Annotated in this window: 189 protein-coding genes and 2 pseudogenes (2 of these 191 cut by a window edge); 80 read left to right on the top strand and 111 right to left on the bottom strand. The window is 58.7% G+C overall.

Going from position 1 to position 230,686, the window contains the following annotated elements:
* From MMG91_RS01625 to gloB, 6 genes are all read right to left on the bottom strand, one after another.
* Nucleotides 1-598: the 5' portion of an ABC transporter permease gene (locus MMG91_RS01625; RefSeq protein ID WP_008074378.1), read on the bottom strand. Its footprint begins 422 nt before the window's first position; the window shows 598 of its 1,020 coding nt (coding positions 1-598); it begins with the start codon at nucleotides 596-598; the stop codon falls past the left edge of the window.
* A gap of 1 nt (nucleotide 599) precedes the next feature.
* The gene (locus MMG91_RS01620) at nucleotides 600-1,673 is read right to left on the bottom strand and encodes a microcin C ABC transporter permease YejB (RefSeq protein ID WP_305449475.1); all 1,074 of its coding nucleotides are present in this window, start codon (nucleotides 1,671-1,673) and stop codon (nucleotides 600-602) included.
* Between the two features lie 4 nt (nucleotides 1,674-1,677).
* A complete protein-coding gene (locus MMG91_RS01615) occupies nucleotides 1,678-3,519 on the bottom strand; it encodes an extracellular solute-binding protein (RefSeq protein WP_310658520.1) in 1,842 nt (613 codons plus the stop codon).
* Nucleotides 3,516-5,348 carry an extracellular solute-binding protein gene (locus tag MMG91_RS01610; protein WP_310658519.1) on the bottom strand — a complete coding sequence of 611 codons (1,833 nt, stop codon included), beginning with the start codon at nucleotides 5,346-5,348 and terminating at the stop codon, nucleotides 3,516-3,518. The genes MMG91_RS01615 and MMG91_RS01610 overlap by 4 nt, the downstream gene beginning before the upstream one ends.
* Before the next feature lie 284 nt (nucleotides 5,349-5,632).
* Nucleotides 5,633-7,087, bottom strand: a complete 1,455-nt coding sequence (locus MMG91_RS01605) for a transglycosylase SLT domain-containing protein (RefSeq protein WP_305449478.1) — start codon at nucleotides 7,085-7,087, stop codon at nucleotides 5,633-5,635.
* Nucleotides 7,088-7,186: 99 nt separating this feature from the next.
* Nucleotides 7,187-7,954, bottom strand: a complete 768-nt coding sequence (gloB, locus tag MMG91_RS01600) for a hydroxyacylglutathione hydrolase (protein ID WP_310658718.1) — start codon at nucleotides 7,952-7,954, stop codon at nucleotides 7,187-7,189.
* A gap of 65 nt (nucleotides 7,955-8,019) precedes the next feature.
* Between gloB and MMG91_RS01595 the strand changes: the two genes are divergently transcribed.
* The 5 genes from MMG91_RS01595 (at nucleotide 8,020) to MMG91_RS01575 (ending at nucleotide 13,399) form a co-directional block, all read left to right on the top strand.
* Complete coding sequence (locus MMG91_RS01595) at nucleotides 8,020-8,778, top strand: methyltransferase domain-containing protein (RefSeq protein ID WP_052964263.1); 759 nt, start codon at nucleotides 8,020-8,022, stop codon at nucleotides 8,776-8,778.
* 91 nt (nucleotides 8,779-8,869) lie between these two features.
* Nucleotides 8,870-9,322, top strand: a complete 453-nt coding sequence (gene rnhA / locus MMG91_RS01590) for a ribonuclease HI (RefSeq protein WP_003180633.1) — start codon at nucleotides 8,870-8,872, stop codon at nucleotides 9,320-9,322.
* A 154-nt stretch (nucleotides 9,323-9,476) separates the two neighbouring features.
* A complete protein-coding gene (gene dnaQ, locus MMG91_RS01585; RefSeq protein ID WP_305449479.1) occupies nucleotides 9,477-10,235 on the top strand; it encodes a DNA polymerase III subunit epsilon in 759 nt (252 codons plus the stop codon).
* A gap of 279 nt (nucleotides 10,236-10,514) precedes the next feature.
* On the top strand, nucleotides 10,515-12,770 hold the full coding sequence (locus tag MMG91_RS01580; RefSeq protein WP_310658518.1) for an Orn/Lys/Arg decarboxylase N-terminal domain-containing protein: 2,256 nt from the start codon (nucleotides 10,515-10,517) through the stop codon (nucleotides 12,768-12,770).
* Nucleotides 12,771-12,784: 14 nt separating this feature from the next.
* Nucleotides 12,785-13,399 carry a GNAT family N-acetyltransferase gene (locus MMG91_RS01575; protein ID WP_310658517.1) on the top strand — a complete coding sequence of 205 codons (615 nt, stop codon included), beginning with the start codon at nucleotides 12,785-12,787 and terminating at the stop codon, nucleotides 13,397-13,399.
* Here the strand turns inward: MMG91_RS01575 and MMG91_RS01570 are convergent.
* The gene (locus MMG91_RS01570; RefSeq protein WP_310658516.1) at nucleotides 13,365-14,258 is read right to left on the bottom strand and encodes a LysR family transcriptional regulator; all 894 of its coding nucleotides are present in this window, start codon (nucleotides 14,256-14,258) and stop codon (nucleotides 13,365-13,367) included. The two genes, MMG91_RS01575 and MMG91_RS01570, sit on opposite strands and share 35 nt — an antisense overlap.
* A gap of 88 nt (nucleotides 14,259-14,346) precedes the next feature.
* Nucleotides 14,347-14,583: a hypothetical protein gene (locus MMG91_RS01565; RefSeq protein ID WP_310658515.1), complete on the bottom strand. Its 237-nt coding sequence runs from the start codon at nucleotides 14,581-14,583 to the stop codon at nucleotides 14,347-14,349.
* Between the two features lie 184 nt (nucleotides 14,584-14,767).
* On the opposite strand from MMG91_RS01565, the gene MMG91_RS01560 reads away from it, so the two are divergent.
* On the top strand, nucleotides 14,768-15,328 hold the full coding sequence (locus MMG91_RS01560; RefSeq protein ID WP_038984096.1) for an NADPH-dependent FMN reductase: 561 nt from the start codon (nucleotides 14,768-14,770) through the stop codon (nucleotides 15,326-15,328).
* A 54-nt stretch (nucleotides 15,329-15,382) separates the two neighbouring features.
* Here the strand turns inward: MMG91_RS01560 and MMG91_RS01555 are convergent, their stop codons facing one another.
* Nucleotides 15,383-16,333, bottom strand: coding sequence for a DUF1853 family protein (locus MMG91_RS01555; RefSeq protein ID WP_310658514.1), 951 nt, complete (start codon nucleotides 16,331-16,333; stop codon nucleotides 15,383-15,385).
* 124 nt (nucleotides 16,334-16,457) lie between these two features.
* On the opposite strand from MMG91_RS01555, the gene MMG91_RS01550 reads away from it, so the two are divergent.
* The 8 genes from MMG91_RS01550 to MMG91_RS01515 all read left to right on the top strand — a co-directional run bounded on the left by MMG91_RS01550 (nucleotide 16,458) and on the right by MMG91_RS01515 (nucleotide 26,826).
* Nucleotides 16,458-17,348 (top strand): NAD(+) kinase, encoded by an 891-nt coding sequence (locus MMG91_RS01550; protein ID WP_007906781.1) that lies wholly within the window; start codon nucleotides 16,458-16,460, stop codon nucleotides 17,346-17,348.
* Nucleotides 17,345-18,319: a metallophosphoesterase gene (locus tag MMG91_RS01545; protein WP_305449790.1), complete on the top strand. Its 975-nt coding sequence runs from the start codon at nucleotides 17,345-17,347 to the stop codon at nucleotides 18,317-18,319. The genes MMG91_RS01550 and MMG91_RS01545 overlap by 4 nt, the downstream gene beginning before the upstream one ends.
* Nucleotides 18,316-19,185, top strand: coding sequence for a rhomboid family intramembrane serine protease (locus MMG91_RS01540; protein ID WP_310658513.1), 870 nt, complete (start codon nucleotides 18,316-18,318; stop codon nucleotides 19,183-19,185). Before MMG91_RS01545 ends, MMG91_RS01540 begins: the two co-directional genes overlap by 4 nt.
* A gap of 32 nt (nucleotides 19,186-19,217) precedes the next feature.
* Nucleotides 19,218-19,478, top strand: a complete 261-nt coding sequence (locus MMG91_RS01535) for a YeaC family protein (RefSeq protein ID WP_038984092.1) — start codon at nucleotides 19,218-19,220, stop codon at nucleotides 19,476-19,478.
* Complete coding sequence (locus MMG91_RS01530; RefSeq protein WP_305449485.1) at nucleotides 19,475-20,305, top strand: DUF2797 domain-containing protein; 831 nt, start codon at nucleotides 19,475-19,477, stop codon at nucleotides 20,303-20,305. The genes MMG91_RS01535 and MMG91_RS01530 overlap by 4 nt, the downstream gene beginning before the upstream one ends.
* Nucleotides 20,306-20,315: 10 nt before the next feature.
* Nucleotides 20,316-22,973 (top strand): aminopeptidase N, encoded by a 2,658-nt coding sequence (gene pepN, locus MMG91_RS01525; RefSeq protein WP_310658512.1) that lies wholly within the window; start codon nucleotides 20,316-20,318, stop codon nucleotides 22,971-22,973.
* 372 nt (nucleotides 22,974-23,345) lie between these two features.
* A complete protein-coding gene (locus MMG91_RS01520) occupies nucleotides 23,346-24,413 on the top strand; it encodes a YCF48-related protein (RefSeq protein WP_310658511.1) in 1,068 nt (355 codons plus the stop codon).
* A gap of 28 nt (nucleotides 24,414-24,441) precedes the next feature.
* Nucleotides 24,442-26,826, top strand: a complete 2,385-nt coding sequence (locus MMG91_RS01515; protein ID WP_048394525.1) for an RND family transporter — start codon at nucleotides 24,442-24,444, stop codon at nucleotides 26,824-26,826.
* A 63-nt stretch (nucleotides 26,827-26,889) separates the two neighbouring features.
* Here MMG91_RS01515 and MMG91_RS01510 read toward each other — a convergent pair whose 3' ends face one another.
* From MMG91_RS01510 to MMG91_RS01500, 3 genes are all read right to left on the bottom strand, one after another.
* Complete coding sequence (locus MMG91_RS01510; RefSeq protein ID WP_310658510.1) at nucleotides 26,890-31,605, bottom strand: dermonecrotic toxin domain-containing protein; 4,716 nt, start codon at nucleotides 31,603-31,605, stop codon at nucleotides 26,890-26,892.
* Between the two features lie 143 nt (nucleotides 31,606-31,748).
* The gene (locus MMG91_RS01505) at nucleotides 31,749-32,468 is read right to left on the bottom strand and encodes a FadR/GntR family transcriptional regulator (protein WP_310658509.1); all 720 of its coding nucleotides are present in this window, start codon (nucleotides 32,466-32,468) and stop codon (nucleotides 31,749-31,751) included.
* Between the two features lie 201 nt (nucleotides 32,469-32,669).
* Complete coding sequence (locus tag MMG91_RS01500; protein ID WP_305506504.1) at nucleotides 32,670-34,406, bottom strand: IlvD/Edd family dehydratase; 1,737 nt, start codon at nucleotides 34,404-34,406, stop codon at nucleotides 32,670-32,672.
* Between the two features lie 193 nt (nucleotides 34,407-34,599).
* Between MMG91_RS01500 and MMG91_RS01495 the strand changes: the two genes are divergently transcribed.
* From MMG91_RS01495 to MMG91_RS01455, 9 genes are all read left to right on the top strand, one after another.
* The gene (locus MMG91_RS01495; RefSeq protein ID WP_310658508.1) at nucleotides 34,600-35,922 is read left to right on the top strand and encodes an MFS transporter; all 1,323 of its coding nucleotides are present in this window, start codon (nucleotides 34,600-34,602) and stop codon (nucleotides 35,920-35,922) included.
* 175 nt (nucleotides 35,923-36,097) lie between these two features.
* Nucleotides 36,098-37,090, top strand: a complete 993-nt coding sequence (araD1, locus tag MMG91_RS01490) for an AraD1 family protein (protein ID WP_310658507.1) — start codon at nucleotides 36,098-36,100, stop codon at nucleotides 37,088-37,090.
* A 10-nt stretch (nucleotides 37,091-37,100) separates the two neighbouring features.
* Nucleotides 37,101-38,681, top strand: a complete 1,581-nt coding sequence (locus MMG91_RS01485; protein ID WP_310658506.1) for an aldehyde dehydrogenase (NADP(+)) — start codon at nucleotides 37,101-37,103, stop codon at nucleotides 38,679-38,681.
* 199 nt (nucleotides 38,682-38,880) lie between these two features.
* Nucleotides 38,881-39,177 carry a DUF5629 family protein gene (locus MMG91_RS01480; protein ID WP_310658505.1) on the top strand — a complete coding sequence of 99 codons (297 nt, stop codon included), beginning with the start codon at nucleotides 38,881-38,883 and terminating at the stop codon, nucleotides 39,175-39,177.
* Nucleotides 39,170-40,339, top strand: coding sequence for a lactonase family protein (locus MMG91_RS01475; protein WP_310658717.1), 1,170 nt, complete (start codon nucleotides 39,170-39,172; stop codon nucleotides 40,337-40,339). The genes MMG91_RS01480 and MMG91_RS01475 overlap by 8 nt, the downstream gene beginning before the upstream one ends.
* Before the next feature lie 155 nt (nucleotides 40,340-40,494).
* Nucleotides 40,495-40,674: a hypothetical protein gene (locus MMG91_RS01470; RefSeq protein ID WP_305449496.1), complete on the top strand. Its 180-nt coding sequence runs from the start codon at nucleotides 40,495-40,497 to the stop codon at nucleotides 40,672-40,674.
* A 206-nt stretch (nucleotides 40,675-40,880) separates the two neighbouring features.
* Nucleotides 40,881-41,006, top strand: coding sequence for a hypothetical protein (locus MMG91_RS01465; RefSeq protein WP_310658504.1), 126 nt, complete (start codon nucleotides 40,881-40,883; stop codon nucleotides 41,004-41,006).
* 114 nt (nucleotides 41,007-41,120) lie between these two features.
* Complete coding sequence (locus MMG91_RS01460) at nucleotides 41,121-41,333, top strand: hypothetical protein (protein WP_305449497.1); 213 nt, start codon at nucleotides 41,121-41,123, stop codon at nucleotides 41,331-41,333.
* A complete protein-coding gene (locus MMG91_RS01455) occupies nucleotides 41,330-41,587 on the top strand; it encodes a hypothetical protein (protein ID WP_305449498.1) in 258 nt (85 codons plus the stop codon). Before MMG91_RS01460 ends, MMG91_RS01455 begins: the two co-directional genes overlap by 4 nt.
* 5 nt (nucleotides 41,588-41,592) lie before the next feature.
* Here the strand turns inward: MMG91_RS01455 and MMG91_RS01450 are convergent, their stop codons facing one another.
* From MMG91_RS01450 to MMG91_RS01440, 3 genes are read right to left on the bottom strand one after another with little or no spacing between them, the layout of a single operon-like run.
* Complete coding sequence (locus MMG91_RS01450; protein ID WP_310658503.1) at nucleotides 41,593-42,201, bottom strand: glutathione S-transferase; 609 nt, start codon at nucleotides 42,199-42,201, stop codon at nucleotides 41,593-41,595.
* Nucleotides 42,198-45,839 (bottom strand): AAA family ATPase, encoded by a 3,642-nt coding sequence (locus MMG91_RS01445; protein WP_310658502.1) that lies wholly within the window; start codon nucleotides 45,837-45,839, stop codon nucleotides 42,198-42,200. Before MMG91_RS01445 ends, MMG91_RS01450 begins: the two co-directional genes overlap by 4 nt.
* Complete coding sequence (locus MMG91_RS01440; RefSeq protein ID WP_305449501.1) at nucleotides 45,836-47,080, bottom strand: exonuclease SbcCD subunit D C-terminal domain-containing protein; 1,245 nt, start codon at nucleotides 47,078-47,080, stop codon at nucleotides 45,836-45,838. Before MMG91_RS01440 ends, MMG91_RS01445 begins: the two co-directional genes overlap by 4 nt.
* Nucleotides 47,081-47,293: 213 nt before the next feature.
* On the opposite strand from MMG91_RS01440, the gene MMG91_RS01435 reads away from it, so the two are divergent.
* The gene (locus MMG91_RS01435; RefSeq protein WP_310658501.1) at nucleotides 47,294-48,883 is read left to right on the top strand and encodes an ATP-binding cassette domain-containing protein; all 1,590 of its coding nucleotides are present in this window, start codon (nucleotides 47,294-47,296) and stop codon (nucleotides 48,881-48,883) included.
* A gap of 134 nt (nucleotides 48,884-49,017) precedes the next feature.
* Here the strand turns inward: MMG91_RS01435 and MMG91_RS01430 are convergent, their stop codons facing one another.
* From MMG91_RS01430 to MMG91_RS01400, 7 genes are all read right to left on the bottom strand, one after another.
* A complete protein-coding gene (locus tag MMG91_RS01430) occupies nucleotides 49,018-50,670 on the bottom strand; it encodes a BatD family protein (RefSeq protein WP_310658500.1) in 1,653 nt (550 codons plus the stop codon).
* Nucleotides 50,667-52,403 carry a tetratricopeptide repeat protein gene (locus tag MMG91_RS01425; protein WP_310658499.1) on the bottom strand — a complete coding sequence of 579 codons (1,737 nt, stop codon included), beginning with the start codon at nucleotides 52,401-52,403 and terminating at the stop codon, nucleotides 50,667-50,669. The genes MMG91_RS01430 and MMG91_RS01425 overlap by 4 nt, the downstream gene beginning before the upstream one ends.
* Nucleotides 52,400-53,479 (bottom strand): VWA domain-containing protein, encoded by a 1,080-nt coding sequence (locus MMG91_RS01420; protein ID WP_310658498.1) that lies wholly within the window; start codon nucleotides 53,477-53,479, stop codon nucleotides 52,400-52,402. Before MMG91_RS01420 ends, MMG91_RS01425 begins: the two co-directional genes overlap by 4 nt.
* Nucleotides 53,472-53,966, bottom strand: coding sequence for a DUF4381 domain-containing protein (locus MMG91_RS01415; RefSeq protein WP_305506532.1), 495 nt, complete (start codon nucleotides 53,964-53,966; stop codon nucleotides 53,472-53,474). Before MMG91_RS01415 ends, MMG91_RS01420 begins: the two co-directional genes overlap by 8 nt.
* Nucleotides 53,963-54,907, bottom strand: coding sequence for a DUF58 domain-containing protein (locus MMG91_RS01410; protein ID WP_310658497.1), 945 nt, complete (start codon nucleotides 54,905-54,907; stop codon nucleotides 53,963-53,965). Before MMG91_RS01410 ends, MMG91_RS01415 begins: the two co-directional genes overlap by 4 nt.
* Nucleotides 54,908-54,912: 5 nt before the next feature.
* Complete coding sequence (locus tag MMG91_RS01405; protein ID WP_007901181.1) at nucleotides 54,913-55,872, bottom strand: MoxR family ATPase; 960 nt, start codon at nucleotides 55,870-55,872, stop codon at nucleotides 54,913-54,915.
* A 273-nt stretch (nucleotides 55,873-56,145) separates the two neighbouring features.
* On the bottom strand, nucleotides 56,146-56,502 hold the full coding sequence (locus tag MMG91_RS01400; RefSeq protein ID WP_305449507.1) for a hypothetical protein: 357 nt from the start codon (nucleotides 56,500-56,502) through the stop codon (nucleotides 56,146-56,148).
* Nucleotides 56,503-57,004: 502 nt separating this feature from the next.
* Here MMG91_RS01400 and MMG91_RS01395 point away from each other — a divergent pair.
* Nucleotides 57,005-61,912 (top strand): NAD-glutamate dehydrogenase, encoded by a 4,908-nt coding sequence (locus MMG91_RS01395; RefSeq protein ID WP_310658496.1) that lies wholly within the window; start codon nucleotides 57,005-57,007, stop codon nucleotides 61,910-61,912.
* A gap of 196 nt (nucleotides 61,913-62,108) precedes the next feature.
* Here the strand turns inward: MMG91_RS01395 and MMG91_RS01390 are convergent, their stop codons facing one another.
* From MMG91_RS01390 to MMG91_RS01380, 3 genes are all read right to left on the bottom strand, one after another.
* Nucleotides 62,109-62,528, bottom strand: a complete 420-nt coding sequence (locus MMG91_RS01390; RefSeq protein WP_310658495.1) for a cupin domain-containing protein — start codon at nucleotides 62,526-62,528, stop codon at nucleotides 62,109-62,111.
* Between the two features lie 245 nt (nucleotides 62,529-62,773).
* Nucleotides 62,774-63,067 (bottom strand): antibiotic biosynthesis monooxygenase family protein, encoded by a 294-nt coding sequence (locus MMG91_RS01385; protein ID WP_310658494.1) that lies wholly within the window; start codon nucleotides 63,065-63,067, stop codon nucleotides 62,774-62,776.
* Between the two features lie 123 nt (nucleotides 63,068-63,190).
* Nucleotides 63,191-64,624, bottom strand: coding sequence for a PLP-dependent aminotransferase family protein (locus MMG91_RS01380; RefSeq protein ID WP_310658493.1), 1,434 nt, complete (start codon nucleotides 64,622-64,624; stop codon nucleotides 63,191-63,193).
* 205 nt (nucleotides 64,625-64,829) lie between these two features.
* On the opposite strand from MMG91_RS01380, the gene MMG91_RS01375 reads away from it, so the two are divergent.
* Together MMG91_RS01375 and MMG91_RS01370 are read left to right on the top strand one after the other, a co-directional pair.
* Nucleotides 64,830-65,270 carry a carboxymuconolactone decarboxylase family protein gene (locus MMG91_RS01375; RefSeq protein WP_305449512.1) on the top strand — a complete coding sequence of 147 codons (441 nt, stop codon included), beginning with the start codon at nucleotides 64,830-64,832 and terminating at the stop codon, nucleotides 65,268-65,270.
* A gap of 115 nt (nucleotides 65,271-65,385) precedes the next feature.
* A complete protein-coding gene (locus MMG91_RS01370; RefSeq protein WP_310658492.1) occupies nucleotides 65,386-66,363 on the top strand; it encodes a LysR family transcriptional regulator in 978 nt (325 codons plus the stop codon).
* Nucleotides 66,364-66,452: 89 nt separating this feature from the next.
* Here the strand turns inward: MMG91_RS01370 and MMG91_RS01365 are convergent, their stop codons facing one another.
* Complete coding sequence (locus tag MMG91_RS01365; RefSeq protein ID WP_310658491.1) at nucleotides 66,453-66,719, bottom strand: short-chain dehydrogenase; 267 nt, start codon at nucleotides 66,717-66,719, stop codon at nucleotides 66,453-66,455.
* Nucleotides 66,716-67,000 (bottom strand): DUF3077 domain-containing protein, encoded by a 285-nt coding sequence (locus MMG91_RS01360; RefSeq protein WP_310658490.1) that lies wholly within the window; start codon nucleotides 66,998-67,000, stop codon nucleotides 66,716-66,718. Before MMG91_RS01360 ends, MMG91_RS01365 begins: the two co-directional genes overlap by 4 nt.
* 480 nt (nucleotides 67,001-67,480) lie before the next feature.
* On the opposite strand from MMG91_RS01360, the gene MMG91_RS01355 reads away from it, so the two are divergent.
* Complete coding sequence (locus MMG91_RS01355; protein ID WP_310658489.1) at nucleotides 67,481-67,996, top strand: GNAT family N-acetyltransferase; 516 nt, start codon at nucleotides 67,481-67,483, stop codon at nucleotides 67,994-67,996.
* A gap of 45 nt (nucleotides 67,997-68,041) precedes the next feature.
* Here the strand turns inward: MMG91_RS01355 and MMG91_RS01350 are convergent, their stop codons facing one another.
* The 4 genes from MMG91_RS01350 to MMG91_RS01335 form a co-directional block, all read right to left on the bottom strand.
* Nucleotides 68,042-68,734: an aspartate/glutamate racemase family protein gene (locus MMG91_RS01350; protein WP_310658488.1), complete on the bottom strand. Its 693-nt coding sequence runs from the start codon at nucleotides 68,732-68,734 to the stop codon at nucleotides 68,042-68,044.
* Between the two features lie 116 nt (nucleotides 68,735-68,850).
* Nucleotides 68,851-69,321, bottom strand: coding sequence for a DUF2599 domain-containing protein (locus tag MMG91_RS01345; protein ID WP_310658487.1), 471 nt, complete (start codon nucleotides 69,319-69,321; stop codon nucleotides 68,851-68,853).
* Nucleotides 69,318-70,250, bottom strand: a complete 933-nt coding sequence (locus MMG91_RS01340) for a halovibrin HvnC (protein ID WP_310658486.1) — start codon at nucleotides 70,248-70,250, stop codon at nucleotides 69,318-69,320. Before MMG91_RS01340 ends, MMG91_RS01345 begins: the two co-directional genes overlap by 4 nt.
* 75 nt (nucleotides 70,251-70,325) lie before the next feature.
* The gene (locus tag MMG91_RS01335) at nucleotides 70,326-71,723 is read right to left on the bottom strand and encodes a hypothetical protein (RefSeq protein ID WP_310658485.1); all 1,398 of its coding nucleotides are present in this window, start codon (nucleotides 71,721-71,723) and stop codon (nucleotides 70,326-70,328) included.
* Nucleotides 71,724-71,970: 247 nt separating this feature from the next.
* On the opposite strand from MMG91_RS01335, the gene MMG91_RS01330 reads away from it, so the two are divergent.
* Complete coding sequence (locus MMG91_RS01330; RefSeq protein WP_310658484.1) at nucleotides 71,971-72,465, top strand: hypothetical protein; 495 nt, start codon at nucleotides 71,971-71,973, stop codon at nucleotides 72,463-72,465.
* 112 nt (nucleotides 72,466-72,577) lie between these two features.
* On the opposite strand, the gene MMG91_RS01325 is transcribed toward MMG91_RS01330, so the two are convergent.
* Nucleotides 72,578-72,799 (bottom strand): cbb3-type cytochrome c oxidase subunit 3, encoded by a 222-nt coding sequence (locus MMG91_RS01325; RefSeq protein ID WP_305449525.1) that lies wholly within the window; start codon nucleotides 72,797-72,799, stop codon nucleotides 72,578-72,580.
* 15 nt (nucleotides 72,800-72,814) lie between these two features.
* Entirely contained in the window at nucleotides 72,815-74,242 is a 1,428-nt protein-coding gene (ccoN, locus tag MMG91_RS01320; RefSeq protein WP_310658483.1) for a cytochrome-c oxidase, cbb3-type subunit I, read from the bottom strand.
* A gap of 383 nt (nucleotides 74,243-74,625) precedes the next feature.
* Here ccoN and MMG91_RS01315 point away from each other — a divergent pair, with 383 nt between their 5' ends.
* From MMG91_RS01315 to MMG91_RS01300, 4 genes are all read left to right on the top strand, one after another.
* The gene (locus tag MMG91_RS01315) at nucleotides 74,626-76,299 is read left to right on the top strand and encodes a nitrite/sulfite reductase (protein WP_310658482.1); all 1,674 of its coding nucleotides are present in this window, start codon (nucleotides 74,626-74,628) and stop codon (nucleotides 76,297-76,299) included.
* Entirely contained in the window at nucleotides 76,296-76,805 is a 510-nt protein-coding gene (locus tag MMG91_RS01310) for a DUF934 domain-containing protein (protein ID WP_310658481.1), read from the top strand. The genes MMG91_RS01315 and MMG91_RS01310 overlap by 4 nt, the downstream gene beginning before the upstream one ends.
* Before the next feature lie 119 nt (nucleotides 76,806-76,924).
* Nucleotides 76,925-77,893 carry a hypothetical protein gene (locus tag MMG91_RS01305; RefSeq protein WP_310658480.1) on the top strand — a complete coding sequence of 323 codons (969 nt, stop codon included), beginning with the start codon at nucleotides 76,925-76,927 and terminating at the stop codon, nucleotides 77,891-77,893.
* A 227-nt stretch (nucleotides 77,894-78,120) separates the two neighbouring features.
* Nucleotides 78,121-78,792, top strand: coding sequence for a DUF3313 domain-containing protein (locus MMG91_RS01300; RefSeq protein WP_310658479.1), 672 nt, complete (start codon nucleotides 78,121-78,123; stop codon nucleotides 78,790-78,792).
* 172 nt (nucleotides 78,793-78,964) lie between these two features.
* Here the strand turns inward: MMG91_RS01300 and MMG91_RS01295 are convergent, their stop codons facing one another.
* Nucleotides 78,965-79,393 (bottom strand): YciI family protein, encoded by a 429-nt coding sequence (locus tag MMG91_RS01295; RefSeq protein WP_310658478.1) that lies wholly within the window; start codon nucleotides 79,391-79,393, stop codon nucleotides 78,965-78,967.
* A gap of 226 nt (nucleotides 79,394-79,619) precedes the next feature.
* On the opposite strand from MMG91_RS01295, the gene MMG91_RS01290 reads away from it, so the two are divergent.
* The 11 genes from MMG91_RS01290 (at nucleotide 79,620) to MMG91_RS01240 (ending at nucleotide 97,933) form a co-directional block, all read left to right on the top strand.
* Nucleotides 79,620-82,178, top strand: a complete 2,559-nt coding sequence (locus MMG91_RS01290; protein WP_310658477.1) for an S-type pyocin domain-containing protein — start codon at nucleotides 79,620-79,622, stop codon at nucleotides 82,176-82,178.
* Between the two features lie 2 nt (nucleotides 82,179-82,180).
* Nucleotides 82,181-82,456 carry a bacteriocin immunity protein gene (locus MMG91_RS01285; protein ID WP_305506576.1) on the top strand — a complete coding sequence of 92 codons (276 nt, stop codon included), beginning with the start codon at nucleotides 82,181-82,183 and terminating at the stop codon, nucleotides 82,454-82,456.
* Nucleotides 82,457-82,561: 105 nt separating this feature from the next.
* On the top strand, nucleotides 82,562-84,130 hold the full coding sequence (locus MMG91_RS01280; protein WP_310658476.1) for a bacteriocin immunity protein: 1,569 nt from the start codon (nucleotides 82,562-82,564) through the stop codon (nucleotides 84,128-84,130).
* A 65-nt stretch (nucleotides 84,131-84,195) separates the two neighbouring features.
* Nucleotides 84,196-84,639 (top strand): polyketide cyclase, encoded by a 444-nt coding sequence (locus tag MMG91_RS01275; protein WP_310658475.1) that lies wholly within the window; start codon nucleotides 84,196-84,198, stop codon nucleotides 84,637-84,639.
* A 268-nt stretch (nucleotides 84,640-84,907) separates the two neighbouring features.
* Nucleotides 84,908-85,408, top strand: coding sequence for a thiol peroxidase (tpx, locus tag MMG91_RS01270; RefSeq protein WP_048397645.1), 501 nt, complete (start codon nucleotides 84,908-84,910; stop codon nucleotides 85,406-85,408).
* Between the two features lie 444 nt (nucleotides 85,409-85,852).
* On the top strand, nucleotides 85,853-87,169 hold the full coding sequence (locus tag MMG91_RS01265) for an MdtA/MuxA family multidrug efflux RND transporter periplasmic adaptor subunit (RefSeq protein WP_310658474.1): 1,317 nt from the start codon (nucleotides 85,853-85,855) through the stop codon (nucleotides 87,167-87,169).
* On the top strand, nucleotides 87,166-90,270 hold the full coding sequence (locus tag MMG91_RS01260) for an MdtB/MuxB family multidrug efflux RND transporter permease subunit (protein WP_305506585.1): 3,105 nt from the start codon (nucleotides 87,166-87,168) through the stop codon (nucleotides 90,268-90,270). The genes MMG91_RS01265 and MMG91_RS01260 overlap by 4 nt, the downstream gene beginning before the upstream one ends.
* Nucleotides 90,267-93,374 (top strand): efflux RND transporter permease subunit, encoded by a 3,108-nt coding sequence (locus tag MMG91_RS01255; protein ID WP_310658473.1) that lies wholly within the window; start codon nucleotides 90,267-90,269, stop codon nucleotides 93,372-93,374. Before MMG91_RS01260 ends, MMG91_RS01255 begins: the two co-directional genes overlap by 4 nt.
* Complete coding sequence (locus MMG91_RS01250; RefSeq protein ID WP_310658472.1) at nucleotides 93,371-94,852, top strand: efflux transporter outer membrane subunit; 1,482 nt, start codon at nucleotides 93,371-93,373, stop codon at nucleotides 94,850-94,852. Before MMG91_RS01255 ends, MMG91_RS01250 begins: the two co-directional genes overlap by 4 nt.
* Nucleotides 94,853-94,989: 137 nt before the next feature.
* Nucleotides 94,990-97,071: an EAL domain-containing protein gene (locus MMG91_RS01245; protein ID WP_310658471.1), complete on the top strand. Its 2,082-nt coding sequence runs from the start codon at nucleotides 94,990-94,992 to the stop codon at nucleotides 97,069-97,071.
* Nucleotides 97,072-97,186: 115 nt separating this feature from the next.
* Nucleotides 97,187-97,933, top strand: a complete 747-nt coding sequence (locus tag MMG91_RS01240; protein WP_008069154.1) for an SDR family oxidoreductase — start codon at nucleotides 97,187-97,189, stop codon at nucleotides 97,931-97,933.
* A 79-nt stretch (nucleotides 97,934-98,012) separates the two neighbouring features.
* Here the strand turns inward: MMG91_RS01240 and mapR are convergent, their stop codons facing one another.
* From mapR to MMG91_RS01225, 3 genes are all read right to left on the bottom strand, one after another.
* On the bottom strand, nucleotides 98,013-99,422 hold the full coding sequence (gene mapR, locus MMG91_RS01235; protein ID WP_310658470.1) for a GntR family transcriptional regulator MpaR: 1,410 nt from the start codon (nucleotides 99,420-99,422) through the stop codon (nucleotides 98,013-98,015).
* 132 nt (nucleotides 99,423-99,554) lie between these two features.
* Nucleotides 99,555-100,985, bottom strand: coding sequence for a cytochrome c oxidase accessory protein CcoG (ccoG, locus tag MMG91_RS01230; protein WP_310658469.1), 1,431 nt, complete (start codon nucleotides 100,983-100,985; stop codon nucleotides 99,555-99,557).
* A gap of 195 nt (nucleotides 100,986-101,180) precedes the next feature.
* Entirely contained in the window at nucleotides 101,181-101,414 is a 234-nt protein-coding gene (locus MMG91_RS01225; RefSeq protein WP_310658468.1) for a DUF3203 family protein, read from the bottom strand.
* 130 nt (nucleotides 101,415-101,544) lie between these two features.
* Between MMG91_RS01225 and MMG91_RS01220 the strand changes: the two genes are divergently transcribed.
* Nucleotides 101,545-102,045: an MgtC/SapB family protein gene (locus MMG91_RS01220; protein WP_310658467.1), complete on the top strand. Its 501-nt coding sequence runs from the start codon at nucleotides 101,545-101,547 to the stop codon at nucleotides 102,043-102,045.
* A 17-nt stretch (nucleotides 102,046-102,062) separates the two neighbouring features.
* On the opposite strand, the gene MMG91_RS01215 is transcribed toward MMG91_RS01220, so the two are convergent.
* Nucleotides 102,063-102,236 (bottom strand): hypothetical protein, encoded by a 174-nt coding sequence (locus MMG91_RS01215; RefSeq protein WP_305449559.1) that lies wholly within the window; start codon nucleotides 102,234-102,236, stop codon nucleotides 102,063-102,065.
* A 216-nt stretch (nucleotides 102,237-102,452) separates the two neighbouring features.
* On the opposite strand from MMG91_RS01215, the gene MMG91_RS01210 reads away from it, so the two are divergent.
* The 3 genes from MMG91_RS01210 (at nucleotide 102,453) to glgB (ending at nucleotide 110,181) form a co-directional block, all read left to right on the top strand.
* Nucleotides 102,453-104,453, top strand: coding sequence for an alpha-1,4-glucan--maltose-1-phosphate maltosyltransferase (locus MMG91_RS01210; RefSeq protein WP_310658466.1), 2,001 nt, complete (start codon nucleotides 102,453-102,455; stop codon nucleotides 104,451-104,453).
* A 152-nt stretch (nucleotides 104,454-104,605) separates the two neighbouring features.
* Entirely contained in the window at nucleotides 104,606-107,947 is a 3,342-nt protein-coding gene (treS, locus tag MMG91_RS01205; protein WP_310658465.1) for a maltose alpha-D-glucosyltransferase, read from the top strand.
* Between the two features lie 2 nt (nucleotides 107,948-107,949).
* Entirely contained in the window at nucleotides 107,950-110,181 is a 2,232-nt protein-coding gene (glgB, locus tag MMG91_RS01200) for a 1,4-alpha-glucan branching protein GlgB (RefSeq protein WP_310658464.1), read from the top strand.
* Between the two features lie 71 nt (nucleotides 110,182-110,252).
* Here glgB and MMG91_RS01195 read toward each other — a convergent pair whose 3' ends face one another.
* The 19 genes from MMG91_RS01195 to MMG91_RS01105 form a co-directional block, all read right to left on the bottom strand.
* Entirely contained in the window at nucleotides 110,253-111,317 is a 1,065-nt protein-coding gene (locus MMG91_RS01195; RefSeq protein WP_310658463.1) for an autotransporter outer membrane beta-barrel domain-containing protein, read from the bottom strand.
* A 428-nt stretch (nucleotides 111,318-111,745) separates the two neighbouring features.
* Nucleotides 111,746-112,546 carry an endonuclease/exonuclease/phosphatase family protein gene (locus tag MMG91_RS01190; RefSeq protein ID WP_310658462.1) on the bottom strand — a complete coding sequence of 267 codons (801 nt, stop codon included), beginning with the start codon at nucleotides 112,544-112,546 and terminating at the stop codon, nucleotides 111,746-111,748.
* 118 nt (nucleotides 112,547-112,664) lie between these two features.
* The gene (locus MMG91_RS01185; protein ID WP_305449565.1) at nucleotides 112,665-113,423 is read right to left on the bottom strand and encodes a PIG-L deacetylase family protein; all 759 of its coding nucleotides are present in this window, start codon (nucleotides 113,421-113,423) and stop codon (nucleotides 112,665-112,667) included.
* Between the two features lie 350 nt (nucleotides 113,424-113,773).
* Nucleotides 113,774-115,933 carry a glycogen debranching protein GlgX gene (glgX, locus tag MMG91_RS01180; protein WP_310658461.1) on the bottom strand — a complete coding sequence of 720 codons (2,160 nt, stop codon included), beginning with the start codon at nucleotides 115,931-115,933 and terminating at the stop codon, nucleotides 113,774-113,776.
* A 128-nt stretch (nucleotides 115,934-116,061) separates the two neighbouring features.
* Nucleotides 116,062-116,406 (bottom strand): DUF2934 domain-containing protein, encoded by a 345-nt coding sequence (locus MMG91_RS01175; RefSeq protein WP_305449567.1) that lies wholly within the window; start codon nucleotides 116,404-116,406, stop codon nucleotides 116,062-116,064.
* 21 nt (nucleotides 116,407-116,427) lie between these two features.
* Nucleotides 116,428-119,223 (bottom strand): malto-oligosyltrehalose synthase, encoded by a 2,796-nt coding sequence (locus MMG91_RS01170; RefSeq protein ID WP_310658460.1) that lies wholly within the window; start codon nucleotides 119,221-119,223, stop codon nucleotides 116,428-116,430.
* Nucleotides 119,220-121,298, bottom strand: a complete 2,079-nt coding sequence (gene malQ, locus MMG91_RS01165) for a 4-alpha-glucanotransferase (RefSeq protein WP_310658459.1) — start codon at nucleotides 121,296-121,298, stop codon at nucleotides 119,220-119,222. The genes MMG91_RS01170 and malQ overlap by 4 nt, the downstream gene beginning before the upstream one ends.
* The gene (gene treZ / locus MMG91_RS01160; RefSeq protein ID WP_310658458.1) at nucleotides 121,295-123,091 is read right to left on the bottom strand and encodes a malto-oligosyltrehalose trehalohydrolase; all 1,797 of its coding nucleotides are present in this window, start codon (nucleotides 123,089-123,091) and stop codon (nucleotides 121,295-121,297) included. The genes malQ and treZ overlap by 4 nt, the downstream gene beginning before the upstream one ends.
* 13 nt (nucleotides 123,092-123,104) lie before the next feature.
* A complete protein-coding gene (gene glgA, locus MMG91_RS01155; protein WP_310658457.1) occupies nucleotides 123,105-124,691 on the bottom strand; it encodes a glycogen synthase GlgA in 1,587 nt (528 codons plus the stop codon).
* A gap of 595 nt (nucleotides 124,692-125,286) precedes the next feature.
* A complete protein-coding gene (locus MMG91_RS01150; RefSeq protein WP_310658456.1) occupies nucleotides 125,287-126,234 on the bottom strand; it encodes a D-2-hydroxyacid dehydrogenase family protein in 948 nt (315 codons plus the stop codon).
* A gap of 14 nt (nucleotides 126,235-126,248) precedes the next feature.
* Complete coding sequence (locus tag MMG91_RS01145; RefSeq protein ID WP_310658455.1) at nucleotides 126,249-127,292, bottom strand: alpha/beta hydrolase; 1,044 nt, start codon at nucleotides 127,290-127,292, stop codon at nucleotides 126,249-126,251.
* Nucleotides 127,293-127,481: 189 nt separating this feature from the next.
* Complete coding sequence (locus MMG91_RS01140) at nucleotides 127,482-128,180, bottom strand: outer membrane beta-barrel protein (RefSeq protein WP_310658454.1); 699 nt, start codon at nucleotides 128,178-128,180, stop codon at nucleotides 127,482-127,484.
* Nucleotides 128,181-128,266: 86 nt separating this feature from the next.
* On the bottom strand, nucleotides 128,267-128,743 hold the full coding sequence (locus MMG91_RS01135; protein ID WP_305506622.1) for an SRPBCC family protein: 477 nt from the start codon (nucleotides 128,741-128,743) through the stop codon (nucleotides 128,267-128,269).
* 60 nt (nucleotides 128,744-128,803) lie between these two features.
* On the bottom strand, nucleotides 128,804-132,247 hold the full coding sequence (locus MMG91_RS01130) for a beta-ketoacyl synthase N-terminal-like domain-containing protein (protein WP_310658453.1): 3,444 nt from the start codon (nucleotides 132,245-132,247) through the stop codon (nucleotides 128,804-128,806).
* Between the two features lie 81 nt (nucleotides 132,248-132,328).
* Nucleotides 132,329-133,432, bottom strand: a complete 1,104-nt coding sequence (locus tag MMG91_RS01125) for an acyl carrier protein (RefSeq protein WP_310658452.1) — start codon at nucleotides 133,430-133,432, stop codon at nucleotides 132,329-132,331.
* Between the two features lie 118 nt (nucleotides 133,433-133,550).
* Nucleotides 133,551-135,314 (bottom strand): FAD-dependent monooxygenase, encoded by a 1,764-nt coding sequence (locus MMG91_RS01120; RefSeq protein WP_310658451.1) that lies wholly within the window; start codon nucleotides 135,312-135,314, stop codon nucleotides 133,551-133,553.
* Between the two features lie 3 nt (nucleotides 135,315-135,317).
* A complete protein-coding gene (locus MMG91_RS01115; protein WP_305449579.1) occupies nucleotides 135,318-135,929 on the bottom strand; it encodes an HAD-IB family hydrolase in 612 nt (203 codons plus the stop codon).
* Complete coding sequence (locus MMG91_RS01110; RefSeq protein ID WP_310658450.1) at nucleotides 135,919-137,439, bottom strand: class I adenylate-forming enzyme family protein; 1,521 nt, start codon at nucleotides 137,437-137,439, stop codon at nucleotides 135,919-135,921. Before MMG91_RS01110 ends, MMG91_RS01115 begins: the two co-directional genes overlap by 11 nt.
* An 80-nt stretch (nucleotides 137,440-137,519) precedes the next feature.
* Entirely contained in the window at nucleotides 137,520-138,533 is a 1,014-nt protein-coding gene (locus tag MMG91_RS01105) for an SDR family oxidoreductase (protein WP_310658449.1), read from the bottom strand.
* 523 nt (nucleotides 138,534-139,056) lie between these two features.
* On the opposite strand from MMG91_RS01105, the gene MMG91_RS01100 reads away from it, so the two are divergent.
* The gene (locus MMG91_RS01100; protein WP_310658448.1) at nucleotides 139,057-139,653 is read left to right on the top strand and encodes a TetR/AcrR family transcriptional regulator; all 597 of its coding nucleotides are present in this window, start codon (nucleotides 139,057-139,059) and stop codon (nucleotides 139,651-139,653) included.
* Nucleotides 139,654-139,793: 140 nt separating this feature from the next.
* Here MMG91_RS01100 and MMG91_RS01095 read toward each other — a convergent pair whose 3' ends face one another.
* Together MMG91_RS01095 and MMG91_RS01090 are read right to left on the bottom strand one after the other, a co-directional pair.
* Nucleotides 139,794-140,240, bottom strand: coding sequence for a DUF411 domain-containing protein (locus tag MMG91_RS01095; RefSeq protein ID WP_310658447.1), 447 nt, complete (start codon nucleotides 140,238-140,240; stop codon nucleotides 139,794-139,796).
* Between the two features lie 148 nt (nucleotides 140,241-140,388).
* Nucleotides 140,389-142,383: a methyl-accepting chemotaxis protein gene (locus tag MMG91_RS01090; RefSeq protein ID WP_310658446.1), complete on the bottom strand. Its 1,995-nt coding sequence runs from the start codon at nucleotides 142,381-142,383 to the stop codon at nucleotides 140,389-140,391.
* A gap of 432 nt (nucleotides 142,384-142,815) precedes the next feature.
* On the opposite strand from MMG91_RS01090, the gene MMG91_RS01085 reads away from it, so the two are divergent.
* Nucleotides 142,816-143,343: a hypothetical protein gene (locus MMG91_RS01085; RefSeq protein WP_310658445.1), complete on the top strand. Its 528-nt coding sequence runs from the start codon at nucleotides 142,816-142,818 to the stop codon at nucleotides 143,341-143,343.
* Between the two features lie 49 nt (nucleotides 143,344-143,392).
* On the opposite strand, the gene MMG91_RS01080 is transcribed toward MMG91_RS01085, so the two are convergent.
* Nucleotides 143,393-144,388 carry an aldo/keto reductase gene (locus tag MMG91_RS01080; protein ID WP_305449586.1) on the bottom strand — a complete coding sequence of 332 codons (996 nt, stop codon included), beginning with the start codon at nucleotides 144,386-144,388 and terminating at the stop codon, nucleotides 143,393-143,395.
* Between the two features lie 117 nt (nucleotides 144,389-144,505).
* Between MMG91_RS01080 and MMG91_RS01075 the strand changes: the two genes are divergently transcribed.
* Entirely contained in the window at nucleotides 144,506-145,432 is a 927-nt protein-coding gene (locus MMG91_RS01075; protein ID WP_310658444.1) for a LysR family transcriptional regulator, read from the top strand.
* Here the strand turns inward: MMG91_RS01075 and MMG91_RS01070 are convergent.
* From MMG91_RS01070 to MMG91_RS01050, 5 genes are all read right to left on the bottom strand, one after another.
* Nucleotides 145,421-146,380 (bottom strand): GNAT family N-acetyltransferase, encoded by a 960-nt coding sequence (locus tag MMG91_RS01070; protein ID WP_310658443.1) that lies wholly within the window; start codon nucleotides 146,378-146,380, stop codon nucleotides 145,421-145,423. The two genes, MMG91_RS01075 and MMG91_RS01070, sit on opposite strands and share 12 nt — an antisense overlap.
* Nucleotides 146,380-147,543, bottom strand: coding sequence for an AMP-binding protein (locus MMG91_RS01065; RefSeq protein WP_310658442.1), 1,164 nt, complete (start codon nucleotides 147,541-147,543; stop codon nucleotides 146,380-146,382). The genes MMG91_RS01070 and MMG91_RS01065 overlap by 1 nt, the downstream gene beginning before the upstream one ends.
* A gap of 186 nt (nucleotides 147,544-147,729) precedes the next feature.
* Nucleotides 147,730-150,132: an acyl-CoA reductase gene (locus tag MMG91_RS01060; protein WP_310658441.1), complete on the bottom strand. Its 2,403-nt coding sequence runs from the start codon at nucleotides 150,130-150,132 to the stop codon at nucleotides 147,730-147,732.
* A gap of 1 nt (nucleotide 150,133) precedes the next feature.
* A complete protein-coding gene (locus tag MMG91_RS01055) occupies nucleotides 150,134-151,264 on the bottom strand; it encodes an acyl-protein synthase (protein WP_305449591.1) in 1,131 nt (376 codons plus the stop codon).
* Nucleotides 151,265-151,286: 22 nt separating this feature from the next.
* On the bottom strand, nucleotides 151,287-152,528 hold the full coding sequence (locus MMG91_RS01050; protein ID WP_305449592.1) for an MFS transporter: 1,242 nt from the start codon (nucleotides 152,526-152,528) through the stop codon (nucleotides 151,287-151,289).
* Between the two features lie 288 nt (nucleotides 152,529-152,816).
* Here MMG91_RS01050 and MMG91_RS01045 point away from each other — a divergent pair, with 288 nt between their 5' ends.
* Entirely contained in the window at nucleotides 152,817-152,957 is a 141-nt protein-coding gene (locus tag MMG91_RS01045; protein WP_305449893.1) for a hypothetical protein, read from the top strand.
* A gap of 101 nt (nucleotides 152,958-153,058) precedes the next feature.
* A complete protein-coding gene (locus MMG91_RS01040; protein WP_305421439.1) occupies nucleotides 153,059-153,247 on the top strand; it encodes a hypothetical protein in 189 nt (62 codons plus the stop codon).
* On the opposite strand, the gene MMG91_RS01035 is transcribed toward MMG91_RS01040, so the two are convergent.
* Nucleotides 153,237-153,638 carry a fe2+ zn2+ uptake regulation protein gene (locus MMG91_RS01035; RefSeq protein ID WP_310658440.1) on the bottom strand — a complete coding sequence of 134 codons (402 nt, stop codon included), beginning with the start codon at nucleotides 153,636-153,638 and terminating at the stop codon, nucleotides 153,237-153,239. The genes MMG91_RS01040 and MMG91_RS01035 overlap by 11 nt on opposite strands.
* Nucleotides 153,639-153,872: 234 nt before the next feature.
* Here MMG91_RS01035 and MMG91_RS01030 point away from each other — a divergent pair, with 234 nt between their 5' ends.
* Nucleotides 153,873-156,218: an acylase gene (locus MMG91_RS01030; protein ID WP_310658439.1), complete on the top strand. Its 2,346-nt coding sequence runs from the start codon at nucleotides 153,873-153,875 to the stop codon at nucleotides 156,216-156,218.
* Between the two features lie 55 nt (nucleotides 156,219-156,273).
* On the opposite strand, the gene MMG91_RS01025 is transcribed toward MMG91_RS01030, so the two are convergent.
* Nucleotides 156,274-157,275, bottom strand: coding sequence for a FecR family protein (locus MMG91_RS01025; protein WP_310658438.1), 1,002 nt, complete (start codon nucleotides 157,273-157,275; stop codon nucleotides 156,274-156,276).
* A 246-nt stretch (nucleotides 157,276-157,521) separates the two neighbouring features.
* Nucleotides 157,522-162,363 (bottom strand): dermonecrotic toxin domain-containing protein, encoded by a 4,842-nt coding sequence (locus MMG91_RS01020; protein WP_310658437.1) that lies wholly within the window; start codon nucleotides 162,361-162,363, stop codon nucleotides 157,522-157,524.
* Between the two features lie 255 nt (nucleotides 162,364-162,618).
* Here MMG91_RS01020 and MMG91_RS01015 point away from each other — a divergent pair, with 255 nt between their 5' ends.
* A complete protein-coding gene (locus MMG91_RS01015; protein WP_305449597.1) occupies nucleotides 162,619-163,659 on the top strand; it encodes an Ldh family oxidoreductase in 1,041 nt (346 codons plus the stop codon).
* 78 nt (nucleotides 163,660-163,737) lie between these two features.
* On the opposite strand, the gene MMG91_RS01010 is transcribed toward MMG91_RS01015, so the two are convergent.
* On the bottom strand, nucleotides 163,738-164,055 hold the full coding sequence (locus MMG91_RS01010; protein ID WP_305449598.1) for a YqjD family protein: 318 nt from the start codon (nucleotides 164,053-164,055) through the stop codon (nucleotides 163,738-163,740).
* A 166-nt stretch (nucleotides 164,056-164,221) separates the two neighbouring features.
* Here MMG91_RS01010 and MMG91_RS01005 point away from each other — a divergent pair, with 166 nt between their 5' ends.
* Nucleotides 164,222-164,473: a hypothetical protein gene (locus MMG91_RS01005; RefSeq protein WP_305449599.1), complete on the top strand. Its 252-nt coding sequence runs from the start codon at nucleotides 164,222-164,224 to the stop codon at nucleotides 164,471-164,473.
* Between the two features lie 5 nt (nucleotides 164,474-164,478).
* Here the strand turns inward: MMG91_RS01005 and MMG91_RS01000 are convergent, their stop codons facing one another.
* Nucleotides 164,479-165,393 (bottom strand): LysR substrate-binding domain-containing protein, encoded by a 915-nt coding sequence (locus MMG91_RS01000; RefSeq protein ID WP_310658436.1) that lies wholly within the window; start codon nucleotides 165,391-165,393, stop codon nucleotides 164,479-164,481.
* Between the two features lie 85 nt (nucleotides 165,394-165,478).
* Between MMG91_RS01000 and MMG91_RS00995 the strand changes: the two genes are divergently transcribed.
* Complete coding sequence (locus MMG91_RS00995; RefSeq protein WP_310658435.1) at nucleotides 165,479-166,399, top strand: carbon-nitrogen hydrolase family protein; 921 nt, start codon at nucleotides 165,479-165,481, stop codon at nucleotides 166,397-166,399.
* On the opposite strand, the gene MMG91_RS00990 is transcribed toward MMG91_RS00995, so the two are convergent.
* Complete coding sequence (locus MMG91_RS00990; protein ID WP_305506839.1) at nucleotides 166,392-166,937, bottom strand: GNAT family N-acetyltransferase; 546 nt, start codon at nucleotides 166,935-166,937, stop codon at nucleotides 166,392-166,394. The two genes, MMG91_RS00995 and MMG91_RS00990, sit on opposite strands and share 8 nt — an antisense overlap.
* A gap of 103 nt (nucleotides 166,938-167,040) precedes the next feature.
* Here MMG91_RS00990 and MMG91_RS00985 point away from each other — a divergent pair, with 103 nt between their 5' ends.
* Nucleotides 167,041-168,603, top strand: coding sequence for an alkaline phosphatase D family protein (locus MMG91_RS00985; protein ID WP_310658434.1), 1,563 nt, complete (start codon nucleotides 167,041-167,043; stop codon nucleotides 168,601-168,603).
* Between the two features lie 13 nt (nucleotides 168,604-168,616).
* Here MMG91_RS00985 and MMG91_RS00980 read toward each other — a convergent pair whose 3' ends face one another.
* Complete coding sequence (locus MMG91_RS00980; RefSeq protein WP_305421428.1) at nucleotides 168,617-169,084, bottom strand: LEA type 2 family protein; 468 nt, start codon at nucleotides 169,082-169,084, stop codon at nucleotides 168,617-168,619.
* 55 nt (nucleotides 169,085-169,139) lie between these two features.
* The gene (locus tag MMG91_RS00975) at nucleotides 169,140-170,615 is read right to left on the bottom strand and encodes a nucleobase:cation symporter-2 family protein (protein ID WP_310658433.1); all 1,476 of its coding nucleotides are present in this window, start codon (nucleotides 170,613-170,615) and stop codon (nucleotides 169,140-169,142) included.
* A 309-nt stretch (nucleotides 170,616-170,924) separates the two neighbouring features.
* Between MMG91_RS00975 and MMG91_RS00970 the strand changes: the two genes are divergently transcribed.
* The 5 genes from MMG91_RS00970 to MMG91_RS00950 all read left to right on the top strand — a co-directional run bounded on the left by MMG91_RS00970 (nucleotide 170,925) and on the right by MMG91_RS00950 (nucleotide 174,429).
* Complete coding sequence (locus MMG91_RS00970; protein WP_007897371.1) at nucleotides 170,925-171,641, top strand: YafY family protein; 717 nt, start codon at nucleotides 170,925-170,927, stop codon at nucleotides 171,639-171,641.
* Between the two features lie 52 nt (nucleotides 171,642-171,693).
* On the top strand, nucleotides 171,694-172,035 hold the full coding sequence (locus MMG91_RS00965; RefSeq protein ID WP_305449607.1) for a nuclear transport factor 2 family protein: 342 nt from the start codon (nucleotides 171,694-171,696) through the stop codon (nucleotides 172,033-172,035).
* A gap of 67 nt (nucleotides 172,036-172,102) precedes the next feature.
* A complete protein-coding gene (gene zapE / locus MMG91_RS00960; protein ID WP_310658432.1) occupies nucleotides 172,103-173,221 on the top strand; it encodes a cell division protein ZapE in 1,119 nt (372 codons plus the stop codon).
* Between the two features lie 18 nt (nucleotides 173,222-173,239).
* Complete coding sequence (locus MMG91_RS00955) at nucleotides 173,240-173,821, top strand: DinB family protein (protein WP_305449609.1); 582 nt, start codon at nucleotides 173,240-173,242, stop codon at nucleotides 173,819-173,821.
* Between the two features lie 116 nt (nucleotides 173,822-173,937).
* The gene (locus MMG91_RS00950; RefSeq protein ID WP_305449610.1) at nucleotides 173,938-174,429 is read left to right on the top strand and encodes a GNAT family N-acetyltransferase; all 492 of its coding nucleotides are present in this window, start codon (nucleotides 173,938-173,940) and stop codon (nucleotides 174,427-174,429) included.
* Nucleotides 174,430-174,528: 99 nt separating this feature from the next.
* On the opposite strand, the gene MMG91_RS00945 is transcribed toward MMG91_RS00950, so the two are convergent.
* Nucleotides 174,529-176,274 carry a phosphoethanolamine transferase CptA gene (locus tag MMG91_RS00945; protein ID WP_310658431.1) on the bottom strand — a complete coding sequence of 582 codons (1,746 nt, stop codon included), beginning with the start codon at nucleotides 176,272-176,274 and terminating at the stop codon, nucleotides 174,529-174,531.
* Between the two features lie 196 nt (nucleotides 176,275-176,470).
* Nucleotides 176,471-176,653, bottom strand: a complete 183-nt coding sequence (locus MMG91_RS00940; protein WP_310658430.1) for a DUF6026 family protein — start codon at nucleotides 176,651-176,653, stop codon at nucleotides 176,471-176,473.
* A gap of 272 nt (nucleotides 176,654-176,925) precedes the next feature.
* On the opposite strand from MMG91_RS00940, the gene gnd reads away from it, so the two are divergent.
* The 3 genes from gnd to MMG91_RS00925 are packed head-to-tail and all read left to right on the top strand — an operon-like array spanning nucleotide 176,926 to nucleotide 180,244.
* Nucleotides 176,926-177,906 (top strand): phosphogluconate dehydrogenase (NAD(+)-dependent, decarboxylating), encoded by a 981-nt coding sequence (gene gnd, locus MMG91_RS00935; RefSeq protein WP_310658429.1) that lies wholly within the window; start codon nucleotides 176,926-176,928, stop codon nucleotides 177,904-177,906.
* The gene (gene zwf, locus MMG91_RS00930; protein WP_310658428.1) at nucleotides 177,903-179,426 is read left to right on the top strand and encodes a glucose-6-phosphate dehydrogenase; all 1,524 of its coding nucleotides are present in this window, start codon (nucleotides 177,903-177,905) and stop codon (nucleotides 179,424-179,426) included. The genes gnd and zwf overlap by 4 nt, the downstream gene beginning before the upstream one ends.
* Nucleotides 179,423-180,244, top strand: a complete 822-nt coding sequence (locus MMG91_RS00925; RefSeq protein WP_310658427.1) for an HAD family hydrolase — start codon at nucleotides 179,423-179,425, stop codon at nucleotides 180,242-180,244. Before zwf ends, MMG91_RS00925 begins: the two co-directional genes overlap by 4 nt.
* Before the next feature lie 102 nt (nucleotides 180,245-180,346).
* On the opposite strand, the gene nhaB is transcribed toward MMG91_RS00925, so the two are convergent.
* From nhaB to MMG91_RS00910, 3 genes are all read right to left on the bottom strand, one after another.
* Entirely contained in the window at nucleotides 180,347-181,849 is a 1,503-nt protein-coding gene (nhaB, locus tag MMG91_RS00920) for a sodium/proton antiporter NhaB (protein ID WP_310658426.1), read from the bottom strand.
* Nucleotides 181,850-181,927: 78 nt separating this feature from the next.
* Nucleotides 181,928-183,217 (bottom strand): hypothetical protein, encoded by a 1,290-nt coding sequence (locus MMG91_RS00915; protein WP_310658425.1) that lies wholly within the window; start codon nucleotides 183,215-183,217, stop codon nucleotides 181,928-181,930.
* Nucleotides 183,218-183,499: 282 nt separating this feature from the next.
* Complete coding sequence (locus MMG91_RS00910) at nucleotides 183,500-183,766, bottom strand: hypothetical protein (protein ID WP_305449617.1); 267 nt, start codon at nucleotides 183,764-183,766, stop codon at nucleotides 183,500-183,502.
* 342 nt (nucleotides 183,767-184,108) lie between these two features.
* On the opposite strand from MMG91_RS00910, the gene MMG91_RS00905 reads away from it, so the two are divergent.
* On the top strand, nucleotides 184,109-185,434 hold the full coding sequence (locus MMG91_RS00905; RefSeq protein ID WP_305449618.1) for a sigma-54 dependent transcriptional regulator: 1,326 nt from the start codon (nucleotides 184,109-184,111) through the stop codon (nucleotides 185,432-185,434).
* 83 nt (nucleotides 185,435-185,517) lie between these two features.
* On the opposite strand, the gene MMG91_RS00900 is transcribed toward MMG91_RS00905, so the two are convergent.
* The 9 genes from MMG91_RS00900 to MMG91_RS00860 form a co-directional block, all read right to left on the bottom strand.
* On the bottom strand, nucleotides 185,518-186,798 hold the full coding sequence (locus MMG91_RS00900; protein WP_310658424.1) for a hypothetical protein: 1,281 nt from the start codon (nucleotides 186,796-186,798) through the stop codon (nucleotides 185,518-185,520).
* Nucleotides 186,799-186,844: 46 nt separating this feature from the next.
* Nucleotides 186,845-187,585, bottom strand: a complete 741-nt coding sequence (locus tag MMG91_RS00895) for a hypothetical protein (RefSeq protein WP_310658423.1) — start codon at nucleotides 187,583-187,585, stop codon at nucleotides 186,845-186,847.
* A 32-nt stretch (nucleotides 187,586-187,617) separates the two neighbouring features.
* Nucleotides 187,618-188,319 carry a C39 family peptidase gene (locus tag MMG91_RS00890; protein WP_310658422.1) on the bottom strand — a complete coding sequence of 234 codons (702 nt, stop codon included), beginning with the start codon at nucleotides 188,317-188,319 and terminating at the stop codon, nucleotides 187,618-187,620.
* Nucleotides 188,320-188,381: 62 nt separating this feature from the next.
* Nucleotides 188,382-189,809 (bottom strand): heme utilization protein, encoded by a 1,428-nt coding sequence (locus MMG91_RS00885; protein WP_310658421.1) that lies wholly within the window; start codon nucleotides 189,807-189,809, stop codon nucleotides 188,382-188,384.
* Nucleotides 189,810-189,860: 51 nt separating this feature from the next.
* On the bottom strand, nucleotides 189,861-190,433 hold the full coding sequence (locus MMG91_RS00880; RefSeq protein ID WP_310658420.1) for an adhesin: 573 nt from the start codon (nucleotides 190,431-190,433) through the stop codon (nucleotides 189,861-189,863).
* Nucleotide 190,434: 1 nt separating this feature from the next.
* On the bottom strand, nucleotides 190,435-190,875 hold the full coding sequence (locus MMG91_RS00875) for a hypothetical protein (RefSeq protein ID WP_305449624.1): 441 nt from the start codon (nucleotides 190,873-190,875) through the stop codon (nucleotides 190,435-190,437).
* A 343-nt stretch (nucleotides 190,876-191,218) separates the two neighbouring features.
* Nucleotides 191,219-191,743 carry an AAA family ATPase gene (locus MMG91_RS00870; protein ID WP_310658716.1) on the bottom strand — a complete coding sequence of 175 codons (525 nt, stop codon included), beginning with the start codon at nucleotides 191,741-191,743 and terminating at the stop codon, nucleotides 191,219-191,221.
* Nucleotides 191,740-192,303 carry a nicotinamide riboside transporter PnuC gene (gene pnuC, locus MMG91_RS00865; RefSeq protein ID WP_310658419.1) on the bottom strand — a complete coding sequence of 188 codons (564 nt, stop codon included), beginning with the start codon at nucleotides 192,301-192,303 and terminating at the stop codon, nucleotides 191,740-191,742. Before pnuC ends, MMG91_RS00870 begins: the two co-directional genes overlap by 4 nt.
* Nucleotides 192,304-192,507: 204 nt before the next feature.
* Nucleotides 192,508-194,142, bottom strand: coding sequence for a methyl-accepting chemotaxis protein (locus MMG91_RS00860; protein ID WP_305506677.1), 1,635 nt, complete (start codon nucleotides 194,140-194,142; stop codon nucleotides 192,508-192,510).
* Nucleotides 194,143-194,434: 292 nt separating this feature from the next.
* On the opposite strand from MMG91_RS00860, the gene MMG91_RS00855 reads away from it, so the two are divergent.
* Complete coding sequence (locus MMG91_RS00855; RefSeq protein ID WP_305426624.1) at nucleotides 194,435-195,265, top strand: undecaprenyl-diphosphate phosphatase; 831 nt, start codon at nucleotides 194,435-194,437, stop codon at nucleotides 195,263-195,265.
* A complete protein-coding gene (locus tag MMG91_RS00850) occupies nucleotides 195,262-195,693 on the top strand; it encodes a DUF1294 domain-containing protein (protein WP_305506678.1) in 432 nt (143 codons plus the stop codon). Before MMG91_RS00855 ends, MMG91_RS00850 begins: the two co-directional genes overlap by 4 nt.
* Before the next feature lie 6 nt (nucleotides 195,694-195,699).
* Here MMG91_RS00850 and MMG91_RS00845 read toward each other — a convergent pair whose 3' ends face one another.
* Both MMG91_RS00845 and MMG91_RS00840 read right to left on the bottom strand, forming a co-directional pair.
* A complete protein-coding gene (locus MMG91_RS00845; RefSeq protein WP_095630514.1) occupies nucleotides 195,700-196,059 on the bottom strand; it encodes an MmcQ/YjbR family DNA-binding protein in 360 nt (119 codons plus the stop codon).
* Nucleotides 196,056-196,964: a LysR substrate-binding domain-containing protein gene (locus MMG91_RS00840; protein WP_310658418.1), complete on the bottom strand. Its 909-nt coding sequence runs from the start codon at nucleotides 196,962-196,964 to the stop codon at nucleotides 196,056-196,058. Before MMG91_RS00840 ends, MMG91_RS00845 begins: the two co-directional genes overlap by 4 nt.
* 133 nt (nucleotides 196,965-197,097) lie before the next feature.
* On the opposite strand from MMG91_RS00840, the gene MMG91_RS00835 reads away from it, so the two are divergent.
* Both MMG91_RS00835 and MMG91_RS00830 read left to right on the top strand, forming a co-directional pair.
* A complete protein-coding gene (locus tag MMG91_RS00835; protein ID WP_305449630.1) occupies nucleotides 197,098-197,709 on the top strand; it encodes an FMN-dependent NADH-azoreductase in 612 nt (203 codons plus the stop codon).
* A gap of 170 nt (nucleotides 197,710-197,879) precedes the next feature.
* Nucleotides 197,880-198,917, top strand: coding sequence for a dienelactone hydrolase (locus MMG91_RS00830; protein ID WP_310658417.1), 1,038 nt, complete (start codon nucleotides 197,880-197,882; stop codon nucleotides 198,915-198,917).
* 59 nt (nucleotides 198,918-198,976) lie between these two features.
* Here MMG91_RS00830 and MMG91_RS00825 read toward each other — a convergent pair whose 3' ends face one another.
* From MMG91_RS00825 to MMG91_RS00815, 3 genes and pseudogenes are all read right to left on the bottom strand, one after another.
* Nucleotides 198,977-200,164 (bottom strand): MFS transporter, encoded by a 1,188-nt coding sequence (locus MMG91_RS00825; RefSeq protein WP_310658416.1) that lies wholly within the window; start codon nucleotides 200,162-200,164, stop codon nucleotides 198,977-198,979.
* 276 nt (nucleotides 200,165-200,440) lie between these two features.
* Nucleotides 200,441-202,030, bottom strand: coding sequence for an ABC-F family ATPase (locus MMG91_RS00820; RefSeq protein ID WP_123496728.1), 1,590 nt, complete (start codon nucleotides 202,028-202,030; stop codon nucleotides 200,441-200,443).
* Between the two features lie 5 nt (nucleotides 202,031-202,035).
* Nucleotides 202,036-202,269 (bottom strand): annotated as a pseudogene (locus MMG91_RS00815) (hypothetical protein); the annotation flags it as partial.
* Between the two features lie 525 nt (nucleotides 202,270-202,794).
* Between MMG91_RS00815 and MMG91_RS00810 the strand changes: the two are divergent.
* Complete coding sequence (locus MMG91_RS00810; RefSeq protein ID WP_310658415.1) at nucleotides 202,795-203,088, top strand: excalibur calcium-binding domain-containing protein; 294 nt, start codon at nucleotides 202,795-202,797, stop codon at nucleotides 203,086-203,088.
* A gap of 90 nt (nucleotides 203,089-203,178) precedes the next feature.
* On the opposite strand, the gene MMG91_RS00805 is transcribed toward MMG91_RS00810, so the two are convergent.
* Nucleotides 203,179-203,385, bottom strand: coding sequence for a hypothetical protein (locus tag MMG91_RS00805; RefSeq protein WP_305449633.1), 207 nt, complete (start codon nucleotides 203,383-203,385; stop codon nucleotides 203,179-203,181).
* A 370-nt stretch (nucleotides 203,386-203,755) separates the two neighbouring features.
* Between MMG91_RS00805 and lpxO the strand changes: the two genes are divergently transcribed.
* Nucleotides 203,756-204,655: a lipid A hydroxylase LpxO gene (gene lpxO, locus MMG91_RS00800; RefSeq protein ID WP_310658414.1), complete on the top strand. Its 900-nt coding sequence runs from the start codon at nucleotides 203,756-203,758 to the stop codon at nucleotides 204,653-204,655.
* Between the two features lie 161 nt (nucleotides 204,656-204,816).
* Here the strand turns inward: lpxO and MMG91_RS00795 are convergent, their stop codons facing one another.
* A complete protein-coding gene (locus MMG91_RS00795; protein WP_305449635.1) occupies nucleotides 204,817-205,677 on the bottom strand; it encodes a Ku protein in 861 nt (286 codons plus the stop codon).
* Nucleotides 205,678-205,887: 210 nt separating this feature from the next.
* On the opposite strand from MMG91_RS00795, the gene MMG91_RS00790 reads away from it, so the two are divergent.
* Together MMG91_RS00790 and MMG91_RS00785 are read left to right on the top strand one after the other, a co-directional pair.
* Nucleotides 205,888-206,247 (top strand): hypothetical protein, encoded by a 360-nt coding sequence (locus MMG91_RS00790; RefSeq protein ID WP_310658413.1) that lies wholly within the window; start codon nucleotides 205,888-205,890, stop codon nucleotides 206,245-206,247.
* A 51-nt stretch (nucleotides 206,248-206,298) separates the two neighbouring features.
* Nucleotides 206,299-207,450, top strand: coding sequence for a PQQ-dependent sugar dehydrogenase (locus tag MMG91_RS00785; RefSeq protein ID WP_310658412.1), 1,152 nt, complete (start codon nucleotides 206,299-206,301; stop codon nucleotides 207,448-207,450).
* A gap of 106 nt (nucleotides 207,451-207,556) precedes the next feature.
* On the opposite strand, the gene rimI is transcribed toward MMG91_RS00785, so the two are convergent.
* Nucleotides 207,557-208,654, bottom strand: coding sequence for a ribosomal protein S18-alanine N-acetyltransferase (gene rimI / locus MMG91_RS00780; RefSeq protein ID WP_310658411.1), 1,098 nt, complete (start codon nucleotides 208,652-208,654; stop codon nucleotides 207,557-207,559).
* A 200-nt stretch (nucleotides 208,655-208,854) separates the two neighbouring features.
* Here rimI and MMG91_RS00775 point away from each other — a divergent pair, with 200 nt between their 5' ends.
* Complete coding sequence (locus tag MMG91_RS00775; protein ID WP_310658410.1) at nucleotides 208,855-210,333, top strand: RimK family protein; 1,479 nt, start codon at nucleotides 208,855-208,857, stop codon at nucleotides 210,331-210,333.
* A gap of 7 nt (nucleotides 210,334-210,340) precedes the next feature.
* Nucleotides 210,341-211,264: a magnesium transporter CorA family protein gene (locus MMG91_RS00770; RefSeq protein WP_310658409.1), complete on the top strand. Its 924-nt coding sequence runs from the start codon at nucleotides 210,341-210,343 to the stop codon at nucleotides 211,262-211,264.
* Nucleotides 211,265-211,339: 75 nt separating this feature from the next.
* On the opposite strand, the gene MMG91_RS00765 is transcribed toward MMG91_RS00770, so the two are convergent.
* Nucleotides 211,340-211,675, bottom strand: a complete 336-nt coding sequence (locus MMG91_RS00765; protein ID WP_310658408.1) for a DUF2834 domain-containing protein — start codon at nucleotides 211,673-211,675, stop codon at nucleotides 211,340-211,342.
* Between the two features lie 247 nt (nucleotides 211,676-211,922).
* On the opposite strand from MMG91_RS00765, the pseudogene ilvA reads away from it, so the two are divergent.
* Nucleotides 211,923-212,918, top strand: a pseudogene (gene ilvA, locus MMG91_RS00760) (threonine ammonia-lyase, biosynthetic); the annotation flags it as partial.
* Nucleotides 212,919-212,950: 32 nt separating this feature from the next.
* On the opposite strand, the gene eco reads toward ilvA, so the two are convergent.
* Complete coding sequence (gene eco / locus MMG91_RS00755; RefSeq protein ID WP_310658406.1) at nucleotides 212,951-213,433, bottom strand: serine protease inhibitor ecotin; 483 nt, start codon at nucleotides 213,431-213,433, stop codon at nucleotides 212,951-212,953.
* Between the two features lie 383 nt (nucleotides 213,434-213,816).
* On the opposite strand from eco, the gene MMG91_RS00750 reads away from it, so the two are divergent.
* Nucleotides 213,817-214,086, top strand: coding sequence for a DUF1652 domain-containing protein (locus tag MMG91_RS00750; protein WP_305506699.1), 270 nt, complete (start codon nucleotides 213,817-213,819; stop codon nucleotides 214,084-214,086).
* Here MMG91_RS00750 and MMG91_RS00745 read toward each other — a convergent pair.
* Nucleotides 214,083-214,481: a hypothetical protein gene (locus MMG91_RS00745; protein WP_310658405.1), complete on the bottom strand. Its 399-nt coding sequence runs from the start codon at nucleotides 214,479-214,481 to the stop codon at nucleotides 214,083-214,085. The two genes, MMG91_RS00750 and MMG91_RS00745, sit on opposite strands and share 4 nt — an antisense overlap.
* A gap of 90 nt (nucleotides 214,482-214,571) precedes the next feature.
* Nucleotides 214,572-214,838, bottom strand: coding sequence for a DUF2790 domain-containing protein (locus MMG91_RS00740; protein ID WP_310658404.1), 267 nt, complete (start codon nucleotides 214,836-214,838; stop codon nucleotides 214,572-214,574).
* A 507-nt stretch (nucleotides 214,839-215,345) separates the two neighbouring features.
* Between MMG91_RS00740 and MMG91_RS00735 the strand changes: the two genes are divergently transcribed.
* On the top strand, nucleotides 215,346-215,642 hold the full coding sequence (locus tag MMG91_RS00735) for a hypothetical protein (protein ID WP_310658403.1): 297 nt from the start codon (nucleotides 215,346-215,348) through the stop codon (nucleotides 215,640-215,642).
* 136 nt (nucleotides 215,643-215,778) lie between these two features.
* On the opposite strand, the gene MMG91_RS00730 is transcribed toward MMG91_RS00735, so the two are convergent.
* The 12 genes from MMG91_RS00730 to MMG91_RS00675 form a co-directional block, all read right to left on the bottom strand.
* The gene (locus MMG91_RS00730; protein ID WP_310658402.1) at nucleotides 215,779-216,744 is read right to left on the bottom strand and encodes a sel1 repeat family protein; all 966 of its coding nucleotides are present in this window, start codon (nucleotides 216,742-216,744) and stop codon (nucleotides 215,779-215,781) included.
* 7 nt (nucleotides 216,745-216,751) lie between these two features.
* Entirely contained in the window at nucleotides 216,752-217,141 is a 390-nt protein-coding gene (locus MMG91_RS00725) for a sel1 repeat family protein (protein WP_310658401.1), read from the bottom strand.
* Nucleotides 217,138-217,737, bottom strand: coding sequence for a hypothetical protein (locus MMG91_RS00720; RefSeq protein ID WP_310658400.1), 600 nt, complete (start codon nucleotides 217,735-217,737; stop codon nucleotides 217,138-217,140). The genes MMG91_RS00725 and MMG91_RS00720 overlap by 4 nt, the downstream gene beginning before the upstream one ends.
* On the bottom strand, nucleotides 217,734-218,711 hold the full coding sequence (locus MMG91_RS00715; RefSeq protein ID WP_310658399.1) for a sel1 repeat family protein: 978 nt from the start codon (nucleotides 218,709-218,711) through the stop codon (nucleotides 217,734-217,736). Before MMG91_RS00715 ends, MMG91_RS00720 begins: the two co-directional genes overlap by 4 nt.
* A gap of 17 nt (nucleotides 218,712-218,728) precedes the next feature.
* Nucleotides 218,729-222,283, bottom strand: a complete 3,555-nt coding sequence (locus tag MMG91_RS00710) for a LysM peptidoglycan-binding domain-containing protein (RefSeq protein ID WP_310658398.1) — start codon at nucleotides 222,281-222,283, stop codon at nucleotides 218,729-218,731.
* Between the two features lie 29 nt (nucleotides 222,284-222,312).
* Complete coding sequence (locus MMG91_RS00705) at nucleotides 222,313-223,179, bottom strand: DUF4123 domain-containing protein (protein WP_310658397.1); 867 nt, start codon at nucleotides 223,177-223,179, stop codon at nucleotides 222,313-222,315.
* On the bottom strand, nucleotides 223,170-225,218 hold the full coding sequence (locus tag MMG91_RS00700) for a type VI secretion system tip protein VgrG (protein ID WP_310658396.1): 2,049 nt from the start codon (nucleotides 225,216-225,218) through the stop codon (nucleotides 223,170-223,172). Before MMG91_RS00700 ends, MMG91_RS00705 begins: the two co-directional genes overlap by 10 nt.
* Nucleotides 225,219-225,473: 255 nt before the next feature.
* Nucleotides 225,474-226,409 (bottom strand): carbohydrate kinase, encoded by a 936-nt coding sequence (locus tag MMG91_RS00695; protein WP_310658395.1) that lies wholly within the window; start codon nucleotides 226,407-226,409, stop codon nucleotides 225,474-225,476.
* 13 nt (nucleotides 226,410-226,422) lie between these two features.
* Nucleotides 226,423-227,919, bottom strand: a complete 1,497-nt coding sequence (gene xylB, locus MMG91_RS00690) for a xylulokinase (protein WP_310658394.1) — start codon at nucleotides 227,917-227,919, stop codon at nucleotides 226,423-226,425.
* A gap of 108 nt (nucleotides 227,920-228,027) precedes the next feature.
* Nucleotides 228,028-229,503, bottom strand: coding sequence for a mannitol dehydrogenase family protein (locus MMG91_RS00685; protein ID WP_310658393.1), 1,476 nt, complete (start codon nucleotides 229,501-229,503; stop codon nucleotides 228,028-228,030).
* A 14-nt stretch (nucleotides 229,504-229,517) separates the two neighbouring features.
* Entirely contained in the window at nucleotides 229,518-230,621 is a 1,104-nt protein-coding gene (locus MMG91_RS00680) for a sn-glycerol-3-phosphate ABC transporter ATP-binding protein UgpC (RefSeq protein WP_310658392.1), read from the bottom strand.
* A gap of 32 nt (nucleotides 230,622-230,653) precedes the next feature.
* Nucleotides 230,654-230,686, bottom strand: the end of a protein-coding gene (locus MMG91_RS00675) for a carbohydrate ABC transporter permease (protein ID WP_007905617.1). The gene runs 798 nt beyond the window's last position; the window shows 33 of its 831 coding nt (coding positions 799-831); its start codon lies beyond the right edge, outside the window; the stop codon is at nucleotides 230,654-230,656.

The raw sequence follows: 230,686 nt of genomic DNA, 5'->3' as shown, positions 1-230,686 counted from the left end.
GCACGAAACTGGCCAGAATGATCAGCAGGTACAACACCGGCAACCCGGACCAGATCTCCAGAAAACGCTGCCCGGCCAGATCGACCCAGCCACCATAAAAACCCTGCAACGCCCCGGCGATCACGCCGATGATCGAGCTGAGAATGGTCAGCGTCAAAGCAAATAGCACCGAGATCCGGAAGCCATAAATTACCCGGGCCAGCACATCGCGGCCCTGATCGTCGGTGCCCAGCAGGTTATCGGCCGAGGGTGGTGCGGGGGCCGGGACTTTCAGGTCGTAGTTGATGCTCTGGTAGCTGTAGGGAATTGGCGCCCACAAGACCCAGGCGTCCTTGGCCTTGAGCAGTTCGCGGATGTACGGGCTCTTGTAGTTGGCTTCCAGCGGGAATTCGCCGCCGAACGCGGTTTCCGGGTAGCGCTTGAGGGCGGGGAAGTACCAGGCGTTGTCGTAGTGCACCACCAGCGGTTTGTCGTTGGCGATCAGTTCGGCACCCAGGCTTGCGCCGAACAAAATCAGGAACAGCCACAGCGACCACCAGCCACGCTTGTTGGCCTTGAACAGTTCGAAACGTCGGCGATTGAGAGGGGACAGGTTCATCTCAATGCTCCCGGCTTTCGAAGTCGATGCGCGGATCGACAAAAGTGTACGTGAGGTCACCGATCAGCTTCACCACCAACCCCAGCAGGGTGAAGATGAACAGCGTGCCGAAAACCACCGGGTAGTCGCGGTTGATCGCTGCTTCAAAACTCATCAAACCGAGGCCGTCGAGGGAGAAAATCACTTCCACCAGCAACGAGCCGGTGAAAAAGATTCCGATGAACGCCGAAGGGAAACCGGCGATCACTAGCAGCATGGCGTTGCGAAACACATGGCCGTACAGCACGCGGTGGCGGGTCAGGCCCTTGGCCTTGGCGGTTACCACGTATTGCTTGTTGATTTCATCGAGGAAGCTGTTCTTGGTCAGCAGCGTCATGGTCGCGAAGTTGCCGATCACCAATGCAGTCACCGGCAGTGCCAGGTGCCAGAAATAATCGAGGATCTTGCCGCCGGTGCTGAGCTCATCGAAGTTGTTCGAGGTCAGGCCCCGTAGCGGGAACCAGTCGAGATAGCTGCCGCCGGCAAACACCACAATCAGCAGGATGGCGAACAGGAACGCCGGGATTGCATAACCGACGATGATGGCCGAACTGGTCCAGACATCGAAGTGGCTGCCGTGTCGCGTCGCCTTGGCGATCCCCAGCGGGATCGACACCAGGTACATGATCAGCGTGCTCCACAGTCCCAGGGAGATCGACACCGGCATCTTTTCCTTGATCAGGTCGATGACCTTGGCGTCACGGAAGAAGCTGTCGCCGAAATCCAGGGTGGCGTAGTTCTTGATCATGATCCACAAACGTTCCGGCGCCGATTTGTCGAAACCGTACATGTGCTCGATTTCCTTGACCAGCGCCGGGTCCAGGCCTTGCGCCCCACGGTAGGCGGAGCCGGCCACCGACACTTCGGCGCCGCCGCCGGCGATGCGGCTGGTGGCGCCTTCGAAGCCTTCGAGCTTGGCGATCATCTGTTCCACCGGCCCGCCGGGGGCGGCCTGGATGATCACGAAGTTGATCAGCAAAATGCCGAGCAGGGTCGGGATGATCAGCAGCAGTCGCCGAAAAATATACGCCAGCATCTGATTACTCCGTGCCCGCAGGGTCGGCTTGCAGTTTGGTTTCGACTTCTATCGGCAATGACGCGTCGGGCTTGACCCACCAGGTATTGATGCCGATGTCATATTTGGGCGAAACCTTCGGATGGCCGATGTGGCTCCAGTACGCCACGCGCCAGGTCTTGATGTGCCAGTTGGGGATTACGTAATAGCCCCATTGCAGCACCCGGTCCAGCGCCCGGGCATGGGCCACCAGGCTTTGGCGCGAATCGGCGTTGATCAGTTGCTCGACCAGTTGGTCTACTACCGGGTCTTTCAGGCCCATGGAGTTGCGGCTGCCGGGTTTATCGGCTGCGTCGGTCATCCAGAACTCACGCTGTTCGTTGCCCGGCGAGTTGGACTGCGGGAAGCTGCCGACGATCATGTCGAAGTCCCGGGAGCGCACGCGGTTGATGTATTGCGAGACGTCGACCCGGCGGATCACCAGGTCGATGCCCAAGTCGCTGAGGTTGCGCTTGAACGGCAGCAGCACCCGCTCGAACTCGGTCTGGGCCAGCAGGAACTCGATGGTCACCGGTTTGCCGGTGGCGTCGACCATCTTGTCGTCGACGATCCGCCAGCCGGCCTCTTGCAGTAGTTGATAGGCCTTGCGCTGTTGAGTGCGGATCATGCCGCTGGCGTCGGTCACCGGGTTCTGGAACGCCTCGCTGAACACTTGCTCGGGAATTTTGCCGCGGAACGGGTCGAGGATCGCCAGTTGATCGGCATCCGGCAGGCCGGTGGCGGCCATTTCCGAGTTTTCGAAGTAACTGCGGGTGCGCGCATAGGCGCCGTTGAACAGTTGCTTGTTGGTCCATTCGAAGTCCAGCAACAGGGTCAGTGCCTGACGCACGCGCACGTCCTGAAACACCGGGCGGCGCAGGTTGAACACGAAGCCTTGCATGCCAGTGGGGTTGCCGTTCGGGATTTCTTCCTTGATCAGCCGACCTTCGGCCACCGCCGGAATGTTGTAGGCCTTGGCCCAGTTTTTCGCGGCCGATTCCAGCCAGTAGTCGAACTGACCGGCCTTGAGCGCTTCCAGCGCGACGGTGTTGTCGCGGTAGTAGTCGGTGGTCAGTACGTCAAAGTTGTAGAAGCCACGATTGACCGGCAGGTCCTTGCCCCAGTAATCCTTGACCCGCTCATAGCGCACCGAACGTCCGGCCTTCACTTGGCTGACTTTGTACGGGCCGCTGCCCAGCGGCAATTCCAGGTTGCCCTTGTTGAAGTCGCGGGTTGCCCACCAATGCTTGGGCAGCACCGGCAACTGTCCGAGGATCAGCGGCAACTCACGGTTGTTTTTATGCTTGAACTTGAACAGCACTTTGAGCGGGTCTTCGGCGACCACTTCCTCCACGTCGCTGTAATAGCCGCGGAAGAGCGGTGCGCCGTCCTTGATCAGGGTCTGGAAGCTGAACACCACGTCTTCGGCACGCACCGGGTGGCCGTCGTGGAAGCGTGCTTCGGGACGCAGGTAGAAGCGCACCCAGCTGTTGTCAGGGGCTTTTTCGATTTTGCCGGCGATCAGGCCGTATTCGGTAAACGGCTCATCCAGACCCTGTTTGGCCAGGGTGTCGTAGATCATGCTGATGTCGTCGGCCGGCACGCCTTTGTTGATGAACGGGTTGAGGCTGTCGAAGCCGCCGAACCCGGCCTGACGGAAGATCCCGCCCTTGGGCGCGTCGGGGTTCACGTAATCGAAGTGTTTGAAATTGGCCGGGTATTTCGGCGGCTCGTTGTACAGGGTCAGGGCATGTTGCGGGGCGGCGCAGGCCAGCCCGGCGAACAACAGACCGCTGGCCTGCAAGAGCAGGGCGCGTATGGGTTTCATCGATCTTTCTCCGAAGATTTCAGCCACCACGCGCTCAGGCCCAGGGTGTAGGGCGGCGTAGTGACGAAGGCGAACCGGTTGCGGTAGGCCAGGCGGTGATAATTGAGGTACCAGTTGGGAATAATGTAGTGCTGCCACAGCAGCACTCGGTCGAGCGCCTTGCCAGCGGCGACTTGTGCGTCGCGGGTCTGGGCGGCGAGCAGTTGTTCGAGCAAATGGTCGACCACCGGGTTGGCGATACCGGCGTAGTTCTTGCTGCCCTTGACCCCGACCTGGCTGGAGTGGAAGTACTGCCATTGCTCCAGGCCCGGGCTGAGGGTCTGGTTGAGGGTCATCAGGATCATGTCGAAATCGAACTGATCGAGGCGTTGTTTGTACTGGGCGCGATCGACCGTACGCAGCCGTGCGTCGATGCCGATGCTGGCGAGGTTTTCGACGTAAGGCTGAAGAATGCGTTCCAGGTTCGGATTGACCAGCAGGATCTCGAAGCGCAACGGTTGGCCGATGGTGTTCTGTAGCCGCTGACCGCTGAGCTTCCAGCCGGCCGCGGCGAGCAGTTCCAGGGCCTTGCGCATGGTTTCCCGCGGAATGCCGCGCCCTTCGGTCTGCGGCAGGCTGAACGGCTCGGTGAGCAGCTTGGCGGGCAACTGATCGCGATAGGGCTTGAGCAGCAGCCACTCATGACCGACCGGTAGCCCGGTGGCGGAGAACTCGCTGTTGGGGTAATAACTCATGGCGCGCTTGTAGGCGCCGCTGAATAGCGTGCGGTTGGTCCACTCGAAGTCGAACATCAGCCCCAGCGCTTCGCGGACCTTGGCGTCGGCGAAAATTGACCGCCGGGTGTTCATGAACAGGCCTTGGCTCTGGGTCGGGATCTGGTGCGGGATTTGCGCCTTGATCACATCGCCACGGCGCACGGCCGGGAAGTTGTAACCGTTGGCCCAGTTCTTCGCCTGGTGTTCGATGTAAATGTCGAACTCACCGGCCTTGAACGCTTCGAAAGCTACGTCGCTGTCACGGTAGAACTCGACTTCCATGCGATCGACGTTGTACTTGCCGCGATTGACCGGCAGGTCCTTGCCCCAGTAATCCTTGACCCGTTCGAAGACGATCTGCCGCCCGGGCGTTACCGAGGTGATGCTATACGGCCCGCTTCCCAATGGCGGCTCGAAGGTGGTGGCCTTGAAGTCGCGACCCTCCCAGTAGTGCTGGGGCAATACCGGCAACTCGCCCAGGCGCAGGATCAGCAACGGATTGCCGGCGCGTTTGAAGACGAAACGGATGCGCCGTGGGTTGAGGATATCGACTCGCGACACTTCCTGAAGGTTGGTGCGGTATTGCGGGTGACCTTCCTTGAGCAGCAATCGGTACGAGAACGCCACGTCGTAAGCGGTGATCGGTGTGCCATCGTGAAAACGCGCTTCGGGGCGCAGGTTGAACACCACCCAGCTGCGGTCTTCGCTGTATTCCACCGATTGGGCGATCAGGCCGTAACTGGAGGTCGGTTCATCGCCGGACGGCGCGTATTGGCCGGTGCCGACCATCAACGGTTCATTGAGTTCGTTGATGCCGTACTGCAGGAAGTTGCCGGTGGAAACCGGGCTCGAGCCTTTGAATGTGTAAGGGTTGAGCGTATCGAAGGTGCCGAACGCCATCACCCGCAACGTACCGCCCTTGGGCGCTTGCGGGTTGACCCAGTCGAAGTGGGTAAATCTGGCCGGGTACTTGAGCGTGCCGAACTGCGCATAACCATGGCTTTCGCTGATCGTCGCGCTTGCGGGGGAGCTCAAGGCCAGGCTGATCAGGAGCAGGAGGAGGGGACGCTTCAAGTCAGAGATCCGATCCAGGCGGCTTGGGCTTTGTGGGCCGTACAGTAACAGCTTGTATCGACAGGAAAAAGACAGGGGGTTAATGCGTGGTTAATTGTGCAGGTGAATGACTTGTAGCAGCTGGCGAAGCCTGCGTTCGGCTGCGCAGCAGTCGTGAATTCGGCTGACGTGGTCTGCCTGACGTACCGCAATCTCTGATTTTTACGACTGCTACGCAGCCGAACGCAGCCTCGCGAGCTCGGCAGCTGCTACAGGGCTGCGATCTTTTCGGCATCACATCAATCTTAGTGCGGCGAAGCAACCGTCAGCATTTGCCCCGGCTTCAGCGCCTGGCCAACCCGAGGGTTCCAGCGCTTGAGGTGCTGCATTTCAACGTTGAAACGTTTGGCGACCATGTACAGCGAGTCGCCTTGCTTGACCTTGTATTGGGTCTGTTGCGTCTTGTTGGTTGCCTTGCCGTTGGTCTTGCTGTTCGCCGCCACCACGGTGTTGACGCGCCCGGATTTGCGCTTGGTGGTGTCCTGCATCACCAGGGTCTGGCCGACCTTGAGGTTCTTGCCGGTCAGTTTGTTCCAGCGTTGCAGGTCCTTGATGTCGACCTTGTTGGCCTTGGCAATGGTGCCCAGATTGTCGCCGCGTTTGACTCGATAGGCGCGCTTGAGGCTGGCGATTTCGCTGTCGTCTGCGCCTTCGAACACCGGCTTGAGCGATCGCTGACTGATCAGCTCGCCAGGGCCCATGGTCGACAGGCTGGCGGTCAGCAGTTGCGCCTTGGACGTTGGCACTAGCAGATGCTGGGGGCCGTCGATGGTGGTGCGCTGCTTGAAGGCCGGGTTGAGCTGGAACAGTTCGTCTTCGTCGATATTGGCCACCGCGGCGACCTTGGACAGGTCCATGCGCTGGTTGATTTCGACGACCTGGAAGTACGGTTCGTTGGCGATCGGATTGAGGTTCACGCCATAGGCTTCGGGCGCCAGGACCACTTGCGACAGGGCTAGCAGCTTCGGCACATAGGCCTGGGTTTCCGCTGGCAGCGGCAGGTTCCAGTAGTCGGTCGGCAGGCCGAGTCGTTCGTTGCGCTCGATGGCCCGGCTGACCGTACCTTCGCCAGCGTTGTAGGCCGCCAGGGCCAGCAACCAGTCACCGTTGAACATGTCGTGCAGGCGGGTCAGGTAATCCATGGCCGCGGTGGTCGAGGCGGTGATGTCGCGACGGCCATCGTAGAAGCGGGTCTGACGCAGGTTGAAGTAACGCCCGGTGGAAGGGATGAATTGCCAAAGACCCACCGCGTTGGCCCGGGAATAGGCCATCGGGTTGTAGGCGCTTTCAATCACCGGCAACAGCGCAAGCTCCAGCGGCATGTTGCGTTCTTCAAGGCGTTCGACGATGTAGTGAATGTAGAGGCTGCCGCGTTCGCCGGCATTTTCGAGGAAGGACGGGTTACTGGCGAACCACAGGCGCTGTTGCTCGATGCGCGGGTTGACGCCCAGGTTGTCCTGCAACTGGAAGCCTTGGCGCATGCGCTCCCAGACGTCCTGTGGAATTTGCGGTGTTGGTTTTTCACTGAGCCAGATGGGTTTTTGCTTGGCTCGGGCGGCGATATTCGGAGTGTGTGTCGCTTCGGTCTGCGGCACATGGCTGGAACAGCCCGCCAAAGTGGCGGACACAGCCACCGCGATGGCTTGAGCCAAGCGGGTCAATGCGTCTGAATTGATGGCTTTACGAATAGGTGACGACATTGGCTGGAAGTAAGTTCCGGGCAAAAATGTCGGGCGATTCTAGAAAGCGCACCCCCTGCGGTCAACCATTCAGAATTTTTGTATCACCAAGCAGGCTGCCTAGAACGTATCTTTCCAAGCTCTAAGAGCAGCAAAAACCGCACTCGGAGCCCGGTTATCGAGTCCGTTCCGTTCGTCCACTTTTTCTTTAACGGATGTTTCTCCGGTGCGCAAAAACGGATTGGTGAGCTTTTCCAGTGCCAATGTCGAAGGCAGCGTCATGATTCCGGCTTCGCGTTGCCGGGTGACTTTGGCCAGTCGTTCGAGGGTGTCGGGGTTGTTCGGTTCGACTGCTGCGGCGAACTTCAAATTGCTCAGGGTGTACTCGTGGGTGCAGTAGACCAGCGTGTCTTCGGGCAGCGCCGCGAGGCGGCTCAGCGAGTGATGCATTTGCTCGGGCGTGCCTTCGAATAACCGTCCGCAACCGGCAGCGAACAGGGTGTCGCCGCAAAACAAATGGCCCTGGTGATAAAAGGCGATGTGCCCGAGGGTATGGCCTGGCACCTGGATGACGTCGAAGTCCCAGCCCAGCACGCTGATGCGGTCATTGTCCTTGAGTGCCACGTCCCGCACCGGGATGCTTTCGCTGGCCGGGCCATAGACTGTCGCGTCTGTCGCTTTTTTCAGCCGCTCGACGCCGCCGACATGGTCATGATGGTGATGAGTGATCAAAATATCGCTTAACACCCAACCCGGATGCGCCGTGAGCCAGGCTTGTACTGGCGCGGCATCGCCCGGATCGACCACGGCGCAGCGGTGGGTGCTGTGGTCTTGTAACAACCAGATGTAGTTGTCGGTGAAGGCGGGCAGGGCACTGATCTGTATCATCATCGGATTCGCCAAGCGGAAAACATTGGCGCATCTTAGAACTTCCTGGCGCGTTGGAGAATGCAATGACCGATAAAGCGTTCGCTCAGGCCGATCCTGAGTGGCTGACATTGATCAGCGCGGCCCGTGAATGGCTGTCCGGGCCCATCGGGCAATTTCTGCTGGACGAAGAACGACGCATGCTCGAAGACGAGTTGGGGCGCTTCTTCGGCGGTTACCTGGTGCATTACGGCCCCTCGGCGCAGACGCCACCGTCGGCGCCGCAGGTCCAGCGCAATGTGCGGCTCGGTGCGCCCTTGCCGGGAGTCGAGATCGTCTGCGAAGAGCAGGCCTGGCCTTTGAGCGAGCACGCCGCCGATGTGGTGGTGTTGCAGCACGGGCTGGATTTCTGCCTGTCGCCCCACGGTTTGCTGCGCGAGGCGGCGAGCAGTGTCCGGCCTGGCGGGCATCTGCTGATTGTCGGGATCAACCCCTGGAGCAGTTGGGGGTTGCGTCATGTGTTCGCCCATGACGCCTTGCGCAAGGCCCGCTGCATTTCACCGTCGCGGGTGGGTGACTGGCTGAATCTGCTGGGCTTTGCGCTGGAGAAACGCCGCTTCGGGTGCTATCGTCCGCCGCTTGCGTCGCCCGCCTGGCAGGCCCGTCTGGCCGGTTGGGAGCGCAAGGCCGGTGACTGGCAATTGTCGGGTGGTGGCTTCTATTTATTGGTCGCGCGCAAGATCGTGGTGGGCCTGCGCCCGGTGCGCCAGGAACGGCGCGAACCGATGGGCAAGCTGATTCCGTTGCCGATGGCCAAGGTCAACCGTCGTCACCTCGAACCGTAATACCTGTTTATTTTCCCGGCCGGGTTCGCCCCGGCCTCGGGCATCGTCGGTCACTGATCGGCGAGCCACCGCATTTTCTGGAAAGATTGGCATGAGCGATAGCGTAGAACTCTTCACCGATGGCGCCTGTAAGGGCAACCCCGGCCCGGGCGGCTGGGGGGCGTTGCTGGTGTGCAAGGGCGTTGAAAAAGAACTCTGGGGCGGCGAAGCCAACACCACCAACAACCGCATGGAGTTGATGGGCGCGATCCGTGGCCTGGAAGAACTCAAGCGCTCCTGCGACGTGCTGCTGGTGACTGACTCCCAATACGTGATGAAAGGCATCAACGAGTGGATGGCCAACTGGAAGAAACGCGGCTGGAAAACCGCGGCCAAGGAGCCGGTGAAAAACGCCGATCTGTGGAAACTGCTTGATGAGCAGGTCAACCGCCACAACGTCACCTGGAAATGGGTGCGCGGGCACATTGGCCATCATGGCAACGAACGGGCCGACCAACTGGCCAACCGTGGCGTTGATGAAGTGCGTGGGTACAAACAAGCCTAAACCCTTCACTGATCGTTTCCATGCTCTGCGTGGGAATGATCAGTGGGAGCGAGCCTGCTCGCGATTGGCCGCAACACGGTGTATCTGAAAGACACCAGCGGGCGTGTTAACATCGCCGCTTTTGCACGATTGACCCGTTGAGAGCTGAGCACTGATGGCCACCAGATCCGTTGTACTCGATACCGAAACCACCGGCATGCCGGTGACCGACGGCCACCGGATTATCGAAATCGGTTGTGTCGAGTTGATCGGTCGGCGCTTGACCGGCCGGCATTTCCACGTTTACCTGCAACCGGATCGCGAGAGTGACGAAGGCGCCATCGGCGTCCACGGCATCACTAACGAATTCCTGGTGGGCAAGCCGCGTTTCACTGAAGTGGCCGATGAGTTCTTCGAGTTCATCAAGGGCGCGCAGCTGATCATCCATAACGCGGCGTTCGACGTTGGCTTCATCAACAACGAATTCGCCCTGATGGGCCAGCACGATCGCGCGGACATCACGCAACACTGCTCGATCCTCGACACCCTGATGATGGCCCGGGAACGTCACCCGGGGCAGCGCAACAGCCTCGACGCCTTGTGCAAACGCTATGGCGTCGACAACTCCGGCCGTGAACTTCACGGCGCCTTGCTCGACTCCGAGATTCTCGCCGACGTTTACCTGACCATGACCGGCGGCCAGACCAGCCTGTCGCTGGCCGGTAACGCGTCCGATGGCAATGGTTCAGGTGAAGGTGCGGACAACTCCGCCACGGAAATCCGTCGTCTGCCAGCCGATCGTCAGCCGATCCGGATCATTCGTGCCAGTGAAGAGGATTTGGCTCAACACATGGCACGTCTGGAAGCCATCGCCAAATCCGCCGGCGCGCCGTCGCTGTGGCAGCAATTGGCGGAGGCCAAGGCTCAGGCCTGATTCAGCGTGCGTTCCATGTAGCAGCTGCCGAAGGCTGCGTTCGATCGCGCAGCGGTCGCAATCAAGCAACACACGGTCCTACTGATATTGCGCAGGGCGAGGGCTTCGCCCTCGAACGCAGCCTGCGGCAGCTGCTACAGGTGGGGCGTCGCGATCTTTGCCACAATAGAGTGCGGCAGTTGATCCGCTATAGGGCATCCCCCTCGCCACATGCGCTTCAACCCTCTACCCTGAGGTTATTGGCAGGCCACGGTCTGCCGCCTCAGGACACCGAGCCCCATGTATAAAGATTTGAAATTCCCGGTCCTGATCGTCCACCGCGACATCAAGGCCGACACCGTTGCCGGTGATCGTGTGCGTGGCATCGCCCGGGAACTGGAGCAGGAAGGCTTCAGCATCGTCTCGGCGGTCGATTACAACGAAGGGCGTCTGGTCGCCTCGACTCATCACGGCCTCTCTTGCATGTTGATTGCCGCCGAAGACGCCAGCACCAATGCTCATCTTCTACATAACATGGCCGAGTTGATCCGCCTGGCAAGGGTTCGGGCGCCGGACCTGCCAATCTTCGCCCTGGGCGAGCAGGTCACCCTGGAAAATGCCCCGGCCGACGCCATGGCCGAGCTCAATCAGCTGCGCGGCATTCTTTATTTGTTCGAAGACACCGTACCCTTCCTCGCCCGTCAGGTTGCCCGCGCGGCACGCAAATATCTGGACGGTCTGTTGCCACCGTTCTTCAAGGCGCTGGTACAGCACACAGCTGACTCCAATTATTCCTGGCACACCCCCGGCCATGGCGGCGGCGTGGCGTATCACAAGAGCCCGGTGGGGCAGGCGTTTCATCAGTTCTTCGGGGAAAACACGCTGCGTTCGGATTTGTCGGTGTCGGTACCGGAACTCGGTTCGCTGCTGGATCACACCGGCCCGCTGGCGGAGGCAGAAGCGAGAGCCGCGCGCAATTTCGGCGCCGATCATACCTTTTTCGTGATCAATGGCACCTCGACCGCCAACAAGATCGTCTGGCATTCCATGGTGGCCCGCGATGACCTGGTGCTGGTGGATCGCAACTGCCACAAGTCAGTGCTGCACTCGATCATCATGACCGGCGCGATTCCGCTGTACCTGTGCCCGGAGCGCAATGAGCTGGGGATTATCGGCCCGATTCCGTTGAGTGAATTCAGTCGCGAATCGATCCAGGCCAAGATCGACGCCAGCCCGCTGACTCAGGGCCGCGAGCCCAAGGTCAAGTTGGCGGTGGTGACCAACTCGACTTACGACGGCCTGTGTTACAACGCCGAACTGATCAAGCAGAGCCTGGGCAACAGCGTCGAGGTGTTGCATTTCGATGAGGCCTGGTACGCCTACGCGGCGTTTCACGAGTTCTTCGCCGGCCGTTACGGTATGGGCACCTCCCGCAGCGAAGACAGTCCGCTGGTGTTCACTACGCACTCCACGCACAAACTGCTGGCAGCCTTCAGTCAGGCGTCGATGATTCACGTTCAGGACGGCGGGGCGAGGCAATTGGATCGTGACCGTTTCAACGAAGCATTCATGATGCACATCTCGACTTCGCCGCAGTACAGCATCATCGCCTCGCTGGACGTGGCGTCGGCGATGATGGAAGGGCCGGCCGGGCGTTCGCTGTTGCAGGAAATGTTCGACGAGGCCCTGAGTTTTCGCCGGGCCCTGGCTAATCTGCGTCAGCATATCGCCGCCGATGACTGGTGGTTTTCCATCTGGCAACCACCCTCGGCCGAAGGTATCGAGCAGGTGGTCACCAAAGACTGGTTGCTGCAACCCGACGCCGATTGGCACGGCTTTGGCGGCGTGACCGACGACTACGTGCTGCTTGATCCAATCAAGGTCACGCTGGTGATGCCGGGTTTGACGGCGGGCGGTGCGCTGAGCGCGCGGGGGATTCCGGCGGCGGTGGTCAGCAAATTCCTTTGGGAACGTGGGCTGGTCGTGGAAAAGACCGGGCTGTATTCATTCCTGGTGCTGTTCTCCATGGGCATCACCAAGGGCAAATGGAGCACGTTGCTGACCGAGTTGCTGGAGTTCAAGCGCAGTTACGACGCCAATGTCAGCCTGGCCAGCTGTCTGCCGTGCGTGGCGCAACACAATATTGCCCGTTATCAAGGCATGGGTTTGCGCGATCTGTGTGATCAATTGCACGCCTGTTATCGCAGCAATGCCACGGCCAAACACCTCAAACGCATGTACACCGTACTGCCGGAAGTCGCCATGAAGCCGGCGGACGCCTATGATCAATTGGTACGCGGGGAGGTTGAGGCTGTTTCGATCGATGCTCTGGACGGGCGGATCGCAGCGGTAATGCTGGTGCCATACCCGCCGGGGATCCCGTTGATCATGCCCGGCGAGCGTTTCACCGAGTCGACCCGTTCGATCATCGATTACCTGAAGTTTGCCCGTACGTTCGACAGTAGTTTCCCCGGATTTGTCGCCGATGTGCATGGCTTGCAACACGAAGACGAGGGCAATGGACGGCACTACACCGTCGATTGCATCAAGGAATGAGGACCTTTCCGAGTATGCAACCAGTCATGAATCCCAAATACCCAGGCCTCTCGGTGCGTGTCGCCGATGAGGGGTTTGCGGCCTATATCTGGGGCAGTGATTTCAGTTTTGAAGTCGCCGCCTATGGTGCCGCGCAAATCGGTAAGCCGGTGGCGCAGTGGCCGGTGACGCCAATCACCCCGTATCGCAAGTGTTATGGCATCGATCCCGAGGAATTCAGCAGTTTTCACGATGCCACTGACAGCGCGATTTTCATGGCCTATCTGGATGACGAGCCGGTGGGTCATTTGGTGGTCAGCACTAACTGGAACGGCTTCGCCCATATCGACGAATTGGCGGTGCATGCTCCGGCGCGCCGTCATGGCGTGGCCAAGTCGCTGCTGGACGTGGCGCAGTTCTGGAGTCGCAAGAAAAAACTGCCGGGCATCATGCTGGAAACCCAGAACAACAACCTGGGCGCCTGTCGGCTTTATGAGCGCTGTGGCTATGTGGTCGGCGGGATCGATCATCTGCGCTATCGCGGGATCGATCCGAACACCGCTGAGGTGGCGTTGTTCTGGTATCGCCTGTTCGATAATCCGCTGGAAAGCCCGCTCAGCTCGCCAGCATCGCCACGGCTTGTTCCGTGATGATGTCCAGTAACGCCTGAGCGGCCGGTGAGGGCTCGGCGCTCTTGAGGCTCAAGGCAAAGACGTTGATCGGCACGGCAGGCGCCAGCGGGCAGGCATCGAGCCCGGCCGATTTGGCGCCGAGGGCGGTAAACGGATCGACGATCGCCAGGCCTTCGCCGGCCTCGACCATGCTGCGCATCATTTGATGAGTCTGGACCCGGGTCTGGATGACCGGGGCAGGGCGCAGCGCATGCAGTTTGTTGTCCAGCGCCGGGCTTAACGGATCGTGACCTTCCAGGCCAACCATCGACTGGCCGGCCAGGTCCTGCAGCGAGATGTACTTCTGTTTCGGTTGCAGCCAGCCATGGGGCGCCAGCAACTGGAGCTTGCCTTGGGCGATGACCTGGCAATGGATGTCGGCGTGGTCCGGGTCATGCAGGCTCAGGCCCAGATCGCTTTCACGCAGCAGCAGGCTTCTGACAATCTCGCGTGTCGGCTGGCTCAGGAGGGTGCAAGGTGCGTCGGGGAGGCGTCGGCGCAGAGCCGCGATGCTGTGTGGCAACAGGTGTTGCGCCAAAGGCGGGGTGCAGATGATTCGAAGGGGTGGGGCCAAATATTGTTTGAGGCTGTTGGCCAGTCGCTGGACCGGCTCAAGGGCTTCATAGACGTGGGCGATCTCGACCTGTAGCTCCCGCGCCTCGCGCGTGGCTTGCAGGCGACCACGCACGCTGGCAAACAGCATGAAACCCAACTGATCCTCGGCATCACGCAGGGTGCGTTCAATCTCGGCCACCGGCAGTTGCAGCCATTCGGCGGCGGTGCCCAGATGACCGGTCTGCAGGAGCGCCTGGATCACTTCGATATGACGTAAACGCATGCGTGAAGTCCATGTTCAGCAGGTGAGGGAGTCAGTCACTGAATCCTAACTCAAGTGCGTGCATATGACTTCTGCTCATAACAGCGGGTTATGAGGCAACGTTCGTTTCAGGTTCGCGAATCAGGGTAATGCCCGATTGCACCAGCACAAATTCGTTGTCGTCGAGCTTGTTGAGCCGGTCGCCAATGGCCAGCTTATAGGTGGTGACAGGCGCAGAGCCGGCGAGGCCGTCGTGCGACGGGGTGGATTCCTGGAACTCATGCACGGAATAAACACGGCCTTCCGCGTCTCTTGCATGGAACTGACCGACGAGTACTGCTGCCATCTGCTTAGAACCTCTGGAGATAAATCACTCAATTTGCGGTTCTGTAGACCGTGGTTGGGCGAGGTAAGTTTTCCTACAGGAAAAAAATAGTCAGGGGCGGCGATTTTCCGTCGCCCGCTGGTTGAATCGTCATCTGATCATCTATAACTAGAAGCTCTTCCCATCGGACAGTCGAGAATTTTCCATGAGCAACGTCTACGAGATCGCCGTTCTGGTCGGCAGCCTGAGAAAAGCGTCGATCAACCGCAAGGTTGCGCTGGCGCTGGCCGAGCTGGCGCCTGCCAATCTGAAGCTGAACATCGTCGAAATCGGCGATTTGCCGCTCTACAACGAAGACATCGATGGCGAATCACCGCCGGCAGCCTACAGCACTTTCCGGCAACAAGTGAGTTCATCCGACGCGGTGCTGTTCGTAACCCCGGAATATAACCGTTCGGTACCGGCGCCATTGAAGAATGCGATCGACGTGGGTTCGCGCCCCTACGGCAAGAGCGCCTGGAACGGCAAACCGGGTGCGGTGATCAGCGTTTCACCAGGTGCCGTCGGTGGATTTGGGGCCAACCACAATATTCGACAGTCGATGGTGTTTCTCAATGTGCCGTGCATGCAGCAGCCGGAAGCCTACTTGGGCGGCGCCGGTTCAGCGTTCGACGAGGCAGGCAAATTGTCCGAGTCGGTCAGGCCGTTCTTGCAGAAGTTCATCGATGCGTATGCGCTGTGGGTTGAGCAGCATAAAAAGCAATGACTATCCCTTTGTAACCTGTAGCAGTTGCCTCGCAGGCTCGGCAGCTGCTACAACTCAACCATTACCCGGCACATTCGGCCAAAGATCGGACACCAGAAACAGCCGCTCGGCTTCTTCCCAATCCCCGTTCGTACGTTCTGTCAGCCGCACCATCAATTGTGCCGGTGCCAACGGGTCCAGGTCGCTAAGCCATGCACTCAGCTGTTCAGCGTTCCAGGTCTGCTCCTCGGGATAGTGTGCCGGCGCCAGCCAGGCATGACGGGGCAGGGGTTGCCAGCGACCGAATGGGCGCTGCACGACAAAGTCCGCCCAATCCTTCTGATGCAGCCAGCTACCGCGCAAATGCCGAGGGTGCGCGCCGCTGGGTGATTCGGCCTGCCCCGGCCACGGATAGAGCAGATAGCCGCCCAGCCACAGATGCGCACTGAACTGCTGGATATCCAGCGACGCCAGCACTGCACGGCTTTCCGCCCGTGCGGAAATCGGTAATTGATGCTGGCTCAGGTGCTTCAGTTTACGGTCCAGCCGATCATGACAACCCGGTCCGAGCCACTGCGCGGTGTCATGGCCGTCACCATTCTGTGGCCCAAGATAGAGCTTGATCGCCAGTTCCAGGTGATGCACGCCGTCGCGATCACGCAGCAGCATGTCCAGTTCACCCAGAGTGTGGCCTTCACGGCGGATCGGCATGTTGGCGGCAATCAGTTCGATGCCCGGCGCGTGCCGCACGGCGTACTGCCACAGGCGCTCGTAGTACAAACCCAGCCGCCGGGTCCTGGCCTGGGCCAGCCAGTGCAGCAAATCGTAGCTGTCGCGATCCAGTTGCCTGAGCCAGTGTTCCAGGCGCTCCGGTGCCTGCACCCAGTCGCTGCCGGCCAGTGGGTGACGCTGCGGCCACGGGGTGACGCTGAGCATCGGCGGCGCGAGGATGACCCAGGCCAGGTCGCGCACTTCAGGGTGGCGCAACTGGTGAGGTAACTGGAGCAAATCTGGAAATAGGATCATCTTGCGAGCATAGCCCGAAACACGAGCGCACCGTCGTGGCTGAAAGGGTTTTGTCTACGCCGCGCTTTCGCCCATAATCGTGTTTTTCGCCGTCGCAGGCCCTCCGCGTCCCAATAGGAGCCCCATGGAGCAATTTCGTAATATCGGCATCATCGGTCGCCTGGGCAGTTCTCAGGTGCTGGATACCGTCCGCCGACTGAAACGGTTTCTGCTCGATCGTCACCTGCACGTGATCCTCGAAGACACCATCGCCGAAGTCCTGCCGGGTCATGGCCTGCAAACTTCGTCGCGCAAGATGCTCGGTGAAGTGTGTGACATGGTGATTGTGGTCGGTGGTGACGGCAGCCTGCTGGGTGCAGCCCGGGCGCTGGCCCGACACAATATTCCGGTGCTCGGCATCAACCGGGGCAGCCTGGGGTTCCTGACCGATATTCGCCCCGATGAGTTGGAAGTCAAAGTCGCCGAAGTGCTCGACGGCCACTACCTGGTGGAAAACCGCTTCCTGCTGCAAGCCGAAGTTCGTCGCCACGCCGAGGCCATTGGCCAGGGCGATGCGCTGAACGACGTGGTGCTGCACCCTGGCAAATCGACGCGGATGATCGAGTTCGAGTTGTACATCGACGGCCAGTTCGTCTGCAGCCAGAAGGCCGACGGCCTGATCGTCGCCACACCGACCGGCTCGACCGCCTACGCACTATCGGCGGGCGGCCCGATCATGCATCCCAAGCTCGACGCTATTGTGATTGTGCCGATGTACCCCCATACCTTGTCAGGTAGACCGATCGTGGTCGATGGCAACAGTGAGCTGAAAATCGTTGTGTCCAAAGATATGCAGATTTACCCGCAAGTCTCCTGTGACGGGCAGAATCACTTCACCTGCGCGCCCGGTGACACCATCACCATCAGCAAAAAAGCGCAGAAGCTGCGGCTGATTCACCCGCTGGACCACAACTACTATGAAGTCTGCCGGACCAAGCTCGGCTGGGGCAGCAAGTTGGGTGGTGGAGGCGACTGATGCTCGATCCCGCGCGTAGCTACGACCTGATCGGTGACGTGCACGGTTGCGCTCTGACCCTTGAGCACTTGCTCGACCGGCTCGGTTATCAAAAACACGGTGGTGTCTGGCGGCATCCGTCGCGCATGGCGGTGTTCCTCGGCGACATCATCGACCGCGGCCCGCGGATTCGCGAGGCGCTGCACATCGTCCACGACATGGTCGAGGCCGGTCAGGCGCTGTGCATCATGGGCAACCATGAATTCAACGCCCTCGGCTGGAGCACTCCGGCGTTGCCGGGCAGCGGCCAGCAGTTCGTGCGTGAACATACGCCACGCCACGGTCGCCTGCTCCATGAAACCCTGACCCAGTTCGAAGATCACCCCCAGGATTGGCACGACTTTCTGCAATGGTTCTATGAACTGCCATTGTTTGTCGATGCCGAGCGTTTCCGCGTGGTACATGCCTGCTGGGATGCCAGCCTGATCGAACCGTTGCGCGGTTTGTTCCCCGACGGTTGCATCGACGAACACTTCCTCCAGGCGTCCGCGGTGCCGGGCAGTTTTGCCTGCACCGTGTTCGATCGCCTGTTGCGCGGCACCGACATGCGCTTGCCCCACGGGTTGACCATGACCAGCGGTGACGGCCTGACGCGTTCGTTTTTCCGCACCAAGTTCTGGGAAGACGACCCGCAAACCTACGGAGACATCGTGTTTCAACCCGACGCCTTGCCTGAGCCAGTGGCCCGCACGCCACTGTCCTCCACCGAAAAAGACAACTTGCTGCGCTATGGCGTCGATGAGCCGCTGTTGTTCGTCGGCCACTACTGGCGCAGCGGCAAACCGGCGCCGATCCGCCCGAACCTGGCGTGCCTGGATTACAGCGCGGTGCTCTACGGCAAACTGGTCGCTTATCGTCTGGATCAGGAAACCCGTCTCGACCCGCATAAATTTGTCTGGGTCGATGTCGAGCGGCCGGAGGTGTTGCGATGACGGCGGTGGCGGTATTGCGTCTGCCTCTGGCGGTGGATTTGAGCGGGTTCGTCAAACTGCTGCAGCGCATGCAAGTGCCTCATCGGGTCAGCGAAGAGGCGGGTGAGCAAGTGCTGTGGGTACCGGCCAACATCAGCGAAGACGTACGTTCATTGTACGAACGCTTTCCGGCGGGCGACCCCGATCAGCAACTGGATATCCCGATGACGCAGACCCTGCAGCGTCCGGGCTTCGTCGAGCAATTGCGCCACAGCAAGGCTACGGCGTTGGTGCTGCTGTTGACCCTGATCGTCGCCATGGTGACGCTGCTCGGCGATAACCTCGAGACGATACGCTGGCTGACCTTCCTCGATTTCCGTGTGGTCGGCGAATACATCCATTTCACACCCTTGGCCGACAGCCTGGCGGCGGGGCAATGGTGGCGTCTGGTGACGCCGATGCTGATCCACTTCGGCATCCTGCACCTGGCCATGAACGGCATGTGGTACTGGGAGCTGGGGCGGCGCATCGAGTCCCGCCAGGGCAGCATCAACCTGATCGGCCTGACGCTGCTGTTCAGCCTGGTATCCAACTATGTCCAGTTCCTTTTCAGCGGCCCGAGCTTGTTTGGCGGGTTGTCCGGCGTGCTGTACGGCCTGCTCGGGCATTGCTGGATCTTCCAGGTTCTATCGCCGAACCCGGCGTATCGCCTGCCCCGAGGGGTGTTGGTGATGATGCTGGTGTGGTTGCTGGTGTGCCTGTCAGGGCTGGTCTCTATGATCGGCTTTGGCCAGATTGCCAACGCTGCCCACGTCAGCGGGTTACTCATCGGATGCTTCACCGGTTTGTTGGGCGGTTTGTACAACCGCCGTAAACTGGCCGTCTAAAACAGTTATGAATGAAGAGCGCGGAGCCCTTGATGTCCTCTTTTAACGAAATGATCAAAAACATCACCCCGGATATCTACCAGAGCCTGAAACTGGCGGTGGAAATCGGCAAATGGTCCGACGGTGGCAAACTCACCGCCGAGCAGCGCGAACTGTCCCTGCAAGCGATGATCGCCTGGGAAATCCAGAACCTGCCCGAGGAAGAGCGCACCGGCTACATGGGCCCGCAGGAATGCGAGTCGAAGTCGATCGAAGTGCCAAACATTCTGTTCAAATCGGATGCCATCCATTGATCGAGATTGGCCGCGGTGCAATCAGCAAAATGTCGGCGCGCCTTGACGGGCCGAACGTTCAGTACGCTTTTCGTCTGGGCGACGCCGAGGTACCGGTCAATCCCTTGATCGGCACCACAGTGCGCCTGGAATACCTTGGGGCGATCCACTGCACCCATTGTGGACGCAAGACCAAAACCAGTTTCAGCCAGGGTTACTGCTACCCGTGCATGACCAAACTGGCGCAGTGCGACATTTGCATCATGAGCCCGGAGCGTTGCCACTACGATGCTGGTACCTGCCGTGAGCCTGAGTGGGGCGAAAAATTCTGCATGACCGATCATGTGGTTTATCTGGCCAATTCGTCAGGGATCAAGGTCGGCATAACCCGTGCTACGCAGCTGCCCACTCGTTGGCTCGATCAGGGCGCCAGCCAGGCCTTGCCGATCATGCGCGTCGCTACCCGCCAGCAGTCGGGCTTCGTCGAAGACCTGTTCCGCAGCCAGGTCGCCGACAAGACCAATTGGCGTGCGTTGCTCAAGGGCGATGCGGTGTCGGTGGACCTGGCGCAGGTTCGCGATCAACTGTTTGAAAGTTGTGCCCAAGGTTTGCAAGGTTTGCAGGAACGATTTGGCCTGCAAGCAATCCAGACCATTACCGATGTCGAACCGCTCGAGATCCGCTACCCGGTCGAGCAATACCCGGCCAAGATTGTCAGCTTCAACCTGGACAAGAACCCGATTGCCGAAGGCACGCTGCTGGGGATCAAGGGCCAGTACCTGATTTTCGACACCGGCGTGATCAATATTCGTAAATACACGGCCTACCAGCTCGCCGTGCATCAGTAAGGATTCCAGTATGCGCACCGAACAACCGAAGATGATCTACCTGAAGGACTATCAGGCGCCTGAGTACCTGATCGACGAAACGCACCTGACCTTCGAGTTGTTCGAGGACCACAGCCTGGTCCATGCGCAACTGGTGATGCGCCGCAATCCTGAGCGTGGCCCGGGCCTGCCGCCGCTGGTACTGGACGGCCAGCAACTCGAACTGCTGTCGGTGACATTGGCTGACCGCGAGCTGAGCGCCGCCGACTACCAGTTGACCGAGAACCACCTGACCCTGCAACCGACCGACACAAGCTTCACGGTCGACACCAGCGTCAGGATCCACCCGGAAACCAACACGGCCCTGGAAGGCCTGTACAAATCCGGCACCATGTTCTGCACCCAGTGTGAAGCCGAAGGTTTCCGCAAGATCACCTATTACCTCGACCGCCCGGACGTGATGAGCACGTTCACCACCACGGTGGTCGCCGAACAGCACAGCTATCCGGTGCTGCTGTCCAACGGCAACCCGATTGCCTCAGGTCCGGGCGAAGACGGCCGGCACTGGGCGACCTGGGAAGACCCGTTCAAGAAACCGGCGTACCTGTTTGCGCTGGTGGCCGGTGACCTGTGGTGTGTCGAAGATACCTTCACCACCATGACCGAGCGCTCCGTGGCGCTGCGCATTTACGTCGAGCCGGAAAACATCGACAAGTGCCAGCACGCGATGAACAGCCTGAAGAAGTCCATGCGCTGGGACGAAGAGGTCTACGGTCGCGAGTACGACCTGGACATCTTCATGATCGTTGCGGTCAACGACTTCAACATGGGCGCCATGGAAAACAAGGGCCTCAACATCTTCAACTCCAGCGCCGTGCTGGCCCGCGCCGAAACCGCTACCGACGCCGCGCACCAGCGGGTCGAGGCGATCGTCGCCCACGAATACTTCCACAACTGGTCGGGCAACCGCGTGACCTGCCGCGACTGGTTCCAGTTGTCGCTGAAGGAAGGCTTCACCGTGTTCCGCGATTCGGAGTTCTCCGCCGACATGAACTCGGCGACGGTCAAGCGTATCCAGGACGTGGCGTATCTGCGCACCCACCAGTTCGCCGAAGACGCCGGCCCGATGGCCCACGCCGTGCGTCCAGACAGCTTCATCGAGATTTCCAACTTCTATACCCTGACCGTGTACGAAAAGGGTTCGGAAGTGGTCGGCATGATCCACACCTTGCTGGGTGCCGACGGTTTCCGCAAAGGCAGCGACCTGTACTTCGAGCGCCATGACGGCCAGGCCGTGACCTGCGACGACTTCATCAAGGCCATGGAAGACGCCAACGGCGTTGACCTGACTCAATTCAAGCGCTGGTACAGCCAGGCCGGGACCCCACGTTTGGTGGTGAGCGAGTCCTACGACGCCACAGCAAAAACCTACAGCCTGACCTTCCGCCAGAGCTGCCCGGAAACCCCGGACAAGGTGGAAAAACTGCCGTTCGTGATTCCGGTGGAACTGGGCCTGCTGGACAGCAAGGGTGGTGAAATTGCCCTGCGTCTTGCCGGTGAAGCCAGTGCTCAAGGCACCTCGCGGGTTATTTCGGTGACCGAAGCCGAGCAGACCTTCACCTTCGTCGACATTGCTGAAAAACCACTGCCTTCGTTGCTGCGTGGCTTTTCGGCGCCGGTGAAGCTGAGCTTCCCGTACGACCGCGATCAGCTGATGTTCCTGATGCAGCACGACAGCGACGGTTTCAACCGCTGGGATGCCGGTCAGCAATTGTCGGTGCAGGTGCTGCAAGAGTTGATCGAACAGCAACAGAAGGGCGAAGCGCTGGTGCTGGATCAGCGTTTGGTTTCAGCGCTGCGTACCGTGCTGTCCGACGACACGCTGGATCAGGCCATGGTCGCCGAAATGCTTTCGCTGCCAGGCGAGGCGTATCTGACCGAGATCAGTGAAGTGGCTGATGTAGACGCCATTCACACAGCTCGCGAGTTTGCCCGTAAGCAATTGGCTGAAGGTTTGTTCGAGGCATTGTGGCTGCGTTATCAGGCCAATCGCGATCTCTCGAAGAAAACGCCGTATGTCGCCGAGGCCGAGCATTTCGCCCGCCGCGCGCTGCAAAACATAGCGCTGTCGTACCTGATGCTCAGCGGCAAGCCGGAAGTCTTGGCGGCGACCCTCGAGCAATTCGACACCAGCGACAACATGACCGAGCGTCTGACGGCGTTGGCGGTGTTGGTCAATTCCCCCTTTGAAGAACAGAAAGCCACGGCGTTGGCGACCTTCGCCGAACACTTCAAGGACAATCCGCTGGTCATGGATCAGTGGTTCAGCGTTCAGGCCGGCAGCACATTGCCGGGCGGTCTGGAACGAGTCAAAGCCTTGATGCAACACCCGGCGTTCACCATCAAGAACCCGAACAAGGTGCGGGCACTGGTCGGCGCGTTTGCCGGGCAGAACCTGATCAACTTCCACGCGGCCGATGGTTCCGGGTATCGCTTCCTGGCGGATCTAGTGATCGAGCTGAACGGGTTTAACCCGCAGATCGCTTCTCGCCAACTGGCGCCGCTGACTCGGTGGCGCAAATACGACGACGCTCGTCAGGCGTTGATGAAAGGTGAACTGGAGCGGATTCGTGCTTCGGGGCAACTGTCCAGCGACGTGTACGAAGTGGTCAGCAAAAGCCTGGCCTGACCTTACTCACCTGATCGTTCCCACGCTCCGCGTGGGAATGCATCCCGTGACGCTCCGCGTCACAGCTTCAACAGCGGACGCAGAGCGTCCATGGCGGCATTCCCACGCAGAGCGTGGGAACGATCTTCCTGAGTATCACCCCTCGAAATGCCTCCCCATTCACCCCCACCCCATACCCCTCCAGTTAACAAAACATAACGCGGCGTCGATTGTCAGACCTTTCCAAACCCCGATAGGATAAGCCAGCTTCCGAAGGGGCTCTGGATTGCGGGTTTCAGGACTATGCTTCTGAATAGGGCAATCCCGGTGAGCACCCCTTACGGCGCCCTGAAGGGTTGAACGACCTAACAATAATAATGTGGGGGAAGGTCTATGAGTGAGCCTGTCATGGGTGTGAGTATTGGCCGCCCGCCGGCGTTACGCAGGTTCGCGTTGCTGGCTACAGCGCTCTCGCTGTTGGGCTGTACCGTGCTGTCGGCGCCTGCGCTGGCCGCGGCCGCGTCGGCCTCCGACGTGGTTTATTCCGTTGAGTCCGCCAAGGCCAGCAAAGGCCTGATGCTTGATGTCGTACACGCCGGCAAACGCCTGGTGGCGGTTGGCGATCGTGGGCACATTCTGTATTCCGATGACCAGGGTGCGACCTGGACCCAGGCCAAGGTGCCGACCCGGCAACTGCTGACGGCGGTGTTTTTTGTCGATGACAAACACGGCTGGGCCGTTGGCCATGACGCGCAGATCCTCGCCAGCGAAGACGGCGGCATCACCTGGACCAAACAATTCGAAGACCTGACACGCGAATCGCCGCTGCTCGACGTCTGGTTCAAGGACGTTAACAGCGGGTTTGCCGTGGGCGCTTACGGTGCCTTGCTGGAAACCACCGACGGCGGTAAAAACTGGGAAGACGTCAGCGATCGTCTCGACAACGAAGACCAGTACCACCTCAACGCCATTGCCGCGGTCAAGGATTCCGGCATTTTCATCGTCGGCGAGCAGGGCAGCATGTTCCGCTCCGCCGATGATGGGCAGACCTGGGAAAAACTTGAGGGCCCTTACGAAGGCTCGCTGTTCGGTGTGATAGGCACTGCGCAACCGGCCACGCTGCTGGCCTATGGGTTGCGCGGCAATCTCTACCGTTCCACGGATTTCGGCAATACCTGGGAGCAGGTCGAACTCAAGGCTGCACGGGGTTCACTGGAGTTCGGCCTGTCCGGCGCCACGTTGCTCGACGACGGTTCCATCGTGATCGTCGGCAACGGCGGCAGCATTATTCGCAGCACCGACGACGGCGAAACCTTCAGCGTGTTCAACCGCCCGGATCGCATCTCCGTCTCGGCGGTCACGGCGGCGGGCAACGGTAATCTGATTCTGGCAGGACAGGGTGGCGTTCGCGTCACTTCGCCCACCGGTGCAGAGAATGGAAAAAACGGGTCGTCCAAATGAGCCGGGCAAATAATAAGAAGGCGGGTCTATGACATCCTTAAGCACTCCTCATCAGGACAAGGCGACGTTTCTTGAGCGCCTGATTTTCAACAATCGCCCGGCAGTCATCGTCATCTGCCTGCTGGTCAGTGTTTTCCTGTTCTGGCAGGCAACGCTGATCCGGCCGTCCACCAGTTTCGAAAAAATGATCCCGCTCGAGCATCCATTCATTGAAAAAATGATGGAGCACCGCAACGATCTGGCGAACCTGGGCAACACAGTGCGGATCTCGGTGGAAGCCACCGACGGCGACATCTTCTCCAAGGAATACATGGAGACCCTGCGTCAGATCAACGACGAGGTGTTCTACATTTCCGGCGTCGACCGTTCCGGCCTCAAGTCGTTGTGGAGCCCGAGTGTGCGCTGGACCGAGGTGACGGAGGAGGGCTTTGCCGGCGGTGAAGTGATTCCCCAGAGCTATAACGGCTCCCAGCAAAGCCTCGACCTGCTGCGCAACAACGTGCTCAAGTCCGGGCAAGTCGGCCGTCTGGTGGCCAACGACTTCAAGTCGAGCATCGTCGACATCCCGCTGCTGGAGTCCTACCCGGACCCGCAGGACCAGGGCAAGTTGCTGGCGCTGGACTATCGCAAGTTCTCTCACGAGCTCGAAGACAAGATCCGCAACAAGTTCGAAGCCCAGAACCCCAACGTGAAGATCCACATTGTCGGGTTCGCCAAGAAAGTCGGCGACCTGATCGATGGGCTGGTCATGGTGGTGATGTTCTTCGGCGTCGCCTTCGTCATCACCCTGATCCTGCTGTACTGGTTCACCAACTGCATGCGCAGCACCGTGGCGGTGTTGAGCACGACGCTGGTGGCGGTGGTCTGGCAGCTAGGCCTGATGCACTTTTTCGGTTTCGGGCTTGATCCGTATTCGATGCTGGTGCCGTTTCTGATCTTCGCCATCGGGATTTCCCACGGCGTGCAGAAAATCAACGGTATCGCCTTGCAGTCCAGCGAGGCGGAAAACGCGTTGACCGCTGCTCGCCGCACCTTCCGGCAGCTGTTTCTGCCGGGGATGATCGCGATCCTCGCGGATGCGGTGGGCTTTATCACGCTGCTGATCATCGACATTGGCGTGATTCGTGAGCTGGCGATCGGCGCGTCCATCGGCGTGGCGGTGATCGTGTTCACCAACCTGATCCTGCTGCCGGTGGCGATTTCCTACGTCGGGATCAGCAAACGCGCGGTCGAACGCAGCAAGAAAGACGCACACCGCGAACATCCGTTCTGGCGCCTGCTGTCGAACTTTGCCAGCCCCAAAGTCGCCCCGATTTCCATTGCCCTGGCGCTGATCGCTTTCGGTGGTGGCCTCTGGTACAGCCAGAACCTGAAGATCGGCGACCTCGACCAGGGCGCGCCGGAGCTGCGTCCGGACTCGCGATACAACAAGGACAACAGCTTCATCATCAACAACTACTCCACCAGTTCCGACGTGTTGGTGGTGATGGTCAAGACCAAGTCCGAAGGTTGCTCGCGTTATGAGGCCATGGCGCCGATCGACGAGCTGATGTGGAAAATGCAGAACACCGAGGGCGTGCAGTCGGCGATCTCGCTGGTGACCGTGTCCAAGCAGATGATCAAGGGCATGAACGAGGGCAACCTGAAATGGGAAACCCTGTCGCGCAACCCCGACGTGCTGAACAACTCCATCGCCCGTGCCGATGGCCTGTACAACAACAATTGCTCCCTGGCACCGGTGCTGGTGTTCCTCAACGATCACAAGGCCGAAACCCTGGACCGCGCGGTGCATGCGGTGCAGGACTTCGCCAAGGAGAACAACAAGGAAGGCCTGGAATTCATCCTCGCCGCCGGTAATGCCGGGATCGAAGCGGCCACCAACGAGGTGATCAAACGCTCCGAACTGACCATTCTGATTCTGGTGTACATCTGCGTCGCGACCATGTGCATGATCACCTTCCGTTCCTGGGCGGCGACCTTGTGCATCGTGCTGCCGCTGGTACTGACCTCGGTGCTCGGCAACGCGTTGATGGCGTTCATGGGGATCGGTGTGAAAGTGGCGACCTTGCCGGTGGTGGCGCTCGGGGTGGGGATTGGCGTGGACTACGGAATCTACATCTACAGCCGTCTGGAAAGCTTCCTGCGTGCCGGTCTGCCACTGCAAGAGGCGTACTACCAGACGCTGAAGTCCACCGGTAAAGCGGTGCTGTTCACCGGTCTGTGCCTGGCGATCGGCGTGTGCACCTGGATCTTCTCGGCCATCAAGTTCCAGGCCGACATGGGCCTGATGCTGACCTTCATGCTGCTCTGGAACATGTTCGGCGCACTGTGGTTGTTGCCGGCACTGGCGCGGTTCCTGATCAAGCCGGAAAAACTGGCGGGGCAGAAGGGCAACTCGCTGTTTGCTCACTAGGCGTCAGCCTGACCCAAAAAGCCGCAACTCAGGTTGCGGCTTTTTTATGGGGGACCGAATCACTCAGCGTGGTTGTAGCGTCAGGAATGCACTGTTGGCCAGTTCCTTGCTGATGATCCCGCGGTGGATATCGATTTTCTGTTTCGGATCTGTAGCCTTGGCCATTGCCGATTCGTAGGTTTCGAAGCGTTGTTCCCTGGTTTTCAGATGGGCCTGGGTATATTGCGTCTTGGCATCATCGAAGCGCTCATAGTGAAAATGCGCATACCCCCAGGGTTGATCGTCTTTGTTCAACAGGGCGTACTCCTGCATGAAGTCTTTACGTCCGGTTTTCAGTTGTACGCGATTGCCAATCATGCGTGGGTAAACCTCCTTGCACCGTAACAGAAACTCCACACCCTCACTGCTGGGGGGCTGGGCCAGTGTCATGCGGATGCGCAGTTCCGATGCCTTACTGTCGAGGGCTCGCGCGTGATCGCGTAAATCGCGGATTAACGAGGCATCTTGTTCCCGGTTTGGCGAGGGTGCCTCATGGTGTTCCAGGCCCTCGGCATACCCGGTCAGCTTTTGTGCTTCGCGTTGCAATTGCTCTTCAATTTCCTTGGGTGAGCTTGCGCGTTGCGCGTAACCCTCGATTTTCCTTACCTGCTTGTCGACATTGGCGATGGCCTTGCGGGCATCCCCTTTGAGCTGTGCGTAGGAGTGCGCGGAGGCCTTGGGCGCGGGCTGCCTGACCTCGACCATTTCTACCCAGACATTCGGCTCATGTTCATGGAAAGAAGCCAGTGGCGCATCTTCGAGTGGACCGTTGATATCAACAATGTCTCCGCCCTGGTTAGCCACGCGGGGGCGAATATCGCCGATCAGAGTGCCCTTGGCGGTTTTGATGACCCGCTTGCGACTGGCCCATGAAGAGGGGCGCTGGATCGGGGGCTTGCTGGTTCCGGGTGAAGACGGAGCGGGCTCGGAGACCGAAGGTTGCGGGAGGTTTTGAAGGTCGTCGGCCAGACGTCGCTCGGCATCGAGGCGCAGTTCACCGATGATCTCTCGCAGACGATTGAAGGCCGCTGGCTGTAATTCTTCGGCATTGAAGATGCCGATACTTTCAAGCCCGTCCAGTGCTTTGCGGTAGTGATCGACCAGGTTGTCCAGAACGGCGATCCGATCGCTGCTGTTATACGTGCGAGACGTTTGCAGTTCGGAATGGGAGCGAGACAGCAACATCAGGGGATCGAGTGCGCGTTCGAGTGGGGCCATGGTGTCGCTCCCCAGTTCCTTCAGGCTGAGAATCCGCAAGATGCCCAGTTGGTAGGACTTGACTCGCAAGGCGGTCAATTCATTCTCGGAGCGATTGTCGGTCAACCGTTTCCAGTCCTCCAAGCCCAAGCGAGACAAGGGTTTAAGCTCCGCAAGTCGGCTCTCTGATTCTTCGTAGAACCTGATCATGGTTTCGTTGACTTCGGAGGTCCTGCGCATGAATTCGAAATATCGATCCAGCACGACGCTACCCTTGTCCTTGATTTCTTCGCGCAAGTGTTCGATACCGCTGGTCAAGTCCGCGTAGGTGCGATTGGTGGCTTCCCGTTCCCGGTCAGCGATGACAACACGTTTGCGCGCGTTGTTGATGAGATTCACCAGCAGGCTGCGCTGCAGGTTTGGATCGGGATCCGATTTGCTCAGAGCGCTTTTTTCGCGGATTTCGGCAAGCGCCGTGACGTAGGTTGCGCTCTGTTTATCCAGCTCGTCCACGAACCGTTGGCGAAAAGTGGCGCGATCCTGTTCGCTGCTGGCGGGGTCGTTTCTTTTCAGTTCCATCAGCTTTTCCGCGATATCAACGCGTTTTTGCACCTGCGTCTGTTGCTGTAAAAATTCCTGGTGGTTCAGTTCCAGCAGGCTGATGCGTTGCTGTTTGCTCTCGCGCAGGGCATTCCGCCTGGCGTTACGTCCTCCCCCGAGCAGTTTCAGCCCTTGATCCAGCGTCCATCGGCCGTACCCATCGGTTTTGAGCTTGATTCCCGGATGGTCGGGGTGCTCGGGATGCACCAGGTAGGCCTCGCCGAAACCGGGCACGACACTCACGCGAAACAGCAGGCCGGCGATCGTGGCGTGCCATTTATTGTCGATCCGGTACAAACCTTTGAAAGGACCGGTCGCAACAGGCTCTGGCAGGGACGCCGGCCATGCAACCTTGACCGCCAGCAGCCTGTTGAACAGCCGCGCCGAGGTCGAGTCCCGAGCGGTCGACAGGTTGAAATCCAGCAACGTATTGCCACTGCCCGGCGGTTCGGAGGGCAGTCCGGGTGTTTCTTGGGTGATGGTTGTCTCGGGATTCAGCAAGTCCAGTGGCAACAGACGGCGCAGCGGATCGAGGGTTGCCGGACTGTCTTCGCCCATGCGCTCTGGCGCCAGTGCAGGCCGTTCACCTTGAGTTCGCGCGACATGCAAAAGGAGCAGGCCGATGTTCAAGAGCACATCGACCCAGGCCAGATTCCGGGCAGTCGGGTCATCACTGTCCAGTGCGGGCAGGTCGTTGATCAGGCTATGGGTGATTTGCAGCATCCAGCCCACCAGCATTGCCGGGCCGCGCAACAGTGGCAGTACCAGGTTGTTAAAGACCAGCCAGCCACCCTCAAGGATAATCGCCCAACGGCTTTCGGCATTGGACACTGACTGCCTGTCAGCCAGATCGGCCAGCGCCCGGGCGTTGCTGGCGAACAGGCTGGCCGTCAATCGACCTTCCTCCACTGCACTGAGCCACTGGGCCGCAGCTTCGTCGCCTGCCAGAATCGCCGGTTTTGGCTTGTCGGGTGGCGAGAACTCGTCGCCGATGTGAAAGTGGTTGATATGCGGTTCATTGAAACCGTTGTTGTCGTAAACCGGACGTGCGCGGTCCGGGAGCCAGGTCAGCACGCTGGTTTGCAGTGCGCCCTGTTGCGCGACCGCTTTGAGCAAGTCGCTGCGTGCGGCGTATTGCTGCAGTGACGGGCTGTACAACGGGCGATACAGGATATGTGGGCCAGTGGCCTGCAAGTCTTTAGGCTCGATGATGAACATATTGGCGGCCACATCACAGGCGGCGCCGTCCTTGCGTTGGAACGCCAGAGGCCGGATGACCACGGCCTGTCCATCGACGACCCGTTCGGCGGCGGTGCGATTCATCAACGCATCGACATAGCGATACCCCAGATGAGTGAACCCGTGCTCACCCTTGATCGAATGCTCGAGGGCCAGCAGGGGAAGATGAACCGACAGTTCCAGCGCGAACAATCGTTCCCGCTCCCGTGCGTCGTCGGTGTTGCCGAGCAGCAAGGTTTCGATCAGTTCGGGATAGTGCTTGCCGACATTGACCCGGCTCACCAGGTCCAACAGGTAGGCGTCGGTAGTCCACTCCTGAATCAGTTGATCTCCCGTGTGACGGACAGTCATGCGGCCCCTGGGTTTTGCGGCGAGATTTTTGATCGCCAGCTCGGTCAGGGTCATTTTGACGGTTTCGATGTAGCCGCTGCCGAGGTCACCGACGGGGACATGAAAGGTCAGTTCCAGCTCGTCGGAGTTGTAGCCGGGCGCCAACGGATAATCATCTTGCATCTGCTTGTGCAGGGCTTTTCGGGCAAACATACGAAGGTCGTCGATGCCATCGCTGAAGGTGCGCCCCTGGGTCTGTTGCTTGACGCTGGCCATTGCCAGGACGTGCTTGCGATAGGCCATGCGGTCAGTGGGTGTCGCCGCTTGCAACCACCTGGGAATCGATGCCTGTATCGGTTGAAAAACCGCATCGTCCGGTTGGCTGTCGATAAACAGCGTGGCGACGTCGGTGATCGCGTCAACGTGTTTCGCCAACTCGCCCAGGCCCTGGCTGGCGGGCAATTTGAGCGCAGCCAGATCTTCCAGTTGTCGGTTCAGGGGCAGGGCAGCCTGAATGTCAAAGATGTTGCCGTCCGGTTCAAACCGCTTCCAGGTGATGACATCGGCCTTGTATGCCTGCTGAAACCGTGCGCCCCAGGCCAGGCCGAAAGCTTCCAGGGAAGAGAAGGGCTCGATTTTGCCGGTCACGCTGCACAACAAATGGGTTTCACCACAAGTCACCAGGAGCTCGGAGGCCTGCAGCGTAATGGAAACGTCACCTTTGGTCAGGGTGGTTTGCAGGGTGCAGGCTTGTATGGGGCCTTTTGACCAGGGTTGCTGGAGACGCTGCTGGTTGTCCGGGTGGCTGGCCAGTTCCGCGAGAATCCCGGCCTGCACCGGGTTGCTTTTCGACAGGCGGGTCGCGGCTGTCTGCAGGACACCGGCCAGCAAGTTTCCCAGCCATTGCCAGCGGCTGACGCCGCTCTCGTCCTTCTCATTCCAGTAAAGGGTCAGCGAATCCTGAAACCCGATGTGCAGCAAGTCGGGCAGATCAAGGATGACCCCCGCAATCACCTGGAAATCAGGCAGGCGTGATGTGGTTTTGCCGACAGTCAGTCGCGCGGGCGCGCGGTTGGTCAGAAAGCAGGCACGACCGAACCGCTCGCTGAAATCGACAGGTGTGCCGCTGGCCAGATAATCCAGTACCAAATCCAGCAGCAACGTGAGGCGCCAGGCCCCGTTGGGAATCGGCTGCGCGATTTTGGTTCGCTCAGGGTCAAAGTCCAGTTGCGGGTATTTTTCCAGTACGCCGTCCTTGAGCAGGCGAGCGGTTTCCGAGCGCAGGGTGGGGCGGGAGCTGAAGCGGGCACTGACGGCGTGCGCGATGATGTTGGTAAAATCCGCCGTGGCGGGGGGGGATGCAGGTATCGGCATGATGCAATCCTTTGCATGGGTTGAGTTACGCAAAGTAAGGCGAAGCCGCAATGGATGTGAGGTAACGGGATACCGCACATCCGGCAATTCGATGATCTAAGTGATGACTACGTGGCGGCAATGAGCCAGGGGAATTGTGGTGGTTATGAGGGATCGGTGCCGAGCACCACATTCAGCGCATTACGCGCATCGTCCAGTTGCACCAACGTCGCATGCCGTGCACCCAGCGCATCACGGTTTTCGATCGCCGTCAGAATCGCCTTATGCCGAGGCAGCGCCAATTCATGCAGGTTCGGCCGTTGGTTGGAATGCTTCAAGGCTTCGGCAATCGCCACCGACAGCATGTTGCACAGGTTCGCCAGCAAGTCGTTGTGGGTTGCGTCGGCGATGCGGCTGTGGAAGTCCAGGTCCGGTTGCAACAACGCTTCCGGGGTCGGCGCCGCTTCCATGCGTTGGTAGGCTTCACTGATGGAGGCGATGTCTTCGTCGGTGGCGAACTGTGCGGCCAACGCGGCAGCGGCCGGTTCGATGATGCTGCGCACGCTGGTCAGCAGATCAAAGAATTCATTTTGCGGGCTGCTTTGCATCAGCCAGTGCAGCACGTCCGGGTCGAGCATGTGCCATTCCTTGCGCTGCTTGACCACCGTGCCGACTCGCGGGCGGGAATACACCAGGCCCTTGGCGACCAGCACCCGGGTGGCTTCGCGCAGGACCGGCCGGCTGACCGCGTATTCCTCGCACAACAGGGCTTCGGCGGGCAGTTTGTCGTCCGGTTTGAACCGTCCCGAAACGATCTGCATGCCCAGTTCCTGGACGATGCGCGAGTGCATGCTTTTGCGGTCGGAGGGTTTGCGGTAATCCATGGGGAACGGCGCGATCCTGTGCGATGGGGTGCCGCGCATGATAGCAGGCGCGGCGAGTGATGGTCGCTAGCGCGAGATTGATCGTTCCCACGCTCTGCGTGGGAATGCAGCCCGTGACGCTCCGCGTCATTTTCCGCGCTGGGACGCGGAGCGTCCCTTGAGGCATTCCCACGCGGAGCGTGGGAATGATCGGCGGAAGGGTCAGTGGGAGTGGCGCGGCACCTCGGCCCCTCGGCAACCAACCAGGAAGTCGAAGTCGCAACCCTGATCCGCCTGCAGTACATGATCGATGTACAACTGGCGATAACCGCCCACCAGCAACTGTTGCGGTGGTTGCAGGTCGGCCATGCGTGCGGCCAGTTCGGCGTCGGGAATATCCAGGTGCAAACGCCCGTTGGCGCAATCAAGCTCGATCCAGTCACCTTCCTTCACTGTCGCCAATGGTCCGCCGGCCGCCGCTTCCGGAGCAACGTGCAGAACAACAGTGCCATACGCCGTGCCGCTCATGCGTGCATCGGAGATGCGCACCATGTCGGTCACGCCCTGGGCCAACAGCTTGGCCGGCAACCCCATGTTGCCGACTTCGGCCATGCCCGGGTAACCCTTCGGACCGCAGTTTTTCATCACCAGAATTGAATTGGCATCTACATCCAGTTCCGGATCGTTGATCCGCGCCTTGTACATGTCGAAGTTCTCGAACACCACTGCACGCCCGCGATGTTGCATCAATTCTGCGCTGGCGGCGGACGGTTTCAGCACCGCGCCCAATGGCGCCAGGTTGCCGCGCAACACGCAGATGCCGCCGTCAGCGCGGATCGGGTTGTCGAGGGTGCGGATCACTTCGTCCTGGCCGTAAATCGGTGCGTCCTTGGTGTTTTCGCCGATGGTTTTGCCGTTGACGGTGAGGGCGTTCGGATTGGGAATCAGGTTGGCTTCGCCGAGGCGACGCAGCACCGCGGGCAAGCCACCGGCGTAGTAGAACTCTTCCATCAGGAAGCGCCCGGAGGGTTGCAGATCGACAATGGTCGGCATGCCGCGACCGATGCGGGTCCAGTCATCCAGGTCCAGTTCGACACCAATGCGCCCGGCGATGGCTTTCAAATGGATCACCGCGTTGGTCGAACCGCCGATGGCGGCGTTCACCCGGATGGCATTTTCGAAGGCTTCCTTGGTGAGGATCTTCGACAGTTTCAAATCTTCACGCACCATTTCCACTGCGCGCATGCCTGACATGTGCGCCAACACATAACGGCGCGCATCGACCGCCGGAATCGCCGCGTTATGGGGCAGGGAAGTGCCGAGTGCTTCGGCCATGCAGGCCATGGTCGAGGCCGTGCCCATGGTGTTGCAGGTACCGGCCGAGCGCGACATGCCGCCCTCGGCCGCAAGGAAATCATCGATGGTGATGGTGCCAGCCTTGACCTGTTCACTGAGCTGCCAAACCACCGTGCCCGAGCCGATGTCCTGGCCTTTGTGCTTGCCGTTGAGCATCGGCCCACCGGTGACGACGATCGCCGGTACGTCGCAACTGGCCGCGCCCATCAGCAACGCCGGGGTGGTTTTGTCGCAGCCGGTGAGCAGCACCACGCCATCAATCGGGTTACCGCGAATCGCTTCCTCGACGTCCATGCTCGCCAGGTTGCGGGTGAGCATGGCGGTGGGGCGCAGGTTCGATTCGCCATTGGAGAACACCGGGAATTCCACTGGAAAACCGCCGGCTTCGATCACCCCGCGTTTGACGTGCTCGGCGATCTGCCGGAAATGCGCGTTGCACGGGGTCAGTTCCGACCAGGTGTTGCAGATGCCGATGATCGGCTTGCCGTGGAACTGATGGTCGGCGATGCCCTGATTCTTCATCCAGCTGCGGTACATGAAGCCGTTCTTGTCGGCGGTGCCAAACCATTGGGCGGAGCGCAGGGTGGGTTTCTTATCAGACATGATCGATTCTCTTATTGTATGACTATATTGTTCGAGCTACGGCGTAACATAAGCGCAATTTCGGCTGTTTGGAAGTGTTGTTGGTTAAATAGTATTACTATATAGTCGTTTTCAACGGAGGGATGGCCCTGGCGGTTTTCTGCGAGAGGCGTCCCCCGAGGTTCTATAACAACAACAATCGGAGACCGAACTCATGGGCCAGGAACTGCGGCTTATTCGTCGCATCACGCTGAAACTGATTCCCTTCCTGATCCTGCTGTACCTGATCGCCTATGTGGATCGCTCCGCGGTCGGTTTCGCCAAGCTGCACATGGGCGCTGACATCGGCCTGGGTGACGCGGCTTATGGCCTGGGTGCCGGGCTGTTCTTCATTGGCTACTTCCTGCTGGAAATCCCCAGCAACCTGATGCTCGACCGCTTCGGCGCCCGGCGCTGGTTCGCGCGGATCATGGTTACCTGGGGCGCCATCACCATCGGCATGGCGTTCGTCCAGGGACCGAACAGCTTCTATGTGATGCGCTTTCTGCTCGGCGCGGCCGAAGCCGGGTTCTTCCCGGGCGTTCTGTACTACATCACCCAATGGTTCCCGATCCGCCATCGCGGCAAGATCCTCGGGTTGTTCATCCTTTCCCAACCCATCGCAATGATGATCACCGGCCCGGTGTCCGGCGGCTTGTTGGGCATGGACGGGATTCTTGGGCTGCACGGCTGGCAGTGGCTGTTCATCGTCATCGGCATGCCGGCAATCCTGCTGACCTGGCCAGTGCTGCGTTACCTGCCGGACGGCCCGCAACAGGTGAAATGGATGGACCAGTCTGAGAAAGACTGGCTGACCGGCGAGCTGAAAAAGGACCTGGAGGTGTACGGCCAGACCCGCCACGGCAATCCGCTGCATGCGCTGAAGGACAAACGTGTGTTGCTGCTGGCGCTGTTCTATCTGCCGGTGACCCTGAGCATCTACGGTCTCGGTTTGTGGTTGCCGACGTTGATCAAGCAATTCGGTGGCACTGACTTGGTGACCGGTTTCGTGTCGTCGGTGCCGTACATCTTCGGGATCATCGGTTTGCTGATTATTCCGCGCAGCTCAGATCGCTTGAATGATCGCTACGGTCATCTGGCGGTGCTGTATGTGTTGGGCGCCATCGGTCTGTTCCTCAGCGCCTGGCTGACCGTGCCGGTGCTGCAATTGGCGGCGCTGTGCCTGGTAGCGTTCGCGCTGTTTTCCTGCACCGCGGTGTTCTGGACCTTGCCGGGTCGCTTCTTCGCCGGCGCCAGTGCGGCGGCGGGGATCGCGTTGATTAACTCGGTGGGCAACCTCGGCGGCTACATCGGTCCGTTCGTGATCGGTGCGCTGAAGGAATACACCGGCAACCTGGCGTCGGGGTTGTACTTCCTGTCTTGCGTGATGGTGTTCGGCCTGGTGCTGACGGGGGTGGTTTATCGGTTGCTGGAGCGTAAACACGTGCTGCCGGCCGATGAATTTGCGGCCAGTGCGCGTGGGGCGACCCGTATCTGACACGAAGTAGGCAATCACCACCGACCCTGTGGGAGCGGCGGTGCGACGATTCGACTTGCCCGCGATAGCAATCTGCCTGGCACATCAATGGTGAATGTGCCGCCGTCATCGCGGGCAAGCCCGCTCCCACAGGACCCTGCGTTGTTTTGAAGTTTTGCGTTAACAGGAGAAAATCATGCGTTTAGTTCAGTTCGAATTGAGTAACGGCGAGCGCCGTGTCGGCGTGGTCGAGGATGGCCTGGTGCGCGAAGTGCAGGATGCGCGCTCGGTGCGGGATCTGGCGCTGGCGGCGATCGAGGCGGGCGTCAATCTTGAGCAACAGGTTCAAACCTTGGGGCTGGGCATCAGCCACGACTATTCAGCGCTGCTGGCCAATCTGCAAATCCTCCCACCGCTGGATCACCCGGACCCGGCGCACATGCTGGTCAGCGGCACCGGCCTGACCCACCTGGGCAGCGCTTCGGCCCGGGACAAAATGCATCAGCAGGTCGGCGACGAAACCGCCATGACTGACACGATGCGCATCTTCAAGTGGGGCGTGGAGGGCGGTAAACCTGCGACCGGCCAGGCCGGCGTGCAACCGGAGTGGTTCTACAAGGGCGACGGCAGCATCGTCGTGCGACCGGGCAAGCCGTTTCCGTTGCCGCCCTTTGCCGAAGATGCGGGGGAGGAGCCGGAGCTTAGCGGCCTCTATGTCATCGGCCACGATGGCAAACCGTATCGCCTCGGTTTCGCGGTGGGCAACGAGTTCTCCGACCACGTAATGGAGCGCAAGAATTACCTTTACCTGGCTCACTCGAAATTGCGCAGTTGCAGTTATGGCCCGGAGCTTCGGGTCGGTGAATTGCCGCAACATCTGGCAGGCACCAGCCGCATCCTGCGCGACGGCGAAGTGCTTTGGCAGAATGAATTCCTCAGTGGCGAAGCCAACATGTGCCACAGCCTGGAAAACCTCGAATACCACCATTTCAAATACAGCCAGTTCCTGCGCCCCGGCGATGTGCACATTCACTTCTTCGGCACCGCAACCCTGTCCTTCGCTGAAGGCATTCGCACCCAACCGGGTGACGTGTTCGAGATCAGCCAAGCCGAGTTCGGCGCGCCCTTGATCAACGGCATTGAGCCCGTTGAAGCGGCGTTCGAACCCGGCACCGTCGGCACACTTTAAGGAGACACCCATGACCCGGATTCTTGGTCACAACTACATTGGCGGTCAGCGCAGCGCTACCGGCATCGTCAAACTCCAGAGCGTTGACGCCAGCACTGGCGAGGCTTTGCCCCACGATTTCTATCAGGCCACCCTTGCAGAAGTCGACGCCGCCGCGAAGGCTGCTGCCGCTGCTTATCCGGCCTATCGCAGCTTGAGCGCCGAACGACGTGCGCAATTCCTCGATGCGATTGCCGATGAGCTGGACGCGCTGGGCGATGACTTTGTCGCCGTGGTCTGCCGCGAAACCGCATTGCCGGCCGGCCGTATTCAAGGCGAGCGTGGTCGCACCAGCGGCCAGATGCGTCTGTTCGCCAAGGTGCTGCGGCGTGGTGATTTCTATGGCGCGCGGATTGATCGCGCGCTGCCTGAACGTACGCCTTTGCCACGTCCCGACCTGCGTCAGTACCGCATTGGTCTTGGGCCGGTCGCGGTGTTTGGCGCGAGTAACTTTCCGTTGGCGTTTTCCACGGCGGGCGGCGACACCGCTTCGGCCTTGGCCGCCGGTTGCCCGGTGGTGTTCAAGGCCCACAGTGGCCATATGGCAACCGCCGAATGGGTGGCCGACGCCGTGATCCGCGCTGCCGAGCAAACCGCCATGCCCGCCGGTGTGTTCAACATGATCTACGGCGGCGGGGTGGGTGAGGCGCTGGTCAAGCACCCGGCGATTCAGGCGGTCGGTTTTACCGGCTCACTGAAGGGTGGTCGTGCACTGTGCGACATGGCCGCGGCACGGGCGCAGCCGATTCCGGTGTTTGCCGAGATGTCGAGCATCAACCCAGTGATCGTGCTACCGCAGGCGCTGGAAACTCGTGCTGAAAGCGTCGCCCGTGACCTCACGGCTTCGGTGGTGCAGGGGTGTGGGCAGTTCTGTACCAATCCAGGGTTGGTGATCGGTATTCGTTCGCCGCAGTTCAGCGCGTTCGTGCAGCAGGTGGCGGGGCTGATTGGCGATCAACCGGCGCAAACCATGCTCAATGCCGGTACGTTGAATAGCTATGGCAAGGGCCTGCAGAAACTTCTCGCGCATCCGAAAATCGAGCATTTGGCCGGCAACCCGCAACAAGGCAATCAGGCGCAGCCGCAACTGTTCAAGGCCGATGTCAGCCTGTTGATTGATGGCGATGAAGTGCTACAAGAGGAAGTATTCGGTCCGACCACGGTGTTCGTCGAAGTGGCGGATCAGGCGCAACTCAGTGCCGCGTTGAACGGTTTGCATGGGCAGCTGACGGCAACGATCATCGGTGAGCCGGCGGACTTCGAACAGTTCGGTGAACTGACTCCATTGCTGGAGCAAAAGGTCGGACGGATCCTGCTCAACGGCTATCCGACCGGCGTGGAAGTCTGCGACTCGATGGTTCATGGCGGGCCGTATCCGGCGACTTCCGATGCGCGCGGCACGTCGGTGGGCACCCTGGCCATCGACCGTTTCCTGCGCCCGGTATGCTTCCAGAACTACCCCGACAGCCTGCTGCCGGAAGCGCTGAAGAATGGCAATCCGCTGCGCATCCAGCGCCTGGTCGATGGCAAGCCATCGCGCGACGCTCTCTGACGGCCCTCAACTGATGGGCTCGGTCCCCTGTAACTGATCGTTCCCACGCTCTGCGTGGGAATGCCTCAACGGACGCTCTGCGTTCGGCTGTTGATGTGACGCGGAGCGTCACGGGCTGCATTCCCTCGCGGAGCGTGGGAACGATCATTGCGGCGTGTTGAGCTATCATTGCCACTTTCCCATTCAAAGATTGACTGCCATGACTGCCGTAAACGATACCTTGCTCAACGCCCTCGAACACTGCGACATGCTGGAGATAGACGGGTTGCACGCGTTCGACTTCTCTCTCGATGAAGACGATAACCTGCACATCGAATGCATGGACGGTCGGGCGCTCAAGCGCTGGGAGTTCAGCATTGCGCAGATCGCGGCGGCGACTTTTGATCCCGACTTGAAGAGCTGGATCATCACCGGTGATTCCGGTGAACACCGACTGGTGCCCATGGAAGCGTTCGGCGGTCAGGACGACGAGGACGAAACGAATGAGGATGCGTAACTTCTGGCCACTGTTGATCGCCGGCAGCGTCGGCGCAATGGGCGCGCAAGCGGCCTCGGTCGACGGTTACGAATTACTGGTGGGCTCCTACACCGCCGGCCAGAGCCAGGGGATTTATCGCCTGAGTTTCGACAGCCGCACCGGGCAGATCGATGCCAAACCCCTGCAAGTGGTGAAGAGCGCCAACCCGTCCTGGCTCGCCGTGTCCAAGGATCAACAGCGCCTGTTCGCGGTCAACGAAAACGGCCCGGGTCAGGCCGATCCGGTAGGGCGTGTCAGCAGTTATGCGATTGATCCAAAGACCTATGAGTTGAGCCTGATCAGTCAGGTGCAAACCTTGGGCAACGAGCCGACGCACTCGAGCGTCAGCGGTGATGCCAGTCACCTGTTTGTCAGCAACTACTCGGTGGCTGAAGATCCGGGCGGCACCCTGGCAGTATTGCCGGTGGGCCCCGATGGCCAGCTGAAACCCGTCGTGCAGATGAGCAGTCATCCGTCCAGCCGGGTCAATCCTGAACGGCAGAAGTCGGCGCATGTGCATTCGGTGGTTTCATCACCGGATGGCCAATACGTGTTTTCCAACGATTTGGGAGCGGACAAGATCTTCGTCTATCGCTTCGATCCCAAGGCCAATCCGGAACTGCCGCTGACCGCCGCCAAACCCGCGTCCGTCCAGTTGCCCCCCGGCAGCGGGCCGCGACACTTGCTGTTCAGCGCCGACGGCAAGCACGCCTGGCTGACCCTGGAAATGAGCGCACAGGTGGCGGTGTTCGACCATCAGGACGGCAAACTCGTGCAAACGCAGTTGGTCGATCTGGCGGCGGGTCTGCCGACATCGGGCAAGGCTGCGGCTGCGCTTCACGCCTCGGCTGACGGCAAGTTTCTTTACGTCAGCAACCGTGGCACCACCAATCAGTTGCTGGTGTTCGCCATCGACCCGGCGACCGGCCACCTCAAGGAGCTTCAGCGCCGCTCCGTGGACGGTGATCACCCGCGTGAGTTCAGCCTCGATCCGAGTGGCAAGTTTGTGCTGATTGCCAACCAGAAGAGCAACCAGATTGTCGTCGTCGAGCGCGATGCCAAGACCGGTCTGTTGGGTAAAACCGTGCAGAAATTGCCGATGGATGCCCCCAGCGATCTCAAGTTTCTGGTGCGTCAATAAACCGCAGGCCCCGGTTGATGGGGCCTGCAACCTTCTATTAATGAGACTGATATCGGCTAATACTACAAAGCATTTCAAGGCGTCGACCCTCGGGAGTTAAGTTTGCTTCACGGCCCCACCGGGCAAGCAAGCCAACTGAATCGAGGAACACCGCCATGAACTTCAATCTCTTCTCCGTGATCGCCGCTTCCGCTATCTCCGCCACGGTTGCATTGCCCGCCAATGCCAACGCTGAAATCAGCGACAAAAAATCCCACACCCAAAGCTACACTCCGAAATACCTGCAACAGAGCGCCAACTTCTACGCCGCGCTGGATCACAAAACCCAACACTGAAATGTAAGCCCTGCACCCTTTATGCAGGAGCGAAGTCACTTGCCGATCGAGCTGTAAGCCTCGAAAGGCGCCGAAGTGATGTCGCTCCTGCATAACGCGTTTACGACAGCATCATATTGCTATCAATGTATTGCTTGATATCACATGGCCATGAGTTTAAATTTGACGCTGATTTTTTGACTCCTTCCCCAATAAGGATCGACAGCATGGCGATGCGTCTGGCAGTGGTTCTCCTGTTTCTCTATTCCACCCCGATTCTGTCGGCTGCCCAGCCCGTTTCAAACGAGCCGGAGGCGGCCCGCGAGCGCTTGATGAGCTTTATCGGGGACTGAAACACGCTGGTTCATGATCAATAAAACTGATAGCTACTATGCATAAAGGTCGCTAGTTATCTTCTGTTTTTTGATCGATTCTGTGGGCACTGAAACATGCCCACGGAGAACACCATGGCCAGCGCAATCATCACTTCTGCCAAATACGGCGCCTACCTGGCCATCGGTCTTTACGTGGCCATGGTGTTGGTCGTCAGCCTTTCGGCTCAATCGCAACAAAGCCTTCAAGCACCGATCCAGGTCGCTTATCCCGCCGTTCAATTCGAACACCGCGCTCAAAACGTAAGTGTCGATCACGCCGACGTGGCCGGAGTGGTGGGGGCATGAAAGGACGCAAACTCTGGGTCATCGCCTTCCTGGCGTTCATGACCAATGGCGCTTCCTTGTTGGGGATCGGGCAGGGCTCGGCGGGGTCGGTGGCGCGGGCCATCGAATGCAACCATAACATTGCTCACAACATTCAGACGGCCAAGGCGTTGGGGTTGCTGGTGGGCAATCCGCCGATCAAATCCAATGGCGAATTTTTCGGGCCATTCCAAGTGGATTGCTCGGCGTTGGGGATGTGCTCGGTATTGGCATAATCCCCCTACGAGGATCGAGTTTTCACCATGACTGATGTGAACAGCTCTGACTCGATGAAGCGCTGTAACCAAACCTGCAATCGCCCATAAGGCGTCTGACCGAACCACTCGCGATCCACATGGGCGAATTGCCGCACGAACGGCATCAGGGCGACATCCGCCAGGCTCGGGTGCGCGGCCAGCAAGTAGCCGCGCCCCTCCAGCAATTGATCCAGCTTGCGCAAAAACACTTCGCCCTCGGCGCGATAAAACGTCATCGGCTGCTCGGGATATCGTTCAGCGTACTTGTAGCGATTCAGGTGCGCCTTGAACACCTGATCGTTTTCTTCGATCAACGCGGCGCAGTGTTGCTGTCCTTGAGGATCATCCTTGAGCAACCAGTCCTGTGGATCGTTCTGCGCCAATGCCCAGCGCATGATTTCCAGACTCTCATCGATCACCCGGCCGTCCACACTTAGCACCGGCACCGTGCCTTTGCTCGACAGCGCGAGCATTTCGGCAGGTTTGGCCTTGAGGCTGACCTCGACGATATTCACCTCAACCCCCGAATTGTGCAGCGCCATGCGTGCGCGCATGGCGTAGGGGCAGCGGCGGAACGAATACAGCGTGTTCATTTCACCTCCAGCGTACTCAGGCCGTTGCCTTGGCGGTGAACCTGAATCTGCACCGGAATCCGTTCATGCATTTCCTGCACGTGGGAAATCACCGCGACCTTGCGGCCCTGCGCTTGCAAACCATCGAGGGCGTCCATGGCCAGTTGCAGGGATTCCGGATCGAGACTGCCGAAGCCTTCGTCGATAAACAGCGATTCGATTTTCAGCGTGCTCGACGCCATCGACGCCAAACCGAGCGCCAACGCCAGCGACACCAGGAACGTCTCGCCGCCGGACAGCGAATGCACTGAGCGCAGTTCATCGCCCATTTCAGTGTCCATCACCAATAACCCGAGCATGCTGCCGCCACGTTTCAGGCGATAACGCCGCACCAGTTGCCGCAACTGGACGTTGGCGTGATGCACCAGCAAATCGAGGTTGTAGGCCTGGGCGATTTTGCGGAAGGTGTCGCCGGTGGCCGAACCGATCAATGCATTCAACCGCGCCCAGCGCTGATACTCGGTGTAGGCGTCGGCGATCTGTTGCGCCAGCGCCTGATTGGCGTTCTGCCTACGCTGATCCTCGGCCTGTTCTGCGCGCAGTTCGGCGCAGCGGTGCTCGCTGGCTGCGAACAGGTTTTGCAGCTCTGCCAGCGTCGTGGCCAGTTGTTCGGCGTCGAGATTGCCGTTGTGCTGCGCCTGATGATCGAGCAAGCGTTGATCGCGCTCCTGCAACAGCACCTTGGCTTGCTCGATGGCTTTTTCGCTCTGCTGCAATCGTTGACGCAGTTCGCTGACCTGTTGGTCGTCGACGCCCAATAGCTCTTCCAGTCCGCCGTCGTCGAGCTCTGGATGTTGTGCGCGCCAGTCGGCGATCTTGCCGCTCAGCTCGCGATCTTCAGTTTCCAGGGCCTGCGAACGTTCCTGCTGCGCCTTGAGTTCGGCGGCCAATTGCACCAAGCGCGTGCGCACGGTTTGCAATTGCTGATTGGCCGTCGCTTCGGCACTACGCGCCTGCTCGACGGCCTGATCCAGTTGCTGCTGCCACTGTTCGGCGCTGGCATGTTCGCCCAGCAGTTGCGTCAGTTTTTCCTGGCAAGCCTGTTGCTGCCCGGCCAGCGCCGCGAACTGCTGTTGCGCCGCGTCCAGTTGCAGAATGCGGGTCTGCTGTTGGTACTGTTCTTTGTCCAGCGTCTGCTGGCGTTGTTGCTGTTCGCCGAGTTCTTCGCGCTGCTGGTCGAGTTGTTCCAGGCGCTGGGCGATCTGCCGGTCGAGCTGCATGAAGGTCGCGGCGGGTTCGGTGTGCAAGGCCTCCAGCGTGTCGGCCGGGAGCAGGGGGCTGAACGCCTTCAGTTCTTCGTCCAGACGTTGGCGATCGCTGCTCAACTCGCGTTGCTGGTTGAGCAGGTGCTGTGTTGCTTGCTGACTCGCCGCTTCGGCGCTGCGCAGTTGTTGCGCAAGGCGCGCGGCATCCTGTTGCAGGGTGAGCAAGGCAGTTTGCCGTTGTTCGTCCTGGGTGATGCTCTGGTTCAACTGGCTGCTTTGTTGGGTCAGCCAGGTATCGCGTTTGCTTGCGTCCTGGGCCAACAGTTGAGCGGACAGTGGGTGCGCTTCCAGGCTCGGCGTCAGGCCTTGTTGCTGACTCGCGAGTTGTTCTTGCTGTTGCAGCAGTTCTTTTTGCTGGGCAATCAAACCGCCCACTTCGGCGCGCAAATCGGTGAGTTTTTCCTTGAGCAGGTCCACCGCTTTTTGAGCGTTGGCCTGTTCGCTTTCATCATGCCGGCCGAGGCTTTGCAGCAGAGCTTCGGGCTGATGATAAGGATGGTCCGGGCTACCACAAACCGGGCACGGCTGATCGTCCTGCAACTGTGCGCGCAATTCTTCGACGCTGGCACTGCGCGCCAGACGCTGACGCTCCAGCAGTTCGCGGGTGACGGTCAGGGTCTGTTCGGCGACGCTCAGTTCGGCCTTGGTCTTCACCCCGTCCTGAGTCAAACGATCGCGGTCTTGCTGAGCGGCGAGTTGCCGCTGCTGAAGCTCGGCGCCGCGCTTGTCCAGTTCCTGCTGGCTGGCCCACAGTCGCGTCAGCTCTTCAAAGGCTCGCAGTTGCTTGCGGTTGTCTTGCAGCAGACTGCCGAGAATCTGAATCTGCTCGGCCACCGCTTCAGGCTCGGCGCCGGCCTCTTTGTACAGCACCTCAAGGCTCTGGCGCTGGGTGGCCAGTTCCTCGGCGGCGCGGGCGGCGCTTTGCTCCAGGGCGGCCAGTTCGGCCTGGCCCTTGTTCAGGCGATTGCCGATCAGCATCAGTTGTTGCAGGCGATCGCGGTAGGCGTTCCAGGCATCGCTCAGCGGGGCCAGATGGGTGCTCTGCTCAAGCTCCCCGGCAATCCGCTGCAACCGTTCGGCGACCTGTTTTTGTTGGTCGAGCAAACCCTGAATCGTGCCCTGACCCTGAATGCAGGCCTGTTCCGCCTGCTGCTTGAGGTCGGCACTGAGGCTGGCGTCCTTGACCAGGCGGGCGAGGGTGCTTTGCTCTTCGAAGGCTTGGCGCAGCAGTGGCGCGCTGGAGGTGTGTTGGCTTTGCGCTTGGGTCAACGCCGTTTGGGCGGTGCTCAGGCTCTGTTCGAGTTGAGTCTGTCGCTCGGTCAGCTCGCTTTGCTGTTGCGTGTGCTGCTGAATCTGCGCCGCCAGAGGCGTGAGCTGGGCGGTGAGTTCGGTCTTGCGCGCGAACTGATGCCGTTGCGGGGCCAGTTGCTCCAGACGGGTCAGCTTCAAGCGCTCACCGGCCAGGCTGTTCCAGTGTTGCTGGGCGGAGTGCAGTTGCTCGGTGGCGCTTTGTTGCGCGTCTTGCAACTGGTGCAGGTCCTTGAGCCAGGTGTGTTGCAACTCCAATTGTTTGAGCTGCGCCTGCTGGCTCTTGAGTTGCTGCTGAGCGTCGTTGAAGCGCTCATCGAGTTCGGCCCGGGCTTCCGGCGACAGCGGCGTAACCCCGGTGGCCTGGTCCTGCAACAACTTGTGGGCTTCGCGAGCTTCTTTGGTCTTGTCAAAAGCGCGACGACCGAGACGGGTATAGAGCGCGGTATCGGTGAGCTTTTCCAGCAGTTCGCTGCGGTCGTTGTCATCAGCCTTGAGGAAGGCGCTGAACTCGCTCTGAGCCAGCATTACGGCGCGGGTGAACTGTTCGAAGTTCAGGCCCAGCGCGGCTTCGAGCTGAGCTTTGTATTCGCCTTTCTGGCTGGCCAGCAGTTGATCCTGATCGATGTCACGCAGGCTCTGGCGGCTGGCTTGCAGCTTGCCACCGGCCTTTTCCCGAGCGCGATTAGCCTCCCAGCGAGCGCGATAGCGGCGACCGTCGATACCGACGAAATCCACTTCGGCATAACCTTCACCGGTGCCACGCCGCAGCAGTGTGCGCGGGTCGCCGGTGCCGATTTCACCATCGGCGTCCGGGACCTTGGCATCGCGGCCGGTGTTGTTCAGGCGCGGCACGGCACCAAACAGCGCCAGGCACAGGGCGTCGAGCAGGGTGCTTTTGCCAGCGCCGGTCGGCCCGGTAATTGCGAACAGGCCGGCACTGGCCAAGGGCTCCGCAGTGAAGTCGATTTCAAACGGCCCGGCCAGCGAGGCGAGGTTTTTCAGGCGGATCGCGAGAATTTTCATGGCTGTTCGCTCTCCATCTGCACGTCTTGCAACAGCTCGGCGAAGTCCTTGAGCGTTTGCTCGTCGACCTCGCTGCCGTAATTGTCCTGCCACGCTCGGCTGAACAGTTCCTGGGGCGAAAGTTGATCCAGTTCGATCAAGGTTGTGTTGTCATCGATGCCCTCGCGGCTGCCATTGCCGGCGTACTCGGCAGCGATCCGCACCAACCGCACGGCTTTGCCTTGCAGGGCGGTTTCCACTTGATGGCGCAGGTCCGGTTGCGGCTCGTCGAGACGGACCCGTACTTCCAGCCACGGCTGACGCTGGATATCGGCGAGCAGGTCAATGTTGGGCAGGTCGGCCAGTTGCAGCAGGATCTCCGCCAACGGCGCGCAGCCGAGGCGTTGCAAGTGGACGGAACGCGGAATCAGGCGCGGTTCGACGCTGACCAATGTTTCGCCATCGAGCTGAATGTCGAGAATCTGATGCTGGTAATTGATCTCGGAGAACGACAAGGGAATCGGCGAGCCGCAATAGCGGATGCGCTCTTCACCATTGACCTTCTGCGGCTTGTGCAAATGCCCGAGGGCGACATAGCTGATACTCGGCCCGAACAGACTGGCGGGCAGGGCTTCGGCGTTGCCGATGATCAGGCTGCGTTCGGAATCTTCCGAAACCGAACCGCCAGCCATGTGCGCATGGCTGATGGCGATCAGCGCCTGGCCCGGCTTGCGCTTGGCGTTGGCCGCTTCGATCAGCCATTCATGAACCTGGCCGATGCCGCGCAAGTAGTTATCGCCCAAATGCGCACCGGTCACTTCGGCGGGGCGCAGGAACGGCAGCGCCAGGCACCAGGCGGCAATTTCGCCGCTGGCATCAGGCAACGGCAGCAACAGGCGTTCGGCATCCAATTGACCGTCATCGAGCCACAGCACGCGACCGAGGGCGTGAGTACGCAAGCGCCGCATCAACGGTGCGGGCAGTTCAATCCGCGAACCGGAATCGTGGTTGCCGGCGATCATCACGATGGTCAGCAAGGGTTGCTGCTCATGGGCGCTGACGATGAAATCGTAGAGGCGTTCCTGGGCTTTGACCGGTGGGTTGACCGTGTCAAAGATATCGCCGGCGATCAGCAGCACATCGGGCTGATCCAGCTTCAGCTGGCGCAGCAGCCAGTCAAGAAAACAGGCGTGCTCGAAATCGCGCTCCTGGCCGTGCAGGTTCTGCCCAAGGTGCCAGTCGGAGGTGTGAAACAGACGCAAGGCGTACTCCGTAGGAAATAAGGTAATGGCCGCGAGGAAAATGGTGGCGGCTAAAGAGGGAGAGTTTACTGGCAAAAGACCAGTGATGCTGAACACCCTGAAAGATTGCCTATCGATTGGGATGGGGCCTCAGTATGGTAGATAGCAGGCCGAAGTGACGAGACGGACGTTGTTGCGCAGCACCAGGGAGTTTTGAATATTTAAGGAGACGTCATGACCCAACGGTTACTTCAACTTGATCATGCATCATTCAACCTGCCCGACGGGCGCGTTCTGTTCGATGACTTGAACCACACCTTCAGCGCCAGGGCCACCGGTATCGTGGGTGCCAATGGTTGTGGCAAGTCCTTGCTTGGCCAGCTTCTGACGGGGGAACAGCTGCCCACTACCGGAATCGTCCGTCGCGAAGGTCGGGTTTACGCCGTGGCGCAGTTACTGGAACCCGAGCGCTATCCCAGTGTTGCCGCGCTGGTCGGTGTCGACCATATTCTGGCGGCGCTGGATCGTATTGCTCAGGGCAGCGTCGACGATGACGATCATTCGCTGGCGGTCGATCAATGGGATTGCGCCACACGCCTTGAGGCGGAACTGGAACAGATCGGTCTGGGTCATTTGAATGCCGACGCGCGCACCGACGCCCTCAGTGGTGGCGAACGGCAACGGGTGGCGCTGCTGGGGGCGTGGTTATCCAGGGCCGACTGGCTCATTCTGGATGAGCCCAGCAATCACCTGGATATTGATCAGCAACACAAACTTGCGCAGCAGATCGCTCGCTGGCCCAACGGCTTAGTGTTGATCAGCCACGACCGAGGCCTTCTGGAGCACGTGAACGAAATTGTCGAGCTTTCACCCTTGGGGCTGGCGGTTTATGGCGGCAACTACAGTCAGTATGCGGCGGCTCGCGAGCAAGAACAGCAGTCGCTCCAGTCGGCATTGCAAGGTGAGCGGGCGCAGGCCAAGCGCGAGCAACGTGAGATGGCCGTGCAGATGGAGCGTCAGCAACGGCGTAATGCGCGCGGCGACCGTCAGGCCCGTGACAGCAATCAGACCAAGCTGATTACCAACGCCCAGAAAGAACGCAGTGAAAACAGTCAGGGAAAATTGCGCCTCAATCAACAGGCGGCCCGGGAGCAGCAACAACAACGTATCGCCGAGGCCCGTACGCGGTGCGCTCCGGACATTCAACGCATGATGTTGTCTCCGGAAAGCGTAGTGCCCAATGGCAAGCTGATTGTGCAGCTCAACGACGTCATTCTCCCGTTCGGTTACGCGGCGCCGGTCAATCTGACGCTGACCGGGCCTATGCGCATGGCAATCCTGGGCGCGAACGGCAGCGGCAAGTCGACCCTGTTGCGAGTGATCGCCGGCCAACTGCCGGTGCGTGAAGGCGAACTCATCCGCAGTTGCCATGTTGGCTGGCTGGATCAACACGCCGGATTACAGTACCCCGAACGCACGGCGGTGCAATGGCTCTACGAGAGTAATCCGGAGTTGCCCGAAGCCGAGGCGCGAACCCGGTTGGCGCAGATGGGCATTGATGCGGATCGTGCAACACTCAAGACCTGCCAGTTGAGCGGCGGCGAACGCCTGAAAATAGCACTGGCTGCGCAGTTATATGCACAGCGGCCACCGCAATTGCTATTGCTGGACGAACCGGACAACCATTTGGACTTGCCCAGTAAAATTGCGCTGGAGCAGATGCTCAATCAGTACCAAGGGGCATTGATCGTGGTCTCTCACGACAGCGCTTTTTTACAGGCCATTCATCTGGACGCCGAGTTCCATCTCAAAAACCAGAGTTGACCGGGCCAAAGATACCGCCGGCGGTCAGCAGCACCAGGCAACTCGATGTGCCTGAAGAGTCGTAGAGGAGCGCTTCGCGCCCCAACGGAGGCAAGCCCCTTCGCCGCAACAGCTCATTCCTCCATCGAGTGGGACTATTTCGGATAAAGCGGCGGCAACCCGGTATCGCCGACCAGATCCTGAACCCCTTCGGCCGTCGGTATCGCACGAATCGCGCGCCAGAGATCCTCGCCTTGCCAGTACTGACCGGTTTCGCTGTACAGCGCGCCGTTCAAGCCATCGAGGGCATCGGACAAGGGCACGAAGCGCGCCGCCATGTCGGCCAGGGTTTCCGGTTGTTGCCGGGCCCAGGCGTCGAGGGCCTGGCGGGTGGCGTGGGAATCGTTGGCCTGGCAGGCGCGTCTGAGGTCGTCGAGGAGGGTGCGTGGGCTCGGGCCGGTTTGCGCGGCACGCAGGATTGCCGGTTGCGAGCGGGCGCGCCACCACAGGCCGAAGCCCAGCAGGGTAGTGCAGGCCAGGATCACGGTGCTGAGTTTCCACCACCAGGCAGCTTCGTTGCTGGCGCCGGAGATTGCCTGCGCGCTGCCCGCCGGGCTATCGACGATCAGGCTCGGATTGCTCGCCACTTGCAGTGTGCGGGCCGGCAGGCTGCTGTGTTCCAGGTGATCCTCGAAGGTGTTCCACCAGACCACTTCAACGCTCGGCAGGTCAATGGCGCCGGTGCGGGTTGGCACCAGGGCTTCACGGTCCTCGCGACTGCCGATCAAGCCGCGTTCGCTGCTCTGGTTGCCCAGTACGGGTTGATCCGGGTAGCGCCGCAGGCCGTTGATTTCTGTTTCGGGCAAGGGGGGCAGTTGGGAGCTGGCGAGGCCTTCGGCGTTCAGGGTCAAGCTGCGGGTCAGCGAGTAGCCGACCTGCGCATGATCCGGTTCCGGGCTCCAGCTTTCGCTCAGGGTCAGGCTGCGGGCCGGCAGCCAGGGCACATCGGCTGGATACGTGCCGGGTTTGGCCTTGACCGTCAGCGGGATCTCGGCGGATTTGACGCGCATCTGCTTGCCCGGTTTTGGCCCTTGGGGTGTTGCGTCCTGGGACGGTCGGGTATCGACTGGCGTGGCACTGAGCATCTGCGCCGGAATAACCAGTTCACCGCTGCGCTGCGGGTAGATTGCGTAGCGCATTTCGATCACGCCATGGCGCAATCCGTTGATGACTTTTTCGTAGGTGCGCGGCTCGCCCAGCTGTTCGATGCGCGCATCGGGAATTTGCAACGGGGTCAGGCTGCTGTCGTCGTACAGCGACACCGAATGGTAGATGCGCAAGGTCAGGATCGCCTGAGCCTGCACGTAGACGCTGTTCTGGTCGAGGCTGGCCTCGATGAACACCGGCGCCAGTGCGTTGCTGCTGTCCTGGGTTTCGCTTTCGATCACCTGCACGGTAATCGGCTGGCTCTGGACGTCGCCCAGTTGCAGCGATGGAATCACCACGCTGCCGTTTTGCCGGGGCAGCAGGGTGATGATCCAGCGGGTGGTTGCCTGAGTGTTGCCGTTGAGGGTGTTCAGTTGGTTGACCTGACGGGTGCCGCGCACTTCGAACAGCGGCTCCAGCGGGGTCAGGTCGGGTTTGCCGAACTGGGTCACGTCGCTGGTTTCCAGGGTCAGTTCGACCGTCTCGCCGGAATTCAGGCGGCTGCGATCGACGGTGGCGACCAGCTCCGCAGCCTGGGCCTGAACGGTGCAGAGCAACAGGGCTGGCAACAATGCGAACAAAAAGGCGGTGAAGCGGGTCATCGAGTTTTTTCCTGATCCTGATGTTGTTGCTGTTCGTACCAGAATTTGCGTCTGAGCAGTTCGCCGGGGTCATCCGGGATCTTGCGCAGCCATTGCTCCAGCGCCTGGCGCTGTTCGCCTTCAATCATGTCGCTGGCCGGGCGCCGGGGTGGCGTGGTGCTTTGCTCATCGCCCAACTCGCTGCCCGGGACTTCATTGGCGCCCGGTTGCGGTGGCGTCGTGGGCGGCGGCTCGGCGTCCGGTGTGGTTTGCTCGGCGTCGGCTTTCGGCTCGCCATTGCTTGGTTGGGTGGCGCTGCCCGGCGGAGGTTCCTGGGTGATGGTTTCGGGTTTGCCGTCGGCGGTTTTGTCCGGCTCGACGGGTGGCGCTGAGGTTTTCTGCTTGAGCAGGCTTTCCACCAGTGCCTTGTTGGTCAGGGCCGGACGCAGATCCGGTTGACGTTCCAGCGCTTGATCGTAAGCATCCAGCGCCGCTTCCAGCTCACCGCTTTTGGCCAGGGCGTTACCCCGATTGTAGTGGGCGTGGGCGTCGGTGCCTTGGGCAAATCGCTGGGCGGCGCCACTGTAGTCACCGGCTTCATAGAGCGCCACACCTTGCCACTGCGGATCTTCGAAATGCTGCGCGGCCTCGGCCGGGCGCTTTTGTTTGAGCAAATGCAGGCCCTGCTGATCGGGACGCAGCCACAAGTCTTCGAAGTCGAAGGCGTAACTCGGTTGCGGCAGCATGAACAGCAGCGGCAGGCAGAACAGCCAACCCCGGCGCCCGGCACAGGCGGCCAGCAATAACAGTGGCAGCAGCAGCCAGTATCCCTGATCGGCCCAAGTGTCGAGGCGCAATGTCTGGCCGTCATTGCGCAGATCCCGTGGGCCGTCGAGCAGGCCAAGGCCGCGCAGGTCGGCATCGTCCAGACGCGCCTGGCGATAACGTCCGCCCAGGCCGTTGGCAAAGGCTTTAAGGCTGGGGCCGTCCAGACGGGGCACCAGAATTGCGCCCAGGTCATCCTTGAGGAAACTGCCGTCGTCCTGCGCGACCGGCGCACCTTCGGCGGTGCCGATACCGAGCATCAGAAATTGCGTGGACTTGTCGTCCAGCGCCTGGCGAATCCCTTGGCGTTCCTGTTCCGTCAGCGACGAACCGATCAGCAGGATCCGACCCTGGCCGAGGGCGCCCTGATCCAGCAGCGCAAGGGCCTTGACCACCGCCAGATCGGCACGATGACCGGCCAGGGGCATCAGCGACGGCTTGAGTGCATCCACCAGATTGCGGCTGGTCGACAGGTCATCCGACAGCGGCACCAAGGTGTGGGCGCTGCCGGCGTAGACGATGATTGCGGTCTGGGCGTCGCTGCGGTTTTGCAGCAGGTCTAACAGTTTGCGCCGGGCTTGTTCCAGCCTGTTCGGCGCACTATCGGTGGCGAGCATTTCCGGGGTCAGCTCAAGCAACACCACCAGCGGGTCGGCGGGTTTCTGGCTGGTTTGTTCGACGCGCTGCCAGCTCGGCCCCAGCAGGGCCAGTACGGTCAGCACCCAAGCCAGGCCAAGGGCGACCCATGGCAGTTTGCTCTCGCGACCGCTGCCACCACTGAGCAGCGCGGCATGGAAGGCCGGCGGCAGAATCATTTGCCAGCGGCCGGCGCGTTTCTGCCGGTGCCAGAGTTGCCAGAGCAACCAGCCCAGCAACGGCAACAACAGCAGCCACCAAGGGCGGAACCAGTGCGGCCAGAGCGCAATCATCGGCGCCTCCGCAGACGCAGGCGTTTAAGCCGCTGATGCCAGTCGGGCAGTTGCGTTTGCAAAAACAGCTTCTTGGTAAACAGCCGTCGCAACGGGTTATCCGGCCAGCGCTCGCGAATCACCAGCAGCATGCTCAACAACAGCGCCATTGCCAGAGGCCAGTGATACAACGCCTGGGCCGGGCGGGCCTGAGTGGGTTGCTGGGTGACCGGTTCCAGTTTGTCGAGGATGCGCTTGATCGCCTGCAATTCCTCGCCGTCGCGGGCGCGGAAATACTGGCCGCCAGTGGCTTGAGCGATGGCTTTCAAGGCCGGCTCATCGAGGTCCAGGCTCGGGTTGATGCCCAGGAATCCCAAGGTACCGCCTTGTTCCGGATCGGCGCCGATACCGATCGGGTAGATTTTCACGCCTTCGTTGGCCGCCAGTCGTGCGGCGGTCAGCGGGTCAATCTCGCCGCCGTTGTTGGCGCCATCGGTGACCAGAATCAGCACACGGCTTTGTGCCGGACGTTGGCGCAGGCGTTTGAGGGCCAGGCCGATGGCATCGCCGATGGCGGTGTTCTTGCCGGCGATACCGATCCGCGCTTCGTCGAGCCACACGCGCACGGTGTGCCGGTCGAAGGTCAGCGGCGCTTGCAGATAGGCCTGACTGCCGAACAGGATCAACCCGACCCGGTCGCCGTCGCGACTTTCGAGAAAATCACCGAGCAAATGCTGCACCAGCGACAGTCGGCTGACCTGTTCGTCCTGCCACCGCATGTCGGGGAAATCCATGGAGCCGGACACGTCCACCGCCACCAGCAGATCGCGGCCACTGGCGGCAACCGGCAGGGGTTCACCGAGCCACTGCGGGCGTGCGGCGGCGATCAGCAGTAACAGCCATAACAAAATGAACGGTGCTTGCTGGCGCCACGCCGGCAGATTCGCCCGGGCGCGGCGGCGAACGAGGCCTTCGAGGTCGCTGAGGAAGCTGACGTTGAGCGCCGGTTCGCCGCTGTCGGCCACCGGCAGCAGTACCCGCATCAGCCAGGGCAGTGGCAGCAGGGCGAAGATCCACGGCCAGGCGAACTCAAACATGTTTGCGAATCCAGGTGTCGACAGCTTGAGTCAGGCCAGCGATGGCCTTGTCGTCGAGTTTGCATTCGGGTTTGTAGGCGCCTTCCACCAGTACCATCCAGCGTGTAAGGCCGGCGGCCGGGCAGCGGTTATCAAGGAACGCCAGCCACTTGCGCCCGTTAAGGGTGTGGCTCTGGCTGTAGGGGTAATGGTTGCGGCACAGGCGTTTGAGCAAGCCATTGAGTTGTTGCAACCAGGCGCCGGCCGGGGCGCCGTCGTAGGGTTTGGGCATCAGGGCGAGTTCGGCCAGGGCAGCGAGACGCACCGGGTCCAGCGGTTGTTCGGCGCGGACGACAGGGCGCTTGCTCGGAATGAAACGGCGCAATTGCCACAGACCGAAACCGATCAATGGCAGCAATAACAGCAGCAGCCACCAGCCCGGTGCTGGCGGCCAGAAGCCGATCGGTGGCGGGGAAATCAGCGGTTGCAGTTGATCGAGGCTGCTCATCGACTTTTCCCCGGACGTTGCGGGTTCAGGTATTCGCGCAGTTGCTCGACCATTTCGCTTTGGGTGCTCAACGGCATCAGCAATACCCGCAACTTCTGCGCCAGCAGTTCCCAGCGAGCGATACGCGCTTCCGCTTGTGCGCGATAGGCCTGGCGCAAGTCGAAATTCAACGTGTCGAGTTCCAGCTGCGCGCCCCGTTCCGCGAAGCGTAAAAGCCCTGCAGCGGGCAGGGCGTGATCCAGCGGATCGGACACCGGCAGCAGCAACAGGTCGCAATGGCGTGACAACAGGCTCAGCTGCTGTTCTGCACTGTCGGACAAGGCGCGTTCGTCGCAGATCACGATCACCAGACTGCCGGGGCGCAATACTTCCCGGGCGCGGCGCAGGGCAATGCCGAAGGCGTCGCGGTCCGGTTCGCGTTCGGTGTGCAGCGACTGATTGACCCGCACCAGGCGGTTGAGCAATTGCAGCAGGCTCTGTTTGCTGCGTCTCGGTTTGATTTCGTAGTGCTCGTCGTCGCCGAACACCAGCCCGCCGACCCGGTCGTTATGGCCCAGCGCGGCCCAGCCAATCAGGCTCGCTGCCTGGGCGGCAAGCACCGATTTGAACATCAGCCCGGAACCGAAAAACAGCCGGCGGCTCTGCTCGACCATGATGAAAATCGGCCGCTCGCGTTCTTCGTGGAACAGCTTGGTGTGAGGCTCCTGGGTCCGGGCGGTGACGCGCCAGTCGATGCTTCGCACGTCATCACCGGCCTGATAGACCCGCACCTGATCGAAGTCCACCCCGCGCCCGCGCAGTTTGGAGTGGTGCAGGCCGATCAGCGGGCTGCGCTGGCTCGGCGTGGAGAACAGCTGCACTTCACGCACGCGATGGCGCATCTCGATCAGATCGGCGAGGCTGACACGGATGCCCGGTTCGGGCGGCGGGAGGGCGTTCATCGGGGTCAAGCGACGGCTACGACGTCGAGAATCCGCTGGACCACCCGGTCCTGGTCGATGCCAGCGGCTTCGGCTTCAAAGGAAAGAATGATGCGGTGGCGCAACACATCGAACAGCACCGCCTGAATGTCTTCCGGGCTGACGAAGTCGCGACCGGCGAGCCAGGCGTGAGCCCGGGCGCAACGGTCCAGGGCAATGGAGCCCCGCGGGCTGGCGCCGTAGGCGATCCATTCGGCCATTTCCGGGTCGAACTTGGCCGGCGTACGCGTGGCCATGACCAGTTGCACCAGGTATTCCTCCACGGCGTCGGCCATGTACAACCCGAGGATTTCCTTGCGCGCGGCGAAGATCGCCTGCTGGCTGACCCGACGTTCGGGTTTGGTTTCGCCGTGCAGTGCTTCGCCACGAGCCTGTTGCAGAATCCGGCGCTCTACGGCGGCGTCAGGGAAGCCGATTTTCACGTGCATCAGGAAGCGGTCGAGCTGGGCTTCGGGCAGCGGGTAGGTGCCTTCCTGCTCGATGGGGTTTTGCGTGGCCATGACCAGAAACAGCGGCGACAGGTCGTAGGTGCTGCGCCCGACGCTGACCTGGCGTTCGCCCATGGCTTCGAGCAGCGCCGATTGAACCTTGGCCGGGGCACGGTTGATTTCGTCCGCCAGCACCAGATTGTGGAAAATCGGGCCTTGCTGGAACACGAAGCTGCCGGTTTCCGGGCGATAGATTTCCGTGCCGGTGATGTCGGCCGGCAGCAGGTCGGGGGTGAACTGGATGCGATGGAACTGTGCTTCGATGCCTTCGGCGAGCTCTTTGATGGCCTTGGTCTTGGCCAGCCCCGGGGCGCCCTCGACCAGCATGTGGCCGTCGGCGAGCAAGGCGATGAGCAAGCGCTCGATGAGTTTTTCCTGGCCGAGAATCTGCGTTGAAAGAAAGGTTCGCAGCGCGAGCAGCGCTTCACGATGTTCCATCGATGACTGTTCCTGGAAAGGGTGAGCGAAGACGTTCGAATAACGCCAGGGCTGGGGGCGTTACTTTAATCCATCGCGGGGGGCGGCGACTAACGGCATTTTGTGCAAAGTGCGGATTAACGCTCGTTCCCACCTTACGACAGATCGTTCCCACGCTCTGCGTGGGAATGCATCACCGGGCGCTCTGCGTCCAGCTTTAAGTCGTGACGCAGAGCGTCACAGGCTGCATTCCTTTGCTGCGCGTGGGAACGATCAGTGTCCGGAACGGAGGAGTCAGCTCAGTTGGCTGATGTAGGTACCCGTCCCCTTGAGGATGTTCTGCAAGGTTTCTTCCACCTCTGCCAGGTCCTGCGCATCGGTGCTGTGCAGGATTTCCAGCGAATCTTCGCCATCGAGCACATCGATGTCCGCGGCGGCGATTTCGATCAGCAGGCGGTCAGGGCTGAGGGTGACTTTCACACCGTTGAGGGCCGAAGGCTTGTCGTGGAAGATGATCTCCAGCTCATCCTCGTCCGGAAAGCGGCTCATCAGGAACATTTCGCCCTCGGCGCTGGTGCAGCAGAGCATGGCCAAGTTGTCTTCTTCTTCGTCGCACGGGTTGACGATCAAGAGATCAGTTGTCATTTGCATGGGAAAATCCTGGCTCGGCGAGCGTGGTGAACGTAACAAAAGGCAATTCTGCCAGCCCTCGGGAATTTCTGCTTGGCTGAGTGTCAGAGGATGTGTCGTGAACATTCGGGGTGTTACTGGTCATTATTGGCACGCATGTACCGCAAAACCGGGCATAAAGCGCCCGTTTTGCTGCGCGACTGCTAGTGTTGTTCAAGGCACATGCCGCGAGTTACGTGCCGATGACCGAATATGTCGCAGCGCTGCAAGCACGGCCCTTGCCGCACTCGTTAAGCTGCGCAACGGATGAGCACCCTTAAAGGCATTGCCTGTTGCCTTGGCAGTCGTTTTTGCAGATGCCCATTCTTGGAAGGTGAATGTGACCTGAGTGTCTCGTCCAGCTTCACCCACCTGTCATCCTGTTTCCTCTGCCCGAGAATCAGGAACAGGGTGACGGGAATGCCCCGAAAGGGGTTTGCACGCGACGCTTCCATCAATAACAAGCCCAAGCGGAGTACCACAGATGGCGTTCTTCACCGCAGCCAGCAAAGCCGACTTCCAGCACCAACTGCAAGCGGCACTGGCGCAGCACATCAGTGAACAGGCACTGCCACAAGTGGCGCTGTTCGCTGAACAATTCTTCGGCATCATTTCCCTGGACGAACTGACCCAGCGTCGGTTGTCCGACCTCGCCGGCTGCACCCTTTCTGCGTGGCGCCTGCTTGAGCGCTTCGATCACGCGCATCCGCAAGTGCGCGTCTACAACCCCGATTACGAACGCCACGGCTGGCAGTCGACCCACACTGCGGTCGAAGTGCTGCACCACGACCTGCCGTTTCTGGTGGACTCGGTGCGCACCGAGCTGAACCGTCGCGGCTACAGCATTCATACCCTGCAAACCACTGTGCTGAGCGTGCGTCGCGGCAGCAAGGGCGAGCTGCTGGAAATCCTGCCGAAGGGCACTCAGGGCGAAGGCATTCTGCAAGAATCGCTGATGTACCTGGAAATCGACCGTTGCGCCAACACGGCCGAACTGAATGTCCTGACCAAAGAGCTGGAGCAGGTTCTCGGTGAAGTCCGCGTCGCGGTCGCCGATTTCGAGCCGATGAAAGCCAAGGTCCAGGAGCTGATCGAAGGCATCGACAACAGCCAGTTCATCATCAACGCCGACGAAAAGTCCGAAATCAAGAGCTTCCTGGAATGGCTGGTGGGCAACCACTTCACCTTCCTGGGCTACGAAGAATTCGTGGTGGGCGAAGATCAGAACGGCGGTCACATCGAATATGACCAGAACTCGTTCCTCGGCCTGACCAAACTGCTGCGTGCCGGCCTGACCGTCGATGATCTGCGCATCGAAGACTACGCCGTGAACTACCTGCGCGAGCCGACGCCGCTGTCGTTCGCCAAGGCTGCACACCCAAGCCGCGTCCACCGTCCGGCTTACCCGGATTACGTGTCGATCCGTCAGATCGATGCTGATGGCAAAGTTGTTAAGGAATGCCGCTTCATGGGCCTGTACACCTCCTCGGTGTATGGCGAAAGCGTGCGGGTCATTCCTTACATCCGTCGCAAGGTCGAGATCATCGAACAGCGTTCGGGCTTCCAGGCCAAGGCTCACTTGGGCAAGGAACTGGCCCAGGTGCTTGAAGTGTTGCCGCGCGACGACTTGTTCCAGACCCCGGTGGACGAGCTGTTCACCACCGTGATGTCGATCGTGCAGATCCAGGAACGCAACAAGATCCGCGTGTTCCTGCGCAAAGACCCGTACGGCCGCTTCTGCTACTGCCTGGCCTACGTGCCGCGCGACATCTACTCCACCGAAGTGCGCCAGAAGATCCAGCAAGTGCTGATGGATCGCCTGAAAGCTTCGGACTGCGAGTTCTGGACCTTCTTCTCCGAATCCGTGCTGGCCCGTGTGCAGCTGATTCTGCGGGTCGATCCGAAGAACCGTCTGGACATTGACCCGGTTCTGCTGGAAAAAGAAGTGGTGCAGGCCTGCCGCAGCTGGCAGGACGACTACGCGAGCCTGGTGGTCGAGAGCTTCGGCGAAGCCCAGGGCACCAACGTGCTGGCCGACTTCCCGAAAGGCTTCCCGGCCGGTTACCGCGAGCGTTTCGCCGCCCACTCGGCGGTGGTCGACATGCAGCACCTGCTGAGCCTGAGCGAAAAAAATCCGCTGGTCATGAGCTTCTATCAGCCGCTGGCCCAGGTTTCCGGTCAGCGCATGCTGCACTGCAAGCTGTATCACGCCGACACCCCGCTGGCGTTGTCCGACGTCTTGCCGATCCTGGAAAACCTTGGCCTGCGCGTACTGGGTGAATTCCCGTATCGCCTGCGCCACAACAGCGGCCGCGAGTTCTGGATCCACGACTTTGCGTTCACCGCCGCCGAAGGCCTGGAACTCGACATCCAGCAACTCAACGACACCTTGCAGGACGCCTTCGTCCACATCGTGCGTGGCGATGCCGAGAACGATGCATTCAACCGCCTGGTGCTGACCGCCGGCCTGCCATGGCGCGATGTGGCGCTGCTGCGTGCTTACGCCCGTTACATGAAGCAGATCCGTCTGGGCTTCGACCTGGGTTACATCGCAAGCACCCTGAACAACCACACCGACATCGCTCGCGAGTTGACCCGGCTGTTCAAGACCCGTTTCTACCTGGCGCGCAAGCTGACCAGCGATGATCTGGAAGACAAGCAGCAACGCCTGGAACACGCAATTCTGACGGCACTGGACGATGTTCAGGTGCTGAACGAAGACCGCATCCTGCGTCGTTACCTGGACCTGATCAAAGCGACCCTGCGGACCAACTTCTACCAGACCGACGCCCACGGTCAGAACAAGTCCTACTTCAGCTTCAAGTTCAACCCGCACCAGATTCCAGAGCTGCCGAAGCCGGTGCCGAAGTTCGAAATCTTCGTTTACTCGCCACGCGTTGAAGGCGTACACCTGCGCTTCGGCAACGTGGCGCGCGGTGGTCTGCGCTGGTCCGACCGTGAAGAAGACTTCCGTACCGAAGTCCTGGGCCTGGTAAAAGCCCAGCAAGTGAAGAACTCGGTCATCGTGCCGGTGGGTGCGAAGGGCGGCTTCCTGCCGCGTCGCCTGCCACTGGGCGGCAGCCGTGACGAGATCGCGGCCGAGGGCATCGCCTGCTACCGCATCTTCATCTCGGGCCTGTTGGACATCACCGACAACCTGAAAGACGGCGCGCTGGTACCGCCGGCCAACGTCGTGCGTCATGACGACGATGACCCGTACCTGGTAGTGGCGGCGGACAAGGGCACTGCGACCTTCTCCGACATCGCCAACGGCATTGCCATCGACTACGGCTTCTGGCTCGGCGACGCCTTTGCGTCCGGTGGCTCGGCCGGTTACGACCACAAGAAAATGGGCATTACCGCCAAGGGCGCGTGGGTCGGCGTACAACGCCACTTCCGCGAGCGCGGCATCAATGTTCAGGAAGACAGCATCACTGTAGTGGGCGTCGGCGACATGGCCGGTGACGTGTTCGGTAACGGCTTGTTGATGTCCGACAAGCTGCAACTGGTCGCTGCCTTCAACCACCTGCACATCTTCATTGACCCGAACCCGGAGCCAGCCAACAGCTTCGCCGAGCGTCAGCGTCTGTTCGACTTGCCGCGTTCGGCCTGGTCGGACTACGACACCAGCATCATGTCCGAAGGCGGCGGGATCTTCTCGCGCAGCGCAAAAAGCATCGCGATTTCCCCGCAGATGAAAGAGCGCTTCGACATTCAGGCTGACAAGCTGACCCCGACCGAACTGCTCAATGCCTTGCTCAAGGCACCGGTGGATCTGTTGTGGAACGGCGGTATCGGTACCTACGTAAAAGCCAGCACCGAAAGCCACGCCGATGTCGGCGACAAGGCCAACGATGCACTTCGCGTGAACGGCAACGAACTGCGCTGCAAAGTCGTGGGTGAGGGCGGTAACCTCGGTATGACTCAGTTGGGTCGTGTCGAATTCGGCCTCAATGGCGGCGGTTCCAACACCGACTTCATCGACAACGCCGGCGGCGTGGATTGCTCCGACCACGAAGTGAACATCAAGATCCTGCTGAACGAAGTGGTACACGCCGGTGACATGACCGACAAGCAACGTAACCAGTTGCTCGCGAGCATGACCGACGAAGTCGGCAACCTGGTGCTCGGTAACAACTACAAGCAGACTCAGGCCCTGTCCCTGGCGGCCCGTCGTGCCTTGCCGCGGATTGCTGAATACAAGCGTCTGATGAACGACCTGGAAGGCCGCGGCAAGCTGGATCGCGCCATCGAGTTCCTGCCGGCTGAAGATGCGATCAACGAGCGCGTCGCGGCGGGCCATGGCCTGACCCGTGCCGAGCTTTCGGTGCTGATCTCCTACAGCAAGATCGACCTCAAGGAAGCGCTGCTCAACTCCCTGGTGCCGGACGACGACTACCTGACTCGCGACATGGAAACCGCTTTCCCGCCGACGCTGGTGAGCAAGTTCTCCGACGCCATGCGCCGTCACCGTCTGAAGCGCGAAATCGTCAGCACCCAGATCGCCAACGATCTGGTGAACCACATGGGCATCACCTTCGTTCAACGGCTCAAAGAGTCGACCGGCATGAGCCCGGCGAATGTTGCGGGGGCCTATGTAATAGTTCGGGATATCTTCCATCTCCCGCACTGGTTCCGTCAGATCGAAGCCTTGGACTACCAGGTGTCGGCCGACGTCCAACTGGAGCTGATGGATGAGCTGATGCGTCTGGGCCGCCGCGCTACGCGCTGGTTCCTGCGTGCCCGTCGCAATGAGCAGAACGCTGCCCGTGACGTCGCGCACTTCGGTCCGCATCTGAAAGAGTTGGGCCTCAAGCTCGACGATTTGCTCAGTGGCGAAATCCGCGAAACCTGGCAGGCGCGTTATCAGGCGTATGTCGCAGCCGGTGTGCCGGAGTTGCTGGCGCGCATGGTTGCTGGCACCACGCACCTGTACACCTTGCTGCCGATCATCGAAGCCTCTGACGTGACCGGCCAGGACGCAGCGGACGTGGCGAAGGCCTACTTCGCCGTGGGCAGCGCGCTGGACATCACCTGGTACCTGCAACAGATCAGCGCTCTGCCGGTTGAAAACAACTGGCAAGCCCTGGCCCGTGAAGCGTTCCGTGATGACGTCGATTGGCAACAGCGTGCGATCACCATCTCCGTCCTGCAACAGGGCGACGGCACCCAGGACGTGGAAACACGCCTGGCGCTGTGGATGGAAGAGCACGAAGGCATGATCGAACGCTGGCGCGCCATGCTGGTGGAAATCCGTGCCGCCAGCGGCACCGACTACGCCATGTACGCAGTGGCCAACCGCGAACTGCTGGACCTGGCGTTGAGCGGTCAAGCGGTGGTGCCTGCCACTGCCGCTACGACTGCCAGTGCCGAGCTGGAACCGGCTGCCTGATAGGCGTTGAATGAAAAAGCCCCGTCTCGAAAGAGAGGGGGCTTTTTTTTGTCTGGGATCTTTCAGCGGCTGGGCGGGCCTCTTCGCGGGCAAGCCCGCTCCCACAGGTATTGTGGGTGACTCAGGATTTGAGCACGACACGGACACTGTGGGAGCGGGCTTGCCCGCGATGAGGCCATCAGCATCACCTCGGCGATCAGTTTTCCAAAGGAATCAACACTTTCTCATCCGGAGCCAACACCATGAACACCAGCAGCTTGGCGGGTTGGGTGGCGCTGGCGTTTTTCGAGACCAGATGTTCCGACCCGGCCGGTTCGTACCAGAATTCGCCGGCCTTGTAGGTGATCGCTTTTTCACCTTTGACCTGAGAAACGATCTCCCCCGAAAGCACGTAAGCCATGGCCGTGCCCTGATGTTTATGGGCGATGGACGATTGGCCCGGCTCGTAATCGACTTCGATCATCAAGGCTTTTTTGCCGGGTGCGTTTTTCAGCATCTGGTCCTGCAGGATGGTGACTTTTTCTGAAGGGGGGGCGGTGTCGTGGGCGAAGGCCGGGGCTGAAACGCTCAGCGTCAGGGCGGCGAGAGGAGCAGCAAAAAAACGAAGCGCATTCATGGTTGATTACCTGAGGTGGTGAGTCGTCAGGGACCACAGTAAGCCGCGCTATCGGGCAATCAAACGGCCAATTTCCCGGAAGGTGAGGGGACCAATGACCGAAGCTACGTTACCCGTTGATCGTTCCCATGCTCTGCGTGGGAACGCCTCACCGGACGCTCTGCGTCCGCTTTTGGGGCGCGGAGCGCCCCTGGCTGCATTCCCACGCAGAGCGTGGGAACGATCATCACCAGAACGTCTTGATTTTAAACGATCGGAAAGCTGTTGAAGTCGACGGCATTGGCCAGTCGGCTGTCGATCAGGCCGATAAAGCCTTGCACTTCGGGGCAGTTGAAATGCGATTGCATGGCCGCTTCCGATTGCCAGCGGGCGCTGACCGTCCAGCGGGTGCCGTCCTCGGGGCAGCGGTCGACCATATAGGAATCGCAGCCCGGTAGTTCGCGCAGGGTGTCGACAATCTTTTGCAGTTGCTTACCCAGTTCGTACGAGCGGCCGGCAGCGGCCTGCACCTTTACGGTGGTGATCACTTCGTTGGACATTGCTCACACTCCTGAATCAGGCCGGACGAATCCTGCTCATGGAGGGATAACGCCCAATCAGGATAGGCCTGCCCCCCCAGACCGCCAATAGCCAATCGCCAGATAAAGCCGCAGACCAATCCCTCAGCCGAGCTGCTGCAAAATGTCCCTTAACCGGTCCAGGGCGATGTCGATGTCCAGGGTTTCGATCGCGCCGAACCCCAGGAAAAGCCCGGCCCGCGGCGCTTGCTGGTAAAAAAAGCTGTCCAGGGCATAGAGCCCCACTTCGACTTTTTTTGCCAGTTCGATCACCAATGGAATATCGACCGGCACCTTGCACAGCACCGCCATGTGGAACCCGGCCGTGGTCGGCACCGCTTCAAACCACGGCGAAAGGTCGCCCGCCATACGCGTCAGGATCCGTTCACGGCGCCCGGCGTAAATCGTATGGCAGCGCCGGATGTGCTTGAGCAGACAGCCTTCGGCGATGAACTTGGCGAGCGCCCATTGCGGCAGGGTGGAGGTGTGCAAGTCGGTGAGCTGCTTGGCGCGGATCACCGCTTCGAGGATTGCTGGCGGCAAAATCGCGTACCCCAGCCGCAACTCCGGCAACAAGGTCTTCGAGAACGTGCCGACGTAGGCGACGATGCCGCGCTCATCCAGGCTTTTCAGCGAGTCGGTGGGCCGGCCTTCATAGCGAAATTCGCTGTCGTAATCGTCTTCGATGATGATCGCCCCCAGCTCATAGGCCCTTGCGAGCAGGGCTTCGCGGCGAGCCTGGCTCATGGGCATGCCCAGCGGGAACTGGTGGGATGGGGTGACGTAAATCAGCCGGGTGCCATCGGGAATGTGCTCGACCTGAATGCCTTGCGCATCCACCGGCACGCCGACCACCGTCGCGCCATGGCTCCCGAACAACAGACGCGCTGGCGGGTAGCCGGGGTCTTCCATGGCGACGAGGCTGCCCGGTTGGGTCAACACCCGGGAAATCAGGTCCAGCGCCTGCTGCGCGCCATTGCACACCACCACGTCTTCGTCCTGACAACTGACTCCGCGCGAAAACGCGATGTGCCGTGCGATCGCATTGCGCAGCGCCGGCAGGCCTTCGGGCTGGCTATAGAAACCTTTGGAACCGGCCATCTGGCGCAAGGCATGGGAGGTGCAGCGGCGCCAATCGTCCTGCGGAAACTGGCCTTTGCTGGTGGCGCCACCGATGAACTCGTAACGCAGCGAGCCTTCCAGCGTCGGGTGGCGCAAGAATGTCGGCAGGCTGCGCCAGCGTTCGATGACATCATAGCTCGCCAGCTCCGAATGGCTCTGCTTGCGGACGGTTTTCGCCGCCCGGGCATTGACGTAAGTGCCTTTGCCGATCACCCCGGTGAGGAAGTTCTCATAGGTCAGTTGCGCGTATGTGTCGGAAATGGTCTTGCGCGAAATCCCCAGTTGTTCGGCGAGCAAGCGGCTGGGCGGCAGCTGCGTCCCGGCTGTCAGGCGGCCGGATTCAATGGCGTCGCGCAGTTGCCGGTACAACTGGCCGGCCAGGTCCTTGCGGCCGTTGATGACAACATGAAGTTCCATACCGGCGGGGCTCCTGGGGCGTTTGAGGCGACTGTGCGTCGCGCCAGATTACCCGCATGAACGGCTGCGCAGAAGTTGCGTGGGCGAAAAACCTGCGATTGGCCTGCTGCCGGGCGGTCCATGGCTTTTTCGCTGAATTGGCTCTGTAACACCGGTGCATCAGGGTCTACCGTGGAGGTACCGATCTGCTCCATGAGGCCCGACCATGAACGCCCGTCTGGATTACTACAGCGCATCGCCCAAAGCGATGAAAGCCATGATCGCCATGGAGGCCTTGACCAGCGACCTGAGCATCGAGCCAGCCTTGCTGAACCTGATCAGAATCCGCGCTTCGCAGCTCAATGGCTGCGCCTTCTGCACCGACATGCACTCGGTGGACGCGCGCCGTTTCGGCGAGAGCGATCGGCGGCTGTATGCAATCGTGGTCTGGCGCGACAGCAACTTCTTCAACCCTCGGGAGCGGGCGGCCCTGGCCTGGACCGAAGCGGTAAACCTGCTCTCGCAAAGCCACGTGCCGGACGACGTTTACGCCCAGGCCCGGGAGCAATTCAGCGAAGGCGAACTGGTCGACCTGACTATGGCCGTTAGCACCATCAACAGCTGGAATCGCCTGGCGGTGAGCTTTCGGCAAACGCCGGCCGGTTAATTCAAGCGCAAACCTTGTAGGAGCGGTTGATCCGGTTTTTGCCCGATTGTCATATCAGATTCATGAACGGTCAGCAGGATAAAACGCTCAAGGACAGATCGACAGGGAGTCATTAATGTCATTCATGGAACCCACCGGGCGTCGGGGCGTGGCCGAGTACCGCTGGCCCGTAGAACATAGCCAATTCTCGAATTCACGAGTGGCCGGCGTCGATCCGGTGCTGTTGCAGTCTTTCAGGGTCAGCGCCCGTTGCGGCTGTTTCATGCAAGCGGCCCGCAGCCTCAACATCAAGTCCACTCAGTTGCGTAAACAATTGGCGCAACTTGAAGCACAACTGCAGTGTTCGTTGTTCAGCCATTCGGGCAATGGCTTTGCCCTCAGTCGTGACGGCTTGCAGCTTCAGGCGCAGTTGATTGCCCTGGCCCATGAACGCGGCTTGCCGGTGCTCGAACAGCCACTGATTCGCCTGGCCGTGGCCGAATCAATCCTGCACGACATCCTCGGTCGCGACCTGGTCTCGCTGCTGCGGCGCAACGCCAGCGTCCGCCTGGACATCATCTCCCTGGACAGCGAACTGTCTCTGCGAGCCATCAGCGCTGATGTGGTGGTGTGGCTGGCCGGTACTGATTCGCCGTTGCCAGGTCCCAGTTTTGCCATCAGCGAACCCCAGCGTCTGGCACGGCTGGACTATCTGCCGCACATCGCCAAACGCTATTCGCGGGTCGCGGCCCGGCCGGACAGACTGGGTGACCTGGCTGATTTCATGCTGGTGCAATGGCAGCACGATCGTCAGGTCGACGCCTTCGGGCCGTGGAACAGTCTGGTGGAGCAGCGTCTGGCGGGGGTGGTGCAGTTGCATTCCTATGAGCTGATGCTGGAGATGATCCGTTGCAGCGCCTGCATCGGTTTGCTGCCGCACTACATGAGCCAGTTCGACCGGGGGTTGCTGGCATTGCCCGGGCTTTTCAAGCAGCCGATGCAGCGCCAGGTGTGGATGGCGGTCAACGCCGACTCCGGGAATGAGGCCGAAGTGCAGGGGATCGCCGAGCTGATCCACAACACCTTCAATGAGCGACGGGAGTGGTTCGAGTAGCCAACATCAAAAGATCGCAGGCTTCGGCAGCTCCTACATTAAATGGTGTAGGAGCTGCCGAAAGCTGCGATCTTTTGATTTTGCTTTCGTCAGACCCGCGCCCGAATCCGCCGCCCCAGCACATCCATCACATCACAGCCATCGCGCAACAACATCGCCGCCGCCTGCGCCAGTTGCTGCACATCGGCGCCACTGGCGCGGGTGATATCGAGGTTGGCCAGGCTTTCCATCATCTGCGTCACCGCCAGAAAACGACTGGCGGCGCTGCGGTGCAGCAGATCCAGCGGCGTCTGGGTGGCGACCAGCAGCACCGGCATGTCACCGTCATTGTGAGTCATCGGCATATGCGGATTCATGCGTCACCGCCTGCTTGCGCGCTGTGCAAACCGTCGATGGAGGCTTGCACCAGTGAGCGTGCGGTGCCGAGCATCTGCTGGCTGGCCCAGCGCAATGAAGCGCTGTGTTCCGGGCGGGTGGCGGTGGGGGCTTGATGGGCGAGGGCTTCAGCGCAGCTGAGGTAGACCGAGGCGTGTTCCAGGGCGTCGAGCAGCGGGATGCCGGGTTGGACGGCGAAGAGGTGATGGTCGACGTGGTCGCAGGGGGCGAAGGGGGTGGATTTTGTGGTTGGGTCCGTCATAGGGGGTATAGCTCCGTGAGATTCAGAAGAGCTGCCACGGAAATCGCCGTCAAACGAAATTGGGTGGCAACTGTGCGTGGGTTGACGGACCGGCTCTCACGAACACCGGCGCACCCGAAGGTGCCCCGCGCACAGTCGCCATTAAGAAATGCAGCAGGCACAAATGTGCTCGAGCAGAGAAAGGCTATGCGCGTCGTAAGAAAATACGGGCCGTCAAACCCGATCACGAATGAGTCGTGACAGGCGCGAGGATAGGGAGTGAGGGCAGGGCAGTCAACCGGCTGAAAGCCTGAAACAGGCGGTTTGCGTGTAGGTTTGTTCCTTGACTGACCCCCGGTCCTCTGTGGCGAGGGAGCAAGCTCCCTCGCCACAGAGCGTCTTCTCCCCACAAAAGAGCATTTCCCGGGTATTGATGTCGCCAGACAGGTGAAGGGCGGTTTAGAGTGATCGGCCACACACCGATCAAGGACGAACACCACCATGCCCGACCACGACCTCGCCATTCACCTCGAACGCTTCAACGAATCCCACATCGAAAGCATCACCGCGCTCTACAACGACCCGGCCGTGGCCCGTCAGGTGCTGCAAATGCCGTTTCAGTCCACCGAAATCTGGCGCCAACGCCTGATGGCGGACAACGAGCGGGCGGTGAAACTGGTGGCGCTGCATCAGGGAACGGTCATCGGCCACATTGGCCTTGAGCAGTTTTCGCGAATCCGCCGCAGCCACGCCGGCAGCTTCGGCATGGGAGTCGCCGTGGCGTGGCAGGGCAAGGGGGTCGGTTCGACACTGCTGGCGGCGGTGCTCGACGTCGCCGACAACTGGATGAACCTGCAACGGGTCGAACTCTCGGTGTACGCCGACAACGAAGCGGCCATCGGCCTGTACCAGAAATTCGGTTTCGAGACCGAAGGCCTGTTTCGCGATTACGCCGTGCGTGACGGTCGGCTGGTCGACACTTTGAGCATGGCGCGCCTGCGTCGCGCCAGTAAGTGAAGAAATTTGAGCGACGAAAGTCCTGTAGGAGCGAGGCTTATTGACTCACTCCCCCAACGCAAACGCCACCGCCGCCTGCGCATGCAGTTCGGTGGTGTCGAGCAAGGCCAGGGCGCTGTGCTCGGGTTTGATCAGCAGGCCGATTTCAGTACAGCCGAGAATGATCGCCTGGGCGCCGCGTTCAGTCAGCGATTCGATCACCCGTTGATAGACCTGGCGCGACGCCTCGCTGATCACCCCGACGCACAACTCGTCATAGATGATCCGGTGCACGGCCTGACGTTCTTCGGCCTCTGGCACCAACACCGTGAGGCCCTTGGCCGTCAGACGCGCCTTGAGGAAGTCCTGCTCCATGGTGAACGCAGTACCGAGCAAACCCACCCGCAACGCACCGGCGTCCAGTGCCGCCTGACCGGCCGGGTCGGCAATGTGCAGGAACGGAATATCGATCGCTGCCTGAATCTGCCCGGCCACCTTGTGCATGGTGTTGGTACACAGCACCACGCACTCGGCGCCGCCAGCCTCCAGCCGCCGGGCGGCATCCACCAGAATCGCCGCCGCATCGTCCCAGCGCCCGGCGTGCTGGGCCTGTTCGACAGGGCCGAAGTCGACGCTGTACATCAGCAATTTCGCCGAACGCAACGGCCCGAGGCGATCACGTACCTGCTGGTTGATGAGACGGTAATATTCGGCGCTGGACTCCCAGCTCATGCCGCCGATAAGGCCGATGGTGCGCATTGGATTTCCTCAGGCTCTGGCCTGTGTTGATAGGCCAGGCCTGAAGGGAGTTTCCATTTGTTCGATGGCGGGCGCCAGCGGTAAATCAACTGTAATGCTCATGTTTTGGTGAAGTGTCATGGTGCCTTTTCAGACAAGGGGACGACATGATTGCAGCTGGCCTCCAAGGTTTTTGCATACCCCACATCAGGTCGCCACGGTTCCAGGTTCCACTGCGGTTTATCCCTCGCAATCGCCAGATGACAAATCAGTTGGTGGCGCAGGCCATGGGTATTTTCCCAGTAGCGGCTATTGGAATAGTCACGGGTGAGTTCGTCCCAAAGGAAGACTGTTCCTTCCGGTGGTGTCCGCCGCGCACAGGGTGTGGGCGTGATGAAAAACGACCACTGATAGTCCCGATATACCCATTGCGCACTTTCGACATATTTCACACAGCGTTCCACGGTAAGGGTGTAGCTGTCAGGGGGGGGGATTGCTGTTTGCGCATAAAGGGGCGAGTTGATACTCCACATCAAACCTATCCACATTAGCGAATGAAAGAGAATGCGCGGAGCGTTGCCGAGCGTGCGCGACAGTAGGGTGTTCATTGAGTCACCGCCTGATCTGCGGCCACGTATTTGAAATCAGCTGTGCCGGTTGCGCTGGTGGGTGGTGTCAGGCGAATGATAGGTACAATTATTTTTGGATTGGTCGAATTGTAGAAATCTCGTTGATTGTATTGTGCGTCTGCCAGTCCTTGGTTAGTACCACCTGAAATGAAAAAGAACGCCATGACAGGAAGGGTGTTGGCGCGACCCGCAAGCCACGTCTGTACGATTATTTCGTTTTGTTCGTTGAAGCCTGTATTGCCCAACATGGATTTCGCCAGCAGGGATTGGTAGAACGCAGGACCTGCCAATGTATTTCGGTGATCCTCGACGTCGAAACCACACTGGCGCAGGTTTGGGGTGCCCCCCGGCAGGTTCCATACGGCCAACGCTTGTGCTGCGGTGGTCACACCGGCGTCCTGGCAGCGTTGGCTTTGTACTGGATAGGTAGGGGAAGGTCCGCAAACTTCCGTTTTACTCCGACTCCAGCCCCATGCATCCATGGGGTACGAGCACAAATATTGCAATTGGTCTTTGCCAGCCGGCTGTTCAAGAAAGGGGTAGAGGATGTAGCCATTACCATAACCCCATGCGAGTCGCCCGAAGTTTACATCTGCCCTCAGGTACGAGAATGAAATGCCACCACTTTCGACTGAGGTAGGGCTGGGATCCCATACTTTATAAGTGTTGTTGGGGTCTTTTACCGTGACCCTGAGGGTCACGCCCGAGCACAGGAATGCGGGTTGTGAGTCCGATTTGTTGCAGTTGGGGAATTTTCGACTGTACAGCGTGTTCAGCTGGGTGGCGATGGCGGGGCCATTCAGGGTCTGGACATTGTTGACCGTCCCTAGTTCACTCGGCGGTTTTATATCGACCTGAGTGCAACCCACCATTAACGCGATTAACAGCCAACCGATAATTTTTTGCATGACTTGTCCCTTGTCTCTAACAACGCCTTGTCATTGGGTGTTTTGTAGAGTTAATGCATTGCGCAAGGTGAACCCTTAGAGGATCACTCTCAGCAACCATGAAAAAATAATGGGTTCAACTGTGCCTGTTCGATGCAGGGTGAAGTTGAACAGGCCTTTCTTTCCTTTGTTGTTGCTCACCCAGGCAGGCAGCACGGGAACGTTGGTGTATGTGGGCTGCGTGATGTTGTATTCGACGCTGTCGTACCGGGTACTACCAACCAGCAGCGAAATTCGCACCTTGTAGGGGGCTTCGAGAGCCGGGTAGTAGACCCTGAGATTGTCTTTGCCCGAATTCAAAGTAGGTACCGGCAGGTGATGTTTCTGTGAGGTGACCGTGAGGTCCAAGTCTTGGGACGGTTGGTCCAGAGTGTCACCCGGTAGCCTGACGGTGTACCTGACCTCTGCCTTGGTGCCGATACAGTCAAGCACTTCATGTCTGGGAATCAGAAACGTCAACACCTCCCCCGCATACTTGACGGTTTGGATTTCGCTGCCATAGGTCGTGGCGCGCCCGAGCCAATAGACTTTGACAGTTTGCCCGTAGGCGGAACCGATGAAGTCAACCAAAACCCTGGCGAACTCGGCCCTATAAAAGTCCCGCACAAAATTCAATACAGTCCCGTTGGAATCCTTGGCTTCCAGCACTTTTGGCGGCTTCAGATCAAGTTGCGCATCCTTGAGATGCACATCGATCTCAAGGATCGCGGATTGGCCGGAAGAATTGCCGAGCTGATCAGTGACCGAAAACCGGAAGGGGGTACGTGGGTTATCACCAATTTTTTCGAAAACCGGAGTAAAGAGTGTTTCGGTCACCACCGGGCTGCCGGGAGCCGCCTCTGCAGGGGTTACTTTGTGATCGATATAAGTCGTGCCAACGTGCAGGCGAATGTCGTCATAGGGGCGTCTATTGGAATAGTCCAATCCGGTCACGACACCGCGCCCCGCCTGTGCGCTGTCCACCCCCTTGGTCAGCACATCGGCGGAGACCTGAACCTTGCGGGCCGAATGGCCAGGCGCTCCGGGTGCCAGGGTATGGAAGAGCACTTTTAATTTGAGGGATTCTTCGGGTGTTGTCTGACCTGCCCTCAATACCTTGTAGTAGATCTCGTTGATACCCTCTTGGAGAATGCCTTTGGGGATGAACAGCCTGACACGATCCTTTTCCTCGCCGGGATTGATGGTTTTGCCAGTCACGGGGATTGCTCTGCCGACGACGAACAGATCAACGCGGTCGTCTACAGCCATGACAACAGACCTGGACGCCGCATTGATCCAAGGGTCAATCAGGCATAAGAGGCCTTGAAGATTTTCGTCGAAGAGGGATAAGGGGATGCCTCCATCCGGATTGGCATTGTGAATGACCGGCTTTTTCAACCCCTGAATGATCACGGGGTAGAGGACTAGAACATTGTTGTTGATTTGATTACCCATAACCCGTCTCCTTGAGACTGATTCGCACCATTCGTTATTTGGGTGGCGGGTCTATCAAACACCCGCTCAAGCGAGCTGGCTACTGTCAGATCTGACAGGAAAAGCCGCGTAAATTGGGTTTTTCGATACCGTCTGTCGTAATTTGCTCCACCGATCATTCAGCAGTCGCTGTTTTAAATGAACAGTTCTGTACTCAATCTGCCATGCTCAAAAACCGCAGCAACGATTCAACCAAAGGAACACCGCAATGGACGACGTACAGCAACTGGGCGAGATGCTTCGCCACTATGCAGATAGCGAAGCGCACAAGAAGCAACTGTTTGAGTCGCAATCGGCCGTGTGGGCGACGCGCATTGGTGAGTTGTTCGATCAGATCCAGCAGTGGCTGGCGCCGGTCCTGACGCCGAATCTGTTGGAAGTGAGCCGCGAGGCGTATGTCGCGTCCGGGCCGAGCGTGCCGCTCGAGACGTCGACGTTCAAGACCGAGAAACTGTCCATTGTGATCGCCGGTAAACCGGTGGAGTTCGTGCCGGACGTGATGGGCGCGGGCGGGCAGATTTCCCTCGCCGTGATGGGCTTGACCGCGGCGCGTTATGGCAGCATATCGCTGGTGTGCCTGCCACCCTCCAGCAGTTGGCAGTGGCGCAAGACCAATGGCTTGAAAGACCCGGACACCTTTGCCTTCGATGCGAATTTCCTGGCGCAGCAGCTGCAGAGCCTGATTCCCCGCGAGCGCAACTGAAGCGATGATCGTTCCCATGCTCCGCGTGGGAATGCAGCCCGGGACGCTCTGCGTCCCATTGGAACGCGGAGCGTCCCTTGAGGCATTCCCACGCAGAGCGTGGGAACGATCATCAAACCTCGAGGTTGCCCCAGCCTGGCTTCGCCTCTTCCGGCGCCACCGCCTTCACGGTCTTGCCGGTGGCCAGCTCCACCCGCCGCGCCACCTCTGGATCATCGGCAAATGGAATCAGGCTGGCCTCGTCCAGGCTCTCGGTCGTCTGGTGTTTCAGGCAGTACTCGACTGCCTGCCAAAGCCCCAGCACGCCCAATAGATTCAACATCATCTCGATCATGTCAGGCTCCTTGCCTCAGGCAGTCTGCGCTTCAAGTTCGGCCATTTTCACGTCCGCCACACGCACCGTGCGCCAGGTGTTGTAGGCCATCAACAGCATGCCGCTGAGAAAGAACACTCCGCCGACAAAGCGCACCACGAACCCCGGATGACTGGCCTGCAAGGTTTCAACAAAAGAGTAGGTCAGCGTGCCGTCGTCGTTGATCGCGCGCCACATCAACCCCTGAGTGATGCCGTTGACCCACATCGAGGCGATGTACAGCACGGTGCCGATGGTCGCCAGCCAGAAGTGTGCGTTGATCAGGGCAATGCTGTGCATCTGTGTGCGGCCGAAGACTTTCGGGACCATGTGGTAGATGGCGCCGAAGGTGATCATCGCCACCCAGCCCAAGGCTCCGGCGTGAACGTGGCCGATGGTCCAGTCGGTGTAGTGGGAGAGGGCGTTCACCGTTTTGATCGCCATCATCGGCCCTTCAAAGGTCGACATGCCGTAGAAGGCTAGGGACAGCACCAGAAAGCGCAGGATCGGGTCAGTGCGCAACTTATGCCAGGCGCCCGACAGGGTCATCATGCCGTTGATCATTCCGCCCCAGCTTGGCGCCAGCAGAATCAGCGACATCGCCATGCCCAGCGACTGCGCCCAGTCCGGCAGGGCGGTGTAGTGCAAATGGTGCGGGCCGGCCCAGATGTACAGGGTGATCAGCGCCCAGAAATGCACGATCGACAAGCGATAGGAATACACCGGTCGCCCGACCTGTTTCGGCACGAAGTAATACATCATCCCGAGGAAGCCGGTGGTCAGGAAGAACCCCACCGCATTGTGCCCGTACCACCACTGCACCATGGCGTCGGTGGCCCCGGAATACACCGGATACGACTTGAACCAGTCCACCGGAATCGACAGGTGATTAACCACGTGCAGCATGGCGATCACCACGATGAACGCGCCGAAAAACCAGTTGCCGACGTAGATGTGCTGGGTCTTGCGTTGCACCACGGTGGTGAAGAACACGATGGCGTAAGCGACCCAGACCACCGTCATCCACACTGCGCCGGAGAATTCGATCTCGGCGTATTCCTTGGTGGTGGTGTAGCCCAGTGGCAGGCTGATCAGCATCACCACGATCACCGATTGCCAGCCCCAGAAGGTGAACGCGGCAAGCTTGTCGGAGTACAGCCGCACCTGGCAGGTGCGTTGCACCGCGTAGTAACTGGCGGCGAATTGCGCGCTGCCGGCAAAGCCGAAAATCACCAGGCTGGTGTGCAATGGGCGCAAGCGGCCGAAGGTGGTCCAAGGCAGGTCGAAGTTCATCTCGGGCCATACCAGTTGCGAGGCGATCCATACCCCCATCGCCATCCCGACGACACCCCAGACGATGGTTGCCACGACGAATTGGCGCACGACCTTGTAGTTATAGGCCTGTCCGATTGTTGCTGTGCTCATGGTCAGTTCTTCCACGGTTGCAAAGTCTTGCCAGGCCACCCGGTCTGGCATGCCATGAACTGTAGAAACCCTGTCGTAAGCAAAACAGACTCAGAAATACTGAGTTTATGCGGATCAGATGCGATGCAAGCCAGCGGTCATAGGCCGCGGCCTGATACGGTTTTTTAGTGTTTAGCTGAATCTGTAATGGGCTGCGCTGCAGGTGCATAGTCGCCACCTCGAAAACGAGCCGCAGAGTTCGATACACCGCAATTTCCTGTGGGAGCGGGCTTGCCCGCGAAAGCGTTGTGTCAGTCAAAGTCCATATTGACTGTGCCGCCGTCTTCGCGGGCAAGCCCGCTCCCACAGGTTCTGTGCAAAATTCCTGATGAGGTGGCAGCCACATGTATCAGTACGACGACTATGACCGGGCCCTGGTGTTCGAGCGTGTTGCGCAGTTTCGCGATCAGGTCGAACGTTTCATGGCCGGGGAATTGAGCGAAGAAGAGTTCCTGCCGCTGCGTCTGCAGAACGGCCTGTACATGCAAAAGCATGCCTACATGCTGCGCGTGGCGATTCCCTATGGCACGCTGAGCGCGAAGCAAATGCGCATTCTGGCGAGCATTGCGCGGGACTACGATCGTGGCTACGGCCACTTCACCACCCGGCAGAACCTGCAGTTCAACTGGATCGAACTGGCTCAGGTGCCGGACATCCTCGAACGCCTGGCCCAGGTGGAAATGCACGCGATCCAGACCTCCGGCAACTGCGTGCGCAACATCACCACTGAAGCCTTTGCCGGCGTCGCGGCGGACGAGTTGATGGACCCGCGCCCGCTGGCAGAAATCCTGCGGCAATGGTCGACCATCAATCCGGAATTCCTGTTTCTGCCGCGCAAGTTCAAGATCGCCATCTGCTCGGCGAAGCAGGACCGCGCGGCGATCATGATGCATGACATCGGCCTCTATCTTTATCGCGATGACCGCGGGCAAATGCTCTTGCGGGTGATTGTTGGCGGCGGGTTAGGTCGCACGCCGATCCTCGGTTTGCAGATTCGCGAAGGCTTGCCGTGGCAGCACCTGCTGTCCTATGTCGAGGCAGTGTTGCGGGTCTATAACCGTCACGGGCGGCGCGATAACAAGTACAAGGCGCGGATCAAGATTCTGGTCAAGGCTTTGGGTATCGAAGCGTTCGCCAAGGAAGTGGAAGAGGAGTGGGAGTACCTCAAGGACGGTCCGGCGCAGTTGACCGACGTCGAATATGAGCGTGTCGCCAGTGCCTTCGTGCCGCCCGATTACCGTTCACTGGCCGGCACTGATCTGGACTTCGGCACACGCCTGGCCGAGAACCCGACATTCGCCCGTTGGGTGACGCGCAACGTTCAGCCCCACAAGGTGCCGGGTTACGCCAGCGTGGTGCTGTCGACCAAACCGGGCATCGCCTCGCCGCCGGGGGATGTCACGACCGAGCAAATGGAAGCGGTGGCCCAGTGGTCCGAGCAGTTCGGTTTCGGCGAAATCCGCATCGCCCATGAACAGAACATCGTTTTGCCGGACGTGCCCAAGGCCGACCTTTACCCACTGTGGTGCCTGGCCAGCGAGCAAGGCCTGGGATGCGCCAACATCGGCTTGCTGACCGACATCATCGCCTGCCCCGGCGGCGATTTTTGTGCGTTGGCCAACGCCAAATCAATCCCCATCGCGCAGGCGATTCAGGCACGTTTCGAGGATCTGGATTACCTGCATGACCTGGGCGATATCAGCCTGAACATTTCGGGCTGCATGAACGCCTGCGGCCACCACCACATCGGCAACATCGGCATTCTTGGCGTCGATAAGAACGGCAGCGAGTGGTACCAGATCACCCTCGGCGGCGCCCAGGGCAAGAACAGCGCGTTGGGCAAAGTCATCGGCCCGTCGTTCAGTGCCGCCGAGGTGCCCGATGTCATTGAGCGGATCATTGGCACGTTCGTTCGCTACCGGGAGAGCGATGAGTTGTTCGTCGATACCTTGGCGCGCATCGGTCTGGAGCCGTTCAAGGAGCGGGTGTACGCGAAAATGCTGGAGGTGTCGGCATGAACAATCTGATTCGTTTGCAAGACGGCGGCGCCGAGTGGGTGCGCGACGATCCGTGGCAATTGATTCGTGAAGCAACGGATGAGTTGCCGGCCGGACCGCTGATACTGCCGTTACCCCAGTGGCTGGCCCTGAATGCCGACAGGAGATCAGCGCTCGAAGGCGTCTGGCTGGGTCCCAACGACGAAGTGACAAACCTGACGCCGTGGTTTCCCGACCTGCCGCTGATTGCCCTGGACTTCCCGAGTTTTCGCGACGGACGCGCCTATAGCCAGGCCTATCTGTTGCGTACGCGTTTCGGTTGGCAAGGCGAATTACGCGCGATTGGCGATGTACTGCGCGATCAACTCAGCCACATGCGCCAATGCGGTTTCGACAGTTTTGCCGTGCGCGAAGACAAATCCGCCGAAGATGCGCTGAAGGGATTGACGGGGATGAGTGTGCTTTACGGGCGCTCGGTGATTGAGCCGCGGCCGTTGTTTCGGCGGCGCGGCCCACAGAACCCGTAGGAGCGAGCGGTGCGGCGATCCTACAGGGATCTTCCTTGTCTGGTATTTTTGCTTGGGCCAATGATGGCATTTTGGTAGAGTCCGCGCCTCAAAGGAGTCAGCAAAGAAAGGAGTCTGGTTTGAGCGTGGGCAAGAAGATTTTAGGGCTTTTCGCGTTGCTGCTGATGGCGGCCCTGTGGGGCAGTTACTTTTATGTGTTCAAAGAGAACCGTAACGGCCAGCTCGGGGAGACGTTCAGCAGCTACGCCTGGTGCGGCACGCCGCCGGCCAGCGATGCCACCGATTCGGGCAAGGACCGACTGTCGCTGCACATCACCAACAACGTTCATGGCGAGTTCATGCTCTCGGGCGCGGTGATCGTTTCCGAGCGCACCTTTGATCGTTATGACCTGGGCCGCAACGAACTGCGGCTGCGCATGGAGCCCATGCAATGGTCCTACGGCATTGCGCCGATTCTCATGGAGCAGGTCAAGATCAAGCCCCTGAGCCGCAACCTGTCTTCGACCAACAAAAGTGCCTACGCGGAACTTGAGTCCAGGCCCATCGGGGTCCAGGGGCGGTCGACGGACTTTCCGTTCGACACCTATCGCTACGGCTACAAACCGGTGCTGTACTACCTCAAGGGCAACGAGCGCATCGATCTGCGCTTCAAGAACGTCACCACCAGCATGGACATGTCAAACACCTTTACGCCGACCCGGAAGTACAACCGTGTGGAGTACATCAACGAGAAAAACCCGTTGATTCGCGAGGAAGACTACAAGCCCTACGGCGCCAACGAATGCGCATTCAGCGTCGAGCGCAAGGGCTCGTTCAAGGTGATTGTGCTGCTGTTGTTGCTGGTGATGTGCCTGCCGCTGCTGCACGTGTTTTATCGCGATGAGCCGGGCATCGATTTTCTCGCGACGCTGGTGAGTATTGGTGCGATCCGGGTGTTTCTGGTGGGGCCGTTGAATGACTTCCAGCTGTACACCATCGACTTCCTGTTCGCCGCGGTAATTATCCTGGTGGGCACGGTGTCGTTGATCAAGGCGATGCGGGCCAATAGTCGGCGGGAGCTGGCGGCGAAAAGCGGATCTTCGTGGTGATTGATCAGGTTTTTTTCGATGAGGTTTTGTGTTGTTTGAACTGATGTCTTCGTGCAACCCGGACTGTAGGAGCGAAGCTTGCCTGCGAAGGGGCCTTTGAATATTGCCGCGATCACTTCAGCAAAAGATGAATATTGTGCTTTTTGATAACAAAGTGCCGGGCATTGGCTATACCTGTAATTCCCCTATGCAATATTGTTGCCCGGCCTTCTGACAGGAGTTACAGCATGAAGCTTGCGTTACTGATGAGCACACTGTGCATCGCCTCGATCGGGGTGGTGGGCTGCTCGAGCAAAGTCGTCGAGCCGGACCAGTATTCCGGCTTTCTCAAGGACTACAGTCAGCTCAAGGAAGCCAAGTCGCCATCGGGCGCCGTGGTCATGCGCTGGATGGACCCCAAGCTAGACGTAAACAAGTTCACCAGTGTCTACATCGAGCCAACTCAGCTCTATCCCAAACCGCAACCGACGGTGAAAATCCCTCAGGCCACGCTGAACGGCATCACCAGCTACTACGATCAGGCGCTCAAGCGCGAGGTGGGTAAATCCCTGCCATTGGCCAGCGGCCCCGGCCCTGGCGTGATGGTGGTGCGTGCTGCGATCACCTCGGTCACCAGCAAGACCGAAGGCCTCCAGCCTTATGAAGTGATCCCGATTGCCCTGGTGGCGGCGGCAGTCAGTACAGCCAGCGGTATTCGCGACCAGGAAACCAATCTGGCCACCGAAGCGGTGTTTCTCGATGGCGGCAACAACAAAGTCGTGGCCCAAGTGGTGCGCAAGGGCATTGGCAAACCGCTGGAAAGCGCAGATCAGGTGATGAAGGCCGATGACGTGAAAAACGTGATCGATGGCTGGGCGTCGGATATGCATCAGTCGTATCTGAAACTCAAGTCCAAGTAATGCGGTGAGGCTGAGGGCCTATATCGCGAGCAGGCTCGCTCCCACAGTGGATCTGCTGTGAGCACACTATTCGTGAACACCAGCGATCAAATGTGGGAGTGGGCTTGCTCGCGAAAGCGGTCTCCCGGTACCACTAATTTTCCCCGCAATCCCGATACTCCGCGTAGGTGTATCAGGTCTGCTTCTTCACCTGCGCACGCACTCGTTCTTCCTGCTCGCGCAATTGTGGTGTGAATTCGGCACCGAAGTCTTCGGCCTCGTACACCTGGCGAATCTCGATCTCGGCCTCTGTGCCCGGCATCGGATTGGGGCAGCGCTTGACCCACTCGATCGCTTCCTCTTTCGACTTCACCTGCCACAGCCAATAGCCGGCGATCAGCTCTTTGGTTGCGGCGAACGGGCCGTCGATCACCGTGCGCTGGTCACCCGAGAAACGCACACGGGCGCCTTTACTGCTGGGCTGCAGGCCGTCGCAATCGATAAGAATGCCGGCCTTGGCCAGTTCCTCGTTGAAATTGCCCATCGCGGTCATCAGCTCTTCGCTGGGCATCACACCGGCCTCGGAATCCGGGCTGGCTTTCACAATGATCATGAATCGCATGGTCTTGTCTCCGTGGTATTTGAGAGATTCGCTGTCTAGTCGAATGGCGGTCGCCTGAATCGACACTACCTCTAACGAAAGACCGCAAAAGGAGCGGATTCATTACCGGTGTGGGTGATTCATACCCTCAAATAGCACTTCGATTTAAATCCACACCGATAACTATGTACCGCACCCGACTGCGGCTCCATCGACATGCTGTGCCCTACAGACAAGGAGAGACTGTATGGCACAAAACACATTGAACGATGAATCGACAGGGGAAGTTGTCATCAGGCCGGGACCCTCATCCTCGGGCAGCGTTTTTAGCGTCGGCGGAGGGGTTTCAGGCGGATTCGGCGGTACGAGCAGCAGGAAGAGAAAAAGGGCTCGCAAACGGGCTATGCAAGCGCATCGCCAGGCACAAGAAAAAGCGCGTGTGCAGGCTCAAGCCGAGGCCGCACGAGCGCAAGCTGCTGCCGCGCAAGCTCAGGAAGAGGCCCGCGTCCAGGCGCTTCACCAGTTTCTGGCGGGGCTGGCGAAGCGTCATGACGCCACCCGAGCCGAAGTGGATCGTCGCTTCGCCGAGACGGCCGCACAACTCAAGCCATCCCTTGAGCGCGAAATCTCGGCGGCGCGACGGGCGCCCAACAGCGACTCGAGCGAACGCTGGCAGCTTTATCTGATAACCAAGGAAAAAAACGAAATCGACGGGCTCATCGCCCGCAAGACCGCTGAGCTCAATGCAAAAAACGCGGTTGCCCGGTCCTTCGATGGGCACGATCCATTTACCCGCACTTCGGATGATTACCTGACGCGATTGGGGGCGTTCGGTCAGGCGCTCAATGACGGTCACCAAATTTGGGAAAACGCCTACAACGCGGCCCATGAAGCGCGGTTGCTGACATCGCAAATCAATGCGCTTATGGACAAATCCAATGCGCTGGCCAGGCATCACGCCGACCAGACCGTTGTCTGGCGCGAAAGGGAAGCCGTGTGGGAGGCCCAACGTCAGTACGCCGAGCAGCGTGAAGCACGCGTTCGCTTCAAGCAGCGGGCTGATGAAGATGTACGAATTGAACGGGTCAGGCAGGCCAACACACTGACGGCTCCCGTTACCTCCGTTGCCGCTGGTGGGATGGTTTTGACGCGTGACGGCGTATTTGTGGCGCGGCAAGCGGCGGCAGCGCTTGAGGCGGCTGTCCAGTCTGCCGTCAACACCCTCATCGATTTCGGACGCATTGCAGCAAAAACGGGGCCGGTGTTCGTTACCGCAATGGTGTACTCGCCAACCTTGGGCAATGGCGAGTTGACTGCCGAGCAACGTCGGCGTTTGTTCCAGGCTGTCGGGGTGCCGGCGCAAGCGTTGGGCCTTACGAACCGACAAGCATTGCAATCAATTGCCGATGCGGGCGGTTCGGTGGAGATGGCACACCGGCTCAAACCTGTAACGGTACCGGAAGGCACCGCGATCATCGCTGCCAGTACCGGTGGTGAGATAGGTGCCCATGTGCCGGTCGTCAATGCAGTGCTTGACCCGTTGACCGGCCTCTATAGTGCCGAGATTCCCGGATCGCCAACCAGGCACCTGCAATTCACCCCGGACACCACTCAGGTTGCCACTGCCAGTCAGCCCGGGCTGAGCGTGTTGACACCACAGGTCGAGGCCATTGCGACGGGTGTCGATCTGCGTTTCAGCGATTGCATAGTGTGCGTGCCTGGTCAGCCGCCTATTTACTTGACCTTCAATCTGCCACCCATAGGGTCGGGAGTCGTCACGGGGATCGGTAAACCGGCGGCGAATGACTGGTGGAAATCCGCGAGCCAGGCACAAGGCGCCGCCATTCCCGTGCAGATCGGCGACCAGTTCCGTGGTCGTGAATTCAAGTCGCTCGTCGCTTTCGATGAAGCGTTGTGGCGTACGCTCGGCGAGCATCCGGCGCTCATTGCCCAATTCGATGAGGTCAACAAAAAGCGCATCGAACAGGGCTTCGCGCCGTACGCGCCAAAAAGTACCTGGGTTGGTGAGCGACGCGAGTTCGAACTGCGCTATCAGGAGCAGGCGGAGCTCGGCGCCAATCCTTTCAACCTCGACAAAATCAGCATCACCACGCCGCAAAGCACCCAGGGACGACTGGGGATCACTTCTGCAGTCCTGCCCTGGCCGACTCGTCCGGTCGGCGTTGGTACCTGGACACCCCTGGCTCCGCCAGGTATCGAACACCTCGGTCCTACAACCTCACCGGTTACACCGTCGATTCCAGCGGTTTATCCCGGCGCTCCAGTCATCCCGGTCCTACCGCAAAACGAGACGTTTCCGGCTGTTGACGAAGGGCAGGTCGGTGCCAGTATTCCTGGGTATCCGGCGGATATGGAATTGCCTTCGTCGGATGTCCTGTTTCTGGATCGGCGAGACGATCCGGGTGTGGCGATGGGGTTTGGGGAGTCGGTATCAGGCGTATGGTTAGGCGATGCTGCACGAACGGATGGTGCGCCGATTCCTTCACAGATCGCAGACGAGTTAAGAGGAAAGGAGTTTGCTAACTTTCATCGGTTCAGAGAGGCGTTTTGGAGAGCTGTTGCGGCTGACATAAGCTTAAGCACTCAGTTCAATGCCACAAACTTAAGGTTTATGCGCAAGGGCAGCGCACCTTTCCCTATCACAAATGATCAGTACGGAGGTCGAGTAAAGTTTGAACTCCATCACCGATTAGAAATTGCACAAGGTGGCGGGGTGTATGACATGGAGAATATTGTGGTAATGACGCCGAGACGACATGTTCTTATACACAAAGGAGGCAATTAATTATGAAACACACCTCGCGCCTCGAAGATTACACAGAGTCTGAGTTTCTTGATTTTCTTAGAGAGTTTTTTGATGGAGGAGAGGACTTAACAGCGGACGACTTTGATAAATATATGATTGAGCGCGTTCAGCATTTTGAAATGATTACCGAACACCCCGACCGCTCTGACGTCATCTTCTATCCCAAGGAAGGTCAAGAGGACAGTCCAGAGGGTATTCTGAAAGAAATCAAAGAATGGCGCGCACTCAATAACAAACCCGGCTTCAAGCCAGAGTAACTGCACGGTTTGAAACGCAAACAATTCAAAGGCATCTGCTCATCACAATATGAGCAGATGTCGTTACCTGGGCAGTTGTGCGCCAGAAACAAGGAAGCAATAAAGATGGAACTAAAAGCAACACTCAAGGATTACACCGAACCGGAATTCCAGGCGCTGGTCGACAGGATCTGGGCCGTCGATTTGCCAAAAGCGGACCACGATCGGCTGATCAATCATTTCGACCGCATCGCCGGTCACCCCAAAGGGGCGGACCTGCTGTTTTATCCGCCAGAGGCTAGCTACAACGCCTACTCAACAGGCTCGGTCGTGTATTACGTCAAAGGCTGGCACCATAAACAGGGCCGTGCTGCGTTCAAGGGGGAAAGTGTTCCTGCCCCCAAACCTGTTGCTACAAGGCCTCAAACGCCGTTGATCCCGACGCAGATAACGCAGCAGCGCATCGCCCAAAATCTTGCTGATGTTCAAAAAATAGCTGTAGATCTGACGGTCTCCGAGCGGGCGGCAGAAGTGGCACTCACTGTGTTCGAGCAACGAATCAAGCACCTGCGTCAACGACAGAGCGCACACGTGGACATCCGTGGGCGGGAGGCGGACATTCGTGCTCTGGAGGTCGCAACGTTTGAAGCGCGCCTGGCAGCACGCCGGTACGAATTCTGGAAAATGCGTATCGAGTTCAAACGAGACAGCGCCCACCGTGAATTGCCCTATGCCGGGTCCGAACACGCACAGTGGCAAAACATCGCCCAGCAAATCAACGCCACTTACGACCGTTATCTGGCGAAATTGAATGACATCAATCAACGCCTCCACCGCTTTGAAGTGGACGCTGAAACGTCGCTGGTGATCGCGCAAACACAACTTGTTGATCAGCGCTATCAGCAAGGAGTAGGGCCGACTCAGACGTCCGGGCTGCTGTTTGCACCCCTTGCCTCTGCCAATGCGCGACCGGGTATTTTCCTGGATGGCGGCCTTTCGCAACCCTTGGAGACCCATCGGGTTGCGCTGCAAAAAGCCATACGTTCGGCGGTGGCGGAGTTTACCTGGCAGATCACCTCGGGAGCGCAAGACCATCAAGGTCAATACGCAGCGGTGCTGCAATTCGATTTTTCCAGTCGGGCCGAAGTGGGGAGGTATGGGCTCGCCGTTCCTCTGCACGAGTTGCTGCCGATCGAGGGCCAGGATTGGCAAGGTCTGGCCGCGACGGGGGCCGAAGTCGATCTTCCGTTCAGGATGAGCAGCGGCACGTACGCCGTTCCGCCAGGGACGATGTCCCGCGGCCTGAGAGAAATAAAGACGTTGTTACAGGTGGCCATTACGCCGACTAATGGCAATGTATTGTCGTCCAGAGTGAGGGTGCGAGCCGCCGTCTGGAATGAGCAGCTGAAGACCTATTGTTTTACCGCTGACGGGCCGGTCCCGGCAATTGTGAGCTGGAGCGCGCCAGCTAACCTTGAAACCATCTCGACCCTGACGCCATCCCCCGAGTATCGGCTGGGATTCCTTCGGTCCTTGCCTGCGCCCTTGTTGGAGTCCTTCAGCGACATGGCCGCAATTCGTTTCGATGACTATGTCGTCGTTTTCCCGCCAGCGTCTGGCCTGGACCCGCTTTACATCATGTTCAGAGATCGGCGCGAGTATCCCGAAATGGCCGTTGCTGGAGCGAAGTCCTAATACGACTTTGCTCCAGCGCAGCTACTCATCAACCATCCCGCCAAGACAAAGGAATGTTACCGTCTATGCCTGTTCTGGAACTCACCACCCTGATCCCTGATCGCACACCTGAGCTAGTCCTCGATTTCTGCCTGGAAGGCGTCAACTTCCCGAAGATCTTTCCAGAGCGCGTCACCGTGTTGAGCGATATCGATTTAAGTAACCTGCGCATCGAAGCCGGTCGCCAGTTCCGCTTTTGCCATTGGATGTTCAATATCATTCCTGTGAGCTGGACGGTGGTAATCCGCGAGGTGGGCGAGCACCATTTCATCGATGAAATGCTCAAGGGGCCAATGGCTGCCTTTCGTCATGAACATCGGGTGGCGGCGGGTGAGGGCGGTACGCTGTACACCGACCGTGTGACCTATGCGGCCATGGGGGGCGCGCCGTTGGAGTGGCTGGTGGTCAATGCCTACATGCGGCGGATTTTCGAAGCGCGGCACCGCAATATGTTGCGCTTGCTTGGATAGTGCGCAGTGCATTCCAATCCTGTGGGAGCGGGCTTGCCCGCGAAGAACGATAACGCGGTCAGCCAGTTACACCACGGTGTTCCCTTCGCGGGCAAGCCCGCTCCCACAGCGGTTATGCAGTGTTGGTAAGTTTTGTTGAAACGCGTGTATCCAGTTTTGTGCGACGACAAATCACAATTTGTATCTGGGCATAGGTCGCCAGACCATTTCGTGGTTAACTTCGGCCTCGTCAAAATTCTCTACATCAACGTTCAGAAGGACTCCGTTCATGGCTCAAGTCACTCTTAAAGGCAACCCGGTTCAAGTCAACGGCCAATTGCCACAAGCCGGTTCTCAGGCGCCAGCCTTTTCCCTGGTTGCCGGCAATCTGTCCGACGTGACCCTGGCGAGCTTCGCCGGCAAGCGCAAAGTGCTGAACATCTTCCCAAGTATCGACACCCCGACCTGCGCTACCTCCGTGCGCAAGTTCAACGCCCAGGCCAATGACATCGCCAATACCGTCGTGCTGTGCATCTCCGCTGACCTGCCGTTCGCGCAGGCTCGTTTCTGCGGCGCCGAAGGCCTGGAAAACGTGCAAAACCTGTCGACCCTGCGCGGTGCCGAGTTCATCGAGAACTACGGCGTGGCGATTGCCGATGGCCCGCTCAAAGGCCTGACCGCCCGTGCCGTCGTGGTGCTGGACGAAAACGACAAGGTCCTGCACAGCGAACTGGTCAAGGAAATCGCTGAAGAACCGAACTACGATGCTGCACTTGCCGTTCTGAAATAAGCGAAGTATTACAATTGTTAACGGCCTAGGGGGCGTTCTCAGTTAATTTCCCCGCCGCGTTGTCGCCTTAAAGCGGGCCAGGCAAGGCGCAGGCCGCTGGGAATGGTTGTTCCCTTTCCAAGGCCTGCAACGCCGGCTGGCCCGCTTTATGGCACAACCCGAAGGGCCGGGCCTGCTGTTGTGCAGGGCTGCGTTGCTCGAAGCTTATTTGGAATGACCAAACCACGCTTCTCGAGCCTTGCCCTGCACAACAGCAGACCCGGCGCGACGGGGTAATTAATTGAGAACGCCCCCTCTGTCCAGGCCGTTTTCATTTGTGCTTCAGTGTCTTAGATAAATCTCCTGTTACGTAAGCCAAAGGTAAATTGCCGGTAAAGGCGCTTTGCTTAATACCCGCCAGTGCTTATCGTTCAGCCTCCTGTAGAAAGAAGCTTCACGCGCCCAATGGTTGATCATTCCATGCAATCCTCCGCTTCCCGCAATCCTCGTCGCTGGCTGTTCGGCCTGCTTGTCCTGTTGGTCATCGCTGGCCTGTGCTGGAAGTTCTGGCCCGCAGGCAGCAGCCCGAAGGAGGGCGCAGGGCAGAAAGCCGTTGCCGGGCATACCGGTCGGGTGGGGGGGATGCGTCCGGGGTTTGGTGGGGCATCCGGGCCGGTACCGGTGCGCGTGGCGCCAGCGGTCAAAGGCGATTTCCCGCTGTATTACAAGGCGCTGGGTACGGTCACAGCGCTGAACACCATCAATGTGCGTAGCCGCGTTGGCGGTGAGTTGATAAAGATTTCGTTCGAAGAAGGGCAGATGGTCAAGGCGGGCGACCTGCTGGCCGAGATCGACCCGCGTCCTTACCAGAATGCCTTGCTCCAGGCCGAAGGCACCTTGCTGCAGAATCAGGCACAACTGAAGAATGCTCAGGTCGATGTCGAGCGCTATCGCGGCCTGTACCGCGAAGACAGTATCGCCAAGCAAACCCTCGACACTGCCGAAGCATTGGTCGGCCAGTATCTGGGCACGGTCAAGACCAATCAGGCGGCGGTCAACGACGCCAAGCTCAATCTGGAATTCACCAAAATCCGCGCGCCGATCGCCGGGCGCGTGGGCCTGCGTCAGCTGGACGTCGGCAACCTCGTCGCGGCGAACGACACCACGGCGCTGGTGATCATCACCCAGACTCAACCGATCAGCGTGGCGTTCACCTTGCCGGAAAACAACCTGGACACCGTGCTGGCCCGCTATCGCACCGGCGCCAGACTGCCCGCCGAAGCCTGGGACCGTGGCGATACCAAATTGCAGGCCACTGGCGTGTTGCAGAGCCTGGACAACCAGATCGACGTCACCACCGGCACCCTGAAATTCAAGGCCCGCTACGAGAACCGCGATCAAGCGCTGTTCCCCAACCAGTTCGTCAACGTCCACCTGCTGGCCGACACCCTCAAAGGCGTGGTGCTTGTGCCTTCGGCGGCGATCCAGTTCGGCACCAACGGCACGTTCGTCTATGCCATGGACGGCGACAAGAAGGTCACCATCCGTCAGTTGAAAGTCGGCGCCAGTGACGGTGACAACACGGTGATCACCGAAGGCCTGGCTGCTGGCGATCGGGTGGTGCTGGAAGGCACCGACCGCCTGAAGGAAGGCAGCGAAGTGGAGGTCGTCAACGACAGCAAGGATGTACCGACCACCCCGACCGAACACCTGCAAGGCAAGTCGGCCGCCACTGCACCTGAGGCGACGGCCACCGACAAGGCGAAAAAGGGCGGCGCATGAACATCTCGCGGCTGTTCATCCTTCGCCCGGTCGCCACGACCCTGAGCATGCTGGCGATTATTCTGGCCGGCGTGATCGCTTATCGGCTGCTGCCGGTGTCGGCATTGCCCCAGGTCGACTACCCGACCATTCGTGTGATGACGCTCTATCCTGGCGCCAGCCCGGATGTCATGACCAGCGCCGTGACCGCGCCGCTGGAGCGTCAGTTCGGGCAGATGCCTGGCCTGACCCAGATGGCGTCCACCAGTTCTGGCGGCGCCTCGGTGCTGACCCTGCGGTTCAGCCTCGATATCAACATGGACGTCGCCGAGCAGCAGGTTCAGGCCGCGATCAACGCCGCGACCAATTTGCTGCCCAAGGACTTGCCGGCGCCACCGGTGTACAACAAGGTCAACCCGGCGGACACCCCGGTGCTGACGCTGGCCATCACCTCGAAAACCATGCTGTTGCCCAAGCTCAATGACTTGGTCGACACCCGCATGGCACAGAAAATTGCCCAGATCAGCGGCGTCGGCATGGTCAGCATTGCCGGCGGCCAACGTCAGGCAGTGCGCATCAAGGTCAACCCCGAGGCCCTGGCGGCCAATGGCTTGAACCTGTCGGACGTGCGCACCTTGATCGGCGCTTCCAACGTTAACCAGCCCAAGGGCAACTTCGACGGCCCGACCCGGGTGTCGATGCTCGACGCCAACGACCAGCTGACTTCGCCCAAGGACTACGCCAACCTGATCCTCGCCTACAGTAACGGCGCGCCGTTGCGGCTCAAGGATGTGGCGGAAATCGTCGATGGCGCCGAGAACGAACGTCTGGCGGCGTGGGCCAATGAAAATCAGGCGGTGCTGCTGAACATCCAGCGCCAGCCCGGCGCCAACGTCATCGAAGTGGTCGACCGGATCAAGGCCTTGCTGCCGAGCATCACCGACAACCTGCCGGCCGGCCTCGACGTCACGGTGCTCACCGACCGCACCCAGACCATCCGCGCCTCGGTCACCGACGTGCAACACGAACTGCTGATCGCCATCGCGCTGGTGGTGATGGTCACGTTCCTGTTCCTGCGGCGGGCCAGTGCCACGATCATTCCGTCGGTGGCCGTGCCGCTGTCGTTGATTGGCACCTTCGGCGTGATGTACCTCGCGGGCTTTTCGGTCAACAACCTGACCCTGATGGCGCTAACCATCGCCACCGGTTTTGTGGTGGACGATGCGATCGTCATGCTGGAGAACATTTCCCGATATATCGAAGAGGGCGACAGCCCGCTGCAAGCGGCGCTCAAGGGCGCCAAGCAGATTGGCTTCACCCTGATTTCCCTGACGCTGTCTCTGATTGCGGTACTGATTCCGCTGCTGTTCATGGCCGACGTGGTGGGGCGCTTGTTTCGCGAGTTCGCGATTACCCTGGCGGTGGCGATCCTGATTTCCCTTGTCGTCTCCCTGACCCTGACGCCAATGATGTGCGCGCGGCTGCTCAAGCGTGAACCCAAGGAAGCAGAACAGGGCCGTTTCTACCGCTCCAGTGGCGCCGCAATTGATTGGATGATCGCGGCTTACGGGCGCAAATTGCAGTGGGTGCTCAAGCATCAACCGCTGACCTTGATGGTGGCCATCGGCACCTTGGCGCTAACGGTGTTCCTGTACATGGTGGTGCCCAAGGGCTTCTTCCCGGTGCAGGACACCGGCGTGATCCAGGGGATTTCCGAGGCGCCGCAGTCGATTTCCTTCGCGGCGATGAGCGAGCGCCAGCAGGAACTGGCCAAGGTGATCCTGGCCGATCCGGCGGTCGAGAGCCTGTCGTCCTATATCGGGGTCGACGGCGACAACTCGACGCTGAACAGCGGTCGGTTGCTGATCAACCTCAAATCCCATAGCAATCGCGACCTGAGTGCCACCGAAGTGATCGCGCGCCTGCAACCGGAGCTGGACAAGCTGATCGGTATTCGCCTGTTCATGCAGCCGGTGCAGGACCTGACCATCGAGGACCGGGTCAGCCGTACGCAGTACCAGTTCAGCATGTCGTCGCCGGATTCCGAGTTGCTCAGCCTGTGGAGCGGGCGTCTGGTGGAAGCGCTGGCGCAACGGCCGGAGCTGACCGACGTCGCCAGCGATCTGCAGGACAAGGGCTTGCAGGTTTATCTGGTGATCGACCGCGATGCGGCGTCGCGGGTCGGCGTATCGGTGTCGAACATCACCGACGCGCTGTACGACGCCTTCGGTCAGCGGCAGATTTCCACCATTTACACCCAGGCCAGCCAATACCGCGTGGTGCTGCAATCGCAGTCTGGCGAGAAGATTGGCCCGGATGCGCTGAACCAGATTCACGTCAAGACCACCGATGGCGGTCAGGTGCGCCTGTCCAGCCTGGCGCATGTCGAGGAACGCCAGGCGCAACTGGCGATTACCCACATTGGCCAGTTCCCGGCGGTGATGATGTCCTTCAACCTGGCGCCCGGCGTAGCGCTGGGGCATGCGGTCGAGATCATCGATCAGGTGCAGAAAGACATCGGCATGCCGATTGGCGTGCAGACCCAGTTCCAGGGCGCGGCCGAAGCGTTCCAGGCGTCGCTGTCGAGCACCTTGCTGCTGATTCTGGCGGCGGTGGTGACCATGTACATCGTGCTCGGCGTGCTTTACGAGAGTTACATCCACCCGATCACCATCCTCTCGACCTTGCCCTCGGCGGCGGTCGGCGCCTTGCTGGCGTTGCTGTTGAGCGGCAATGACCTGGGGATGATCGCGATCATCGGCATCATCCTGCTGATCGGTATCGTGAAAAAGAACGCGATCATGATGATCGACTTCGCCCTCGAGGCGGAACGTAACCAGGGCATGGACCCGCAAACCGCGATCTATCAGGCAGCGCTGCTGCGTTTTCGGCCGATTCTGATGACCACCCTGGCGGCGCTGTTCGGCGCGGTGCCGCTGATGTTGGCCACCGGTTCCGGCGCGGAACTGCGCCAGCCTTTGGGTCTGGTGATGGTCGGTGGCTTGCTGGTGAGTCAGGTGCTGACGCTGTTCACCACGCCTGTCATCTACTTGTACTTCGACCGCCTCGGGCGGCGCTGGGGCCGTAAGTCCGAGTCTGTGGAACCGGTAGAACAGCCATGAACCTGTCCGGACCTTTCATCAAGCGCCCGGTCGCAACGATGTTGTTGAGCCTGGCGATCATATTGCTGGGCGGCGTGAGCTTCGGCCTGTTGCCGGTATCGCCGCTGCCGCAAATGGACTTCCCGGTGATTGTGGTTCAGGCGAGTTTGCCCGGTGCAAGCCCCGAGGTCATGGCCTCGACCGTGGCCACGCCGCTTGAGCGTTCCTTCGGCGCCATCGCCGGGGTCAACACCATGAGCAGCCGTTCCAGCCAGGGTTCGACCCGGGTGATTTTGCAGTTCGACCTGGACCGCGACATCAACGGCGCGGCGCGGGAAGTGCAGGCGGCGATCAACGCCTCGCGCAACCTGCTGCCGAGCGGCATGCGCAGCATGCCCACCTACAAGAAGGTCAACCCGTCCCAGGCGCCAATCATGGTGCTGTCGCTGACCTCGGATGTATTGGAAAAAGGCCAGCTCTATGACTTGGCCTCGACCATTTTGTCCCAGAGCTTGTCGCAGGTGCAGGGCGTGGGTGAAGTGCAGATCGGCGGCAGCTCGTTGCCGGCGGTGCGCATCGAACTCGAACCCCAGGCGCTCAATCAGTACGGCGTGGCGCTGGATGACGTGCGCAACACCATCGCCAACGCCAACGTGCGCCGGCCCAAGGGCTCGGTCGAAGATGGCCAGCGGCTGTGGCAGGTGCAGGCCAACGATCAACTGGAAAAGGCCAAGGATTACGAATCGCTGATCATTCACTACGCGGACGGCGCGGCCCTGCGCCTGAAGGATGTGGCCAAGGTCAGCGACGGCGTCGAAGACCGCTACAACAGCGGCTTCTTCAACGACGACGCGGCGGTGTTGCTGGTGATCAACCGCCAGGCCGGCGCCAACATCATCGAGACGGTCAACGAGATCAAGGCGCAGCTGCCGGCGTTGCAGGCCGTGCTGCCGGCCAGCGTCAAGCTGAACCTGGCGATGGACCGTTCGCCGGTGATCAAGGCCACCCTGCACGAGGCGGAAATGACCCTGCTGATTGCCGTGGTGCTGGTGATTCTGGTGGTGTTCCTGTTCCTCGGTAATTTCCGCGCCTCGCTGATTCCGACCCTGGCGGTGCCGGTGTCGCTGGTGGGCACGTTTGCGGTGATGTACCTCTACGGTTTCTCCCTGAACAACCTGTCGCTGATGGCGCTGATCCTGGCCACCGGGCTGGTGGTGGACGACGCCATCGTGGTGCTGGAGAACATTTCCCGGCACATCGACAAGGGCATGCCGCCGATGAAGGCCGCATACCTCGGGGCCCAGGAAGTTGGTTTCACGCTGCTGTCGATGAACGTCTCGCTGGTGGCGGTATTCCTGTCGATCCTGTTCATGGGCGGGATCATCGAAAGCCTGTTCCGCGAGTTTTCCATCACCCTGGCAGCCGCCATCGTGGTGTCGTTGCTGGTGTCGCTGACGCTGACGCCGATGCTCTGCGCCCGCTGGCTCAAGCCGCATACGCCGGGGCAGGAAAACCGCCTGCAACGCTGGAGCCAACAGACCAACGAGTGGATGGTCGGCAAATACGCCACCAGCCTTGATTGGGTGCTGCGCCACCGTCGGCTGACCTTGCTCAGCCTGCTCGTGACGATTGGCGTGAATATTGCGCTGTATATCGTTGTTCCTAAAACATTTTTGCCTCAGCAGGACACCGGCCAGTTGATAGGTTTCGTGCGGGGCGACGACGGGCTGTCATTCAGCGTGATGCAGCCGAAGATGGAAATCTTCCGCCGCGCCGTGCTCAAGGACGAGGCGGTGCAAAGCGTCGCCGGGTTCATCGGTGGCAGCAACGGTACCAACAACGCCTTCATGCTGGTGCGGCTCAAGCCGATCCAGGAGCGCAACCTGTCCGCGCAGAAAGTCATCGAACGCCTGCGCAAGGAAATGCCCAAGGTGCCCGGTGCGCAATTGATGCTGATGGCCGATCAGGACCTGCAATTTGGCGGCGGTCGCGAGCAGACTTCCTCGCAATATTCCTACATCCTGCAAAGCGGCGATCTTGGCGCGTTGCGTGAGTGGTATCCGAAAGTCGTCACCGCCCTCAAGGCGCTGCCGGAACTGACGGCGATTGACGCACGCGAAGGCCGTGGCGCCCAGCAAGTGACCCTGATCGTCAATCGCGATCAGGCCAAGCGTCTGGGCGTGGATATGGACATGGTCACGGCGGTGCTGAACAACGCCTACAGCCAGCGGCAGATTTCGACGATCTACGACAGCCTCAACCAGTATCAGGTGGTGATGGAGGTCAACCCGAAATACGCCCAGGATCCGATCACCCTGAATCAGGTCAAGGTGATCACGGCCGACGGTGCGCGGATTCCGCTGTCGACCATCGCTCACTACGAAAACAGCCTGGAAGACGACCGGGTCAGCCACGAAGGCCAGTTCGCTTCAGAAAGCATCGCCTTCGACATGGCCGAAGGCGTGACGGTGGAGCAGGGTTCGGCGGCCATCGAGCGGGCGATTGCCAAGGTCGGTTTGCCGGAAGACGTGATCGCGAAAATGGCCGGTACCGCCGATGCGTTCGCCGCCACCCAGAAGAGCCAGCCGTGGATGATTCTCGGCGCGCTGGTGGCGGTGTATCTGGTGCTGGGTGTGCTGTATGAAAGCTACATCCACCCGCTGACCATTCTCTCGACCTTGCCGTCGGCCGGGGTCGGGGCGTTGCTGTCGATCTATGTGCTGGGCGGCGAGTTCAGCCTGATCTCCCTGCTCGGGCTGTTCCTGTTGATCGGTGTGGTGAAGAAAAACGCGATTCTGATGATCGATCTGGCGCTGCAACTGGAGCGGCACCAGGGCCTGGAGCCGCTGGAGTCGATCCGCAGTGCCTGTCTGCAACGACTGCGGCCGATTCTGATGACCACCCTGGCGGCGATCCTCGGCGCCTTGCCGTTGCTGCTGAGCCGGGCCGAAGGAGCGGAAATGCGTCAGCCGCTGGGTCTGACCATCATCGGCGGGCTGGTCTTCAGCCAAGTGCTGACCCTTTACACCACCCCGGTGGTTTACCTCTATCTCGACAACCTGCGCCATCGTTTCAACCGCTGGCGTGGGGTGCGTACCGATGCTGCTCTGGAAACTCCGCTATGACTGACCGTTCGCTTATCAATCTGGTTGCACCGCTGATCACAGCCCGAGGCTCGCGTTTGCTGAGCCTGTCGCTGTGCGTGGCGATGCTCAGTGCCTGCGCCATCGGCCCGGATTACCAGCGCCCGCAAGCCGCCGCGCCGGCACAGTACAAAGAGGCCGCCGGATGGCGCCAGGCCAACCCCAGCGACTCTCTGGCGCGCGGTGCCTGGTGGGAGCTGTATGGCGATCAGCAGCTCAATGGTTTGATCGAAAAACTCAACAGCGCCAACCAGACCGTCGCCCAGTCCGAAGCGCAGTACCGCCAGGCCCAGGCCTTGGTACGCAGTGCCCGGGGGGCGTTTTTCCCGACCGTGGACCTGACGGTCGGGAAAACCCGCTCCAGCCAAGGCACCGGTAGCAGCAGTTCGAGCCTGAGCAGTTCTTCCAGTGGTATTCGCGACACCTATACGGCGCAGGCCGGAGTCAGTTGGGAAGCAGACGTCTGGGGCAAATTGCGCCGAGGCCTGGAGGCCGACACGGCCAACGCCGAGGCGAGTTTTGCTGACTTGGCGGCGATGCGCTTGAGCCAGCAATCGGAGCTGGTGCAGAACTACCTGCAACTGCGGGTGATCGACGAACAGAAACGCCTGCTGGAAGCGACGGTCGAGGCCTATCAGCGTTCGCTGACCATGACCGAAAACCAGTACCGCGCCGGTGTCTCCGGCAAGGACGCAGTGGCCCAGGCCACTACTCAGCTCAAAAGCACCCAGGCGGAAATGGTCGACCTGATCTGGCAGCGCGCGCAGTTCGAGAACGCCATCGCCGTACTGATTGGTCTGCCGCCGGCCGAGTTCAGCCTGGCTGAAACCAAAGACATCCCGGCATTGCCGCAGGTGCCGCTGAGCCTGCCTTCGCAGTTGCTGGAGCGCCGCCCGGACATTGCTTCCGCCGAGCGCTCTGTAATGGCCGCCAACGCCAACATCGGCGTGGCCAAAGCCGCCTACTACCCGGACCTGACCCTGAGCCTGAACGGCGGTTATAGCAGCAGCACCTCAAACAATTGGATCAGCGTGCCGAACCGTTTCTGGTCGGTAGGCCCGCAACTGGCCATGACCCTGTTCGACGGTGGGCAGCGCTCGGCGGAAGTCGATCGCAGCGAAGCGGCCTACGACGAGACCGTCGCCAAGTACCGCCAGACCGTGCTCGACGGCTTCCGTGAAGTGGAAAACTATCTGGTGCAGCTCAAGGTGCTGGAAGACGAAGCCAAGGTGCGCCAGGAAGCCCTGGATGCGGCACGCGAGTCCCTGCGCTTGACCCAGAATCAGTACAAGGCCGGGGTGATTGCTTATCTGGATGTGGTGGTGGTTCAGGCTACGGCGTTGAGCAACGAGCGCAACGTGCTGAGTTTGCTGCAGAGCCGCTTGATCGCCAGCGTGCAGTTGATTGCCGCGCTGGGCGGCGGGTGGGACGGGCAGCTTCAGGTGAGCGGCAAGCAATAGCGCATGATCGTTCCCACAAACGTTTCATCACCTTGATGGCCTTTTGATGACTTTGTGAGTGCGTTCGTCAGCGGAGTCAGTACAATCCCCGACTTTGCTCCCCGAGAACGGATGCGGGGGCAGTCGCGAGAAGTCTCATGCTCATCGGTAGTTATTCCCTTACGCTGGTTTTCATATCGCTCTGTGTGGCGATACTTGCCTCTTACACCGCGCTCGACCTCACCGGTCGCATCGCCACGGCCAAGGGTCGGGCGGTGCATCTGTGGACGGCGGGCGGCGCTTTTGCAATGGGCATTGGCGTGTGGTCGATGCATTTTATCGGCATGCTCGCGTTCACATTGCCAATCGATCTGGGCTACGACGTTACTCTCACGGCGCTGTCCCTCTTGATTGCGGTCCTGTCCTGCGGTTTTGCCCTGTGGCTGGTCAGCCAGCCACAACTGCCGGCCTGGCAACTGGCGTTCGGCGCGCTGGTCATGGGCGCTGGCATCAGCGCCATGCATTACACCGGCATGGCCGCGATGCGCATGCAGCCGGGCATCGATTACGACCCGACACTGTTTAGCGCGTCGCTGCTGATTGCCGTCGGTGCGTCGGGCGCCGCGTTATGGATCGCTTTCCGCCTGCGTCGGCACGCACCGTATGTTCGCCTGATCCGCGGCGGAGCAGCGGTGATCATGGGCATCGCCATCGTCGGCATGCACTACACCGGCATGGCCGCGGCACGTTTTGCCGATGGCAGTTTCTGTGGCGCGGCGGCTGATGGCCTGAACGGCGAGGGACTGGACAGTCTTGTTCTGATCACCACCCTGGCGGTGTTGAGCATTGCCTTGCTGACGTCGATCCTCGATGCACGCCTGGAGGCTCGCACCGCGGACCTCGCTCAATCGCTGACCGAAGCCAATCGCGAACTCACCCAACTGGCGCTGCACGACACCCTGACCGGGCTGCCGAACCGAGTATTGCTGGCCGACCGTATCGATCAGGCGATGTCGAGGGTGCAGGAGCAGGGCGGCTGTTTTGCGCTGATGTTCATTGATCTGGACGGCTTCAAGCCGGTCAACGATGCCTTTGGGCACCACATGGGCGATCAGTTGCTGCGAGAGGTCGGCCTGCGCCTTCGCGAGGATTTGCGCAGCCAGGACACCCTGGCGCGGATCGGCGGCGATGAATTTGTGCTGCTGGTGCGACTCACCGAACAGAACGACGCGCTGAACCTGGCGGCGCGTCAGGTGGGGCTGATCGCGCGCTCGTTCCGGGTCGCGGAACATGACTTGCAGATCTCCGCCAGCGTTGGCATCGCGCTCTATCCGGGCAACGGTCAGACCGCCGAAGAGTTGTTGATGAATGCTGATGCCGCGATGTACCACGCCAAAGGCGCCGGGAAAAACGGCTACAGCTTCTTCGACGTGTCGATGAACAGCAACGCGCGCAAACAGCTGCAATTACTGCAAGACTTGCGCACCGCCCTCGATCAGCAGCAGTTCAGTCTTTATTACCAACCCAAATTCGACGCCAGCCATGGCCGACCGGTGGGGGCCGAGGCGTTGTTGCGCTGGGCGCACCCGACCCAGGGCCTGCTGCTGCCGGACACGTTCATCGACTTGGCGGAGAAGACCGGGCTGATCATCCCGATCGGCGAATGGGTGCTCAATGAAGCCTGCCGTCAGATGCGCGAGTGGTACGTGCTCGGTTACACCGACTGGCGCATCGCGGTGAACCTCTCGGCCTTGCAGTTCTGCCACGCGGGGTTGGTCCAGAGCGTCGCCAAGGCCCTGGCCACTCATCATTTGCCGGCCAACAGCCTGACCCTGGAAATCACCGAAACCACCGCCATGAGTGACGCCGATGCGAGCATGACGATACTGCAGGAACTCTCGGAAATGGGCGTCGACCTGTCCATCGATGACTTTGGCACCGGCTATTCGAGCTTGATGTACCTCAAACGCCTGCCGGCCAATGAATTGAAAATCGACCGGGGTTTCGTTCGCGATCTGGAACACGACAGCGACGACGCGGCCATCGTCTCGGCCATCGTCGCCCTTGGCCAGGCGTTGGGCTTGCGAATCGTGGCTGAAGGGGTGGAAACCGACGTCCAGCAAGACTTCCTGACCCAACTCGGTTGCGACTCGTTGCAAGGGTATTTGCTGGGGCACCCGCTGCCGGCGGAACGCTTTATGGTCGATATTCACCGTGGGGAGCAATTGGCGGCGGGCTGATAGACCCTCGCCACAGGTGAGTGTCATTGGAATTGACGCAGGTTCATGCAAAACCGCGCAATGGCGGTTATTCTTGGCCCCGACTGCATACGCTTGTAACGGGGGAAATGCCAGCATGGATAAAGTCATCGTCATCACCGGCGGCAGCCGCGGTATCGGTGCCGCCACGGCCCTGTTGGCCGCCGAGCAAGGCTATCGGATCTGCATCAACTACCAGTCCGACGAGCAGGCGGCGCACAGTGTGCTGGAACAAGTTCGTGCACTCGGTGCCCAGGCCATTGCGGTGCGCGCCGATGTCAGCATCGAAGACGAAGTGATCGGCCTGTTCCACCGCGTGGACACCGAACTCGGTCGGGTCACGGCGCTGGTAAACAACGCCGGTACTGTCGGGCAAAAGTCGCGGATCGACGAAATGTCCGAATTCCGTATTCTGAAAATCCTCAAGACCAACGTCCTGGCACCGATCCTTTGCGCCAAACACGCGATCCTGCGCATGTCGCCCAAACATGGCGGGCAGGGCGGCAGCATCGTTAATGTGTCGTCGGTCGCTGCCCGCTTGGGCGCCCCCAGCGAATATGTAGACTATGCCGCGTCCAAAGGCGCGCTGGACACCTTCACCATCGGTCTGTCCAAGGAAGTAGCGGGCGAGGGGATTCGCGTCAACGCCGTGCGGCCGGGCTACATCTACACCGATTTCCATGCATTGAGCGGTGATCCGGATCGGGTCAGCAAGCTGGAATCGGCGATTCCGATGGCTCGGGGTGGGCGGCCGGATGAGGTGGCGGAGGCGATTGTTTGGTTGTTGTCGGATAAAGCGTCGTATGCAACCGGGACTTTCGTCGACCTTGGTGGTGGACGCTAATCCTCAAGATTTGCGGTGTCTGGGCTATCGCCTTCGCGGGCTTGCCCGCGAAGGCGATAGCCCAGACAACATCAAACCTTCAGAACGACCGCACAATCCGCCCCAACGTCTCCATCGCCTTCTCCGAATCCTCAGTCCAAGGGCTGCCATAATTCAGCCGTATACAATTCCTGAACCGCCGGGTCGGTGAAAAGATCGGCCCCGGCGCGATGCTGATCCCTTGGGCCAGCGCCATCTGGAACAACTTCAACGAATCCATCTGCGGCGGCAGTTCCAGCCACAAAAAGTAGCCTCCCGCTGGCTGGCTGACACGTGTCTGCGCCGGGAAGTAGCGGGCGATGGCGGCGAGCATGGCGCTTTGCTGTTCTTCCAGGGCGTAACGCAGTTTGCGCAGGTGCCGGTCGTAGCCGCCATGTTGCAAGTAATCGGCGATGGCGGCCTGGGCGGGCATCGAGGCGCAGAGCGATGTCATGAGCTTCAGGCGTTCGATTTTCTGCGCATACCGCCCGGCAGCGACCCAGCCGATGCGGTAACCGGGGGCCAGGCTCTTGGCGAACGAGCCGCAATGCATCACCAACCCTTCAGTATCGAAAGCCTTGGCCGGTTTCGGCGCCTGTTGCCCGTAATAGAGCTCGGCGTAGACGTCGTCTTCGATCAGCGGCACTTGATGGCTGCGCAACAACTCCACCAGTTCCTGCTTCTTCGCTTCGGGCATGGTCGCGCCCATGGGGTTCTGGAAACTGGTCATGCACCAGCAAGCCTTGATCGGATGCCGTTCCAGGGTTTGGGCGAGCACGCCGAGGTCGATGCCGTCTCGTGGGTGGACGGGAATTTCCACTGCTTTGAGCTTCAACCGTTCCAGCACTTGCAGGCTGGCGTAGAACGCCGGGGCTTCGATGGCCACCAGATCGCCGGGCTCGGTCACGGCTTGCAGGCACAGGTTCAGGGCTTCGAGGGCGCCGTTGGTGATCAGCAGTTCTTCCATGGGCAACATCAGCCCGCCGACCATGTAGCGCAGGGCGATTTGTCGACGCAGCTGCGGGTTACCCGGCGACATGTCGGTGACCACCATGCGCGGGTCCATTTCCCGGGCGGCACTGGCCAGCGAGCGGGACAGGCGTTGCAGCGGGAATAGCGTGGGGCTGGGGAACGCCGAACCGAAGGGCACGGTGTTCGGATCCTTGATCGAATCCAGCACCGAGAACACCAGTTCGCTGACGTCGACTTCGGTGGACTCATTGACCTGACTGCTGATCACCGGCTCCGAGAACGGGCTCGGTGCATGCGCATTGACGAAGTAGCCGGAACGCGGCCGGGCACGGATCAGGCCGCGGCGTTCGAGCAGGTAATAGGCCTGGAACACCGTGGACGGGCTGACGCCGTAGGTCTGGCTGGCGTAGCGCACCGATGGCACCCGCTGGCCGGGACCGAGGACGCCGGAGCGGATCAGTTCAGCGATGTCGTCGGCGAATTTTTCGTAGCGTTTCATCGAGTGCTCGAGTGGGAGTCATTCTGGAACATCGGGGGTGGCTTCTTCGCGGGCAAGCCCGCTCCCACAGGTACTGCGCTGTCGTTGTGGGAGCGGGCTTGCCCGCGAATGGCAGCACCGCAGTTTAAAGGCTCAACGGTTCATCGGCGCAACAAACCGGCTCTTGGCCACGCTGTAGATGTCCGGCTCATCGCTGTCGACAATCTTGAAATTGATGGTTTGCGAGCTGCTGCTCGGACGTTCCGTGGTCATGGCCACCGACACCGGCACGTCGACGATCTCACCGGGAGCCAGGCTCAGTTCGGCCTTGCCTTGCAGCTGGAAGCCATCGCCATCAACCAGCGTCAGGCGATAGTCCTGACGTTGCTGGGTCTTGTTGATGACCTTCAGGCTGTAGATGTTTTCGATCTGGCCTGCACTGTTCTCGCGGAACAGGCCACGGTCCTTGCTCACGTCCAGCGACACCATCGGCCGCTCCACCAACGCCAGGGCGAGGGCACCGATCATCACCAGCAGCACGGCGGTGTAACCGATCAAGCGCGGACGCAGCAGGTGGGTCTTGCCACCCTGCAACTCATGTTCCGAGGTGTAGCTGATCAGCCCACGGGCGTAGCCCATTTTGTCCATGATCGAATCACAGGCGTCGATGCACGCGGCGCAACCGATGCATTCCATCTGCAAGCCGTCGCGGATGTCGATGCCGGTCGGGCACACCTGCACGCACAATTGGCAATCGATGCAATCACCCAGTCCGACTTCGGTGGGTTTCACCTCACGCTTGCGCGGGCCACGGTTTTCGCCGCGGGCCACATCGTAGGAAATGGTCAGGGTGTCCTTGTCGAACATCACGCTCTGGAAGCGCGCATAGGGGCACATGTGCATGCACACCGCTTCGCGCAGCCAACCGGCATTGATGTAAGTGGCACCGGTGAAGAACAGCACCCAGAACAGGCTGACACCGCTGATTTGCAAGGTCAGCAGTTCTTCGGCCAGCGGACGGATCGGTGTGAAGTAGCCGACAAAGGTCAGGCCGGTGAGCAGGCTGATCGCCAGCCACAGGGTGTGTTTGGCCGAGCGGCGGATCAGTTTGTTCAGGCCCCAGGGTGCGGCTTGCAGCTTGATCCGTTGGTTGCGCTCGCCTTCGGTGAGCTTCTCGCACCACATGAAGATCCACGTCCAGGAACTCTGCGGGCAGGTGTAACCGCACCAGACCCGGCCTGCGAACACGGTGATCGCAAACAGGCCGAACGCGGCGATGATCAGCAGCGCCGAGAGCAGGATGAAATCCTGTGGCCAGAAGGTAGCGCCGAAGATGTGGAATTTGCTTTCGGAAAGGTCCCAGAGCACCGCTTGGCGGCCGCCCCAGTTCAGCCATACCGTGCCGAAGAACAACAAAAACAAAACCCCAGCGCCACTCAGGCGCAGGGTGCGGAACAAGCCCGTGAAGCTGCGGGTGTGGATCAGATTGTCGCTGGACTTGGGCTTTATCTTTGGACGTAGAGGCTCATTGTTTTTTATAAATGCGGCAGGTTCAACGGTTCGGACGGGGATTCTATCGCTCATGGTCTTTCGCTCATCAGCCTCCATCAGGCCTGAGCACTATGACCAGCGATCTGTTTGCATAACAGACTCAGCTAAACCAATAAAAAGCGGATCAGATGAGTTTCTGGCACTCGCCTGCGACAACTTGATGCACCCGCAACGGTTGGCCGCAAACACCTGTGCCAGGTGTCTGCGGCGTGTGTTGATGTGGGTCAGTCAAATCACCGAATCACTATCCGTCGCCTTCAAATGTCGGCGACTGTCCACGGCGCCTGCTACGGTCAATGCATCGGCTTCTGCTTCGGTGATATAGAAGCGTTGGCCGTCGAGGTCGACCGCCGACATGGATTTTTCCGGGTCGGTGATGACGGTCACGTCGGAGCAAAGACGGATTTCTTCGCCGTTTCGGGTGATGAAGAAACAGGTCTGGTTTTCGATGCGCACAGTCATGGAGGCGTCCTTTTTTCGGCGGATTCTGAAGTGTTAGGGCGCATCCGCCGGTCATCGTTCTGTGCAACCGATTAATGGTGGGTGGGGTCCATCCTCTATCGAGTCATTAAATCATCACAAGGACTGCGCCATGGACGCTTGGTGGCACGAGGTTTGGGTGACGCTGCTAGCAGAGTTCGCCGACATTGGCGATGCTTCACAACTGACGCGTATTACGGTGCGCTTGCTGATGGCCGCCTTGCTGGGTGGCATTCTCGGTTTCGAACGTGAACAGAAGGGCAAGGCCGCCGGGATTCGCACCCACATGCTGGTGGCGCTGGGCGCGGCGTTGTTTGTGCTGGTGCCGCAGATGTCAGGATCCCAGGCCGATGCCATGAGCCGGGTGGTGCAGGGCGTGATCGCCGGCATCGGCTTTCTCGGCGCCGGGACTATCCTGAAAAACACCGATGGCGATGAGGGCCATGTCAAAGGCCTGACCACCGCCGCCGGTTTGTGGATGACGGCGGCCATTGGCGTTTCGGTCGGAATGGGCCGCGAGGCGACGGCGGTGCTCAGTACGTTGCTGGCGTTGGTGATTCTCGGTGTGATGCCTATCGTCGTGCGCCAGATTGAAAAGGATCGAAACCTGTAATTGAACCTTCATGCAGCTTACGGATGCACGATCTCTGGCGGCTGGGAGCTTGGCGGCTCTTCCCGGGGTGGCGGGCTGGTGCCTGGCGGTTCCTGCTCCGGGATGGGGCCGGGTTCGGTCGGCGGGGTTGGCGGAATCGTGGGCTCATCGATGTTCGGATCGGGTGTCTCGGCGGGGATAGGAATACTCATCGAAACAGTCTCCAGTGGCAGATGGCGTGAGTCGTGCTTAAGTTGATTGACCCGTACTCAGGGAATTTGATTCCCCGCAAGACTTGGCAAATCCCACTGAACTTTTACCGGCGCCTGCTGTTCGGAACTTAAGTGAGTTCATGCCGGGGCAGATCGTTTCGTGTGAACGACGACCAGGCACAAGAGCGTCCTTGGGGCGTTAAGGAGAGATGCTCGATGACCGCTGAGAAAAAACCCACAGAGTTGAGCTACAACCCGCATATACCGCTGTCGCAGGCGTTACTGCTGCCGCGGATCGTGATCGAAAATACCATGCCGACCCTCAATGGCGGGCAATTCGCCGTTAAAGCCGTGATTGATCAGGACGTGGTGGTGACCAGCAAAGTGTTTGCCGACGGTCACGACAAACTGGCCGTGCGCATCCGCTGGCGTGCCGACGGCGACGAAGCCTGGCAGAGCGAGGTGATGAGCGAACTGGGCAATAACGGCTGGCAGGGCCGGTTTCGTGTCAAGAAGCAGGGGCGCTATGTGTTCTGCCTCGAAGCCTGGATCGATCAGTTCGCCAGTTTTTGTTATGAGCTGGAGAAAAAACACGCCGTCGGCGTTTCGGTCAGCCTGGAATTGCAGGAAGGGCGCACCCACGTCCAGCAGGCGGCTGAACGCTCCGAGGGCGTGCTCAGCGAACAACTGGCGGCGTTGCACCATGAGCTGTCCGGTTTGCTCGAAACCGAGCAGGTTGCCTTGTTTCTGCACCAGCGTAGCGCGGACTTGATGGCCCAGGCTGACCATCGTCCCTTCCTGACCCTGAGCCCTGAATACCCCGTGGACGTAGAGCGAGCGCTGGCGCAGTTCGCCAGTTGGTATGAATTGTTTCCGCGCTCGATCACCGATGATCCGGCCCGCCACGGCACGTTCAACGACGTGCATTCGCGGCTGCCGATGATCCAGGACATGGGCTTCGACGTGCTGTACTTCACACCGATCCACCCGATCGGCCGCAGCTACCGCAAAGGCCCGAACAACTCGTTGACCGCCGGCCCCGATGACCCGGGCAGCCCTTATGCCATCGGCAGCGAAGAGGGCGGGCATGAGGCGATTCACTCGGAACTGGGCACTCGCGAGGACTTTCGCCGGCTCGTCGTAGCGGCCTCCGAGCATGGGCTGGAAATCGCTCTCGATTTTGCGATTCAGTGCTCCCAGGACCACCCGTGGCTCAAGCAACACCCGGGCTGGTTCAACTGGCGGCCGGACGGCACGATCAAATACGCCGAGAACCCGCCCAAGAAATACCAGGACATCGTTAACGTCGACTTCTATGCCGTAGATGCCATTCCCAGCCTTTGGATCGAGTTGCGTGACATCATCGTGGGCTGGGTCAAGGAGGGCGTGAAACTGTTTCGCGTCGATAACCCTCACACCAAACCGCTGCCGTTCTGGCAGTGGATGATCGCCGATGTGCGGGCGCTGTACCCCGAGGTGATCTTCCTGGCCGAAGCCTTTACCACGCCGGCGATGATGGCGCGCCTGGGCAAGGTCGGTTACTCCCAGAGCTACACCTATTTCACCTGGCGCAACACCAAAAGCGAACTGGCGACCTATCTCACCGAACTCAACGAGTCGCCGTGGCGTGAATGCTACCGGCCGAATTTTTTCGTCAACACACCGGACATCAACCCGGCGTTCCTGCATGAGTCCGGGCGCGCAGGTTTTCTGATTCGTGCCGCGCTGGCGACCATGGGCTCCGGGCTGTGGGGCATGTATTCGGGTTTTGAACTGTGTGAAGCGGCACCGGTGCCGGGCCGGGAGGAATACCTCAATTCCGAGAAGTACGAGATCCGTCCACGGGACTTCAACGCGCCGGGCAACATCATTGCCGAAATCGCCCAGCTCAACCGCATTCGCCGGCAGAACCCGGCGCTGCACACGCACTTGGGCCTGAAGGTCTACAACGCCTGGAACGACAACATTCTGTACTTCGGAAAACGCAGCGTCGACGGCAGCAATTTCATTCTGGTAGCGGTCAGCCTCGATCCGCATCACGCCCAGGAGGCGAACTTCGAATTGCCGCTGTGGGAGATGGGCCTGCCCGATGAAGCCAGCACCCAGGGTGAAGACTTGATGAACGGCCACCGCTGGACTTGGCACGGCAAGTACCAGTTCATGCGGATCGAACCGTGGCATCTGCCGTTCGGGATTTGGAGGATTTCAACTTCTTGACTGTCATGTTCATTCCCACGCTCCGCGTGGGAATGCCGCCCTGGACGCTCCGCGTCCGCCGCTGTGACGCAGAGCGTCACTGGATGCATTCCCACGCAGAGCGTGGGAACGATCTCGGCCAAGGCGTTCTCTAGTATTCACAGGAGTTACAAATGGCGAAGAAACCCAGGTCAGCCACCTTTATCAAAGATCCACTCTGGTACAAGGATGCAGTGATCTACCAGGTTCACGTTAAGTCTTTTTTCGACTCCAACAATGACGGGATCGGCGACTTTCCCGGCCTTATCGCCAAACTCGATTACATTGCCGATCTGGGCGTCAACACCATCTGGCTGTTGCCGTTCTACCCCTCGCCACGACGCGACGATGGCTATGACATCGCCGAATACCGTGGTGTGCATCCTGACTACGGCACCATGGCCGATGCCAAGCGCTTCATTGCCGAATCCCATAAACGCGGCCTGCGGGTGATTACCGAACTGGTCATCAACCACACCTCGGATCAGCACGCGTGGTTCCAGCGCGCGCGCAAGGCCAAGCCCGGTTCGGCAGCCCGCGACTTCTACGTCTGGTCCGATGACGACCAGAAATACGACGGTACCCGCATCATTTTTCTCGATACCGAAAAGTCCAACTGGACCTGGGACCCGGTGGCCGGTCAGTACTTCTGGCACCGTTTCTATTCGCACCAGCCGGACCTGAACTTCGACAACCCGCAGGTCATGAAAGCGGTGCTGTCGGTAATGCGTTATTGGCTCGACATGGGCATCGACGGTCTGCGGCTGGACGCGATCCCGTACCTGATCGAGCGCGACGGCACCAACAACGAAAACCTGCCCGAGACCCACGACGTCCTCAAGCAGATCCGTGCCGAGATCGACGCAAACTATCCCGACCGCATGTTGCTGGCCGAGGCCAATCAGTGGCCGGAAGACACTCAGCTGTACTTTGGCAATACCGACGCCAGCGGGCAGAACGGCGACGAATGCCACATGGCCTTTCACTTCCCGTTGATGCCGCGCATGTACATGGCGCTGGCCCAGGAGGATCGTTTCCCGATCACCGACATTTTGCGGCAGACCCCGGAAATCCCGGCCAACTGCCAGTGGGCGATTTTCCTGCGCAACCACGATGAGCTGACCCTGGAAATGGTCACCGACCGCGAGCGCGACTACCTGTGGAATTACTACGCCGCCGACCGTCGCGCGCGGATCAACCTGGGGATTCGTCGGCGTCTGGCGCCGTTAATGGAACGTGATCGCCGCCGGGTGGAATTGCTCAACAGTTTGCTGCTGTCGATGCCCGGCACGCCGACCCTGTATTACGGCGATGAAATCGGCATGGGCGACAACATCTATCTGGGCGATCGCGACGGCGTGCGCACGCCGATGCAGTGGTCGATCGACCGCAACGGCGGTTTCTCCCGCGCCGACCCGGCCAGCCTGGTGTTGCCGCCGATCATGGACCCCCAATACGGCTACCTGTCGGTCAACGTCGAAACCCAGGCCGGCGATCCTCATTCATTGTTGAACTGGAACCGGCGCATGCTCGCGGTGCGCAAACAGTCCAAGGCCTTCGGTCGCGGGACGCTGAAGATGCTCTCGCCGAGCAATCGACGGATTCTGGCGTATACCCGCGAATTCACCGGCCCGGACGGCAAGCACGAGATTATTCTGTGCGTGGCCAACGTGTCCCGCAGCGCGCAAGCGGCGGAGCTGGACTTGTCGGCATACGTCGGCATGGTTCCGGTGGAGATGCTCGGCGGCAATGCGTTCCCGCCCATCGGCCAGTTGAATTTCCTGCTGACGCTGGCGCCTTACGGTTTCTATTGGTTCGGGCTGGCGGCGGAAAACCAAATGCCGAGCTGGCACGTGGAGCCGGCGCAAAGCCTGCCGGACTTCACCACCCTGGTGCTGAAGAAACGCATGGAAGAGCTGCTTGAAGCGCCGTCCCGCCAAACCCTGGAGCAGGGCATCCTGCCGAGCTGGTTGCAAAACCGTCGCTGGTACGCCGGCAAGGACGGCGTCATCGACAACGTCAATCTCGCTTACGGCGTGCGTTTCGGCGACCCGCAGCATCCAGTGCTGTTGGGTGAAATCGACGTCACCAGCGGCGGTCAGACCAGCCGCTATCAGTTGCCATTCGGTTTTATTTCCGAGGAGCAGGTCGGCGCGGCGTTGCCGCAACAATTGGCACTGGCCCGGGTTCGGCGCGGTCGGCAGGTCGGCCTGATCACCGATGCTTTCAGCCTCGACAGCTTTGTGCATGCCGTGTTGCAGGGCATGCAGTCCGGTACAGTGTTGTCATCCGACGGTGGCGAGATCCGCTTCGAACCGACCGACGAACTGACCAGGCTTGGCCTGACGGCCGAATCGGAGGTGCGCTACCTGTCCGCCGAGCAATCCAACAGTTCGGTAGTCATCGGCAGCAGCCTGGTGCTGAAACTGATCCGCAAGGTCGCGTCAGGGGTGCATCCGGAACTTGAAATGAGTGCGTACCTGACCCATGCCGGTTTCAAAAATATTTCGCCGCTGTTGGGGGCGGTGATTCGTCGCGATGCGGCGGGCGAGGACACGCTGTTGATGATTGCCCAAGGCTATTTGAGCAATCAGGGCGATGCGTGGGAATGGACCCAGAACAACCTCGAACGGGCGCTTCGTGACGAGCTCGCCGATGCGGTGTCCGAGCAGGAACAGCACTACAACGCCCTCGGCGAGCTGAAGGATTTTGCCGGCATGCTCGGCCAGCGCCTGGGGGAAATGCATCAGGTGCTGGCGGCCCCGAGCGCCAACGCGGACTTCGCTCCACAGATCACCAGCCAGAAAGATGCCCTGGCCTCGGCCAAGGACGTGGCGGCGCAACTGGAACATGCCCTGAAGTTGCTCAAGCAGCATCAAACTGAACTGAACGCCGCGGATCAGGCATTGGTCGGTCGCTTGCTGGACAACAAAAAAACCATCCTCAGTCATGTTCAGGAGTTGGGTAAGAAAGCCGCTGGTGGCCTGCGTATTCGCGTCCATGGTGACTTGCACCTGGGGCAGGTGCTGGTGATCAAGGGCGATGCCTACCTGATCGATTTCGAGGGCGAACCGGCGCGGCCGCTGCATGAGCGCCGAGGCAAACACAGCCCTTATAAAGATGTCAGCGGCGTGTTGCGCTCCTTCGATTACGCCGCAGCGATGACGATCAACGTGCATAACGTCGATAAAACCGCCGACGCTCAGGCGGCGCGTCAACGGGTCGCCGATCGTTATCTGAAAGAGGCGCGGCAAGCATTTGTCGACGCTTATCGGCTGGCGGCAGCTAGTCTTGCTCATGCATGGCAAGATCCTGAAGGCGAGGACGCCGCGCTGGCGTTGTTCGGTCTGGAGAAGGCAGCTTATGAAGTGGCCTATGAGGCTGAAAATCGCCCCACCTGGCTGCCCGTGCCGTTGCACGGTCTGTACGGGTTATTGAGTGGGCTCAAACCCTTTTCCGATCTTGGTGGAGAGTAGTCATGAGTATCTCGAACAAGGAACAGGGGCATGTGGAGCAGGCGCTGCTACCCAGGGCGCGGGATATCGATGCGTTGGTACGCGCCGAGCACCAAGACCCCTTTGCAATTCTCGGCCCGCATGGCGATGGCGCCGGCGGGCAATTCATTCGGGCCTATCTACCGGACGCCTTGAGCGTGCAGGTGGTGGACAAGGAGTCCGGGGAGGAACTCGGCAGCCTTGAGACCACCCAAACCCCGGGGCTGTTCGTCGGGCACTTCGAGCGGGCTCGGCCCTATCTGTTGCGAACCCGTTGGGCCGGCGGCGAGCAACTCGCCGAGGACCCTTACAGCTTTGGCCCGTTACTCGGCGAGATGGACTTGTACCTGTTTGCCGAGGGCAATCACCGCGACCTGAGCAGCTGCCTCGGCGCGCAGCTGAAGACGGTCGATGGCGTGGAGGGCGTGCGCTTCGCCGTGTGGGCACCGAATGCCAGAAGGGTTTCGGTGGTCGGCGATTTCAACGTCTGGGACGGGCGTCGGCATCCGATGCGTCTGCGCCACCCTACCGGTGTCTGGGAATTGTTCATCCCGCGCCTGCAGGCGGGGGAGGCCTACAAATACGAAATCCTCGGTGCCCACGGCATTCTGCCGCTCAAGGCCGACCCGATGGCCCTTGCCACCGCTTTGCCACCGGACACTGCATCGAAAGTCGCCTCACCGCTGAAAGTCGACTGGCAGGACCAGGCCTGGATGCAGTCCCGCAGCGAGCGTCAGCGAACCAGCGCACCGTTGTCGATTTATGAATTGCACGCCGGTTCCTGGCAATGCGAGCTGGATGACCTGGGCGAAGTCGCCCGTCAGTACACTTGGCACGAGTTGGGCGAGCGGCTGATTCCTTACGTGAAGGAGCTGGGTTTCACCCACATCGAGCTGATGCCGATCATGGAGCATCCGTTCGGTGGCTCTTGGGGTTATCAACTGCTGTCGCAATTCGCCCCGAGCGCCCGTTATGGCACGCCGGATGACTTCGCCGCGTTCGTCAATGCCTGTCACCAGGCCGAGATCGGCGTGATCCTCGATTGGGTGCCGGCGCATTTTCCCACCGATACCCACGGCCTGGCACAGTTTGACGGCACCGCGTTGTATGAGTACGGCAACCCGCAGGAAGGTTTTCACCAGGACTGGGACACACTGATCTACAACCTGGGCCGCACCGAGGTGCACGGCTATATGCTGGCGTCGGCGTTGCACTGGCTCAAGCATTTCCACATCGATGGCCTGCGCGTGGATGCGGTGGCGTCGATGCTGTATCGCGATTATTCGCGCAAGGCCGGCGAGTGGGTGCCCAACCGTCACGGCGGTCGGGAAAATCTGGAGGCCATTGATTTTCTGCGCCATCTCAATGACGTGGTGGCTCTGGAAACGCCGGGCGCGCTGGTGATTGCCGAAGAATCCACAGCGTGGCCAGGTGTGAGCCAGAGCACGCAACAGGGTGGGCTGGGTTTTGCCTATAAGTGGAACATGGGCTGGATGCACGATTCGCTGCATTACATCCAGCAGGACCCGGTGTACCGCGCCCATCATCACAACGAGCTGAGTTTCGGCCTGATGTATGCCTGGTCCGAGCGCTTCATCCTGCCGATTTCTCACGACGAAGTGGTGCATGGCAAGCATTCGCTGATCGACAAGATGCCCGGCGATCGCTGGCAGAAGTTTGCCAACCTGCGGGCTTATCTGAGTTTCATGTGGACGCATCCCGGCAAGAAATTGTTGTTCATGGGCTGCGAATTCGGCCAGTGGCGTGAGTGGAATCACGATCAGCAACTGGACTGGTATTTGCTGCAATACCCGGAACACCAAGGGGTGCGCAAACTGGTCGGTGACCTGAATCGGTTGTATCGCGATGAACCGGCACTGCATGATCAGGACGATGCCCCGCAAGGCTTCCAGTGGTTGATCGGCGACGATGCGGTCAACAGCGTCTACGCCTGGCTGCGCTGGAGCAAGGACGGGCGGCCGGTGCTGGTGGTGGCCAACTTCACCCCGGTGCCGCGACAGTCTTATCGCATTGGTGTGCCGTTCGCCGGGCGTTGGGTCGAGTTGATCAACAGCGATGCCGACACTTATGCCGGGTCCAATTACGGTAACGGCGGCGGGGTGTTCACCGACGAAGAACCGAGCCATGGCCAGGCCCTCTCTGTGGAGTTGAACCTGCCGCCGTTGGCAGTGTTGATTTTGCGTCCGGAGGGTTAGGATCCTGATCGTTCCCACGCTCCGCGCGGGAACGATCAACACTCTGCGTGGGAACGATCATCGGCCAGGCTTCACCACCGCATCCGCACCCCGAGGCTGCCAATCAACCCGTTCAAATCATTGTCATCCACATCACTGCTGTAATCGGCGCTGATATAAAAACTGACCAAGGGCGTTACTCTGGCCACCAAACCCAGACCCACATCCACCGTCGAGGATTTGCGACTGCTGCTGATTTTGTCGACCTGATCCAGGCTCACGGTGTTGCCGGTATATACCGTGTGCCACACGTTGGTGCGCACATACGGTTCGACGGGCAGGCCCTTAATATCGTAACTGCCTTTCAAGCGTGCGCCGACACGACCACTCCACGACGATATGTCGCTGGATGAGGCGTTACCGGAGCCGGCATAGGGTTTATCCAGCGTAATACGCTGATTGATCAACTGTGCCTGGGGTTCGATCACCCAGTTATCGCCCAGACCAATCGGGAACCCCCCTTCTACCGACAACGTCACCGCGCTGCCTTCGGCTGCTTGCCGTGCGCCTTGGTCATTGCGGCTGTAACCGTTGACCCGGCCACCGCTGGCGCTCAAGTCTACGTGCCAGCCTTGTGGGCCGGTCAGACTCCAGTAGGCGCCGAGACTCTGGCCTTGAAGGTTGAGCGTGTCATGGCCGGGATCGGCGAGAGCTCGACTGGGCAGCAGACCGCTGGTATTGCCCTGGAGTTGGGTGGTGCCGCCGATCAGTCCGACCCGCTGAGTATGGCCGCTGTTGCTTTGTACGGTCAGCAGCGCCGGGCTTTTGGATTCACTACCCGGGATAGAAGCCCCCTGGGCCAGATGGGCGGTTTGGGCTTGCCGTGAGGTCTTTCCATATACGTGGTCCCATTCCGAAGGCGCGGCGTCTTCGACCGTCAGGCGTGAATTTTGTAAGTCTGGATTGACGCGTGAACGGCCGGGATAGGGGGGGGCGCCGGCAGGTAAGGTGAGGCCAGGTAACTCCTGGTTATACAAAGAGGTTGTTTCGTCCTCGGCAGACGCGGCCTGCACCTCCATGGATGAGCACAGCAGGAATGAACCCGCGACCGTGCAAAAAGTGATTTTGATCTCGTGTGAGGTGAATGAAGTTCTCATGGGGGTCTACCTTGCAATCGCATGCGTATCTCGCCTTGGCGTCTCTCCTACCCCGAATGAGGGGCGACCGAATGGATTGAGGCAAGGTCAGACCCGCCCGTTTTTACAGGAGTCTGGAGGCTTGCCCCTGATGGATTTCCGGGGGTAGTAAGCACTAGCTAAGAAGACTGCCGACCCTGCGTCAAGAAAGTGGCCGATAAGCGGTACAGCTATTTTAGGTGTTGTAAGTGACTGATTATTGGCGCGTATATAAGTTGTTGTTTGTGCAAAAAATCATCCAGAAAGGCGCGGGCCAGACGCGTTGGGTAGGGGGCTATCGGTTGTTTGATGGAGAATCCAGCGCAGGATAAACAAACGGCGTCGGTGCGCCATTGCTGTCATTTTTTCTGTCAGCGTTAGCCGTTCTCGGCGACTGTCGCTTGACGGTGTTACAGGCGCACTTCCACCGCCAGCGGCAAATGGTCCGACAGATGCGTCCAGGGTTTGTGGCCCAGTATTCGCGGTTCATGACTGCTGGCATTACGCAGGTAGATCCGGTCCAGACGCAGGAGGGGGAAACGCGCCGGGTAAGTTTTCGCTGGTCGGCCATGATGGCGTTCGAAGGCTTCATGCAGGTAATGGCGCCGGGAGAGGGCGGCATTACCTTGCAACTGCCAGTCGTTGAAGTCGCCGGCAATAATCACCGGGGCGTCATCGGGCAGCGATTCGAGCAACAGGCAGAGCAACTGCAGCTGCAGTTGGCGATGGCTTTCCAACAGGCTCAGGTGCACGCAAATGGCATGCACTTCGGCATGCCCCGGCACATCCAGCACGCAGTGCAACAACCCGCGCCGCTCGGGGCCGGTGATCGAGACATCGAGGTTGCGGAATTCGCGGATCGGGTATTTCGATAGCAGAGCATTGCCGTGGTGGCCGTCGGGGTAGACCGCGTTGCGACCATAAGCGAAATCGCTCCACATGCTGTCGGCCAGGAATTCGTACTGCGAGGTCTGTGGCCAATCGTTGTAACGGGATGAATGCCGGTCGTGCTCACCGACCACTTCCTGTAGACACACCAGGTCGGCCGATGTGCTGCGTACCGCTTCACGCAATTCCGGAAGGATGAAGCGCCGGTTGAGGGCGGTGAAGCCTTTATGGGTATTGACCGTCAGCACTCTGAGTCGATGAATCGCCGCGGGCGTGTTCGGTGGTATTGATTCGACGGCCTTTCGTTCGGCATCGCTGGTCACGTTCACTCCTCTGAATCAAGCCTGATGTATGCATGCGACTAATGCATGGGCGAGCAGTTCAGTTTGAGCGATGCCAATCCGATGTGGGAGCGGGCTACATAAACATTCCTCGAATGATTCAGACAAACACAATTTCATACGGCAATCGCATGCGCTCCAGAATCACCGGGGGTAGCAGTGGGGCGATGCCGATCGCCGGCTCGCCGTCAAGTTGGCTGGCGTAGGCGTGAGTAGCGTGGCTTTTGCGAGCGACGGTCCAGGTGTCCAGGCGTACTTTGCGGGCGCGATGCCAGGGGATCAGCGCGTGATCGCGTGTCGGCCAATGCCAGGCCCGGATTGGTATTTCGTTAAGCGTCGCGCCGACCAAAGCCGCTGCCCTGGCGCAGGCCCGGCCAACGGCGTCGTGGTCGACGTTACCGTCTTCGCGCCAGGTGCTGAACACCACATCGCCAGGTCGCAGGTAGCGGACGATGAATTGGGTCAGCTCAGATTCCCGCTCGCCCAGTCCGCTGTCGGTGAAGCCGCCGCGAATCCACTTCAGGCTGTGCATCGGCAACCCGAGCCGGCGCAACGCTTCGACGCTTTCCTGGGGGCGAATGACGCTCAGGCGTTTCTCCGACCATTGTCGCGACCCCGGATGACTGGCGCTACCGTCGGTGATCGAGATCAATTGCAGAGGATGACCGAGGGAGCACAGCAACTGCAGCAGGCCGCCGCAGGTCACCACTTCATCGCCGGGATGCGGTGCGATGACGACTGCGCGAGCGCCGGCCGGGACCAGCGTTTCGGTGTTGATGACAGGGATGTTGTCCAGTTGCGGGGCGCTGTTCCAGATCTGCGCGGGCGAACTGTTTTCACTGATGGAAACCGTTTTCATAGGCGCTACTTCCTTGTTCTGTCTTGCCCTCAGTCATGCGCGTTACTTGCAGGGGAACAAGCCTGGCAGACCCGTGAAGGCGGGGTAAATAGCAATTGCAGCGCTCCGAACCCTGGATTGCTGCGGGCAGAGTATTGCTCATGGATCGCTATTCGTCGCCTCAGCCTTTGGTCTGATACGGATTTTTTGATCCAAGCTGTGTCAGGTGTCGCAAATAGTCAGTAAAACCGTCCCGGCTGTAGGAGCGAAGCTTGCTCGCGAAGGCAGTGTGCCAGTCGACATCATTGTTGGTTGATACACCGCCTTCGCGGGCAAGTCGGATCGCCGCACCGCTCGCTCCTACAGGGGCTTTACTCGGCTTCTTCGCGCTGCAATTCGAACAGCAACAGCGAACGGCCAGTGACTGAATATTCGTGACCGAACTCGAAACGCTCCTGGCCACGAATCGAGGGTTGATTGGTATCGATCATGCAGGTCCAGAAACCACCGTCAGGCACTTCCGGCAGCAGGAAGTTGACGATGTCATGGTGGGCGTTGACCACCAGCAGCAGGGTCGCATCGGCGCCCTTGCGGCGAATGCCGGTTTCCTGGGCGCGGCCATCGAGCAGCATGCCCAGGCAACGACCGTGGCTTTCCTCCCATTGTTCGATGGACATTTCGCTGCCGTCCGGGGCCAGCCAGGTCACGTCCTTGACGCCGATGTCTTCGTTGTAATTACCCACCAGGAAACGCCCGCGGCGCAGGATCGGATAGGCCAGGCGCAATTTGATCAGGCGTTTGACGAACTTGAGCAGGGCCTTGCCGTCTTCGCTCAGGTCCCAGTTGACCCAACCGATCTCGCTGTCTTGGCAATAGGCGTTGTTATTGCCTTCCTGGGTGCGGGCGAACTCATCGCCGGCCACCAGCATCGGCGTGCCCTGGGACAGCAGCAACGTGGCGAAGAAGTTGCGCATCTGGCGCTGGCGCAGTTCATTGATCTCGGGATCGTCGGTCGGACCTTCGACGCCATGGTTCCAGGACAGGTTGTTGTTGCTGCCGTCCTGATTGTCCTCGTCGTTGGCTTCGTTGTGTTTGTCGTTGTACGACACCAGATCGTTGAGGGTGAAGCCGTCGTGGGCGGTGACGAAGTTCACCGAGGCATACGGCCGCCGGCCACGTTGATTGAACATCTCGCCGGAGGCGGTCATGCGACTGGCGAAGTCCGCCAGTTGGCCGTCGTCGCCTTTCCAGAATGCGCGCACGGTGTCGCGGAATTTGTCATTCCACTCGACCCAGCCCGGCGGAAAGTTACCGACCTGATAACCACCGGGGCCGCAATCCCAGGCTTCTGCAATCATCTTCACCTGGCGCAGCACCGGGTCCTGACGGCAGGCGACGAGGAAGCTATGACGTTCGTCGAAGCCATCGTGATAGCGCCCGAGAATGGTCGCCAGGTCAAAGCGGAAGCCGTCCACGTGCATTTCCGTGGCCCAGTAACGCAGGGAGTCGGTGACCATTTGCAGCACGCACGGGTGACTCAGGTCCAGGGTGTTGCCGGTCCCGGAGTCGTTGATGTAGTAGCGCTTGTCGTCGGGCATCAAGCGGTAGTAAGAGGCGTTGTCGATGCCGCGCATCGACAGGGTCGGGCCTTGTTCGTTGCCCTCGGCGGTGTGGTTGTAGACCACGTCGAGGATCACTTCCAGATTGGCGTCGTGCAGGTGCGCGACCATTTCCTTGAACTCGGCGATCTTGCCGCTGGCCAGGTAGCGCGGGTCCGGGGCAAAGAACGCGATGCTGTTGTAACCCCAGTAATTGGTCATGCCTTTGTGCAGCAGATGCTGGTCATTGACGAAGGCATGAATCGGCAGCAATTCCACGGTCGACACGCCGAGTTTGCGGATGTGTTCGAGCACGTCATCGACCATCAACCCGGCGAAGGTGCCGCGCAAGTTCTCGGGGACGGAGGGGTGACGCATGCTGAAACCGCGTACGTGTGTTTCATAAATGATCGTCTTGTCCCACGGCACGCTGACCCGATGGTCATGACCCCAGGTGTGAGCCGGGTCGATCACTTTGCATTTGGGCACGAAGGGCGCGCTGTCCCGTTCATCGAAACTGAGGTCGGCGTCAGGGTGGCCGATGGTGTAGCCGAACAACGCTTCGGACCATTTCAATCGGCCGACCAATTGTTTGGCGTAAGGATCGATCAGCAGCTTGTTGGGGTTGAAACGATGGCCGTTGGCCGGGTCGTAAGGACCGTACACGCGATAGCCGTAGATCAATCCAGGGTGGGCGTCGGGCAAGTAGCCGTGGTAGATCTCGTCGGTGTATTCCGGTAACTCGATACGCTCCAGTTCCACCTCGCCGGAATCGTCGAAGATGCACAGTTCGACCTTGGTCGCGTTAGCCGAAAACAGCGCGAAATTAACCCCCAGGCCATCCCAGGTCGCGCCTAGCGGGAAGGGCAAGCCTTCACGGATTCGCGAGGCCTCGGCACGAGGTTCGGGCGCGGTTTTCTTTGGACTGCTCATAGTTGCTCCTGCATGGGGTGACGGTACTCGACTGCGATGAACCGTGGCTCTGGTTTTTTTCGAGGGCGAGCGCGCCCTCGGTGGCGAGAGACACGCCACAAATCAAGCGAGGCAAGGCGATAAACGCGTCAGGTCGTTGGCGGTTTGCGCGCAGCGCGTGGCTTTTTCTCGACGTTTTTTTCGCCAAGCGGGGTCACTGTCGAAGCAGAGGGTTTGGCTTTGGCCTTGGTTTTGGGTTCGACGCCTTTGGCATTGAGCTTGCCGTCGGGCTTGCCGACCGCGGACTTGGCGCCGAGGCTTTTGCTGCCAGTCGTTTTCGATGACTTGCCGGGCGCTAACGCTTTGGCTTGGGCTTCAGCTTCGGCCAGTTTGCAGGCCATCTCCCAATGGCGTTTTTCCTGGCCTGCGGGTTTTCCTTCGGATTCCCAGATTTGATAGGCAAATTCGCGGATACGTTTATCGTCGGTACTCATCGCAATGCTCCTGAACTGAACTCAAGCTTGGGTAGTTTGGATAAAGAGATTGACCGGGAAATTCCCCAGCGCGGCGCTGACCATCAGTTCCCTGTGTTTTGTGACTATGACGCTTGCAAAAAGTCCCTTCAGATTTTCTTCAGAGTCGGCAAACGGCAATTTGACCCGTGTATCGCCCCACAACGGCGCTTCAACCTGGGGGGGGGCACTGTTTTCCAGCAGTTCGGCACACCGTATCGGTACTATCACGATAGCCCGCTTTTCCTGCCATTCGCGAACAAATGCCAGGACCCGGTGGGCCTGGCTGCCGAGGACTTCAAGGGCCTGATAAGTGCCTTTTTGAAACAGCTCGGCATGCTCGGTGCGCCAGTTCAATGTTAGAGCGATCAGGGTTTGCTTGATGCGCCCGTCACGCCAGTTCGCCAACAGATCGGGGAGGTCCGAGCGAGCCTGCAGGGCCTGCTGACGACGGACGTAATCCACCGGTCGGCGGTTGTCCGGATCGACCAGTGTGAAGTCCCAGAACTCGTTGCCCTGATACAGGTCCGGTACCCCCGGCACAGTCATTCGCAGCAAGGTTTGCGCCAAGCCGTTGAGCGCGCCCGGCGCGGCAATGCTCTGCGCCGCTGCACCGATGGCCGCGCGTAGTGGCTGGCCTTCGGGGCTGAGCAACAGGCGTTCGAGAAAATGATGGGTCGCTTTTTCGTACCCCTCGTTTGGCGCGCTCCAGCTGCTTTGCAACTTGGCTTCGCGCAGGGCTTTCTGTTGCCACTGCCAGAGGCGTTTGGCGTAGTCCTCGAGCGCTGCCTGATCATCACTGCGCAGCTCCAGCGGCCAACTGCCTAGGATCGCTTGATAAAGAATCAGCTCGTCACCCGCCGAAGGCGCACCGGGTTCAATGCGCAATTCATCGGCCAGGGTTCGCCAGTGTTCGACCTGTTCGGCGTACCAGGCGCTGCGCTCGCTCAACACCGCCAACCGCGCGCGGGTGTCTTCGCCGCGTTTGTGGTCGTGGGTCGCGGTGGCCAGCAGGTTGTCGGGGAACTCGGCGAGGCGATTGACGCAGGCCGCATGGAAGTCCGCCACCGGGGCGCTGAATTGCTCGGTGTTGTAGCCGACATCGTTGCGCGACAGCAGCACCGCCGAGCGATAAAGCGCGGTGTCTTCCACCGCTTTGGCCGCCGCCGGTGAAGTCAGTTGCTGGAAGCGCACGCAGGCATGCTTGAGCAGTTTGCGTGGACGGCCCACCGGGTATCTGCGCCAGGGTTGACCACCGAGCCAGCCGGCCAGGCAATCGAGCACTGGCCAGTCGGCCTCGCCGAGGGTTTGCCGGGCACCGTCCATGGCCTGCTGGAAAAACACTTCGTCCTGGGCTGCGCGGCCCAGCGGGCTGATGTAAGTGCGATACACCGGGAAGTGCACGATCAGTTCCTGCAAGGCCCGACGGATCGCGCCGAGGGTCAGGTCCCGGGTCATCAAGTCGTCCCGGGCCACTTGCAACAAGGCGTGGGCGACGCTTTCGAAATCCCCGGCGAGGGAGCCGTTGAGAATCTGCTGGCGCGCCAGTTGTGCTTCCTGACGAAAATCGGCGGGCCGCTCACTGTGCCGGCTCCAGAGTTCACCCAAGGTCTGGGCGCCTTCGGGGTCGTGTTGCAGCAACGACAACTGGTTCATGAATTCGTAACCGGTGCTGCCATCGACGGACCAGTCGCGGTGCAGGGTTTCGCCTTCGCCGAGGATCTTCTCGACGTAGATCGGCAGGTGCCGCTCCGGTGCCAGGCTATCGACTCGGCGGCGCAATTTGCGGCAGTAGCCGCGCGGGTCGGCGAGGCCGTCGATATGATCGATGCGCAGCCCGTCGACCAGACCTTCGGCCACCAGCTCGAAGATTTTTGCGTGGGTCGCCTCGAACACCGCCGGGCGTTCGACCCGTAGGCCACCCAGTTCATTGATATCGAAAAAGCGCCGCCAGTTGATGTCGTCCGCCGCGGTGCGCCAACTGGCCAGGCGATAACTCTGGCGCTCCAGCAAGTTATGCAGGCGCTGGAAACCCTCGGGGGTGAGCGAGTCGTAGGTGCCTAGCGTGTGCTGGATCGCGTGAAGAATAGCCGGATCGCTGGCGAGTTCATGCAGCTCGGTTTTCAGCGGAATCGCCCGGCTGTGCGCGTCAGTCTGGTAACTCAAGGTATTGAAGCGGTCTGCCAGGGATTTCAGCTGCTCGACCTGCTCGGCATTCAATTGATCATCGGCCTTGAGCAGTTCGCCGTAGTTCGTGGGGCAAATCGGGAAGTTATGTTCGTAGTGCTCGACATAGAAAGCGCCGCGCCGGGCATCGAAACGCAAGGGCAGGGTGCCGTCCTGCAAGGCGATGCCGTAATCGCTGCCCAAAAAAGGCAGCAGCAATTGGCCTTCCATCAACGGGTCGGGCGAGTGCCATTGAATGTCGAAGAACTCGCCGTAAGGGCTCAGACGCCCCCATTCCAGCAAGTCGAGCCACCAGGGGTTATCGCCACCGCCGACAGCCATGTGGTTGGAGACGATGTCGAGGATCAGCCCCATGTTCTGTTCGCGCAATGCAGCGACCAAACGGCGCAAGGCAGCTTCGCCGCCCAGTTCAGGGTTGACGGTGGTCGGGTCCACCACGTCGTAGCCATGCATGGACCCCGCGCGGGCGGCGAGCAGCGGCGAGGCATAGACGTGGCTGATGCCCAGGCTGGCGAAGTACGGCACCAGCGGCACCGCCTGATCCAGGGTGAAACCTTTATGAAATTGCAGCCGCAGGGTCGCCCGCAGCGGCTGGATGAGCGATTGATTCATTGGTCACGCTCGGCCGCCTGAAGTCGCGCACAGGCGAGCAGTTCCAGGCGTCGGGCGGCGTCTGGATCATCGAGCAGTGCTTCGCTGTCGCAGGGTAGCCTGCGGGACCAGTTGGGATGGGTATCGGTGGTGCCGGGCAGGTTGGCCTGCTGTTCGATACCCAAGGCATCTTCCATTGGCAGCAATACCAGCGGCGCGCGGGTATGGCCGAGGAAGCGGATCGCGGCGTCGAGCACCTGATCGGTTTCGTGGGACTCTTCGCGGAAATTTTGCGGGTCCTCGCTCAATACCCGGCGCAAACCTTCGCGCTCGCGCTCACGGTGTTGGCGCCATTCGATTTCACCCGGGGCGTCGACCAGATTCAAGCGCGCGCTCCAGTCGATATCGCGGCCATGCCACCAGCCATTGAGCGTCGGCAGGTCATGGGTGCTGGTGGTTGCCAGGGCGTTGTCCGGCCAGTCGAGAATCGACTTGAAGTGCGTATTGTCCTGTTCAAACAGCAGCACGCGCATGCCGAGAATCGAGCGCGCGATAAGTTTCTCGCGCAAACCATCGGGCACGGTGCCGAGGTCTTCGCCGAGGACAATGGCCTGATGCCGATGGGATTCGAGGGTTAGCAGGCGCAGCAGGTCGTCCACCGGGTAATAGAGGTAGGCACCGTCGCTGGGCGGCGCATCGTTAGGGATCACCCACAGGCGTTGCAGGCCCATGACGTGGTCGATACGCAGGCCGCCGGCATGGGCGAAGTTGGCCCGCAGCATTTCGATAAACGCGCGAAAGCCGTTGCGCACCAGGCCTTCGGGGGAGAACGCGGAAATGCCCCAGCCCTGGCCGGAACGGTTGAGGATGTCCGGTGGCGCACCCACGGTCAGTGAGGCGAGCAATTCGTCCTGGCGACTCCAGGCCTGGCTGCCGCCGCCGTCGGCGCCCACCGCCAGATCGGCGATCAGGCCAATGCCCATGCCGGCACTGCGGGCGGCGGTCTGGGCGCGCTCCAGGCTGCGCGCAATCAGCCATTGGCAGAATGCGTAGTAGCCGATGCGGCTCGAGTTCTCTTCGGCAAAATGCGCCAGCGCGATGCTGCGCGGGTCACGCCATTGTTCGGGCCACTCGCGCCAGTCGAGGCTTTCACCGCGCCGCGCGCGGGCTTCCTGGATCGCTTCGAAGCGGCAATGATTTTCCAGCGCTTCGCCACCGGCATGGCGGAAACTGCTGAAGTCCGGGTGCAAGGGATGTTCACCGTGGGTGAAACCTTCGTACAAGGCTTCGAGCAAGCGGTGCTTGGCTTCGGCGGCGGTGGGCCAGTCGATCAGCGGCAATGCTTCGAGGTGCTTGAGCTCCGCGGCAAGACCGGTGGCGTCGATCGCGGTGCGCAGGGCACGTTCACCGAGAATCGCTCCGGGCGCCGAGTATAGGCTGTTGAGGAACAAACGGCTGGACGGCGAGTAAGGGCTGTAACGCTGGGTGTCGCCGCTGAACATCGCATGCAGCGGGCTGATCGCCAACGCCTCGGCGCCCCGTTCGCCGGCCACTCGGGCCAGATCTTCCAAGGCTTGGGTATCGCCGAAACCACCATCGCCGGGACGGCGCAGTGAGTACAACTGCACGCTCAGGCCCCAGGCGCGCGGGTTTTCACTGTCAACGGCGTCGCCGACGCTGTAGCAGCGCTGGGGTGCCACCGCCAGGGTGAAGGATTGATCGTCGATGCTGACATGCTGATAACCCACCGGCACCAGGCCGGGCAACACAGCGTTGTCATCGAGCTTCAAGTTAATCCGTGAGCCGTCTTCGAGATGGATTTCACACGGAGTTTGCGGTTCGAAGTAGTGGGCCAGATCAAGGCCGACGCCCACATCGCAGGTCAGCAGCGGTGGCAGGTGCCGGGTTTGTTGCACCTCCTGCAATTGCAGCAGGCTGGCGTCGATCTCCTGGGCGGTATTGGCGGGATGGCCAAGCCCACTGAGCACCGAGCGCAACACCGCCGGGGTCACTTTCTGTGGACGGCCATTGGCGTCGATCCAGTCGACGGCCAGGCCTGCTCGGTTGGCCAGTATTTCCAGTTGCGCATTGCTCATGGGCGCTCTCCATCCGGGTGTAGCAAAGGGGCTGCGGCCGTGAGGCTGACTAGCGCGCAATACGGGGCAAGTGTGCCCTGATTCAACAGACCGGCCGATTGTGGCGGGTGTTCGAACAGCAATGTCGCGCCGGTCTGTGGGGTGTGGACCACGGGCGCATCGCTGAGGTTCAGGTCAATGCGCAACTGACTGCCATCGCCCAGCCGCCAGCGCGCCGTCACCGCGCCCTCGGCCAGCACCTGCGCGCCCAGCGCCTGGGCGCCGGGCAGGTGCGGGATGATGTGTTGATGGCGGATCTGCAGCAGTTGGCGATACAGGTCATAAATCGGCAATTGGCGGCTGGCGGTCAGTGTCGGCCGTGAAGCTTCGAAGGTCTGCGTCGCGTTCGGGTCGGGAATCTGCTCGCGTTTGTGCGGATCGGCAAAGGCGCTGAACGCCGCGAACTCATTGCGTCGTCCTTCGCGCACCAGTTCCGCCAATTCACCGTGGTGGCTGGTGAAGAACAGGAACGGTTGCTCGGCGGCGAACTCATCGCCCATGAACATCAGCGGGATCATCGGCGACAACAGCAGCAGCGCGGTGGCGGCGTAAAGGGCATCAGGATGGGCCAGTTGATGCAGGCGCTCGCCAAAGGCGCGATTGCCGATCTGGTCATGGTTCTGCAAAAAAAGCACGAAGGCTGTAGGCGGCAAGTGACCGCTCGGCTCACCTCGCGGCGTACCGTGGCGGGTGATGTGGCCCTGAAACACGAAGCCCTGGCTCAGGCAGCGGGCGAGCTGTTCGGTGGGCTGTTCGGCATAGTCGGCGTAATAGGCGTCGGTTTCACCCGTGAGCAGAACGTGCAGGGCGTTATGGCCGTCGTCATTCCACTGCGCGTCGAAACCTTGCCCCAGCAGGCTGGCCTGGTTGTGCTCGTTTTCCGCCACGAGCCATACGTGCCGCGCCGGGTCGGTTTGCCGCCGCACCCGTTGCGCCAACTCCTGAAGAAAGTCCGGGTCTTCGATGGCGTGCACCGCGTCCAGGCGCAGGCCGTCGAAGCGGTACTCCAGCAACCACATCAGCGCGTTGTCGATAAAGAAGTCGCGCACCTCGCGCCGCCGGAAGTCGATCGCCGCGCCCCACGGGGTGTGCTTGTCTTCGCGGAAAAAGCCTTTGGCGTAGCGATGCAGGTAATTGCCGTCCGGGCCGAAGTGGTTGTAGACCACGTCGAGAATCACCGCCAAACCATGGCCATGGGCCGTGTCGATCAGGTGTTTGAGTTGTTCGGGCGAGCCGTAGGAGGCTTGGGGCGCGTAAAGCAAAACCCCGTCATAGCCCCAGTTACGTTCGCCGGGGAACTGCGCCAGCGGCATCAGTTCGATGGCGGTAACGCCCAGCTCGACCAGGTGCGCCAAGTGCTGCTCGACCTCGCTGAAGCCGCCGAGTGCACCGACGTGGAGTTCGTAGATCACCGCCTCATTCCACGGCCGCCCCTGCCAGGCGCTGTGTTGCCACCGATAGGCGAGGGGATCGACCACCACGCTGTGGCTGTCGATATCGCCCGCCTGGGCGCGGGAGGCCGGGTCCGGCACCTCCAGCTCGCCATCGATGTTGTAACGGTAGCGGGTACCCGCGGGACAGCGGGTCTTGATCACAAACCAGCCATCGGCCTGAGGCAACAGCGGCAGGGATTGTCCATCTTCCAGTTCAAGACTGACGAAAAACGCATCTGGTGCCCACAAGGCAAAACGCGTGTGTTCTGCGTCCAGCATGATTGCGCCGTGGGGCCAGGTCTCAAGGGTCCGTAACGGCATCGTTGAAAGCCTCTTACTGTTTGCCCGATTTTCCCAGCGCTTTAGCCACCAGTTGTTCGTAGAGTTCGGCGTAGGGTTCGACTGCCTTGCACCAGTTGAAAGGCGCAGTCATGGCCCGGCAACGCATGGCATTGAGCAGGCCGGGGAAGGCGAACACTTTGAATGCGCGGCTCAGGGCTTCGCGATAACTCTCTACGGTGGATTCATCGAAGAGGAAACCGGTCATGCCGTTTTCAATGGTGTCCGCCAGGCCGCCGGTATTGCGGGCCACCGGCAATGAACCGAAGCGCTGGGCGTACATCTGGCTCAAGCCGCAGGGTTCGTAACGCGAAGGCATCAGCAGGAAATCACTGCCGGCAAACATCCTGCGGGCGTCGGTTTCATTGAAACCGATGTGCACGCCGATTTGGCCGGGGAAGCGCAACGCCAGTTCACGCATGGCTTGTTCTTCTTCCGGTTCGCCACGGCCGATAATCGCGATCTGCCCGCCGTTGGCGACAATGAATTCAGCTACCGCTTCGGTCAGGTCCAGGCCTTTCTGGTAGACCAGACGCGAGACCACGGCGAACAGCGGACCTTCAGAATCTTCGAGGTCGAACAGCCTGCGGACGTGCGCGGCATTCACGGCTTTACCGTCCCAGTCGCCAATGCCGAACGGGTGAAACAGGTGCGGATCGGTGGCCGCGTCCCAGCTTTCATCGATGCCATTGGGAATCCCGCTGAGCAGGCCTTGCTGGGTCTTGGCAGCGAGAAAACCGTCGAGGCCGCAGCCGAAGGCCGGGGTGGTGATTTCCTGGGCATAGGTCGCGCTGACCGTGGTGATGTGGCTTGCGTAGGCCATGCCGGCTTTGAGAAATGACATCTTGCCGTAAAACTCCATGCCTTCCTGTTGCAAGGCATGCATGGGAATACCGAGTTCCGGGCACGAGCCGAGGCTGGTAACGCCTTGGTACGCCAAGTTGTGGATGGTGAACAGGGTCGGGGTACGTTGGCCGCGCCAGTGCATATAGGCGGGGGCCAGGCCGGCGGGCCAGTCGTGGGCGTGCACCAGGTCCGGGCACCAGTGAATTTGGGCGAGGTTGGCGGCGATGTCGGCCGCCGCGAGGCCCAGCCGGGCGAAACGAATATGGTTGTCCGGCCAGTCGCGGCCGTTGTTGGCGCCGTAGGGCGAACCCTCGCGCTCGTACAATTCAGGGCAGATCAACACGTAAATGACCAGGCCGTCGGGCATGTCCATGCGCCCGATCTTGCAGGGCGGCAACGCTGCGTGCCCGCCCAGTTCACCGATGATATGAATCGGGTTCTCGCTGTTCATCACTTGCGGATACCCGGGGATCAGCACCCGCACATCATGCAGATGCGCCATGGCCCGCGGTAGTGCGGCGGAAACGTCGCCAAGACCTCCGGTCTTCACCAGGTCGGCAATCTCCGAGGTAACGAACAGGACTTTCTTTTTATTGGGATTCTGACTGGCTACCGGTGTCAGCTTTTTGGGGATCGGCATATTGACTGATTTGACACTGAGGACACCGACGGTGCTCGTTTCCCCGACCTGCTGATGAGCACGTTCTCCCTGGATATCTAAAGCCGCACTGATCATATGAATCTCCCGTGTTGTTGATCTAATTCTAGGCCTGGCACAAACGGTGTTCGTGGCCAAATCCTGTGGCCGGGCGCAAACGCGCTACGCATCGGTGAGCAAGTGCTGCCCATGCGCTGAAGCAGAATGGGTGAAGTGGCTGTTGCAAGGAATGCACCAGTCGCTGTGGCCCTACCTTTCACCTGACACGAGGCCAGTACCAAAAGTTTCGATTATTTTCACCGAATGACCAGCCGGTTTTACTCCGCGAAAATCAGTCTAGGCCAGAACTTAGAGCGGGGTCGGCCAACGGGTGAAATTGTTCGACAATCGGTTAAAAGAGGGTACAGGCATAGGGCTTTGCGGGGAGACGCACCGACGAAGGGCAGGTTTATTTTCTGGTGTGGGTCAAATCGGGACCGGAAAGTCACGATAATCGGGCGTGATGGGAGGTTGTGTGCGCCATTGTGGTGCGCAGAATTTGGGGAGGTGTGGTGAGTTTTAGGGCCTCTTCGCGGGCACGCCCGCTCCCACAGGATTTGTGTCGGTCACGGTATTACGGCCTATACAAATCCTGTGGGAGCGAGGCTTGCCCGCGATGAACGATAACGCGGTCTCAGGTCAGAATCCGAACCGGCTTCCCAGCCGCCCAGGCCTGTATGTCCTCGATCATTTGCGAAAAGAACAGTTGGTAATTCTGCCGGCTGACATACCCGACATGAGGCGTGGCCAGCACATTGTCCAGTGTTCGGAAGGGATGCTGACGGGGCAACGGTTCGTGCTCGAACACATCCAGCGCAGCGCCTGCCAGGCGTTGTTTCTGAAGCGCCTTGATCAATGCCGACTCATCGACAATCGGACCACGGGCGGTATTGATCAGCCATGCCGTGGGCTTCATCCAGTCCAGTGCCTGCGCGTCCACCAGCCCTCGGCTGCGCTCGCTGAGCACCAGATGGACCGACAACACATCGGCCTGCTCGAACAGTTCCTGCTTGCTGACATAGGTGACGTCGACTTCGGCAGCCCGTTCGGCGGTCAGGTTTTCGCTCCAGGCGATGACCCGCATGCCGAACACCTGACCGAACCGGGCGACCCGTTGACCGATGCTGCCCAGACCGAGGATCGCCAGCGTCTTGCCCTGTAAGTCACCGCCCAGGCCTTGTTGCCAAAGGCCAGCGCGCAAGGCATTGGCCTCGGCCACCAGGTTGCGGGTCGCGGCCATGATCAGCGCCCAGGTCAATTCGGGGGCGGCATGTTTGTAGCTGTCGGTGCCGCAGACCTGAATGCCCAGCGCGGCGGCGGCTTTCAGGTCCAGGGCAGCATTGCGCATGCCGCCGGTGACCAGCAGTTTAAGTACGGGCAAGCGGCGCAGCAGGTCTTCGTCGAACCGGGTGCGCTCGCGCATTACGCAGATCACCTCGAATGCGCCGAGCCGTTCGGCCAGGGTTTCGTTATCGGCAGGGTAGTCATGGATAAAACTCACCTGGCCGATGCTGTCCAGCACCGACCAGTCCACCACGTCGCGAGCCACGTCCTGCCAGTCATCGATCACCGCAATCTGCATCAGCCTTTACCTCATCAAGGAACGGTATGGGTTTGGTTCAGCCAGCCGAGCAACGCCTGATGGAATTTCGCCGGTTCCTCCATCTGCGGCGCGTGCCCCAAGCCAGGAAATTCGATCAGCGTCGACTGTGGAATCAGTTTCGCGACTTGCTTGCCGAGTACGTCGTAATGACCGATTTTCGCCTTGACCTCCGGTGGTGCGATGTTCTTGTTGATGGCCGTGGTGTCGGAGGTGCCGATCAGCAGCAGGGTCGGTACTTTCAGGTCCTTGAACTCGTAGTACACCGGTTGGGTGAAGATCATGTCGTAAATCAGCGCCGAGTTCCAAGCCACCGCTGTTTTACCCGGCCCTTTGGCCAAGCCTGCGTACATGTTCACCCAACGGTCAAATTCCGGCTTCCAGCGGCCATCGTAATAGGTGCTGCGCTGGTAGTCGTGGATACCTTGCGCCGTGACTTTCAGCTCGCGCTCATACCATTGGTCAACCGTGAGATAGGGCACGCCAAGGGCTTTCCAGTCTTCCAGGCCGATGGGGTTGACCAGCGCCAGTTGTTCGACTTGATCGGGGTATTGCAGTGCATAGCGCGTGGCGAGCATGCCGCCGGTAGAGTGGCCGAGCAGGGTGGCTTTCTGGATGCCCAGGGCTTTGAGCAGTTGCTGGGTATTGAATGCCAGTTGCTGGAAACTGTATTGATAGTGATCCGGTTTGCTTGAAGTGCAAAAGCCGATCTGGTCGGGGGCGATGACCCGGTAACCGGCCTCGCTCAGCGCTTTGATCGAGCTGTCCCAGGTCGCGCCGCAGAAGTTCTTGCCATGCATCAGCACCACACTGCGCCCATTGACCTTGCCTTGGGCGGCAACGTCCATGTAACCCATCTGCAGGGATTTGCCCTGGGACTCAAAGTTGAAGTGCTTGACTGTGTAGGGGTACTCGAAGCCCTGAAGTTCGGGGCCGTATTCCGGCGTTTCGCTCTGATTCTGGTCTTGGGCGTGAGCGAGAACGGGCAGAGCGGCCGTCAGTAACAGGCCGGGCAACCAGCGGGAGAAAGTGGGCGACATGGGGGAACTCCACAGGAAATCTGCCGATGCTGGATCGGCATGATTAGGGCGACATTAAACATAGGCCATGGCCTTGCATGATCGTTCAACCCATCCAGCCCCGTGTAGCAAGGTCCAACCCACCGTAGAGTGAAATCAGCTTGTCGTAGCGACGCCTTGCCAGTGCAAGGCGCCGATCGGTTTAACCGCTTAGAACCAATAATTCAGGCCGAGCATTAATGACTGGGCACTGTATTCAGTGCGCACATCGCCTTGGGGCAGGCCTTGAATGTCACCGAAGTGCGCCTCGCGAGTTTTGAGGTATCGATAGTCCAGGGACATGGACCATTGATCGGTGAGCTCGAAACTTACCCCGGCTCCGAGTTGGTAGGCCGATACGGTGTCGCGATGAGTATCGCCGAACTGCACGCCGCCGGCTTCCAGACCACTGACCGACAGGGTGGTGTAGCCCAGGCCGCCGCCAATGTAGGGGGTGAACCGACTGAAAGGGGCTGGCAGGTTCAAGACGTCATACCAGAGGTTGGCCATCAGGCTGGTGGCTTCCTCTTCACCTTTGCCGTCAATGCTCCCGCCGCCTTCGTAGACCCGGTTATTGAACTGGGTCAGGGAGTTCTTGCGGTAGCTGAGTTCCACTTCAGGTCTGAGCCCGATGGGAAATCGCCAGCCCAATGCCAGTCCGGTGGCGTAGCCGGAGTCTAACGGTTGGTTGAACTCCATCTCGACGAAGTCGAGGTTGTTCTGGTTAAGGTCCTGCGCAGCAACCCAGTTCAGGCCGCCCATGACACTGACGTAGGGGCCGAGCGTGCCGGCGGAACTGGACTCAGGGGCGATAAAGCCCATGCCAATGACGCCCATCACGAGATACTGAGGTTTTTTTAGTAGGTTCATGCTCGGTCCGAAGTGTGCCGTTTTATCGATAAGTAAGCGAAAGGTGTTCGGGAGCGAGCGTTCAACACTCGGCCTCCCGGGATATTTCATACGCGGTGCAAATGCGTTCCAGGTTTTTCGAGCCTTGGGGGACTGATGGCATTCGCTCGTTGTTCAGCCAACGTGCACAGGTTGTCCAGTGCAGTGGTCATTGCCGCGGTCAGCATTTTGCGTAGCAGCCCGCGGTATAAAAAACTCAAGGGGCCAGCGATCCTGGCGGTATGGATGACATGGGTTTCATTCGGGGAAAGCCTGCGCATCTGGTGATCGAATTCAAGGTCGATCCAAAGCAGTCTTGCCGTGTTCCGATAGCTTTCATGCATCCTCACCTCTTCGAGTTTCAGCGGCATGTTCAGGCCATTTTTAAGGATGCATTTGCCTTGGGCTCCAGGTTGAAACGGGCCATTGAGTTCACAATGGCTGACGTCGGTATCCCATAACGGCGCTTCGGAAAAATTGCTCCAGATCTTCCATATTTCAGAAGGCGGCGATTTGACTATGACTTGCACTTTGACATCGTTCACGGCGACACCTGGGTTGTTGGGGGCGTGGTCATGCTGGAGAGGGGAGATCAATTCAGTGCCTCAGGCAGCGGGTGCGGATCGACTCAGCACTTGAGCGGTAATACTGGCTTGACCGATTTTTTCTCCCCGATTGAACAGGTCGATATAGATGCGGTTGGTTTTGAACGGCTGATGCTGTGCGTCAAAACCGGCTTGCGGTGCCAATGACAGCGGACTGTTCCTGGGGATTGGCCGATCCAGGGTGAAACTCAAGGCCAGCAGGTTCATCGGGGTATTGAGTGGAATCCGCAGATAGCTATGGGCAATCTGCATGTAGCACTGGCGGGCAACTTCGAGGAAATACACCATCGAATAGTGCTCGGGGTCGCCCTCTTGGAAGAAGTGCTCCTGCGGCAGCTTGAGCGTGTCCACGCTCAAGCCCTGAGCGATGCCGCTCATGTCACTGACGATGACGTTTTCTTCTCTGGCCTTGTGCAACAAGGCCTTGTCACGGCAGCGAGTGGCCGTGAACTCGCCGGCGGGCGATGTCTCGAACGCCGAGCTGTAGGCCATCCCAAGGATGCAGGTGCACATCAGTTTTCCGGCCTGCATGACCTTCGCATTGAATACCTGGGGGTCTTTGCCTTGTTCCAGATGCAGATCAATCACACCCTGCTTTTGTACGTATTGCTGGAACTTGATAGTCAGGGTTTTGACATAGGCGACCCGCCCGCTCAGTGGCGGCATGGCGAGTTCAATCAGTTGCAACACGCCCTCAAGCAATAAAATGCCGGGGATGTGATCAAGAGGGTGATCGAAGAAATAAGGGTGCGCTTCATTCACCACGAGCTGGGCTTGCAGTGCCTGGGGGCTGCGCTGGACGTTGGCGATCACGATGTTTTCCGGGCAACGTTGCCAGTGCGCCGGGCGCTGGACTTCAGCGCCACGGTGCAGGGCGAAAAGGCCCTCCATCGCGCGAACCCTGACACGCAGCCCGGAGAGCAGGGTGTTGGTCAGCGTGTCGCTGAGTTGCAGCACGTCGACGCCGTCGTGTTGTGGCTCGCGGACAAGGTTGACGGGGCGGGCAGGCGCAATGACCTGCTGCAATTCGTGGGGTGCCGAGTGAGCAAAACGCAACGTGAAGGGATGCTTGATGGCAGGGGCGGGTTCGGCCGCCGGGCTCCATTCCTGAAGCTTTTCAGTAAATAACCACATCACTGCCTTGCCGGCTTCGCGCACCTCGATCACCGTGTGAGCCGATGCACCAAGCATCACCGCCAGCAGGGTTTCGATACCACTGGCTTCAGCCAGGAAGCCGGTCATCTCCTGGAGTGATCCGCTTGCATGAGCCGCATCAGGCCGCAGCTCGCAGACTTCAATGTTCTGGTAATGACGGCGCTCTTTACCCAGCAGTTGGCAAGCCTCTTCAAGCGAGTTCGCGGCGTGGGCGAGGACCGCTGCGCGGATCACCAGCAAAGGTTTGTCGCTGGAATCCGGTTGATAAGGGCGCAGCGCAATCAGCCCCAGTCCTTCGCCTTGCACGGTCGCCGAGTGTCGGGCGCGTTCGATCTCGATTTCAGCACTGATAAAGCGCCCTGCGCCGAGCAAGAGCGTGGTTATGCCTTCCTTGAACCATTGCTGTGAAGCCAGCAAGGTCTGCCAGAACAGGCCTGGGGTGCCGACCAGTGTTTGATGGAAACCCTTGAAGTCAAAAATCTGCGCCGGGTAGCCGGACAACATGTTCGGCAACATGGTTGCCACGTCCGTTACTTCCACGCCCGGTGGCATGCCTTGAGCCTGGCCGTAGAAGTTGTGAGCGCTGCTATACGCATTGCTGAAGCGTTCGCCACCCATGTTGCAGCACATCACCATCGCAGTGCCGGATGAGCCGGCCACACCCGCCGGGAGGCGTCGCAGTAAATGGTTGACGCGATCGGTGATCAACAGCTTGAACGGATCGACATGGGCCAGCGGCTTGGGGCCCATGCCGAAACCGTCGATATCGATGACGCGATCCTGCGCCAGGAATTTTCCCAGTAAAGGCTGAGTTGGAGCAGCGGTGTAATCAACGAAACGCCCATAAGGGAAAATGACTGAGGGTGCTGCAGGCTGATGAAGTTGTTGCTTGAATGACTGCAATGAGCAGTGACTGCCGATCGCCGCTTCCGCCTCGACAATGGCCAGGTCCAGCATCAGCACGCCGGGGGCGGCTAAAGGGACGGCCACGGGGACGACAGGGCGGTTGTCGGGAATGTACTCATCCACCACCAGATGCGCATTGGCGCCGCCAAAACCAAAGCTTGAGATGCCGATCCGGATTGCCGACTGACGATCAGCAAGGGGCTGTACCTGCTCTGTGGCCAGCTGCAGGCAGGTCTCGTCGACTTTTGCGCTGGGACGGTAGGCGGGCTGAGGCGGAATACCTTTATGACGCAAGATCATCAACGCCTTGGCGAGCGAAGCGCCTCCGGCGGCGGCCAGTGGGTGGCCAATGACGGACTTGATCGAACCGATGGTAATTTTTTTGCCGTCTGTGCGGTGGGGGGCAAAGAAGCTGTTCAACGAGCCCAGTTCTGTCGCATCACCCAGCGGTGTACCGGTGCCATGGGTCTCGATGTAATCCACATCGTTGGGATCAAGACCGACATAGGCACGCTGGTAAGCCGTGAACTGGGCCTGTTTGCCAGGGGCAAACACTGAGCCTTCGGCGCCGTCGGCGGAAAGTCCCAATGCCCGCAAAACGCCCAGGGGACGGCGCTGCGCAATCAGGGCCTGGGATAGGGGCTCGACCAGAAAGGCGACTGCACATTCGCCCGGCACAATGCCGTCCGCGTCTTGGCCGAACGCCTGCATTTGGGCCCGGGAGGAAAAGGCGGTCAACTGCGAGAACCCCAGGAACAGCGCCGGTGGCAACACGGTGTTCAGTGCCATGACAATCGCGTTATCCGCTTGTCCGCTCTTGACCAGGGCCTGAGCCATATCGATTGCATAGGGGAACGAACTGCAGGCGGTGTCTACCGATAATGCCGGACCACCGAAGGCAAACGCCGCTGCCAGCTCAGCCACTTGTTCTCCCGGCGTATAGCCTTGGGATGAAGAGCCCGTTGTGGCATCGGCTTTTGCGGACATTCCTGTGGCGAAATAACTCTCGTCACTCCAGGATGTCGCGACCACCAAGGCGGTGCGTTCCTTGATCAGTGCCGAGCCTTGTCCGGAAAGCTGGGCGAGGAGTGTCTGGAGTACTTTCTTACCGATGGCGACCTGCCGTCCCTCATGCCGCGAAGGGGTTGATGTGTCATCGGTCAGGCAAAAAGCACTGTCCAGGTAAGTTCGATCCTTTTCTCCTGCCTTTGCTGAATAGATCGACGCCTTATTCAGTTCCCAACGTGTCAGCATCGAATGGATGGGCGCTATCTGTCCTTGCGAAAGCAAGTGCCAAAGCGCATCCGTTGACGGTGCCCCAGGAAACTCGCCAGCCATTGCGCTGAAGCAAAAATCGCCCTCTGTTGTTACCGCGCCACTCATACCCTGTCTCCTGGTTGCCAAATGCTGGGTGATCTGTTCGATCACCCGGATTCCATGCCATTTTTTTCAGCGGCTCAGTGCTCAGCTCAGTCTTGTCAGAAGCGACAAGGCGTCCTGCGGCGTACGACGCGACATCAGCGCCTCACCGGCAAACTCGCTGGCGGAACACTGTTGCGCCATAGACTGGCAGAGTGCTTCTCGGGCAAACCCGTTGAGCCCCAACTGTGCAAAGGGTGTCTCAATGTCGATCGACTGTGGGGCGTCCGGGATCAGGGGTGACAGGTTGTTGAAAAGCAGATGGCTTATCTGCCCTTGGGAGTCCGTTGTGGCGGGTGATTGCACTTGGAAAGATGTTGCTGATATCAACTCGGGGCCGGCCAGGACGGCTTTAATCAGGGCGATGGTTTCCTCTGGCAACTTGGCGTTGGCCAGCTCAGTGCTGTTGGCCTTGAGTTGCGGCCACAACGCGACGACCGACTCCAGGAAATCCAGTTGTACCAAGGAGTCCAGGCCCAGGCTTTCATAGCTTTGTTTTAGATCGATCTGGTCAACGGTAAAACCGGTGATATTCGCCAGTTGTTCTAGTACCCATGCTTCGACATCCACGGCAGGCGCCAGCGGATCGGCTTCAAGTCGCGCCAGCAAAGCGGTAGGCGTGGGGGCATTAAAGAGCTGCGAAGTAAGTTCTTTCTTTTCCGGAAAGTGCTGGCCCAGGGATTCGAAAATATCGACCAGTCCGAGAGAGTCGATACCCAGACTCTCGAAACTTTGATCGAAGTCGATTTGTTCCTTTTTGAACCCTGTGACCGAGCTTATTTCGGTGCGCAACCATTGGCCGTAACTCAGTGCAGACATTTGCTCGGCAACAGGTGCCGATGCCAGTATTACCGAGTTCGAGTTCGAGTTCGAGTTCGAGTGCACGGGCTCCAGCACTGGAAGGTTTTTACTGACGGGGGCTTCAATCCCATGGGCATAAACGCCCTCGAGGACTTGTTGATGAGCATTGAAGTAATGCGCAGTGACGGATTCGGCCTGCTCGAGCACACGCATCAATATTGATTCTTTTGCTACATTGGATTCGCAAAGTGAATCAATGATCTTTTCAGAAAGAGAGAAATAGCTATGAGCTATTTTTCCATTGGACACGATGAATTCCTGCACAACATCGTTGAGTTGGAAGCGCATGAGGTTCTCCTAACCAAAGTCGGTATATGTTTTCTATAAGTAAGAAATCAAAAGTCATGGCCCAGGGGTGGGCCTTGTGCGAATCAATGAACCAAACTGGCAGTAGCCATATAGAGACTTAAAGTTGGAGTTGCACTGCGTCGATCTCGAAAGATGTTGTTTTTCTGGCGCCCTTGAGCAGCCCGGATCTTACGTTCAGATAAGTGAAGAGCGTCATTGCATCGATCCCCTGAAAAGCGATGTAGCCGTCAGGACGAATCAGCATCAACGTGCCCTCTTTGGCATGGTAACGCTTGTGCAACCGCCAATCGGGGTCCAGCAACGTCGAGTGCCAGGAAGGCAGCCCGGCGCTATTGAGTGCATCAATAACGCAATAAGCCTTGATGCCCGGGTAGTCCTTCTCCACCGACTCGGCCAACGAGTAATAGCCCGGTAACAAAGGAGAAAACTGATCGGCTGCGCTGAAAATCAACAACGTGAACGTTCCGTGGAACAAGTCGATCAAGCGTTTTGACGGCATACCTTGCAGTTGCCACAACTCGACATCGGGAGCCAGTTGACCTGCGCGAGGCACAGAGGATTGAAATTCGGTTTTTTTGCCTTTTTTGTTCCAATTCTTGCGCTGCTTTTTCGTCAGCGATTCTTGAATGTAATCACTTTTTCCGTAGTGGTACTGATGACCGGAAATCATCGAGGGCAGTTTGCGCTGAACCTTGCGCCGGTTGCTCAGCAGTGGCAGCACATTGTCGCGCAGCCAAACGAGGGCGCGGTGCTTCACCGTAATCAGGCCGGTCAGTCGGTGTGCCGTGTTTTCGACTTCCAGGGCAACCGGATAGCGCTCTTCGTTGTAGCTCTCCAGCAATGATTGATCCGCCAGGCCCTGATCGACATAGGCCATTTTCCACGCCAGGTTATAGGCCTCGGAAACCCCCAGGTTCATCCATTGGCCACCGATCGGGCTGCCGATATGCGCCGAGTCGCCCACCAGAAACACAGAGCCCTGTTGCAGCGTCTGCACGCGGCGATGTTGAAAAGAGGCGATGGTCGTCGATGAAATATTGGACAGCGTCATCTTTTGCCCACGTCCTTCGCACAACCGCTGAAAGTTCTCCAGGCTCAAGGAAGGGCGCTCACCTTCAGGTGGCAGGTTGTAGGGCATCTCGATGAAAAGTCGATAACGGGATTGGTCGCTGATCGGCGCGACCGCCACATAACCGTCCTGTGCACCCAGGAAGAAAGCGCCTTCGTCCTTGCTTCCAGACCACTCGATGTCGGCATCGGCGAGCATGAAGAATCGGTCGTAGGACGATCCTTCGAAGGTCATATCAAGGCGTTTTCTAATGTTGCTACGAGCACCGTCGCACGCGACCACCCAGCGACTGGAAAAGGATTCGTCGCTGCCGTCTGCATGATGAAGCGTCATCCGCACTGATCCCGGCTGGTTTTCTATATCGACCAGTTCGGTGTTCCACTCAACATCTGCACCCAACGTGTTCAGTCGCTCGAGCAGAATCTTCTCTGTTTGCGGCTGTGGCAGGCTGAGAAGCAGGGGATAAGTGGCATCCAGGCAGGAGAAGTTGTAGTTCAGCACCCGTTTGGCGTTCGACTGCACCGAAAACTGGTTGATGGTGAACCCGTCGCTGATGGCCTGATCGGCAACACCCAGATCCCGAAAAATTTCCAGGGTTCTGGAATGGATGGCCATCGCTTTGGTAGCGGTCGAGGGACCGGCATTCTTTTCAATAATGCGAAAAGAGACGCCCCACTTTTTCAGCATGATTGCCAGGGACAGGCCAATAGGGCCGGCACCTACGATCATTACTGTCGGGGTGTTACCGGGTTGCCTGAAGTGCTTGGGGGCCAAAGTGCTCAGCGTGTTCATCTGTCAGTACCAGTTTCTGTAGAAGGGAGAGTTGGCAATACCGAGAAGAGCATCGTCACCCGATGAATCTCCGTAGGCATAAATGTAAAAGTCATCAAGATTGCTCAGGCAGCTTTTAAGCCGTGTGACTTTTTCTCTCTCAACACAGTTGGTCCCGGATATCCCGCCCGTCAGTTTGTTCTTTGCAGTCGCCAGGCGGGTGCCGCAGACATAGTCAAAACCCGCTGCCTGGCCCCAGGGAATCAGGTAGTTCTCCGGCGAGTTGCTGACCAGCGCAGTGACATGCCCCATGGATTGATGCCATTGCAGCCGGCGCAGGGCTTCGGGCCTGAGCCAGAGTGGTAGCTGCTCGGTAATGAAGTACTTGGCATGTTCGCGCTCTTGCTCAACTGACAGACCGCCCAGATAACAGGCGATGAACGCCAGTCGGGCTTGCATCAACGGCGTGATGCCAAGGATCACACTAAGCATTTTGGGCAGCAGGGGAATGATCCTGAGCCAGAACGATCGGGTGCCCACGATAAAACGCATGTAGCGCCAGAACGTGTGTCGGTCGGTCAATGTGCCGTCAAAGTCGAAAACGGCCAGTACCGGTTGAGTGGCATTAACTTGCATGAATCTCTTCCTTGAGAGAGATGATCTCGATGGTTTTGGGCAACTTGAAGCCCGAGAGGTAGCGCGAAAGCAGGGTAGAGATAGTGCTTTGGGTCAGGTCAGCGCTTCCTTCAACGCACAGGTGCAGTACGTTGACCTCCTTGTTGTCCGGGACGATGTAAGCTTTCGCGCGCACCACGTCCGGATGCTTCAACGCAATGGATTCGATTTCCGTCAGGTCGACCATTTGCGCTTTGATCTTCGAGATTCGCAGTCGTTGGCAATAGAAGAACACATGCCCATCGTCGTCCCGCCAGACCAGATCACCCGTATGCAGCCAGCCATCACGGAAGAATCGGGCGTTGGCGTCCTCTGCATCGTTATAGCCGTCAATCACCATCGAGCCGCGTATCAGCAGTTCGCCGATGCGTCCAGGTGCGACATCCCGCCCCTCGGCATCAACGACCCGCAGTTCTACGCCCCTAATCGGTTGGCCCATGGCGCCGCGATGGACCTTGCCAATCGAGCTCTGGACAATCACCGGCATGCTCTCGGTCAATCCATAGCCTTGCAGCACCGGATTGCATCCCAGCAGCCGACCTAGTTTCTCGGCTTCATCTGCTGGTAGATGGCTGCCACCCGAATAAATCATCAGCTGAGGGTGCATCGGCAAAAGCGCGCCCTTGCGTTTGGCCAGTCGCGTATTGAAGTAGCGAATGACGTCCGGCACCAGGCAGGCAAAGGTGACCTTATGTTGTGACAAAACTTCTGCCAGATCCCTATTGAGCAGGGTATTGGTCATTAACAGGGTGGCGCCTACGCTCAATGGGAAAACCATCATTACGGACAGGCCGAAGATGGCATACAGCGGCAGCGTCACCAGGTGAACGGACCCCACGCCTTGAAGATGAAACTGCTCATGCAGCCCATCGCTCGATTGCGTCAGGTCAAGGTAGCGGTGAGAAACGGCCAGCGGTTTGCCGATGCCCCGATAGGTGAACTGTACCGAGACAATCGGATTGCCCTCGGGCAATAACAAGGGCTCGGGCTGTCTCGGCAGCCGAGAGTCCGCCGTTGCATTGTCGGGCAGGGGCGATGACGGCTCGCTTGCGGCGTTCAACACCAAGGAGTGCTGAATGCCGTAGGCAAGCTGAAATGTCTCGCGATGCTGCTCGAATAGCGATTCGGTGGTCACTACCAGCGTCGGTCTGGCGATGCTGATGACGCTGTTCATTTCGAAAGGCGTCAGCTTGTAGTTGAGAATGACCGGAACCGCACCGCGCCCGATGATCGCCAGATAGTAGGCGATGAACTCCACCCCATTAGGTAAAACAAGCGCTACTTTGTCTCCCGGCAATACATTCAATGCTTTGAGGGCACCGTTGCACTCTTCAGCTTTTATTCGCAACTCTCGGTAAGTGACAGTTTCTTCTTCCGCGTCCAGATTCCTGATAGCAATGTGATCAGGGAAAGACTTTGAAAAACCGACGAACCGATGCAGAAAACCTTCTTTAGATGAAAGGCTTTTCATTTACCAACCTCTCTCAATCCTTGAATTTATGGTTAGACAAAAAAGTACTACAGAGGCAGGCTATATATAAAATGTTTCAATTAAGCATCAATATAATTATTTTTCCGATACCAATCCAAGGTGTCGGTCAATGTTTCCGCCACGGGGCGGAACTTGCACTCCAATTCCTTTAGGCTTTTGTTGTGGCTGAAATGGGTGCGCCCTTGCTCTTGCTCCATGAGTTTGACAGTGGAGGTACTGATGAGCACCGGTTTTTTCGTGATGCGATAATAGGCTTCATATATCAAGGCAATGATACGCAGCATGAATAGCGGTACTTTGCGCTCCGGTGCTTTCACACCACTGACACTGGAAAGTGCCTGGAAAATACTGCTCATGTCCATATGATTGCCGGCTGCCAGATAACGTTCTCCGGACCTGCCGCGTGTGATGGCCGCGAGTTGATGTTCCGCTACATCCCTGGCGTCTACAACGGAAAAACTTCCAGGCAGTATGCCGGGTAATTTCTTTCCGACAAAGTCGAGCAGGAACTGTCCTGATGAGGTGGGACCGATATCCCCTGGGCCAAACATCCAGCCCGGCAATACCATGGCGATGAACATATCCGGGTGCTGCAACAGAAATTCCTGAACTTTTTGTTCAGACATTATTTTGCTCAAATAATAGTCGTCAGCCTCCGATTCATTGCGAGACATTGTTTCATCGATTACTTGATCTCTATTGCCCTTCAAAACGGCAATGGATGAAGTATGGACTGCGCGACGAATGCCAGCCGCATAAGCGGCTTGGAATAGTCGCTCGGTCCCGATCACATTAGTGTCATAAAGTTTCTGCCAGTGCTTTCCGCCTTTGTAACTATCACGGAAATAGGCGGCCGTATGAAACAAGGCATCACAGCCTTGCAAGGCATGGCTGAAGGCATCGACATTGAGCATGTCGCCTTCGACAAATTCGACAGGAAGATTGCCGAACTGCTTCTTGGCTTTTTCGACGGAACGGACCAGCGCTTTTACTTTGATATTCCGCTTTAAAAGCGCATGAACCACATTATTACCGAGCAGGCCTGTAGCGCCTGTAACAAAGGCATATTCCATTAAAATCCAGCTCCTGTGAGTAACCTGCTACTGCATTGAGATTGATGTCACCGGGTTCGATGCGAGATCAGGCGCTGGCTACATCAACGGTGGCAAGTAAAAACCATTTGGTATCTGAAAATCAAGTGGTATTTCGTTGCCGCCGCAAGGTCGACGTCCTCGAGCCCGGCCTAAAACTCGAAAACCAGCGGTTTAGCGCGTTGTACCTATCGTCTGCCTCCTTGGGGCGTCACAAGACAGCCGTGGCAGGGAAGGCACGCATCAGGCTGGATACCGGCCTCTTTATGAGTTGTAAACGCTTGCAATGCCAACGAAAAATCATCGGGGCAGTCCTTTTGGATCCTTCGTCGCTTGCCCCAATACATGGCATTTACATGGCACTCCTTAAAAGTTTAACTGTAAAGTTATTAAGAAAGCCTAGTATAAGATATGATAGTTAAAACAGGTTTTGCGCAGGGAGTAGCAAATCTGTTGCATCCAGTTACAGATAGATTTTTTGGTTTGGCTAAAAGGAGCCGAAAGCGTGATTAAAAAGAGATTGGGTCGAGAAGAAAGTCAGCAAGTAACAAGAGATAAATTATTCGACACCGCCACTGACCTTATGGTGAGAAAAGGCTTTCACGCGGCCAGCGTCAACGCTATTTCCGAGGATGCCGGCTTTTCGAAGGGCGCGTTCTTTTCAAACTTTACAAGTAAGTCAGACTTGCTTTTGCAATTGACTCAGCGGTTCAAGAGAGTTGAAATAGATCGATTGAGCGTTACCCTGAGTTCGGGGTATTCATCTGAACAGCTGACCCATGGATTGAATGCTTATATTGACACACTTAAAAATAATACCAGTTGTGCAATTCTTGATGCTGAACTGCAACTGATCGCCTTGCGCGATGAAGAGTTCTCAAAGCATTACTACGATCTGCATCAGGAGAATAGTGAAGCCTTGGGCAAGCTGATTACCATCATATTCAATCATGCAGGCAAGAAGCCTCCTTTGGCGTATGCCGCTCTTGCAAGAACCTTCACCGCTTTGTCGGAAGGTTTGATATTGCAAGGACATAAAGATCCGGCCTCTGAAATAAAGCTGGTGTTGAACTCGCTTATTCAGACAGCAGAGCCTCTGTAGAACGCTACCATTCTTGTAATACGTACGGTATTCCGCATGTCCGAGGCTCAGCCTCGGGCAGGATGCGAATAGGCCCCTCTGTGTTCATGCCGAGAGTCTCAGGCCATCATCTCCACCCAACCCGATCGATGCGCCGAACATCAATGGGCGGGGTAGTCCGCCACCACCACGTCAGTACCGTCTTTTTTCAGTCCGATCACCTGATAGGCATCACTCATGCCGTCCATTTCCATGCCGGGCGAGCCCATGGGCATGCCGGGAGCAGCAACCCCCAACAGGTCGTCCCGCTTACTCAAAGCCAGTACTTGATCGGCCGGCACGTGGCCTTCGACGAATTTACCGTTGATCAAGGCAGTGTGGCAGGACGCAAGGCGAGGTGGCACGCCGTGTTGTTGCTTGAATTGGCTCATGTCGGCTTCGACGTGGTCTTCAACTTTGAAACCGTTGGCTTCCAGATGGCTGACCCATTTTTTGCAGCAGCCGCAATTGGCGTCGCGGTGAACTTCGATGGGGATCAGATCAGCGGCCTGGACCAGGGAAGAGATAAAGAGGGCGCTTAGAGCGATCAGGCGCAGATGAGTTCGCATGGAAGTCTCGTCTCGGGTTGTGGCCAAAAGTATGTATTACCATCTTATCCCACAAAGAGGCAGGGGGATTGTTTCGAAGTAATACAGGTAACATTGTGGCGAGGCGGCATGCCCCTCGCCGCAGGGAGCTATCCCTGCGTGTTGCAAGTCAACGAACCCTGAAACGCCCCATGATCGCGCTCACCCGGCTGTTGGCATCCAGCAGTTGCAGAGTGTTGAGTTCACTGGCCTGGCCGCTTTTCACCAGTTCGTCGACCATGTGGCGAATCTGCACCATGCTGCGATTGATCTCTTCGGTCACTGCGCTTTGCTGCTCGGCGGCGGTGGCGATCTGGGTGCTCAGGCTATTGATGTGGCTGACGGAGCCGGCCATTTCATCCAGGCCGGAGTTGACCCGCGCCGTGGCATCGGCGGCCGACTGACAGCTGACCTGGGTGTTTTCCATGGCGCTGACCGACGAACTCACGCCTTGGGTCAGGCGGGTCAGCATTTCGTTGATTTCCGAAGTGCTAGCCTGGGTGCGGGCAGCGAGGGCGCGGACTTCATCGGCGACCACCGCGAACCCACGGCCTTGCTCACCGGCCCGGGCCGCTTCGATCGCGGCGTTGAGCGCCAGCAAGTTGGTTTGCCCGGCGATGGCGCCAATCACCCCGAGAATTTCGGTGATGCGTTGGGCGTCCTGTTGCATGCTTTCGACTTTATGGGTGGCACTGGCTACTTCACCGATCAACGCCACCACACTGCTCGACGCTTCGCCGACCACCACGCGGGAGCGATCCGCGTGCTCGTTGGCGCGTTGTGTGAAAGCGGCGGTTTCGGCGGCGTTCTGCGCGACGCTGTCAGCAGTCGAACTCATCTCGGTGATGGCGGTGACGGTCTGATCGGTTTCCGAAGCGTGACGCACCAGAATCTGGCTGGTGTGAGCGGAAGTCCGTTGCAAGTTCTCCAGGCTCGACGCCATCGCCCCCGTCGCCTGAGTGACTTCGCCAATCATGTTCTGCAAATAGGCAATAAAGGCGTTTACCGAATGACCGATGGCGCCTAGCTCGTCTTCGGCGCGGATGGTGATGCGCTTGGTAAGGTCGGCATCGCCCGTGGACAAGGCGTCGATGTTGGCTTTCAACGCTTTCATGCGCTGGATCAGTTGGCGGATGGCGTAGACCTGCAGCAACACCAGCAGAATCACCATCGGAATCTGCAACAGGCTCAACGTGTTGAGCACATCGTCACGCTGGGCAGTGATCAGTTTGGTCGGCAGGGCAGTGGCGAGGAGCCACGGTGTACCTTCAATCGGACGCATGAAGAAGGTACTGGCTTCACCCTTGTTATCGAACTCGACCCGTTGCAGCGGTTGGTCCCGCTGTGCCAGTCCGGCCTTGACCTGAGCGGCAAATGGCGACTGTCCGGTCAGTTCAGCGATGTTTTTCAATACGATCGGCCCGCTGATCCGCGAGCTGTTGCTGATGATCTTGCCGTCGGCCTCGACGATCAGCATTTCTGCACCCAAGTCTTTTTCCTTGCGCGCCACCAGGTCGTTGAAGAAACCCAGCGTGACGTCGATGGTCGAGACACCGTACGCCGCGCCATTTTTCTGAATAGCCATGGCGCAGTTGGTGCGCGGTTCGGCACTGGCATCATCTTTATAGGCAGCGGCCCAGGCGCATTGGCCGCGCGGAGTCTGCATGCCGCCCTTGTACCAGGTCTGGTCGTAATAGTTGGGCGCGGCGTCGCTGTTCCAGAACGTATTGACCGCCAGTTTCCCCGAAGTATCGCGATGCCAGAAGGTGCTGAACTTGTTGCGCCCGGCTTCGCGCTGACCGGGCAACGGCCAGATCCCGCCACCGAAGACTTTCAATTCACCGTACTGATCAACCAGGCCCGGCAGGACCGTGTCGATGGCGGCGCTGTCGAGCAGGGGAATGGTCTGGGTGATGCTGCGCTGCTGAGCTTGCACCTTGTTCAGTTCGCCCTGGATCTGTTCGGCCACTTCGGCGATGCGATTGAGGGCCACCTGTTCTTCGGTGTGGCGCAGTTTTGGCGCGACCAGTTGGCTGATGCCAACCACGGTCAGGATGGATAACAGCAGGATGAACAGGACCAGAAACAGCGTGTAGCGAGCCTGAATGGTACGAAATGCGGGCATGGGACCGGTCCTTGTGCAGCGTTTTTATTATTGGATATGGGTTTGAAAATCGGGGCGTCGAAGGGATATCGGCTTCTGAAGGTCGAGCTTTAGGTACGATCGTACAAGATTTTTCGAGGTGATGTGCGATATGAGGCGAAACGTGTTCGCATTGATACAAACAAACTAACCAAGGCGTACATAAAAGCCTGATTAGTTATCCGCGCCAATATCGAAAGGTTCATGTAGGCCAATGAAACTGGGCGATTTTATGTATGTATCGTAAATGTACAAGAATTGTAAAAAACGGAAATATTTGTTGGTGACGTGAGGGCGCGCATCGATACTCCCCGCACTTAACTCGGTTAAACAAGGTACTTCTATGGTCGCCTCACAAGGACGTCTGTGTGTTTTAGTTGATCGGCATCCGGTTACTCAGTCGGGAGCCCGGCCATGACAATCGGCTATACAGGTGCCTGGACAAGCAAAGCAGGTTTGTTGGTCAAGGACACTGGCAGCAGCAAGCCTGTTTCCCATAGCGCCCGGGTCAAGCAGATGCTGGCACTGGTGGGGAACAATCCCAATGCCCTCAATACGGCGAAGATGGATGAGCAGAAACTTCACCGGAACATCAAGGGCTTCGATCCGGAAAATGTCTCCGCCAAGCAACTGGGCAATCTCAGTGCCTTCTTGAGAAGCAAAGGCCTGATTTCCGATATTACTTCGATGACCTTGCTTAATGCCGGAGACAAGTTTGACCGATTTGGCGTACAGAAAGACCCGGATGCGAAGTTCAATGCACTGGAGTATTTCGCCACGCAACTGGACACCATTCAGAACAACAGTATCAAGGGTGACAAGTACGCCGCTGGCCTGATTCCGGAATACAAGACGGCGATCTACGTACTGCAGAACTTGCAAACTTACGGCAAGGGCAACGGTACGACCCCGACCGACAAGGGTGTCAAGTCCAAGGCGTGATGTTTGACAGCGCTGGCCCGCTCGAACGCTCGAACGGGCCGGGTACCTGCTACCGATCAAGCAACTTCATGATTTCTTCCGGATAACGCAGACCTGCCGTGGCATTGGCCGGGAATATCGCTTCCAGGGCCTGCAATTCTTCGCGGCTCAGCTTCACGTCCAGAGCCGCCACATTTTCTTCCAGATACTTGCGCTGTTTGGTGCCTGGTATCGGGATCAGGTAATCCCCTTGAGCCAGGACCCATGCCAACGCCAGTTGGCCTGCCGTCACACCCTTGTCGGCGGCCAGAGCCTGCACCTGCTGCACCAGCAACAGGTTTTTTGCGAAGTTTTCTCCTTGAAAACGTGGACTGAAGCGACGGTAGTCATCGGCTGCGAAGTCATCCGGACTTCTCAGCGCACCGGTCAAAAAGCCCCGGCCCAACGGACTGTAAGGCACAAAAGCAACGCCCAGGCGTTGGCACGCGGCCAGGCAACCGTTCTCCTCTTGATCGCGACTCCACAGCGAATACTCACTTTGCAGTGCACTGATCGGATGAACCTTATTCGCTCGCTCCAGCGTGGCGGCCGATGCCTCACTTAATCCCAGGTAACGCACCTTGCCGGCCTTCACCAGTTCTGCCATGGCGCCGACGGTTTCCTCGATGGCCACCTGCGGATCAATGCGGTGCTGGTAATACAAGTCCAGGGTTTCTACGCCCAGGCGCTTGAGGGTGCCGTCGATTGCATTGCGAATATATTCCGGTCGACCGTTGACACCCCGTGCGCCGGCGTTGGATGGATCGCGGACAATGCCGAACTTGCTGGCCAGAAACACCTGCTCACGCTTGCCGACAATGGCCTTGCCGATCAGCTCTTCATTGGTATGCGGGCCATACATATCTGCCGTGTCGAGCAGGTTGATTCCCAGTTCCAGTGCTCGATGCAAAGTGGCCGTGGCTTCGCGGGTGTCCACGCCCGTGGTGTAGAAATCGGTCATGCCCATGCAGCCCAGACCGATCGCGCTCACCTGTGGACCGTTTTTGCCCAGTTGACGTGTTTGCATGAAGTCATCTCCCTGTGAATTGAATCCCATTGTTGACCTCGACAGAAACAAGATAAACCGGCTAAAACTGCTATCACTGTTCGTAATTTCTAAATAATCAGCCGGTAAGCCAAAGCAATGGACCGTTTCAACGCCATGCGCGTGTTCACCCGAATCGTCGAACTGGGCGGCTTTGCCAAAGCGGCGGACAGCCTGCAATTACCCCGGGCTTCGGTGACGATTCTGATCAAGCAACTTGAGGCACATCTGGGCGTGCAGCTGCTGCAACGCACCACCCGGCAGATCAGCTTGACGCTCGATGGCGCCGCCTATTACCCGCGTTGCGTACGGCTGCTGGCGGATCTGGATGAGACCGAAGCCGTGTTTTCCGCTGCTCGCCAAAACCCCAAAGGTCTGCTGCGAGTGGATATGCCAGCGGGAGTGGGGCGTTTGATCGTGATTCCGGCCTTGCCGCAATTCACAGCCCGGTACCCATTGATCGAACTGGAAATCGGTTTGAATGACCGGCCTGTGGATTTGATCCGCGAAGGTGTCGATTGCGTATTGCGGGGTGGCTCGCCCCTGGACGATTCACTGGTGGCGCGACCGCTGTGCATGCTGGATCAGGTCACGTGTGCCAGCCCGCAATACTTGCAGCGTCGCGGGACTCCGCAATGCCTGGAGGATCTGGAGGGTCACCAGATGGTGGAATATTTTTCCAATAGCACCGGTAAACGCTACGGACTGGAATTCATAGCCGATGCCCAAGTGCGCTTGATCGATTTGCCCAAGCACGTCTCGGTCAACAGTGCCGATGGTTATCTGGCGGCTTGCGAGGCGGGATATGGCTTGGTTCAGACTCCGTATTATCACGTAGCCCTGCAGCTGAAAGAGGGGCGATTGGTCGAGGTCCTGCGAGAGATGCCGCCACCGGCTATGCCGTTGACGGCCCTCTATCCTCCTCATCGTCAATTGTCCCGACGAGTAAGGGTGTTCGTCGACTGGATGGTGGAACTCTGTGCGCAGTCGGCTAATGGTTTTTTCAGACAAGACTCAGGCAACTGAGCGGGTGCCGACAGGCATGTCTGGGCAAAGGGGGCTGATTGCGGCGGCGTTCTGCTGTAAGTCGTCATGTAACTGTTGCATGTGCGCACAGAGCAGGTTCAAGGATCGCATTTGCACGCCTCGATGAAACAATGCAAACCAGCCATTGCCCCCTGGCGTAGGCATCAGGCCCGTGAAGGCGAAGCCTAACGCTGAAAAATTGCGCAGGTTGGAAGCGAAGTGCCGGGACAGTTCGAGACGTACCGAGATCAGCCAGTGCCTGGGCAATTGCCAGAGTTGCCCAAGCAAATCCTTGTTCAAGTATGAAATGACAATGTCGAGCCGATGCTGGTGCTGCTTGATCTGCAAGGGCATCGCGGGGCGCGATGTATTGTCCTGGCAGGTTCCAAATACCGAGCACAGGTGTCGCATCAACGTACGGCAGCTTTCGGGCCAGGGGATATCGGGGAGCGGGCGCTTGTGTCCGTCGATCATGTGATAGCCCATCACGATGGTTTCCGGTAGCGGGTCGGCGAATGGCGAAGGAACATAATCGGGCAGCAGGCCTGTACTGTGGAAGCCGACTTTTGCGGCCATGCGTTGTGTGTAGGGATGGTGGGTCACTTGCTTGATCGAAACGCTCTCGAGCCCCAGGGCGCCTGATTGCATCAGTAACTCCCGGCCCAGACGGGTCGCGATGCTTTGCCCCTGTGCAGCGGGATGCACCACGCTCAGAGCCAGCTCCGCAGTATTCGAATGCAGGGTTCGGCACAGCGCGGCGTGCCCCAGAACCCGCACATCATCCACCGCTAGCATCGATCGCCAGCGACCCTCGGCGTTATGCTGATTGATCATGTTCGGCAGGTAAACATCCCGCTGAACGTAATGATCGCCATAGACCTCGCGAAACAATCTGCTTACGCCACCCGCATCGGCGGGGCAGTAGGGTCTGAAAATCAATCGAGTCATCACACAGGCTCCAGCGCGGGAGCGTCATACACGCGCAAATCCAGCACACGCAATTGTTTGCCCGAACGAGGGTGAAGCTTGAGGTCTGTGGTTGCGCAGGTCAGCACCCGCAATTCCAGCAGACCCTCACGGCTCAGGTCGTCAAGGGCGGGATAATGGGCAAGCAGCGCTTCACGCAATGCGCGGCGCGCCGGCTCTACGGTTTGTAACTGAGATTCGGGTACCCACATCACGCTCAACAGATCCTTGTGTCCGACCTGTTCGATCAGCAATTGCCATTGCTCACTGCGTGCTGCATGCAAAACAATCTTGTGTATTTCTTCGATAAACAGCGACAGCACACCGACGCGTATTCGTTGACTGTGGGCGCTGCGCCCCTTGAGGGCGAATTTACGCATTGGGGTTGCAGCCGGTTCACGCCAACAAGCACGGTCGCCTACCGGGTAACGCAGCAGCGGCATGAGCCGGCGTGTCAGGTTGGTCAATACCAGCAGCCCGGTGCGATCGCATTCTTCAATCACTTCACCGGTATTTTCATCGATGATCTCCAGCAAGGTTTGTTGTTCGAACACCCGATGTTCGCCCAATGCACAGTCGCGATTGCTGGCACCTATGAGCCCGGCGTCTACGCTGGCGTAGCCGATTGAGGCAATCCGAGCGTTGGGGAACACGTCTGCGAGGATGGCCAATTGCGGGGCAAACAGGCTTTCGCCGCCATACAATATTGTCTCGACCCCACACAACACTCGCCGATATTGCGCCAGATAGGCGGCGAATCGCAGCAGTTGCGCCGGTACTCCGGCCAGGACGTTGATCCGATGTTGCGCAATGGCATCCGCCAAGACGTCCAGCTCGACTTGTCCGGTAAACGGAAATTCACAGATGGATTGTCCAACGTGGGCCAAAGAGTCGTGGATGAACAGAAAACTGGCGTAGAGATCCCCTGAAAAGAACAGATTGGCCACCCGGTCGCTGTTGTTCAGTTGAGAGGAGATGCTGGCTCCGAACGTACTGACCAATGCATGCCATTCCTCGCAGGTGTACACCGCAAGTTTGCCCTGACTGGTCGAGCCTCCTGTTTTAAATACCAGTGCGTCATCGACATTACCTGTCAAGACCGGCCAATGGCTCAAGTCGTTGCTGCCGACCCAATAGTTGGCCACGTCCGTTAACGGTATATCTTTTAAAATAATACCCTTCGATGGCAAATGGGCCAGATGTTTGCCGTAAAAACTTGAGTGTCGTCTTATATAAGGTACTAATTGTTCAAGCGAATAAGTTGGGCTCACGGGGTTCTCTTTCTTGTTAGGCTTTTTTATCAGAAAGCAGCATCATTGAAGTGTCTGCTTTTATTTTCTTTGATCGATAATTAACGGGGTTTTGCCGCTGTGTCTGTTTCGGGTGAAGGCCTGTTCGGCGCACAGGGTCACCTCCACAATTAAAAGTGCAGCACTCACCGCATTGGCCAATGTTTCATGGGTCAGCAGTTTTTGGCGTACCCAGTCGACATCGGCGTCTACTCGAACTTGCATGCGTTCGACTCCGCTGGCGGCGTGGTCCAGAACAACTTGAATAGGGACGCCCACGCTCAGTTCCAGTGCCGAAGGGGAAATGAATTCCGTGCCAATTCGTACCAGTTTGCCGTGCCGCTGTAGCAGTTCGAATCGCGGCGTCTCCAGTCCGCAAGGGCAGGCCCCGGGTATCCAGCGACCGGTATCGCCGATGTCATATCGGTGCACGCGCTGACCTTCTCGGGCGCGGGACGTAAACAGCAGACGGCCGATCTCGTTGGCTTGTACCGGCACATCCTCGTCGAGCTGAACGATTTCCAGATGCTGGGTTTCGCACATCAAGTGAAAAATGCCATCCCCCGTCGCCCGGCAGGCATGACCCAGAGGGCCGGCATCGACGGAGCCATAGAGGGCAGAACGAATCGTCGATACTGCGCAACTTTCCATCAGGCGCCGACTGGCCTCACCCGGATGCTCACCGCCAAGGAACACTTTGGCGATACCGGCATAGTCGCGAAGTCGGGCCTGCTCTTTGAAAAACAGGCGATGCAGCGTACTGGGCATGCCGATCAGCACGGTGACACGCTGCTCCACGATCATTCGGGCGATTTCACTGAAGTCATCGTCCTGGGGAGCCCCCATGGGCAAGTGTGTGACTCCCATCTGTTCAAGGACATTTGAAAAACTGAAAAAACCACCGTACAGATTGCCGCCATAGAACAGGTTCATTACCCGGTCTTGGGAGGGATCCAGCCCGAGGCAGAACATGCCATCTGCCGCGGCGCGCATTTGTCGTTGAAAGTCTCGATAGCTGAAACCGGCCAGGGCCGGAGTCCCGGTGCTACCACCGGAGCGAAAATACAGCTGCGCTGTGGGGTTGATCGGCTGAGCCATGAAGGTGTCTTTGTCCATGATCGGGACATGGGCTGTTTCAGGGGCTGGCGGCAGCGGGTCGAGCGTGGCGCGGCCAGTCGAGACATCGGCGGCCAGGCTCACAGAGAGACGGCGACTCAGACGCGACAGCGCGTAAACGCCATCGTGAGGCTCACCGGCGTAGCCATCATGAATCGTCTCGCAAGGTGTAATACGAGTGACGCCGGCATTGACCAATGTCCGAACAAGCCCGGGCGTTTGCGCCGCAGCGGCTATCAGTGCGCAGCTTTGCAGGACCGTTCGCCAGGGCAACAGTGTATCGGCGAGCATAGGCTGTGGCACTGGCTTGAGCAGCACGGTACGAAACAGCGGCGATGGCGCGAGCGTCTGATGATGCTCCCAGATGACACGCCATCCGGAGCCGCGCCACACCTGGCCGGTCTGATTGGTAAAGCATTGATCCAGTCGCGCCATGGCTGTATGGGTGGTGATTTCCGATGCTTCCTGATCTGTCGGCAGCAGCGCCGGCCAGTGGCCGGCACGACGGCTGAACGCTTCGGCAAGACGCTCCCCCAGGCCTCGCAAGACTGTCGGATCATTGCTGTCTACCAGCACCCATTGAGGGCTGGAGCATGCCCGTTGATCCAGTCGACAGATTTCATCTACCAACGCATCGAGGGTTGAAGGGCTCGCCACTTCAGGTGACAGATAGGCGAAGCTGATTTTGTGCCCCCAATCGATCCAGCGGCATCCCGCGGGGATCTGTTGACGGATCGCCTTGAGCGCTGTTTCACCACCCCAGGCCGATACGCCGTCCGCCGTGGCGCAGAGTTGAGCGATCTGTGAAGTGTCGACCGGCAGAACGGCTACGAATTCGGCCAGTCTGCCGCTGGTGTCGCATTGCACCAGGGCGGCCAGCAACCGAGCAGTCAAACCTTCATCGCTGGCACTGGGGCGCAACCAGTTGATATTGCCCGCCAGCAGGCTTTCGAGTATCGCGCAGAACGCCAGCAACGGCGCGTTGCCCGGGGTGATATGCACTACCAGCCCCAACGGATGCCAGCTTTCGAAATAGGGGTGTCGGTAGTCGATACGCCGCAGCGAACGTGGTTGCAGACCCAGCTCTCGCTCAAGTTTTGTGTCCAGGTTGCTGCGCTGGCAAAAGTCGATCAGCCCCTGACAGTGATCGTCATCGAGAGGCAGGTCCAGGCTGCGAGCCTGCAACTGCGCGGCAAATCGAGCGGCAGAGTCGATAACGATGTCGCTGTCGATCGGGGCCGCCAGCAATCGGGGTAATTGTTTTCGAAGCAGATCGAGTGCGCCTTCCAGAGTAAGGTCGTCACGGCGTTGGCCATTGATCAGGTACATATCAAGCCCTCCCGAGCAGTTCAGAGGCGGCCATGGCGCAGCTGCGACTGGCGGAGGTTCCGGCACGTCCATGGAGCTCGAACCAATCAGTCATCAGGCCGCATCCGCAACTGGCGCCGGGATGCAGTGTTGCCAGATCGCCCATGACCACGGCATGGGCAGGGCTCGACGAAATGTACGGCGAAACAAATTCCAGCAAGCCGCGCTGGCCGTAGGGCTGAACAGTGAAATCGGATGGGTTGCGCACAAAAACCTTCGAGTAGATCGGTACATGAAAATGATGGTGGGCACACTGGATATAGGGCACGGCATGCTCTACGGCGCCATAACCGTCCCGGCAGCGGGACAGGTCGATACCCAATTGCCGATTGATTCGGGCATACAACTGATGCAGGGGAACCTCCTGTGTTGCCTGGGTTTTCCAGCCGCCCCCCAAAAACACCAATGACTGGGCAGGCAACTGCAAATCGGCCACGCCGGTGTCGTCCATGTGCTGCAGTGCATGGGAAAGGAACGCCGGAAAACCGAGAATACGAACGGGCAGTCCTTCCTCGGCAAACTCCTGCAAGGCCCTAATCACACCAAAAAGGTCGAACGCGTGGCCTTTGCCGGTGAGGCGCAAGCCGTAAACAACACGATTGACGGGGGCATAGCTGCAAAGAAACTGATCGGTGAAAGCAGTCCCCAGGGTGATCGCCGCCTCGGGCTCATAGCTCAAGAGCAGGTAATTGCAGGGGCTGTCCGGGGTATCCCAGCCGTAGTACTGGAAAATATGGCTCACCATGCCTTGTGCCGCGGCCATGCTGCGCTGGTCGTAGCGCATGCGACTCTTCTGGCCGCTGGTGCCCGAGGAGGTCAACTCCAGCGCGCCTTCGCCTGTGGGACCGAACACCAATTGACGTTTAAAGTAATTGGCGAAAATCGGTGGCAGCCGTGACCAGTCATCCATCGTTTCCAGGGCGTTGGCATCAAGATCGTTAGCGTTCAGCCAGCGTTCGTATCCAGGCGTGTGATGACAATGAAACAGACTGATTTCGCCCATGGCCCGGTCGAACAGGCCATCCGGCACGGAATCCAGGCAATAGGGTTGCGTTAACGCACAAAGCGCATCGGAGTAAGGTAAATGGATCATCAAAAAGACCTATTGTCAGGTGTCAAATCGCAAGTGGGATGTGAGAGCGGCGCAGAAACTGTCTCAAGGGCACCAGGCACAAGAGCCCCATCAGGCCGGCCATCAGGGCGAAGTCCTCAAGGCTGTCGCCGGCGCCCAGCGCAGCGATAATCGAACTCCCTCCACCCATGACAGCAATGGAAATCATGCCGATCGCCGCTGAAACCAGTCCTTTACTGTCATCGCTGGAAAACAGCGCAAGCCGGTACAGAGCGGCGTTGCTCATGCCAAGACCGATGGCGTAGAGCGACAGGCAACTGACCAACAGAAGCGTCGAAGCACCGGTAACAGTGATAACGGCTAATGCGATGAGTCCACCGCAAAACGGCCAGAGCGCATATCGAATCAGCTGGGGCAGTTCAGTGTTGGCGATCAATCGGTTGAGTATCAGATTGCCCAGAATGACTGCCGCAAATACCGGGATCTGCCACAGGCCGTAGTGCAAAGGGGCAAGTCCCTGGTTCTGGATCAGCAAGAGTGGCGCCAGCCCGATCCAGGCAATCAATGGCAGGCTCATCAGTCCCAAGGCGACGGTTGCGCGCAAAAATTGCCTGTTGGTGAGTAAAGCGGTGTAGCGGCGCACCGTGCCGCCCCATTCAAAGGGCACTGCAGCCAGTCGTTGACCGTCCTGACGCAAGGTGCCCACAGTTTCCGGCATGTACCAGTAAAGGCCCAGCCAGACCGTTGCGCCGCTGATACCCAAGAGTAAAAACAGTTCACGCCAGGAGAGCCACTCCAGCACCAGACTGCCGAGCAGTGGACCGAGCAGCGGGGAGAGCAGTGCAACGTTCCCCAGCAATGCCATGATCTTTACCGCATCGGCTTCGCAGAAAACCTCTTGAAGGGCGGGATAACTGACGGCAATGACAAATCCCAATCCCATGCCTTGCATCAACCGCAAGCCGTTGAATGCGGAAATACTCTGGACGCCGAACGTCGCGGCGCAGGCAATGGCAAATACTGCACAACCCATGAGCAGCATCTTGCGACGACCGAAGTGATCAGACAGCGGGCCAATAAGCCATTGCACAAGAATGCCGCCTGTCAAATAAAGATTGAAGGCATAAGGAACATGGCTCGGACTGGCATTCAATTGATGGGTTACGGTTAGCATGGCCGGCATAATCATATCGCTGGCCATATAAGTCAGAAGTTCAAAAAGAGTAATTGCAAAGCAAAACCCAAGTAGTAGAGGTGGACTTATATCTATTAAAGGTTTGCGCATGACGTTCCTGTTCGTGCTGAAGGTTTGATAAGGCAGCAGAACAAGACTATCTATAATCCATGCAGAATTTCATGCGCTTATTTAACGCCGGAAATTTCAATATCTTTCGCTGTGTGTCTATTGGGGGGCAGGTTAGAACAGATCGGGATCTTGTAAACGCCCTTGGATGACCCATAAGAAAAAATGCCTGCTATAGAGCAGGCATTTGTACGGGATCAGTCAACATACCATTTGACGTTATCGATGCTGATAGTAGCCCGGTCCTCCTCGGTCATAATGGTGGCCGCCATGCCAGCCGCCATGGGGGAAAACGACGCAACCACTCAGGGCCAGGAGAGCAAGCAAGGGAATCAGCAGTGTGATTCGACGAAGCATTTCAAAATCCTCGATTATCGCCGCAATGAAGTCAAAACTCGTCATCGGCTGTAACATAGGACCCCGTTTCCGTCCCCTCATTCCGGTAGAACGGTAGGGGCTTGGCATGCAATCGGAGACAAACCGGATACATTTTTTTGGTTCAGGAACCCGCAATGACCCAGTCGCAACGTTTGAAATACTCGATTCTGATTTCCCTGGTGGTATTGGGGATCATGTTCGGCCTTTCCTGGCTGCAAAATGCAGGGATGATCACAGAGCAGCTGTTTCAGTACATCGCCATTGGCGTGGCGGTGCTCGTGGTGGTGATCAATGGCGTAATGCGTCGCAAGGTCAAGCCTTGAGCGACGCTCCCTGGCCGGATTGCTCGCTATAAAGGACGGCGGCAGCCTGTGGATGCAGGCTGTAGCTTTTGTCCGGATTGAGGGTGATCACGCCTTCACCGCACAAGCGTTTCAACACTTCCCGGACGCTGAGAAAGGACAGGGGAATGTCCAGGTCCAGCAAGTGGCTGTGCACGCCACGCACTCCCAGGCTGCGGTCGCTTTGGGCGGCGGTCAGCAAGGCGTCGATGACTTTCAGGCGAATCAGACTGGTCCGCAGGCCAAAACTCTTGAGCAGAAACCTGATCCGTTCATTGCCGTGGCGTTCGGCTGGTTGATTGAAAGCGCGGGAGCCCAGAGTGGTGCCCTTTGGCGCATGGCTACCGTCCGTTGGCAGTTGCGGGTTGTACATGCAAAAACTCCTTTTCAGAGCCTGATCCAGAAAAATATGGTGGGTGCTCTCAATCAATAAGACGAACGAGCCCGGCAAATAATGAAGACCCGCATGTAGAAAATTTGTCGACGTTACGCCAGCGGCCCATGAGCTGGGCAGCAGGCCGCCCTCAAGGGCCTAAATTTTTGCGGTTTGCTTCGTTTTAAGGGGAGGCGCATTGCGTGTCATACGTCTTTTCGATCAGGAGCGAGCGTGATTATTTCCAGGCAGTTAACCAGGTTGAGCCTTGCGGGTGTGTTTCTGGGGCTGAGTCTTGCGGCAAATGCGCGCAGCCAGCCAGAGCAGGCGACGGCCGAGATTCGTCGCACCAGTTTCGGCGTGCCGCATATTCGCGCCGACAACGAGCGCGGGCTCGGCTATGGCATTGGCTATGCCTACGCCCAAGACAATCTATGCTTGCTGGCCAATGAAATCGTCACCGTCAATGGCGAGCGCTCCCGGTATTTCGGCCCGGACCAGTTTACGGTCGAAGAGCGCGGGAACCTGGCCAGCGATGTGTTTTTCAACTGGCTGAACACCCCCCAGGCCGTCGCCGCTTTCTGGCAGGCGCAAACGCCTGAAGTCCGCGAGCTCATCGAAGGTTATGTGGCGGGTTACAACCGTTCGCTGACAGAGCGTCGGGCGCAGGGTTTGCCGCAGCAATGCCAGGGAGAATGGGTACGTGCGATTACCGCGCAGGACCTGGTCAAGTTGACCCGACGTCTGCTGGTCGAAGGCGGCGTGGGGCAGTTTGCCGAAGCATTGGCCGGCGCTACCCCACCGAAAGCCGTTGCCCATGTGGCGGGCGAGTCGGCGTCGTTCCAGCTGGCGGCTTCGCGCATGCAACGCTTCGCTCTGGATCGCGGCAGTAACGCCGTGGCGGTTGGCAGCGAGCGTTCGTTCAACGGTCGCGGGATGCTGCTGGCCAATCCGCACTTTCCGTGGGGGGGCGGGATGCGTTTCTATCAGATGCACCTGACCATTCCCGGCAAACTGGATGTGATGGGCGCCGCGTTGCCCGGCCTGCCCATGATCAATATTGGTTTCAACCAGCACCTGGCATGGACCCACACGGTGGATTCGTCCAAGCACTTCACGCTGTATCGTCTGCAACTCGATCCCAAGGATCCGACCCGTTACCTGCTGGATGGCAAGTCCTTGCCGATGAAAAAGCAGACGCTGGCGGTGAACGTGAAGCAAGCCGATGGCCAGACCCGGCAGATTTCCCATGTGGTCTACAGCTCGCAGTTCGGCCCGATTGTGCAATGGCCCGGCAAGCTGGACTGGGACCACCAGTTCGCCTACAGCCTGCGCGATGCCAACCTGGAGAACGACCGGGTCTTGCAGCAATGGTATGCGATGAACCGTGCCGCCAGCCTCAAGGATTTTCAGGCAACGGTGCACAAGATTCAGGGGATTCCATGGGTCAATACCCTGGCGGTGGACGATCAGGGGCAGACGCTTTACATGAACTTGTCGGTGGTGCCGAACGTCAATGCCGACAAGTTGGCCCAGTGCAGCGATCCGCGGGCCGGATTACAGATGATCCTGCTCGACGGTTCCAACAGCGCCTGTGCCTGGGACATCGACCCGCACGCTGCACAAAAAGGTATTTATGCGGCAGACCAGTTGCCGCAACTGGTGCGCAAAGACTTTGTGCAGCATTCCAATGATTCGGCCTGGATGGCCAACCCGGCACAACCTCTCGCCGGTTTCTCGCCGTTGATCAGTCAGGACAATCAGCCATTGGGGCTGCGTTCGCGCTTCGCACTGGAGCGTCTGGGGGAGTTGAGCAAGGCCGGTCCTGTCGCTGCAACAGATCTGCAACACATGGTGATGGACGATCAGGTGTACCAGGCAGCTCAAGTGATGCCGGATCTGCTGCAATTCTGCGCCGCGGATCTTGGCGCCGATGCGCCGACGCTTACGCAGCTGTGTACCAGCCTCAAGGCGTGGGATCGCCGGGTGAATCTGGACAGTGGAATTGGCTTTGTGCATTTTCAGAATGTCATGGTGGCGTTACAGCAAGTTCCTGACATCTGGCGAGTGGCGTTTGATTCGAAAGATCCGCAGCACACACCGCGTGGCTTGGCAATTGAACGGCCGGACGTCGCCAAAGCGATTCGGGCGGCGATGCTGGCTTCGGTCGAACAGGTAAAATCCCTTGGCCTGAAAGCCGATAGCCGCTGGGGCGATATCCAGGTGGTCAGCAGTGGCGGACAGCAAACACCTATCCACGGCGGTCCGGGCACGTTGGGTGTGTATAACGCGATCCAAAGCGTGCCGAGAACCGACGGCAAACGCGAAGTCGTCAGTGGTACCAGCTATTTGCAAGTGGTGACTTTCGATGATAAAGGGCCACAGGCTCGGGGCTTATTGGCATTCTCGTTGTCCAGTGACCCGGCGTCGAAATACTCCCGGGACCAGACTCTGGCCTTTTCGAAGAAACAGTTGAGTGTCTTGCCGTTCACTGAGCAGCAGATCACGTCCGATCCGCAGTACCAGGCCCTGACGATTCGCGAGCAGGATGAAAAAGCAGGGAAGATCGCCGCGCAGTAGTCGCGATAGCGTTTGAATCAAAAGTGAAGGCCGCACCCCGCAAGGGTGGCGGCCTTCAGCTTTTTGGGGCTTGTTGCGGGATTGAATTGAGGACCGGATTGCCGTCCTTGTTGCGGGTCAGGTAGACCGGCAGCACCTTGGGCAACGAAGCCACCAGGCTGTTGAGCTCTTTGATGTTGTAGATACCGCCGAGTCGAATCGAGCCGGTGCTGTGGTCCGCGATCATGACTGGTTTGTTCAAATAACGATTGATCAAGGGCAGGGCATCGGTCAGCGTCAGATCATCGAGCACCAGTTTGCCGCTGCGCCACGCCAGCGAATGGTCATTGGCAGAGGTCTGACTGATTTGCGGCGTGAAGTCGCCGTGTCGGTAACGTGCCTGCATGGCAGGTTCGAGACGTAAACCCTCGCCGGGCAAGGCATCGTTGCTGGTCACCAGCACAGAACCTTCGACCAGGTTCACGCGTACCTGGTCTTCATACATCCAGACGTTGAATTGGGTTCCAGTGACGCGAATCCTGCCATCGGCTGCCCTGACAATGAAGGGATGCTGCAAGTCATGACTGACGCTGAAGAAGGCTTCGCCTTTTTTCAACGTGACACGACGCTGATCCTTGTAATTGCTGAACGTCAGTTCACTGCCCAGGTTCAGCTCCACCTGACTGCCGTCGCTCAGCGTGACCTGACGAACATTATCGGTCGCCTCGAAATGCTGATAGGCATTGGGCAGCCAACCCAGGTTCCATCCGGTATAGGCCGCCAGCGGCAACGCCAAGGCGCAAACGGTAGCTGCGATGCCGAAAGTGCGCCAAGGTATTGTCGATTTGCCGCGAACAGCCGTTGCTGGAGATTCGGGACGAGGCAAATCTCCTGCAACCTCCCAGATCTCCAGCATGGCTTCGTACTCGAAGGCGTGCAGAGGATGGGCATCACGCCATTGCTCGAACGCCAGACGCTCTTCGGCCGTGCAGTCGATGGCATGCAAACGCATGCACCAGTGCGCAGCGGCATCGGTGATGGCGTCGTATTGAGCTTGCGAGAGAGAGTGGTCGGTCATTGACTCATCCTGATTTCCTGCATTCTAACCTCGAGGGGAAGTCTGCGAGAACAACCGTCATGGCAATTGCCCATCAAAGTTCGACTTATTTTTCATCCGCACGCCCGCAAACAGGGCATCGCCAGGCAGTATCCATAAATTGAGTGAAAAAATGGTCAAGACCCTGCAAGGCTGTTGCCCTGTATCGGACGAGTAAAGCATGTGCAGATCGGGTGATCTGCGCATGCTTTTATGATGAGATTCGGCTCAACTTGGGGACGAGGCTAGCACTGGGTCCAGCTGTCGACCCATTACACTTATCAAGTGAGCGATCGAATCAGCGTTACGCAAGATGACGTCGGTTCGCAGGTGCACATTCCCCCGATCCAGGAAGAGGTCGCGAGCTTCATCTATTGTTCCGCAGCCTGTCGTTTTAAGGATGTCCCGAGCCACATGCTTCAAACCTTGAACCGAGTCCAGGCTGGTCCATTCCTGCGACGTTTCGTTCCAATGCGCAAACAGTTCCTCCTTCGGGGTGGCCAGGGACAGTGCTTTTCGCTGGAAATCCTGTTGCCTTTGTTTGATTGCTGCGCCGTAAGTGGTGACGGTGGCAATGAGATCGCTGAACGGGCGCCTTGCCTCAAGCGGTGCAATATCCACGGTCTTTGAAAAAAGATGGGAGAACTCATGGATCAGGGTGGCGGCCCGGGCATGGTCTCCGACACTGAAAGGCTCAGTCAAACAGGACTCGTACCAATCGAGTTGAGGTTCAAAGAACTTCTCCGTGAAATGCACACGATTTTTTGGATCATCATTAAGAACAAAAGCAATTGTGTTGCTGAGTTCATATTGGCTTGATCCGACTACAAAACGTTCGGTATTCATATAATCAACGTTCGGGTCCACCAGTGCTGTGCAAATGGGAACGATGACTTTTTTGATTTTGTCCAGAAGGTTGGCGTCGATATCGTCAGCATCAAATAAGGTTTTAAGAAAGGTATCCAGCCGCGTCCCCGGTTTCAGCTGTCTGAGCTGCGCCAGGTTATGCAGACTGTTAAAAGCGTAGTAGCGAGCCAGGTCTATAGCTTGCACGATCATGCGTGCTTTTGCCGGGTGTATTGCCCGAATGTCTTTCATTCCCCGTGCTTCGATATTCAGAACCTGTCTGGCATATTTATCGGAGGCATATTGGTTGTGCATTTTCGACAGGGCTTTTCCATAGTGGACGGTATGGGTGTCCGAATCGAGCACCAGTTGCTTGTCAGGCGTAGTCAGGAGCGCCGGGCCTTCTTCAGTGTCCTTGATCATCCGCCAGATTGCCCCGGGTTTGGTCACGCGGTACACCTTGCCCGCGATGGGGGCATAGGTTTGTTTGCTGGTCGTTTCCAGGTAAGTGCCATCAGCACTGTTCTTCTTTAAATCCTTCAGTTCGACGGCGGTGGTTTCGAAAGGCTGCAGTGACGTGCGCGTCGGTGCAGTGGATTTCACTTGCGACCATTGCGGCGCGGCCACAGGAGTGGCCTTCGGTTCGGCAAGGGGGTCGGTTGTCGCCTGCGCAGTACCGACTGACTCTTCCAGTGACAACTTGCCCAGTGACAGCATTTGCACTGCACCGGCAATAAAGTCTTGCAAGGCCCGCTTCCAGTGGTGGTCCTGCTGCGCTTCGGCGGAGCTCTTGAAGTCTTTATAGGCTTGCCATAGAAACAGCCCATAAGCGAGTTTGCCGGGTAACAGGCCAGAAATCCTCTGGATGTCGGAGCTGAACAGGTTTTTGGCTGCCTCCCAGTCTGACTGGCCGCTGACTTCGGACTGAGTGCCGAGCATTTGCGACAGCAGGCGGGTGTTGTCGCTGAACAACCGGATCAGCAAGTTGCCGCGGATGGGGTTAGAGGCGAGGGTGATTTCGCTCGCTTGTCCGACGGTGGACTCCAACAGATTGCGAAACCCGGATTGCTCGCTTGCTGGAAGGCGACGTATCAGCAGCTCCTGCAACGATCCCGGCGTATTGAGCGCCGAGACAACGCTTGCCTCATTGTCGAATTCGGTGAATGGCGAGCCTGCATGGTAGGGGGCATACAGGACGTGCGGACCTTTCTGACCGGAGCCGGGGCCGAACAGGTACAGGCCCAGTGTCTTGACGGCAGCAGTGCCGACAGTCTTGATCAGTTCCAGCGGGCGGACAATGGCGTGGGCGCCGTTGACAGCAGCCCGGGCGATAGCGTCCGGCATGTCCATAACCTGTCGAATCAAGTCAAAGCCGCTGTCGGAAAGACGTTGCTGCAGCTTCTGTGCATGGGCGTCTTGCATCAATTGCCAGGGCAATTGCCGAATGAAGCGCAGTCTTCGAGTGTCGGCATCGGCGCTTTTGCTCGACAAGCTGTCTGTTACTTGTTTTGCATAGGTTTGTTTAATGTTCAGTGACAGCAGGAGTTGCCTGACAGCGGACTGGTCCAGGCCTTGCGGTAGGGATTGAGTGGTTTTCGAAGCGATCTTGAACCCGGTGCCCTGGGCAATGTTCACATGGTTCAAGGCAAACTCGGTCAGAGATCGAGCGGGGCCGGCCAGGGTCAGGTTGGGGGTGATTTCGATGTCGTCGGGGTCTGGCAGTGTCCCGGAGAAGCGTTTACCGAGCAGTGACACCAACGTGTCATGCACATAGGACTTCAGCGTCTTCAGGCCATGCAGGTAGTCCTTGTCGTCTTCGACGCTGTTGCGGTATTGCTCCAGCAGTTCGATGTGCAGCTGCTGCTCCTCGACGGGTGCCATTGCGAGCCAGGCAGGCAAGGACTGCTGTCGGGTGATCGCCTGCGCGATCGAAGTGGCTCTGCGCAAGTTGGTGTCGACCACCGTTTTTGTCAGGGCTTGAAGCGCTTTGGTCTGTTTCTCATCGTCCAGCTTCAGGGTGCGCAGGTAATCGCAACGTCCCAGGAAGTGGTCAATGGATGATTGGGATAATCGCTGCAGAACATGACCCTCAATCAGTCGCAATGCACCGAGCGAATAGCGCTGGTGGAGGGTACGTTGGGCAGGGGGAAGATTTTCCAATAGCGTCAGACGTTTGTGCGGATCAAGCAGGCGTCGTTCCAGTTCCTGCCTTGCACGGCTGACGGTATTAAAGACTTCCAGGCCCTGGGCAGGTGTCCATAGAACTGTTCGGCCCGAATTCTGAGGGTCGAGCCCGCCACGCTCGGTCAACAGCAAGCAATTGGCCAAGGGCAGGATATTCATTTGGCTGGAGCACTCAAGGGTCAATGAATAGGCGTCAGGCCGGAATCCCTTGAGTGAACGGCGGTTTTTACGATCCGGCTGATCCGGATTGAGTACCGTATCGACAATGGCCCGCTCCGTGTCACCCAATGCAGCGTTGAGCACCCGAAGGCTGGCTTCCCCACGTATGCCTACGGAAAGAGCATGAGCCAGCCGGGGCTTCATGTTCTCCAGATAGACCCGCTGCAGTGCCGGCAAGGTGACGGGTTGAGAGGCAAAGTCCGCACTGATCAGCGCCTCGATATCGCTGAAGGTTTTCACGAATACCGCCGCCGTGTCTGCCAGCACCATGGAAGGCTGTTGATTGCCCGACAATACCGGTCGGGTACTCCAGCGCCCTTGGGCATCCAGCGTCAGCAGGTGCTCGCTGAGCATAGAGCGGATGTCCAGCGCATTGTCGAACAAGGCGTTGATGTCCACGATGCCGTCGCTGTGACGGAAAATCTGCAGGGCGTACTCCATATTCTGCTGTTGTTTGGTGATGATCGCCCCGAACAGCTTTTTGAAGATCGAACCGGAAATCACTTTCCCGGAGACATTTGGCTGATCAAAACCGATGAAGCGCTGGCGTTCCTCCAGGCTCAGCAGTCCGTAGAGCTCATCCTCGTGACCGGCTGCGCTGAATTTGCTCAGCAAGGTGTCTTTGAGGTCCTTATAGTCTTTCAGCACCTGCAGCCCCTGAGCGGGTGTGTAGAGAAATGCATTGCTGCCACTGATCATCAGCGAGCCCGCCAGCTCAACATAGTTGGCCTCGTATTCCCAGAGACGCACGGTTTCGACGGTCAGTGTCTCGTACGTTCTGCTGGTCGGCTTGATCAGCGAATGCAAGTCCTGGCTTTGTTCAGGCGTAATGATCTCGGCTTCGCGTTTGAGCAGGAGCTCCGCTCGCGCCTTTTGCGCAATGGCCTTGCGGAAAAATTCGCGACGTGATGCGCCATCGGCACTCTCGGCGTCCCAGTAGTCTTTCATTTGCTCGGAAAGCAGGCTGATCAGTTTTCTGGAGGCGTTGGCTACAGCAGTTTCCCAGTGTTGCTGGTCTGTGCTCGCGGGGGGCTTTTCCGGGTGGGAAAACTCATGTGATTGCCCCGACGGCCAGCGTTGATTGCGGTAGTAAAACAGCACCGCCTCACTCAAGGACATGGCGTTGATCCAGCGCCGCGCGGGGGGACTTTCCTTGTTTGGTTCATCGGCCGCTGCCGTGAAATAAAAACTGACCTGGGTCTGGCGCTGATCCAGACCGGGGAAGGCGGATTTCAACAGTCCATTGAGCACCGCATCCAGCAGCGAAGTCAGCGTCGGCAACGCTTTCAATTCGTCGAGCATGGCCTGATCGTTCATTTGCTGGTGTGCGGTGATGGTACTGCTCTGGTCTTCGAACACCTCGCCTTCGATGGTTTGAAAGGTCATCTCGATCTTGGCGGCATCCGCCAGCGCTTTGCGTTGAGACAGCGACATGAAAGCCAGCAGGTCGTCGTCCTCGGTCACGCCTTTCAGCTGACTTTCAAGCTGTGTGGTCAGGGCTGAGCGGCTGTCGTACTTCTTTATGCCGGCGTACGGGGTGTAGAGAATCACGCCGTTGTCATCCGGTGTGGCGCTCAGCACGAAGCTGCCGGCCAGGGGCACGGGTTCCAGGTCCTGGGTTTTGAGCAGGATTTTTTCGGCGACCATGGGCGGTGTCTGTTCACCGCGCAACGTGTGGCTGGCTATTTTCAGGTGACTGAACCATTCGAAGTCCTTTTGCGTCAGGCCGTGGGTTTTGCCTAGTTTTCTCCAAAGGCCGCGAGACTTCAGGGCTTGGGGGAAAAACATCGGAGTAACTATCGGAGTAACTGGTACAGGCATCGTCAAGGCTCGTTCAGGGCGCGATTGAAATGCGCCAATGGATTGAGCCTAGAGACTAAAAGTCAGTGGAGCCTGCAAGGTGGTAGATAGTTACCGCACAGACTGGCGGTAATTGTGCCAGCCTGAAAAAGCAGAAGCCCGCGATACGGAATGCGTGAAATCAACTGAAAAGTTGACAGGTCGCTCGCCGCGCGTTGTTAATCGGCTGGTCTTCGTACGCTGTTGCCCCCTCCAATAATTACTCTGGAGCTTCAGATGTCTGCGCCACACGATCATGTGTCTACTGCGGTTTCGCAAAACCTGTCCTTCGAAGCGCTGACGGCGTTGCTCGAACAGATTTTCCTGCGCCACGGCACCTCAGCCGATGTCGCCAGAACCCTGGCCCTCAACTGTGCCGGTGCCGAGCGTGACGGGGCTCACAGTCACGGTGTTTTTCGCATTCCCGGTTATGTGTCGACGCTGCAAAGCGGCTGGGTCAATGGCCAGGCAGTGCCGGTGGTCGAGGACGTGGCCTCGGGCTTTGTCCGGGTCGATGCCGGTAATGGTTTCGCCCAACCGGCCCTCGCGGCGGCGCGATCATTGTTGGTGGAGAAAGCCCGCAGCGCCGGCATTGCGGTGCTGGCCATCCGTAATTCCCACCATTTCGCCGCCTTGTGGCCAGACGTCGAGCCGTTTGCCGATGAAGGGTTGGTGGCGCTGAGCGTGGTCAACAGCATGACCTGCGTGGTGCCGCACGGTGCCGATCGTCCACTGTTCGGGACCAACCCGATTGCCTTCGCCGCGCCCCGAGCCAACGGTGATCCGATCGTCTTCGACCTGGCGACCAGCGCCATCGCCCATGGCGACGTACAGATCGCTGCCCGTAAAGGCGAGCGTTTGCCGGCGGGGATGGGTGTGGACAGCCTCGGCCAGCCAACCCAGGACCCCAAAGCGATCCTCGAGGGTGGCGCCTTGCTGCCGTTTGGCGGGCACAAGGGCTCGGCGCTGTCGATGATGGTCGAGTTGCTGGCGGCGGCGTTGACCGGAGGCAATTTTTCTTTCGAGTTCGACTGGTCGAACCATCCGGGGGCGAAAACACCCTGGACAGGTCAACTGCTGATAGTGATCGATCCGAGTAAATCGGCAGGGCAGAATTTTGCCGAGCGCAGTCAGGAACTGGTCCGGCAGATGCACGGTGTAGGGCTTAAGCGGTTACCGGGTGATCGACGTCATCAACAGCGCGCCAAAGCCAAGGTCGAAGGCATTGCGCTCGATGCTCAGACATTGGCAAATCTGCGGGAATTGGCAGGGCGTTGAGAGGGGCGGTGTTTTTTGTAGGAGCCAGCGGATCGCCGCACCGCTGGCTCCTACAAGTACAGGTCCAATGTTTCCCGCTTAACGCCGGCCCAACAACAGCCCCACCACCAAACCGAACCCGGCGGAGATGGCCACGGTTTGCCATGGATGACCGCCAATGTAGATCTCGCTGGCCTCGACTGCGGGCCTGGTGCGGTCACGCATACTGGAGACTGAGCCCCGGGCCTGCTGTAGCTTCTGGGCGATTTGCCCACGAAGGGTGTCTGCTTCTTCACCGACCAGTGAAGCACTGCTCTTGAGCAGTTTTTCCGACTCTTCGATCAGGGCCTGAAGTTCGCTGAAGACCTGATCCTTGATTTGATCCTCGGCGACTTGATCGATGATTTTGCGGGCCATTAGAGTACTCCTTGAAGATAAATGGGCAGTGAACAATGGAGTCTGGCGCCAGGGCAAAAGTTGCAGTCATTTTGCGTGGCGACTCCACCCTGAAGAAAAATCCAGGGCAGGACATTTCCTCCTACAGTGTAAGATGTCGCCTATTTTACGCAGCAGGTAATCTTCCATGAGCTTCAATCTGGCCGACAAACCCCTTGCCGAGCGCGCGGCGCTTGAAGATGAAAAATCCCGTCTGTTCGAACTCTGGCAAAACAACCTGGGTAAATCCAAGGGCGAAGCCGCACGGCTGTTCGGTGAGCGTGCCAAGCGCAAAGGCAAATGGGCCGAGTGGGTCCGCGCCGAACTCGACGGCATGTCGCCCCCGGAATTCGCGAACATGGTGCGCAGTGAAATCAACCGTTTGATGGCGGCTAAATAAGCCTCCTACGGGTGGGAAAAGGTCGCGATAATCGCCTCACGCACTTTCAACACCACCGGATCGAGCTGCGTGCTGGTGCGCCAGCCCAGTTCGATCGGATAGCGTGGCAGCGCCAAAGGGCAGGGCAGCAGCGCCAGTCCGTTGAGCGCCGCGATACTTCGAGCGGCATGGGCTGGAATGGTCGCCACCGCCTGGCTGCCCTTGAGCAGATACGGTAACGCGGCAAAGTGCGTGGTCGACGCGCATACCCGCCGGCTCAGGCCCAACGCCGCCAGTCCTTCATCGGTAATTCCGATAAAACCACCCGATGACACCAGAATGTGCTCGCGGGCGACGAACGCTTCAAGGCTGAGAGTTTCCTGTCCCTCGGCCAGACTGAGGGGGTCCACCAGGCACAGATAATCGCCTTCCCCCAGCACCTGACGACTGAGCAAACGCTCAGCAAACCCGCCTGCCGTGATCGCCAGATCGATGCTGCGTTCCATCAAGGCCCGGGCGACGATCTGGCTATGGGTTTGGCGAAAGATCAATCGCAGTTTCGGCGCGCGATCAGCGATTTCTTCAATCAATCGTCGCCCGTAGGCAATTTCGAAATCATCCGACAAACCCACCGTCACCGAGCGCCCGTCGTATTGATGCGCAGCCGGATCGACCATCGCCAGGCTCTGGCGGCATTTATTCAGCGCATCACTGACCACCGGTTTCAACTGGTTGGCCTTGAGCGTCGGCGCAAGACCTCGACCGGTGCGCACAAACAACTGATCGCCATACACCTCTCGCAATCGGCGCAACGCCGCGCTGACCGCCGATTGCGTCACGCCCAGACGCAGTGCGGCACGGCTGGCGCTGGATTCCTCATGCAGGGCTTCGAAGACTTTGAGCAGATTGAGGTCGACGGTAGCGATATTCATCTGGTTCATATCATTCAGCAGTGAGTCGGGCTTTATTCATGATCCTGTGGCGCCGGAGAATGAGCAACACCTCATTACTGACGGAGTTACCACGATGCCCAAGTCCATCGTTGCTGCCCTGCAAATCGGCGCGTTGCCCGGCGGCAAGGCCGACACCCTCGATCAAATCCTCTCCTGGGAAACCGCCATTATCGAATCCGGTGCGGCACTGGTGGTCATGCCGGAGGCATTGCTCGGCGGGTACCCAAAAGGCGAGGGCTTCGGCACGCAATTGGGCTATCGACTGCCAGAGGGGCGGGAAGCGTTTGCGCGGTATTTCGACAACGCCATCGACGTGCCCGGTGCCGAGACAGAAGCCCTGGCCGGATTGTCCTCGCGCACTGGCGCCAACCTGGTGATCGGCGTGATCGAGCGCGCGGGCAGCACCTTATATTGCACCGCGCTGTATTTCGATCCGCAGGCCGGGCTGGTCGCCAAGCACCGCAAACTGATGCCCACCGGCACCGAACGACTGATCTGGGGCAAGGGCGATGGCTCGACCTTGCCGGTGATCGACAGCCAGGTCGGGCGGATCGGCGCGGTGGTGTGCTGGGAAAACATGATGCCGCTGCTGCGCACCGCGATGTACGCCAAAGGCGTGGAGGTCTGGTGCGCGCCGACCGTGGACGAGCGGGAAATGTGGCAAGTCAGCATGCGCCACATCGCCCATGAAGGACGCTGCTTTGTGGTCAGTGCCTGTCAGATCCAGGCCTCACCGCAAGCCTTGGGCGTGGACATCGCCAACTGGCCGGCGCAGCGTCCGTTGATTGCCGGCGGCAGCGTGATTGTCGGGCCCATGGGCGACATTCTCGCCGGACCGCTGCGCGACGAGGCGGGTTTGCTCACCGCCGAAATCGACACCGATGACCTGATCCGCGCCCGTTACGACTACGACGTGGTCGGGCATTATGCGCGCCCGGACGTGTTTGAGTTGACGGTGGATGAGCGGGCCAGACCGGGCGTGCGTTTTATCTGAGGCGCAGCCACTCTTCACGGGTGATTTCCCACAGTTCCTTCGGGAATCGCCCGCTGACGAAGTCGCCCTCTTCGGTGTGTATCAAGCGCATGCCAGTACGTTCCGAGAGTTTGCGCGAGCCGATATTCGGCGCCGCTTTCGGCACGCGCAGCAACGGCCGGCCGAGTGTTTCGAACCAGTACTCGGTCACCGCCGCACTGGCTTCACCCATCAACCCCTGACCTTGCCATTGCGGGGCTAGCCAGAAGCCGCGGTTATTGTCCTGTTCATTCATCAGGCTGACATTACCAATCAGTTGATCGGGCGCTGACTTCAGGCGGATCGACCAGTGCCATTCTTCGCCACGGGCCATCGCCGGCAGGGCAATATCACGCAGATAAGTCATCGCGCCATCGGCGGGATAAGGCCACGGCACCAGGACATTCAGATAACGCACCACGTCCCAGTGAGGGAATTGTTGCTGGATGGCCTCGGCGTCGGCCAGTTCCAGCGGGCGCAAAATCAGTCGTTCGGTGTAGAGCGTTGGAGCAGGGTGCATCGTGGGCGACTTCCTTGTACGGGCGGGCGATGCGCTTCATGCGCAGCGTCGATTGTCGTCTAATCTTTAGGCGTTCACACCCCTGTCAATGGATGGACTACCCATGAGTTTGTTACTAGGCCCGATTCTGCAATTTCGTGGTATCAACAGTAATGCCTATAACGTGTCTGCTCTAGTGGTTTTACCTTTGGGCGGGTTATCGCCCAGCGTAAAAGTACCCAGCGGTGTCACCGCCGGCAAACCGTTGGCCACCGCCGATATCCCGTTGCTCAACCCTCAGTACCGCGTCTGGCGCATCGATTTCAAAGCGGTGCAAGACCAGAGCATTGCCACTACCTACACGATCAAGATAGAGGGTACGGAGACCAATTTCGTCGTTCCTGCCGAGGGCCAGACGCCGCGCATCGCGTATGTGTCGTGCAACGGATTTTCCAACCCCAGGGACATGGAGAAGGTCGACCGCAACAACGAGCGCTGGGAGCATATGTGGGGCGTTCACCAGGGCGAGCCCTATCACCTGCTGTTGATGGGCGGCGATCAGGTTTACAGCGATGATGTGCGCAGCAGTGTGGGGTCCATGAAAACATGGTTCGCCAAACCCTTCGCCGACCGTCAAAAGGCAGTCTACAGCAAGGTGATCGAAGCCGATCTGGACAGGTTTTTCACCAGGCTCTACCTGGAACGCTGGAAACAGCCCGAGATGGCCAGGGTGTTCGGCGCCATTCCCACGGTGATGATGTGGGATGACCATGACATCATCGATGGATGGGGTTCCTACGCTGAGATACTGCACTCAAGTCCGGTGTTCCAGGGGCTGTTTGCCACGGCCAAACGCTATTTCAGGATTTTCCAGCAGCAACTGATCCAGACTCATCCTCACCTCAAGCCTTCCGCTGATACTCATCCCTGCGCGATTCCCGAGACCGCTGACGGCTTTCACCTGGGCTTCACCGGCCTGGGCGAGCTGGCCTTGCTGGTTCCCGATCTGCGCAGCGAACGCGCGCCAGACCTGACGGCACCACGGGCTCAAGGAACCCGGGTCATTTCGCCCGTCAGTTGGGATGCGATTTATGCCTGGCTGGGCAAGGTCAAGGGGCATAAACACCTGCTGCTGATGTCGAGTATTCCCGTGGGTTATCTTGATTTGCAGGCGGCCGAGAAGGCGTTGGACCTGATTTCGGGGCAACAGGAGCTCGAAGATGATTTGCGCGACCACTGGCGAAGCCAGCCCCACCGGGACGAACGCAAGCGGCTGATCATGCGGCTGCTGGACTTCGCCCATGCCCAATCCTGCAAGGTAACTCTGGTATCCGGTGATGTTCATGTGGCCGGGGTCTGTGTGATCGAATCGAAGCTGCCCCGCCATGGCGGCGATGGTGCAGGGAAAATCTATCAATTGATTTCCACCGGCGTCGTCCATCCTTCGCCACCGGCCCTGGCGGTGCACTTTCTGGAGTCCATCGGTGGGAGCCAGGAACAGATCGACTACGGTATCAGCGGAACCATGTTGCCCATCGGCGCAAGGGGGCGTTACCTGATTGCTGCTCGAAACTGGCTGGCGATAGAGCCTGATGAAGGCAGCAACGGCAAAACCCGGCTATGGGCCAACTGGCACATAGAAGGGCTCAAGCATTGTGTGACGCAGGTGATCGACCCCGTTATGTAGCGGTCGATGAACGTTACCAGGTCCCGGAGGTAGAACCCGGCAGGCTGAGTTTGCCGCGATCGACAAAACGCATAGTGCCGAACGCGCCGCCAGCCAATTTGCCCCGAAGCACGTACGGCAGATTATCCAGTGTTTGTGTCTGACTTAGGCCGAGGGTCTGACGCAGCACGGTGAACGCCGAAATGCTCACCGGCACCACTACCACCGCTTCGGAGAAACGGGGGATCGAGCCCGATTGGTCGCTGACGCCGGAGGCAAGTTGTCGGCCATTCACTTCCAGATTCAGCGCCACGCCGTTGTAGTCGATTGCCGTTTCATTGGGGTTTTGCACGCGCAGTTTTACCGCAAAACGCACTTCCAGTTCCTGGCTTGGCAGCGGCTCGATACCGACCACGTTGATGTTCAGCGGGTCGCGACTGGGAAACAGGGCACATGCACTGAGAGAGAGCAGCAGGAGGGACAGGGCAATTAATCTGCGCATGGACAGGCTCTCGTAAAGTAAAAGGCCGAACCGTGCATGGCTCGGCCTTCGAGCATCACGGACGGTTCAACTGTGCGACAACCACGGGAGGCACGGGTTCACCCTTGGCCGCAACATCCGGGTTCTGCATCACCTGAAGCACCGAGGCTTCCGGATCGAACTCGTCTTCTTCCAGCTCGATGAATTCTTCGGGCAGGAAGATATTCAGCACGATAGCGCACAACGCACCGACAGTGATCGGTGATTCGAAGATGTTGTGCAGCGCCTTCGGCAACTCGCGCAACACTTCAGGCACCGCCGCGACGCCCAGGCCCATGCCGAGGGAGATCGCCACGATCAGCATGTTGCGCCGATGCAGGCCAGCCTCGGCGAGAATCTTGATTCCGGCCACCGCCACGGTGCCGAACATCACCAGTTCAGCGCCGCCGAGCACCGGTTTCGGCATCAGTTGCAGCACCGCGCCGATCATCGGGAATAACCCCAGCACCACCAACAGGCCGGCGATGAAAAACGCCACATAACGGCTGGCCACACCAGTGAGCTGAATCACCCCATTGTTCTGGGCGAAGGTCACCATCGGCATGCTGTTGAACACCGCCGCCATCGCCGAATTGAGACCATCGGCCAGCAGGCCGGATTTAATCCGGCGGATATAAATGGGGCCTTTGACTGGCTGCCGGGAAATCATCGAATTGGCGGTCAGGTCACCGGCGGCTTCCAGGGGCGACACCAGGAAAATCACCGCCACCGGCACAAACGCCACCCAGTCGAATGAGAAACCGTACTTGAACGGTACGGGCACACTCATCAGCGGCACGGCGGGCAGACTGGCGAAATCGACCTGGCCCATGAACCACGCGACGGCATAACCGAGGGCCAGGCCGATGACGATCGCGCCCAGGCGCAGGAACGGCACATCCACCCGGTTCAACACCACGATGGTTCCCAGCACCAGTGCCGCCAGCGCCAGGTGGCTGGCCGCGCCGAGGTCCGTCGCACCGAAACCGCCGGCAATGTCGGTCATGGCGACCTTGATCAGCGACAGGCCCATGAGGGTGATGATGGTGCCGGTCACCACCGGGGTGATCAGCATCCGCAGTTTGCCGATGAACTGGCTCAGCACCACCTCGATGAACGCGGCGAAAAAGCACACGCCGAAAATCGTCGAGAGGATTTCATCGGTGCCGCCGCCGCGTGCCTTGACCATGAACCCGGCGCTGAGAATTACGCTGATGAACGAGAAACTGGTGCCTTGCAGGCACAGCAGACCGGAGCCGACCGGGCCGAACCGCCGCGCTTGCACAAACGTGCCCAGCCCCGAAACGAACAGCGCCATGCTGATCAGATAAGGCACTTCACTTTGCAGGCCCAGGGCGCTGCCCATGATCAGCGTCGGCGTGATAATGCCGACGAAACTCGCCAGTACGTGTTGCAGGGCGGCGAAGACCGTGGCGGTCAGGTGAGGGCGATCGTCGAGGCCGTAAATCAGGTCGTTGTTGCGTGGGGCAAGGGTTTTTTCAGAGGCGCTCATGGTGGTTTGCGTGCCGAAAGGCGGGGCCGGGTCAGAAAATGGAGGCGCAGGATGCCAGCCGCGGGCGGTGAGGGCAACGTACAACACACTGCCGGTCAATCAAGCACAATCCATGTGGGAGTGGGTTTGCTCGCGAAGAGGCCGTGTCAGTCGACATTAATGTTGCCAGGTATACCGCCTTCGCGAGCAAGCCCGCTCCCACAATTGATCTGTGCCGGGCCAACGAGCGATGGTCTTATCGTTCCTGCCAGTTTCTGACAACAGCCTCTGCTAAGCTCCGACGACTTTTCAGGAAAGAGCCTGCCGATCGTGTCGCGAACCAGCCGTTTACTGACTTTGTTACAAGTGCTGCGGGGCAAAAGTCGTCCGGTGACTGCCGCGACATTGGCCAGCGAGCTGGAGATTTCCGAACGCACGCTGTACCGCGACATCGCTGAACTTACCGCGCTCGGCGCGCCGATTTTCGGCGAGGCGGGGATCGGCTATGTGTTGCGCAGCGGCCTGTTTCTGCCGCCCTTGATGCTCAATGCCGATGAGACCGAAGCCATCGTGCTCGGGTTGCGCTATGTGGATCAGCGTGGCGATGAGGTCTTGGGCAAAGCCGCGGCCGATGCTCTGGCAAAAATCGCCGCGGTACTCGACCCCGCCGCCCAGGAGGCCTTGCGCAACCCGACGGTGCTGCCGGGCCCACCGGGTTATGGCTATCCGCAAAATGCCGTGCCCTTGAATGTGTTTCGCCAAGCGATCCGCGATCAGGCCAAGCTGCACATCGATTACGCGGACGCCAATCAGGTGCCGAGTCAGCGGCTGATCTGGCCACTGGCCCTGGGTTTTCTCAATGAGGTAAGGATCATCGTCGCCTGGTGTGAATTGCGCAGTGCCTATCGCACCTTTCGCACCGACCGGATCTCGGCCGCCAGCGAGCAGGGCGAACGCTATCCGGGGCGGCGCAGCGACCTGTTGCGCACCTGGCGCAAGCAGATGCAGCTGGACGAAGCAGGGCGTTTCACTCCTGACAAGAACTGACGCAGGCTTGTTTTAGCATGGCTCCAGAATCAACTCACAAGGAGCCGTAAACATGTCCAATCCAGCCACTTCACTGGCCCCCGCCATCGCCGCCTACATTGCTGCCGCCAATGCTCGCGACACGTCGAGGGTTGCCAGTTTTTTCGCTGAGGATGCCAACGTGTTCGATGAGGGGCAGCATCAGGTCGGCACACAAGCCATCGCCCAATGGATGCAAGACACCGCACAACGTTACCAGCCCCGGGTCGAGGTGCTCGACGTTCAACTGCGCACCGGCAAAGTGCTGGTGCACAACCTGATCTCCGGCACCTTTCCCGGCAGCCCGCTGGAACTGCGCTACATGTTCCGACTCAATGAGCAGGGCAAGATCGCCCGGCTGGACATCTCGCTGTAACCCGGTGCTGTGTCGCGGCGCTTAACCTGTGGGATTGAGCTTCGCTAGCTGCTATATACTGCCGCGCATGAATGTCGACTCTCCCTTAAGCGCTTGGCAACACGCCATCGAACAGAAGGGCTTCGTCCAGGACGAAGCCCAGGAACACGCCGTGTGGGCGCTGCAAAAATGCCATGAAGCTTTGCATGAAGGCCGCACGCCCGTCACCGGTGTGTACCTCTGGGGCCCGGTCGGGCGGGGCAAGACCTGGTTGATGGATCAGTTCTACCAAAACCTGCGCGTTCCGGCCCGACGTCAGCACTTTCATCATTTCATGGGCTGGGTGCATCAGCGCTCCTTTCAATTGACTGGCACCGCCGACCCGTTGAAAGCGCTGGCACGCGAACTGAGCCAGGAAGTGCGGGTGCTGTGTTTCGATGAACTGTTCGTCAACGACATCGGTGACGCCATCATTCTCGGACGTTTGTTTCAGGTGATGTTCGAGCAGGGCGTGGTGGTGGTCTGCACCTCCAATCAGCCGCCGGATCAGCTGTACGCGGATGGCTTCAACCGTGACCGGTTCGTGCCGGCCATTACCGCAATCAAGCAGCACATGCAGGTGATTGCGGTGGATGGCGGGGAAGACCATCGCCTGCACCCTGGCGCCGGTCTGCAGCGCTATTGGGTGAACGTACCGGGTCAGTCCGGCGCACTGAACGAGGTGTTCAAAGCCTTGACCGTCGGCCAGTCGCTGTCCAGCGATCCGGTCAAAGTCGGTTACCGTTCGGTCCATGTGATGCAGGCCAGTCAAACCGTGCTCTGGTGTCGTTACGCGGAGCTCTGCGAGCAGCCGTTTGCCGCCATGGACTTCATGGCCCTGTGCGACACCTTCAGCGCTATTCTATTGAGCGACGTACCCAACCTCAGCGCGCAAAAACGCGAAGGGCGCATCGCCCGCGGCACTGAAGACGGCGTCGAGCGGGTGGCGGCGGGGGATCGCCAGTTGCCGCAGTTGTCGGTGCATGACGACGGCGTGCGCCGATTCATCGCTCTGGTAGACGAATGCTACGACCGCAAGGTGCCGCTGTACCTCGAAGCGCAGGTGCCGATGGAGGCGTTGTACACCGAGGGCTATCTGGAATTTCCGTTTCGCCGCACCCTTAGTCGCTTGCAGGAGATGCAGCTCAAACGTTTCGCCGAGGCTTGATATCCGGGAGGAGCGAACATGAATCAGCCCTTGTCCCACCATTTGCTGACCATGGCCTATCAGAACGCCTGGGCCAATCACCGACTGGCCAAGGCCTGGCTTCAGCTAAGCCCGGCCGAGCTGGCGGCGCCGCGAGTCAGTTTCTTTCCCAGCCTCTGCGCGACCCTGAATCACATCCTGACCTGTGACTGGTTTTATGTGGATGCCCTGGAGCGGGAGTTGCGCGGCGACGAACCGCATCCCGATTGCTACGTGTTTTTCAACGAAGACGAGCCATTCACCCACGGCGCCAATCTCAAGCGCGAGCAAGCCTTGGTGGACCGGCGACTGATCGCCTATTGCGAGCAATTGCGCGACGCAGACCTCGGACGGATCGTGACCATCGCGCGCGACATCCCGCAACATGACAGCCGTTTGCGCATGTTGTCCCATTTGTTCGAGCATCAGATTCATCATCGCGGGCAGGTTCACGCGATGCTCAGTGGTACCTCGGTCACGCCACCGCAACTGGACGAATTTTTCTGTGCCGGAGAGTCGGCGTTGAGGGCCGAGGATTTTGCCGAGTTGGGATGGACCGAGGCAATGATCTGGGGCGTTTGAGAGGGAATGATCACAACAGGATCCGGTTGTCGGCACCCCGGCACTCGCGATAAGGTCGCTGGACCTTTCAGTGCGCAAGAGGCGAACTGGGGCAACTTGTGTGATTGAGGGTGGAAATGGAATCCGCAGAAATTCTTGTGCTTCAGGCCAGCTACACCAACCCGGTACACGCCGAGGCGATTTGTCTTGTATTGAACCACTACGCCGAAGACCCGATGGGCGTCGGTCACCCATTACCCGCCGATAGGCTGCAACAACTGCCCGGGGAACTGGCCAAACGTCCCCATGCCTTTAGCGTACTGGCGTTTGTCGGCGGCGAGCCGGCAGGGCTGGTGAATTGCTTCGAAGGTTTTTCGACCTTTGCCTGCCGGCCACTGGTCAACGTGCATGACGTAGCAGTGGTGTCGAAGTTTCGCGGGTTGGGGCTGAGTCAGAAGATGCTGCACAAAGTCGAGGACATCGCACGCCAGCGCGGTTGCTGCAAAATCACCCTGGAAGTACTGGAAGGCAACGCGGTGGCTCAGGCGTCCTATGACAAATTCGGCTTTTCCCCAGGCATGTTCGACCCGGCGCATGGCCGGATGCTGTTCTGGACCAAGGCGCTTTAGTCTGCAGTCCTGATGAACCGCTTTTTTATAGGAGCCAGGCTTGCCGGCGAAGGCGCACTTAAGGACGCCTTCGCCGGCAGCCTGGCTGCTACAAAAGAATTACTGCTGAACGACTGTCGGAGTGATAGGCGCGCCCTTGGGTTTCATCAGGCTGAAGTCGATCAACGGCCGCTGCTGACGCTCATAAGGGTTGCCGATCATCAATGGCCGAGGCTTGAAGCTGTCGCTGACCAGGCTTTTGCTGCGATCCAGTTCATCGAAACCCAGGCCAGCCAGATCCGCCCAGGTGTGAATCAGCTGAGAACTGCTGTACGGCCGGCTCAGATCGCCGGCAAAACTCCAGTCATGGGTCTCACGCCATTTGGGTGAAGCCCAGGCCATGAACGGGATGGTGTACATCGGTGCGGTCGGTTTGCTCTCGTTGCGGCCCAGGGTTTTATGGCCGACGGAGTCGAAGACGTCTTCGCCATGGTCGGAGAGGTACAGCAGGAAGCCGTTCGGATCAGACTTGGCGTAGTCCTTGATCAGGCTCGACACTACGAAGTCGTTGTACAGCACGGCATTGTCATAGCTGTTGTACGTCGGCACCTGATCGTCACGCACGCCGTCCGGAACGCCTTTGCGGTCAGTAAATTTATTGAAGGTCGGCGGGTAGCGGTACTGATAGCTCATGTGTGTGCCGAGCAAATGCACGACGATCAGCTTGCGTGGCGCCGCATCAGCCAAAGCCTTGTTGAACGGCTCGATCACGTCGCCATCGTATTGGGCAGCGTTCTGGTTGCGGTTGTTGTTCAGGTACGCCTGCTCGTCGGCCTGCTCGGAGAAGGTCGTGAGCATGGTGTTGCGCTTGGTCATGGTCTGCTGGTTGGTGATCCAGAAGGTCTTATAACCGGCCTGTTTCATCATGCTGACCACCGACGGTGTGGACAGGTAGAGGTCGGGGTTTTCTTCGTCGGCGAACGTCAGTACCTGCTGCAACGCTTCGATGGTGTAGGGGCGTGGGGTAATGACGTTGTCGAAAACCGCCAGTTGATCCTTGAGCTTGTCCAGTTCCGGGGTGGTTTCCCGAGGGTAGCCGTACAGGCTCATGCGCTGACGGTTGGTGGACTCGCCGATCACCAGCACCAGGGTCGCTGGCTGATTGGCCATTGAATCGGAGAGGTTCTTGAGCGGGGCAATTTTGCTGGCGCTGTCGAGCATGTCTTGCATGCCGGCGAGGGTATCGAGGTAACGGTGATAGGCCACGGCCATCTGCCACGGCACTGCGGGCTCGATGCGGGTTTCGAATTTCTCGAAGCCGCCGGCCAGGCTGCCGGTGCGCAACGTCTGCTTGATCATCGGGTAACCGACCACCGCCAACAGAATCGCCGTCGCCGCGACCAGCGCCTGGCCACGTGGCAGGTGCACCGGACGCAAGCGGGTCCAGAGGAAATACGCGAACGCGGTATGGGCGAGGAACGCCGCCACCATCCACCAGGCAAAATACTGGGTCATGTATTCGCCGGCTTCAGACACGTTCGATTCGAACATGATGAAGATGACGCTCTGGGAAAACTCCTGCTGATAGATGAAGAAATAACCGAGGCTGGCCATCGAACAGGCCCACAGCACCACGCCGATCAGCGCGGCCATTAAACGTGTTTGCCTAGGGAACAGCAGCATCGGCGCCAGCCAGATGGCGCTCATCACAAAGGCCTGGCGGAACCCGGTGAAACCGGAGGTGCCCGTCAGCTGAATCAGCAGCTGGGTGATGCCGGAAAAATACCAGAAGAACAGAAATAACCAGAGAAATCCTGCCCAATCAAAACCTTTCGCAGACGTTTTGCTGCGTTTAAACAAAGCCATTCAGCACTCCAGCCTGATAATTACTTCGGCCGTCGGCACTCTCCCTGTTGCAGACGAACGGACGCCGCGCGGATACCGAGCGGCCACAACGGGCCGGAGTATCGACAAGGAGGTGTGAAAACTTTGTGAGTTGGCGCAGCTGGCAGGTTACAGCGGATCGGAAACAGCAGCGGCTGCTTCCGATTCAAGCGAGGGGTCAGGCGTGGGGAACGCGTTGGGTGACAGGCAAGGGCTGAGCCTGGTTGCTTTGGGTCAGCAGGCGCAATTGCGCGACTTCCCGCTTCAACTGGTCACGCTCGTCTTTCAACTGGCGCAGTTCATCGCGACGGATCGTGACGTAAAGGGTTTGTGCTGGCAGTGCTGTGTGTACGGTGCCCATTGCTCACCTCGCAAATGGCTGTCTCAACTGTAAATTCGCTCCCGAAATCGGGTGCTCACTTACTATCGGCGCCAATTTTGATTTCTTTTGCCCTTGAAGGGAACTTTTTTATTTTTCATGGTCGTTGTGTCTTCGGCACGATTCCCGACGTTATCAGTCTGGATCGGGCACAATGCCCGGAAACTATGTGCCCCCACGCTGGACTAACTCGAATGAGTCGCGTTGGGCTATAACCTTTGACACACTTTATTTGTAGTAGGGAGCATCAGTACATGCAACTCGGGATTATTGGACTGGGCCGCATGGGCGGCAATATTGCGCGGCGCCTGATGCTCAACGGACATACCACCGTTGTTTACGACCGCAATACCGCCTTTGTCGACACCCTGGCTGAAGAAGGCGCCACCGGTGTTGCCGACTTGCCAGCCCTGGTCGCTGGCCTGGCCAAACCACGCGCGGTGTGGGTCATGCTGCCCGCCGGCGCACCGACCGAGGACACCATCGACACCCTGAGCACCTTGCTTGAAGCTGGCGATACCATCATCGACGGCGGCAACACCTTCTATAAGGACGACATCCGCCGGGCCAAAACCCTGTCGGAAAAAGGCCTGCACTACATCGACGTCGGCACCTCCGGCGGCGTCTGGGGCCTGGAGCGGGGTTATTGCATGATGATCGGCGGCGATGCCGACACCGTTAAGCGTCTCGACCCGCTGTTCGAAACCCTGGCCCCAGGCATGGGCGACATCCCGCGCACCAAGGACCGCAAGTCCGATGACGATCGCGCCGAGCGCGGTTACATCCACGCAGGCCCGGCCGGTTCTGGCCACTTCGTGAAAATGATCCACAACGGCATCGAATACGGAATGATGCAGGCCTTCGCCGAAGGTTTCGACATCCTCAAGACCAAGGCCAGCACCAATCTGCCGGAAGATCAGCGCTTCGACCTGAATGTTGCCGACATCGCCGAAGTCTGGCGTCGTGGCAGCGTGGTGTCGTCCTGGCTGCTCGACCTGACCGCCGACGCCCTGGCCAGCGACCCGAAACTTGACGGTTACTCAGGCTCGGTGGCTGACAGTGGTGAAGGTCGCTGGACTATCGAAGCCGCCATGGAGCAATCGGTGCCGGTACCGGTGCTGTCGAACTCGCTGTTCTCGCGCTACCGTTCGCGCGGGCAAGGCACCTTTGGCGATAAGATTCTCTCGGCCCAGCGCTTCGGCTTCGGCGGCCATGTGGAGACTTCGAAAAAATGACTCATGTGATCCGCAGGAAATCCAAGGCAGAACCCGCACCGCCTACCACGCTGTTTCTGTTCGGTGCCCATGGTGATCTGGTCAAGCGCTTGCTGATGCCGGCGCTGTACAACCTGAGTCGCGACGGTTTGCTGGGGAATGGACTGCGGATCATCGGCGTTGATCACAACGCTATCAGTGACGAAGCCTTCGCCAAAAAACTCGAAGATTTCATTCGGGCGGAAGTGGCAGCCAAGGTGGGCAAGGGCGATCAAGCCCTTGATCCGGTGTTGTGGGCCAATCTTGCCAAACACATCAGCTACGTCCAGGGCGACTTCCTCGACGAACGCACCTATGAAGCGCTGGCGGCGAAAATCGCCGCCAGCGGCACCGGCAATGCAATTTTCTACCTGGCCACCGCGCCACGCTTTTTCAGTGAAGTGGTGCGGCGTCTCGGCGCGGCCGGATTGCTGCAGGAAACCCCCGAAGCGTTCAGAAGGGTAGTGATCGAAAAGCCTTTCGGCTCCGACTTGCACACCGCCGAAGCCCTGAACGCGTGTTTGCTCAAAGTGATGACGGAAAAGCAGATCTACCGGATCGATCACTATCTGGGCAAGGAGACCGTGCAGAACATTCTGGTCAGCCGGTTCTCCAACAGCCTGTTCGAAGCCTTCTGGAACAACCATTACATCGACCACGTGCAAATCACCGCCGCCGAAACTGTCGGCGTGGAAACCCGTGGCAGTTTTTATGAGGTCACCGGCGCCCTGCGGGACATGGTGCCCAATCACCTGTTCCAATTATTGGCGATGGTGGCCATGGAACCACCGGCCGCTTTTGGCGCCGATGCGGTACGCGGTGAAAAAGCCAAAGTCGTCGGCGCTATCCGCCCCTGGTCCACCGAGGAAGCGCGAGCCAACTCGGTGCGCGGCCAATACACCGCCGGCCAGATAGATGGCGAGCTGCTGCCCGGTTACCGCCAGGAAGCCAACGTGGCGCCCGACAGCACGACCGAAACTTATGTCGCGCTCAAAGTCATGATCGACAACTGGCGCTGGGTCGGCGTGCCGTTCTACCTGCGTACCGGCAAGCGTATGAGCGTGCGCGACACTGAGATTGTCATTTGCTTCAAACCGGCGCCGTATGCGCAATTCCGCGATACCGAGGTCGATGAGTTGCAGCCGACCTACCTGCGGATCCAGATTCAACCTAACGAAGGCATGTGGTTCGACCTGCTGGCCAAGCGGCCGGGACCGACGTTGAACATGACCAACATCGAGCTGGGTTTTGCCTACAAGGATTTCTTTGTAATGCAACCGTCCACTGGCTATGAAACCCTGATCTACGACTGCCTGACCGGCGATCAGACGCTGTTCCAGCGTGCCGATAACATCGAGAATGGCTGGCGTGCCGTGCAGCCATTCCTCGACGCCTGGCAACAGGACGCGACGGTGGAGAACTACGCGGCCGGCGAAGACGGACCCCAGACCGCTGATGAGCTGCTGACCCGCGACGGCCGCGTTTGGCACAGCGTCGGATGAGTGACGTAACGCAACAGCCCATCCGTTTTCTGCTCAGTGACATGGACGGCACTTTACTGCTCCCTGATCACAGCCTCAGTCAACGCACGATCGAAGCAGTCAGCGCCTTGCGCGAGGCCGGTGTGCTGTTCAGCCTGGCCACCGGGCGTCCGCCCAAAGCCATGCTGCAGCAGATCGAAGCCCTGGGTGTCGATCTGCCGACGGCGGCCTTCAATGGCGGCACAATCGTAAACCCGGACGGCAGTGTGCTGGTTGCTCATTATTTGCCGGCCACGTCAGCGCTGACGGCTTTGGCGCTGTTTGCCGATCAGCCGGACATCGAAGTGTGGGTGTTCAGTGGTGGTGACTGGCTGTTGAAGGATCCATACGGCCCGATGGTCCCGCGAGAGCAGCACGGCCTGGGTTATCCGCCGGTGGTGGTCGAGAATTTTGAGCCTTACCTGGCACGTATCGACAAAATCGTCGCAGCCAGCAATAACGCCGAACTGTTGATCGAACTGGAAGCGCAATTACTGCCCAAGGTCGAAGGGCAGGCGCAGGTTTCCCGTTCACAGCCGATCTATCTGGACGTGACGGCGATGCTGGCTAACAAGGGCGAGGCATTGGCGACACTGGCCGAGTTTCTCGGTGTACCGCTGGAGCAGACCGCCGCTCTCGGTGACGGCGGCAACGACCCAGCGATGTTTCACCGGGCCGGGTTGTCGATTGCCATGGGACAGGCGGAGGAGGCGGTGAAACGTCAGGCCGACGTGGTGACCGGGGCCAACACCGAAGACGGCGCGGCCCAGGCGATTGAGAAGTACATTCTTCCTCGATAACGACACAAGCGGGCTTGCCCGCGAAGAGGCCGTCACATTTAACATCGTTGTTGAATGACACATCGCCTTCGCGAGCAAGCCCGCTCCCACAGTTGCTCAGTGTTACAACCAGTAACTCACCGCATACCAACCCAACACCCCCATCACCACGGTGTAAGGCAGTGCCATCCACACCATCCGCCCGTACGACAGGCGAATCAGCGGCGCAATCGCCGAGGTCAGCAGGAACAGAAACGCCGCCTGACCATTGGGCGTTGCCACGCTCGGCAGGTTGGTGCCGGTATTGATCGCAATCGCCAGGGTTTCAAAGTGCTCGCGGCTCATGTTGCCGGCGAGGAACGCCTGCTTCACTTCGGTGATGTAAATGGTCGCCACGAACACATTGTCGCTAATGGCCGACAGCAAGCCATTGGCAATAAACAACATGCCCGGCTGTTGATCTGCCGGCAGCGCCAGCACCCAATGAAGCACCGGGACGAATAATTTCTGATCGTGAATCATCGCCACTACCGCGAAAAACACCACCAGCAACGCCGTGAACGGCATGGCATCCTTGAAGGCGTTGCCAATGCGATGCTCATCGGTAATGCCCGTGAACGCGGTGATCAGCACGATCACCATCAAACCGATCAGGCCGACTTCGGCAACGTGAAACGCCAGCCCGGCAATCAGAATCAGCGCCGCCACCCCTTGAACCAGCAACGCAGCGCGCTGACGGGAAGTGCGTTCGGCGTTGTCTTCGGCGGCGTAGTTGGCCAGCACTGTACGCACGTTGTCCGGCAGCAGCGTGCCATAGCCGAACCAGCGCAGTTTCTCCAGCAGCACACAGGTCACCAGACCGGCTGCCAGTACCGGCAACGACACCGGGGCGACTTTCAGAAAGAATTCGGCGAAGTGCCAACCCATTTCATGGCCGATCAGCAGGTTCTGCGGCTCGCCGACCAGCGTGCACACACCACCCAGCGCAGTGCCGACGGCGCCGTGCATCAGCAAGCTGCGCAGGAACGCGCGAAACTGTTCGAGCTCGGCATGATGAAGGCTGTGTAAATGTCGGTCGTCGCTGAACTCGGCGTCCTTGCGCGGATCGTGGCCTGAGGCGACGCGGTGATACACCGAATAAAACCCCACGCCAGCACTGATGATGACTGCCGTCACGGTCAATGCATCAAGAAACGCTGACAGAAACGCGGACAGGAAACAAAACATCAATGCCAGCAGCGCCTTGGAGCGAACTCCCAACAACAGGCGCGAGAAGAGAAACAGCAGCAGGTCTTTCATGAAATAGATGCCCGCCACCATGAACATCAGCAGCAGGATCACCGGGAAGTTGTGTACCAGCTCATCATAGAGCGCCTGGGGCGTGGTCAACTTCAGCAGCAATGCTTCGATCAGCAACAAGCCGCCGGGCATCAGCGGATAACACTTGAGCGCCATGGCCAAGGTGAAGATGAACTCAACCACCAATAGCCAGCCGGCCGCCACCGGACCGACCGTCCACAATACTACGGCGTTGAGAATCAGAAAGCCGACAATGCTCGCCTTGTACCAATGAGGCGAGTGACCGAGAAAATTGTGCGCTAAGGCCTGGGCCATTGAACCGGACATCGGCTACTCCTTGTATTAAGAAGCGCGCAACTTGCCGTAAGAACAACAGAAGATCAAGTGCAAGAAAATGACGTTGGCCTAACACTGATAACGCGTGACGACCGCGCGGCAGTTTCCGTCCAATGAATAGCCGCCGATGACAATGCAGCCGTCGGCCTGAATGGCCAATGAAGTCGCGGTATGCGGACCGTGACTCAGGCGTGTGCGGAACCAGCCGATGCCCTTGGCGAAACTGCGATCCGGCTGCCCACTGGGTAAATACCGGGCAAAAATGAGATCGGCTTCGACCCCGCCCACCGTCGCTCCGACTGTCAGTACACGCCCGTCCGGCTGAGGTTCGGCGGCGGTCCAGTAGCAGTTGCTACGGCCGACGCCCAATAGCTTTGGCTGGCCACCGTTGCAATGAATATCCGGTCGGCCATTACTGTGCAGTTTCAGAGACAAGCAGTGCATCGGGTCGCGACTGCTGCCAAAGCAATGCAAGTCGCCGTTTTTATGCTGGACGATCTTGCAGACCTGAGCGCTGTGCTCCCGTGCCTTGAAGGTCATGAAACCATCCACGGCGAAGCTGTCGTCCAGTTGGCCATCCGGGTGATAACGCGCCAGCAGGCCTTCTTCGGGAACATTGATTGATCCGCTCACCAGGATCCGACCATCGCGCTGCACTACCAGGCTGCTGAGCCAGGTGTTCATCAACAGGTGCCGGACCATGACGAAACCGCGACCGTTGAAGCTGCTGTCCAGCGAACCGTCGGCGTTGAGTCGTATCAGCATGCCGACGTGATCGGCCAGTTCGAAGTGATGATTGGCCAGCAGCAGGATTCGACCGTCGTCCTGCACGCAGACATCACAGGCTTCGGCGCCCGGCACACCGGGGGGTAACCAGGCATCGCGAGCGCCCCGGGAAAGATTACCCGGCAGGCGCACCACGCAGCGTCCATTGTCGCCAAAACCCTGGACCGGACAGCCTTGCTGATCAAACATCGCCAAGGCGGGCAGCGTACGGTGAGCATTTTCGTAGTGCAGGCCGGCCACCAGAATGTTCCCGTCGGCCAACACCCGCACCTTGCCGGCCATGGCCTCGAAGCCGAGTGCGAACTGCCCGCTGATGCTGCCTTGTATGCCGAATGCCAGGTCCGCCGAACCATCTGTAAGCAGGCGGGCCAGGCCAAAACGATGGCCACCCGGCGTACCGACCTTTGCCGCCACCAGCAACCGGCCAAGAGGGTCAATCGCAACGTCATTGGCCATGCTGGAGAGACTGCCGGAAAAATACACTTGAGTCTTGCCGGTGCCAGCGAAACTCGTATCGAGTCGTTCGGCGCCATTCACGGTTGCAGGTAAGGCAAAAGCAGTCTGGGGTGACATGCATGCATCTCCTTGCCAGTCGTCCTTATCCGGGTGCCCGGAGGGTGACTACATGAGCAAAACATTCAATCCCTGAATGACTCGGCGCACAACTGTTTTCATGAGCCGCAGGAGGGGCGTTTTGTGCCAGAACAGTGTCTTTTCGAACCACTGAAAAGCGTGCCAAGTAATCCGGTGGTTAAAAGTTGAAACCGGGGAGGGTATTGCGCAGCTGACTGTAGAAAATCGTCAACTAAGAAGAAGAGGGGACGCGGATTGCCGGGAGGCAATCCGCGAAAAAGCTTAGTGCGGCATGGACCACGATTGCAGGGTGTAACCTTCCTGACTCAACTCAGCACGGGCTTCTTCCAGCAAGTGTTCGAATTGTTCCGGATCGGAATAGGCGCTGCATGGAATCTGTTTGCGGCTGATGCGGGTGTTAGTGCGATCGATGATGGTCAGGCTGAGCTCGCCATTACCGTCTTGTGGTGCCCAGGCCACGCATTGAAAGGGTTGGAATGCGAGGTCGGCAATCAAAAGTGCTTCGTTGATACGGAGCGGGGCGTTCATGGGGTCTTCTCTCTGTATGCCCAAACAAGTGATGTGCCGTCGGTTGGGCTTACCGTTCGGCTGGTTACTTGTACTGATGCCCGCAAGTGGGGGTTGGGTCACACACAATCAAAAGAAATTTCAACTTTCTTTGATTGATTCGATATTCAGGCCGTTTTTGAAAGCTGAATGAAAGGTTCAACTCGTTAGGCAACTAACCAAGTGACTTCTTATAACTAATAAGCAAACAGCCCTATAAGCAATCGATACAAGCCTGCGTCAAAATCTTGCTAGTGTTACAACGAAGCCCGCCAAATGACTGTTTTTAATAATATTTCCTAAATTTGGCGTCAAGGAACAGTCATGATCGAAGCGCCTGCCTTACGACGTCTGTTAGTAGTGGATCCTTGCGACGACTGCCACCGTTTGTTGCCGGGTTTACGCGCTGTGGGTTGGGATGTTGACAGCTGTACCCTGGAAAACGCCACCGAACGAACCTGCGATGTCGGCCTGTTGCGTTTGCAGCCCTTTCATCTGGAGCGCCCGGAAGCTGTCAAGGAATTGATCGCCCGTAGCGGTACCGAGTGGATTGCCGTGCTTAATCAAGAAGTCCTGCGATTACAAAATGTCGGGGACTTTGTCTGCGAATGGTTTTTTGACTTTCATACTTTGCCGTTCGATGTCTCACGGGTTCAGGTTACCCTGGGCCGTGCGTTCGGCATGGCACGCCTGCGCGGCCAGGGCACGGTCCATATCGATCAGCCTGAACATGAACTGCTCGGCGACAGCAAACCGATTCGCGAACTGCGCAAGTTGCTCAGCAAACTGGCACCCACTGAATCGCCGGTGCTGATCCGCGGTGAAAGCGGGACCGGCAAGGAATTGGTCGCTCGCACCCTGCATCGACAATCCCAGCGTCAAAGCAAACCGTTCGTGGCGATCAACTGCGGCGCGATTCCCGAACACTTGATCCAGTCCGAACTGTTTGGCCACGAGAAGGGCGCCTTTACCGGGGCTCATCAGCGCAAGGTCGGGCGGATCGAAGCGGCCAACGGCGGAACGCTGTTTCTCGATGAAATCGGTGATCTACCCCTGGAACTGCAAGCCAATCTACTGCGCTTCCTGCAGGAAAAACACATTGAGCGTGTAGGGGGGCACCAGCCTATTCCGGTGGACGTGCGAGTATTGGCGGCGACGCACGTCGACCTTGAAGCGGCGATCGAGAAGAAGCGCTTTCGCGAAGACCTTTACTACCGCTTGAACGTTCTGCAAGTCATCACCGTGCCGCTGCGTGAACGCCATGGTGATCTCTCGATGCTGGCCAACCACTTTTCCCATTTCTACAGCCATGAAACCGGTCGTCGTCCGCGCAGCTTCAGCGAAGACGCGCTGATCGCCATGGGCAAGCACGACTGGCCAGGCAATGTCCGCGAGTTAGCCAACCGGGTGCGGCGCGGGCTGGTTCTGGCCGAAGGACGGCAGATCGAGGCGCGAGACCTGGGGCTGATCAGTCAACACGCTACCGCTACGCCGATGGGCACGCTGGAAGACTACAAGTGCCGGGCAGAGCGCCAGGCCTTGTGCGATGTGCTTAACCGCCATAGCGATAATTTGAGCAATGCCGCCAAGGTGCTGGGGGTATCCAGGCCTACCTTCTACCGTTTGTTGCACAAACATCAGATCCGCTAGGGCGGGTAAACGAAAAGGCCCGCTGCGACATTCATCGCAGCGGGCCTTTTCCATGAGACTCCTTGTGGGAGCGGGCTCAACTCTTAGAAGTAGTACGGGAATTTCAGGCTGAAGGAAAAATCTGGCGAATCGTCGGTCAGGCCGATGGCCAGGTTGGGAACGATCGTCAGGTTATCGGTTGCTGCCAGGGTCATGCCGATGTTGAAGTTCGCCGAGTTGTAATCGCTGTTGGAAATCGATTGCCAGTCGCCACCGTCCGGCTTGATCTTGCTCTTGCTGGCGAACTGATCGGTGAACGAGAACGACATACTCATCTTCTCGTTCAAGGCGAATGCAATACCGGCGCCGATCTGCCAGGAATCGCCCAGTTTCACGTCCCCGGGCACCTTGGAGTTGACCTGAGGGCTGATGTCGCTGAAAGAGTCTTCCATGTTGTAGGTGTAGGACAGGCTGCCGAACAGCACGGCCGGGTCGAAGCTTTTGACCAGCGAGAGACCTGGGGTGATCGACCAGACACCATTGCCGGTAGGCAAGTCCTCGGGTACCGAGAGGTTATCGTTGTTCGGGTCATTGACCAGCTTGATGCCGTAAGGGTCCTTACCGGTCGGTGCCTTGACGCGTAGCGTAAAGACCGCGTCGGGCAGATTGGCCGACTCATCCAGAAACTTGTAGGCAACGCCAACGTTCACATCGCCGATGGTCGGGTCGCGGGTCACGGTTGCGTCCGACGTCACCGGGCCTGCGCCACCGGCGCCACCGGAGGAATACGTTGATTCGCGATAAACCACGGGGACGTTAATGTCGAACTGCCAACGTTGTGCCACGTTGTAGCGGGCGGTCAGGTCCAGGGTCCAGTTATCCGCCTTGATACGGTCGAGGTTGATGTTGCCGAGGAAAATCGAGTCCAGTGCCAGGAAGCCGTTGAGTACCAATGCACGGGTATCGTAGTGCGTGTAGGTCAGGCCGGTTTCGACGCTGAACTTGCCGCCACCGAAGAAACCGCTGGCTTCGTCATACAGGTTGGAAACACTTTGCGCAGGCGCCGAATCATCCTTGAGCGATTGGCCGTATGAACTGCCTGTGGTTCCCGGCGCACCGGCAGCCACCGTCTGGCCACTCCTGGGCGTTTCGGCGGGGGATTTGGTCAGGCGTTTGGGAGCCGGTGTCGCAGGTGCCTCTTCGACTTGGCGAACGCGTTGCTCGAGTACCATCAGCGCGTTCTGTTGTGCTTCGTAACGCTGTTTCAACTCCATGAGTTCTTGTTTTAGTGCTTCGACCTGGGGGTCCGGTGCTGCGTACAGCAGTGTGGCCGGGGCCAGGCTACTCAAACAAACGATAGCTCTGAACGTCAACGATCGGTGCATGGGTTAGCCGTCCCTTCTGACTACATCGGGTGACACTGAGCGTAGATCAGAATCCGAGAGTGCGAAGACCTCTTAGCTGGTCCAGGTTGCCGTTCAGCGACCCGGCTGTCGACACGTTGTCACGCAGCACGACATTGAAGGAGGTGAGGTTGTTGACCTGGTTACCACCGCCGAGCAAAGTCGTGTTCTGCATCAGCCCGCCCTGGGCCAGGCGTTGTACGGTGCTGCCTTGGTTGTTGTTGGCCACGATGTTCAGCTGCACACCCGTACCGGTTGAGGAAACGCTCAACGAGCCCGCGCCATTGGCGCCGACCAACGTCGAGCCTGCGGCCAACGCCTGGCCCTGCTGTTGCGTTGCTGGCGCTTGGCTAGCCTTTGTGACGTTGATATGAACGTTGTTGTAGGCAGCGTTATGGTCGCCGGCAGCACGCACGACTTGAGTGACGCCTTCGGTGCTGTTGAGGCCATTGCCGCCAGTGACGATGCCGGTGCCTTGCGAACGCGCCAAGCCATTCCCTCTTTCGTCAATTATCGACACATAGAACTGTGGCTTGATGGTCGATTGTTGAATTTGCATCGAGGACGTTGCCCCGATCACTTCACCGTTGGCATTTTGCCAAGTGCTGGTCATGACAATGCCGAAACTGATGATCCGCCCCGGCATGACATAGCGACCACGCAGGGTCGCCAATTCATGATCCTTCAATTCAATGGGTTTGAACGTCTGTGCCTGTGTCGGCAGGCTGGCGGCCAGGCAAACCACCACCAGCCAGATTGGAGTCTTCATTGGATGCTCCCGGAGCGTCGTGCTCCTTGTTATTAGAAGAAGTCGCTTTGGATGAATCCGAAATCCATCAACTCTGCGTCTCGCACCGGAGTGAAGGTGTTGATGCGGTTCTTGGCGGTCAGTGGCAGGGGTGGGTCGAGCAACGCATTGGTTTTGTCGTAGCCCTGGCCGATGACGGCAAAGATGATGCCGTTCCAGCCTTTTACAAAGTCGTCGACTTTGTAGCGTTTATGACCGAGTACCGGATCTCCGATATAGACCCAGCCCTCATGGACTCTTTGCATGACCACAAAATGTTTGTAGCCACGGATATCCAGGAGTACCACCACCGGGATTCTGATGTCGTTCAAGGATTCCGGCGATACCCGGTAGCCACGGGCCCGCATGCCGATACTTTCCACGTAACGCTTCATGTCGAGCATGGAGAAGCCCTGGACGCGGACAAGATCTTGCTCGGAATGTGCCAGCATACCTTCGATGATCTGTTCTTCATCCACGTCCAGCCAATAGGCTTGGCGCAATATGGTTGCCAGCGCCGCTGCGCCGCAACTGAAGTCGGTTTTCTGTTGCACCAGGTCGGCAAATTTACGCTCGCGCATGCTCTGGATCGGCTTGTACACCACCGCGCCACCCGGCAGGACGGAAAGCGGCATTTGTGCAGCCGCGACCACACCGCCCACGCAAAGGATCACACTGGCCACGCAAAGCAAAAATGCCAAGACGATAATGCGCATGGAAAGACGCCTTCTGGTTGTGTTGAAACAGGCCCCCGTAAGGGGGCCTCCAGAGACAGCAGTTAGAACGAGTTGTTGGAAATGGCCAGCGAGTTGCTTTGTTGGTTACCCACACCAGCAGCCACGTTGACGCCCAGGTTGCCACTGCCACCATTCACCGAACCGTTCAGGGTTGCAGTGTTGGTCACAGGGTTTGCCCAGCCAGTTGGAGTCAGCACTTGATAGGAGTAGGTGTTGCTCAAATCATATGAGCTGCTTTCACTGTAGCTTTTCGCTTTGTCGTACGCAGACTCGGATGATTTACTGCCCGATTTTTCGTACGAGGAGGCGGACGATTTCTCATACGATTTATCGTACGATTTTTCGAACGAGGAATCGCGCGATCTGTCGTACGAGGAGTCGCGCGATCTGTCGTACGAAGAGTCGCGCGATCTGTCGTACGATCTGTCTCTCGATGCGTCAAGCGTTGCATCAATCGATGCGTTAAGCGATGCGTCGGCAGTCCTGCTGCGGGTGCGATCGCCATTGCCATTATTGAAGGTACGGGAACTGGCAGCCGCCGCAGTAGCGTCCAAATTAGCGCTCAAAGAAGCACTCAAAGAAGCACTCGAAGAACCGCTCGCATTACTGCTGCTTGAACCGCTCGCATCACTGCTGCTAGAGCCGCTCGCATTACTGCTGCGAGAACCACTTATATCAACGCTTTTGGAACCGCTGGCATCAAAGCTCCTGGAACCGCTCGCGTCCCAGCTTGAAGAAGCGCTTCTACTGCCGCTAGCCTCGGATGACTTATCGCGAGAGAAACTGCCGCTGGCCGAGTTGGTAACTGTCATCGTATCCAGGCGGTACGTGCGATCGGCGTTGTTATTCACTACCAGGCCAGGACCTTGTTGATCGGCAGAGGCGGTGGCTGTTGCGTTACCGAGCGGGGCATTGGTGTTGGCAATGGCCATGGTATTTTTCTGTTGGTTCAGGTCGCCGCCAGCAATGTTGATACCCATATTACCGCTGCCGCCATTACCCGATCCGTTCATAACGGCCGAGGCTGTGCTGCCGAAGTTGTTGACCCTGTTATTGTCGCTGTATTGCGTTACGTCGGCGGTGGCTGTGGCAGTGCCGAACACGAAGCTGTTGTCCTGACTGGAGTTTGAGGCAGCATTTGCGATGGCGGACGCGTTGTCTTGTTGGTTGCCGCTACCTGCAGCCACGTTGACGCCGACGTTGCCGCTGGCGCCTGTGGCAGAGCTGTTCATTTCAGCTTCGTTGATCGTCCCTTCGTTACGGATGCGGTTGTCGGTACTGCTCTGGTTATCCCAGGCATTGGCCGTCGCATAGACAGGGATCTTTGTTGGAGGAGGGGTGTGATGACCGTTGTGATGGCCATGGTGGTGGTCATTGTCACGCCGATCGTTCTGCCCAGCTTGTACAGCAACAGCCATGACCGCAGCAATTGCGAAAACCAGAGGCTTGAGTGCCATCGAAGGTTTCATGGTGATTCTCCGTACTTATTTTAGGTTAAGTGTTGTTTCTACCTGTTTGGGTCAGTCCATGACCCGTACGCTCAGGGTGTTGGCCGTTCGGTTTCCCACCCCGGAGCTCTGATTCAACTGGATCACCCCACGGCTACCGGTGAAGGCCTGATCGCTGGTAGCGACCTGGCGATTGCCTGGTGCAGAGTCAGTTGGATCGGAGTTGTTGATCAGCGTCACGTTCTGCTGCATGAGGACGCTGTCGTCGATACTTTGCGGTTGTTTACTGACGCTTATCCGCAGGGCATTGGCTTGCTGGTTGCTGGCGCCCGCGCTCTGGTTGACGCCCAGTACGCCGTTGCCGTGGCTGAAGGAGTTGCCTTGAATGCTGGATCGGGCATCGATCCTGGGGTCGACCTGCGTACGCATCCGTTGGCGAATCTGTGTGGTGGCGCTGGCGTTGTTGCCAATGGCGATGGCCCGGGCGTTGGCCTGTTGCAGCTGATCGCCCGCCGCCTGGTTGACCGAGAGGTTGCCCTGGTGCTGCATGCCCGAACCGTCGATTTCGGCGTTATTGATGACGGGAGGTTGGGCAAAGGTCGATGCACTGCAAAACATGGCAATCATCAGCAGCGTACGATTCATCTTAACGGTCTCCCGTTACGACTTTCAGAGCACCCAGGCCTTGGTGGATGTTTGAATTGACCATGTTGGCAATACCGTTGCCGGAATTTCCCGAACGGCCAGCGGGAAGGTTGGAAAGCTGGGTCTGGTTGGTGATATTGCCGCCCAGGTTGTTGTTGGTGCCTTGATTGACCAGGCGGGAGATGCCTGCACCACTGGCGACGTTGGCAAAGTCGCCGTCGCTCAACTCGTTCGTTTGCCTGAGAATTTGTTTGGACGGGTTGGCATTGGCGGTCGTGGGGCTAGGGTCGGGAATCACCGGCGCACGCGTTGCCATGCGCGGTTGGACATCACGCTTGATAATGATGATGCCGTTGTCAGCCTGTACAGGCAGGCTGAAACTTGAGCCCAGTGCACATCCAATCAGCAGGAGGCTATAGATACTGTTATCAAATGTCCCCACGGCGGCAATTCCTTCTTTGTTGTGGGCTGGTCCTGAATCAGCGTTGTGAAGGAGCGAGCGAAAGCTGTGCCGGTTTTTGATTATTGATTGGATTCAGAGGGTTATCGATCAAGGCGGATGGATCGATAAAATGGTGTTTCAGGTCTGAGACAATCGCCGGGACGGCATTATTGATAAGAGATCGCGACAGCAATGGATCCAAGCGTTTGCGGGGATGTATCAGCGCTTTAACATATCGCGTGACAAAACGATGACCAGCGTTGGGACGGGCTGTTCGAGAGGGAGGGTTGTTTCAGAAGCGGACGTATTTGCAAAAAATGCTGGGGTGTTGGCCGGTGCCGGCTCAGCGCTCGAGCAGTAATGCGACGGCTTGCAATGCCTGAAGCCGGCGTTCGGTCCAATCGCCCTGAAGCACTTGAACAGGCTGTCGATGCTGCTCCAGCCATGCCTGAGTCGCGTTGAAAAAAGCCCGGCGCTCACCCAGCTCGGGCTGACACCGTTGACCGTCATCGGTCCAGTCAACCTGTTCGGGCGACAGCAGCAAGTGCAAGTCATAGTGCCGAGCCAGCAGCGCTTGCTCAAGCCAGGCCGGGCAATCGCCAAACAGGGTTTGGCTCCAGAGCATGTTGCTCAGCAAGTGAGTATCGAGAATCAGCAACGGCGGCCCAAGGGCGCGAGCCTCGTCTTCCCATTGCAGCTGACCGCGAGCGATTTCGGGAATATCAGCCAGGCACGTGTCTCGCGCTTGCTGCTCAATGAACCAGCGCACGTATTCGCCCACCAGAGCGCCGCCGAATTGCTGTTGCAGTTCGGCGGCCAGCCAGCTCTTGCCGCTGGATTCAGGCCCCGTGAGCACCAGCACTTTCATGTGCGCAACGCCGGATCGGTGCGCCATGTCCGCCAGCCATGCACCGCCAGCAGTGCGAATAAACCGTAGAGGCCGGCGGTGAGGTACATCGCTTTATAGATGAACAGGCCAACAAAGATGATGTCCAGCGCGATCCATAGCGGCCAGCATTGCAGACGTTTTTGCGCCATCCATAACTGCGCCACCAAACTGAAGCCGGTCAGTGCCGCATCGAGCCAAGGCTGGGCAGCATCGGTCCAGTGGGCCATCGCGGCGCCCAGCAACAAACTGCCGACTGCGCCGACGGCCAGCCCGAGTGCGATGGATTTGCCATCGAGGAGGGTGACATGCCGCTTACCATGAGTTGCGCTCCCCTGAGTCCACTGCCACCAGCCGTAGATCTGCAAACCGGCGTAGATCACTTGCAGCAGCATGTCCGAATACAGCTTCACCTCGAAAAAGATCCAGCTATACAGCAGCACCATGACCAGACCGATCGGCCAGCACCAAGGGTTCTGTCTGACCGTCAACCAGACGGCGATCACGCCGAGGGCGGCAGCAAACAGTTCAAGCCCGGACATGGAGGTTCCTTGGTGTCGTAGAAATGAGGGGGGCGAATTGTACCCGGATTGTCAGGAAAGGGCTTGTAGTGGGGAAGGGCTTGCCTTGTAGGAGCGAGGCTTGCCCGCGAAGAACGATGACACGCAGTACCTGAAAAACCGCGGTGCATTCTTCGCGGGCAAGCCTCGCTCCTACAGAGGGGACCGCGTTGGGTATAGAAAGAATTACACCCGAAACTGCTTGAGCAACCCGTTCAACTGTTCGCTCAATTCCTTGAGGTGAACGCTGGCCACGCTCGACTGTTCGGCCGCCAGTGCTGTGCTGTGGGACAACCCGGCTGCCTGGGTGACGTTCTGGTTGATGTCTTCCACCACGTGGGCTTGTTGCAAGGTCGCACTGGCAATTGAAGCGTTCAACCCGTTGAGGTTGCGCAAAGCCTGGCCGATGGCATTCAGGCTGGCGCCCGCCAGGCCGGCCTGCTCGATGGTCAGTTGCGAGGCACGGCTGCTGTCGCCAATCACCTTCACCGCCGCTTCGGAATGGCTTTGCAGGCGTTCGATCATCGACTGGATTTCCGCCGTCGACTTCTGAGTGCGCTGGGCCAGCAGGCGCACTTCATCGGCAACCACCGCAAACCCGCGACCTTGCTCGCCGGCCCGGGCGGCTTCGATAGCGGCGTTGAGGGCCAGCAGGTTGGTTTGCTCGGCGATGGAGCGAATCACTTCCAGAACGCTGCCGATTTGCGTGCTTTCATCGGCCAGCGTACGAATCACTTCCACGGCCTGATCGATGGTCGAAGAGAGCTTGTCGATCTGCTGCAAGCTGCCGTCGATATTGACCTGGCCCTGTTGCGCTTGAGACTCGGCATCGCGCATTTCGCTGGCCGCGTGCTCGGCGTTTTTGGCCACATCCTGCACGCCGTAGGTCACTTCGTTGATCGCGGTTGCCACCAATTCCATCTGCTGCGATTGCTGCTGGCTGCGTTGCTGAGCTTGCGCGGCATCGTTGCCCAGTTCGCTGGATGACTGGCCCAGCGCGCTGGCGGAGGCTTGCAGCTGACTGATCACCAGGCGCAGTTTGGTGGTAAAGGCGTTGAAGTGCCGGGCCAATTGCGTCACTTCGTCCTGGCCGTGGGTATCGAGGCTACGGGTCAGGTCGCTTTCACCGCTGGCAATGTTGGCCATGGCGTTCACGGTTTCCTGGAGTGGGCGCACGATGCTGCGGGCAATCATGATCACCAGCAACGCCATGATCAGGGCAATCACTAGGCCCACGAAAGAGGCCTTCCAGACCTGCGCATAAAATTCGGCCTGCATGTCGTCGATGTACACGCCAGAACCGATCACCCAACCCCAGGGCTCGAACAGTTTCACATAGGAGGTTTTTTCCACCGGCGCGCTGGCGCCCGGTTTCGGCCAGCGGTAATCGACCATGCCGGCACCCTTGGCCTTGGCGATGGCGACCATCTCGTTGAACAGCGCGAAACCGTCGGGGTCGCGGATCGTCGAGAGATTCTGGCCATCAAGTTTCGGATTGGTCGGGTGCATGATCATGACCGGCGTCAGATCGTTGATCCAGAAATAGTCGTTCTGGTCGTAGCGCAAACCGCGCACAGCGTTCAGCGCCTGTTTTTGCGCGGCGTCGCGGGTGAGGGTGCCGGCGGTTTCCAGGCTGTGATAGTAGGTGAGGATGCCACTGGCGGTCTGCACCACGTGCTGGGTCTTCTGGCCCTTGGCTTGATAGAGATCGTCGTGAATCTGCTTGAGCATCAACACGCCCAACGTCAATAGCATCACCACGGCCACGATCAAGATGAGCCACAAGCGTCGGCTGATCGACACACTGCGCAAGCTGTTCATAACGCTGTTACTCCGGTTTCTTGTTTTTGTAATAAACGATCGCCAGCATCCAACCACACTTTGCCGATCGGGCCTATCCGACTCAGGTCCTATTACGCGGCAGCGTAAATGAGGCGTGTCTGATAGGATTTCGGCCCCGCACGGAAAAACCTGAGCCCAAGTCTTTTTTCACGCAATTTTTACGGTTTTGCGTGAATCTTGTGCGCGCGGGGATTCAGCTAAGGTTGATCGCAGTTAACGCTTATAAATTATTAACGGAGCATGCCTGGGGGTATTGCTTCTTGGGGGATTGATGGATCTTTGGACGGCCTTTCAGGCATTGATTTTAGGCGTTGTAGAAGGGTTGACGGAATTCTTGCCCATTTCCAGTACCGGGCACCAGATCATCGTGGCGGACTTGCTCAACTTTGGGGGCGAGCGGGCCATGGCCTTCAACATCATCATTCAGCTCGGGGCGATCCTGGCGGTGGTCTGGCAGTTTCGCCGCAAGATCTTCGACGTGGTCATCGGCTTGCCGACGCAGCCCAGTGCCCGACGCTTTACCGCAAACCTGTTGATCGCCTTCCTGCCGGCTGTGGTATTGGGGGTGATTTTCGCCGACTTGATTCACGAGTATCTGTTCAACCCGATTACCGTGGCCACCGCATTGGTCGTGGGCGGGGTCGTCATGTTGTGGGCCGAACGTCGTCAGCATGAAGTGCATGCTGAAAGCGTCGATGACATCACCTGGAAAGACGCCCTGAAAGTCGGCTTCGCCCAGTGTCTGGCGATGATCCCCGGGACCTCGCGTTCCGGCTCGACGATCATTGGCGGTCTGCTGTTCGGGTTGTCGCGCAAGACGGCTACCGAATTCTCGTTCTTCCTCGCCATGCCAACCATGGTCGGCGCGGCGGTGTACTCGGGCTACAAATACCGCGACCTGTTTGTTCCGGCTGATTTCCCGGTGTTCGCCATTGGCTTCGTCACCGCGTTTATCTTTGCGATGATCGCTGTCCGCGGCTTGCTGCTGTTCATTGCCAGCCACAGCTACGCGACATTCGCCTGGTATCGCATTGTGTTCGGCCTGGTGATCCTGGCCACTTGGCAATTCGGCTGGGTCGACTGGACAGCGGTCAAGCCATGAACGATTCCAGTGCGCGCAACAACAACCCCGGACGCAAGTCCGGGGGCGCCATTCAGAACCTGCGGCTGAAATTGCTGGCATTCGCTGTGCTGTGCGCAGTGCCGTTGTTTGGCTCGGTGTCGCTGTGGCTGCGCGGGGTGTCGGTGATTCCACTGGCGGCCTACGGCATCGTCAGCGTGCTGGCGTTTTTCCTGTACTGGAGCGACAAGCACAAGGCCCGCGCCGACAGTTGGCGTACGCCGGAGAACGTCTTGCACGCGGTGGAGTTGGCGGGCGGTTGGCCGGGGGCCTTGCTGGCTCAGCAAGCGTTTCGGCACAAGACCCGCAAAGTCTCGTTTCAGTTGGTGTTCTGGCTCATCGTGTTGATGCACCAGGTGTTCTGGATCGACCAGCTGTTTCTGGGCGCTAACCTGTTTGCGTTGTTTTAAAGCACTTTAAAGCAGCAAGCCGACCTGCGTGCGCTTGGGCAATTTGCTCACCACCAATTGGTGGGAACGTTGCAGCAAGCCTTGCAGCTCTTCGGTGCCCAGCGGGTAGGGCGTTTCCATGATGATCCACTGAGCCCGGGCCAGATACGGCGCCGGGTGAATGCCCGGCCGGTCGCAATGGCCCAGGAACAAGTCCTTGTCGACCTTGAACGCCAGGGACTGTCCCCGCAGGTTCTGCAAGGCGAACATCTTGTTCCCGGCAATCGAAAACACCCGCACGCCACCCCACTTGTAATCCTCCCGCGCGCCGGGCAATGCCAGGCAGTATTGCGCGACATCCTCTTCGCTCATTCGTCCCGCTTTCATAACAGTCTGTCCCCGCAAACATTGAATGATTCGATCAAATGGTCGATCCAGGCACGCACCGCCGGCATCACCCCGCGTCGATGAGGGTAGACGGCTTGGAGCCAACCGCCGGGCAATGACCAGTCGGGCAACAGTTGCACCAGCGAACCGCTTTCCAGCTCTTGCTCGCAATACATCATAGGCAGCATGGTAAAGCCCTGGCCGTTGAGGGTGCAGGCTTTGCGCACGATAAAATCTTCGCAGCCCAATCGCGCTTCAAGGCTCAGGTCGTAGCTTTTGCCCTGTTGATCAAGCATGCGAATGTGCACCATGCGGTCGGCTTCCAGAGCGCCGAGTACGGGCAGGTTTTTCAGGTCTTCGGGATGATTGATTTCACGACCGAGCAAAAAAGCCGGGCTTGCAACCATCAGCATTTGGGCCTGACGCAGGCGGCGGGTGACCAGCAATGGATCTTCATCACCCAGATCCCGCACTCTCAAGGCGACGTCCACGCCCTCGTTGATCAGGTCAACCCGACGGTTGAGCAGCATGACTTCCAGCTGAACCTGAGGAAATTTTTCCAGGAAGTGACTGATCACCCCAGGCAGCATTTGGTGGGCCAACCCCACGGGGCAGGACACTCGTAAGCGTCCCCGGGGCTCGCTGGACATGCTGGCCACCGCTTCATCGGCCATCTCGGCCTCCAGCAGCATCGCCTGACAATGCCGCAAGTAACGCTCGCCCACAGCGGTGAGGTTGAGTTGGCGGGTGGTGCGTTGCAGCAGGCGCGCGCCCAGGCGTTCTTCCAGTTCGGCGATGCGTCGCGACAGCCGCGACTTGGGAATCCCCAGCAAACGCCCGGCCGCTGCGAAACCACCGGCTTCGACCACTTTGGCGAAGTAGTAGAGATCATTAAGGTCTTGCATTTGGTTTCAAACTCGACTGTTCTATCAGTGAGACGAACTATCGCATTGTTACCGACTAATCATCTATTGGTTTCGTCGGTAGGATTGTCTCCATCAGATCGCCGGGTGGCGATCCTCACCTTGGAGATCCCACATGAAATTACTGCATATCGATTCGAGCATTCTGGGTGACAACTCGGCTTCCCGTCAGCTGAGTCGCGAAGTCGTCAAAACCTGGCAAGCCGCCGAGCCTGGCGTTGTGGTGACTTACCGCGACCTGGCCGCCGATGCCATCAGCCATTTCTCCGCCACCACCCTGGTCGCCGCCGGCACCGCCGCTGAACTGCGCAACGCCGCGCAACAGCACGAAGCCGATCTGAGCGCCCAGGCCCTGGCCGAATTCCTCGCCGCCGATGCCGTGGTAATTGCCGCGCCGATGTACAACTTCACCATCCCGACCCAACTCAAGGCCTGGATCGACCGCATCGCCGTGGCCGGTCAGACTTTCCGCTACACCGAAGCCGGCCCTGAAGGCCTGTGCGGCGGCAAGAAAGTGGTGATCGTTTCGACGTCTGGCGGTTTGCACGTTGGCCAACCAACCGGCACTGCTCACGAAGACTATCTGAAAGTGCTGTTCGGCTTCCTCGGCATCACCGACATCGAGTTCGTCCGCGCCCATGGCCTGGCCTACGGTGATGAAGTGCGCACCAAAGCCATGAGCGACGCTCAGGCGCACATCAGCGAGCAATTGTTCGCCGCCGCGTAAGGCTTGCGTAGAGTCGTAAACAGCTCGGGCAATACCCCTGAAACTCTGTATTCTGGTCATCGTGATGGCCAGGTACGGAGTTTTTTGTTTCTGACGGTTATCAGTCTCTGGCCCAGGTTATGCAGTCGAGGGCTGACATCTGGCGGTCAGGTAACAAGGTGGGGCATTCCATGGTGCGTCTTTGTGCAACGCTACTGATTTGCCTGCTCGGCAGTCTGGGTTTTGTGCACGCCGCGTCTGCGCCACATCCTCACTGGAGCGTCGGTTTCCATGAGATGACCTTCCTTGATCCGCTGGACTTGCAGCCGATGCGAGCCATCGCGTTTTACCCGTCCAGTGAAAAGGAACATTCCAGCACGCTCGAGGGCTACGCGGTCGAAGCGGGTGAAAACACCAAAGTCGCCATCGGACGTTTTCCGATGTTGATGCTGTCTCACGGCAACACCGGAACCCCGCTGGCCCTGCACGACCTCGCCACCTCATTGGCACGCAAGGGCTTCGTGGTGGTGGCGGTGATCCATCCCGGCGACAACTCCAAAGACCACAGCCGCCTCGGCACCTTGAGCAACCTTTACGGGCGGCCGATTCAGATTTCCGAAGCCATTACCGCGACACTCAGCGACCGGATGCTCACGCCTTTCGTCAATGCGCAGCAGGTCGGGGTGATTGGCTATTCGGCGGGCGGTGAGACTGCGCTGATCCTGTCCGGCGCCACCCCGGATCTGGATCGCCTGCGCCGTTATTGCCAGGAGCGCCCGGATGATCACGATGCCTGCAACACCCAAGGCGAACTGATCGTCGATCGTGATGACTTGCAGCCAGTGGCGGACCCGCGCGTGCATGCCTTGCTGCTGATGGCGCCGCTGAGCTTGAAGTTCGGTCGCCATACCCTGGCCGACGTGCATGTGCCGGTGCTGCTGTACAGCGGCGATGGCGACAAACTGGTGGCGTTCGACAAAAACGCCGCAGCGCTTGCGCGTAAACTGCCGACCGCACCGGACTTCAAGTTGCTGGCCGGGGCAGGGCACTTCGTATTTATGGCGCCGTGCAACGAAGAACAGATCGCCACCATGCCGGCACTGTGCACCGATGCCGATGGCGTCGACCGCAAGGACATTCACCGCAACATGATTTCCGAAGCCGGACGGTTCTTCGCCCATGCTCTGGGCAAACCCACCCGCGCCGGCATGCAGACCGCGGATCAATAATGTCCCCGGAACCCTGTGGCCATCGCGAGCAGGCTCGCTCCCACAAGGGATTGCAGGTGTCAGGCCATTGCGCGGTGTTTCAGCAGCAACGTCAAACCGAGTCCGGTCACCGACAACAACGCCGCACTAAAGAAAATCCACGAATAGCCCAGGTTCAACGCCACCGCGCCCATCAGTGGTCCGGCAATCGCCAGCGCCAAATCGAAAAACACCGCATAAGCACTCAAACCCGCTCCGCGACTGGAATTAGGCACTTGCTTGATCGCTTCCACACCCAACGCCGGATACACCAGCGACAGGCCGAACCCGGTCAGCCCAGCGCCGATCAAGGCATAACCCGTTGAGGGCGCCAGCCACAGCAGGACCAGCCCCACGGTTTCAATGGTCATGCAAGCGATGGCGGAGGTGAAGCCGCCGAAACGGTTGATGCTGGATATGAACAACAGCCGCGCCAGAATGAAACAGACCCCGAATACCGTCAGGCAATAAGCCGCGCCGGTCCAGCCAAGGCTGACGTAATACAGGGTAATAAAAGTGGTGAGTGTGCCGTAACCGATGGACGCCAGGCTCAGGCTTGCGCCGAAGGGGGCAATGCGCCCGAACACCGCCCAGAACGGCAGGCGCTCGCCGCGAATCACCGGTACCGAAGGTTTGTTGCGGATCAACAGCAGCGCCATCAAGGCCAGTAACGACAGCACGATCCCGAGGCTGGCGAACCCCAGTTCAGCGACCATCACCACGCCCAGCGGCGCGCCGATAGCGATGGCACCATACGAAGCGATCCCGTTCCAGGAAATCGAACGCGCCGTGTGCTCGGCACCGACCTGGCCCATGCACCAACTGATCGTGCCGACCCCGATCAACCCTTGAGCGATGCCCAGCAACAAGCGGCCAGTGATCAGGATGATCAGGCTCAACCACGGCACACTTTGCAGCAGGGTCGACAGCAAAGTCAGCACGCCGCTCAACGCAATCCCCGACAAGCCGTAAACAATCGCCCGCTTGGTGCCGATGCTGTCCGACAGACGCCCGGCCATGGGCCGACTGAGCAGGGTGGCCAGGTACTGAGAACCAATGGTCAGCCCCGCGACGATGGCGCTGAACCCCAACTGCTCATGGACATACCCCGGCAACACGGCAATCGGCAGGCCGATACAGAGGAAGGCAATAAAGGTATAGAAAACGATGGAGACGATCTGCAGGGTGATCGCCATTGAGCTTTGCGGGGGCAGTTGCTGCACAGACATGAGAGCTCGTTCGCGGGCGGCGGTAGGAGAACTGCATCATGGCGTGGGCGGGAAATAAAAGGAAGCAGGCTAACGATGCAGTTGGCGATCGTTCCCACGCTCTGCGTGGGAATGCATCCCGTGACGCTCTGCGTCACCCTTCAAAGCGGGAACGCGGAGCGTCCCTGGCGGCATTCCCACGCAGAGCGTGGGAACGATCAAAAGCGTGCCTTGGCCCTGAAATGCAAAAAGCCCTGTCACCAGGACAGGGCTTTTCACTTGAAGCTTGCAGCCGTCTTACATCAACACACCCTGACTACGCAGGTAGTCATCATAGGTGCCGCTGAAGTCGATCACGCCATCAGCGCTCAACTCGATGATGCGAGTGGCCAGGGACGATACGAACTCACGGTCGTGGCTGACGAAGATCAGCGTGCCCGGGTAGTTCTCTAGCGCCAGGTTCAGCGCCTCGATGGATTCCATGTCCAAGTGGTTGGTCGGTTCGTCCATCACCAGCACGTTCGGCTTTTGCAGGATCAGCTTGCCGAACAGCATGCGACCTTGCTCACCACCGGAGATGACCTTGACCGACTTGAGGATCTCGTCGTTGGAGAACAGCATGCGGCCGAGGGTGCCGCGAACCAGCTGCTCGCCGCCCTGGGTCCATTGACCCATCCAGTCGAACAGGTTGCAGTCGTCTTCGAAGTCGTGAGCGTGGTCCTGGGCGTAGTAGCCCAATTCCGCGGCATCGGTCCACTTCACGGTGCCGGCGTCTGGAGTCAATTCGTTGACCAGGGTGCGCAGCAGGGTGGTTTTACCGATACCGTTCGGGCCGATGATCGCTACGCGCTCGCCGGCTTCAACCTGGAAGCTGAAGTCCTTGAACAGCGGCTTGCCGTCGAAGCCTTTGGCCATGCGCTCGACGATGACCGCCTGACGGTGCAGCTTCTTGGTTTGTTCGAAACGGATGAACGGGCTCACACGGCTCGAAGGCTTGACCTCGGCCAGCTGGATCTTGTCGATCGCCTTGGCGCGGGAGGTCGCTTGTTTGGCTTTCGAGGCGTTGGCCGAGAAGCGGCTGACGAACGATTGCAGTTCCGAGATCTGTGCTTTCTTCTTGGCGTTGTCCGACAGCAATTGCTCGCGGGACTGGGTCGCCACGGTCATGTACTCGTCGTAGTTGCCCGGGAACAGGCGCAACTCGCCGTAGTCCAGGTCAGCCATGTGGGTGCACACGCTGTTCAGGAAGTGACGGTCGTGGGAGATGATGATCATCAGGCTGGAGCGCTGGGTCAGAATGTTTTCCAGCCAGCGGATGGTGTTGATGTCCAGGTGGTTGGTCGGTTCGTCGAGCAACAGCACTTCAGGATCGGAGAACAGTGCCTGCGCCAGCAACACGCGCAGTTTCCAGCCCGGAGACACTTCGCTCATCGGGCCGAAGTGCTGCTCGATGCCGATACCCAGGCCCAGCAACAGCTCGCCGGCACGGGATTCGGCAGTGTAGCCGTCCATTTCGGCGAATTCGGTTTCCAGCTCGGCCACGGCCATGCCGTCTTCTTCGGTCATTTCCGGCAGCGAGTAGATGCGGTCGCGCTCGGCCTTGACCTTCCACAGCTCTTCGTGACCCATGATCACGGTGTCGATCACGGTGAATTCTTCGTAGGCGAACTGGTCCTGGCGCAGTTTACCCAGACGCACGTTCGGCTCGAGCATGACTTGGCCGCCGGACGGCTCGAGGTCGCCACCGAGGATTTTCATGAAGGTCGACTTGCCGCAACCGTTGGCGCCGATCAGGCCGTAGCGGTTACCGGCGCCGAATTTGACCGAAACGTTTTCGAATAGCGGCTTGGCGCCGAACTGCATCGTGATGTTAGCTGTGGAGATCAATTACTTTACCTATCAATGAGTTGCGAGCTGCGCATTTGGCGCTTGGGCCATTCCTGGGACATCCTGGAGTTTCTCTCCATCTCTTCCCAGTCAGCGCTAGCGTTCAACCAGCGCGCATAAGTCGAGAGCAGCATCTGGACGCTGTGTCCAAGCTGTTGGGCAATAAAGGCGGGATTCATGCCAGACATTGCGCATATTGTCGCATAAGTGTGACGGCAGTTGTACGGTGGGCGATAACGTGTCGCGCGCTTCTTCAAGGTTCGGCCCCGGTTTGTGCAGAACCGGGATCTGTCTGATGGTTTGGCTCATTCCGGGGCGAGCACACGCAGGGGAACTCCTTGATCACACCTCGATGTTATTTTTGTTCAGCGTTGTGTTCGGGACACTGGGCGTGGCTCTGGGTAAAGTCAGCACCGCTTGCCCGGCCAAGTGTGTTTCAGATGGATTACTGAATGGCCAGCAGTTGGTCAGGGTGGGCACCTATTCAGATTCATCTCCCCTATGCCGCGCATGGCGGCAGAAGGTGCAGAGGGGTCTATTCTTCTACGTCAGGGGCCGGGTTTCCGGGCGCGCTGGCGCTTCGTTGTCATCACCGCTGACCATCGCCTGATCGATAGCGGCTCGCAGATACTCTTCTTGGTTCTCGCCCAAGACACGCTCCTCGCCCGCCATTCCCCCGGCAGGCTGTGAGTGGATTAGTGGGTTACGCTGGAAAGCAGGCAGCGTGAGAACGCAAACGGTCTTTCATCACGGATGGGATCAAAATGAAACTGATTTTGGTGATGCTTGTTGTTGGTCTGTTGGCTTGGAAGCTTTTCCCTGAACTACAGTCCTGGGCTGCGGCTCAACTATCGAATCCCAAAGAAGCCTCTAAAGCAGTCTCTATAGTCGTGACTGCGTCGAAGCCTGTTTCAGCGCCATTCAAATGTGATGGACGCAAATATTGTTCGCAGATGACCTCGTGCGCAGAAGCCAAGAACTTTCTGCAAAACTGCCCAGGAATGAAAATGGACGGCGACAACGACGCAATCCCCTGTGAGTCGCAGTGGTGCCAATGACTATTTGCCGCTGAGCAACAGCAGTTGAAACTCTGGCTTTGCCGCACGCTGAACCGCGCGCGACAAACCGGTGACTGACCAGGTCGAGACTCAGAGCACGTAGCCAGTGGCTTGTCCGAGGTGGTTGTCCTGCCCTCCGGTGATGAGGTGCAGTGGAATGTGTTGTTGTTCATCAATGGATGGGATTTCAAAACTTCCCACTATTTGAAGGTGCCGCTCACTCAGCCCGGTCGACTCTTCTTCTTTTGCCTTAGCCATTCTCGCGTGGTTCGCTGCGATTTCATTGAGAGTTGACACGTTACATCTCCCGGTGACTGACCAAGCGTATCGCTGGAGTCCTAAGCGTTAATTTAATTGCCGCCGTGTCAGAATTACGTCGTTCTGGGGCTGCTACGTCCGGCTTCTGCAAAGCCTGAGCCAGACACTGTGGTGTAACCGGCGCCATGTTTACATAGGCGACGAATGGTGGTATGGCATGAGGCTACTATCAAGAGAACGATTCAAATTACTGGCCGATCCGCGCTACACATTTTCACAGTTGAAGGTTAACTATTAGTTACAAAGTGTGGCTAAAATGCCATCTTTCATCACCATGCCGACCATTGGCATGACTCAAGGACGCGCCATCGGGACGCAGTTTGTTCACTTCTGACGTGTGACGATTTTCGTGAAACTTATCATTGCCTCTATTTATGTCATCTCCGTCGCGTATGTTCACTTGCGCGGGAAGGTGCGTCACAAATTAGGCCGACAACTAAGCGACCACTCGACGTTTCTGGCGCCGATCAATTGCTTCCTTTACCTGTTCTCCAAAACGCCCAACAAGCCTTATCTCAATCTGGCAGACTTTCCCGACTTGAGCCCTTTGCAAGCCCATTGGGAAGAGATTCGTGCCGAAGGCCAGAATCTGCTCGAGGCCGGGGAGATCAAGCGTTCCAATCAGTACGACGACGTTGGTTTCAACTCGTTTTTCAAAAGTGGCTGGAAGCGTTTTTATCTCAAGTGGTACGGCGACAGTCACCCATCCGCCGCAAAGCTCTGCCCGCGCACGACTGAACTGGTGCAAAGCATCGGCTCGATCAAGGCAGCGATGTTCGCCGAATTGCCTCCGGGTTCGAAACTGGTCCGTCACCGCGATCCGTATGCCGGTTCCTACCGTTATCACTTGGGGTTGGAAACGCCGAACGATGCCGGTTGCTATATCAACGTCGACGGTGAGAACTACCATTGGCGCGACGGCGAAGCGGTGATGTTCGATGAGACTTTCATTCATTACGCCGAAAACACCACCGCGCAAAACCGCATCATTCTGTTCTGTGACATCGAGCGGCCGATGAAGTATCGCTGGGCGGCGGCGTTCAATCGTTGGTTCAGCCGCACGGTGATGGCGGCGGCGGGCGCGCCGAACGATGCGGGCGACAAGGTCGGTGGCATCAACCGATTGTTCGCCAGAATCTACAAGATTCGCCTGCGTGGCAAAGCGCTCAAGAGGCGTAACCGCACTCGCTACTACCTGGAGAAGTGGGCGGTTTTTGGTGGATTGCTGGCGTTTTTTGTGCTGATCTGAATTTTGCGTTGTGGCGCATGACGCCATCGCGGGCAAGCCCGCTCCCACAGGTTTGGCGGCGTTCGCAGAATTTGTATTCGACGCCGATACTGTGGGAGCGGGCTTGCCCGCGAAGAGGCCGGTATTTTCACCGCATAATTTATGAATGCTGCTGGGACCGGTCAGCCACGAGAATGCTTCGTGGCTTTTTTGTCTGTAGTCGTTTTGGCTTTTGCTGTCGTTTTACCGCCGCCCTTGCCACCAAGGCTGCGCTTGAGCAGCTCGGTCAGATCGATAACATCGGCGGTTTTACGCACCTCTTCCCCTGTCGCCGTTTCGACATCTTCGATCTTGCCTTCATTCGCTTTCTTCTCGACCAGCGCCATGATCTTGTCTTCGAAGCTGTCGCGGTACTCTTCGGGCGTCCAGTCGGCACTCATGTCCTCCACCAGCCGTTTGGCCATCTCCAGCTCGCCTTTGGCCAGATCCGGCTTGGTCACTTCACTGCCCAGTTCCAGTTGATCGAGGCTGCGCACTTCGGCGGGCCAACGCAGCATCACCAGCACCATGGCTGACTCCAGCGGCATAAGGGCCGCCAAGTGCTGGCGCGAATGCAACACAACGCGAGCCAGGGCGACCTTGTCGGTTTTGCTGAGGGTTTCGCGCAACAGCGCATAGACCTTGCCGCCGCGCTTGTCCGGCGCCAGGTAGTAGGGCGTGTCGATGTTTTGCAGAGGGATCTGCTTGCTGGCGACAAAGGCAAAAATATCGATGGTTTGGGTCGACACTGGATGGGCCGAACGAATCTCCTCTTCACTGAGCACCACGTAACGTCCCTTTTCGTACTCGATCCCTTTGACGATGTGCTCTTGAGTGACTTCCTTGCCGGTGACCTTGTTGATGCGCTTGTAGCCGACCGGGTCCATGGTGCGGCTGTCGAGCCAATTGAAATCGATCCCGCGCGAAGACGTTGCCGAGACCAGCGCCACGGGGATGTGCACCAGACCGAAACTGATTGCGCCTTTCCAGATTGCCCGTGCCATCGTCGTGATCTCGTCGATTGATGTTCTGGTGACCTGTGGCCAAGGGCAAAAGTTTCAGTCGGCGGCGGCCCGGTCCCGCGGGCGGATCAGCGGTGCGGTCAACTCGTGTTACATCTTGTGGAGCAGGTTTTGGTTAACAAATCCGGACCCTGGGCGTAGCGTGGCTCTATTCATCCGTGAAGCATGGCACGCTCATTTAGAGAGGTCCTCATGAACCGATGTGTGCTCGGCGTCATCGCACTGGCATTGAGTGGCGTGCTGAGCCCTTTGGCTCTGGCAGATGCCGCATCGCCGTCCTCGCCCATGCTGCTGGCGCAGAACCTGCCGGGCAGCACCAACAACAATCCCTACAACAGCCCGATTCGCCGGGCCAATCCCAACAGCATGCAAGGCACCCAGCCGAGCATCCCGGTGATTCGCGGCCCAGGCACGGTGCCTGTGCCACGACCGCCAACGCTGGATAACGGTGGGATCGGCAACCGCTACCCACAAGATCGACCGGCGCCCACCAGCCAACCGAAATTCATTCCCAATCCTCCGCCCCGGGACTCGGGCCGCAACTACCGTTGAACGGCAGAACAGAAGTCTTGCCAGCCATATTGACGACAAAAGGAATCGTGCATGTTGCGTAAAGCCTTCTTGGCTACTTTCTGTGCCAGCGCATTATTGACAGTCACGGCGCCCGTCTTCGCGGCGCCAACACAGGATTTTAAAAGCGAGCAGGGCACCGTTGAGCTCACGCCAATCGTTAAAGGCCTGGAGCACCCCTGGGCGCTGGCGTTTCTGCCCGACCGCCAAGGGATGCTGGTGACCGAGCGGCCCGGCAACCTGCGGCTGATCAGCGCCGACGGCAAACTCTCGGGCCCGCTCCGTGGCGTGCCTCAGGTCTGGGCCAAGGGGCAGGGCGGATTGCTCGATGTGGTGTTGTCGCCCGATTTCAAGCAAGACCGCATGGTCTATCTGTCTTACGCCGAAGGGGGCGGTGAAGGCGGTAAGGCCGGCACGGCGGTCGGTCGCGGACGGTTGTCGGAAGACCTGACGGCGATCAAGGATTTCAACGTGATCTTCCGCCAGGAGCCCAAGCTCTCGGTCGGCAATCACTTCGGCTCGCGACTGGTGTTCGACCGCGACGGTTATCTGTTCATCACCTTGGGCGAGAATAACGACCGGCCCACGGCGCAAGACCTCGACAAACTGCAAGGCAAGATCGTGCGGCTCTACCCGGACGGCAAGGTGCCGAAGGACAATCCCTTTGTCGGGCAAAAAGGCGTTCGCCCGGAAATCTGGTCCTACGGCCAACGCAACCCGCAAGGCGCGGCACTCAACCCCTGGAGCGGCACACTCTGGGAAAATGAGCATGGCCCTCGGGGTGGCGACGAGATCAATATCATTGAACGAGGCAAAAATTACGGCTGGCCGATGGCAACCCACGGCATCAACTATTCCGGCTTGCCGGTGCCGGAAGCCAAGGGCGAAACCGCCGAAGGCACTGTGGGCCCGCACCATGTCTGGGAAAAATCCCCGGGCCTGAGCGGCATGGCCTTCTACGACGGCGATCGCTTCAAGGCCTGGCAGCACAACGTATTTATCGGGGCGTTGGTGAGTCAGGAGCTGATTCGCCTTCAGCTCGAAGGCGACAAAGTCATTCACGAAGAGCGGCTGCTCGGTGAACTTAACAAACGAATCCGCGATGTGCGGCAGGGGCCGGATGGTTATTTGTATGTACTGACCGATGAAGATGGCGGGGTGCTGTACAAGCTTGGCCTGAAGTAAAACGCATAACCTGTGGCGAGGGGGCTTGCTCCCGCCGGGGTGCGAAGCGCCCCCATGCAATCGACTGCTTCGCACTCGAACGGGAGCAAGCTCCCTCGCCACAGGTTTACTCACGCCGGTAGAGAATCACTGCTGCCCGCAGCTTGCCTCGCCCAAAACTGCACATTTTGTCGAATTCGCCATGGCTGACTGGCAAGTGCTGGCAGTCCATCGGCTGACGATGCTGGCTGTGATCCACATCCGGATCGTGCAGGTAGACGAACTCTTCATCGCAATCGGTGACGATCACCCAGTGCGGTGCCTTGGAACGGGTCAGGCGATAGCTGCTGATCAATACCAGCGGCTGTCCGCCATCGTGCAGTAACCGTGGCAGATCCAGTGGTCCGCCGATCATTCGTTGCACATCGATGGCTTGCAACTGCGCCGTGAACTCCTCGTGTACCAGGCGCATTACGTCTTTTTTATGCGCATCGCGCACACCGTCGAGAAACAACGGCCCGGCCATGCTCAGTTGTAGCTGCACCCGAAAGCCACGCCGCCACGCTGCCAGCGCCAGACCTTGAGGGCTGCAGCCACCGTGGCCAGACGTCATGAACACCGTGGTCGCCTCGCGCCAGATTTGCAGCTCTTCGCCACGCTCCAGCGCTCGATCTTCTTGCAGCGCGCCCATGGCCATCAGCAGGCAGGCCGGGCCACAGGTGAACTCGGTGGTCTGAGGGTAGTAAGGCACCTTGATGTTGCGTGAATCGCGGTGCTGGAGGATACGTTTTTCCAATCGCAGCGCGTCGGCATGGTCCTGGTAATAGTCGTGAATCAGCGCGAAACGCCGGTAGCCGTTGCGCTCATACAGCGCAATCGCCGTCGGATTGTCGATACGCACTTCCAGCCTCAGGTAGGCGCAGTCATGCTCAACGGCGCAGGCCTCGACACGTTCGAGCAATTGCTTGCCCAGTCCACTGCCGCGAGCATCAAGGGCTATCGCAATCGAGTACAGGCGCGCCAATGAAGTGCCCCGGTGAAACAGCACCACCGCATAGCCCACTAATTGCTCGCCACGTTGGGCCACCAGCAGTTGCCCGTGAGCCCGACTAATCATCCATTGAAAACTGCGACTGTTGAGCCGATCCGTTGTGAAACATTGCTGTTCGAGTGCCAGCAGTGCCGGTATGTCTTCAACTACCGCCAAGCGAAAAACAGGATTCATATGACCGCCGTAAAAGTTACGTAACGAAACGGGACTTTCGAAAAAGTTCGTGCTTAATAGGAAAGGTCTTGTTCTTCAATGGATCAATCACTATGTCAGCGGTACAAGGTCATTGGCGCGAAGTATCTGAGCAAAAGTTGCCGACAGCAATAACTTCTGCAAATTATTTAAATGGCTCGATCAGAACTTCCAGCCAGTTGATGATCATCGTCGAACGCAAGGAAGACTGGGCCTCCTACTTCCCCAGTGAAGACATCGTCACTGCCCAGGAATACCTCGAACAGACCCGCGACAACGAGCAGGGCAAACGGGTTCAGGTGATCAACCTGTGCCGCAGCTACAAGTACCTCGGGCACGGCTATTACTGCTCGCTGCTGGCTGAGGCGCGGGGGCACAAGGTTATTCCGTCGGTGCGGACCATCAGCGAACTGACCCGTAAATCCCTGTATGGCCTGTCCCTGGATGATCTGGATAAAACCCTGGAAAAAGCCCTCAGCAATCATCTTTACAGCGATACCGAAGGGTTTACCCTGACAATGTACTTCGGCAAAACTTCTATCGAACCATTACAGGATCTCGCTCGACAGTTGTTCGAGGTTTTTCCTTGTCCTATATTGCTGGTTGAGTTTCGTCGAACTAACGGTTGGCACATCGAAGGTGTAAGGTTTGGCGCCTTGCATAAGTTGCGTGAAGATCAGGAAGATCAGTTCGCTCATGCACTCGACAGTTTCAGTCGCAAGATCTGGCGCATGCCGCGCTCCAGGCGATTGGCCCGTTATGACCTGGCCATTCTGCACGATCCGCTAGAAGCATTACCGCCCTCCAATCCCAAGGCTTTGGACAACTTTGTCAGGGTCGGCAAGACACTAGGCATCGACGTCGAGCTGATTGAACGCAAGGACTACGCCCGAATCGCCGAGTACGACGCGCTCCTGATTCGCGAGACAACGAGCGTCGACAACCACACCTACCGCTTCGCCAAAAAAGCCGAGAGTGAAGGTTTAGTGGTGATGGATGACCCGGCGTCGATCCTGCGCTGCACCAACAAGGTGTACCTGACTGATTTGCTCAAAAGCCATCAGCTGGGTATGCCCGCCACTGAAATCCTCTACAAGGAACGACCGGAAGATTTCGAGCGGGTAGGCGAGCGTCTGGGGTTTCCACTGGTGCTGAAGATACCCGACGGGTGTTTCTCAAAGGGCGTTATCAAGGTTGAAAGCCAGCAAGCCTTGCTTGAAGCCACCGCCGAACTGTTCGAACACTCGGTATTGCTGCTGGCCCAGGAATTCTTCTACACCGAATACGACTGGCGCATTGGTGTGCTCAACCGCAAACCGATCTTTGCCTGCCAGTACTTCATGTCCAAGGGCCATTGGCAGATCTACAACCACAAAGCCAAAGGCCAGGACATCAACGGCGAATGCCGCACCCTGGCAGTTCACGAAGCGCCGCGCGCGGTGGTTGAACTGGCGGTGAAAACCGCGAATCTCATTGGCGACGGCCTCTACGGCGTCGACCTCAAACAGTCCGGCGACAAAGTGGTGGTGATCGAAGTCAACGACAACCCGAACATGGACGCCGGCATCGAAGACGCCTACTTGCAGGACGATTTGTATTCCTTGGTGCTGGAAGAGTTTGTCCGTCGGCTGGAGCTCAAGCGCCGCGGCCAGGCCTGGTGAGCGGCCGATGATCAAGAGTTTTGAGCTGAGCCACGGCGCCCTGCACGCGATTGAGCGGCTAGACGCCGACGTGATGCTATTCAGTAACCCCGATGCGGCCGAACGGGATCTGTTGCACAGCCATTTCAAGCTCGATGAACACGCTCTGGCCTCGGCCCTGGACCCCGACGAGGTGTCGCGCATCGAGTTCCACCCCGACAACCTGTTCCTGATCTGGAAGCGCCCGGAAAACTACTCCGGCGGCGGCAGCCTGGCCTTCGAGGTGTCCTCCTGCGGCTTGCTGTTTTCCCCGGGGCGCCTGCTGGTGATCGCCACCGACGACTCACCGCTTAGCGGCCTCGGCACGCGGCAGTCATTGAATACGCCACTGGATGTGTTGCTCGACCTGTTGTTCAACAACATTCACCACTATCTGGGGCACCTCAAGGTGATCAAGATGGTTGCCCGGGAGTTGCAACAAAAATTCAATGCCTCGATGCAGAACCAGCATCTGATCCAGATGTTCAACCTCAGCGAAAGCCTGATCTATTACATCAACGCCATTCACAGCAACGGCGCGGTCCTGACCCGGTTGCGTAATCATGCGGCGAAGGAACACTTCAGCGCTGAGGCCATTGGTTTGATCGACGACCTGATCATCGAGAACAACCAGTGCTACAAACAGGCGGAAATCTACTCCACGGTGTTTTCCGGGCTGATCGATGCGCGGGGCAATCTGATGAACAACAGCATGAACAACCTGCTGCGCAAACTGACGTTGATCAACGTGGTGTTTCTGCCGTTGAACCTGATTGCGAGCATTGGCGGAATGTCCGAGTTCAGCATGATGACCGCCGGCACGCCGTGGTGGGTTTCCTATCCGTTATTTCTGACGGCGATGATGCTCGGGGCGGGGGGGATGGTGATTGGCCTCAAGCGCCTGGCGAGGTGATTCCGGTGGCTGTCAGATCGCCTTCGCGAGCAAGCCCGCTCGCGATAGTCATCTCAAAATCAGACCAATTCTGGATCATGCTTGTTGAGTGGCATCGATGGAGTCCTTGCGGCGTTGAAGCCCCCGCACCACCAGATACAACAACGGCCCGACAGACACAAAAATCGCCGTCACCAACAGATAGGGAACCACCGACAATCCCGACTGCCCATGCTTGCGCGCATCCTGGTACATCCAGATACCGGCAAGGGTCGCCAATAGGTATAGATCGATCACCACCTGCGCGGTATCGGGCCGCGACATCAGGCTGATGCCGAAGTCGAGCAATGACTGCTCGGCCTGCAACATCACCGAAACGGTGTAGCCGGTGAACGCGATCAGGGCAATGAGGGGCAGGGCGACAGATTTCATGGTTTCCTTCCTTGGGACAATGAGCAGAATCGCCAGCCTACAGCGACCCTTGAAAATTGGCCATTGACTTGCCATCAGCGTCCGGCTAATTTCCAGCCATGACTTCCACCGTATTGCGCTGCCAGCCAAGCATTATTACCGCCATTCCTTATTTGGCGGGCTAGCTCACGACTGCAGCACCCAACCCGCCCTAGAGGCGGGTTTTTACTTTCTGTCTCTGGGCTCCGATCAAAGTCAGGAGACGACCATGAGCAGCACCCCCGCCCAGCAGAGCTTGCTTGAGCACTACGTGAAAAAAATCCTCGCCGCGCCGGTTTACGAACTCGCCGTGCGCACGCCATTGCAAGCCGCACCGGCCTTGTCCGAGGCATTGGGCAATCAGATCCTGCTCAAGCGCGAAGACTTGCAACCGACCTTTTCCTTCAAGATCCGCGGTGCCTACAACAAACTGGTGAACCTGAGCGACGAACAGAAAGCTCGTGGTGTGATCACGGCCTCGGCGGGCAACCATGCCCAAGGCGTAGCGTTGACGGCCCGCGAGCTGGGGATCGCCGCAACCATCGTCATGCCCTGCACGACGCCGGAATTGAAGGTGCACGGGGTTCGCAGCCGAGGAGCGGATGCGGTGCTGCACGGCGAGAGTTTCCCGTTTGCCCTAGAGTACGCGCTGAGCCTGGCACAGCAAACCGGCCGCACCTTTGTCTCGCCCTTCGACGACCCGGACGTGATCGCGGGGCAGGGCACCGTCGCCATGGAAATCCTTCGCCAACACCAAGGGCCGCTGGACGCGATCTTCGTTCCGGTGGGCGGTGGTGGCTTGATCGCCGGCATTGCCGCGTACGTCAAATACCTGCGCCCTGAAGTCCGCATCATCGGCGTCGAGTCGGAACATTCCGCCTGCTTGCAGGCTGCATTACAGGCCGGCGAACGGGTCGTGCTGCCAACCGTCGGCACTTTCGCCGATGGCGTGGCCGTCGCTGAAATCGGGGCTCATGGTTTCGAGGTCTGCCGGTTTTGCGTGGATGAGGTGGTGACCGTCAGCAACGACGAACTCTGCGCGGCCATCAAGAATATCTACGACGATACCCGCTCGATCACTGAACCTTCTGGCGCCCTGGCCGTGGCAGGAATCAAGCAGTACGTGGGACGAACCGGCGCACGGGGGCAAACCCTGGTGGCCATCGATTCCGGCGCGAATATCAATTTCGACAGTTTGGGGCATGTGGCCGAGCGCGCCGCGCTGAGCGGCGTGTCGGCGTGAGGGACACAGACCGGTTATTCGTGAACGGCTTTCTCGACATGGCTCGACGCCGACCAGATCCGGTAGCGCACTTCGACGTCCTTGGGCACGTAGAGCACGATCGGCAACTTGCTGTTGTAACGCAGCCTGAAACCGTCACCGACCACCGGCACGAAGTCCTTTTTGCTCTTGCCATCCGGGCAGGCCATCAGCGTGCTCATCGGACCGGTGACTTTTTCCAGGCGGTAATACGGGTAACCCCAACCCTCAAGGTTCTTTTCCTCAAGCATGCCGCCCAGGCGCTGACGGTTGCAGTCCACGGTCAGGGTCTTGCCGGCAAGAATCTCGACCTGATAACCGTCTTCCTGTTGTTGCGGCGCGAGGTGAATGACCTGGCGGTTAAAACCGCTCTCGGGCTTGGGATACGGTGCGACGTCTTCGAGGGTTGCGGCGTGGGCTACAGACGAAAAAACGGCGACTATCAGCCCGACGGTCGTGTTAAGCGGCAAAGCACCCATGATGCCTCCTTGCGTGTGTGTGGGGTCAGCGGATACTGAATGGATGGGCCGCATTTTCACTGCCGTCCTCACCCAATGCAAACTCGTCATCGGGGTGTTTGCAAAATGCAGGTCTTGAAACAGTCCTTTCTTGCATATTGCACGACTCGCTTTATTGCCACCCCCGCCCAACCCTTGATTTGCCGACGAGTCGCAGGGCGAAATTCTGGGCATGTTTTATGCTGAAGCTGTCTTGAGTTGACCACGGTCCCGTTGAGTCGACGCTGAAACAAAAAAACGGTCGGACGTTGGAACGAGGAAGCCCGCCAGGAAGAAAAGAACGGGTGATCTGAGCTCCGACCGACATTCTTGATTGGCAATCTCACAATACCGAGAGGGTGGCCATGTTTCTTTCTGCCTTGGAACTACGCAATATCGTTGAAAGCAGTTTTCTCCCGAAGCGCTGCCAATGCACGCTGTCGCCGGACCTGTCGATGACCGTCAAAGTGTATTCGGACAACGAGACTGACCAACTCGACCTGTGCGTCACCGGCATAGACGCCCATCGCCTCAACGGGTGTAGGGAAATCAATAATCTGATCGCCGAGTTACGCACCGACCTTGAGCACAACAGGCATAGCCAGCTGTTGCACCCGACGTCAAAAGCCCATTAACCGGCCGTTTCACCCAGTTCGACCGACACGCGCCGGGTCTGGATAAACCCCAAGCCCAGCGCCAATTCCACCAGGATCGCCAGCAAAATACCCGGCCCGGCATGACCATTGAGCCATTCGCCGAAGCCCAGCACTGCCAAACCGAAACATCCCACCATAAAGCCGCTGCACATCGCGCTTCTCGCCGCCGAGGGCGGTGCCTGCCGCACGAGATAAAACATCACCCCCAATGCGCCGAACAGCACCGCACTGCGCCTGGCGATAAAGCCCGCCGCCGACGAATACTCGATACTCCAGATCGCCAACAACCCTTGCGGCATCAAACCCCAGACCAGCGCCAGCAGAAAACAAAGCGCGGCGGTGAACGTCGACAGCGTGCGAAACGAGAACTGCATGGCGAATCCTTTCGGCAGTGAGGGAGACGCCAAAGCATAGCGTCAGAACCCTCACAGGCCTACTGCCAAACACCGAATCAGAAGCTTCTGTCAGTTCTGATAACTGCACGCGTCAGAAAATTTTCTGTAGGTGATTTCCGCAGGCTTACCCGACTTGTCGATGTACTTCATGTTGGCCGTCACTACTTGGCATTCCAGCGTCTGCGGCTCAGTCAGGGAAATGACCTTGGCCACCTGCAGCTGCATGCCGTAGTGATAAGGCACGGCCTGGGAGGACGACGTCTCGTTGGCCTGAGCGAAACCGACGAACGCGGTGCAGGCGAGGGCGGTGGTCATCAGTAGTGTTCGCATGTTCATGATGGGTCTCCAGTGCAGAGGGAAGTCAGTTCGATTGAAGAACGTCGAACCTGCCGCACTGGGCGTCAGAGGGAGCTGAGGGCGTGCGGTCCAGTAAAGCTTTGGACCGTGGGGTTAAGCGATGGTTAACCGGGTTGCATGCCGCTTGTCGTGAGGAGCTTTCTGACAGAGGTTTCATCTAGGTAAAAAAACTGAGGGAGCTTCGGCTCGTTCCTACAAGCGAGGGCGCTTTGTCGTCTTTCGCTGGCTGGAGATCAGCGTTTACTGTTTGGCTTCGCTGCAAAATCAGCGAACAGGTTTGGTCACCTGATATCCCGCACACATATGTGCCATCATTCGCCCTATGGAGATCTTTGTCTTCGTTGTGCGTTGTTATGGCGGCTGTGTGCTGGACGCCTTCGGGCGAGCCGATTTGCGGGTTATCGGTTGACCAAGCCTGTACACAGTCCGCCTCCATCGTTTGGTCACGGTGCTGGCGGTTACTTAACTAACGTTTGAGTAATTCTTATGCCAACGTTCAACCCGTTTCCTGTTCGCTATCGTTCAATAAAAAGTAGCATTACCGACTCAAATCCCTTGGTGATCGACACAGAAGCCAATCCCCAAGACATTCTTGAAGCCGCGTTACAGCGCATCCGGGCCTCCAGCCAGTTACTTGAAACGCTCCATTGCCAATGCTTCAAGCACGGCGATGTTCAGGACATTCCGCACATTACCCATGCACTTTATCTGCTGACTCAGGATGGTTGCGATCTGTTGACGGTTGCTCAGCAGCGGATGATGGGGTGGAAGGCGCCGGTCTGAGGTAGGGCTGTAAGGAAGGGGAGTAGCGTTACGATTTTGAATTGACTGAATGATCAATTCGTCCTGTTCTACTACTTTGCTGTCACCTGATTGATGCAGGCTCAATCAGGTGACCTTTCAATAAGTCTTCATCGCTTCATAGTTTGTCAGGGAAGAACGACAGTGGAGGGCGGGTTGCTTTCCATTCGGTCAGAGTTTTTTTCGATTTCTCGATCTGCTCATCTGTCATTTTAGCAGCGATTTCAGGAAGTTCGTCTTTTGCAAATTCTTGCATGCCGCCTCCACCATCCAGTTCAAGTATCCAGGAAACAGATGCATAGGCTGTTACTAGATCTTCTTTAAAACCGTATTCTGGCGACTGACCTGCCAAGTAGGAACCATAACCATACACAGCGCTGACATATCCAGTCATTGCAGCTTTTTCGTTCCAATACCTGAATTGCTCCCAATCCTTTTTCCGACCCTGAATCGCAGCGTACGCCAGCATGCCTTGAGGGTTACCACCCTCCGCAGACGCCTTCATCCAGTGTTCGACCATATCCGCTCGCTTTGACGGTGTCAGGAAGAAACCTTTTCCTTCACGGTATTCGGCCGCTAGATAGTATTGTGATAATGCAAAGCCTCCCTCTGCGGATTTCTCAAACCACTTATCATCTCCGGTAATCCGATATATCAAATACATCGCCTCAGCGTCACCTTTTTCAGCTTCTTTCATGGCAGCCTCTAAAGCACTTCGGGACCATTCGAGTGGCGATTTTTTTTCAACTGGGCAGTTGTTCATCTTAACGCAAAGGTCATTGTCACGTTGAGATAATCTTATCATTGCATATATGTCACCTTGGAGGGCAGATGCTTCATACGCACTTTGGGCTTCTGGTGTTATATGTTTGTTATTTTTGCGCAAAGCTTCGCCCAAATAGTACTGAGCCTCACGGTCGCCACTTTCAGCTGCTGTTTTGAGATAGGGTACTGCAGAAATGGCTTTGAGTTGATTGTAAAGTGTAATGCCTTGTCTTTTAGCTTGCTGCAGATCTGTGAAAGTCTGTGCATGTGCTGCCACTGAAGTTATCAAAATAATAGCAATGGCTAATGTTCGTTTCATGGATTATTCAGCGGCTTAGTTTGAAAGGGAGAAATGAAAGAGTGGGGTGAGTTTTTTTCCAGTTGGCCGCAAAAGTATCTGCCTCGTCTAATTGAGCTTTATTTATTTTTTCTCTGATTTTCGATATGATATATTCTTCATCTTCTTTAGCGCCGCCGCCATCAAGTTCCAGAAAAAGCGAAAGCAAGGCATACGACTTCACAAAATCTACCGGGAATCCGAAATCGGAGTTTTTTCCTGATAAATAGTAGCCGTAGTTGAAAATGGCCTCCACATATCCTGTGGCAGCAGCCCGTTCGGTCCAGTTTCTGGCGCCTTCAAGGTCTTTTTTTTCGAATAGGGCTGTTGCCAGTCCAGTCATTCCCCTAGGGTAACCACCTTCCGCAGATGCTTTCATCCAGCGTTCAACTGCATCTGCCCGACTTGAAGGCAATAGAAAAATCCTCCTCCTTCACGATAATCGGTTGCCAATAAATATTGCGATAGTGCGAAACCATTTTCCGCTGATTGTTCAAGCCACTTTTTATCGCCGGTAATCTCGTACATCAAATACATCGACTCTGCGTTGCCCTGTGCCGCTTCTTCAGTTGCCAATGATTTTGCGCTTTTCAGCCATTCCACAGGGGGTTTTTGGCTTTTTGGGCAGTTGTCCATAGTTGCACAAAGATCATCTTCCATCTGGCCAAGTCTAATCATTGAGTAAATATTGCCTTGCTCAGCAGAAGCCTCGTAGGCTTCTTTGGCTGCTGCATCGATATATCGTTTGTTTTTTCGTATTGCTTCGCCTAGATAGTATTGAGCTTCGCTGTCACCGGCTGTGGCGGCGATTTGTAGGTAGGGAAGTGCGGAAGCACTCTCGAGCTGATTGTAAAGCTCAGTGCCTTGACTCTTAGCAGACCGCTGCTCGCTCGTAAGCTGCGCGCAAACTGGTAAGGATATTCCTGCTAAGAGAAAGGCTATAAAGCAAAATGTTCTTGCTGATCGCTGCTTCATAGTTTATCTGGGAAATATGAGAGCGGCGGGTGTGTTGCTTTCCATTCTTTCGACATTTGCTTTGCTTGTTCGATTTGTTCAGGAGTTAGTTTTGCTGCAATTTCAGGGAGTATGTCGTTTGCGTAATCTTGCATGCCGCCACCGCCGTCAAGTTCAAGCAGCATAAAAATCAACGCATATGACTTTACCGGATCATAAGGGAATCCGAACTCTGATGGGTTTTTAGATAAATATGAACCATATCCGAATACAGCACTTGCGTATCCAGCTTTGGCTGCCTTTTCGTTCCAGAACCTGAGTTCTTCAAAATCTTTTTTGTGCGCAAGAGCCTCTACATATCCCATCATGCCTAAGGGGTAGCCGCCTTCAGCAGATGATTTCATTAAGCGCTCAACGACTTCTGCTCTGCTTGAAGGAAGCAGGAAAAATCCCTTTCCATCACGGTACCCAGTTGCCAGGTAATACTGTGCGAAGGCGTACCCTTTCTCGGCCGACTGCTCAAGCCATTTGTCGTCACCAGTTAGGCGAAACATCAGGTACATGGCCTCGGCGTTTCCTTTGGCTGCTTCTTTTTCAGCAGCATCTAAGGCCATTTTTCTCCATTCAGTTGGTTCTTTTCGACCTTCGGGACAGTTTTTCATAACAACGCAAAGATCGTTCTTGTTTCCAGAAAGTCTGATCATTGAATATATATCGCCTTGAAGTGCAGATGCTTCATAAGCGCTCTGTGCCTCAGGCGTGATGTATCTTTCGACTTTTCGCAACGCTTCGCCAAGATAATATTGTGCCTCATGATCTCCCGCTTCTGCGGCGACTTTTAGATGAGGAATCGCAGACATGGTCTTGAACTGGTTGTAAAGAATAATTCCTTTTTCTTTTTCTTCGAGTTGCTGCTGTGAAGGTGCGGCTAGCGCATTAGAACTAATGAAGAAGGAGAATAATATTGTGTATAAAAATGACTTTAAATAAATCATGCTTGGTTTCTCGAGATTTATGAGCCGATGTATTTTATGGTGCTAATGGGGGTGTAGCTATTTTCATGAAGGTCGAGTTTACATAGGCCATCTAGGCGTTGACCCAGTTTTTTGCTCTCTCTCATATAAATCGCTCGAATCTGGTCGCTATCTTGTCTAGAGTATTTCAATACGGGGTCTTGCATAAAGTTGTCTAGTTTATGTTTGTTTTCGCAGTACGCTTGCCCTGGGTTTTCTGAGAGCTCGCCAAATTTATTCATGCTTTTGCATGCATCTTCAAACTGTTGCTGGGCCTCGATTAATGTGCCAGAAGCATTAGAGTTTTTTCCTATCCAGTTCACTATCTTGCTTATTGCTTGTTGTTGTAGTAGATATGCCTCGTCTCTTTTGTATTCGTGCTTCTCATCACTTGGATCGCCTTCCCCCGCCTTGGTCGAAGTTACGGCAAATGCTTTCGGCTCAGATGTCAACGTCATGAATATAGGACCTAAAGCTGCGGGCGTCGCTTGAACGAACCATTTTTCCAATTCCTCTGGGTTGTGATATTCAACAATTGTATGAGCAATAGGTCCTCCCTTTCCGCTACTGGTCATTGCTTCATAGAGGTTCATGATGACGTTAATCCCCATCATATAAACCATCGCAACATCCAACCCAACTGCGCCAAGTACGTTCAGCGCAGAAGCTTGCTCAGCGGCCTCCGGAGTAATCCAGCTAATAGAAGCTCCCTTGGCTTTATACAACTCACGCCGATAAATATTGATGAGTTCTACAACCGCCTCGTAACCCACCTCAAACTTGAAACTGCCATTCGCGCCCGGCCCAAGGACAACAGCTGCTTTCAGATTGAGGATGAATTTACCCTTATCTACTGATATTTGAGCGTTGCCTTGCAATCCCGCGCCATAGGCGGCACCTAGCGACCCACTGAGGTTGGCAAGCGTTAGCCATTGGCTAGCGCTTTTAGCCTCCTTGCTGTTGTTGATTCCTGTGGCGGGTCCTGCACGCAACGCAGCCAATGCTTTAGGTGGAGCCCAATTCAAAGCCCCTGTCAGTTCGATTCCTGCTTGAACACCGGCGAACAGATTGAAGTTGGCCTTCATGCCATTTTCAATTTGTACATTGGCGGCCTTGCCGGACATGACTTGACCACTTGATTTAGTGTCAACAGCCGTCAGAGCCTTGGATTTGTGTTCAAGGTCCGGGGTAGGGCTGGTATCACCATTGTCGGCTTTGGTTTTGATCGTTTCTTCGTGGGTCTTCCGTTCCGCTTTTGCTTCGGCATCTTCGCGCTGTGCCGGTTTGACAGGGCTGAGAGTCGCGCCATATTTGGTATTGCCGCCTATAGGGACCAGCTCAATACTACCGGCGAGCATGAGCGACGCACCGGCGTATCCCCACGCACGGGCACCGAAATGGAAGGACATGCGGCCGAGGTTCAAGGTCTGAAGTTGAGGATTACCTTCCAGATAGTAATCGACCGTCACATCCTTGGCTTTTTCGCGAGTCGGCATGTCGACTTTAAGCAGCTCCACTTCACCTCGAGCCAAGTCAAAGCTCAGTGATGCGCTGGCCGACGTCTTGAAGCCTTCAGTGGCAGAGAAGGAGGGGCCTTCCAGCTTTACTTCGCCATGCAGTTTTTTTTGCGGCGGCGCAAGGCAGCGGACAAATTGCGCCTGCTGGCTCTTGTCGAAAAGCCTCACTTCACCACGAACACTCTTTTTGAATACGACCTGTTTAAGATGCTCGCCCCATTCTTTTCGCGCACCGGCATCCTCAAGCTGAGTCACTTTATAGCCGTTGGTTTGCAAGAAGCTGTAAAACTTGTCGATATTGAACCAACCATTGGTATCAAACCAATCGCCGGCTTGATCTCCAATTTTTAGCGCGCCCTGGCTTGCTAGCCACTGGCCAAATACCTTCTGCGCGCTGTTTTTACTTGCACCACCGTCACCGTTCTTCGGGATGCCTTCAAGAATTTTTTTCGCGCTCTTGCCGACCTTTTTCAGGTCTTCCTCAAGAAGCTTTGGCGCACCCTTGAGGTTGAGCAAACTGAACCACTTCAACGGCGTGCCGCTAGCTGCCAATGTGCTGACTTCCCTTAGCGGGAAGCCATCCTTGACAAGCCGATCAACCGGCTGAGGCTCAAACTGTTCAGGCTCCCATAGCAAGTGACGTCGAATTGGGTCAGCGGCGACTTTTTGTTGAGCCTTTTCGTGTAAGCCCTGTTTTACAACTTGCAAACGGTCCCATTCGGCACGTTCGGCTTCGACCAGTCCGGCAGGTGCCTGGGCATTTTGACCCGTCGCTTCGATCCAGTTTTTGTACTTTTCACGCAAGCGGTTATTGATTTCCGATTGCTGTTTCTCCGTATCGAGATACAACTTGAACTGCTCGATACCTGTAGTGATGTCATCGCCACTGATCAGTGCGTACTCAGGTAAGGCGATCCCGTATTCCGCTACTTTGATAATCGCGTCGGTGTATTCGTGATAGGCAAACGACTTGGCTTCGCCATGCTTCCACGCCAGGTAGGCGTATGTATCTCCTTCGCAGGTGTATAAACACTTCTGCAGTTCATCACGCTTTTTCTTGTCTGTTTCAAGAAGCTTGGCAATATCTTCCTGAGCCTGTGGCTTGATGCCACCCTCACTGATCAGCGCCTTGCGTTTCTCCAGGTAATTTTGGACGCGAGCGCGAGCCTCGATTGCCCCGGCAGCGAACAACGTACCGTTCTCGTACGTATGACCCTTCTTTTCGGCGGCGGCAATAGCGATTTTTTTCAGCGCCAACCACTCGCTGCGTAACTTACGTAGCTCGCTGTAATCATCCCGGATACGGTTCTGAGTATCGATATCCGACTGAAGCTGATCTATACGTGAGCGCTGAGTATCGGTTTTTGGCGCTTCGGCCTTTGGTGCGTCCTTTTCTTTTGCGCGTTTTACTTCTTGGCGGCTGCGAAGGACCATTCCTGGGTCCATTTCGATATTCGGTTCCTGAGCTTCAATCTCCTCCATTCGCTGGCGCTGTTCGCCTTCGAGAAAATTACTCAGTTTTGGCTCAAGGAAGTAATTCAGTAATCCGCTGTCATCTAATCCCTTGAGGCGCTCATCGCGGGATTTACTCGGGGCAATTTGATTCTCCAGAGCGTGCATCGCCTCCTTCATCGAGGAGGCGGCGCGCTCGGGCAGCAACCAAAACTCTTCTTCGTCGGTTGCATAGATTGCGGTGCCATACGTGTTCGAACAAGGCTTGGGCTGATCCTTGAAGCTGGGAGCGCACGTTTCTGTAAAGTCTTTTTTCGGCCCCAAATCAATGGGCTTAGGGCCAGGCGCACTTGCACTTTCGGCCGTTGGAGCAGGTTGGGAAGCTGCCGTTGAAGGGGCAGCGGGTTTTGCAACCGCTTCAGCCTGAGCACTCTTGGGAACACTAAGATTCCAACCCGGTTTGATGGCATTCGGGTTGGTGATGAAAGGGTTCATCTGGCGCAGTTGCGCAACATTGGTGTTGTAGCGAGTGGCAATCTGGCCGAGCGTTTCACCAGGATTGACTGAATGATTGGTAATTTCCATGGTGCTTCCGTTCTGTTGTTGCGTCGGGTTCATTGGGGATTGGCGGATGCTGTTTGCATCAGCTGTTCAACCTTGATGAACGACTCTTCCCTGGATTGCAGGATGGCCATGGCTTCTGGCCGGGTTCCAAGCAGCGGTCCATCGACGATAGAGGCGAGCTTGAGTAAATGATCACCTTCGTAGATGTTGTTTTTGAGCAAAAGGTCCAGGTTCTCGGTAATTTCATTGATGCGATCGTCGCCCGGTTCGCCGAACGCTGCATATTGCTCATCGACCCAATACAACCATCCCAGTCGCGCTTGAATCTTTGCTGTGTTGTCGGGAAGGTTGTAAGCCGGGCCATCACTACGCCACTTCAGTTCCGATGTAGCCGTCCATAACAGCCACGCACCGCGCTCTTTGCCGAAGTGGCTGGGGGCAGGGCTGTACACCGCTTGCCAAGGACCGAACAATTGAACGGACGCGTCACTAGCGGTGTAGGCCAGCGCAGCCCAGAGGCTGGGTTTGTGATAGCTCAACAGGCTTTGGCCGCCGGAACCGTCATTGGCTCGCAGTAACCAGCGCGCGTGCGCGAGGGCCTGGGTGGCGTCTTCTGCGACCAGCGCAATGCCCGAGTAGTTTTCTTCACACAATCGCGTGGCTTCGGCTGCCAGACGGCTACCCCACGGCGCCGTGAGCCAGAGCGGACCTTCGTCAGCGATTTCGGCAAAGTCAGTACTGCTGAACAAGGCCTGAGCATTCATCGGCTCGCCGATACGATAGAGACGAGACATCGCCTCGGGCTGGCGTCCGCGATCGATGATGAAACACAGGACCTGACTGGACTGTTCCCTGGGCAGCGACTCGAATCCATAGCGAGGTGCGGCCAGCAGGGTGTTCATGGCGTTTACATGCATGTGCAATCCTTACGGCTGCAGGCGCCGTTGCTCTGTTTGCCGCACAATGGCGTGATACCCGACTCGTTGAGACGGCTGGGGAGAGGGGCCTTGCCCGCTGTATCCGCATCCGCCACCTTCATCGGCCCTGGCAACAACGGCGCAGCAGGCGTACCCGCACCCGGTCCACCACCGGAATTGACCTTCACCTCAGCCCCACTAATCGTCACACCCCCCGCATCAATCTTCACAAAACTCCCGCCAGCCTTGGCCGTGAGCTCCATGCCTCCCTCAACCACCACCTTCTCTCCAGCGTGGTAGTGAATCTCCTGACCCGCCTCGACAAACTGCGCCGTGCCGATCTTCACGTGCTGGGTCACGCCGACGGTGAGGTGATCATCCGCCCGCGCTTCGGTCTTGCGGTCCAGATGGGTAATCCGGTGCTCTTCTACCTTGAACTCGCTGAACACATTGGCCTCGACCGTGTCATGCCGTTCATTGCCGACGCGAATTTTCTGGTCGTGCTCGACGTTTTCATCCCAGTCGCGCTGGGCGTGCAGGTAGATCTGTTCCGCGCCTTTTTTGTCTTCGATGCGAAACTCGTTGTAGCCCTTGCCGCCCGGGGAGCTGAGGGTCTTGAAGGTGCTGCGGGTTTTATTCGCCGGCAGGTCGTAGGGGACGACGTTTTCCTTGTGGTACAGGCAGCCGGTGATCAGCGGTTGGTCGGGGTCGCCTTCGAGGAAAGTGACGAGCACTTCCATGCCGACTCGCGGGATGGCGATGCCGCCGTAGGCGTTGCCGGCCCAGCCGGTGGCGACGCGCAGCCAGCAGCTGCTGGTGTCGTTGCCCTGGCCTTCGCGGTCCCAATGGAATTGCACTTTGACGCGGCCGTATTCGTCGCAGTGGATTTCTTCGCCGGGCGGGCCGGTGACGATGGCGGTCTGGCTGCCCAGCACTTTGGGTTTTGGGTGTTCCAGGGCAGGGCGGAAGTGCGCGTCCCACGGCGTGGCGAGGAAGCGGTTGCGGTAGCCCTGGTGGAAGTCATCTTTGTTATGGGTGACGTCGCTGGTGATGTTCTCGCCGAGCACTTGCGGCTGCTTGCCTTCGTGGACGATTTCCAGCAGCAGCCAGAGGTCGTTCCACTCGGCGCGCGGGTGTTCGCTGAGGGCCATGAAGTGGCCAGTGACCAGGGTCGGTTCGTCGCCTTTGCCTTCGGCGAGTTGGTAGTCGCTGCGATGGCGTTCCAGGGCGCGGGTCGCCAATTGTTTGCCGCGCGCGCGGTCGGTGAAGCGGCCGGGGTAATCGTAGTCTTCGAGGTCCGGGGCGAATTCGCTTTTAGCCGCGCCTTCGGGCAGCAATCGTGGTTTTTCGAAGTCGTAGTCGCGGCGGCTGACGCGGGTGGTGCGGGTTTCCAGGCGCAGGTTGAAGCGCTTGATCACCGGTTTTTCGGCGGCCATGCCGGAGTCTTGCTGGTAGCTCACCGGCGCGAGTTTGCGGAATACCGTCTGGTCATCACCGAACACCAGTTTGTGGCCGCTGCTCGAGTGCTGGAAATGGAAGTGAATGCCTTCCTCTTCACACAGGCGCTGGATGAAGTGCAGGTCGGATTCGTCGTACTGCACGCAGTACACGCGCTCGGGGTAGATCGCGCCGAGCTGGAAGCTGTAGGCGTCGGCCAGAATGCCCCGGGCTTCGAGCACCTGGGCGATGATCTTCGGCACAGTTAAATGCTGGAAAATCTGCTGGTCATGGTTGTGCCGCAGGTAGGCCAGTTGCGGCACCAGGCTGATGCTGTAACGGGTCAGGCTCTTGCCGGAATCGCCTTGCTCGATGCGGTAGACCAGGCCATGGATTTTGCCCTGGCCGGTGGCGCCGAAGGTCAGGCAACCGGGCTTGTGCAGCAGCTCTTCGAGTTTCAGGTCGGGGCGGGCGCTGACCAGTTCGATGTCGAAACAGAACGGCTGGTTGAGGGCTTCGCGACCGACGAAGCTGAGGACCTGCAGGTCGACGGAAACGCCTTCGAGCGTGAGGGAAATATGGGTTGCGTTTGCGTCCAGCATGCCTTGAGTTCCGTCCTTTGAAAAAGCAGGGGCGGATGGTGCAGCATTAAAGTGCCATGTTCAAGGTTGAAATGCCGTAGCTGGGAAGGGTAAAAAGTATAGGGAAAACCCTTAGGTACAGGTTTTTGGTCAATGAATCCTGGACTTTGACTGTTAGAACGCCTTCGCGGGCAAGCCTCGCTCCTTGGTATTTCAGTCGCGATCGATGGATCTGCGCAGATCCCGTAGGAGCGAGGCTTGCCCGCGAAGAGGCCATCACAGCTGATGTCGATACGGCAAATCCGGCCCGGTCTTGCTGCATGTCAACGCGGCGGCACTCACCGCAAACCTGAGCATCGCGTCAATTTGCTCACGGCTCAGCTGTTGCAAACCTTCAACCGAATCCAGCTGCTGCTCGGTCAGCCAGGTAATCAACGCTGCCTGAAACGTATCGCCCGCCCCCACGGTGTCGGCAATCTTCACCGAGCAGGCCGGCACCGACCACGAACCGTGGGCACGGCTGAACACCGTTGCGCCTTCGCCGCCTCGGGTCAGGAACACCAACCGACAGCGATGCTCCAGCCAGCCTTCGATGACGCGTTGAGGATCCTGCTCGGGATACAACAGGCTCAAATCTTCATCGCTGACCTTGATCAGGTCGGCCAGCTCCACCAGCGTGGCAATTCGCGAACGCCACAACTCGATGTTTGGCTCGGGATTGAGGCGCACGTTCGGATCGAGGCTGATCAGGCGTTTGCCGCTTTCCCGTTGCACCAGCGCCAGCAGGGTATCGGCAATCGGTTGCACCACCAGCGAGAACGAGCCGACGTGCAAGCCGCGCACTTCAGGCCCCAGCTCTGGCAGATGCGCCAGGCTCAACTGTCGATCAGCGCAGCCTTCGCCACGAAAGCTGTAATGGGGCGAGCCATTGGCCCCGACCGCGACCATCGCCAAGGTGGTCGGCGCGGCGAAGTCCACGAGGTAGTCCGGGCGCACACCTTCGTCCTGCAGCACTTGCTGCAAACGTCGGCCGAGGTAATCGGTCGACAGCCCGCCAAACAGCGCGGCGTCCACGCCCAAGCGGCACAAACCTACGGCCACATTGAACGGTGAGCCGCCGGCAATTGCCTTGAAATTCACTTTGGATGCCAGACCGCTGGCATCGTCTTCGCTGAAGAAATCGAACAGCGCTTCGCCACACACCAGATACATAATTGTTCGCTCTTTAAAGGGTTGCGACATGCTGTTGATAGCGTTCGTAGGCCTGCTGACAGGCCGCCACATTTTTTGCAATTGGTAAGGTTTCACTGGCCAGATCGAGCTTTACGCAACGCTCGCACAAGTCCGCCAGGCTGTCTTCGTGACCGTTTGCCCAAGACTTGCACCACGCTGCCTGAATCGCTGCGCCGAGGGCCGCGGCTTCACTTTGCTCGGTACAAATCACTGGCGTATTCATGATGTCAGCGACGATCTGTCGCCACACCGGACTCTTTGAGCCGCCGCCGATCAGGCAGATGCCGCGGCTTTGTAAGCCATTCTGGCGTAGCAAGTCCAGCCCGTAACGCAAACCGAAGGTGGTGCCTTCCACCACGGCGCGGCACAGGTTGGCCCGGGTCAGGTTGGTCATGGTCAGCCCCAGCAGGCTGCCGCTGGCATGGGGCAGGGCGGGGACGCGTTCGCCATTGAGGAACGGCAGCATGCACACGCCTTCAGCACCGGTCGGTGCTTGCGCGACCAAGGCGTTGAACGCCTCGATATTCAATTCGAACAACTCGCGAATCGCGCCGGTCGCGTTGGTCAGGTTCATCGTGCAGATCAATGGCAGCCAGCCACCGCTGGAGGAGCAGAACGTCGCGACCGAGGCATCCGGGCTGACGTTCGCTTGCTCGGCATAGGCGTAGACCGTTCCCGAGGAGCCGAGGCTCATAGTGATCGCGCCGGGCTTTATATTACCGGTGCCGATCGCCCCCATCATGTTGTCACCGCCACCGCTGGAGACCAGCGCTTTGGGGTTGATGCCGAGGTGCTCGGCGATACTCGGCAGGATCGTGCCGACCGGTTGGTGGGCATCGATCAGTTCCGGGAGTGCGGCTTGCAGGCGCCCGGTGGGGTCGATGTCGCGCAGCAGTTGCAAGTCCCACTGGCGGGTGCGCACGTTGAAGTACCCGGTGCCCGAGGCATCGCCATACTCGCTGCAACTGCGGCCGGTGAGCCAATAATTGAGGTAGTCATGGGGTAGCAAGATGCGGGCGATTCGGGCGAATACTTCCGGATGTTGTTCTTTGGTCCAGAGCAGTTTGGACACGGTGTAGCCCGGCGCGATGACGATGCCGAGGCGTTCGAGGGAGCCTTTTTCGCCGCCCAGATGGGCGAGCAAACGGTCGTTCTCCGGCGTGGACTCGGTGTCGCACCAGAGCTTGGCCGGGCGCAGCACCTGGCCGCGATCGTCGAGCATTACCAGGCCATGCTGCTGGCCGGAAACACCGATGCCGAGGATCGCCTGACCGTCTACCTCCGCTGCGAGCAGCGCGCGCTGGGTGGCCAGGGCAATGGCTTCCAGCCATTGGGCAGTGTCTTGCTCGCGAAGACCATTGGCGCCGCTGATCAGGCTGTGGGCAGCGGCGCCCTGACCGAGGACCTGCCCGCTGTGCGCGTCGAGGATGACGGCTTTGGTGCCTTGGGTGCCACAGTCGATGCCGAGGAACAGTTGTTGGTTTGCCATGGAAACCCCTACCGAAGATCGCTCCCACGCTCTGCGTGGGAATGCCTCAATGGACGCTCTGCGTCCGCTTCTGGATGGGACGCGGAGCGTCCCGGGCTGTGGGAATGATCAGGCGGCGAGCACTCTTTCGAGGGTTCGGGTCACCCCAACCTCCCGCAAGCTGTTACAGCACCACTCAAACGCCGCGACAAACTCCGCAGAACGCGGAATCGCCGTCCCGAAAATCTCCTCAACCTCCAACAATCGTTGAGTGATCAACACATCATCGGCCACCAGCGCCTGACAGAACGCCGCCCGTGGATCCGGAATTGCGTAGGTCTGGCCATTCTCATCCACGCCTTTGAGGTACAGCGCCCACGCCGCTACCACCAGCGCTGCACGCTTGGTCTCCTGCCCATCGGCAATCAAGCTGTTGATGGTCGGTACGGTGAACTTCGGAAACTTCGACGAGCCATCCGAACACACCCGCTCCAGCTGATCGGCAATTGCCTGGTTGGAGAAGCGCGCCACCAGGGTGTTTTTGTACACGGTCAGGTCGATCCCCGGCACCGGCGCCAGTTGCGGCGTCACGTCCAGGTCCATGTAGGCGCGCATGTAGCGCACGAACAGCGGGTCGTTCATGGTTTCGTGAACGAAGCGGTAACCCTTCAAAAAGCCCAGATAGGTCAGCGCCAGATGGCTGCCGTTGAGCAGCTTGATCTTCATCTCTTCGTAAGGCGTGACATCGTCGGTGAACTGCACGCCGACCTTTTCCCACGCCGGGCGACCGTTGACGAATTTGTCCTCCAGCACCCACTGCACAAACGGCTCGCAGACCACCGGCCAAGCGTCGTCGATGCTGTGTTTGTCGTGCAGTTGCAGACGATGCTCGGTGCTGGTCATTGGCGTAATGCGGTCGACCATCGCATTAGGGAAGCTGACATGGCGCTCGATCCAGTCGCGCAGATCGGCATCGCGCAGGGCGGCGAATGCCAGCAGGGCTTTACGGGTCACGGCGCCGTTGTGCGGCAAGTTATCGCAAGACATCAGCGTGAACGCGGGCGTACCGGCTGCACGACGTTTGGCCAATGCGGCGCAGAGGAAACCGAATACAGTCTTTGGCGCGTTCGGGTGAGTCAGGTCGTGCTGGATCTGCGGCAGGTGCGCCATGAACTCGCCGTTGCTGTCGTCGATGCAATAGCCGCCTTCGGTGATGGTCAGCGAGACGATGCGGATGTCTGGATGGGCGAGTTTGTCGATCAGCGCCTCGGCGCTGTCTTCGGCCAGCAGCATGTCACGGATGGCACCGATAACCCGGACTTCGGCGTCGTCGGCGTCGCCGAGTTCGAACAGGGTAAACAGATAATCCTGCTCTTTGAGATCGTCCCGGGCGCGACGGTCTTCGGCGCGCAGGCCGACCCCGCAGATGGCCCAGTCCAGTGCTTCGCCGGTATTCATCAAGGCATCGGTGTAGTACGCCTGATGCGCGCGGTGGAAACCGCCGACGCCAATGTGCGCGATGCCTTGGCGGGTATCGCTCAGGGTGTAGGCGGGCAGGGCCACCTCGGGGGCGAGGCGGTTGTGGTTCTGTTTATTCAGTTTCATCACATGCTCTCGGATCAGGCTGCGACGCGCAGTGGACGGGTCAGCGCCACGCCGTCGGCGTCGAATAAATGGCAGTGTTCGGCATCCAGGTGCAGGTTCAGGGTTTCACCATAACGGCTGGCCAGATCGCCGCGAACACGCATGGTCAGCGCTTCGCCGGAAGACGTCAGGACGTGGCAGAAGGTGTCGCTGCCCAGGCGTTCGCTGACGTCGGCGGTCACTTGCAGCGTGCAGTCGCCGGGTTGCGCCAACTCTAGGTGTTCCGGGCGAATGCCCAGGGTCACTGCGCCACCGACGCTCAGATTGGCAGCGCTCAACGGCAGACTGATGCGAGTGCCGGCGTCCAGCAGGACTTCGCAGCGTTGGCTCTCGATACGGGTGACCTTGCCCTTGAGGAAGCCCATTTTCGGCGTGCCGAGGAAGCCTGCGACAAACAGGTTGGCCGGCTGGTGATACAGGTCCAGTGGCGAACCGACTTGCTCGATCTTGCCGCCATTGAGGACGACGACTTTGTCGGCCATGGTCATGGCTTCGACCTGGTCGTGGGTCACGTAGATCATCGTGGCTTGCAGTTCTTTGTGCAGGCGCAACAGTTCCAGGCGCATCTGCACCCGCAGGGCGGCGTCGAGGTTGGACAGCGGTTCGTCGAACAGGAAGATTTTCGGGTTGCGCACGATCGCCCGGCCGATCGCCACGCGTTGACGCTGACCACCGGACAGTTGCTTCGGCTTGCGCTCCAGCATCGGCCCCAGTTCGAGGATGCGCGCCGCCTCGCCGACTTTTTTCTCGACTTCGGCTTTCGCTACACCGGCCAGGTCCAGAGCGAACGACATGTTTTTGCGCACGCTCATGTGTGGGTACAGGGCGTAAGTCTGGAACACCATCGCCAGGTCGCGCTTGGCCGGGCTGACCTCGGTGATGTCGCGGCCATCCAGTTCGATGGTGCCGCCGCTGACTTCTTCAAGACCGGCGATCAGCCGCAGCAGGGTGGATTTGCCGCAGCCCGACGGGCCGACGAACACCACGAATTCCTTGTCATTCACTTCGAGGTCGATGCCTTTGATGATGGAAAAACCTTCGAAGCCTTTTTGCAGATTCTTGATTTTCAGGTTGGCCATGATGGCGCTCCTTTGTGCTTATTCTTTGAGGGCTATTTCACGGCGCCAAACGACAGGCCGCGGAC

The organism is Pseudomonas sp. JL3 (assembly GCF_031570575.1).
In the GTDB taxonomy this organism is placed as follows: Bacteria; Pseudomonadota; Gammaproteobacteria; order Pseudomonadales; family Pseudomonadaceae; genus Aquipseudomonas; species Aquipseudomonas cucumis.
Note: the sequence above shows the minus strand (reverse complement) of the source record. Positions and strands in the feature narration are given on the sequence as shown.

Coding starts and splice junctions, on each gene's coding strand:
- MMG91_RS00715 (WP_310658399.1), bottom strand. CDS start 218,711: ATGATTTATTTAAAGTCATTTTTATACACAATATTATTCTCCTTCTTC.
- MMG91_RS01380 (WP_310658493.1), bottom strand. CDS start 64,624: ATGGAACTTCATGTTGTCATCAACGGCCGCAAGGACCTGGCCGGCCAG.
- zapE (WP_310658432.1), top strand. CDS start 172,103: ATGAATGTCGACTCTCCCTTAAGCGCTTGGCAACACGCCATCGAACAG.
- gloB (WP_310658718.1), bottom strand. CDS start 7,954: ATGATACAGATCAGTGCCCTGCCCGCCTTCACCGACAACTACATCTGG.
- MMG91_RS00750 (WP_305506699.1), top strand. CDS start 213,817: ATGTTTCTTTCTGCCTTGGAACTACGCAATATCGTTGAAAGCAGTTTT.
- MMG91_RS01175 (WP_305449567.1), bottom strand. CDS start 116,406: ATGAGTACCGACGATAAACGTATCCGCGAATTTGCCTATCAAATCTGG.
- MMG91_RS01295 (WP_310658478.1), bottom strand. CDS start 79,393: ATGCGATTCATGATCATTGTGAAAGCCAGCCCGGATTCCGAGGCCGGT.
- MMG91_RS01365 (WP_310658491.1), bottom strand. CDS start 66,719: ATGAATCCGCATATGCCGATGACTCACAATGACGGTGACATGCCGGTG.
- MMG91_RS00745 (WP_310658405.1), bottom strand. CDS start 214,481: ATGCAGTTCTCGTTTCGCACGCTGTCGACGTTCACCGCCGCGCTTTGT.
- MMG91_RS00720 (WP_310658400.1), bottom strand. CDS start 217,737: ATGAAGCAGCGATCAGCAAGAACATTTTGCTTTATAGCCTTTCTCTTA.
- MMG91_RS01465 (WP_310658504.1), top strand. CDS start 40,881: ATGGCGATGCGTCTGGCAGTGGTTCTCCTGTTTCTCTATTCCACCCCG.
- MMG91_RS00705 (WP_310658397.1), bottom strand. CDS start 223,179: ATGCATGTAAACGCCATGAACACCCTGCTGGCCGCACCTCGCTATGGA.
- MMG91_RS00810 (WP_310658415.1), top strand. CDS start 202,795: ATGAAACTGATTTTGGTGATGCTTGTTGTTGGTCTGTTGGCTTGGAAG.
- MMG91_RS01515 (WP_048394525.1), top strand. CDS start 24,442: ATGACATCCTTAAGCACTCCTCATCAGGACAAGGCGACGTTTCTTGAG.
- MMG91_RS01020 (WP_310658437.1), bottom strand. CDS start 162,363: ATGCCTGTACCAGTTACTCCGATAGTTACTCCGATGTTTTTCCCCCAA.
- MMG91_RS01340 (WP_310658486.1), bottom strand. CDS start 70,250: ATGCAAAAAATTATCGGTTGGCTGTTAATCGCGTTAATGGTGGGTTGC.
- MMG91_RS01410 (WP_310658497.1), bottom strand. CDS start 54,907: ATGAACGCCCTCCCGCCGCCCGAACCGGGCATCCGTGTCAGCCTCGCC.
- MMG91_RS00685 (WP_310658393.1), bottom strand. CDS start 229,503: ATGAAACTGAATAAACAGAACCACAACCGCCTCGCCCCCGAGGTGGCC.
- MMG91_RS01090 (WP_310658446.1), bottom strand. CDS start 142,383: ATGCCCGCATTTCGTACCATTCAGGCTCGCTACACGCTGTTTCTGGTC.
- MMG91_RS01140 (WP_310658454.1), bottom strand. CDS start 128,180: ATGAACCTACTAAAAAAACCTCAGTATCTCGTGATGGGCGTCATTGGC.
- pnuC (WP_310658419.1), bottom strand. CDS start 192,303: ATGTCCGGGCTTGAACTGTTTGCTGCCGCCCTCGGCGTGATCGCCGTC.
- MMG91_RS01370 (WP_310658492.1), top strand. CDS start 65,386: ATGTCATTCATGGAACCCACCGGGCGTCGGGGCGTGGCCGAGTACCGC.
- MMG91_RS00925 (WP_310658427.1), top strand. CDS start 179,423: ATGAGTGACGTAACGCAACAGCCCATCCGTTTTCTGCTCAGTGACATG.
- MMG91_RS00845 (WP_095630514.1), bottom strand. CDS start 196,059: ATGAAAGCGGGACGAATGAGCGAAGAGGATGTCGCGCAATACTGCCTG.
- MMG91_RS01015 (WP_305449597.1), top strand. CDS start 162,619: ATGTCTGCGCCACACGATCATGTGTCTACTGCGGTTTCGCAAAACCTG.
- MMG91_RS01425 (WP_310658499.1), bottom strand. CDS start 52,403: ATGATTGCGCTCTGGCCGCACTGGTTCCGCCCTTGGTGGCTGCTGTTG.
- MMG91_RS01430 (WP_310658500.1), bottom strand. CDS start 50,670: ATGACCCGCTTCACCGCCTTTTTGTTCGCATTGTTGCCAGCCCTGTTG.
- MMG91_RS01315 (WP_310658482.1), top strand. CDS start 74,626: ATGTATCAGTACGACGACTATGACCGGGCCCTGGTGTTCGAGCGTGTT.
- MMG91_RS00730 (WP_310658402.1), bottom strand. CDS start 216,744: ATGAAACGAACATTAGCCATTGCTATTATTTTGATAACTTCAGTGGCA.
- MMG91_RS01075 (WP_310658444.1), top strand. CDS start 144,506: ATGGACCGTTTCAACGCCATGCGCGTGTTCACCCGAATCGTCGAACTG.
- gnd (WP_310658429.1), top strand. CDS start 176,926: ATGCAACTCGGGATTATTGGACTGGGCCGCATGGGCGGCAATATTGCG.
- MMG91_RS01010 (WP_305449598.1), bottom strand. CDS start 164,055: ATGGCCCGCAAAATCATCGATCAAGTCGCCGAGGATCAAATCAAGGAT.
- MMG91_RS01085 (WP_310658445.1), top strand. CDS start 142,816: ATGACAATCGGCTATACAGGTGCCTGGACAAGCAAAGCAGGTTTGTTG.
- MMG91_RS00695 (WP_310658395.1), bottom strand. CDS start 226,409: ATGTATCTGGTGTGTGGCGAAGCGCTGTTCGATTTCTTCAGCGAAGAC.
- MMG91_RS00895 (WP_310658423.1), bottom strand. CDS start 187,585: ATGAAGACTCCAATCTGGCTGGTGGTGGTTTGCCTGGCCGCCAGCCTG.
- MMG91_RS01265 (WP_310658474.1), top strand. CDS start 85,853: ATGGTTGATCATTCCATGCAATCCTCCGCTTCCCGCAATCCTCGTCGC.
- MMG91_RS01360 (WP_310658490.1), bottom strand. CDS start 67,000: ATGACGGACCCAACCACAAAATCCACCCCCTTCGCCCCCTGCGACCAC.
- MMG91_RS01105 (WP_310658449.1), bottom strand. CDS start 138,533: ATGGAATATGCCTTTGTTACAGGCGCTACAGGCCTGCTCGGTAATAAT.
- MMG91_RS01470 (WP_305449496.1), top strand. CDS start 40,495: ATGAACTTCAATCTCTTCTCCGTGATCGCCGCTTCCGCTATCTCCGCC.
- MMG91_RS01420 (WP_310658498.1), bottom strand. CDS start 53,479: ATGTTTGAGTTCGCCTGGCCGTGGATCTTCGCCCTGCTGCCACTGCCC.
- MMG91_RS01055 (WP_305449591.1), bottom strand. CDS start 151,264: ATGATCCATTTACCTTACTCCGATGCGCTTTGTGCGTTAACGCAACCC.
- MMG91_RS01080 (WP_305449586.1), bottom strand. CDS start 144,388: ATGCAAACACGTCAACTGGGCAAAAACGGTCCACAGGTGAGCGCGATC.
- MMG91_RS01480 (WP_310658505.1), top strand. CDS start 38,881: ATGACTGCCGTAAACGATACCTTGCTCAACGCCCTCGAACACTGCGAC.
- MMG91_RS01495 (WP_310658508.1), top strand. CDS start 34,600: ATGGGCCAGGAACTGCGGCTTATTCGTCGCATCACGCTGAAACTGATT.
- MMG91_RS00900 (WP_310658424.1), bottom strand. CDS start 186,798: ATGCACCGATCGTTGACGTTCAGAGCTATCGTTTGTTTGAGTAGCCTG.
- glgA (WP_310658457.1), bottom strand. CDS start 124,691: ATGATCAGTGCGGCTTTAGATATCCAGGGAGAACGTGCTCATCAGCAG.
- MMG91_RS01345 (WP_310658487.1), bottom strand. CDS start 69,321: ATGAACACCCTACTGTCGCGCACGCTCGGCAACGCTCCGCGCATTCTC.
- MMG91_RS00915 (WP_310658425.1), bottom strand. CDS start 183,217: ATGTCACCCCAGACTGCTTTTGCCTTACCTGCAACCGTGAATGGCGCC.
- MMG91_RS00765 (WP_310658408.1), bottom strand. CDS start 211,675: ATGAAATCTGTCGCCCTGCCCCTCATTGCCCTGATCGCGTTCACCGGC.
- MMG91_RS01170 (WP_310658460.1), bottom strand. CDS start 119,223: ATGAATCAATCGCTCATCCAGCCGCTGCGGGCGACCCTGCGGCTGCAA.
- rnhA (WP_003180633.1), top strand. CDS start 8,870: ATGAGCGATAGCGTAGAACTCTTCACCGATGGCGCCTGTAAGGGCAAC.
- MMG91_RS01605 (WP_305449478.1), bottom strand. CDS start 7,087: ATGTCGTCACCTATTCGTAAAGCCATCAATTCAGACGCATTGACCCGC.
- MMG91_RS01125 (WP_310658452.1), bottom strand. CDS start 133,432: ATGCGCTTCCAACTCAACGATGTTGTGCAGGAATTCATCGTGTCCAAT.
- mapR (WP_310658470.1), bottom strand. CDS start 99,422: ATGAAACGCTACGAAAAATTCGCCGACGACATCGCTGAACTGATCCGC.
- MMG91_RS01375 (WP_305449512.1), top strand. CDS start 64,830: ATGAACGCCCGTCTGGATTACTACAGCGCATCGCCCAAAGCGATGAAA.
- MMG91_RS00770 (WP_310658409.1), top strand. CDS start 210,341: ATGATCAAGAGTTTTGAGCTGAGCCACGGCGCCCTGCACGCGATTGAG.
- MMG91_RS01390 (WP_310658495.1), bottom strand. CDS start 62,528: ATGAATGCGCTTCGTTTTTTTGCTGCTCCTCTCGCCGCCCTGACGCTG.
- MMG91_RS01505 (WP_310658509.1), bottom strand. CDS start 32,468: ATGGATTACCGCAAACCCTCCGACCGCAAAAGCATGCACTCGCGCATC.
- MMG91_RS00725 (WP_310658401.1), bottom strand. CDS start 217,141: ATGAAAGCATCTGCGGAAGGTGGTTACCCTAGGGGAATGACTGGACTG.
- MMG91_RS00855 (WP_305426624.1), top strand. CDS start 194,435: ATGGATCTTTGGACGGCCTTTCAGGCATTGATTTTAGGCGTTGTAGAA.
- MMG91_RS01195 (WP_310658463.1), bottom strand. CDS start 111,317: ATGAGAACTTCATTCACCTCACACGAGATCAAAATCACTTTTTGCACG.
- MMG91_RS00850 (WP_305506678.1), top strand. CDS start 195,262: ATGAACGATTCCAGTGCGCGCAACAACAACCCCGGACGCAAGTCCGGG.
- MMG91_RS01000 (WP_310658436.1), bottom strand. CDS start 165,393: ATGAACCAGATGAATATCGCTACCGTCGACCTCAATCTGCTCAAAGTC.
- MMG91_RS00905 (WP_305449618.1), top strand. CDS start 184,109: ATGATCGAAGCGCCTGCCTTACGACGTCTGTTAGTAGTGGATCCTTGC.
- MMG91_RS00985 (WP_310658434.1), top strand. CDS start 167,041: ATGAGTTTGTTACTAGGCCCGATTCTGCAATTTCGTGGTATCAACAGT.
- glgX (WP_310658461.1), bottom strand. CDS start 115,933: ATGAGCAGTCCAAAGAAAACCGCGCCCGAACCTCGTGCCGAGGCCTCG.
- MMG91_RS01260 (WP_305506585.1), top strand. CDS start 87,166: ATGAACATCTCGCGGCTGTTCATCCTTCGCCCGGTCGCCACGACCCTG.
- MMG91_RS01045 (WP_305449893.1), top strand. CDS start 152,817: ATGCCAGCCGCCATGGGGGAAAACGACGCAACCACTCAGGGCCAGGAG.
- MMG91_RS00955 (WP_305449609.1), top strand. CDS start 173,240: ATGAATCAGCCCTTGTCCCACCATTTGCTGACCATGGCCTATCAGAAC.
- malQ (WP_310658459.1), bottom strand. CDS start 121,298: ATGAGCAATGCGCAACTGGAAATACTGGCCAACCGAGCAGGCCTGGCC.
- MMG91_RS01335 (WP_310658485.1), bottom strand. CDS start 71,723: ATGGGTAATCAAATCAACAACAATGTTCTAGTCCTCTACCCCGTGATC.
- MMG91_RS01035 (WP_310658440.1), bottom strand. CDS start 153,638: ATGTACAACCCGCAACTGCCAACGGACGGTAGCCATGCGCCAAAGGGC.
- MMG91_RS00795 (WP_305449635.1), bottom strand. CDS start 205,677: ATGGCACGGGCAATCTGGAAAGGCGCAATCAGTTTCGGTCTGGTGCAC.
- MMG91_RS00995 (WP_310658435.1), top strand. CDS start 165,479: ATGCCCAAGTCCATCGTTGCTGCCCTGCAAATCGGCGCGTTGCCCGGC.
- MMG91_RS01330 (WP_310658484.1), top strand. CDS start 71,971: ATGGACGACGTACAGCAACTGGGCGAGATGCTTCGCCACTATGCAGAT.
- MMG91_RS01575 (WP_310658517.1), top strand. CDS start 12,785: ATGCAACCAGTCATGAATCCCAAATACCCAGGCCTCTCGGTGCGTGTC.
- MMG91_RS00950 (WP_305449610.1), top strand. CDS start 173,938: ATGGAATCCGCAGAAATTCTTGTGCTTCAGGCCAGCTACACCAACCCG.
- MMG91_RS01455 (WP_305449498.1), top strand. CDS start 41,330: ATGAAAGGACGCAAACTCTGGGTCATCGCCTTCCTGGCGTTCATGACC.
- nhaB (WP_310658426.1), bottom strand. CDS start 181,849: ATGTCCGGTTCAATGGCCCAGGCCTTAGCGCACAATTTTCTCGGTCAC.
- MMG91_RS01280 (WP_310658476.1), top strand. CDS start 82,562: ATGGAACTAAAAGCAACACTCAAGGATTACACCGAACCGGAATTCCAG.
- MMG91_RS01595 (WP_052964263.1), top strand. CDS start 8,020: ATGACCGATAAAGCGTTCGCTCAGGCCGATCCTGAGTGGCTGACATTG.
- MMG91_RS01110 (WP_310658450.1), bottom strand. CDS start 137,439: ATGAAAAGCCTTTCATCTAAAGAAGGTTTTCTGCATCGGTTCGTCGGT.
- MMG91_RS01450 (WP_310658503.1), bottom strand. CDS start 42,201: ATGAACACGCTGTATTCGTTCCGCCGCTGCCCCTACGCCATGCGCGCA.
- MMG91_RS01485 (WP_310658506.1), top strand. CDS start 37,101: ATGACCCGGATTCTTGGTCACAACTACATTGGCGGTCAGCGCAGCGCT.
- MMG91_RS00840 (WP_310658418.1), bottom strand. CDS start 196,964: ATGCAAGACCTTAATGATCTCTACTACTTCGCCAAAGTGGTCGAAGCC.
- treS (WP_310658465.1), top strand. CDS start 104,606: ATGGCGAAGAAACCCAGGTCAGCCACCTTTATCAAAGATCCACTCTGG.
- MMG91_RS01475 (WP_310658717.1), top strand. CDS start 39,170: ATGCGTAACTTCTGGCCACTGTTGATCGCCGGCAGCGTCGGCGCAATG.
- dnaQ (WP_305449479.1), top strand. CDS start 9,477: ATGGCCACCAGATCCGTTGTACTCGATACCGAAACCACCGGCATGCCG.
- MMG91_RS01395 (WP_310658496.1), top strand. CDS start 57,005: ATGGCGTTCTTCACCGCAGCCAGCAAAGCCGACTTCCAGCACCAACTG.
- MMG91_RS00835 (WP_305449630.1), top strand. CDS start 197,098: ATGAAATTACTGCATATCGATTCGAGCATTCTGGGTGACAACTCGGCT.
- MMG91_RS01290 (WP_310658477.1), top strand. CDS start 79,620: ATGGCACAAAACACATTGAACGATGAATCGACAGGGGAAGTTGTCATC.
- MMG91_RS00860 (WP_305506677.1), bottom strand. CDS start 194,142: ATGAACAGCTTGCGCAGTGTGTCGATCAGCCGACGCTTGTGGCTCATC.
- MMG91_RS01555 (WP_310658514.1), bottom strand. CDS start 16,333: ATGATCCTATTTCCAGATTTGCTCCAGTTACCTCACCAGTTGCGCCAC.
- MMG91_RS01210 (WP_310658466.1), top strand. CDS start 102,453: ATGACCGCTGAGAAAAAACCCACAGAGTTGAGCTACAACCCGCATATA.
- MMG91_RS00945 (WP_310658431.1), bottom strand. CDS start 176,274: ATGGCTTTGTTTAAACGCAGCAAAACGTCTGCGAAAGGTTTTGATTGG.
- MMG91_RS01540 (WP_310658513.1), top strand. CDS start 18,316: ATGACGGCGGTGGCGGTATTGCGTCTGCCTCTGGCGGTGGATTTGAGC.
- MMG91_RS01005 (WP_305449599.1), top strand. CDS start 164,222: ATGAGCTTCAATCTGGCCGACAAACCCCTTGCCGAGCGCGCGGCGCTT.
- rimI (WP_310658411.1), bottom strand. CDS start 208,654: ATGAATCCTGTTTTTCGCTTGGCGGTAGTTGAAGACATACCGGCACTG.
- MMG91_RS01040 (WP_305421439.1), top strand. CDS start 153,059: ATGACCCAGTCGCAACGTTTGAAATACTCGATTCTGATTTCCCTGGTG.
- MMG91_RS01255 (WP_310658473.1), top strand. CDS start 90,267: ATGAACCTGTCCGGACCTTTCATCAAGCGCCCGGTCGCAACGATGTTG.
- MMG91_RS00790 (WP_310658413.1), top strand. CDS start 205,888: ATGAACCGATGTGTGCTCGGCGTCATCGCACTGGCATTGAGTGGCGTG.
- MMG91_RS01415 (WP_305506532.1), bottom strand. CDS start 53,966: ATGAGCAGCCTCGATCAACTGCAACCGCTGATTTCCCCGCCACCGATC.
- MMG91_RS01500 (WP_305506504.1), bottom strand. CDS start 34,406: ATGTCTGATAAGAAACCCACCCTGCGCTCCGCCCAATGGTTTGGCACC.
- MMG91_RS01580 (WP_310658518.1), top strand. CDS start 10,515: ATGTATAAAGATTTGAAATTCCCGGTCCTGATCGTCCACCGCGACATC.
- MMG91_RS01570 (WP_310658516.1), bottom strand. CDS start 14,258: ATGCGTTTACGTCATATCGAAGTGATCCAGGCGCTCCTGCAGACCGGT.
- eco (WP_310658406.1), bottom strand. CDS start 213,433: ATGGGTGCTTTGCCGCTTAACACGACCGTCGGGCTGATAGTCGCCGTT.
- pepN (WP_310658512.1), top strand. CDS start 20,316: ATGCGCACCGAACAACCGAAGATGATCTACCTGAAGGACTATCAGGCG.
- MMG91_RS00980 (WP_305421428.1), bottom strand. CDS start 169,084: ATGCGCAGATTAATTGCCCTGTCCCTCCTGCTGCTCTCTCTCAGTGCA.
- MMG91_RS01535 (WP_038984092.1), top strand. CDS start 19,218: ATGTCCTCTTTTAACGAAATGATCAAAAACATCACCCCGGATATCTAC.
- xylB (WP_310658394.1), bottom strand. CDS start 227,919: ATGGCAAACCAACAACTGTTCCTCGGCATCGACTGTGGCACCCAAGGC.
- MMG91_RS01435 (WP_310658501.1), top strand. CDS start 47,294: ATGACCCAACGGTTACTTCAACTTGATCATGCATCATTCAACCTGCCC.
- MMG91_RS01275 (WP_310658475.1), top strand. CDS start 84,196: ATGCCTGTTCTGGAACTCACCACCCTGATCCCTGATCGCACACCTGAG.
- araD1 (WP_310658507.1), top strand. CDS start 36,098: ATGCGTTTAGTTCAGTTCGAATTGAGTAACGGCGAGCGCCGTGTCGGC.
- MMG91_RS01120 (WP_310658451.1), bottom strand. CDS start 135,314: ATGAACACGCTGAGCACTTTGGCCCCCAAGCACTTCAGGCAACCCGGT.
- tpx (WP_048397645.1), top strand. CDS start 84,908: ATGGCTCAAGTCACTCTTAAAGGCAACCCGGTTCAAGTCAACGGCCAA.
- MMG91_RS01025 (WP_310658438.1), bottom strand. CDS start 157,275: ATGACCGACCACTCTCTCTCGCAAGCTCAATACGACGCCATCACCGAT.
- MMG91_RS01550 (WP_007906781.1), top strand. CDS start 16,458: ATGGAGCAATTTCGTAATATCGGCATCATCGGTCGCCTGGGCAGTTCT.
- MMG91_RS01560 (WP_038984096.1), top strand. CDS start 14,768: ATGAGCAACGTCTACGAGATCGCCGTTCTGGTCGGCAGCCTGAGAAAA.
- MMG91_RS00890 (WP_310658422.1), bottom strand. CDS start 188,319: ATGCGCATTATCGTCTTGGCATTTTTGCTTTGCGTGGCCAGTGTGATC.
- MMG91_RS01240 (WP_008069154.1), top strand. CDS start 97,187: ATGGATAAAGTCATCGTCATCACCGGCGGCAGCCGCGGTATCGGTGCC.
- MMG91_RS01520 (WP_310658511.1), top strand. CDS start 23,346: ATGAGTGAGCCTGTCATGGGTGTGAGTATTGGCCGCCCGCCGGCGTTA.
- MMG91_RS00700 (WP_310658396.1), bottom strand. CDS start 225,218: ATGCTGGACGCAAACGCAACCCATATTTCCCTCACGCTCGAAGGCGTT.
- MMG91_RS00990 (WP_305506839.1), bottom strand. CDS start 166,937: ATGCACCCTGCTCCAACGCTCTACACCGAACGACTGATTTTGCGCCCG.
- MMG91_RS01405 (WP_007901181.1), bottom strand. CDS start 55,872: ATGGAACATCGTGAAGCGCTGCTCGCGCTGCGAACCTTTCTTTCAACG.
- ccoN (WP_310658483.1), bottom strand. CDS start 74,242: ATGAGCACAGCAACAATCGGACAGGCCTATAACTACAAGGTCGTGCGC.
- MMG91_RS01185 (WP_305449565.1), bottom strand. CDS start 113,423: ATGAAAACGGTTTCCATCAGTGAAAACAGTTCGCCCGCGCAGATCTGG.
- MMG91_RS00870 (WP_310658716.1), bottom strand. CDS start 191,743: ATGAAAGTGCTGGTGCTCACGGGGCCTGAATCCAGCGGCAAGAGCTGG.
- MMG91_RS01445 (WP_310658502.1), bottom strand. CDS start 45,839: ATGAAAATTCTCGCGATCCGCCTGAAAAACCTCGCCTCGCTGGCCGGG.
- MMG91_RS01145 (WP_310658455.1), bottom strand. CDS start 127,292: ATGTCGCCCACTTTCTCCCGCTGGTTGCCCGGCCTGTTACTGACGGCC.
- MMG91_RS00735 (WP_310658403.1), top strand. CDS start 215,346: ATGCCAACGTTCAACCCGTTTCCTGTTCGCTATCGTTCAATAAAAAGT.
- MMG91_RS01310 (WP_310658481.1), top strand. CDS start 76,296: ATGAACAATCTGATTCGTTTGCAAGACGGCGGCGCCGAGTGGGTGCGC.
- treZ (WP_310658458.1), bottom strand. CDS start 123,091: ATGCCGTTACGGACCCTTGAGACCTGGCCCCACGGCGCAATCATGCTG.
- MMG91_RS00710 (WP_310658398.1), bottom strand. CDS start 222,283: ATGGAAATTACCAATCATTCAGTCAATCCTGGTGAAACGCTCGGCCAG.
- MMG91_RS00740 (WP_310658404.1), bottom strand. CDS start 214,838: ATGAACATGCGAACACTACTGATGACCACCGCCCTCGCCTGCACCGCG.
- MMG91_RS00910 (WP_305449617.1), bottom strand. CDS start 183,766: ATGAACGCCCCGCTCCGTATCAACGAAGCACTTTTGATTGCCGACCTC.
- MMG91_RS01385 (WP_310658494.1), bottom strand. CDS start 63,067: ATGTCCAACGAAGTGATCACCACCGTAAAGGTGCAGGCCGCTGCCGGC.
- MMG91_RS01250 (WP_310658472.1), top strand. CDS start 93,371: ATGACTGACCGTTCGCTTATCAATCTGGTTGCACCGCTGATCACAGCC.
- MMG91_RS01400 (WP_305449507.1), bottom strand. CDS start 56,502: ATGCAAATGACAACTGATCTCTTGATCGTCAACCCGTGCGACGAAGAA.
- MMG91_RS01565 (WP_310658515.1), bottom strand. CDS start 14,583: ATGGCAGCAGTACTCGTCGGTCAGTTCCATGCAAGAGACGCGGAAGGC.
- MMG91_RS01095 (WP_310658447.1), bottom strand. CDS start 140,240: ATGCGAACTCATCTGCGCCTGATCGCTCTAAGCGCCCTCTTTATCTCT.
- MMG91_RS01460 (WP_305449497.1), top strand. CDS start 41,121: ATGGCCAGCGCAATCATCACTTCTGCCAAATACGGCGCCTACCTGGCC.
- MMG91_RS00885 (WP_310658421.1), bottom strand. CDS start 189,809: ATGAAACCTTCGATGGCACTCAAGCCTCTGGTTTTCGCAATTGCTGCG.
- MMG91_RS01245 (WP_310658471.1), top strand. CDS start 94,990: ATGCTCATCGGTAGTTATTCCCTTACGCTGGTTTTCATATCGCTCTGT.
- MMG91_RS00880 (WP_310658420.1), bottom strand. CDS start 190,433: ATGAATCGTACGCTGCTGATGATTGCCATGTTTTGCAGTGCATCGACC.
- MMG91_RS01150 (WP_310658456.1), bottom strand. CDS start 126,234: ATGCAGATTGCGGTGATCGATGACTGGCAGGACGTGGCTCGCGACGTG.
- ccoG (WP_310658469.1), bottom strand. CDS start 100,985: ATGAGCGATAGAATCCCCGTCCGAACCGTTGAACCTGCCGCATTTATA.
- MMG91_RS01510 (WP_310658510.1), bottom strand. CDS start 31,605: ATGCCGATACCTGCATCCCCCCCCGCCACGGCGGATTTTACCAACATC.
- MMG91_RS01130 (WP_310658453.1), bottom strand. CDS start 132,247: ATGAGTGGCGCGGTAACAACAGAGGGCGATTTTTGCTTCAGCGCAATG.
- MMG91_RS00680 (WP_310658392.1), bottom strand. CDS start 230,621: ATGGCCAACCTGAAAATCAAGAATCTGCAAAAAGGCTTCGAAGGTTTT.
- MMG91_RS01355 (WP_310658489.1), top strand. CDS start 67,481: ATGCCCGACCACGACCTCGCCATTCACCTCGAACGCTTCAACGAATCC.
- MMG91_RS01615 (WP_310658520.1), bottom strand. CDS start 3,519: ATGAAACCCATACGCGCCCTGCTCTTGCAGGCCAGCGGTCTGTTGTTC.
- MMG91_RS00785 (WP_310658412.1), top strand. CDS start 206,299: ATGTTGCGTAAAGCCTTCTTGGCTACTTTCTGTGCCAGCGCATTATTG.
- MMG91_RS00965 (WP_305449607.1), top strand. CDS start 171,694: ATGTCCAATCCAGCCACTTCACTGGCCCCCGCCATCGCCGCCTACATT.
- MMG91_RS00940 (WP_310658430.1), bottom strand. CDS start 176,653: ATGGGCACCGTACACACAGCACTGCCAGCACAAACCCTTTACGTCACG.
- MMG91_RS01620 (WP_305449475.1), bottom strand. CDS start 1,673: ATGCTGGCGTATATTTTTCGGCGACTGCTGCTGATCATCCCGACCCTG.
- zwf (WP_310658428.1), top strand. CDS start 177,903: ATGACTCATGTGATCCGCAGGAAATCCAAGGCAGAACCCGCACCGCCT.
- MMG91_RS01070 (WP_310658443.1), bottom strand. CDS start 146,380: ATGACTCGATTGATTTTCAGACCCTACTGCCCCGCCGATGCGGGTGGC.
- MMG91_RS00825 (WP_310658416.1), bottom strand. CDS start 200,164: ATGTCTGTGCAGCAACTGCCCCCGCAAAGCTCAATGGCGATCACCCTG.
- glgB (WP_310658464.1), top strand. CDS start 107,950: ATGAGTATCTCGAACAAGGAACAGGGGCATGTGGAGCAGGCGCTGCTA.
- MMG91_RS00975 (WP_310658433.1), bottom strand. CDS start 170,615: ATGAGCGCCTCTGAAAAAACCCTTGCCCCACGCAACAACGACCTGATT.
- MMG91_RS01060 (WP_310658441.1), bottom strand. CDS start 150,132: ATGTACCTGATCAATGGCCAACGCCGTGACGACCTTACTCTGGAAGGC.
- MMG91_RS01225 (WP_310658468.1), bottom strand. CDS start 101,414: ATGACTGTGCGCATCGAAAACCAGACCTGTTTCTTCATCACCCGAAAC.
- MMG91_RS01050 (WP_305449592.1), bottom strand. CDS start 152,528: ATGCGCAAACCTTTAATAGATATAAGTCCACCTCTACTACTTGGGTTT.
- MMG91_RS01325 (WP_305449525.1), bottom strand. CDS start 72,799: ATGATCGAGATGATGTTGAATCTATTGGGCGTGCTGGGGCTTTGGCAG.
- MMG91_RS01300 (WP_310658479.1), top strand. CDS start 78,121: ATGAAGCTTGCGTTACTGATGAGCACACTGTGCATCGCCTCGATCGGG.
- MMG91_RS00775 (WP_310658410.1), top strand. CDS start 208,855: ATGATCATCGTCGAACGCAAGGAAGACTGGGCCTCCTACTTCCCCAGT.
- MMG91_RS00830 (WP_310658417.1), top strand. CDS start 197,880: ATGGTGCGTCTTTGTGCAACGCTACTGATTTGCCTGCTCGGCAGTCTG.
- MMG91_RS01350 (WP_310658488.1), bottom strand. CDS start 68,734: ATGCGCACCATCGGCCTTATCGGCGGCATGAGCTGGGAGTCCAGCGCC.
- MMG91_RS01115 (WP_305449579.1), bottom strand. CDS start 135,929: ATGCAAGTTAATGCCACTCAACCGGTACTGGCCGTTTTCGACTTTGAC.
- MMG91_RS01285 (WP_305506576.1), top strand. CDS start 82,181: ATGAAACACACCTCGCGCCTCGAAGATTACACAGAGTCTGAGTTTCTT.
- MMG91_RS01215 (WP_305449559.1), bottom strand. CDS start 102,236: ATGAGTATTCCTATCCCCGCCGAGACACCCGATCCGAACATCGATGAG.
- MMG91_RS01220 (WP_310658467.1), top strand. CDS start 101,545: ATGGACGCTTGGTGGCACGAGGTTTGGGTGACGCTGCTAGCAGAGTTC.